Source organism: Pyxidicoccus xibeiensis (genome assembly GCF_024198175.1).
GTDB lineage: Bacteria > Myxococcota > Myxococcia > Myxococcales > Myxococcaceae > Myxococcus > Myxococcus xibeiensis.
On sequence record NZ_JAJVKV010000007.1, the window covers coordinates 1 to 230,686 of the forward strand.

General features: G+C 70.3%; 168 protein-coding genes and 4 pseudogenes (1 of these 172 cut by a window edge). 89 read left to right on the top strand and 83 right to left on the bottom strand.

The genetic code is table 11. From position 1 onward, the window contains the following. Positions 1–734: 734 nt before the first annotated feature. Together LXT23_RS29315 and LXT23_RS29320 are read left to right on the top strand one after the other, a co-directional pair. Positions 735–1,514, top strand: coding sequence for a phospholipase D-like domain-containing protein (locus LXT23_RS29315; protein ID WP_253983647.1), 780 nt, complete (start codon positions 735–737; stop codon positions 1,512–1,514). Between the two features lie 95 nt (positions 1,515–1,609). After that, positions 1,610–2,449, top strand: coding sequence for a metallophosphoesterase family protein (locus LXT23_RS29320; protein ID WP_253983648.1), 840 nt, complete (start codon positions 1,610–1,612; stop codon positions 2,447–2,449). Between the two features lie 150 nt (positions 2,450–2,599). Here the strand turns inward: LXT23_RS29320 and LXT23_RS29325 are convergent, their stop codons facing one another. Then, a complete protein-coding gene (locus tag LXT23_RS29325; RefSeq protein ID WP_253983649.1) occupies positions 2,600–4,831 on the bottom strand; it encodes a M4 family metallopeptidase in 2,232 nt (743 codons plus the stop codon). 778 nt (positions 4,832–5,609) lie between these two features. Between LXT23_RS29325 and LXT23_RS29330 the strand changes: the two genes are divergently transcribed. After that, positions 5,610–6,587 carry an NADPH:quinone oxidoreductase family protein gene (locus LXT23_RS29330; protein ID WP_253983650.1) on the top strand — a complete coding sequence of 326 codons (978 nt, stop codon included), beginning with the start codon at positions 5,610–5,612 and terminating at the stop codon, positions 6,585–6,587. A 66-nt stretch (positions 6,588–6,653) separates the two neighbouring features. Here LXT23_RS29330 and LXT23_RS49775 read toward each other — a convergent pair whose 3' ends face one another. Beyond that, entirely contained in the window at positions 6,654–6,782 is a 129-nt protein-coding gene (locus tag LXT23_RS49775; protein ID WP_256561319.1) for a hypothetical protein, read from the bottom strand. A gap of 160 nt (positions 6,783–6,942) precedes the next feature. Here LXT23_RS49775 and LXT23_RS29335 point away from each other — a divergent pair, with 160 nt between their 5' ends. Both LXT23_RS29335 and LXT23_RS29340 read left to right on the top strand, forming a co-directional pair. Further along, positions 6,943–7,266 carry a hypothetical protein gene (locus LXT23_RS29335; protein ID WP_253983651.1) on the top strand — a complete coding sequence of 108 codons (324 nt, stop codon included), beginning with the start codon at positions 6,943–6,945 and terminating at the stop codon, positions 7,264–7,266. Between the two features lie 48 nt (positions 7,267–7,314). Continuing rightward, complete coding sequence (locus tag LXT23_RS29340; protein WP_253983652.1) at positions 7,315–8,493, top strand: DNA glycosylase AlkZ-like family protein; 1,179 nt, start codon at positions 7,315–7,317, stop codon at positions 8,491–8,493. A gap of 18 nt (positions 8,494–8,511) precedes the next feature. On the opposite strand, the gene LXT23_RS29345 is transcribed toward LXT23_RS29340, so the two are convergent. Then, on the bottom strand, positions 8,512–8,922 hold the full coding sequence (locus tag LXT23_RS29345) for a hypothetical protein (protein ID WP_253983653.1): 411 nt from the start codon (positions 8,920–8,922) through the stop codon (positions 8,512–8,514). A 588-nt stretch (positions 8,923–9,510) separates the two neighbouring features. Here LXT23_RS29345 and LXT23_RS29350 point away from each other — a divergent pair. The 4 genes from LXT23_RS29350 to LXT23_RS29365 all read left to right on the top strand — a co-directional run bounded on the left by LXT23_RS29350 (position 9,511) and on the right by LXT23_RS29365 (position 13,162). Continuing rightward, entirely contained in the window at positions 9,511–10,146 is a 636-nt protein-coding gene (locus LXT23_RS29350; RefSeq protein WP_253983654.1) for a class I SAM-dependent methyltransferase, read from the top strand. Positions 10,147–10,291: 145 nt separating this feature from the next. Continuing rightward, positions 10,292–11,404 carry an XdhC family protein gene (locus LXT23_RS29355; protein WP_253983655.1) on the top strand — a complete coding sequence of 371 codons (1,113 nt, stop codon included), beginning with the start codon at positions 10,292–10,294 and terminating at the stop codon, positions 11,402–11,404. Beyond that, entirely contained in the window at positions 11,401–11,985 is a 585-nt protein-coding gene (locus LXT23_RS29360; protein WP_253983656.1) for a nucleotidyltransferase family protein, read from the top strand. Before LXT23_RS29355 ends, LXT23_RS29360 begins: the two co-directional genes overlap by 4 nt. Positions 11,986–12,283: 298 nt before the next feature. After that, positions 12,284–13,162 (top strand): BON domain-containing protein, encoded by an 879-nt coding sequence (locus LXT23_RS29365; RefSeq protein WP_253983657.1) that lies wholly within the window; start codon positions 12,284–12,286, stop codon positions 13,160–13,162. 60 nt (positions 13,163–13,222) lie between these two features. Here LXT23_RS29365 and LXT23_RS29370 read toward each other — a convergent pair whose 3' ends face one another. Next, the gene (locus tag LXT23_RS29370) at positions 13,223–14,110 is read right to left on the bottom strand and encodes a phosphate ABC transporter substrate-binding protein (RefSeq protein WP_253983658.1); all 888 of its coding nucleotides are present in this window, start codon (positions 14,108–14,110) and stop codon (positions 13,223–13,225) included. Positions 14,111–14,251: 141 nt separating this feature from the next. On the opposite strand from LXT23_RS29370, the gene LXT23_RS29375 reads away from it, so the two are divergent. Continuing rightward, positions 14,252–15,013: an RNase H family protein gene (locus LXT23_RS29375; RefSeq protein WP_253983659.1), complete on the top strand. Its 762-nt coding sequence runs from the start codon at positions 14,252–14,254 to the stop codon at positions 15,011–15,013. Positions 15,014–15,024: 11 nt separating this feature from the next. Here LXT23_RS29375 and LXT23_RS29380 read toward each other — a convergent pair whose 3' ends face one another. From LXT23_RS29380 to LXT23_RS29395, 4 genes are all read right to left on the bottom strand, one after another. Then, positions 15,025–15,669, bottom strand: coding sequence for an HAD family hydrolase (locus tag LXT23_RS29380; protein WP_253983660.1), 645 nt, complete (start codon positions 15,667–15,669; stop codon positions 15,025–15,027). 194 nt (positions 15,670–15,863) lie between these two features. Continuing rightward, on the bottom strand, positions 15,864–16,067 hold the full coding sequence (locus LXT23_RS29385; protein WP_253983661.1) for a YtxH domain-containing protein: 204 nt from the start codon (positions 16,065–16,067) through the stop codon (positions 15,864–15,866). Positions 16,068–16,199: 132 nt separating this feature from the next. Beyond that, a complete protein-coding gene (locus LXT23_RS29390; RefSeq protein ID WP_253983662.1) occupies positions 16,200–17,183 on the bottom strand; it encodes an MBL fold metallo-hydrolase in 984 nt (327 codons plus the stop codon). Between the two features lie 24 nt (positions 17,184–17,207). After that, positions 17,208–20,393 (bottom strand): ATP-binding protein, encoded by a 3,186-nt coding sequence (locus tag LXT23_RS29395; RefSeq protein WP_253983663.1) that lies wholly within the window; start codon positions 20,391–20,393, stop codon positions 17,208–17,210. A 504-nt stretch (positions 20,394–20,897) separates the two neighbouring features. Here LXT23_RS29395 and LXT23_RS29400 point away from each other — a divergent pair. Both LXT23_RS29400 and LXT23_RS29405 read left to right on the top strand, forming a co-directional pair. After that, positions 20,898–21,842: a hypothetical protein gene (locus LXT23_RS29400; RefSeq protein ID WP_253983664.1), complete on the top strand. Its 945-nt coding sequence runs from the start codon at positions 20,898–20,900 to the stop codon at positions 21,840–21,842. A 42-nt stretch (positions 21,843–21,884) separates the two neighbouring features. Further along, entirely contained in the window at positions 21,885–22,451 is a 567-nt protein-coding gene (locus LXT23_RS29405; protein WP_253983665.1) for a YqgE/AlgH family protein, read from the top strand. Between the two features lie 18 nt (positions 22,452–22,469). Here LXT23_RS29405 and LXT23_RS29410 read toward each other — a convergent pair whose 3' ends face one another. Continuing rightward, entirely contained in the window at positions 22,470–23,495 is a 1,026-nt protein-coding gene (locus tag LXT23_RS29410) for a hypothetical protein (protein ID WP_253983666.1), read from the bottom strand. Between the two features lie 384 nt (positions 23,496–23,879). On the opposite strand from LXT23_RS29410, the gene LXT23_RS29415 reads away from it, so the two are divergent. Next, positions 23,880–25,127: an alpha/beta hydrolase family protein gene (locus tag LXT23_RS29415; protein WP_253983667.1), complete on the top strand. Its 1,248-nt coding sequence runs from the start codon at positions 23,880–23,882 to the stop codon at positions 25,125–25,127. A gap of 147 nt (positions 25,128–25,274) precedes the next feature. Further along, complete coding sequence (locus LXT23_RS29420) at positions 25,275–26,822, top strand: sensor histidine kinase (RefSeq protein ID WP_253983668.1); 1,548 nt, start codon at positions 25,275–25,277, stop codon at positions 26,820–26,822. An 8-nt stretch (positions 26,823–26,830) separates the two neighbouring features. Here LXT23_RS29420 and LXT23_RS29425 read toward each other — a convergent pair whose 3' ends face one another. Beyond that, positions 26,831–29,545 carry an AAA family ATPase gene (locus LXT23_RS29425; RefSeq protein ID WP_253983669.1) on the bottom strand — a complete coding sequence of 905 codons (2,715 nt, stop codon included), beginning with the start codon at positions 29,543–29,545 and terminating at the stop codon, positions 26,831–26,833. A gap of 263 nt (positions 29,546–29,808) precedes the next feature. Here LXT23_RS29425 and LXT23_RS29430 point away from each other — a divergent pair, with 263 nt between their 5' ends. Then, positions 29,809–30,177 (top strand): hypothetical protein, encoded by a 369-nt coding sequence (locus LXT23_RS29430; RefSeq protein WP_253983670.1) that lies wholly within the window; start codon positions 29,809–29,811, stop codon positions 30,175–30,177. 24 nt (positions 30,178–30,201) lie between these two features. Here the strand turns inward: LXT23_RS29430 and LXT23_RS50185 are convergent, their stop codons facing one another. Continuing rightward, positions 30,202–30,975 carry a DUF1206 domain-containing protein gene (locus LXT23_RS50185; RefSeq protein WP_323379096.1) on the bottom strand — a complete coding sequence of 258 codons (774 nt, stop codon included), beginning with the start codon at positions 30,973–30,975 and terminating at the stop codon, positions 30,202–30,204. 250 nt (positions 30,976–31,225) lie between these two features. Here LXT23_RS50185 and LXT23_RS29450 point away from each other — a divergent pair, with 250 nt between their 5' ends. Continuing rightward, entirely contained in the window at positions 31,226–31,477 is a 252-nt protein-coding gene (locus LXT23_RS29450) for a hypothetical protein (RefSeq protein ID WP_253983671.1), read from the top strand. 206 nt (positions 31,478–31,683) lie between these two features. Beyond that, on the top strand, positions 31,684–34,533 hold the full coding sequence (locus LXT23_RS29455; RefSeq protein ID WP_253983672.1) for a polysaccharide deacetylase family protein: 2,850 nt from the start codon (positions 31,684–31,686) through the stop codon (positions 34,531–34,533). A gap of 13 nt (positions 34,534–34,546) precedes the next feature. Here the strand turns inward: LXT23_RS29455 and LXT23_RS29460 are convergent, their stop codons facing one another. From LXT23_RS29460 to LXT23_RS29470, 3 genes are all read right to left on the bottom strand, one after another. Beyond that, the gene (locus tag LXT23_RS29460) at positions 34,547–35,368 is read right to left on the bottom strand and encodes a TIGR02452 family protein (RefSeq protein WP_253983673.1); all 822 of its coding nucleotides are present in this window, start codon (positions 35,366–35,368) and stop codon (positions 34,547–34,549) included. A 109-nt stretch (positions 35,369–35,477) separates the two neighbouring features. Then, positions 35,478–36,647, bottom strand: coding sequence for an MSCRAMM family adhesin SdrC (locus LXT23_RS29465; protein WP_253983674.1), 1,170 nt, complete (start codon positions 36,645–36,647; stop codon positions 35,478–35,480). Between the two features lie 82 nt (positions 36,648–36,729). After that, positions 36,730–37,602 (bottom strand): hypothetical protein, encoded by an 873-nt coding sequence (locus tag LXT23_RS29470; protein ID WP_253983675.1) that lies wholly within the window; start codon positions 37,600–37,602, stop codon positions 36,730–36,732. A 440-nt stretch (positions 37,603–38,042) separates the two neighbouring features. Here LXT23_RS29470 and LXT23_RS29475 point away from each other — a divergent pair, with 440 nt between their 5' ends. The 5 genes from LXT23_RS29475 to LXT23_RS29495 all read left to right on the top strand — a co-directional run bounded on the left by LXT23_RS29475 (position 38,043) and on the right by LXT23_RS29495 (position 46,334). Then, positions 38,043–39,542: an ADYC domain-containing protein gene (locus tag LXT23_RS29475; protein WP_253983676.1), complete on the top strand. Its 1,500-nt coding sequence runs from the start codon at positions 38,043–38,045 to the stop codon at positions 39,540–39,542. A 71-nt stretch (positions 39,543–39,613) separates the two neighbouring features. Then, entirely contained in the window at positions 39,614–43,798 is a 4,185-nt protein-coding gene (locus tag LXT23_RS29480) for a bifunctional serine/threonine-protein kinase/formylglycine-generating enzyme family protein (RefSeq protein ID WP_323379097.1), read from the top strand. Positions 43,799–43,897: 99 nt separating this feature from the next. Further along, positions 43,898–45,277: a sigma 54-interacting transcriptional regulator gene (locus tag LXT23_RS29485; RefSeq protein ID WP_253983677.1), complete on the top strand. Its 1,380-nt coding sequence runs from the start codon at positions 43,898–43,900 to the stop codon at positions 45,275–45,277. A gap of 89 nt (positions 45,278–45,366) precedes the next feature. Next, a complete protein-coding gene (gene gstA / locus LXT23_RS29490) occupies positions 45,367–45,978 on the top strand; it encodes a glutathione transferase GstA (RefSeq protein ID WP_253983678.1) in 612 nt (203 codons plus the stop codon). Further along, the gene (locus tag LXT23_RS29495) at positions 45,975–46,334 is read left to right on the top strand and encodes a VOC family protein (RefSeq protein ID WP_253983679.1); all 360 of its coding nucleotides are present in this window, start codon (positions 45,975–45,977) and stop codon (positions 46,332–46,334) included. Before gstA ends, LXT23_RS29495 begins: the two co-directional genes overlap by 4 nt. On the opposite strand, the gene LXT23_RS29500 is transcribed toward LXT23_RS29495, so the two are convergent. The 3 genes from LXT23_RS29500 to LXT23_RS29510 are packed head-to-tail and all read right to left on the bottom strand — an operon-like array spanning position 46,318 to position 51,259. Next, on the bottom strand, positions 46,318–46,974 hold the full coding sequence (locus tag LXT23_RS29500) for a TetR/AcrR family transcriptional regulator (protein WP_253983680.1): 657 nt from the start codon (positions 46,972–46,974) through the stop codon (positions 46,318–46,320). The genes LXT23_RS29495 and LXT23_RS29500 overlap by 17 nt on opposite strands. 7 nt (positions 46,975–46,981) lie before the next feature. Next, positions 46,982–50,092: an efflux RND transporter permease subunit gene (locus LXT23_RS29505; protein ID WP_253983681.1), complete on the bottom strand. Its 3,111-nt coding sequence runs from the start codon at positions 50,090–50,092 to the stop codon at positions 46,982–46,984. Between the two features lie 33 nt (positions 50,093–50,125). Further along, a complete protein-coding gene (locus tag LXT23_RS29510) occupies positions 50,126–51,259 on the bottom strand; it encodes an efflux RND transporter periplasmic adaptor subunit (RefSeq protein WP_253983682.1) in 1,134 nt (377 codons plus the stop codon). Positions 51,260–51,659: 400 nt separating this feature from the next. Here LXT23_RS29510 and LXT23_RS29515 point away from each other — a divergent pair, with 400 nt between their 5' ends. The 4 genes from LXT23_RS29515 (at position 51,660) to LXT23_RS29530 (ending at position 56,574) form a co-directional block, all read left to right on the top strand. Further along, positions 51,660–52,751, top strand: a complete 1,092-nt coding sequence (locus LXT23_RS29515; RefSeq protein WP_253983683.1) for an excinuclease ABC subunit UvrC — start codon at positions 51,660–51,662, stop codon at positions 52,749–52,751. Between the two features lie 253 nt (positions 52,752–53,004). After that, entirely contained in the window at positions 53,005–53,289 is a 285-nt protein-coding gene (locus LXT23_RS29520; RefSeq protein ID WP_253983684.1) for a hypothetical protein, read from the top strand. A gap of 111 nt (positions 53,290–53,400) precedes the next feature. Beyond that, a complete protein-coding gene (locus LXT23_RS29525; protein ID WP_253983685.1) occupies positions 53,401–54,795 on the top strand; it encodes an ammonium transporter in 1,395 nt (464 codons plus the stop codon). 192 nt (positions 54,796–54,987) lie between these two features. After that, positions 54,988–56,574: a Vgb family protein gene (locus tag LXT23_RS29530; protein ID WP_253983686.1), complete on the top strand. Its 1,587-nt coding sequence runs from the start codon at positions 54,988–54,990 to the stop codon at positions 56,572–56,574. Between the two features lie 3 nt (positions 56,575–56,577). Here the strand turns inward: LXT23_RS29530 and LXT23_RS29535 are convergent, their stop codons facing one another. The 3 genes from LXT23_RS29535 to LXT23_RS29545 all read right to left on the bottom strand — a co-directional run bounded on the left by LXT23_RS29535 (position 56,578) and on the right by LXT23_RS29545 (position 58,592). Then, positions 56,578–56,964 (bottom strand): hypothetical protein, encoded by a 387-nt coding sequence (locus tag LXT23_RS29535; RefSeq protein ID WP_253983687.1) that lies wholly within the window; start codon positions 56,962–56,964, stop codon positions 56,578–56,580. Between the two features lie 120 nt (positions 56,965–57,084). After that, positions 57,085–57,903, bottom strand: a complete 819-nt coding sequence (locus tag LXT23_RS29540; protein ID WP_253983688.1) for a hypothetical protein — start codon at positions 57,901–57,903, stop codon at positions 57,085–57,087. 20 nt (positions 57,904–57,923) lie between these two features. After that, positions 57,924–58,592 carry a GNAT family N-acetyltransferase gene (locus LXT23_RS29545; protein ID WP_253983689.1) on the bottom strand — a complete coding sequence of 223 codons (669 nt, stop codon included), beginning with the start codon at positions 58,590–58,592 and terminating at the stop codon, positions 57,924–57,926. Between the two features lie 249 nt (positions 58,593–58,841). Here LXT23_RS29545 and LXT23_RS29550 point away from each other — a divergent pair, with 249 nt between their 5' ends. From LXT23_RS29550 to LXT23_RS50730, 9 genes and pseudogenes are all read left to right on the top strand, one after another. Next, positions 58,842–60,776, top strand: coding sequence for a serine/threonine-protein kinase (locus LXT23_RS29550; protein ID WP_253983690.1), 1,935 nt, complete (start codon positions 58,842–58,844; stop codon positions 60,774–60,776). A gap of 60 nt (positions 60,777–60,836) precedes the next feature. Further along, entirely contained in the window at positions 60,837–61,640 is an 804-nt protein-coding gene (locus LXT23_RS29555) for a hypothetical protein (protein WP_253984007.1), read from the top strand. 15 nt (positions 61,641–61,655) lie between these two features. Continuing rightward, positions 61,656–62,480 carry an immunoglobulin domain-containing family protein gene (locus tag LXT23_RS29560; RefSeq protein WP_253983691.1) on the top strand — a complete coding sequence of 275 codons (825 nt, stop codon included), beginning with the start codon at positions 61,656–61,658 and terminating at the stop codon, positions 62,478–62,480. A 132-nt stretch (positions 62,481–62,612) separates the two neighbouring features. Continuing rightward, positions 62,613–63,974 (top strand): hypothetical protein, encoded by a 1,362-nt coding sequence (locus LXT23_RS29565; RefSeq protein ID WP_253983692.1) that lies wholly within the window; start codon positions 62,613–62,615, stop codon positions 63,972–63,974. Positions 63,975–64,038: 64 nt separating this feature from the next. Next, on the top strand, positions 64,039–64,974 hold the full coding sequence (locus LXT23_RS29570; protein ID WP_253983693.1) for a vWA domain-containing protein: 936 nt from the start codon (positions 64,039–64,041) through the stop codon (positions 64,972–64,974). Further along, entirely contained in the window at positions 64,974–65,951 is a 978-nt protein-coding gene (locus LXT23_RS29575) for a vWA domain-containing protein (protein ID WP_253983694.1), read from the top strand. Before LXT23_RS29570 ends, LXT23_RS29575 begins: the two co-directional genes overlap by 1 nt. 18 nt (positions 65,952–65,969) lie before the next feature. Further along, on the top strand, positions 65,970–68,810 hold the full coding sequence (locus LXT23_RS29585; protein ID WP_267146720.1) for a heavy metal translocating P-type ATPase: 2,841 nt from the start codon (positions 65,970–65,972) through the stop codon (positions 68,808–68,810). Positions 68,811–68,959: 149 nt separating this feature from the next. Next, the gene (locus LXT23_RS29590) at positions 68,960–69,316 is read left to right on the top strand and encodes a GIY-YIG nuclease family protein (protein WP_253983695.1); all 357 of its coding nucleotides are present in this window, start codon (positions 68,960–68,962) and stop codon (positions 69,314–69,316) included. A gap of 386 nt (positions 69,317–69,702) precedes the next feature. Next, positions 69,703–69,828: pseudogene (locus LXT23_RS50730) on the top strand (helix-turn-helix domain-containing protein); the annotation flags it as partial. A gap of 603 nt (positions 69,829–70,431) precedes the next feature. On the opposite strand, the gene LXT23_RS29595 reads toward LXT23_RS50730, so the two are convergent. After that, a complete protein-coding gene (locus LXT23_RS29595) occupies positions 70,432–72,168 on the bottom strand; it encodes a hypothetical protein (protein WP_253983696.1) in 1,737 nt (578 codons plus the stop codon). A gap of 203 nt (positions 72,169–72,371) precedes the next feature. Here LXT23_RS29595 and LXT23_RS29600 point away from each other — a divergent pair, with 203 nt between their 5' ends. The 4 genes from LXT23_RS29600 (at position 72,372) to LXT23_RS29615 (ending at position 80,621) form a co-directional block, all read left to right on the top strand. Then, a complete protein-coding gene (locus LXT23_RS29600; protein ID WP_253984009.1) occupies positions 72,372–73,784 on the top strand; it encodes an L-serine ammonia-lyase in 1,413 nt (470 codons plus the stop codon). Between the two features lie 271 nt (positions 73,785–74,055). Then, positions 74,056–77,412, top strand: a complete 3,357-nt coding sequence (locus LXT23_RS29605) for a DUF4082 domain-containing protein (protein ID WP_253983697.1) — start codon at positions 74,056–74,058, stop codon at positions 77,410–77,412. A 223-nt stretch (positions 77,413–77,635) separates the two neighbouring features. Continuing rightward, positions 77,636–78,298 (top strand): SRPBCC family protein, encoded by a 663-nt coding sequence (locus tag LXT23_RS29610; protein ID WP_253983698.1) that lies wholly within the window; start codon positions 77,636–77,638, stop codon positions 78,296–78,298. A gap of 181 nt (positions 78,299–78,479) precedes the next feature. Continuing rightward, the gene (locus LXT23_RS29615) at positions 78,480–80,621 is read left to right on the top strand and encodes a catalase (RefSeq protein ID WP_253983699.1); all 2,142 of its coding nucleotides are present in this window, start codon (positions 78,480–78,482) and stop codon (positions 80,619–80,621) included. Between the two features lie 6 nt (positions 80,622–80,627). Here the strand turns inward: LXT23_RS29615 and LXT23_RS29620 are convergent, their stop codons facing one another. From LXT23_RS29620 to LXT23_RS29655, 8 genes are all read right to left on the bottom strand, one after another. Then, positions 80,628–82,127 (bottom strand): ATP-binding protein, encoded by a 1,500-nt coding sequence (locus LXT23_RS29620; protein WP_323379098.1) that lies wholly within the window; start codon positions 82,125–82,127, stop codon positions 80,628–80,630. 97 nt (positions 82,128–82,224) lie between these two features. Beyond that, positions 82,225–83,457, bottom strand: coding sequence for a hypothetical protein (locus LXT23_RS29625; protein ID WP_253983701.1), 1,233 nt, complete (start codon positions 83,455–83,457; stop codon positions 82,225–82,227). A 75-nt stretch (positions 83,458–83,532) separates the two neighbouring features. Next, on the bottom strand, positions 83,533–85,845 hold the full coding sequence (gene pbpC / locus LXT23_RS29630) for a penicillin-binding protein 1C (RefSeq protein ID WP_253983702.1): 2,313 nt from the start codon (positions 85,843–85,845) through the stop codon (positions 83,533–83,535). Beyond that, on the bottom strand, positions 85,842–91,775 hold the full coding sequence (locus LXT23_RS29635; RefSeq protein WP_253983703.1) for an alpha-2-macroglobulin: 5,934 nt from the start codon (positions 91,773–91,775) through the stop codon (positions 85,842–85,844). The genes pbpC and LXT23_RS29635 overlap by 4 nt, the downstream gene beginning before the upstream one ends. A gap of 183 nt (positions 91,776–91,958) precedes the next feature. Further along, complete coding sequence (locus LXT23_RS29640) at positions 91,959–93,191, bottom strand: serine/threonine-protein kinase (RefSeq protein WP_253983704.1); 1,233 nt, start codon at positions 93,189–93,191, stop codon at positions 91,959–91,961. Between the two features lie 64 nt (positions 93,192–93,255). Next, on the bottom strand, positions 93,256–94,971 hold the full coding sequence (locus LXT23_RS29645; protein WP_253983705.1) for a sodium:solute symporter: 1,716 nt from the start codon (positions 94,969–94,971) through the stop codon (positions 93,256–93,258). Continuing rightward, entirely contained in the window at positions 94,968–95,132 is a 165-nt protein-coding gene (locus LXT23_RS29650) for a hypothetical protein (RefSeq protein WP_253983706.1), read from the bottom strand. The genes LXT23_RS29645 and LXT23_RS29650 overlap by 4 nt, the downstream gene beginning before the upstream one ends. Further along, complete coding sequence (locus LXT23_RS29655) at positions 95,129–97,579, bottom strand: PIG-L family deacetylase (protein ID WP_253983707.1); 2,451 nt, start codon at positions 97,577–97,579, stop codon at positions 95,129–95,131. The genes LXT23_RS29650 and LXT23_RS29655 overlap by 4 nt, the downstream gene beginning before the upstream one ends. A gap of 92 nt (positions 97,580–97,671) precedes the next feature. On the opposite strand from LXT23_RS29655, the gene bshC reads away from it, so the two are divergent. Genes bshC through bshA form a run of 3 tightly spaced genes read left to right on the top strand, consistent with a single transcriptional unit; the run spans position 97,672 to position 101,344 of the window. Continuing rightward, positions 97,672–99,384 carry a bacillithiol biosynthesis cysteine-adding enzyme BshC gene (bshC, locus tag LXT23_RS29660; RefSeq protein WP_253983708.1) on the top strand — a complete coding sequence of 571 codons (1,713 nt, stop codon included), beginning with the start codon at positions 97,672–97,674 and terminating at the stop codon, positions 99,382–99,384. Next, positions 99,381–100,187 carry a bacillithiol biosynthesis deacetylase BshB1 gene (gene bshB1, locus LXT23_RS29665; protein ID WP_253983709.1) on the top strand — a complete coding sequence of 269 codons (807 nt, stop codon included), beginning with the start codon at positions 99,381–99,383 and terminating at the stop codon, positions 100,185–100,187. Before bshC ends, bshB1 begins: the two co-directional genes overlap by 4 nt. Continuing rightward, on the top strand, positions 100,184–101,344 hold the full coding sequence (bshA, locus tag LXT23_RS29670) for an N-acetyl-alpha-D-glucosaminyl L-malate synthase BshA (protein WP_253983710.1): 1,161 nt from the start codon (positions 100,184–100,186) through the stop codon (positions 101,342–101,344). Before bshB1 ends, bshA begins: the two co-directional genes overlap by 4 nt. A gap of 28 nt (positions 101,345–101,372) precedes the next feature. Here the strand turns inward: bshA and LXT23_RS29675 are convergent, their stop codons facing one another. Further along, positions 101,373–102,218 carry a DUF2911 domain-containing protein gene (locus LXT23_RS29675; RefSeq protein ID WP_253983711.1) on the bottom strand — a complete coding sequence of 282 codons (846 nt, stop codon included), beginning with the start codon at positions 102,216–102,218 and terminating at the stop codon, positions 101,373–101,375. Between the two features lie 130 nt (positions 102,219–102,348). Further along, positions 102,349–102,576: a hypothetical protein gene (locus tag LXT23_RS29680; protein WP_253983712.1), complete on the bottom strand. Its 228-nt coding sequence runs from the start codon at positions 102,574–102,576 to the stop codon at positions 102,349–102,351. A 179-nt stretch (positions 102,577–102,755) separates the two neighbouring features. Between LXT23_RS29680 and LXT23_RS29685 the strand changes: the two genes are divergently transcribed. Then, positions 102,756–104,051, top strand: a complete 1,296-nt coding sequence (locus tag LXT23_RS29685) for an AAA family ATPase (protein WP_253983713.1) — start codon at positions 102,756–102,758, stop codon at positions 104,049–104,051. A 4-nt stretch (positions 104,052–104,055) separates the two neighbouring features. Here LXT23_RS29685 and LXT23_RS29690 read toward each other — a convergent pair whose 3' ends face one another. Then, positions 104,056–105,009 carry an alpha/beta fold hydrolase gene (locus tag LXT23_RS29690; protein WP_253983714.1) on the bottom strand — a complete coding sequence of 318 codons (954 nt, stop codon included), beginning with the start codon at positions 105,007–105,009 and terminating at the stop codon, positions 104,056–104,058. A 193-nt stretch (positions 105,010–105,202) separates the two neighbouring features. Here LXT23_RS29690 and sitA5 point away from each other — a divergent pair, with 193 nt between their 5' ends. Both sitA5 and LXT23_RS29700 read left to right on the top strand, forming a co-directional pair. Next, the gene (sitA5, locus tag LXT23_RS29695; RefSeq protein WP_456106457.1) at positions 105,203–106,561 is read left to right on the top strand and encodes a SitA5 family polymorphic toxin; all 1,359 of its coding nucleotides are present in this window, start codon (positions 105,203–105,205) and stop codon (positions 106,559–106,561) included. Positions 106,562–106,571: 10 nt separating this feature from the next. Then, complete coding sequence (locus LXT23_RS29700; RefSeq protein WP_253983716.1) at positions 106,572–107,294, top strand: immunity 52 family protein; 723 nt, start codon at positions 106,572–106,574, stop codon at positions 107,292–107,294. 119 nt (positions 107,295–107,413) lie between these two features. Here LXT23_RS29700 and LXT23_RS29705 read toward each other — a convergent pair whose 3' ends face one another. Then, entirely contained in the window at positions 107,414–107,866 is a 453-nt protein-coding gene (locus tag LXT23_RS29705) for a hypothetical protein (RefSeq protein WP_253983717.1), read from the bottom strand. Between the two features lie 316 nt (positions 107,867–108,182). On the opposite strand from LXT23_RS29705, the gene LXT23_RS29710 reads away from it, so the two are divergent. Continuing rightward, positions 108,183–109,070, top strand: a complete 888-nt coding sequence (locus LXT23_RS29710; RefSeq protein WP_253983718.1) for an RNA polymerase factor sigma-32 — start codon at positions 108,183–108,185, stop codon at positions 109,068–109,070. An 87-nt stretch (positions 109,071–109,157) separates the two neighbouring features. Here the strand turns inward: LXT23_RS29710 and LXT23_RS29715 are convergent, their stop codons facing one another. The 7 genes from LXT23_RS29715 to LXT23_RS29745 all read right to left on the bottom strand — a co-directional run bounded on the left by LXT23_RS29715 (position 109,158) and on the right by LXT23_RS29745 (position 116,960). Further along, entirely contained in the window at positions 109,158–110,579 is a 1,422-nt protein-coding gene (locus LXT23_RS29715; protein ID WP_253983719.1) for a glycosyl hydrolase family 18 protein, read from the bottom strand. A gap of 29 nt (positions 110,580–110,608) precedes the next feature. Beyond that, positions 110,609–111,871: a family 16 glycosylhydrolase gene (locus LXT23_RS29720; protein WP_253983720.1), complete on the bottom strand. Its 1,263-nt coding sequence runs from the start codon at positions 111,869–111,871 to the stop codon at positions 110,609–110,611. 82 nt (positions 111,872–111,953) lie between these two features. Beyond that, on the bottom strand, positions 111,954–113,561 hold the full coding sequence (locus tag LXT23_RS29725) for a CotH kinase family protein (protein ID WP_253983721.1): 1,608 nt from the start codon (positions 113,559–113,561) through the stop codon (positions 111,954–111,956). Between the two features lie 105 nt (positions 113,562–113,666). Beyond that, positions 113,667–114,491, bottom strand: coding sequence for an SDR family oxidoreductase (locus tag LXT23_RS29730; RefSeq protein WP_253983722.1), 825 nt, complete (start codon positions 114,489–114,491; stop codon positions 113,667–113,669). Between the two features lie 249 nt (positions 114,492–114,740). Next, a complete protein-coding gene (locus tag LXT23_RS29735; RefSeq protein ID WP_253983723.1) occupies positions 114,741–115,988 on the bottom strand; it encodes an MFS transporter in 1,248 nt (415 codons plus the stop codon). 136 nt (positions 115,989–116,124) lie between these two features. Beyond that, the gene (locus LXT23_RS29740) at positions 116,125–116,331 is read right to left on the bottom strand and encodes a hypothetical protein (protein ID WP_253983724.1); all 207 of its coding nucleotides are present in this window, start codon (positions 116,329–116,331) and stop codon (positions 116,125–116,127) included. A gap of 2 nt (positions 116,332–116,333) precedes the next feature. Then, positions 116,334–116,960 (bottom strand): DUF1515 domain-containing protein, encoded by a 627-nt coding sequence (locus LXT23_RS29745; protein ID WP_253983725.1) that lies wholly within the window; start codon positions 116,958–116,960, stop codon positions 116,334–116,336. Positions 116,961–117,110: 150 nt separating this feature from the next. On the opposite strand from LXT23_RS29745, the gene LXT23_RS29750 reads away from it, so the two are divergent. From LXT23_RS29750 to LXT23_RS29760, 3 genes are all read left to right on the top strand, one after another. After that, entirely contained in the window at positions 117,111–120,083 is a 2,973-nt protein-coding gene (locus LXT23_RS29750) for a serine/threonine-protein kinase (RefSeq protein WP_253983726.1), read from the top strand. 49 nt (positions 120,084–120,132) lie between these two features. Beyond that, the gene (locus LXT23_RS29755; RefSeq protein WP_253983727.1) at positions 120,133–121,770 is read left to right on the top strand and encodes a sigma 54-interacting transcriptional regulator; all 1,638 of its coding nucleotides are present in this window, start codon (positions 120,133–120,135) and stop codon (positions 121,768–121,770) included. 159 nt (positions 121,771–121,929) lie between these two features. Beyond that, positions 121,930–122,751, top strand: coding sequence for a mechanosensitive ion channel family protein (locus tag LXT23_RS29760; protein WP_253983728.1), 822 nt, complete (start codon positions 121,930–121,932; stop codon positions 122,749–122,751). Positions 122,752–123,455: 704 nt separating this feature from the next. Here LXT23_RS29760 and LXT23_RS29765 read toward each other — a convergent pair. The 6 genes from LXT23_RS29765 to LXT23_RS29790 form a co-directional block, all read right to left on the bottom strand. Beyond that, the gene (locus LXT23_RS29765) at positions 123,456–126,434 is read right to left on the bottom strand and encodes a DUF4215 domain-containing protein (protein ID WP_407692925.1); all 2,979 of its coding nucleotides are present in this window, start codon (positions 126,432–126,434) and stop codon (positions 123,456–123,458) included. Positions 126,435–126,490: 56 nt separating this feature from the next. After that, complete coding sequence (locus LXT23_RS29770; protein WP_253983730.1) at positions 126,491–128,359, bottom strand: OmpA family protein; 1,869 nt, start codon at positions 128,357–128,359, stop codon at positions 126,491–126,493. Positions 128,360–128,674: 315 nt separating this feature from the next. Then, on the bottom strand, positions 128,675–130,258 hold the full coding sequence (locus LXT23_RS29775) for a cytochrome-c peroxidase (protein ID WP_253983731.1): 1,584 nt from the start codon (positions 130,256–130,258) through the stop codon (positions 128,675–128,677). A gap of 294 nt (positions 130,259–130,552) precedes the next feature. Next, positions 130,553–132,751, bottom strand: coding sequence for an ATP-binding cassette domain-containing protein (locus tag LXT23_RS29780; RefSeq protein ID WP_253984010.1), 2,199 nt, complete (start codon positions 132,749–132,751; stop codon positions 130,553–130,555). Between the two features lie 5 nt (positions 132,752–132,756). Further along, the gene (locus LXT23_RS29785) at positions 132,757–135,462 is read right to left on the bottom strand and encodes an ATP-binding cassette domain-containing protein (protein WP_253983732.1); all 2,706 of its coding nucleotides are present in this window, start codon (positions 135,460–135,462) and stop codon (positions 132,757–132,759) included. A gap of 4 nt (positions 135,463–135,466) precedes the next feature. Beyond that, complete coding sequence (locus LXT23_RS29790) at positions 135,467–136,666, bottom strand: HlyD family secretion protein (RefSeq protein WP_253983733.1); 1,200 nt, start codon at positions 136,664–136,666, stop codon at positions 135,467–135,469. A gap of 1,565 nt (positions 136,667–138,231) precedes the next feature. Between LXT23_RS29790 and LXT23_RS29795 the strand changes: the two genes are divergently transcribed. From LXT23_RS29795 to LXT23_RS29815, 5 genes are all read left to right on the top strand, one after another. Further along, positions 138,232–140,031, top strand: coding sequence for a hypothetical protein (locus tag LXT23_RS29795; RefSeq protein WP_253983734.1), 1,800 nt, complete (start codon positions 138,232–138,234; stop codon positions 140,029–140,031). Between the two features lie 1,637 nt (positions 140,032–141,668). Then, positions 141,669–143,294: a cell wall anchor protein gene (locus tag LXT23_RS29800; RefSeq protein WP_253983735.1), complete on the top strand. Its 1,626-nt coding sequence runs from the start codon at positions 141,669–141,671 to the stop codon at positions 143,292–143,294. A 106-nt stretch (positions 143,295–143,400) separates the two neighbouring features. Then, complete coding sequence (locus tag LXT23_RS29805; protein WP_253983736.1) at positions 143,401–143,832, top strand: hypothetical protein; 432 nt, start codon at positions 143,401–143,403, stop codon at positions 143,830–143,832. A 94-nt stretch (positions 143,833–143,926) separates the two neighbouring features. Beyond that, positions 143,927–144,382 carry a VOC family protein gene (locus tag LXT23_RS29810; RefSeq protein ID WP_253983737.1) on the top strand — a complete coding sequence of 152 codons (456 nt, stop codon included), beginning with the start codon at positions 143,927–143,929 and terminating at the stop codon, positions 144,380–144,382. A gap of 48 nt (positions 144,383–144,430) precedes the next feature. Then, positions 144,431–146,233 carry an acetate/propionate family kinase gene (locus LXT23_RS29815; protein WP_253983738.1) on the top strand — a complete coding sequence of 601 codons (1,803 nt, stop codon included), beginning with the start codon at positions 144,431–144,433 and terminating at the stop codon, positions 146,231–146,233. A gap of 15 nt (positions 146,234–146,248) precedes the next feature. On the opposite strand, the gene LXT23_RS29820 is transcribed toward LXT23_RS29815, so the two are convergent. Beyond that, complete coding sequence (locus tag LXT23_RS29820; RefSeq protein ID WP_253983739.1) at positions 146,249–147,982, bottom strand: S1C family serine protease; 1,734 nt, start codon at positions 147,980–147,982, stop codon at positions 146,249–146,251. Positions 147,983–148,270: 288 nt separating this feature from the next. Further along, the gene (locus LXT23_RS29825) at positions 148,271–151,828 is read right to left on the bottom strand and encodes a PepSY domain-containing protein (RefSeq protein ID WP_253983740.1); all 3,558 of its coding nucleotides are present in this window, start codon (positions 151,826–151,828) and stop codon (positions 148,271–148,273) included. Positions 151,829–152,196: 368 nt separating this feature from the next. Here LXT23_RS29825 and LXT23_RS29830 point away from each other — a divergent pair, with 368 nt between their 5' ends. After that, positions 152,197–153,768: a ricin-type beta-trefoil lectin domain protein gene (locus LXT23_RS29830; protein ID WP_253983741.1), complete on the top strand. Its 1,572-nt coding sequence runs from the start codon at positions 152,197–152,199 to the stop codon at positions 153,766–153,768. Positions 153,769–153,828: 60 nt separating this feature from the next. Here LXT23_RS29830 and LXT23_RS29835 read toward each other — a convergent pair whose 3' ends face one another. From LXT23_RS29835 to LXT23_RS29845, 3 genes are all read right to left on the bottom strand, one after another. After that, a complete protein-coding gene (locus LXT23_RS29835) occupies positions 153,829–154,437 on the bottom strand; it encodes a hypothetical protein (RefSeq protein ID WP_253983742.1) in 609 nt (202 codons plus the stop codon). Between the two features lie 101 nt (positions 154,438–154,538). Further along, positions 154,539–155,594: an iron-containing alcohol dehydrogenase family protein gene (locus tag LXT23_RS29840; RefSeq protein WP_253983743.1), complete on the bottom strand. Its 1,056-nt coding sequence runs from the start codon at positions 155,592–155,594 to the stop codon at positions 154,539–154,541. 104 nt (positions 155,595–155,698) lie between these two features. Further along, positions 155,699–157,489, bottom strand: a complete 1,791-nt coding sequence (locus tag LXT23_RS29845) for a hypothetical protein (protein WP_253983744.1) — start codon at positions 157,487–157,489, stop codon at positions 155,699–155,701. Between the two features lie 429 nt (positions 157,490–157,918). Between LXT23_RS29845 and LXT23_RS29850 the strand changes: the two genes are divergently transcribed. From LXT23_RS29850 to LXT23_RS29865, 4 genes are all read left to right on the top strand, one after another. Continuing rightward, the gene (locus LXT23_RS29850; RefSeq protein WP_253983745.1) at positions 157,919–158,041 is read left to right on the top strand and encodes a DUF418 domain-containing protein; all 123 of its coding nucleotides are present in this window, start codon (positions 157,919–157,921) and stop codon (positions 158,039–158,041) included. Positions 158,042–158,047: 6 nt separating this feature from the next. Further along, on the top strand, positions 158,048–158,335 hold the full coding sequence (locus LXT23_RS29855) for a hypothetical protein (RefSeq protein ID WP_253983746.1): 288 nt from the start codon (positions 158,048–158,050) through the stop codon (positions 158,333–158,335). A 134-nt stretch (positions 158,336–158,469) separates the two neighbouring features. Then, positions 158,470–158,850 (top strand): DUF3060 domain-containing protein, encoded by a 381-nt coding sequence (locus tag LXT23_RS29860; protein ID WP_253983747.1) that lies wholly within the window; start codon positions 158,470–158,472, stop codon positions 158,848–158,850. Between the two features lie 195 nt (positions 158,851–159,045). Then, positions 159,046–160,824, top strand: a complete 1,779-nt coding sequence (locus tag LXT23_RS29865) for a glucosyltransferase domain-containing protein (RefSeq protein ID WP_253983748.1) — start codon at positions 159,046–159,048, stop codon at positions 160,822–160,824. Positions 160,825–160,840: 16 nt separating this feature from the next. Here LXT23_RS29865 and LXT23_RS29870 read toward each other — a convergent pair whose 3' ends face one another. Together LXT23_RS29870 and LXT23_RS29875 are read right to left on the bottom strand one after the other, a co-directional pair. Continuing rightward, positions 160,841–161,530, bottom strand: a complete 690-nt coding sequence (locus LXT23_RS29870; RefSeq protein ID WP_323379099.1) for an NADPH-dependent F420 reductase — start codon at positions 161,528–161,530, stop codon at positions 160,841–160,843. A 3-nt stretch (positions 161,531–161,533) separates the two neighbouring features. Continuing rightward, positions 161,534–162,199 (bottom strand): hydrolase, encoded by a 666-nt coding sequence (locus tag LXT23_RS29875; RefSeq protein WP_253983750.1) that lies wholly within the window; start codon positions 162,197–162,199, stop codon positions 161,534–161,536. Between the two features lie 175 nt (positions 162,200–162,374). Between LXT23_RS29875 and LXT23_RS29880 the strand changes: the two genes are divergently transcribed. From LXT23_RS29880 to LXT23_RS29900, 5 genes are all read left to right on the top strand, one after another. Continuing rightward, on the top strand, positions 162,375–163,298 hold the full coding sequence (locus LXT23_RS29880) for a LysR family transcriptional regulator (RefSeq protein ID WP_253983751.1): 924 nt from the start codon (positions 162,375–162,377) through the stop codon (positions 163,296–163,298). Between the two features lie 144 nt (positions 163,299–163,442). Next, positions 163,443–163,943: a hypothetical protein gene (locus LXT23_RS29885; protein ID WP_253983752.1), complete on the top strand. Its 501-nt coding sequence runs from the start codon at positions 163,443–163,445 to the stop codon at positions 163,941–163,943. A gap of 2 nt (positions 163,944–163,945) precedes the next feature. Beyond that, complete coding sequence (locus tag LXT23_RS29890; protein WP_253983753.1) at positions 163,946–164,473, top strand: hypothetical protein; 528 nt, start codon at positions 163,946–163,948, stop codon at positions 164,471–164,473. Continuing rightward, complete coding sequence (locus LXT23_RS29895; RefSeq protein ID WP_253983754.1) at positions 164,470–165,420, top strand: HTTM domain-containing protein; 951 nt, start codon at positions 164,470–164,472, stop codon at positions 165,418–165,420. Before LXT23_RS29890 ends, LXT23_RS29895 begins: the two co-directional genes overlap by 4 nt. A gap of 2 nt (positions 165,421–165,422) precedes the next feature. Next, positions 165,423–166,946 (top strand): hypothetical protein, encoded by a 1,524-nt coding sequence (locus LXT23_RS29900; RefSeq protein ID WP_253983755.1) that lies wholly within the window; start codon positions 165,423–165,425, stop codon positions 166,944–166,946. A 12-nt stretch (positions 166,947–166,958) separates the two neighbouring features. Here the strand turns inward: LXT23_RS29900 and LXT23_RS29905 are convergent, their stop codons facing one another. Further along, positions 166,959–167,606: a phospholipid scramblase family protein gene (locus LXT23_RS29905; RefSeq protein ID WP_253983756.1), complete on the bottom strand. Its 648-nt coding sequence runs from the start codon at positions 167,604–167,606 to the stop codon at positions 166,959–166,961. A gap of 101 nt (positions 167,607–167,707) precedes the next feature. On the opposite strand from LXT23_RS29905, the gene LXT23_RS29910 reads away from it, so the two are divergent. Continuing rightward, positions 167,708–170,140, top strand: a complete 2,433-nt coding sequence (locus LXT23_RS29910; RefSeq protein ID WP_253983757.1) for a serine/threonine-protein kinase — start codon at positions 167,708–167,710, stop codon at positions 170,138–170,140. A 152-nt stretch (positions 170,141–170,292) separates the two neighbouring features. Here LXT23_RS29910 and LXT23_RS29915 read toward each other — a convergent pair whose 3' ends face one another. Further along, positions 170,293–170,529, bottom strand: a complete 237-nt coding sequence (locus tag LXT23_RS29915) for a hypothetical protein (protein WP_253983758.1) — start codon at positions 170,527–170,529, stop codon at positions 170,293–170,295. Between the two features lie 242 nt (positions 170,530–170,771). On the opposite strand from LXT23_RS29915, the gene LXT23_RS29920 reads away from it, so the two are divergent. Together LXT23_RS29920 and LXT23_RS29925 are read left to right on the top strand one after the other, a co-directional pair. Then, positions 170,772–171,869: an SGNH/GDSL hydrolase family protein gene (locus LXT23_RS29920; RefSeq protein WP_253983759.1), complete on the top strand. Its 1,098-nt coding sequence runs from the start codon at positions 170,772–170,774 to the stop codon at positions 171,867–171,869. 201 nt (positions 171,870–172,070) lie between these two features. Further along, the gene (locus LXT23_RS29925; RefSeq protein ID WP_253983760.1) at positions 172,071–173,687 is read left to right on the top strand and encodes a sensor histidine kinase; all 1,617 of its coding nucleotides are present in this window, start codon (positions 172,071–172,073) and stop codon (positions 173,685–173,687) included. Between the two features lie 69 nt (positions 173,688–173,756). On the opposite strand, the gene LXT23_RS29930 is transcribed toward LXT23_RS29925, so the two are convergent. Beyond that, positions 173,757–175,205 (bottom strand): FAD-binding protein, encoded by a 1,449-nt coding sequence (locus LXT23_RS29930; protein ID WP_253983761.1) that lies wholly within the window; start codon positions 175,203–175,205, stop codon positions 173,757–173,759. Between the two features lie 144 nt (positions 175,206–175,349). On the opposite strand from LXT23_RS29930, the gene LXT23_RS29935 reads away from it, so the two are divergent. After that, positions 175,350–176,705 carry an alpha/beta hydrolase family protein gene (locus tag LXT23_RS29935; protein WP_253983762.1) on the top strand — a complete coding sequence of 452 codons (1,356 nt, stop codon included), beginning with the start codon at positions 175,350–175,352 and terminating at the stop codon, positions 176,703–176,705. 11 nt (positions 176,706–176,716) lie between these two features. Here the strand turns inward: LXT23_RS29935 and LXT23_RS29940 are convergent, their stop codons facing one another. From LXT23_RS29940 to LXT23_RS29950, 3 genes are all read right to left on the bottom strand, one after another. Further along, the gene (locus tag LXT23_RS29940; protein WP_253983763.1) at positions 176,717–178,132 is read right to left on the bottom strand and encodes an MATE family efflux transporter; all 1,416 of its coding nucleotides are present in this window, start codon (positions 178,130–178,132) and stop codon (positions 176,717–176,719) included. 11 nt (positions 178,133–178,143) lie between these two features. Beyond that, entirely contained in the window at positions 178,144–178,845 is a 702-nt protein-coding gene (locus LXT23_RS29945; protein WP_253983764.1) for an SDR family oxidoreductase, read from the bottom strand. A 110-nt stretch (positions 178,846–178,955) separates the two neighbouring features. After that, positions 178,956–179,528, bottom strand: a complete 573-nt coding sequence (locus LXT23_RS29950) for a TetR/AcrR family transcriptional regulator (protein WP_253983765.1) — start codon at positions 179,526–179,528, stop codon at positions 178,956–178,958. Between the two features lie 161 nt (positions 179,529–179,689). Here LXT23_RS29950 and LXT23_RS29955 point away from each other — a divergent pair, with 161 nt between their 5' ends. Together LXT23_RS29955 and LXT23_RS50190 are read left to right on the top strand one after the other, a co-directional pair. Next, entirely contained in the window at positions 179,690–180,517 is an 828-nt protein-coding gene (locus LXT23_RS29955; protein ID WP_253983766.1) for an SH3 domain-containing protein, read from the top strand. A gap of 22 nt (positions 180,518–180,539) precedes the next feature. Further along, positions 180,540–181,652 carry an NHL repeat-containing protein gene (locus tag LXT23_RS50190; RefSeq protein WP_267146721.1) on the top strand — a complete coding sequence of 371 codons (1,113 nt, stop codon included), beginning with the start codon at positions 180,540–180,542 and terminating at the stop codon, positions 181,650–181,652. Positions 181,653–181,670: 18 nt separating this feature from the next. Here LXT23_RS50190 and LXT23_RS29965 read toward each other — a convergent pair whose 3' ends face one another. Together LXT23_RS29965 and LXT23_RS29970 are read right to left on the bottom strand one after the other, a co-directional pair. Continuing rightward, positions 181,671–182,063 carry a hypothetical protein gene (locus LXT23_RS29965; RefSeq protein WP_253983767.1) on the bottom strand — a complete coding sequence of 131 codons (393 nt, stop codon included), beginning with the start codon at positions 182,061–182,063 and terminating at the stop codon, positions 181,671–181,673. A gap of 238 nt (positions 182,064–182,301) precedes the next feature. Then, positions 182,302–185,046, bottom strand: coding sequence for a right-handed parallel beta-helix repeat-containing protein (locus tag LXT23_RS29970; protein WP_253983768.1), 2,745 nt, complete (start codon positions 185,044–185,046; stop codon positions 182,302–182,304). 438 nt (positions 185,047–185,484) lie between these two features. On the opposite strand from LXT23_RS29970, the gene LXT23_RS29975 reads away from it, so the two are divergent. From LXT23_RS29975 to LXT23_RS49785, 3 genes and pseudogenes are all read left to right on the top strand, one after another. After that, complete coding sequence (locus tag LXT23_RS29975; protein WP_253983769.1) at positions 185,485–188,298, top strand: PKD domain-containing protein; 2,814 nt, start codon at positions 185,485–185,487, stop codon at positions 188,296–188,298. Positions 188,299–188,452: 154 nt separating this feature from the next. Further along, entirely contained in the window at positions 188,453–188,782 is a 330-nt protein-coding gene (locus LXT23_RS29980) for a protein kinase family protein (protein WP_407692921.1), read from the top strand. 504 nt (positions 188,783–189,286) lie between these two features. Further along, positions 189,287–189,412 (top strand): annotated as a pseudogene (locus LXT23_RS49785) (helix-turn-helix domain-containing protein); the annotation flags it as partial. Positions 189,413–190,458: 1,046 nt separating this feature from the next. Here the strand turns inward: LXT23_RS49785 and LXT23_RS29990 are convergent. After that, a complete protein-coding gene (locus LXT23_RS29990) occupies positions 190,459–191,733 on the bottom strand; it encodes a cytochrome P450 (protein ID WP_253984011.1) in 1,275 nt (424 codons plus the stop codon). A 491-nt stretch (positions 191,734–192,224) separates the two neighbouring features. Here LXT23_RS29990 and LXT23_RS29995 point away from each other — a divergent pair, with 491 nt between their 5' ends. Continuing rightward, positions 192,225–192,431, top strand: a complete 207-nt coding sequence (locus LXT23_RS29995) for a hypothetical protein (RefSeq protein ID WP_253983770.1) — start codon at positions 192,225–192,227, stop codon at positions 192,429–192,431. A gap of 198 nt (positions 192,432–192,629) precedes the next feature. Here LXT23_RS29995 and LXT23_RS30000 read toward each other — a convergent pair whose 3' ends face one another. Continuing rightward, complete coding sequence (locus tag LXT23_RS30000) at positions 192,630–194,168, bottom strand: hypothetical protein (RefSeq protein ID WP_253983771.1); 1,539 nt, start codon at positions 194,166–194,168, stop codon at positions 192,630–192,632. 221 nt (positions 194,169–194,389) lie between these two features. Between LXT23_RS30000 and LXT23_RS30005 the strand changes: the two genes are divergently transcribed. Continuing rightward, positions 194,390–194,848 (top strand): GyrI-like domain-containing protein, encoded by a 459-nt coding sequence (locus LXT23_RS30005; RefSeq protein WP_253983772.1) that lies wholly within the window; start codon positions 194,390–194,392, stop codon positions 194,846–194,848. On the opposite strand, the gene LXT23_RS30010 is transcribed toward LXT23_RS30005, so the two are convergent. From LXT23_RS30010 to LXT23_RS30050, 9 genes are all read right to left on the bottom strand, one after another. After that, positions 194,845–195,702 (bottom strand): AraC family transcriptional regulator, encoded by an 858-nt coding sequence (locus LXT23_RS30010; RefSeq protein ID WP_253983773.1) that lies wholly within the window; start codon positions 195,700–195,702, stop codon positions 194,845–194,847. The genes LXT23_RS30005 and LXT23_RS30010 overlap by 4 nt on opposite strands. A gap of 75 nt (positions 195,703–195,777) precedes the next feature. Further along, on the bottom strand, positions 195,778–196,608 hold the full coding sequence (locus LXT23_RS30015) for a phytanoyl-CoA dioxygenase family protein (RefSeq protein ID WP_253983774.1): 831 nt from the start codon (positions 196,606–196,608) through the stop codon (positions 195,778–195,780). A gap of 11 nt (positions 196,609–196,619) precedes the next feature. Beyond that, on the bottom strand, positions 196,620–197,894 hold the full coding sequence (locus tag LXT23_RS30020; protein WP_253983775.1) for a glycoside hydrolase family protein: 1,275 nt from the start codon (positions 197,892–197,894) through the stop codon (positions 196,620–196,622). Between the two features lie 110 nt (positions 197,895–198,004). Further along, positions 198,005–199,327 (bottom strand): extracellular solute-binding protein, encoded by a 1,323-nt coding sequence (locus tag LXT23_RS30025; protein WP_253983776.1) that lies wholly within the window; start codon positions 199,325–199,327, stop codon positions 198,005–198,007. Positions 199,328–199,345: 18 nt separating this feature from the next. Beyond that, the gene (locus LXT23_RS30030; RefSeq protein WP_253983777.1) at positions 199,346–200,170 is read right to left on the bottom strand and encodes a carbohydrate ABC transporter permease; all 825 of its coding nucleotides are present in this window, start codon (positions 200,168–200,170) and stop codon (positions 199,346–199,348) included. Further along, positions 200,167–201,084: a carbohydrate ABC transporter permease gene (locus tag LXT23_RS30035; protein WP_253983778.1), complete on the bottom strand. Its 918-nt coding sequence runs from the start codon at positions 201,082–201,084 to the stop codon at positions 200,167–200,169. The genes LXT23_RS30030 and LXT23_RS30035 overlap by 4 nt, the downstream gene beginning before the upstream one ends. Before the next feature lie 11 nt (positions 201,085–201,095). Further along, positions 201,096–202,193: an ABC transporter ATP-binding protein gene (locus tag LXT23_RS30040; protein ID WP_253983779.1), complete on the bottom strand. Its 1,098-nt coding sequence runs from the start codon at positions 202,191–202,193 to the stop codon at positions 201,096–201,098. Positions 202,194–202,295: 102 nt separating this feature from the next. Beyond that, positions 202,296–203,432 carry a galactokinase gene (galK, locus tag LXT23_RS30045; protein WP_253983780.1) on the bottom strand — a complete coding sequence of 379 codons (1,137 nt, stop codon included), beginning with the start codon at positions 203,430–203,432 and terminating at the stop codon, positions 202,296–202,298. Between the two features lie 30 nt (positions 203,433–203,462). After that, positions 203,463–204,527 carry an aldose epimerase family protein gene (locus tag LXT23_RS30050; protein WP_253983781.1) on the bottom strand — a complete coding sequence of 355 codons (1,065 nt, stop codon included), beginning with the start codon at positions 204,525–204,527 and terminating at the stop codon, positions 203,463–203,465. Positions 204,528–204,795: 268 nt separating this feature from the next. Here LXT23_RS30050 and LXT23_RS30055 point away from each other — a divergent pair, with 268 nt between their 5' ends. Both LXT23_RS30055 and LXT23_RS30060 read left to right on the top strand, forming a co-directional pair. Further along, positions 204,796–207,660: a TonB-dependent receptor gene (locus tag LXT23_RS30055; RefSeq protein ID WP_253983782.1), complete on the top strand. Its 2,865-nt coding sequence runs from the start codon at positions 204,796–204,798 to the stop codon at positions 207,658–207,660. 227 nt (positions 207,661–207,887) lie between these two features. Beyond that, positions 207,888–208,829, top strand: coding sequence for a glycoside hydrolase family 43 protein (locus LXT23_RS30060; RefSeq protein ID WP_253983783.1), 942 nt, complete (start codon positions 207,888–207,890; stop codon positions 208,827–208,829). Between the two features lie 83 nt (positions 208,830–208,912). On the opposite strand, the gene LXT23_RS30065 is transcribed toward LXT23_RS30060, so the two are convergent. After that, positions 208,913–211,618: an ABC transporter permease gene (locus tag LXT23_RS30065; RefSeq protein ID WP_253983784.1), complete on the bottom strand. Its 2,706-nt coding sequence runs from the start codon at positions 211,616–211,618 to the stop codon at positions 208,913–208,915. A 14-nt stretch (positions 211,619–211,632) separates the two neighbouring features. After that, complete coding sequence (locus LXT23_RS30070; protein WP_253983785.1) at positions 211,633–211,974, bottom strand: PadR family transcriptional regulator; 342 nt, start codon at positions 211,972–211,974, stop codon at positions 211,633–211,635. Positions 211,975–212,191: 217 nt separating this feature from the next. Here LXT23_RS30070 and LXT23_RS30075 point away from each other — a divergent pair, with 217 nt between their 5' ends. Further along, positions 212,192–213,127: a hypothetical protein gene (locus LXT23_RS30075; protein WP_253983786.1), complete on the top strand. Its 936-nt coding sequence runs from the start codon at positions 212,192–212,194 to the stop codon at positions 213,125–213,127. 390 nt (positions 213,128–213,517) lie between these two features. Here LXT23_RS30075 and LXT23_RS30080 read toward each other — a convergent pair whose 3' ends face one another. Next, positions 213,518–214,447 carry an AraC family transcriptional regulator gene (locus tag LXT23_RS30080; RefSeq protein WP_253983787.1) on the bottom strand — a complete coding sequence of 310 codons (930 nt, stop codon included), beginning with the start codon at positions 214,445–214,447 and terminating at the stop codon, positions 213,518–213,520. 146 nt (positions 214,448–214,593) lie between these two features. On the opposite strand from LXT23_RS30080, the gene LXT23_RS30085 reads away from it, so the two are divergent. Both LXT23_RS30085 and LXT23_RS30090 read left to right on the top strand, forming a co-directional pair. Further along, positions 214,594–215,022: a DUF4267 domain-containing protein gene (locus LXT23_RS30085; protein WP_253983788.1), complete on the top strand. Its 429-nt coding sequence runs from the start codon at positions 214,594–214,596 to the stop codon at positions 215,020–215,022. Positions 215,023–215,300: 278 nt separating this feature from the next. Further along, positions 215,301–215,780 carry a SpoIIAA family protein gene (locus LXT23_RS30090; RefSeq protein WP_253983789.1) on the top strand — a complete coding sequence of 160 codons (480 nt, stop codon included), beginning with the start codon at positions 215,301–215,303 and terminating at the stop codon, positions 215,778–215,780. 191 nt (positions 215,781–215,971) lie between these two features. Here the strand turns inward: LXT23_RS30090 and LXT23_RS30095 are convergent, their stop codons facing one another. Continuing rightward, the gene (locus tag LXT23_RS30095; protein WP_253983790.1) at positions 215,972–216,511 is read right to left on the bottom strand and encodes a DUF1579 domain-containing protein; all 540 of its coding nucleotides are present in this window, start codon (positions 216,509–216,511) and stop codon (positions 215,972–215,974) included. A 342-nt stretch (positions 216,512–216,853) separates the two neighbouring features. Between LXT23_RS30095 and LXT23_RS30100 the strand changes: the two genes are divergently transcribed. The 5 genes from LXT23_RS30100 (at position 216,854) to LXT23_RS30120 (ending at position 220,752) form a co-directional block, all read left to right on the top strand. Continuing rightward, positions 216,854–217,708 carry an RCC1 domain-containing protein gene (locus tag LXT23_RS30100; protein WP_253983791.1) on the top strand — a complete coding sequence of 285 codons (855 nt, stop codon included), beginning with the start codon at positions 216,854–216,856 and terminating at the stop codon, positions 217,706–217,708. Between the two features lie 634 nt (positions 217,709–218,342). Continuing rightward, positions 218,343–218,564, top strand: coding sequence for a hypothetical protein (locus LXT23_RS30105; protein WP_253983792.1), 222 nt, complete (start codon positions 218,343–218,345; stop codon positions 218,562–218,564). A gap of 7 nt (positions 218,565–218,571) precedes the next feature. Beyond that, positions 218,572–218,760 (top strand): hypothetical protein, encoded by a 189-nt coding sequence (locus LXT23_RS30110; protein WP_253983793.1) that lies wholly within the window; start codon positions 218,572–218,574, stop codon positions 218,758–218,760. After that, positions 218,757–219,710, top strand: coding sequence for a glycosyltransferase (locus LXT23_RS30115; protein WP_253983794.1), 954 nt, complete (start codon positions 218,757–218,759; stop codon positions 219,708–219,710). The genes LXT23_RS30110 and LXT23_RS30115 overlap by 4 nt, the downstream gene beginning before the upstream one ends. A gap of 799 nt (positions 219,711–220,509) precedes the next feature. Continuing rightward, positions 220,510–220,752, top strand: a complete 243-nt coding sequence (locus LXT23_RS30120) for a S26 family signal peptidase (RefSeq protein ID WP_253983795.1) — start codon at positions 220,510–220,512, stop codon at positions 220,750–220,752. A 245-nt stretch (positions 220,753–220,997) separates the two neighbouring features. On the opposite strand, the gene LXT23_RS30125 is transcribed toward LXT23_RS30120, so the two are convergent. Continuing rightward, positions 220,998–221,741 carry an SDR family oxidoreductase gene (locus LXT23_RS30125; RefSeq protein WP_253983796.1) on the bottom strand — a complete coding sequence of 248 codons (744 nt, stop codon included), beginning with the start codon at positions 221,739–221,741 and terminating at the stop codon, positions 220,998–221,000. Positions 221,742–221,813: 72 nt separating this feature from the next. Between LXT23_RS30125 and LXT23_RS30130 the strand changes: the two genes are divergently transcribed. Next, positions 221,814–222,746, top strand: coding sequence for an AraC family transcriptional regulator (locus tag LXT23_RS30130; RefSeq protein ID WP_323379100.1), 933 nt, complete (start codon positions 221,814–221,816; stop codon positions 222,744–222,746). A gap of 60 nt (positions 222,747–222,806) precedes the next feature. Continuing rightward, positions 222,807–222,986 (top strand): annotated as a pseudogene (locus tag LXT23_RS50735) (hypothetical protein); the annotation flags it as partial. A 213-nt stretch (positions 222,987–223,199) separates the two neighbouring features. Here the strand turns inward: LXT23_RS50735 and LXT23_RS30135 are convergent. Then, positions 223,200–224,243, bottom strand: coding sequence for an aldo/keto reductase (locus LXT23_RS30135; protein WP_253983797.1), 1,044 nt, complete (start codon positions 224,241–224,243; stop codon positions 223,200–223,202). A 123-nt stretch (positions 224,244–224,366) separates the two neighbouring features. On the opposite strand from LXT23_RS30135, the gene LXT23_RS30140 reads away from it, so the two are divergent. Further along, complete coding sequence (locus LXT23_RS30140; protein WP_256561323.1) at positions 224,367–225,398, top strand: AraC family transcriptional regulator; 1,032 nt, start codon at positions 224,367–224,369, stop codon at positions 225,396–225,398. Between the two features lie 236 nt (positions 225,399–225,634). Here LXT23_RS30140 and LXT23_RS30145 read toward each other — a convergent pair whose 3' ends face one another. From LXT23_RS30145 to LXT23_RS30155, 3 genes are all read right to left on the bottom strand, one after another. Further along, on the bottom strand, positions 225,635–225,904 hold the full coding sequence (locus LXT23_RS30145) for a hypothetical protein (RefSeq protein ID WP_253983799.1): 270 nt from the start codon (positions 225,902–225,904) through the stop codon (positions 225,635–225,637). A gap of 479 nt (positions 225,905–226,383) precedes the next feature. Beyond that, positions 226,384–226,959, bottom strand: coding sequence for an isochorismatase family protein (locus tag LXT23_RS30150; RefSeq protein ID WP_253983800.1), 576 nt, complete (start codon positions 226,957–226,959; stop codon positions 226,384–226,386). A 90-nt stretch (positions 226,960–227,049) separates the two neighbouring features. After that, positions 227,050–228,204 carry a hypothetical protein gene (locus LXT23_RS30155; protein WP_253983801.1) on the bottom strand — a complete coding sequence of 385 codons (1,155 nt, stop codon included), beginning with the start codon at positions 228,202–228,204 and terminating at the stop codon, positions 227,050–227,052. A gap of 541 nt (positions 228,205–228,745) precedes the next feature. Here LXT23_RS30155 and LXT23_RS30160 point away from each other — a divergent pair. Continuing rightward, on the top strand, positions 228,746–229,828 hold the full coding sequence (locus LXT23_RS30160) for an MBL fold metallo-hydrolase (protein WP_253983802.1): 1,083 nt from the start codon (positions 228,746–228,748) through the stop codon (positions 229,826–229,828). 86 nt (positions 229,829–229,914) lie between these two features. Here the strand turns inward: LXT23_RS30160 and LXT23_RS30165 are convergent. Together LXT23_RS30165 and LXT23_RS30170 are read right to left on the bottom strand one after the other, a co-directional pair. Beyond that, a pseudogene (locus tag LXT23_RS30165) lies at positions 229,915–230,248 on the bottom strand (DDE-type integrase/transposase/recombinase); the annotation flags it as partial. 63 nt (positions 230,249–230,311) lie between these two features. Beyond that, positions 230,312–230,686: the 3' portion of an SMI1/KNR4 family protein gene (locus LXT23_RS30170; protein ID WP_253983803.1), read on the bottom strand. Its footprint extends 357 nt past the window's final position; only the last 375 of its 732 coding nucleotides appear in the window; its start codon lies off the right edge, out of view; its stop codon occupies positions 230,312–230,314.

The following is a 230,686-nucleotide window of genomic DNA, read 5'->3' on the forward strand; positions in this document are numbered from 1 at the left end:
GCCCCCATCGTGCGTCGTCCGCCTCCACCGCCACCGACCTTGCCCCCAACCCCCGCGCCCGTCGTCTGGGAGGACTTGCCTGCGACGGCGCTACGCCGGTCGGTGTACGAGCCGCTCCGGCGCCAATGCGTGGAACTCCAAGCGCCGGTCGTCTTGTCGCGCCCGATAGCCAATGCCCCTTCGCTGGACACGCGCGCCCGGCGTGCGCATCGCCGCTGCACGTGGAATGAGCGCCTCGCACGCAATGCACGTCCGCCTGCGTGGCCTCCCTGGCGCATCCGCGTGTTCGGTGTCCCTGTGGGCATGTCCGACTACTTCGCGAATTTTCAGGGACGGGCGGCGGCGTGAAGCTCGTTGCGCATCTCGTGGGGCCCGATCACCCCATCATTTCCCACCCAGCTCTCCCTGGAAGAGCGTCCAGGTCGCGTTCGCAGTGGGCCCGCACCGGCAGCCGCCGCCCAGTTGGATCTCCAGCACCTGCAGCCCCAGCACCGCCGACTCGTAGAAGCTCGCGACCTACTCCTGGGAAATCGGCCCCGCCACCATGCAGCGCCTCCTGAAGTGGCCGCCGCTCGATGCCGCCACAAGCCCCTGGGGAGGGACGCGCAGGCGCGTGTCCCATGTCCCTTTTTCACCTTCAGTAGTGATTGCCGGGGTGCCTTGCACCCAGGTGCGCATTCCCGACGAGGTTGGTAGGAGGACTGGCTCTTGCTGTTCCCGGAAATGAGGACTCCTTGAGCAAGGATGGCACCAGTTCCGCCCCGCAGGAGGGGTTCGAACTGCTCGACAAGACGCAGACCGTGAGCCGGCTGTACCAATTGCTGGACGAGGCCCAGAAGTTCGTCTTCCTGGTTACGCCCTACTTGAGCATCGAGAAACTGCGCGACGTCGAGCGCAAGCTTCGGTCGGCCCTGAACCGCAAGGTGAGCGTGGTGCTGATCATCCGAGCGGAAGACGCCTCGACCCGGAGGCCGTCTGAAGCCGGCGTGGAGATGCTCCGCAACCTCGTCCAGGCCGGGCTCGCGCTGGGGACCGTTCCCGACCTCCATGCCAAAATCTACATGTCGGAACGCCGCGCGATCATCACTTCGCTGAACTTGCTCGACTCGTCCTTCAACAACAGCATCGAAGTGGGCATGGGGATGACGGACAGCCGGCCGGAATTCAAGCAGCTCTTCAGCCTGATCCAGAAGGACATCCTTCCGAATTGTCAGAAGAGCGTCCCCTTCCTGGCTGACCTCGACGACGAAGACATTCCGTTCGGGGACGACGACGAGGGCGACAACCTGTCCGATGATGACGCGAAAGGGCACTGCATCCGGTGCGGCACCGAGCTGGAGCTGGATACCGACAGGCCCTATTGCGAGCCGCACTACGCCGTGTGGGCCCGCTTCAGCAATCCCGACTACACGGACCGCTTCTGCCACGGCTGCGGTGACGAACACCCCGCGACGAAGAACAAACCCTTCTGCCGTGGCTGCTACCGCGAGCATCGAGACCGCTTCGGCCTGTGAGCCTGGGGCCACACGCCCATAAGCGAACGGGCAGGCACCTGCCGAAGCGGTGGCGACGCCGTCGCCCCACGCGATAAGGTGCCGGGTTCCGCGCCATGAAGCTCTACGCCATCAGTGATTTGCACCTGCGCCACGCCGACAACCGCCAAGCGCTCCAGGCCCTCCCCGCCCATCCGGATGACTGGCTCATCGTCGCGGGCGACGTGGGCGAGACGCTGGCGGAGATGGAGCTGATGCTGCGCACCTTTACCGAGCGCTTCCGCCAGGTGCTCTGGGTGCCGGGCAACCACGAGCTGTGGACGATGCCGTCGGAGCAGCCGCAGCTGCGCGGTGAGGCGCGCTACCAGCGGCTGGTGTCGCTGTGCCGCAGCTATGGCGTGCTGACGCCCGAGGACCCGTATCCGCGCTGGCCCGGCGAGGGCCCGCCCCGCGTGCTCGTGCCCATGTTCCTGGGCTACGACTACTCGTTCCGGCCGGACCACGTGCCCGCGGACAAGGCGCTGGAGTGGGCGTGGGAGGAGGATCTGCTGTGCACGGACGAGGTGCTGCTGCACCCTGAGCCGTACCTCAACCGCGCCGCCTGGTGCGACGCGCGCGTGGAGTCCACGCTGGCGCGGCTGCAAGCCCTGCCTGCGGACTGCACCACGGTGCTCATCAACCACTACCCGCTGCGCTACGAGCACGTGCGGCTGCCGCGCATCCCTCGCTTCTCCATCTGGTGCGGAACGAAGCGCACCGAGGACTGGCACACCCGCTTCCGCGCGGAGGTCGTCGTCTCCGGCCACCTCCACATGCCCGCCACGCTCTGGCGCGACGGCGTGCGGTTCGAGGAGGTGTCGCTGGGCTACCCCATGCAGTGGAAGCACCGGGGCGGCGGCAGCCTGGAGCGGTACCTGCGGGAAATCCTCCCCGGCCCGGCGGTTCGCCCGCTCTGAGCTTCACCTCGCGCCGTGGCGCACGTGCAGCACCACGCGTGATGTCCTGACGCACCTCTGCCCCGCAAGCACGAAGCCCCGGGCACCGCGTGAGCGGGCTGCCCGGGGCCTCATCGGCGCGGCTCAGGGCCGCGCCGTCACTTCAGGGGACTACAGGTACGAGGCGATGAGCGCGATGCCGTCGTAGCCGCCCTTCGCGCCGAAGACCTCGATGTAGTACTTGCCAGCCGGGACGTTCAGCAGGTTGCAGACTTCCGACTGGTGCTCCTTCACGCTGCGGCAGTCGTAGTCGAACTTGCTCGGCGCGCCAGCGCGCTTCACGTACAGGTCGGGGTTGCCCTCGCCCTGGCCCGTCTGGATGTACAGGCTGTTCTTGCCGCTGCCCGGACGACGCTCCGGAACCTCGATGGTGAACACCTGCGAGGAGCCCGCCACGCCCGACAGGGGCTTGATGGGCACGCCGCTCACCATGGGCACGTAGCCGCCCTTCCAGGTCACCGTCAGCGTCGCGCCGGAGTAGGCGCTGAAGCCGTTCAGCATCGCGTACCAGGTGCCGTGCACCGGAGCCGCGAACGTGCAGACCTCGTTGTTGCCCGCGCGGTACGGACGGCAGTCATACTGGCTGGTCGTCGGCGCGTTGGTGGCGCGCACGTACAGGTCCGCGTCACCCGTGCCACCGGACAGCGTGAAGGTCAGGTCGTACGCACCCTCGGGGACCGTCACGGCGAAGTACTGCCGCGCACCACGGGCGCCCGACAGGTTCGTCGCCGGCACGTCCTTCTCGATCGGGGTCGTGGGCGGAGGAGGAACCGGCACGCCGACGCCGACGGCCGTCCACGCGGCGGTCACCGACGCCTTGGTGGCCGCATCGTAGCCCAGCTGGTCAGAGGCCAGCTCGGTGGCCGCCTTGGCCGCCTCGAAGTTGGAGGAGGGCAGCAGGAGGTCCGCGTTCGCCTTGTAGAAGATGCGCGCGGCCTTCTCGATGCCGATGCCCGTCACCACGACGGTGCTCCGACCGCGCGGGTGCGTGCCACCCTGCGACAGCAGCTGGAACGCCAGGTTGGAGATACCCGAGCTGTAGTGCACGTCCGTGCCGGACGTGTAGCTGTGGTAGTGGTCCAGCGAGACGCCGTCCGCCACCGGGTCCGCCATGTAGCGGAGCGCGTCGTTCGGGATGTTCGGCGTCCACACGTCGTCGCCGATGAGCCAGTGACGCGCCGTCACGTCGCCCGCGCCATCGCCGTACCACTCGCACACCGCGCCGAAGATGTCGGACATCGACTCGTTCAGGCCGCCGGACTCACCCGAGTAGATGAGGTCCGACTCGTTGTCCGTCACCGCGTGCGTCAGCTCGTGCGCCGTCACGTCCAGCGAGTTGGCCAGGTTGGTGGCCGTCACGCCGTCGCCATCGCCGTACACCATCTGGGTACCGTCCCAGAAGGCGTTCACGTAGTTGACGCGGTGGTGCACCGTGCTGATGAGCAGCGCGCCCGCGTTGTTGATGGAGTCGCGGTTGAACAGCGTGCTGTAGCAGTTGTAGACGGTGCCCAGGTGGTCGTAGTTCGTGTTGACCACCGGGTCCGCGTGCTCCGGCTGCCCCTCGGTGCGCACCACCGCGCCCGGCAGGGTGCTGGTGTTGTTGCCGTTGTGCATCCGGCGGTTGAGCGCCTCGTGGATCTGCGGGTAGCGCGCGACCACGTCGGAGGACTTCGCGTCCACCAGCACCAGGTCGTGGATGGGCGTGCCGTCCGCCTTCTCGCCACGCTGGGAGACCACGTACACCAGCTTCAGCTCGTCGCCGTCGCGGATGTAGAACAGCTCCGGGTTCGCCTCGCTCGTGGAGCCGCGGACGGTCTCCTTGTCCGAGTCGGCCGCGGCCACGGCCACGTCACCGGCGATGGCGGCCTTGGGCTCCGCCTTCAGGTCGCTGCGAACGTTGGTGTTCGCCGCGATGATCTGCCCGTCACGCACGTGCAGACGGAACTGGCCGCCCAGCACGGGGATGCCGTTGTGGCTCACCGCGAAGCGGTAGTGGTTGTCACCCTGGAGGGTGTCCTTGTAGGACCTGATGAGGGTGAGGTTGTCCGCGGCCAGGTGGAACGTGGGGGCCAGGGACGCGAGCACGGGGGCCAGGGCCGCCTGCTCCAGGGCCGCCGCGTCACCCGCGGGGATTTCGGGAAGCTGGCCGAGGTTGCCCGTGATGAGCGTGGGCTTGCCTGCCTCGTCCCGCGTTACGACCGTGTTGCCATTCTCCAGCGCCGCATTCTGCGCGGCCTCCGCGGGCTTGTTGGCCTCGGGAGCGGGGGTGGACTCGTTGCAACCGACAAACGCCGACAGCGCCGCAATGCCGAGTGCTCCACGCACCCGATTGTTCTTCGCCATGTAATCCTCCTAAGCGGAAAGATTAGGAAGCATGGTGCCACGACGGTGCCGGGGATTTCAAGGTTGCGAGATTATTTCACTTAGTCACCGATTCTCACATTCTGAGTGGTGGAGTGGATGCCCAGATATTCCGTGGGCTTACAGAGACGCATCCGGGTATCTCCGGACCGTTACCTGACGTAGTGGGTCACATGAGATACCCCACGTTCCCAGGGAGTTTTGTGTGGCCGGATGAATAGTCGGTGGGTCCGCGCGCGCCCCCGCGCCGGGCCACCCCGCCGACGCGCCACGTGGCCAGGAACGGATGGAAATGTGGCGTCCGAGTGGAGAAGCCGCGGGTTTCAAGGCTCGCGCTCTACCAACTGAGCTATCCCCCGGCATGAGTCGGGAGAGCCGGATTCGAACCGGCGACCTCGGGCTCCCAGTGCGTGTGGGGCCTCTCCGGCCGGACGCCGAAGCGTGACGAGAATGATTGAAGCGCCCGAGGGGGGAAGCCATCGGGTATCGCTCGAGTCAAATCGAGTGCCTGTACCATTCGGCGATTCGGCCACGGGGGCCGAAGTTGGATTCGAACCAACAAGATGGGCGTGTAGGGCCTCACCAGCCAGGCGCTTCAAAAGGGTGGCTCGGTCTCGGGCGGTGCCGCCGTCGTCCTTGCCTGCGAGGAGAGGGACTCGCGGGCGCAGCCAGACCTGACAGGACGCTTTTCCCACGGATTATCCCGCGCCTTGCACCCGCGCGGGCCGCTACGCTGGCCCTTCCTGGGAGGTAGACAGACATGCGCGCACTGCAGCTGCAGCGGCTGGACGGGCCGGACGGGCTCCAACTGGTGGACTTGCCGGAGCCCGAGGCTGGTGACGGAGTGCTCATCGACGTGGTGGCCGCGGGAGCGAGCTTCCCGGACCTGCTCCTCACCCGCGGGCAGTACCAGCTCAAGCCCGCGCTGCCCTTCGTGCCGGGCGTGGAGGTGGCGGGCGTGGTGCGGCACGCGCCGGCCGGAGCCTCCGTGAAGCCGGGGGAGCGGGTGATGGCGTTCAGCTTCGGGCTGGGCGGCTTCGCCGAGGTGGTGTCGATTCAGCCGGAGATGGTGTTCCGCATCCCCGAGCGGTGGAGCTTCGAGGCGGCGGCGGGCGTGGTGATGAACTACCACACGGCACACTTCGCGCTGCACCGGCGCGGGCGCGTGAAGGCGGGAGAGACAGTCGTCATCCACGGCGCGGCGGGTGGCGTGGGCACCGCGGCCGTGCAGGTGGCGCGCGGCGCGCAGGCGCGGGTCATCGCGGTGGTGAGCGACGAGCGCAAGGCCGAGGTCGCGAAGAAGGCCGGCGCGCACGAGGTGGTGCTGTCCAGCGGAGACTGGCTGGCCCAGCTGCGCGAGAAGACGGGCGGCCAGGGTGCCAACATCATCCTGGACCCGGTGGGCGGCGACATCTTCGACAAGAGCCTCAAGGCCCTGGCGCCGGAAGGCCGGCTGCTGGTGGTGGGCTTCGCGGGAGGCCGCATCCCCGAGGTGCAGGTGAACCGGCTGCTCCTGCGCAACATCGACGTGGTGGGCGTGGCCTGGGGCGGCTTCCTCCTGCACGAGCCGTCGCTGACGCCCACCATCGCCAAGGACCTGGAGGCGATGGCGGACTCGGGTGTGCTGGACCCGGTGGTGGGCAGCGTCTTCCCGCTGGAGCAGGGCGCGCAGGCCCTGCGCGAGCTGGAGGCCCGCCGCGCCACGGGCAAGGTCGTCCTGCGCATGCGGGCCGGCTGAGGGCCGGACGGCGCCCTCTCCGCGTCAGAGGGACTCCATGGAGAGGGCCCGGACGACCAGGGCCTTCTACCGGAAGCGGCGCTCCAACTGCTCCCGGCAGGCCTTCCACCAGGCGCGGTCCAGCGTGTCCGCCCGGGGGAGGGACTGCTCCGCGTCGTCCCGCAGCGGCAGGGGGAACTGGATGAGGACATGCATCCACGTCAGGCACCGGGAGCGGGGCCTCGAGGACGCTCCGGGTGGGCCTGGAGGCGCGGGCCCCGCCCGTCCGCCGGGCATGCGGCCAGCCGGCGAGCGCCCGCTCCCCCGCTGCCGTCCTCCAACCCGGGCCGCACCTTGGGGCAGGAGGTGACGGCACATGGCGGACAATCCCGTCGAGAGACAGCACCAGCGCGAGCGTGAGCAGGAGCGGGAACGGCTGCGCGAGCAGGAGCAGAAGGACCTGGAGGTGGAGTCCCGCCGCGGCCCCCGGCCGCTGGAGGGCTACGCGGGTGGGCACACCACGTGGACGGGCTCGCAGGACGACGAGGCCGCGGCCCGCGTGCATGCCGGTGACGCCGAGGCGTCCTGGGAGGCCAGTGAGCGGCAGGCCCGGCTGGAGCCGGAGCCGGAGTCCCGCTCCCCCGACGAGGACGAGGAAGCCCGCCGGCGGGGCGAGGAGCCCGTGTCGCAGCGCGAGTAGCGTGGATGTGCGGAGGCGCGTGGACGCGGGGCTGTTAACCTGCGCCCCGTGCCTCCGTCTCCTCTTCCTCCCGCCGCGACGCTGCCTCCGGACGAAGCACGCCGCTACCTCGTGGGCCAGCTCGGCCTGGCCCGGCCGGCCTTTCCGCCAGGCGCGCGGGGCGTGCGCGCGCTGCTCAAGGCGCTGCGGTGCATCCAGCTGGACCCGCTGGACGTCATCGGGACCAACGCGGACCTCGTGGCCATGGCGCGCGTGGAGGGCCTCGTCCGCGGCGACGTGTACCGCCACCTGATGCCGGGTCACGCCTTCGAGCACTTCGCCAAGGAGCGCTGCCTGCTGCCCGCCAGCGCCTTCCCCTACTACCGGGAGCGCGCGGCCCAGGCCCCGTGGTGGCGGCTGGAGGAGCGGCTCAAGCGCGTGCCGGCGGCCGTGCTGGACGCCGTGCATCAAGAGTTGGAGGAGCTGGGCCCCGCCTCCTCGAAGACGCTGACCGACCACGGCGCCGTGATGCCCATCGACTGGAGCGGCTGGAAGGGCACCGCGCGCGCCACCGCCATGGCGCTGGAGGTGCTGTGGACGCGCTGCCAGGTGGTGGTGTGCGGCCGGGCTCCGGGCGGCAAGGTGTACGACGTGCCCCGCCGCGCCCTGCCCCGCCACGCGGAGGCCTCGGTGGACATGCCCTTCGAGCGCTGGTCCCTGCTGGAGCGCGTGGAGGCCGCGGGCCTGCTCAGCCGCGCCAGCGGGCCGCACTGGTCCATCCTGTCCGACGTGCGCACCTCGGGCCTGCCGGACACGCTCGTGAAGGAGGGCCTCCTGGAGGAGGTGAGCGTCCCGGGCTCGCCCCGGCGCTACCTGGCGCCCGTGGGCTTCCGGCGGCGCACCTTCCCGGAGCCGGATGACCGGATGCGCATCCTGGGGCCGCTGGACCCGGTGCTGTGGGACCGCGGCCTGGTGCGGGTGGCGTTCGGCTTCGACTACGTGTGGGAGGTGTACAAGCCCGCCGCGCAGCGGCAGTGGGGCTGGTACGTGTGCCCGCTGCTGCACCGGGGTGCGCTGGTGGGCCGGCTGGAGGCGCGCGTGCGCGAGGACACGCTGCACGTGGACAATGTGTGGCGGGAGAAGGGCGTGAAGCTGGACGACGCGGCGCTCGACGCGGCGCTCGCGCGGCATGCGACGGCGTGTGGCGTGGACCGCGTGCGCCGTCCCCGGGCCCGCGTCACCTCCTGAGGCTTCCGTCGTACGGGGTCAGCGCGAGGGCGGCAAGGCGGGCAGCTCGCGCTCCAGCGCCTCCGCCGCGCGCGCATCCCGGGGCACGCCGAAGCGCTGGCGTGAGAACGCCAGCAGCTGGCCGGCGTAGACGGTGTCCTCCAGCGCGGCCTGGAAGTCGCCTTGCGCCTCGAGGCTGCGCGCCCGCTCATCCACCAGGCGGGCGAGGATGCGCGCCTGCTCCGCATGCGCGAACAGCCGGACGACGGAGCGCGCGTCGAAGCACACCAGCGTGTCGAACTCCATGCCGAGCGACAGCACGCAGGCCTCGCGAATGCCCTGGAGGCACTCGTCCAGCGAAGCCGCCGCGCGCGCACGGGCAAGGTCCGGCGCCAGGCGGGCGAGCTCGCGCACTGCATTGAGCGTGAAGACATAGCGCAAGACAGGCATGCGGAACGGAACTACACCCCAGGCAGGCCAATTCATCCAAGCACCCATCTTGGAATCTTGCTGGCTCACTTCAGGGCGACGCAGAAGCCGCGGCCCCCGTGGACCGGGCTCGTCCGGACACACGACAGACTTCGTCGCATGAACCACTCACGGGTCGTGCTGTTCGTCCTGCTCCAGTCGCTTGCCGCCCAGGCCGCCGAGTACCGCGTGGGGCCCGGCCAGCGGCGCCTCCACCTACGCGGCCAATGCCGCCGCCATCTTCATCGAGAAGACGGACCCGGGCTTCTGAAGCACACCGCCAGCGAGCGTCGTGCGCAGGTCAGCCCGGCGCACCTCGGTGCGTATGGAGACGTTGCGCGGGCGGTCGCGGCGGACGCGGCGGCGAAGCCCGAGGCGCCACTGGCCCCCGGAGAAGAGAATGACCACGGCGGCCGCGGCGCGGCGGGTGGAGGATTGGCTGGTCCGCTCGCGCTCCTGTTGGTGGGGGCACTGAGCGCGCGGCGGAAGCGGACACGCGCGCGGGAGTGAGGCAGGCTCCCTTCCTCGGACACACTGCCCGAGTGGGCCACGCAGCGGAGGAGGTTCGCCATGTCGCAATCCGGGAGGCCCGGCTCCGGTACCCACCAGTGGAACTCACGCTTCTCCGTGCCGGACTACGTCTACGGGACGAAGCCCAATGACTTCCTCGTGGCGTCCGCGCCCGCACTGCCTCCCGCGCCCGCGCGCGTGGTGAGCCTCGGCGAGGGCGAGGGGCGCAATGCCGTCTACCTCGCCTCGCTCGGCTACCAGGTGACGGCGGTGGACGCGTCGGACGTGGGGCTTCGCAAGGCCCAGCAGCTCGCGGCGGAGCGCGGCGTTCCCCTGGAGACGGTGGTGAGCGACCTGGCGGACTTCCCGCTCACGCCGGAGACGTGGGACGCCGTGGTCTGCATCTTCTGCCACCTGCCCATGCCCCTGCGCCGGCAGGTCCACCGCGCGGCCGTCGCGAGCCTGCGGCCCGGTGGCGTGGTGGTGCTCGAGGCGTACACGCCGGCCCAGCTCTCGATGCGCACGGGAGGGCCGCCCCTGCGCGAGCTGCTCTACACCGCCGACGAGCTGCGCGAGGACTTCGAGGGGCTGGAGCTGTCCGTCCTCCTCGAGCGCGAGCGGGAGGTGGTGGAGGGGAAGCTCCACACCGGCCGGGCCGCGGTGGTTCAGCTGGTGGGACGCAAGCCGGTTCGTTGAAGAAGCACCACGGAGCAGGACGCCGGCACGCGCACTACGCACTCCTCCACACCAACGCCCAGCTCGCACTTGACGAAGGCGGGCAGGCGTAGCCTGCTCCCAGGCGTGACTGGAGCGACTCGATGAGACCCCGAGGCGACGAGCCATGAAGGACCTGGACGCCATCCTCCGTGCCCGGCAGCGCGCTCGGGGCCCCCTGGTGCTGGCCACCGTCGTCGCCGTGTCCGGCTCGTCTTACCGCAAGCCCGGGGCGCGCATGCTGATGAGCGAGGACGGGTGGCTCGCCGGTGGCGTGAGCGGCGGATGCCTGGAAGCCGACATCGTCCGCAAGGCCTTCTTCTGGACCAGCACCGGTCCCCGCCTGCTCCGCTACGACTCCACCGGCGACAACGCCGAGGACGAGGGCGGCCTGTCCTTCGCGCTCGGCTGCAATGGCGTGGTGGATGTGCTGCTGGAGCGGTGCGAAGGCGGCCCGATGGACGCACTCTCGTTCGCCTCCGAGGAGCGGAACGCGGGACGGCGCGCGGTGGTGGCCACGGTGTACCGGGGCCCCGCTCACGCCGTGGGCTCGCGGCTGCGGGTGCGCGAGGACGGCACCGAGGAGGGAGACCTCTCCGGCGCCCTGCGCGACGCCGTGCGCGAGGCCGCCCGTGAGGCGCTGGAGGCCGGACGGACGTGGAGCGGCCCCTGCGGCGGCGCCGACGTCCTCGTGGAGGTGGTGGAGCCTCCCCACCCGCTCGTCGTCTTCGGCAGCGGCTTCGACGTGGCCCCTGTCGTCGCCCAGGCCGCGAGCCTGGGCTGGCACGTCACCGTGGTGGCGGACCGTCCCTCGGAGACGCTGCGCCGGAGATTTCCCCAGGCCCACGCCGTGGTGTCCGCGAAGGCCCGCGATGCCGTCAGCGCGGTGCCGCTGTCGCCGCGCACCCTGGCCGTGCTGATGACGCACAGCCTGCCCCAGGACCGCGAGCTGCTGCCAGCGCTGCTCCCGAAGACGCTGCGCTATGTGGGCGTGCTGGGCCCCCGCTCGCGTACGGAGCGGCTGCTCGCGGGCATGGCTCCCGCGCCCACTCCCGCGCAGTTGGAGAAGCTGCACGCCCCCGTGGGGCTGGACCTGGGCGCGGAGGGCGCCGAGGAGATTGCCCTGTCCATCATCGCGGAGCTGCAGGCCGTGGTGATGAATCGCGAGGGCGGCAAGCTGCGCGAGCGGGATGCTCCCATCCATTCCGAGGCGACTCCCGCGGCCCGGAAGCTCGCATGACGGTGGGCGTGGTGTTGCTGGCCGCGGGAGGCTCCTCGCGCCTGGGGCGCCCCAAGCAGCTCGTCGTCCACCAGGGCCAGACGCTGGTGCGGCGCGCCGCCGAGGCCGCGCTGTCCGTCGACGGTGGCCCCGTGGTCGTCGTGCTGGGCGCCCAACACGAGGCCGTGGGCGCGGAGCTGGCCGGGCTGGCCGTGCGGACGGTGGTGCATGCGGACTGGGCGGCGGGCCCCGGCGGCTCGCTCCGCGCGGGCCTGCGCGCCCTGACCTCCGATGAGACTGGCGACGTGGAGGCCGTGGTCGTCCTGCTGTGCGACCAGCTCCGCGTGGACGCCGCGCACCTGCGGGCGCTCGTGGCCACGTGGCGTCACACGGGCTGCGCCGTGGTGGCCTCCGCGTACGACGGGGCCCGGGGCGTGCCCGCGCTCTTCTCGCGCACCGTGTTCGCGGAGCTGGAGGCGCTCCAGCCCGAGCAGGGCGCTCGCGGCGTGATTGCCCGAGACGCCTCACGCGTGGCGGAGGTGCCGCTGCCCGGCGGCGACGAGGACGTGGATACCGCCGCGGACCTCGCCCGGCTCACCTGAGCCGCCGCACGCCTGTCCGGTGAATCCAGGGTGCAACTCTCCATCGACCGTCCCGTGCACGTGGCGGTCGCGCGTTTATTCGCCGGACTCCAAGGGCTCGCGCGCCAGCGGGTGGCCAGCGAGCGGCCTGCCGACGCGTGCGAGGCCCCCCCGTTGCCGTTCTGAAGTGACGTCCCAGCCTTCCCGTGGACCCGCGAGCCTCCATCCACCGCGGGCCGAACGTGACACCGGAAAGACACCCAACACGCGAGTCACCGTCACGTGACACCCACCCACCTCACTGAAGGAGACAGACGCCATGGCGAACAGGGACTACGACACCCGCCGCTACTCGGGAGACGACCGGGACCGCTGGAACGGCCGCGAGCGGGACTTCGACGAAGGCTACCGGGGCGGTGAGCTGGGTCCACGGCAGGAGCGCGGTCCGTGGCAGGGCGGCCAGGGATACGCGGCCACCGGCTCCAACCGCGGCTTCGAGGATTACGGCCGCGGCCTCCGCGAGGACACCTCCCGCTACGGCAGGGACTCCGAGCGCGACCCCAACTACAACCGCGATTACAACTACAACCGGGATTACAATATGGGCGGCCCCGGCCACGGCTCCCAGTACCCGGGCAATCCCGGCATGGTGCGCCCGCTGGGGCCCACCAGTGACGACTGGCGCTTCCGCAACACCGGCTACCCGGGCGGCTACACGCCCACCGGCAACCCGGGGCCCTACAACCTCGGGTCCTACAACGACCGGGAGCCCGGCTACGAGCACGGCTACGGAACCTACGTGGCGCGCGACAGGACCGAGGGCCTCTACGGCCGCGACACCCACGAGCGCGGCCCCTTCGAGCGGCTCGGAGACAAGCTCCGGGACGGCGTGCGCAGGCTGGGCAAGGCGCCCAAGGCGTACACCCGCTCGGATGACCGCGTCCGCGAGGACATCTACGACCGGCTCATGCACGGCTGGGTGAACGCCGAGCACGTGGAGGTGCTGGTGAAGGCCGGCGAGGTCACCCTGACCGGCACCGTCGAAGACCGCCGCGACAAGCGCGCCATCGAGGACATCGTCGAGGACGTCCTCGGCGTGAAGGACGTGCACAACCAGCTCAAGGTCGTCCGTCCCGAGCAGCTCACCGCCACCAGCGGGACTCCGGGCACTACGCCCACCAAGGTGTCTCGCGCCTAGCGCGAGCCCGTAGACGTGCCAGCTCCCCGCTCCACCGGGCGGGGAGCCTCCGTGCAGGCGCTACTTCTTCACCGGGAAGTAGCCCACCTGCGTGACGACCGCCTGGCCCTCGGGGGAGAGCGCGAAGTCCATGAACGCCTTCGCGGTGCCCGAGGGCTCGCCGCGCGTGTAGAAGAAGAGGTCGCGGCTGAGCGGATACTTCCCGCTCTGGATGTTCTCCTGGCTGGGCGCCACGTCCTCGTTGTTGGCCCTCACCGGCAGCTCCCGGATGCCCTTGCCATAGGCCGCGCCGCCGTAGCCGATGCCGTGCGTCTCCTTCGCCACCGCGTTGACCACTGCGGCGGTGCCCGGCAGCGTCAGCGCCTCCGCCGCGAAGTCCTCGCCTCCGAGCACGATTTCCTTCACGAAGACATACGTGCCCGAGGAGTTCTCTCGCGAGTAGACGGCGATGGGCGCGTCCGGCCCGCCCACCTCCTTCCAGTTCTTCGTGTCGCCCAGGTAGATGGACCGCAGCTGCTCCATCGTCAGCGACTTCACCGGGTTGGCTTCATTCACGTAGAAGGTGACGCCGTCTCGAGCCACCGCCGTCTCCTTCGCCTGGGCCTTGTGGCGCGTCTGCACCTGCTGGGCCTCGGCCGGCTTGATGGCCCGGCTGGACATCGCAATCTCGGTGGTGCCGTTGAGCAGCGCCGCGATGCCCGTGCCCGAGCCGCCGCCCGTCACCTGGACCCGCATGTCCGGGTGCTGCTTCATGAAGGCCTCGGCCCAGCGCTGGCCGAGGATGACCATGGTATCGCTGCCCTTGATGGTCAGCGTGCCGCCAGCCGCCGGCTTCGCGCTCGCGGACGGCTGGCCGCCAGCGCTGCCGCCAGCCTTGTCCTCGCCCTTGCAGGCGGTGACGAAGGAGAGGAGCGCGAGGGTGGCCAGGGAGAAGAGGACGTTCTTCATGGGGCTCCAGGAAGGAGTGGAGGTTCGTGCGGCTCGCACCCTGGCCCACGACTCGGCTTCCGGTCCACTTCCTCGCGCGCCTCCTGTTCAGCCCCTACCGCCGCGCTGGAAGGTGGACTGCCGGCCGCATAGGGTGGCGGCATGGAGAGCCGCTTCACCCTGGTCTTCGCCGACGGCGCATGCTCCGGCAATCCCGGCCCCGGAGGCTGGGGCACCCTCATCGTCACCCCCGACGGCGCGGTGACGGAGCTGGGCGGCCATGAGCCGGAGACCACCAACAACCGGATGGAGCTGACCGCCGTGGGCAAGGCGCTGCGCCACCTGGAGAAGACTCCCGGACCGCTGCACATCCACACGGACTCCACCTACGTCATCCAGGGCATCACCAAGTGGGCCTTCGGCTGGAGCAAGCGCGGCTGGAAGACCGCCGAGGGTGGCGAGGTGGCCAATGCCATCTACTGGAAGCGGCTGATGGCGCTGCTCGCCCAGCGGCGGCAGACGTTCTCCGACGACGACGCCAAGGTGGAGTGGCGGTACGTGCGCGGGCACGTCGGCGTGCCCGGCAACGAGCGCGTGGACGAGATTGCCGTCGCCTTCTCCAAGCGCAGGAGCGTGCAGCTCTACGTGGGCCCTCTCCAGGGGTACGACGTGGCCGTGCACGACCTGCCCGAGGACATGTCCCTTCCCGCGGAGAAGCCCCGGCAGAAGGAGGCCGCCAAGGCCTACTCCTACCTGAGCGAGGTGGGCCGCAGCGTGAAGCGCCACGCCACCTGGGCCGCGTGCGAGCGCCGCGTGAAGGGCGTCGCGGGCGCCCGCTTCAAGAAGTCGAAGAGCCCCGAGGACGAGGCCCGCATCCTGGAGGAATGGGGCGTGAAACCCCAGGACGTCCAGGCGGAGGACTGAGCGGCGACGCCTCAGCCCCGCGGCGGCAGGTGGGACAGCAAGCGCTCCAGGTCCGGCTGGAGCTCGTCCGGCGTGGCGCTGGCGAGCTCTTCCTGGGAGTGGGTGCCCCACGTGACGCCGTAGGTGCGCAGGCCCGCGGCCTGACCCGCGCGCAGGTCCAGCGTGGTGTCTCCCACCATCCACAGCCCTCGGGTACCCAGCGCGGCGAGCGCCCGGTGGAGCACGTCGGGCGCTGGCTTGTGGGGGAAGCCGTCCGTGCCCTGCACGTGGTGCAGCACCGGCCCCAGTCCCAGGGCGTCCACGAAGCGCCGCGCCATGTCGCTGCGCTTGGTGGTGGCCACGGCCAGCAGGTAGCCGCGCTCGCGCAGGGTGCGCAGCACCTGCTCCACGCCGGGGAAGACGCGCGAGCGGTTGAGGAAGTTGCGCGGGTAGTGCTCGCGGTAGGCCGCGCACAGGGCCGGCACGTGCTCGGGCGCGAACTGCTGGTACATCACGTCCAGCGGCTGGCCGATGAGGGCCCGCACCTGCGCATATGCGGGCGCGGCCAGTCCCAGGTGCGTGAAGCCATGAAGGAAGCTGTCGATGATGTCCGGCAGCGAGTCCACCAGCGTGCCGTCGAGGTCGAAGAGGATTCCACGGGAGTCGTCAGGGCGCACGCCTCGCTGCATACGCCGTCCCGGCCCACCTTGCACGGGCCACGCGCGCTGGCCCGGTACATCCACGCCCTCCGGGCGCGGGGACTTCACCTGCATGCCACGGGTGGAGCAGTCACGTTCGCGGGCGCTGTCCGCGGCACGGCCCGCCCCGGAGACCTCTTCCGGAGCGGGCCATGGCCTGTCATGCGCGCTGCCTAGTTGTCGGTCGCGTCCTCGATCTTGTCGCCGGCCTCCTCGGCCGCCTCCTCCACCTTGTCGCCGGCATTCTCGGCCGCGTCCTCGGTCTTGTCCGCGGCGCGCTCCACGTCGCTCTTGGCGCTCTCCTTGGTGTTGCGGTGGCAGCCCACGCCCAGCACCAGGGCCCCCAGCGTCACGGCCAGCAGCGTCTTGCTCGTCATTCCAGCTCCTTGTGTTCCGCCCGGGCCAGGAAGGCCCAGGGTTGGAAAGTGGGCGGGAAGATAGGCACGGCATCCCAGGTGCCAAGGGCCTTCGGCCCGGCCCTGGCGCGTTGCAGGCTGTAGCGCGGGACGCTACCGGGCCTTCACGCAGCCGGGGGCGCCGCCGAAGAACTCCTCCCACGCGTCGCGGTCATGCGCCGGGAGGAAGTGCAGCTCGGGAGCCAGCACGTGGAGCTGCGCGAGCCGGGCCACCGAGGCGCCCGCCGTGTCCGGGTCCGTGTCCGTGAAGAGCTGGAGCACCGTGCTCTTGGGCAGGCGCCGCTCGATGGACTCCGTGAGGCTGACGGTGTCGCCCACGTGCACCAGCCGCCGCGTGGGCGACAGGTTCACGAAGGTGGCGATGCTGCCCGGGGTGTGCCCCGGAAGCCGCGCCACCACCACCACGCCGTCTCCGAAGACGTCGAAGCTCTCGCCGAAGTTCTCGTACGGCTTCGGCTGGAAGGCCATCGCCGTCATCCGCCCCTCCACCGCCTGGGCGTGCTCCGGGTAGACCTCCTTCCGATGCCGCCAGTCCCGGATGAGCGCCTCCTCTTCGGGCGACACCAGCACGGGCACCTGCCGCAGCTCCACCATGCCGCCCAGGTGGTCCAGGTGCGCATGGGACGGGATGAACCACTTCAGCCCCTCGGGCGTGGCCCCGACTCGCTGGAGCGCCGCGGACAGCGGCGTCTCGTCGCGCGTCCCCCTCAGGGCCATGCTGTTGAAGAAGCGCTGGAGCGGCGGCCTGCGCTGGATTTCCTCACGCACGTTCGGGCTGTAGCCCGCGTCGATGAGCACGTCGCCCTCGGGATGCCGCACCAGCAGGCCGGAGGCCGTGTTCTTCCACGTCTTCGTGCGGGTGAGGCCCGCCGTGCCGAGCTGGCCCCACACGTCACTGCGCGACAGCTCCAGCCAGCACACCTCCACCGGAGGCAGCGCCGACAGGTCTGGCGCGGCGCGCGCGGTCTCCGGCGCGGGAGGCAGCTCCGCCGTCAGCAGCTTCCCCACCCCCGTGAGCAGGGCCGCCAGCACGAGCAGCCCCACGATGCGTCCCCAGCGCAGCCTGACCTTCGCCATGCCCCGTACCTACCACGCCCGCCGTCACTCCGTGGCGAGCCCCGGGGAAGCACCGGCGCCCAGCTCCAGCATGAGCGGGCGCTGCATGGCCTCCAGGAAGCGCAGCGCCCCACGCAGGTCGGACGAGGCGGACTCCGGCGGTGCGCAGCGGGCCCGCTCCATGCGCTTGCGCGCCAGCTCGAGGAACTGCTGTGCCCGAGGCAGATCCACCGGCACCGAGAGGGCCTCCGCCACGTCCACCGCCGCGCGCAGCAGCGACGTCAGCTCGCGCAGCACCGCGTCCTCCCGCAGCTCGGGCGCGCCCTCCAACACCACGAAGGTCGCCTCGGACGCGGCCGGGTCTCCCAGGAAGGCCTCCACCGCGGCCCGGTGCACGGCGAAGCGCAGCGCCTGCGCGCGTGACACCTTGCCCAGCCCCGTCACCGCCTCCGACAGCCGCGCCCAGGCGTCCTCCAGCGCGCCGAGCGCCAGCTCCGCGCGTCCCAGCTCGCCCAGCGCCGTGCCCTCCAGCAGCCGCTGCCCCAGCTGACGCCCCATGCGGCCCGCCGCCAGCAGGTGCTCGCACGCGTCCTGCGGCCGGCCCTCCTCCAGCAGGAAGCAGCCCAGGTTGAGGCGCGCCAGCGCATGCCCCGCCCGGTCACCCACGCTGGCCGCGCGAGTCATCGCCTCCTCCAGCAGCACCAGCGCCTCCCGCGCGCGGCCCGCGTCACCAATGGCCACCGCGCAGTTGGTGATGAAGCCCACCTCGAACGTCACGTCTCCCACGTCGCGGAACAGCACCTGCGCGGCGCGCAGGTGGGGGATGGCCGACTCCGCGCCACACCGCGCCTGCTCCACGAGCCCCAGGTTCCCCACCGCGTAGGCCTCCAGCCACGCGTCGTCCCCCGACGGCAGCCGCCCCGCCTCCCGCACCAGCGCCCAGGCGCGCTGCACGTCCCCCTCGTGGCGGGCGACGATGGACAGGTCCACCAGCACGCGCTTCTCCCCCGCCACCGCCTCCTGCACCCGCAGCGCGGAGCGGGCGCCCTCCAGGTCCCTGCGCGCCGAGTCCAGGTGTCCCGCCTCCAGGAACACACGCCCGCGCACGGCCAGCGCCTCGGCGGCCAGCAGCGGCGCCACGGCGACGTTGCCCGCCATCATCAGCGCCGAGTCCAGCCGCGTCAGCAGCAGGCTCACCGGCCCGCGCGTGACGACCTCCGGCTCCAGCGCCACCAGCGCCTCCAGCGCCCGCTCCACCGAGCGCGCCGTCGCGGGCGACACCGCCAGCGCGTTGTCACACGCGCCCAGGAGGTTCTCCCGCTCCAGCGCCAGGCGGCGCAGCGCCCCTGCCCCGCCAGGGCTCCGCACCTGCTCGCGCAGCCCGCGGGCCAGCGCCAGGTACCAGTCCGCGTGCCGCTCCGCGAGCGCCTCCTCCCCTCCCACCTCCGGCAGCTTCGCGGCGGCGTACTGGCGGATGCTCTCGTACTGCCCCAGCCGGGGCTCCGCGCCGGGCTCCTCCGTCTCCAGCAGCCGCAGCAGCGACTTGGAGCGCAGCGACTGGAGCACGTCCAGCACGTCCGGCGCATCCGGAGGAAGCGCCAGCACCGCCTCCGCCGCCTCCAGCGTGAAGCCGCCCCGGAACACCGAGCACTGCGCCAGCGCGGCGCGCTCGGCCGGCTCCAGCAGGTTCCAGGACCAGTCGATGGCGCCTCGCAGCGTGGCCTGCCGTGCGCTGGCGTCCCGCCGGCCTCCGCGCAGCAGCTCGAAGCGGCGCGGCAGCCGCTCGCGCAGCTGGCTCACGCTCAGCAGGCCCATGCGCGCCGCCGCCAGCTCTATCGCCAGGGCGATTCCGTCCAGCTGGCGCACGATGTCCGCCACCCGCGGCGCGTCCTCCGCCGTCAGCTCGAACTCACCCCGCGCCTCGCGTGCCCGCTGCACGAACAGGCGCACCGCATCCGAGCGCGCAATCTCCTCCAGCCGCGACGCCCCCTCCTCCGGCACCGCCAGCGGCGTCAGGTCCAGCAGGCGCTCCCCCGGCAGGCGCAGCGCCTCGCGCGAGGTGGTGACGAAGCGCGCCCGAGGCGCCAGCGCCATCCACCGCCCCACCGTGGCCGGCACGTGCCGCACCGCCTGCTCCAGGTTGTCGAGGATGACGAGCACGTCACCGCAGTCCCCCAGCGCGCGCCCCAGCCGCTCCACCGGCTCCGTGGGGTCTGCGTCCCGCCGCAGCGCCACGCCCAGCGCCTGGCCCACCGCGTGGCAGAGCGCGTCCGCCGTCTGCGCCTCCGCCAGCTCGCACAGCCAGACGCCGCCCTCCCAGGCCCCGGACTCCAGCTCCAGCGCGCCGAAGTGCGTGGCCAGCCGCGTCTTGCCCATGCCGCCCGGCCCCAGCACGGTGACGAGCCGCGCGCCCTCCGTGAACCAGCGCCGCAGCGTGCCCAGCTCCGCGCTCCGGCCCACCAGCCCCTCGCGCGCCACGGGCACGTTGCCCTGCCTGTCACGCGGCGCCCGGGGCGCGCCGAAGCGCCGGTCCACCAGCGACGCAGGCAGCACCTCCACCAGCGCCACCGCGTCGTCGATGCCCTTCAGCCGGAACGCCCCCAGCGGACGCACCGCGGGCCGCCCCAGCGCCTCCACCGCCAGCGCGGCCTGGGCCCACGCCCCGCCGCTCACCAGCACCTGCCCGCCATGGCCCGCCGACGTCACCCGCGACGCCACGTTCACCATGCGGCCCAGGTAGTCCATCCGGCCGGTGCGCTCGTCGACGCGGCACTCGGGCTCGCCCACGTGCACGCCCATGCGCACGCGCAGCCCGCGGTGCAGGAGCCCGCGAGGGCCCTGCTCCTCCGCCGCCTCCGGCTGCGCCAGGATTTCCGCCGGCCAGGGCGCGCGCAGCAGCGCTTCCTGCGCCTCCAGGCACCAGCGCAGCGCCTCCAGCACCGTGGGGAAGGCCACCATGAAGGAGTCGCCCTGCGTCTTCACCTCATAGCCGCGGCCTCCGGCCAGCAGCGTGCGCAGCACCCGGTCATGCACCTCCAGCGCGGCGCGCATGCTTCCACCGCACCGCTCCCACAGGCGCGTGGAGCCCTGCACGTCGGTGAAGACGAGCGCCACCGTGCCGCTGGGAGGCGCGGCCAGCCGCGAGTCGTCCGCCGCGGGGGGCTCATGGCCGGAGAGGACCCTCGCGGTGCCCGCCACGGGAAGTGCCAGCAATTGCAAGACATCACCCATCGCCCGCTCTCACTTCGCCAGTCGGAGGCCCCCGAGCCAGACAGGCAGCGCCGCGGCTGCCTCGTCACATCCCCTGGATGTGCCGGCCCTCATGCGGCAGATCTGACCATGTGACTCCCACGTCGCCCATCGGGGACGGGGGCATGCGTGCGGCGCTGACAGCAGCAGCATCCGGCAACGGACGGATGCGCGAGGCAGCGTCCGCAACGTCACGCGCCAACTGCCCCGCGATGCGAGGGGGCGATGCCCACGTACGTTCACGCGAGTCGCGCGGGCCCCAGTGGAGGAACATCCATTGCGGGACGGATGCACACACTTCGTCCGCGGCGGGACGGCGCCAATGTCGGCGAGTGGGAACACCCACAATGTCCCCGACTTCCACAGACGCAGCGCCGGTGCAACTTTCCCATGGAGGCCACCGCCATCACGCCAGCGCTCCTCGCGTGACCTCCACGGACGCCATGGGCCGCGAGCCGTGCCCCGATGCCTGAACCCGAGGAGCCGATGAACCAAGGACCGTCGAACACGAAGTACCACGCGCTCACCCGCGCACTGCTGGCCACCTTGCCGCTGCTGCTCCCCCTGGCCTGCGGGCCCGTCGACGTGGAGCCGGAGGCTTCGGCGCTCGCCCAGGGGAAGCAGGCGGAGGAGACCGAGAACGGGCTGTCCTTCAATGGGCTGTCGTTCAATGGCCTGTCGTTCAATGGCCTGTCGTTCAACGGCCTGTCGTTCAATGGCCTGCCTCCGGCCTCGTTCAATGACTGGTTCCAGGCGTCGCCTTCGATGGCCAACCTGGTGATGCGCTATGTGATTCATTGCGCGGTACCCGCGGGCGAGACGCGCGCGTATACGGTCCCCTTCACCGGGCAGCAGTTCACCTGGTCCGGAGGGCTGGGGCTGGCGCCGGGCTGGGCCTCCGGCAGCCCGGCCACGGAGGCGGAGGAGCAGGTGGTGTCCGCGTGCCTTGCGGCGCACGCCAACCGGCTCACCGTGTCCGTGCCCATCTCCGTGCTGGGCCGCGGCGCGACGGGCGTCCCCATCCCCTTCACGGAGCAGGAGCTGGCCACGCACTCCCGGCGGGAGTCCTGCTTCTTCGGGAACGCCTTCCGAGGCCAGGGGCTCTTCGTGGCCGCCGAGCGTGAGCCGCTGGGGCCGGGCGAGAGCAGTTCCCGTGCCTGCGGCGGACTGCTGTATGGCGGCGGTGAGGGCAGCTCCTCCTGCGCGCCCATGGTGTACGCCGGCGCGTGCACCTCGCAGTGTGACCTGGACTCCTCCGGGACGTACTTCGTGGCCTGCCGGCGCAACGGCATCACCTACCGCCCCCTCACCACCCGGCTCCGCCCGACGAGCATCAACAGCTGTGGAGACGGCGTGTGCCAGGCCACGGAGAAGTGCGGCACCTCTTCCCGGCACGACAGCTGCGGGCTGGACTGCGGTCAGTGCCCCTGAGGAACGCGGGCCACCCCGCCCGGCCGCCCTATACTCGGCCGGGTGAAGAGCTTCGCGCCGCGCCATCCGGTGGCCCTGCTGCTCGCCAGCGCGCTGGTGGTGCTGGTGGTGCTGCCACGCCTCATCGACACGCTCAAGCAAGGTGACGCGGCGCCGCTGGCCCCGGGCGTCCTGCTGGTGGCGCGGCCGGGCGGCGTGGGCGACACCTTCCACCAGACGGTGGTGCTGCTGCTGGAGGCCGGCGGAGCGCGTACGTGGGGGCTCGTCCTCAACCGCGCGCGGCTCCCCGGCGGTGGGCCGCTGCCGTCCGGCGTGGACCGCTGGGGCGGGCCCGTCCACCCCGAGCACCGGCTGACGGTGTGCCCCAGCGACGGGGCTCCCGGGCGGGCGCACCGCGTCCTCGACGGCCTGTCCTGGTACGAGGGCCCACGCGAGGGCGAAGCAGCAGGGGGCCCGGCGCTCACCTTCGCCGGGGTGGCGGCCTGGGCGCCCGGCCAGCTCGAGGAGGAGCTGGCCCGGGGCGCGTGGTGGGTGGTGGAGGCCGAGGCGCGGACCGTGTTCACCGCGCCCGACCTGCTGTGGGCGGAGCATGCCGCGCGGCGCCTGTGAGCGCGCCGCGCGCCGGGCTCAGCCGCAGGTGCCGCAGTCGTCCTTGCAGCTCAGGTGGTCGTTCCGCGCCCCGCACGCCTCGGTGGGCTGGCAGATGCCGTCGCCGCACTTGTAGAGGTTCCGCTTGTCCATCCGCGTGGTGAGGGCCTGGTACGTGACGCCATTCCAGGTGCAGGACGCGTAGAACGACTTCGACTCGTCCAGGACGCAGTGGGCGTCACACCGGCCGATGTAGACGAGTGGCGCGCAGCGGCGGCGGTTGAGCTCCTGGAACTCGGGCGGGTCCTCCGCACCGGCCTCCTCCTCGGACGCCTCGGCGTCCTTGTCGTCGCGGCTGGCCAGGACCGAGCAGGCCCGGGACGAGCTCTCGCGAGGCTTGAGCCGGCCCTTGTCCCGGCCCACGAAGGCGCCCTCGCCGCTGAAGAGGTTCCCGAAGAAGCAGGACTCCTTCCACTTGTACTGCTTCGCCTCCTCTTCCGTGACGGGAATGGCCACACCATCCGCCCGGCGGCCCAGCACGGAGATGGGCACCCGCATCCCGTACTTGTTGGCATGCGCCGTCAGGCACGCGGACACCACCTGCTGCTCCGCCTCCGTGGCCGCGCTGCCGGAAGCCCAGCCCGGCGCCAGCCCCAGCCCTCCGGCCCAGGCATGCGTCTGGCCCGTGGTGGCTTCCACGTAGGTGCGGACCTCGCCCTCCGGAACGGCGCAGTGGACGACGTAGCGCATCACCATGTCGGCCAGCGCCGGGTCCTGGCGAAACCAGGCCAGGAAGGCGCTGCTCGACAGGCCGTTGAAGGACAGGCCATTGAAGGACAACCCGTTGAACGACAGGCCATTGAAGGACAGCCCGTTGACGGAGAGCCCATTGCGGCTCTCCAGTGATTGCTCCGTGGTCTCCAGACCCGGGGGTGTGTCAGGGAGCGCTGCCGGTGGAGGCTCGGCGCTCTGACCGCAGGCCGCGCCGAACAACAGCACCGCGAGGCACAGCACCGCGCCTCGAATGATGCGGGGACGGAACACTTCCATTGCCATGAGGCTCATGGACCTTCCTGGGAGGGTGGTGGTGGACACCGACCAGGGCGCGCCTCGCCCCGTCGGGAGGGCAGGTTTGAGCAGGCAGGCGCACCGGTGAGCCCCCGCCAGCCAGATTGCCCGAATGCTCCGCCTCCGAAGCCTGCCCTGCACTCCGGGCGGAGACCTCCATCCACGGCCGACACCGCCCACGTCGCGCGAAGAACAGGGGGTGTGGACAAAGGCTCGGTGGGAGACGTCCACGACCTGCACGGCGGGATGCACCCGCGCGCGCTCCTCCCGCAAGGGTCTTCCTGCGGACAGAAGGCCCCCTGCCCCGGCGCGGGTACGCCTTGGAGGATTCACGACAGTGACTACCTCTTCCAAACCCCCGTCGTCCCCACGTCCCCGCGCATGCGCTCTTCTCGTACCCACTTCCTGAGTCGCTACCCGTCCGCGCTGCTCCTCGCCGCGGCGCTGCTGGCCACGCCTTCCTTCGCGCAGCAGGCCACGCCGCTGGAGGACAACCGCCGCATCACCGAGGGCTACATCCAGCTCGCCTACGAGATGGGCGCCGTGGTGGACCCGACGCTCACCCCCGGCGGCGTCAGCCACGTGCGGCCCAACTGGTTCGTCTTCGCGCCACACGCCTCGCGCACCGGAGGCGAGGGCATGCTGGGCGCCGCCATCGCCCGGCGCATCCTCGACACCGCGCGGGGGCAGCCCTCGCTGTCGGTGCTGCACGCACTGCAGCGGGCGGGCCTCTCCGCGAGCCTGCGCGTCTCCGCGGAGCAGCTGGGGCTGGAGCTCGTGGTGCACGGGCTGCCCGTCGACGCGGCCGCGTCGCTCGCCTCGCTCATCACCGCCATGAATGGCGCGGCGCTGGCGGACCCGCGCACGCTGCTCACCACGGCCTCGCGCTTCGCGGCGCTGTACTGGAGCGCGCCCGCCATCCTCCCGCTCGACAAGGCCGAGCGGGTGGTGGTGACGCTGGAGCGCACGCTGCACGAGGGCAACCTGGCCATCTTCACCGACGTCGGTGGCTCGGGGCGCCTCTACCTGGACTGGCGGCAGGGCGCCGGAGCGGTGACGCCGGAGCGCGTGCTGACGGAGTTCACGCTGGTGGACGCGGTGCCGGCCCAGGCGCGGCAGGCGTATGACTTCGCGGTGGCCCACGCGGAGGACACGCCCCGCCCGAGGGACTTCGACGCCCTCTTCCCGGGGATGCACTGGAAGAGCCTGCTGGTGGCGGCCTTCGCCGTGTACGAGGAGGCCCGCCTCGCGCCCACGCCTGCCCGCCGCGATGCGCTCATCGCCATGGGCAACAACTACGTCGCATGGCGCGAGCAGCACGACATGGCGCAGCCCGTCTTCACGCCGCCCGTGCCCCGCGCGGACGAGGTGTCGCGTGCCGCGCTGATGGAGGTGCTCACCCCGATGCTCACCACGGACTTCGGCACGGTGAAGTGGAACTACGCCGACTACGCCTACAGCCAGCCGGACCGGGACGGCAATCCGCTCACGTCACAGCCCACCGAGTACAACTGGGCCACGTTCTGGGACCGCTGGACGGGCATCCTCTATGCATTCGACCAGGCGTACCTCCAGCCCGCCGGGCTCTGGGTGATGCCGGAACCGATTGAAGACCCCACCGCGGGGTAGCACGCGCGGAGGCCATGTCGCGGGGACCGCGAGGGAAGGTCGGGCGGGAAGATGGGCCGACGGACGGGTGTTTCCCCAGGTCGCGGGCCAGCATCCCCGTCAGGCAGCTTGACGCATTCCGGAGGTCGCGAGACGTTGCAGCTTTCCATGAACCCCGCGCCCTCCGCGTCCGGCAGTCCCCGGGAGCATCCCTCCCAGGAGCCGCCATCTCCCCTGCCCGCGGTCGCCGCCGACGAGGCCAGCCTGTCTCCAGAAGCGCGGCTGTGCGTGCTGCAGGAGATGATGGGCGAGGCCTTCTTCACCCTCGACGCGCAGGGGCGCATCCGCGAGCTGAACGCTCGCGCAGCCGCGCTGCTGGGCATGCCCGCGGAGAGGCTCCAGGGGCAGGAGCCCTGGCTCGCCTGGCCCGAGCTGGCGGGCACCGTGCTGCACGAGCGCTTGATGGTGGCGCTCACCACGCGCGAGGGCGGGCGCTTCCTCGCGGAGCTGCCCTCGCGCGTCTGGCTGGACGTGAATGTCCGCACCGTGGGCGACGAGACGTGGGTGCTGGCCGCGGACATCACGCGGCGCCAGCATGCCGAGAACGAGGTGGCGCGCACCGAGGAGCGCTTCCGCCAGCTCGGCGAGCGCTTCCAGGTGGCGCTGGAGTCGGCGCAGATGGCCGTCTGGGAGACGAACCTCGCCACCGGCCAGGTGTTCCGCTCCGAGGCGCATGACCGGCTCTACGGCTACCCGGAGCCGCTGGCGGAGTGGACCCACGAGCGGTTCCTCGCCTCCATCCATCCGGAGGACCGGGCCGCGGTGGATTCGCAGCTCGCCGGCATCTTCTCCGGCGGGCAGGACGCCTATACCTCCACCTTCCGCACCCGCTGGCCGGACGGCACCTGGCACTGGCTCACCAGCCGCGCGACGGTGCTGCGAGACGTCGCGGGCCACGTGGTGGTGGTGCGCGGGGCCATCCTCGACATCACCGCGCTGAAGGAGACGGAGGCCGCGCTCCAGGAGGCGGTGCGCACGCGCGATGACTTCCTGTCCCTGGCCAGCCACGAGCTGCGCACGCCGCTGACGTCGCTGCGCCTGCAGTCCCAGCTGCTGCGCCGCATGAGCGAGACGGCGCCCGCGGAGGCGCTCGGCGCACCGAAGGTGACGGCGAAGCTGGACACCACCGAGCGCCAGCTGCGCAGGCTGGGCGCGCTGGTGGACAACCTGCTGGACGTCAGCCGCATCCAGACGGGGAAGCTGGACTTCCAGTTCGCCGAGGGAGACCTGGCATCGGTGGTGTCCGAGCTCGTCACCCGCTGCGTGGACGAGGCGCGGCAGGCGGGCGTGACGCTGAGCGCGCAGGTGGACGGGCCCGTGCGGTGCCGCTTCGACCGGCTGCGCGTGGAGCAGGTGGTGAGCAACCTGCTGTCCAATGCCCTGCGCTACGGCGCGGGCAGTCCGGTGCGGGTGGCGCTGGTGCGGCGGGACGGCACCTGCCGCCTGGAGGTGCGGGACGGCGGCCCGGGCGTGCCAGCAAAGGACCGTGAGCGCGTCTTCGAGCGCTTCGTGCAGAGCCATGGCGCCACCCACAAGGGCGGCCTGGGGCTGGGGCTCTACATCGTCCGGCAGATTGTCGAGGCCCATGGAGGCCGCGTGCACGTGGAGGACGCGCCCGGTGGCGGCTCGGCCTTCATCGTGGAGCTGCCGCTGTAGCGCGGGCTTCAGGTGGCGCCGGGCTCGTCGTGGACGAAGGCGAAGTGCTCCGACACCTCCAGCCGGTAGCCGGGGTCCTCGAACACCACGCGCATGCCGGTGCCCTCCAGCATCTCCCGGACGTGGCGCACGTGGACGCGCAGCGCGTTGTCGTGCAGCCGCGGGTCATGCTCCGCGTCCCACATGGCGCGCACGCAGGCCTCCTTCGACACGGTGCGCCCCGGCTGCCGGGCCAGCGCATACAGCAGCCGGCGCGGGAGCACCCGCTTCGCCAGGGAGACGGTGCGGCCTCCCGCGCGCAGCTCGTGCTGGCGTGCGTCCAGCACCACCGCCTCCGGCGAATCGAGGCGGGCACCGGCACCGGGCAGGGGTGCCGTGGTGGGCCTCGGGCTGGTGGGTGAGGCGCCCAGGGCGCGAGACAGCTCCGGAATCAGCTCCGGGTCCACCTCCCCCTCGGCGGCGGCGCGCGCGGCGGACTCGAGCTCGGCCTGGGCTTCCTGGGGGCGCTCGGCCCAGCGGTGGAGCAGGGCCCGAGACAGATGGGCGAGGGCGCGCTCCAGCGCGAAGTCCGCGCCGCGGGCCAGGGGCTCCAGCGAGGTGAGCAGCCCGGTGGCGAGCACGCTGTCGGCTTCTCTCGCGGCACGGAGGGCGGCGAGGGCGCGCTGGCGGGCGGCCACTCCCGGGCGGACCTCGCGCGGGTCCACGGTGATGGGGAGGGCCACCTGCCACAGCACGTCCGACTCGCGGGCCACTGTCGCGGCCTGGGCCAGTCCGCTGGCGCCCCGGGTGCGGGCGTCGGACTCCACCAGGTCCAGCAGCGCCAGGCCCTCGGCGCGCCGGCCCAGCTCCAGCAGCATGCGCCCGGCACCGACGCGGGAGAGGTGGCGGATGAAGAGGTAGCCCGCCTGCTCCGCCCGGGCTTCCGTCTCCCGCAGCGCGGAGAGCGCGGCGTTGCGCTCGCCCCGGTCCGCGCGGCCCCACGCGGCGATGCAGTCCAGCTCCAGCGCGAGGCGGGGAGCGCCCAGCGCCTCCAGCCGCTCGCGAGCCTGGGACAGCGCGGCTTCGGCCTCGGTGAAGCGGCCCAGCCGGCTGAGGATGCCGGCGGACAGGGCCGTCACCATGGGCCCGCGCGAGTCGTGAGGCATGCCCTCCAGCTGCGACACGCTCCGGGCGAGGGGCTCCGCCAGCTCGCTGTCGCGGCCTTCAATCCAGAGCATCAGCACGCGGGCATAGGCGCACCAGCCCAGCACGCGCCGGTCCTCCGACGCGGCGGCGGCGGTGTCCAGCATCTCCAGGGACTCGTCCAGCCGGCCCTGGAAGAAGCGCAGCGCCGCCCAGGCCAGGAGCTGCTGGAGGAAGACCTCCTCCTTGCGAGGCATGGGCATGGACCCGAGCGTCCGCTCACAGGTGTCCAGCTCGAGGGAGAACAGCGCCACGCGCACCAGCACGGTACCGACGTCCTCGCGCAGGGCATCGCTCACCTGGGCCACGGGGCCGGCATCAGAACCTGCTCCGGCTCCGGCGGATGGCTCCTCCAGCGAGGCGCGCAGCGCCAGCAGCTCCGCATGCGCCCGGCGCAAGTCCAGCAGCCGCACCAGGGCGCGAGCACGCGCCAGCCGCACCTCCGCCGTGCGCAGCTCGGGGGGCAGCGAGGCCAGCAGGGAGAGCAGCTCGGCGGCGGCGCCGTGACGCACCAGCGGCTCCGCCTGCTCGATGATGAAGGCCGCGCGCTCCGCGTGACGGCCCAGCGCCTGGAGGTGGCGGCACATCGCGCGCACGCGCACCACGGCAGGGAGGGATTCACGTGAGAGCAGGGCCAGCAGCGACTCGTGCGCGGAGCGCGCCTCCTCCGGGCTCAGCAGTGAGGCGAACGCCTCGCGCACCAGGTCATGGACGCCGTGCCGACCCTGCGCGTCCGTCTCCACCAGCAACCGGCCTCCCAGCTTCCGCAGCGTGTCGCCCGCCGTGCGTCCTGGCAGCACGTCCTCGAGCGCGCTCGCCGGCAGGGGCAGCTCACTGAGCGCCAGCACCGCGGCCAGCCGCCGCTCATCCTCGGGCAGCGCCTCCAGGGCCGCGCGCACCGGCTCGTCACCTCCCGCGTCGCCGGCATGGGCCCGGCGCAGCAGGAAGGGCACGCCCCGTGAGCGGGCCCAGGCGGCGTCGAAGCCCTGGCGCGCGCCGTACAGTGAATCGAGCTGTGCCCACAGGAGGCGCGCGGCCTGCTCGGGCAGGCCATCCAGCCGAAGCTCGAAGCGGTCCGGACTGGCGGCATGTCGGGGCACCGCCTCACGCGAGGTCGCCAGCAATGCGCCCAGGCGCAAGCGCCCACCCAGCTCCTCCACCAGCGCGGCGCGCGCCTCGGGCTTCAGCCCATGCAGGTCATCCAGCACGCACAGCGCGCGGCGCGCCTCCAGCTCCCGCGCCAGGTCCTCCAGGCGCGACGCATCCGACAGCGCCTGGGCCACGGGCGCCTCGCGCAGCAGGCGGCGGATGTCATCCACCACGGTGTCCAGCGTGTCGCCGGGACGGATGCGCCGGTGCACGACAGGCCCCCGGTAGCGCGAGGCCACGGCCGCGACGAGCGCGGACTTGCCCACTCCTGGCAGGCCATACACGACGCCCGTGCGCACGCGCCGGAGCATGCCGCCCAGGCGCCGCACTTCGTCCGCGCGGCCCACGAAGACGGCGGGCGGTCCGAGCCCCTGACGTGACGACGTGTGCATTCAGTCGTCCATTGTAGGGTCAGGTCCGCCCCACACGTCAGAGGGACTCTGCCATCCACCCGCAAACACATGCGGGGTCCGCCCCCCGCGGGCACACCAAGGCGCACACTTCAGTTTCCTACACCCTGACGCAATCCAGGAAGGATTTGGCGCCGGAAGAGAAACCGTCGCTGGCTGAATCGCGCATCATGCCGTCACGAGCTGGCGGCCAGGACGTCACGTTCTGGTCATGTTCCGCCAGGTCAGCCGTCGGAGGCGCTCGAATGTGGATCGAGACCATCATCATGCCGCGCGAGGAGCCGGAGCCCTACGTGCCGGCGCCGCAGCGAGACCGGCGAAGCCTCCTCAAGTCCGCGACGGCGGAGAGCCGCGCGTTGCGTGACGCCGTGCTGGGCTTCCTGAGCACGAACCAGCTGGCGGACGCGGTGCGGTGGATGAGCGAGCCCGGCTTCCTACCCATCATCACCATCCAGTGCACGGAGCGCGCGCTGGAGAAGCTGCGCGACGCGGCGGAGTTCGTGGTGGGCTGCGCCGCGCCCGTGGATGCCTACCCGGCCCTGGTCGGCCCCCAGCCGCACCTGTCGCCCGAGGTGCTGCTGCCGGCGCTCACGCAGTTCGAGCCCCGGCTTTGAGACGTCTCACGTCATGACGCCCCTTCACGGCGTCGCGATGCGGCGGTAGCGCGCTTCGAGCAGCTGGTACACGGCATACGCCACCAGGCCCAGCGCCACCGCCCCCAGCAGCCACGGACCGAACGGCTGCTCGGCCAGGGCAGTCAGCGCCTCGCCCAGCCCGCCTGCCTCTCCCGGGTCCGCCTGGATGGCGGCCTGCAGGAAGAAGGTCCCCACCAGCAGGAACACCACCGAGCGCGCCATCACCCCGGCCCGGCTGATGCGCTCCACCCACGTGCGCTGGCGCGCCGCCAGGCCCGTCAGGCTCAGCTTGTCGAGCGTCTTGCCCTGCCACGCCTGTTTGAACTGGTACACGGCGAAGCCGATGATGACCACGCCCACCAGGGCCACCAGCACCTGACCGAAGGGCTGGGACATCAGCTCCGCCGTCATGCTCTTCGTGCCGCCGCCGCCGCCCTTGCGCCCGCGCAGCAGGTTGAAGGCGAACAGCGCGAGGCTGGCGTGAATCACGCCGCTCACCGCGGGCACGGCGCGCTTCGCGAGCCCCTTGCCGTCGTGGCCCTTGCCTTCCACGTCCATCACCGCCTGCACGAAGCGCCAGACGGCGAAGGCCAGCAGGCCCACGCCCAGCAGCACCAGCAACACCGAGCCGAAGGGCTGGCGCGCGACCTCTTCCACCGCGCCCCGCGTGTCCGTCGTCCGGCCGCCCTCGCCCAGAGCCAGCATCAGCGCCAGCACGCCAATCACGGCGTAGACCACGGCCCGTGACGCGTAGCCCACGCGAGCCGCCAGTTCCACGCCGCTCCTGCTCGCCTGCCGCCCCGCCCGTGTTGCTCGCTGAAGGTCGGGCCCACGCAGTGTCCCGGTCGCCATGTCTTCCCCGCTCCTTTCGAGGGCGCCCCGCAGGCCGCCGCTCGGAGACGATGCGCATGGGCAGGCATTCCCCCAACGAGCGCCCGCCTGGCAGCTCGCTTCCCGGCACGCGCACGCCGCTTGGAGACCCGGGCCCCGGTGGACAGCTTGAGGCCCAGGCCCACGAGGGAGGGACATGCCCCGGGAAGTGAAAGACGGCGACGGAATCACCTGGAGCTGCATCCAGGCCTTCGCGGGACTGGGAGGCGGCGAGGAGAAGGAGGCGGCGGCGAAGGTCGACGGCGCCCGCAACCGCTACCACGTCGTCTGCACGCCGAGCGGCGGCGCGAAGTCCGTGCGCGTGGAGCTCCCCGGCGACTGGGAGGCGAAGCTCTCCGACGAAGCACTGCTACGCGCCATCCACGAGCAGCAGGCCCGCGACGGGTGAGGGCCCTGCGCGGCCACGCGGAACACCTCCACCTACCCGCGCAGTGAGAGGCCCCCTGGCCCGCATATAATGATGCGAGCCCCGGGGTGACTTGGCGTCCCAGCGCTCCGGCGGGCATGCTCCGGGCGGACTTCGCCCCACGCATGAGCACCCAGACTTCCGCCAGCGCTCGCTGGCCCCACGTCTCGTTCCAAGGTTCCGCCACCATGACACCTCCCGCCCTCCGCCGGAGGTCCTGGTCTCGCGCCCTGCCGTGGCTCACAGCCGTGCTCCTCGTCGCCTGCAAGGGCACGGGCACCACGCCCGCGCCGGCGCCCGCCGCGGCGGCCTCGAAGCCGGACGCCGCCACCACCGCGCGCGTGACTCCGGATGCGGGCCCCACCTCCGCCGCGGCGACGGAGCAGGACAGTGCGGTGCCGCGTGAGGCGCTGGCCGGCATCGTCACCCGCTACCGGCAGAACATCGTCCTCGCCGAGGGCGAGGCCACCCTGGACGAGGAGACCCGCGAGCGCATCTCCATCGTCGGCCGCATGCTCTTCGAGGAGAACCGCCACGCGCTGGAGTCCCTTGGCGAGCGGCTCTCCTCCGCGCTGACCTCCGGCACGTCTTCCAGCGCGCCCGTCACCGTCACCGCGTTCCTCGACTGGCTGGAGCAGGACGCGGAGCTGCGCGACGCCGACAAGCTCGCCTTCCGGGACACGCTGGCGGACCTGCGGGACGCGCTCACGGCGCTCACCCCGGCGCCCGCGTGGAAGGCGGCTCTGCTCGCGCGCGTGGAGGAGGACCAGCGCGCGCTGCAGACCATCCAGTCGCTCTACGAGAAGGAGCTGCAGGCCATCTTCGGCCGCTTCGAGACGCGCGGCATGACGGTGCGCCGCGAGGCCTGGGAGGCGTACCTCGCCTTCCTCAAGTCCCGCTACACGCGCGAGTCCATCCTCCAGTCCTTCGAGGAGACGCTGCGCCCGCTGGGCGAGGGCCTGCGCGGCAAGGGGCCTCGCAAGAAGGAGGACCCGACCATCATCACCGGCAACTCCCTGCCGCCGAAGACGCTCGTCCTCACCTTCGACGACGGACCCCACCCGCGCCACACCGCCTCCGTGCTGGCCACGCTGGAGAAGTTCGGAGTGAAGTCCATCTTCTTCGAGGTGGGGCACAACGTCGCCGTCCCCGCGAAGGACGCGGCGGACGCGGGCACCCTCAGCCGCACGTCGGCGGCGGAGTACTCCGAGCGCATCCTCCAGGGCGGGCACCTGCTCGCCAACCACTCGCTGACGCACGCCTTCCTGCCCAAGCTCAGCGACGCGCGGCTGACGCAGGAACTCGACGAGTCGAAGCGCATCCTCGAGGAGGTGACGAACAGCCGCGTCACCCTCTTCCGCCCTCCGTACGGCGCGCGCAACGAGAAGGTGCACGCGGCGCTCGCGGCCCGGCAGCTCAAGGCGTACCTGTGGAACGTGGACTCGCTCGACTGGAGCGACCCGCTGCCCACCTCCATCGCCAACCGCGTGGTGCAGCAGGTGGAGGCCAATGGCCGCGGCGTCATCCTCCTGCACGACGTGCACAGCCAGACGGCGGAGGCACTCCCGCTCATCCTCGAGACACTCCAGGCCCGGGGCTACCGCTTCGTCCTCTGGGACGGCAACACGGTGCTCGGTGACACGGCGGCGGACGGCGGCGTGCCCGCGCTGGCGGCGCCCGCGCCCGCGTCGGGCAGCTTCTACCGGGAGAGCTGGGCGGTGGTCATCGGCATCAACGACTACCAGAAGTGGCCGAAGCTCTCGTACGCGGTGAACGACGCGCGGGGCGTGAAGGAATTGCTGGAGCGCCGGTTCCGCTTCAAGCCGGAGAACATCACCCTGCTGCTCGACAAGGAGGCCACGCGCGAGCGCATCCTCTCCGTGCTGGGTGACGCGCTGGCGGACCCGGCGAAGGTGCAGCGCGAGGACCGCGTCTTCGTCTTCTTCGCGGGCCACGGCATCACCCGCCGCCTGCCCAACGGCAAGAGCCTGGGCTACATCGTCCCGGTGGACGCGGACACGTCCAACTACCAGAGCACGGCCATCTCGATGACCAACTTCCAGGACATCAGCGAGGCCATGCCCGCCAAGCACGCCTTCTTCGTCATGGACGCCTGCTACAGCGGCCTGGCGCTGACGCGCGGTGGGGCGCCGGCGGGCGCGGACGTGCGCAAGTACCTGCAGGAAATTACGAAGCGCAGCGTGCGCCAGGTGCTCACCGCTGGCGGCGCCGACGAGCAGGTGGCGGACCAGGGCCCCAACGGCCACTCCATCTTCACGTGGACGCTGCTGCAGGGGATGGAGGGGCAGGCGGACCTCAACACCGACGGCTACGTCACCGCCTCCGAGCTGGCCGCCTACGTGGGGCCCACCGTGTCCTCGCTGTCGCGGCAGACGCCCGCCTTCGGCAGCATGCCCGGGAGCGAGGGCGGCGAGTTCGTGCTCGAGCTGACGCACGAGGGGGAGTTCCTCAGCGAAGACTCCGAGCAGCTCGACTCCGAGGCCATCCGCCTCAACGCGGAGCTGGAGCGCGTGCGCACGGAGATTGCCGCGAAGACGGCGCGCAACCAGGCCCTGGCGCGCGAGCTGGAGGAGGCGAAGAGCCAGCTCTCCCGCCTGCAGGACGCGGGCACCGTGCAGGCCGTCGTGGCCGCGCAGGTGCCCACCGCCACGCCCGCGGAGGAGGCCCGCCGCCGCGGAGACCGCGGCATGACGCTGTACCGCGAGAAGCGCTACGACGAGGCGCTGGCCGAGTTCATGGCCGCCGCCCGCCTGGACCCCACCGACGCGCAGGCCACCAACAACGTGGGCTTCGTCCACTTCCGCCGGGGTGAGTACGCCGAGGCGGTGAAGTGGCTGGAGAAGACGCTCACGCTCGACCCGCAGCGCGCGGTGGCGTACCTCAACCTGGGTGACGCGCACGACAAGCTGGGCCGCCCGGCGGACGCGGCGAAGGCCTACGGGCGCTACCTGGCGCTGCTGCCGAACGGGCCCGCCGCCGGCTCCGTGAAGGAGAAGCTGGCGCGACTGAAGCGCTGAGGCACGCCCCGCCCTACGCGAAGCGCTCGCGGAAGGCGCGCAGGTTGGGGCCGTCTCCGCCGCGCTCCCACACCGCGAACACCACCCGGTCGAAGGCTCCTGGAAACTGGTCCAGGGCCTGGGCGAACGCCTCCGCCGCGTCGCCCGGGTCGTTCCGGAAGGCGCCGCAGCCCCAGGCGCCCAGCACGAGCGTGCGGTGGCCCTGGTGCGCGGCCACCTGGAGCACCTTGCGCGCCCGGGCCTGGAGCACCCCAGGGACGCGGGGGAGGAGCTCCGGAGTGTTCCTCGCCGCAGCGCCGGCATTGGGCGCGGGGGCGGTGATGAGGGACACGCAGAAGGGCCGCTCCAGCAGGGAGAAGTCCTCGTCCCGGAAGAAGGGCACGTCCGGCGAGTAGATGATGTGGTCCGTGTAGAGCAGCGACTGCTCCGCGCGGTTGATGTCGTAATAGTCGCGCTGCGTGAGGAGGCACGCGTAGAGCGCCGAGCAGCGCGCCAGGTCCTCCTCCTGCGCCTTCGCCCCGCCCAGGAAGCCACCGCCCGGGTTCTTCGCGGAGGCGAAGTTGAGCGCGGCGACGTGCGCCACGCCCTCCTGCTCCACGAGGCGCCGGGACGCCGCGCCCGTCTTCTCCGACGTCACCTCGATTCGAGGCGGGGCGCTGCCCGTGGGCGACTCGGGCGACATCAGTCGCCTGAAGTCACCGGGCCTGAAGAGCAGCGTCCCGTCCATGGCGCGCTCCACCGCCTCCCGGATGGAGACGGACTGGCCGGACGGCGCCACGTACTCCCCGCGCTCCACGATATCCACCGTCTCCTGCGCGACTCCCCGCAACGACATGACCCGCTCCCGACCGACGTCTCCATGGGGATGGCCCATGGGCTTTGTGTCACTTACACACGAACAATGACACGAAGTCCTGACGGGGCCTGGCGCGGATGGGCCGCGCCTACTGACAGCCGATGCGCCGGGTGCTGCTCACCACGACGTTGTCGATGAACGTCTCGGAGCCGGACGGGCCCAGCGGGTGGACGAAGCCATAGCCCACGTGGAAGCTGTTGAAGTCGCGCATGCCGATGTCCATGAAGTCATGGGCCAGGGCGCCATCCACGTAGACGCGGGCGTTGCCATGGGTGCTCGTCGCCAGGGGACGGCGAATCTCCCACTCCAGGCACACCCAGCGGCCCGCGGCCATGCCCAGCGTCACCGGATGCTGACGGTTCCAGCCCTGGCCCACACGGAAGGACCAGTCGTCCAGCGCGAAGCCGCTGTCCGACATCACCTGAAGCTCGATGCTGCCGAAGTCATTGCTCAGGTTCGCCAGGACGAAGAACGTCCCCATCTGCCCGGGCACGGGGGGCAACGACTGCATGTACACGTGTGCGCGAACGAAGAGCTGCGTCCCGAAGACAGGCATGATGGGCTTCGTCCAGCGCGCGATGGCCTGCCCGCCGCCAGTCCGCTCGTCATGGCCGTCCTCGGTGACGATGTGCAGCTGGCGGTTCTCCGCCACGATGGTGGCGTTCTCTGCGGAGGGCTCCCAGCCATTGAGGCCACAGCCGAACCTCTCGCAGAGGGCAGCGCCAGCGGGGCACATGCCGGCCGGACTGGTGCGCGGGTCCGTCCCCCCATCGGGGAACGTAACGGGGCCCGCGTCTTGTTCGCCTCCAGTGCCCGCGTCCGTGTCGCCCGCGTCCTGTTCGCCGCCAGTGCCCGCGTCCGTGTCGCCCGCGTCCGCATTGCCTCCGGAGCACTCGTCCGGGCCTGCATCCGTACCGGCGTCTTCCGAGGTCCCCGCATCCACACCGGCGTCCTCCGAGGTCCCCGAATCCGCGCCAGCATCCGTCCCTGCATCCTCCGGGGTGCCCGCGTCTGCTCCAGCATCCGAACCCGCGTCGACCGGGGTGCCAGCATCCGTCCCTGCATCCTCCGGGGTGCCCGCGTCCGTCCCCGCATCCACGGGAGTGCTCGCATCGGGCGCTCCGCCCGTGCCGGCATCGGCCCCCGCGTCCACGGAGGTGCCCGCGTCGTCACGGTCGTCGTCGTCCTCCGAGCACCCAGGCACCACACCGAGCACGAGGACCGCGAGGGACAACCACAGCAAGCGATTGGAGCGCATGGAACCTTCCGAGCGGACATGACAAGGGCGCGAGGGGGACGAACCCCACCCGCGCCCCAATCCCTGACAACAGTACTACCAGTTACTGACAGCCGACACGTGCGGTGCTGCTCACCACGACGTTGTCGATGAACGTCTCGGAGCCGGACGGGCCCTGGGGATGGACGAAGCCGTAGCCCACCATGAAGGTGTTGAACGGGCGCATGCCAATCTTGCCCTCCTCGCCAGTGAACGCGTGGGCCAGCGCCCCGTCCACGTAGACACGAACGTCACCATGGATGGCCGACGCGGTGGCGCGGCGGACTTCCCATTCCAGGCACACCCATCGACCCGCGGACATGTTCGGGGTGGCGCCGACAGGCTGTCGGTTCCAGCCCTGGCCAGGCTGAGTGGTCCAGTCATCCAACGCGAAGCCCTGGTCCTTGATGACCTGCAGCTCGATGCCGCCGAAATCCGTCTCCGTGTCCGAGAAGAGCACGAAGACGGTGCCCATCTGCCCCTGGTCACCGGGCAGCGACGTCAGGAACACGTGTGCGCGCGCGAAGAGCTGCGTGCCGAAGGGGGGGATCTTCTTGAGCCACCGGGCAATCGCCTGCTCCTGGGGCCTTTCCACCTTCTCGTCATGACCGTTCTCGGTGAGGACGTGCAGGCGACCGCCCTCGGCGGTGATGATGGCGTTCTCCTTCGCGGCCACCCAGCCGTTGGCCTCGGGGCCGCTGCTGAAGTTCTCGCAGATGATGGCGCCGGTGGGGCACGTGCCCGCCGGAGAGGTCCCCGGGTCCGAGCCCGCGTCGGGGAACGTGACGGGACCCGAGTCGGGCTCGCCACCGGTGCCGGCGTCCACGGAGGTGCCCGCGTCGTTGTCCTCGTTGTCGTCGGTCTCACCCGAGCACGCGGGCACCACGCCCAGCGCGAGCACCGCGACGGGCAGCAACAGAAGCCGATTGAAACGCATAGGGTCCTTCCGAACCGGACCTGGGGCCCGGTGATGTTTCCGAGTGCCCGCGTGGCGGGCTCGCTCTGGGGGGTGATGAGGTCAGGCGGGCTCCCCGTGCCGGCGCCGACCGTCCTCAACACCTATCACCCGCACTGTCTCCAGGTCACCCGGGCGGGAGTGACCCCGGGGTCGCACGCGGTTCCGTGACGCTGGGAGAGCAGCCAGGCAGCGCCCGCCGGAGGTGTGACAGGGAGCGCGCCTACATGTGACCTGGCACCCGGCAGAGCGGGACGCGTGGGCCCGAGCCCCGTGACGCCATGTCACACCCATGCGCCATACCTGCATGGGCCCGAGTGCCCGGGTCCCTCCAGCCCCGCTGGCCCTGGATCTGCACAACGGGCCCACATCTATTCCTTCCGACGCCGGCATCGGTGGCTGGCGTCACCCCGAGGAGCATCATGAGTCCTGGTGAGTCCATGCAGGGTCCGTGGCGTGGCTGGGCACTGCTGGTGGCCCTGGCCGCGTGCGCGTGTGGTGGAGTCGCTGACGAGCCGGGAGCCCTCCCCGACGAGACGGGCCTCGAGGCCTCTCGAGACGGAGGCACCGTGAGCGCGCAGGGCTACGAGCGCCAGGGCGAGCAGCGCAGCGCCTTCCTGCACGCGAGCTACGAGCAGAACGACGCGGGGCCGACCCTCAAGGGCTTCTCGCTGCGCAGCCTCGCCGCGGGCCGGGGCTCCGTCGTGGACACGGGCGCTGTCCACCAGGGCTCGCTCCAGGTGCGTCGCAGCGTGCAGCAGGGCGTCACGGCAAGCCTCCTCACCTGCTTCGGGCAGAGCTACGGCGAGGCGCGCGGCTGCGGGTGGAAGTCCGGAGGCGTGGGCCGGTGTACCCCGGGGACGAGCGTCACCGTCTCCACGGGCCCCTGCGAGCAGCCGGGCGCCGAGGACACGGTGCTGCGCGTGTGCTCGGGCTTCGCGCCCTGCGAGCACACCTCCACGTCGAAGCTGGCCTCCAACGACGACAGCTGCGGCACCCTGGCCGCGCACGCGACCTTCCAGTGCCCGGCGTCGGGGACCTTCTCCGTGCTGGTGGGCGCGTACTCGAGCACCTCGCCACTGACGGCCGTGCCGGTGGCCGAGGGCGCCTCCGAGTACCCGCACTTCAACGCCATCCAGCAGGGCGCGGAGCTGAAGGACGCTCGGGTGCAGGCCCTCACCACCGATGGGCAGGTCATCCCCATGCGCATCCTGCAGGTGCATGACGAGCTGGGCCCGGACTACGTCCACACCGGCCGCTACGGCGGGGGCGTCACCCACCGCTACGTGGTGGCGGAGGAGCGGGCCGACGGTCAGCTCGCGCTGCTGTGCGGCCCCGACGTGGACCATGCCGACACGGGGCAGGGGCTGCCCACGGCGCTCCCCGTCACGGGCTGGTGGGACACCAGCGGCGCGCGACAGGAGGACCCGGGGTTCTTCACCTTCTCGTGCGGCAGGGGTGTCATCGCCAAGTGCTACCGCTGGGGCTACCGGCCCTGGGATGAGCGCTCGGCGCAGGGAAGCGGCATGTCCGCGGCGATGCTCCACCAGACCTGCACCCGCATGGCTCGCGCGGACTACTGCGGCGACGGCAGGAGCTGGACGGTGAACGACACCCCCGTCAACCTCTGGGACACCGCGGACATCCAGACGCGCGACACCCCTCGCAGCGGCCACTCCTTCGAGTCGGGCTGGATGCCCTGGGGCGCCATCTGCCTGAACCACGTGCGCTGGTCGCACGCGCCGACTGACGTCTTCTACGAGGGCTGCCCCACCCTCTTCGACAACATCCAGCAGCCCGACGGCGGCGTCCAGCGTGTCCCCCGCTACTGCGACAGCATGGAGCAGGCGCTGGAGAAGGAGGCGTGGACGCCCCTCTTCAACGAGTCCGCGCTGAACCTCTTCCCCGGCACGCGGCGGTAGCGCGCCTCTGCCGCGGGGGGTGGGGACTGGCGGCGGGAACGGAAAAGGGGTCCACTCCCGGGGCGCTCCCGATGATGGACCCCGCTTCAGCCCACCCGCCGCCTCCGGACGACACCTGGCTCCCGCCGGAGACCTTCGACGAGTACCGGCTGGTGCGCCCGCTGGGTCAGGGCTCCATGGGGCGGGTGTGGCTGGCCGAGGACACGCTGCTCGGACGGCCGGTGGCGGTGAAGTTCATCGCCGCCGCGCAGCCGTCGCCCGAGGCACGGGAGCGCTTCCTCACCGAAGCCCGGGCGGTGGCGAGGCTCCAGCACCTCAACGTCGTCGCGCTGTTCCGCGCGGGTACGGTGGAAGGGCGGCCATATCTCGTCTCGGAGTACCTGCGCGGCGAGCCGCTCCACACGCTGCCGCGCCCGCTGCCCTCCGAGCGCGTCCTCGAGCTGGGCATCGGCCTGGCGCGAGGGCTGGCCGCGGCGCACCGGCGCGGAGTGCTGCACCGGGACCTGAAGCCCGCCAATGCACTGCTCACCGAGGACGGCACCGTCAAGCTGCTCGACTTCGGGTTGGCCAAGCTGCTCGACGGGCCGCCGGTGCCCGTACAGGGCGCGGCGTCCGTGCAGGCCATCCCGCCCATTCGCGACGGTGCGCACGCGCAGGCACTCACGTCCGCCGCCGCATCCGGAGCAAGTGGAGCGCACGCGTTCGGCATCGCATCCCTGCAAGGTGAAGCGCGCGAGCCCACCGCCGTGTCAGTGCCAGGTGAAGCCTCGGGGCTCCGCGCAGCATCCCTGCCACATGAAGCGCAGGTGCCTGTCGATGGGTCCGTGCCAGCTGAAGCGCCCAGGCTCGACACGGCGTCTGTGCCAGGTGAAGCGCATGCGCCCGACACCGTGCCCACCGTCCCGGCCCCGTTCTCCACGCACCCCACCCCGCCCCTCGGCGGAGAGACACTCCCGTCCGAAGCACGCCCGCTGGAGGCCACCGCCGCACCCGCCTCCCCGCCTCCTTCCAGCGAGACGCTTCACTCCGAGGCCCGCCCGCGCGTGGCCACGGGCCAGGACTCCACCACCAGCGTCACCGACAGCTCACGCACCCGGGTGGGCGCGGTGCTCGGCACGCCGCTCTACATGGCGCCGGAAGCATGGCGCGGAGAGCCCGCCACGCCGCGCACGGACGTGTACGGCCTGGGCGCCATCCTCTACGAGCTGGCCTCCGGCGAGGTCCCCTTCGCCGAGTCCTCGCTGGCGGAGCTGCCCATGCGGCTCCAGCGCGAGGACGCCCCGCCGCTCGCCTCGCGCGCTCCCGGCGTGGACCCTCGGCTGGCCGAGGTGGTGGACCGCTGCCTCCACCGGGACGCCTCCCGTCGCTTCCCGAACGGAGATGCCCTGCGAGAAGCGCTGGAGGCCCTGGCCTGGCGCCCGAGCCCCGAGGTGCTGCCCGCGGGCAATCCCTACCGGGGCCTGCTGCCCTTCGAGGCCGAGCACCGCGGCCTCTTCTTCGGCCGGGGCCCGGAGGTGCGCGCGGTGCTGGACCGGCTGCGCGCGGAGCCCTTCGTCCTGGTGGCCGCCGCCTCGGGCGTGGGCAAGTCCTCGCTGTGCCGCGCCGGAGTGCTGCCCGCGCTCGCCACCGGGGCCCTGGGGCCTGTCCCGACGACGGTGACGCTGTCACCGGGGCGCACGCCGCTGGCCGCGCTCGCCGCCGCGCTCGCACCGGTGCTGGGCCTGCCGGAGACGGAGCTGGAGGACGGGCTGCGCGACGCACCGGAAGCCATCGCCCGGGCGCTGCGTGCCAGGACGCGGCCCACGGGCGCGCTGGTGTGCGTGGACCCGCTGGAGGAGCTCTTCACGCTCGCCCCCGCCGCCGAGGCCCACGCCATGGCACGGGCGCTCGCCGCGCTCTGCCTGGACGCGCCCGGCGTGCGCCTGCTGGCCACGGTGCGCAGTGACTTCCTGGGCCAGGCCCTCACCCTGCCCGGGCTGGGCGAGGCAGCCGGTCGCGCCCTCTTCCCGCTGCCCCCGCTGTCCGCAGCCGGCGTGCGAGAAGCCATCGAAGGCCCGGCGCGCGCACAGGGCCACGCCTTCGAATCGGAAGCGCTGGTGGAGGCGCTCGTCGCCCCGGCGCTACGAGGCGAGGGCACGCTGCCGCTGCTCCAGTTCACCCTGGCGCAGCTGTGGGAGCGAAGGGACTCGAGCCGGCGGCTCCTCACGGCCTCGGCGCTGAGCGACATGGGCGGAGTGGAGGGCGCGCTGGCCCGGCATGCCGACGCGGTGCTGGCCTCGCTCACCCCTGGGCAGCGAGTGGCCGCGCGCCGGGTGCTGCTGTCCCTCATCACCCCGGAAGGCACGCGCGCGCCCCGCACCGCCGAAGCACTGGGCACCCACGAGCCGGCGACCCGCACCGCCCTGGAGGCCCTGGTGCACGGGCGGCTCGTCACCGCGCTGGACGCGGAGGCGGGCGGCGCCTACTCCCTGGCCCACGAAGCGCTGCTGCGCGGCTGGGACACGCTGCGAGACTGGCGCGAGGGTGACGCCGAGCTCCGGCTCGCCGTGTCCCGCCTGGAGCGCGCCGCAGCGGAGTGGGAGCGACTCGGCCGTCCCACCGAGGCCCTCTGGGGCGCGCGTGCCCTGACGGAGGCGGAGCACCTGCCCCGCGAGCGCCTCGGAGAAAGAGAAGCGTCCTTCCTCCAGGCCTCGCTCGCCGCCCGCCGCCAGCGCCTGCGGACCCGTTGGGCCCTGGGAGCCGGCGCCGTGGCGCTGCTGCTCGTCGCCCTGCTGCCCTGGGGCAAGGCGCGCTACGACCGGGCGCACTCGCTGGCCGTGCTGCACGGTGTGGCGGAGAAGGCCGTGGCCGAGTCCGCGGCCCGTCGCGCCGAGGCCCTGGCCGCGCGCCAGGCCGCCTTCGCCCGCTTCGATGCCTTCGAGGAACAGGAAGGCGAGGCCCTCTGGGCCACCGCGCTGACGAAGGTGGCCGACGCGGATGCGGCCGGAGCCCAGGCCTCGCGAGCCCTGGAGCGCGTGCGCGAGGTGGCCCCGGAGGACGCGGCCGCGAGAGAACAGCTCGCCGTACTGACGCGGGAGCGCCTGCGCTTCGTCCTCGCCACGCACCGTCCCTCGGAAGCCCCGCCGCTCCGGACCACACTGGAGGAACTGGACGCGGACGGCCGTCACCGCGCGCGGCTGGAAGCCCCCGCACGCGTGGACGTCGTCTCCACCCCCGCGGGCGCACGGGTGCGGCTGCTGCGCTTCGTGGACGTGAATGGCCGCAAGGAAGCGCGCGAAGAGGGCGAGCTGGGGCGCACCCCGCTGACGAAGGTGGCCATCGCCCCCGGCTCCGTGGTGCTGGTACTGGAAGCCGAGGGCCACGCACCGGTGCGGCTGCCCCTGCTGCTGGAAGCAGAGAGCGTCGAACAGGTGTCCCTGACGCTGCCCGGAGCGGACGCCGTGCCGGAGGGCTTCGTCTACATTCCACCCGGGAAGTTCTTGTCCGGACACGCCGGGGACGAAGGACTGCGCCGCTACTTCCTGCACGCCTGGCCCCTGCGGCCGGTGTGGACGGACGCGTACCTCATCGCGCGCCACGAGACGACCTTCGGCGAGTGGCTGGCCTTCCTGGAGGCCCTGCCCCCGGACGAGGCCGGGCGCCGGGCGCCGAGGCTCCAGCAGCTCCTCAACGGCGTGGCGCTGGAGCGCGGGCGCGACGGACGCTGGCGGCTCACCCTCTCACCCTCCACCGCGCGCTACGTGGCGGCCGAGGGCGAGCCGGTGCGCTACACCGCCCGGGCCACGCGCGCGGAGCAGGACTGGCGCCGCTTCCCCGTGTCCGGCGTCTCGCTGGAGGACGTGCGTGCCTATGCCGCCTGGCTGGACGCCACCGGCCGGGTGCCGGGCGCGCGGCCCTGCTCGGACTTCGAGTGGGAGCGCGCCGCGCGAGGTGCCGACGCGCGCCTGTATCCGCACGGGGACGTGCTCGCCCCGGACGACATCAACCACGACGTCACCTACGGCCGGCAGCCGGGAGGCTTCGGCCCGGACGCGGTGGGCAGCCACCCGGCCTCCGCCAGTCCCTTCGGCGTGCATGATTTGTCCGGCAACGTGTGGGAGTGGACTGTCTCCGCGGGCCCGGCGCCGGAGCCGGTGAACCGGGGCGGCTGCTGGTACTTCGGCACGCTGTCCGCCCTGGTGCCCAACCGCGAGTTCAGCGAGGCCAGCCACAGGGACCCGCTGCTCGGCGTGCGCCTGTGCGCTCCCGCGCGGTGAGGCGCCCAAGGACTCAGCCCATCCGAATCGTGCCCCGCCTGGGACGTCACGTCCCCGTGATAGACACAGGGGCTCACTGTCAGGCAGCCGGGGGCCGGCATGAGCAGCGGCAGCGACCAGAGGACGTTGACGGGCGGGGCGGAGGACGTGGCCGGCACCATGCGGGTGCGGCGCCTCCTCGTGGTGCACGGTGAGGGCCGGGGCGCGCTCCAGGTGCTGGATGGGGAAGGCCCGTACCTCGTGGGCCGGGCCGGCGGTGGCGCGGTGGAAGGCCCGCTGGCGTTGCCCGACGGCGAGGTGAGCCGCGCCCACGCCCGCGTGGTGTGGGACGCCGACACGCGGAGCTACGCCCTGGAGGACGCGGGCAGCCGCAACGGCACCTTCCTCGACGGGCGGCGGGTGCAGGGGCGCCAGCCACTCCCGCCCGGCGCCGTGGTGCGCGTGGGCGCGTCGCTGCTGCTCTACGAGGACGTGCTGCTGCCCGCCTACGCCCCGCTGGAGCCCGAGTCCCAGGGCCTGCCCGGCCCCAGCCTGGGCCTGGGCCGGGTGCGCGCGGAGCTGGCGCTGGTGGCCCCGCAGCCCATGCCGGTGCTGGTGCTGGGCGAGACGGGCGTGGGCAAGGAGCTGGTCGCCGAGGAGCTGCACCGCCGCAGCGGGCGCACCGGCTCCTTCGTCCCCCTCAACTGCGCCGCCATCTCCCCGCAGCTCGCGGAGAGCGAGCTCTTCGGCCACACGGCGGGAGCCTTCACCGGCGCGCAGCGGCGCTCGGACGGCCTCTTCGTCGCGGCCGACGGCGGCACCCTCTTCCTGGACGAGGTGGGCGAGCTGCCCCTGGAGCTGCAGCCCAAGCTGCTCCGCGCGCTGTCGCGGGGCGAGGTCCGCCCGGTGGGCGCCACCGCGCCGGTCCACGCCGACGTGCGAGTCGTCGCCGCCACCCACCGCGACCTCGCCCGCATGGTGGCGGAGGGCCGCTTCCGCGACGACCTGCTGGCCCGCCTGTCCGGGTGGATGGTGCGCATCCCCGCGCTGCGCGAGCGCAAGGAGGACGTGCTCGCCCTGGGCCGCCGCTTCCTCGCGCGCGCCCCCCAGCCCCCCACCCTCTCCGCCGACGCCGCCGAGGCCCTGCTGCTGCACGACTGGCCCCACAACGTGCGGGAGCTGGAGCAGGTGCTGACGGCCGCCGCGGTGCGTGCCGGCGGCGGCCCGCTGCGCCGCGAGCACCTCCCGCCCTCCCTGGTGGAGCGACTCCGGGACCGGACCTTCCCCACCCCGGCGGCCGCCGCAGGCACCACGCCCATGCCGCTGGAGGTGCTGGTGCCCAGAGACCGCCCTCCCAGCCGGGACGAGCTGCACACCGTGCTCACCCGCCTGGAGGGCAACATGGCGCAGGTGGCGGACTTCTTCGGCAAGGACCGCCGGCAGGTGTACCGCTGGGCGGAGCGCCTGGGCATCGACCCGGACACCTACCGGAAGAGCTGACGGGCCCACGCTGCGTTTCCATGGCGCGGCGGCTGGAACTGATGCAGAACTCCGCGCCGTTCCACGCCAATAGTGAGGCCTACACACACATGAAGCTCTTCATCTCCCCGGGTGCCTGTTCGCTGTCGCCGCACATCGTCTTGCGTGAGGCGGGCCTGGACTTCACGACCGAGAAGGTCGACATCCGAGCGAAGAAGACGGCGGGCGGCGAGGACTTCCTGGGTATCAACCCCAAGGGCTATGTCCCCGCCCTCGTGCTCGACGACGGCTCGCTGCTCACCGAGGGCCCCGCCATCGTCCAGTTCATCGCGGACAAGGTTCCCGACAAGAAGCTGGCCCCGGCCCACGGCACCATGGAGCGCTACCGCCTCCAGGAGATGCTCAACTTCCTCTCCACCGAGCTCCACAAGAGCTACAGCCCGCTGTTCAACCCCGCGTTCCCCGAGGAGGGGAAGGCCATCTACCGTGAGCGGCTCGCGCAGCGCTACAAGCTCATCGAGGACCGGCTCGCGGCGAAGGGCCCCTTCCTCATGGGTGAGCAGTTCACCGTGGCGGACGCGTACCTCTTCACCGTGACGAACTGGGCGGGCCACGTGAAGGTGAGCCTGGAGTCCTTCCCCGCGCTGCGTGCCTTCCAGGCGCGCGTGGCCGAGCGTCCCGCCGTGCAGGCAGCGCTGAAGGCCGAAGGCCTGGCGAAGTGACAGCGGCGTTCGTCAAGCTGCTCGTCTCGGACGCCACCCGCTCGGTGGCGTTCTACGAGGCGCTCGGCTTCGAGCGCGTGGCCTCCGAGCCGCCCTTCATCCAGCTCAAGTGGGCGGAGGCGGTGGACGTCTACCTCGTCACCCCTCCGGCCATGCTGAAGCTGGAGGGGCGGCGGGGGCTGGGCGTGCTGGTGGGCTTCCGCACCGAGGGCCCCAGCGGGCTGGACGAGCTGCTGCTGCGCGCCCAGGCGCAGGGGGCCTCCGTGGAGGGGCCCGTCGTGCAGCCCTGGCACACCCGGGAGGTCATCGTCACCGACCCGGACGGCTACCGGCTCAACTTCATCGAGCCCGCGTAGTCCCACTGGGGGGCCGCGACAGGCCCCCCAGCAGCAGGTCCAGCATCACCTCGGCGGACTTTCCCAGCGGCCGCAGGGTGAGCCAGTTGTCGTCCTTCATCACCACGTGGAGCGACACCAGGCCGTGCAGGCCGCCCCACAGCAGCTGGCTCACCAGGTCCACGTCCTGGTGCTCGGGCTTGAAGCAGCCCGCGTCCTTCGCCTCCTTCACCATCTTGTGGAGGAAGGCGTACGCGTCCTGCTCCGGGTTGCCCTGCTGGATGCCGCCGTGGTCCGCGTCCTCGAAGTCCGGCGGGTGGCGCTGCATGAAGAGCAGCCGGTAGGTGGTGGGGTGCTCCTGGGCGAAGGCGATGTAGGCCCGGCCCAGCTTGCGCAGCCGCTCCATCGGGTCCTGCACGCGGGCGACCTTGTTGAGCGTCTCGGCGAAGCGCAGGAAGTCATGCGCGCACAGCTCGCGGATGAGCGCGGCCTTGTCCTTGAAGTGCACGTAGATGGCGGTGGCGCTGTACTCAATCTTCTCGGCCACGCGCCGCATGGTCACCGCCTCGTAGCCCTCGTTGACGAAGAGCTCGCGCGCGGCGTCCAGGATGAGCTGCCGCGTCGCCTGCTTCTCCCGCTCTCGCCGCTCCTTGATGCCCATGTCCGCCTTATGCCACGCCCCCGGCCGCCTCGGGGATGGCGGGCGGTGCGGTGTCCGCCTCCGACACCCCTTCCCGCTCCACCTCCGGCGCCAGCAGCTTGTAGACCACCGGCGTCACCACCCGCGTGAGGAGGGTGGACGAGATGAGCCCGCCGATGATGACCCACGCCAGCGGTGAGTAGAGGCTGCTGTTCTCCAGCGCCAGCGGCAGCAGGCCGCCCAGGGCCGTCAGCGTGGTGAGCAGGATGGGGAGGAAGCGCGTCTCGCCCGCCTGCTCGATGGCCGCGTCCAGCCCCACGCCCCGCGCGCGGAGCTGGTTGGTGAAGTCCACCAGCAGGATGCTGTTCTTCACCTCGATACCCACCAGGGCGATGAAGCCGATGGAGGCGGTGAAGGACAGCGTGTTGCCGGTGAAGAACAGCGCGGCGATGCCGCCCACCAGCCCCAGGGGAATGACCGACGCCACGATGGCGGTGCTCTTGAAGGTGCGGAACTCCAGCACCAGCACGGCGAGCACGCCGAACGCCGCGATGATGGCCGCCGAGGACACGCCGCTGAAGCTCTCCTTCCGGCTCTCCAGCTCGCCCGCGGCCTCCCAGCGGTAGCCCGCGGGCAGCTTCAGCTCCTTCTCCAGCCGCCCCATGACCTGCTGCGTGACGTTGTCGGTGTTGTAGCCGGTGGCCACGCTGGCGGTGACGGTGACGGCGCGCTCGCCCTCCTTGTGGGTGATGCGGCTGGGGCTGGCCTCCAGCCGCACCTGGGCCACCTGTCCCAGGGGCACCAGGTTGCCGCTGACGCCCGCGACGTGCAGCCGCTCCAGCGCGTCCAGGGAGGGCCACCTGCCGGACTCCAGCGGCAGCCGGACGAGGATGGGGTGGTCCTCTCCGTCCGAGTCGCGGAACGTCCCCGCGGGCAGCCCCGCCAGGCCGAAGCGCACGGTGCGAGCCACCTCCGCCGCGGGCACGCCCAGCAGGCCCGCCTTCTCGCGGTCCACCTCCACCTCCAGGTCCGTGCGCCGCGTCTGCACGGGGTTCTTCACGTAGAGGGTTCCCGGCGTCGTCTCCAGCAGCTTCTGCACGTCCACCGCGAGCGCGCGCAGCGTGTCCAGCTCCGGCCCCACCAGCCGCACGGCCACCGGCGCGTCGATGGGCGGCCCCTGCTCGAACTCGAGCACCTCGATGCGCGCGCCCGGGTACGCGTCCAGCTCCGCGCGCAGCCCGTCCAGCAGCGCGGGCGTGGTGTCCGGGTCGTACGCATGCAGCTGGGCGAAGACCTCGCCGATGTTGGGCCGCTCCGCGCCGGGCGACACGTTGTAGTAGACGGACGGGTGGCCCTTGCCCGTGTTGGCGGACACGCTGGACACCTCGGGGCGCCGGCGCAGGGCGTCTTCCACGAAGCGCACCGCCCGGTCCGTCTCCGCCAGGCTGGTGCCGTCCGGCGTCTCCACCAGCACGTGGAACATGGGCGTGCCCGCCTTGGGGAAGAGGCTGAAGCCCACCACCGGCACCAGCGCCAGGCTGCCCACGAAGAGCGCCACGGCCACGCCCAGCGTCAGCACCGGGTGGGCCAGCGCGCGGTGCAGCACGGGGCGGTAGCTGCGCTCGATGAAGTGGTGGAAGGCGCGCAGCACGCGGTTGCCCTCCGGGTGGCCCTCTTCCTTGAGGAAGAGGCTGGCCAGCAGCGGAATCACGGTGAGCGACACCAGCAGCGACGCGAGGATGGTGAACACCACCGCCATGGGCAGGCTGCGGATGAACTGCCCGGACGTGCCCGGCAGGAAGATGAGCGGCACGAAGGCCAGCACCAGCGTGGCGGTGCAGCCCAGCACCGCGAGGCCAATCTGGGACGTGCCCTCGATTGCCGCGCGCACGCGGCTCATGCCCTGGCGCAGGAAGCGGGCGACGTTCTCCACCACGACGATGCTGTCATCCACCAGCAGGCCCAGGGCAATCACGAAGCCGACGATGGAGAGCTGGTTGAGCGAGTACCCGGCGAAGTCCAGCGCCGCCAGGCCCAGCGCCAGGGACAGGGGGATGGACACCATGACGATGAGGCTGGCGCGGAACCCGAGCGGCAGCAGCGTCAGCAGCACCAGGGCCAGCGCCAGCGCGAAGTCCATGGCGAAGCCGCCCAGCCTCCGGCCGACTTGAATGGACTGGTCGAACCCCGTCTCCAGCCGGAGCCCCGGAGGCAGCTGCTTCGCCCACTCCCGCGCGGCCTCCAGCGTCGCGTCGCGCACCGCGAAGACATTCTGCCCCTCCTTCTGGGTGACGCTGACGAAGGCCGCGCGCTCGCCGTTGAAGCGGCCCAGGTGCACCGCGTCCTGGTCCCGGAAGGACACGTCCGCCACGTCGCCCAGCCGCACCACACCCTGCGGCCCGCCGCCCACCACCGTGGCGCGCACCTGCTCCAGCGAGGAGAACTCGCTGCTCGTCTGCACGTTGAAGCGCCGCGTGCCCACGTCCACGCTGCCCGCGGGCACGTTGAGGTTGGCCCCGCCCAATCCCTGGAGCACCTGCGACAGCGGCACGCCCACGCGCGCCAGCCGCTCCAGGTCGAGCGACACGCGCACCTCCTGCTTGGGCACCGCGAAGACCTCGGCCTTCTTCACGCCCGTGACGTTGGACAGGCGCTCGGAGAGCGCGTCGGCCCGCCGCTCCAGCTCGCGCGCGGGGACGTTGGGGCCCACCAGGGCAAGCTGCACCACGCTGACGTTGGCGGCGCTGTAGCGCTCCACCTCCAGCCGCAGCAGGTCCGGGGGCAGCTTCGGCCGGGTGGCGTTCACCTGCCGCAGCACCTCCGAGTACTTGTCGTCCGGGTCGGAGGCGGCGTCGAACTCGATGCTCACGAGCGCGAGCCCGTCCTCCATCTGGCTGCTCACCTCCTTCACGTCCTCCAGCTCGTCGAAGGCGTCCTCCAGCGGGTCCACCACGAGCTGCTCGAGGTCCCTGGGACTGGCGCCGGGGTAGACGGCGATGAGGGTGAAGCCCGGCATGGGGAAGACGGGGTCCTCCGCGCGCGGAATGGACAGCGCGCTGGAGATGCCGAGCGCCACCAGCATGGCGAACACGACGAGGGTGAACTGGGGATTCTTGACGGCCGCGGAGGAGAGCTTCATGGCGGGGCTCGGGGGCGAAAGGGGTGGAGCACTTCAGCGGCGCGTCGTGGGCCCCTGGGCGGGCGTCTCCACCACCGCCACGGCCTGCCCGTCGCGAAGGAAGGCCACCCCGTCGGTGATGACGCGAGCCCCGCTCCCCGGCCCCTCGGACAGCGCCGCGCGCCCGTCCGTGGAGGAGAGGAAGGCCAGGCGGACGCGCTTGCGCCGCGCGGTGCGGCCGTCCGCATCCAGGGTGAAGACGCTGGCGACCTCGCCGTCGCCCTCCAGCAGCGCCTCCACCGGGATGAGCTGCAGCGCCTGCCGCTCGGAGGGCGTCACCACGGCCTTGGCGGACAGGCCCGACAGCAGCCGCGGAGGCGCCTCGCCCGCGGGCAGCGTGCCCATGTCCAGGGCGAGCTCCACCTCGGCGGTGCCCACGCCCGGCGTGGCGGCGCTGGCCACCTCGCTGACGCGGGCGCGGAAGGTGCGGCCCGGGTACGCGTCGAGCGTCACCTCGGCCGCGTCTCCTTCCTTCACGCGCACCACGTCCCGGTCCGCCAGCCCCACGCGCACCACCCAGCCGCCGTGCGTGCTGGCGAAGAGGAAGAGCGGCTGGCCCGGGGCCACCACCTCGCCCGGCTCCACCATGCGCTTGAGGATGCGGCCGTCGGATGGCGCGAGGATGGTGGCCTGCCGCTGGTTGAAGGCCGCCGCCTTCCATGCCGAGTCCGCCACCTCGTAGCCGGTGGTGGCGTCCTCGAGCTGCGCCAGCGTGGCCACCTGGTCGGCGTGGAGCTGCTTCGCGCGCGCCAGGTCTCTCGCGGCCTTCTCCCGGGCCTCGCGCGCCTGGGCCACCTGGGGAGCGATTTCCGACAGGTCCAGCGCGGCGAGCACCTGCCCGCGCTTCACCTTCTGCCCCTCGTCGGCGGACACGCCCTGCACCACCCCGCCCACCTTGAAGGACAGCCGGACCTCCTGCTTCCCGGCCAGCGTCCCGCTGGCGCGCACGGGGCGGGCCACCTCCTCGGTGACGACCGGTGCCAGCCGCACACGAACGAGGGCCTCTCCGGGGGGAGTGGCGGCGGCGGAGGCCGGACCCGAGCAGCCCGCCGAGAGCAGGCCAGCGAGCAGGACGGCGAGGCCACCCAGCACGGCGGCGGAGAGGGTCATCGACGGGACACGCACCATGACGGCGACTCCTTGCCCGCGTCCCGGCCCGCTCGGGGCAGCGACACGGTGGTTAACCATGGACCTCCACTTAACGTCGTTAACTCACTCAGACAAGTACCCTCACAAAACTTCACAAACCCACCGGACCCACGGGCGACCGCGGCGGGAGGCCTGCCTGCCGCCCTGAAGGGACACGGACCCGTTCCTATCGGAGTCACCGGAGCCGGGACGTGACCCGGCGCCGCACGCCTGCGCGCCACCCGCGCCAGGTCCGTGGCATCGCCGATGTGAATGGCCGCTCGCCCTCCCGTCGGGCGCGGCGACGTGCCCAGACGGCCTCCGCCAGCACGGGCGCGCGGTGTACGGTGCGGGGTCCGGCGGCGCTCGGTGCTGGGCGCCTCCCCTCCTTCCGCAGCGCATGGAATCCCGCGTCGAATCCATCCTCGCGCACGTCCGCGAGCACGCCGAGAACCGCCCCGGGACCTACCGCATGCTGGGGCCCTCGGGAGAGGTGCTCTACGTGGGCAAGTCCGTGCGGGTGCGCACGCGGCTGCTCTCGTACTTCCGCGCGGACGAGGGGGACAAGGCGGCGGAGATCATCTCCCACGCGCACCGTATCGAGTGGGAATACACCGCCAGCGAGTTCGCCGCGCTCCTCCAGGAGTTCCGGCTCATCAAGTCGCAGCGGCCCCTCTACAACGTGGAGCACAAGCGGGACCGGGGCTACTGCTTCATCCACCTCACGCGCGAGCCCGTGCCCCGGCTGCGCGTGGTGGGCCGGGCCAACGGAGAGAGCGGCGACTACTACGGCCCCTTCCACGGCCGGAGCGCCGTGTCCGAGGTGGTGCGCGCGGTGAGCGACCTGCTGGAGCTGCGCGACTGCGCCGCGGACACGCCCATGCGGCTGGCGGACCAGTTCCAGCTCTTCCCGCTGAAGCAGGAGCCGCTGTGCATGCGCGGCCAGCTGTCACGCTGCCTCGCGCCGTGCGCCGGAGGCTGCACGCATGCGGAGTACCACGAGCGCGTCACCCAGGCGCGCGCCTTCCTGGAGGGCACGTCGGACACGCCGCTGCTGCTGCTGCGCGAGCGCATGGCCCTGGCCGCCCGCCGCCTCCAGTTCGAGTACGCCGCCGAGCTGAGGGACCGCGCCGAGCGGCTGGAGCAGATGCGCGGCTGGATTGTGGAGCTGGGCCGGATGCTCAAGCGCCTCTCCTTCGTGTACACGGTGCCCGGCCACGGCGGGGAAGACCGCACCTACGTGGTGCGCCGGGGCAGCGTGCGGGACGAGCTGCCCACCCCGAGCACCAAGGAGGAGCACGCGCACGTGGAGGCCCGGGCGCGCGCCATCTTCGAGCGCCCCGAGCCGGAGACGCTCGGCCTGCGCGCGCACGAGGCCCAGGAGGTGATGCTCATCGCCCGCTGGTTCCGCCTGCACCCCGAGGAGCTGGAGCGCACCCTCCCCTCGAGCCAGCTGCTCACACCGCCGGACGCCTCCACGCCCACGCCCTGAGCACCACCGTGGCGGGGTGCCGCCATGCCGTTCGTATGCTCCCGAAGAACTTCACGCGTGGACGGTACGAGCGGAACAACCGGTGTCCGTGCGCGGGGACGTCGCGGGTCTGCATGTCAGGGACACACCGTATGACTGTCCATACCGGCACGTCCGCACGGCTCCACCCGACAGGGTGGGGCGTGGACTTCACCGCACCCGTGCTCCAGTGTGCGCGGCGACAACCACTCCGTTACTGAGGGGGGAAGCAGACATGAAGACCCAGCTTTCGACCATGGCCCTGGTGGCCGCCCTGCTCGCATCCTCGGCGGCCTCCGCGGCCGTCACCGTGCGCTACTACAACCGCGACTCGCGCGACCACACCTGGTCGGCCGTGTGCAGTGGCGTGAAGACCCGCGTCACCTTCGGCCGCAGCCAGACGGCCTCCGTCACCATCCAGGGCTCCGGCCCCTGCACCGTCCAGACGGACGCCGGCGCCGTCGTCCTCCGGGGCGGTGAGGATCTGGACATCAAGGACGGCAAGGTCCAGGTCAAATAGGCCAGAAACCTTCGAAATTAGTCCAAATGGCCTCGGACTTAGCCCAGGCCATTGAAAATTCAGGGCAACCGACTCATACTGCATTGCGTCAGTCTTCCGTGTGGAGGCGCAATGAGGAAGTGGTTGGCGGTGGCCCTTCTGGTCGGTGTGGGTGTGGCGGGTCTGCTGGTGACTCCGGCGGCGCAGGTGAAGCAGGGCGGGCCCATCAACACGGCGGACACGGCGTGGATCCTCACGGCGACGGCGCTGGTGCTGTTGATGACGCCGGGCCTGTCGTTCTTCTACGGCGGCATGGTGCGGCTGAAGAACGTGGTGTCCACGCTGCTGCAGAGCTTCATCGCCATGGCGGTCATCAGCCTGCTCTGGGTGGTGGTGGGCTTCAGCCTGGCTTTCGGTGACAGCTTCCACGGGTTGATTGGCGACCCGCGCACCTTCTTCATGTTCAGCGGCGTGGGCGGTGAGACGCACCCGGACCTGGCGCCCACGATTCCCCTGCTGCTGTTCGCGCTGTTCCAGCTCAAGTTCGCCATCATCACCCCGGCGCTCATCACCGGCGCGTTCGCGGAGCGGGTGCGCTTCAAGGCGTACGTGCTGTTCATGGTGCTCTTCACCCTGGTCATCTACGCGCCGCTGGCGCACGCGACGTGGCACCCGGAGGGCATCCTGCGCAAGTGGGGGGTGCTGGACTTCGCGGGCGGCACGGTGGTGCACATGTCGGCGGGCTTCGCGGCGCTGGCGGGCGCGCTGGTGCTGGGGCGCCGCAAGGTGCACCTGGAGAACGCGGCGCACACGCCGGCCAACATCCCCTTCGTGATGCTGGGCACGGGCATGCTGTGGTTCGGCTGGTTCGGCTTCAACGCGGGCTCGGCGCTGTCGGCCTCGTCACTGGCCACGCTGGCGTTCGCCACGACGAACACGGCCTCGGCGGCGGCGATGCTGGGGTGGATGGCGTTCGACTGGCTGCGCGGCCGCAGGCCCAGTGCGATGGGCGCCTGCATCGGCGCGGTGGTGGGCCTGGTGGCGGTGACGCCGGCGGCGGGCTTCATCACGGTGGGGCAGAGCATCGTGGTGGGCCTGGTGGCCAGCTTCGTGAGCAACGCGGCGGCGCACTTCAAGAGCCGCACGGCCATCGACGACACGCTGGACGTGTTCCCCTGCCACGGCCTGGGCGGCGTGGTGGGCATGGTGCTCACGGGCGTGCTGGCCAAGGACGTGGGCCTCATCTACGGAGAGACGCGCACCTTCCTGATGCACATGTTGGCGCTGGGGCTGGTGTCGGTCTTCTCCTTCGTGGGCTCGTACCTGCTCTACAAGCTGGTGGACCGCATCGTCCCGCTGCGCGTCACCCACGAGCAGGAGGAGCTGGGGCTGGACCTGAGCCAGCACGGCGAGACGGTGGGTGAGCTGAACGTGGCACCGGCGACGGCTCCCGCGCCCGCTGCCGTCGCGAGCGCGGCCACCGCGGAGACTGAGCCCGGAAGCGCTTCCGTGCCGCTGCCCGCCTGACCTCGGCATCCTGAAGCGACGCCTGGCGCCCGTGCTTCCCTGCGAAGGGAGCACGGGCGTTCGCGTTGGAAGGCGTCCCGGATGGCCAGGGCAATGAACCGTCCTGTTCACGGACGCAGGGAGCCCTCCCAGTCAATGGCACCAGGCCCGCTGTGACTCCACCCTGGGCCAGGGCGTGAAGGGAGGCAGCACATGAGGGGATGGTGGCTGGGATGTGCCGCACTTGCGGCGGGGTTGCTGGTCGGGTGCGCGGGAGGCCTGGACGAGCAGGCAGGCTCCACGGAGGTCCACGAGGAGTCAGGACGCGGCGAGCCGGGAGACGTGAGGGCGCAGTCGAAAGACGATGAGCGGGAGGTCTACGACGAGACCTTCGGCCGGGGAGCAGGCCCGGAGTGGAGCCACCGCCGCGTCTCCCGGACGCCCAAGGGCGGGCGTCAGTTCCTCGGCCCCTTCAGCCAGCAGGAGGTGACGCTCCGTCTGGACGACCTGCCGGCACATGACGAAGTCGAGGTCAGCCTGGACCTGTTCGTCCTGAAGTCGTGGGATGGCAACGACGCCACGAAGGGCCCGGACCGCTGGGTGGCGAGCGTGGATGGTGGCCGCGTGCTGCTGGACGCCACCTTCTCCAATGACGCCGCGCCGTACGACGCGCGGTACTCCCAGTCGTATCCGGGGCCGTACCCCGGAGGCAGCTACCCAGGGCTCACGGGCGCGGAGGAACGGGGCACGCTCGGGTACCCGGACGAGTCCGGCTACGGCAGCAAGGGCGACTCGCTCCACCGGCTCACCTTCACGTTCCGGCACACGGGGGGCGAGCTGACGCTCCGCTTCGCGGACCCGCCGCGCGGCGAGGCCAACGAGCAGTGGGGCGTGGACTCGGTGAGCGTGAAGGTCCGCAAGAAGAAGGGGGGCGACCTGCTGGTCAGCAGTGGCCTCAACGCCAGCGTGCTGCGCTATGACGGGGACACGGGCGAGTTCGTCGGCGTCTTCGTCGCGCCCGGCGCCGGTGGGCTCATCAACCCGCAGGAGCTGGTGTACGGGCCGGATGGAAACCTCTACATCGCCAGCTTCGATACCGGTGAGGTGCTGCGCTACGACGGGAAGACGGGAGCGTTCATCGACGTGTTCGTGCCCGCGGGCAGTGGTGGGCTGGGCGCACCGGGCGGACTCATCTTCGGGCCGGACGGCAACCTGTACGTCGCCGACAGCTTCTTCGGCACCAACAGCGTGCTGCGCTACGACGGGGACACGGGGGCCTTCCTCGACGTGTTCGCGACGGGCGGCGGCCTCCTGGTTCCACAGCGGATGGCCTTCGACAAGAAGGGGAACCTGCTGGTCGTGAGCATCGTGGGCAACAACGTGGTGCGCTACGACGGGGACACGGGGGCTCCGCTCCCGGCGCCGGGACAACCGGGAGCCATCTTCATTCCGGCCATCGAAGCGGTGACGATTGCGTTCGGCAGGGACGGCAGGGTCTATGTCGGCACGAGGGACGACGACGTGCGGCGCTACGACGGGAAGACGGGCGCCTTCATCGACGTCTTCGTGGAACCGGGGAGCGGCGGGGTGAGCGACGCCCTCGACCTCGAATTCGGGCCGGACGGCAACCTGTACCTGCCGGACTTCCTCCCCGGCACGGTGCTCCGCTACAGCGGGAGGACGGGTGACTTCATCGACGCCTTCGTGCCGCCTGGCAGTGGAGGGCTCGGGTTCTCCGTCACCCTGACGTTCATGCCCAAGAAGCGCTCCCGGTCGCATGGTGTCGCGCCGAGCCTCTGAGCCCTACGGTGAGTACGGAGCGCGCGCCAGGACCCGGCCGTCTGGCGAGACGGCATAGAGCTCGAACCAGTCGGTCTCCGTACTGAATCCGGGAGGGGCCACCCAACCGCACCTGTCCATGCGTTGGTCGATGCGGACGAAGTACAGGTCTCCCTCCTGTCCAACGATGACGTCCAGCCCCTTGGGGGAGTAGCCACACTTCCCCGCATATTCCTTGGGGAAGCGCGCCAGCAGGTGCTGAAGCGCGGCATGAGCGGCAATCACGGCGGGGCCGTCCAGCGTGGCCAGCGGGCGCAGATTCTCGGGCCAGCGGATGGGCTCCGCCGCACCGGCATCAGGAACTCCGCGTCCCCCAGCCACGCCTGGCAAGCCGGGCAGAGGGGCCGCCACGCCTCCATCCTGCCGGGAGGACACAGCTGGGGAAGTGACAGGTCCCCCATCAACCAGGAGTGAAACGAGCAGGATGGCGTAATGGGGTCTCAGCATGGAGCCCTCTCGGGAAGGCACGGCTTAATACCAATCCGCCAGCTCGGGCTGGCACTTCGGCGGAAGCGGTTTGGGATTGAGCATGTTGGAAGTCTGCGGCTTGCAGGTTGCCTGGAAGGCCCACTGCCCCTGCTTCTCACTCCACCTGAAGACTTCGCCTGCGGAGTTCCATTTGAAGAACCGTGGCTCGGTCAGATGCCCCGTGGCGAGCCAGGCCCAGGCGGGGATGGGCTCCCCATGCGCATCGAGCACCGGCTCGCCACTGGGGGAGGTCCCGTATCCCACCACCATCCAGACGCCCTCAGGCGATTTCATCGTGGGAAAGGTCAACAGGTCCCGGCTGCTCGCGAAGAGTCCGCAGGGATGGTTGTGGGCATACCCCAGGATGGGCAGCCCCCTCCCGAAGTCAGTGTCGTCGACCCCGCCGAATGGGGGTTTGCACGAACTGTGGGCATCCACCACTTTCCGGGTGGGCCAGGTGACACGCCAGTCTTGCGGCGTCTTGTAGATTGCCACGCAGTATTCAGTTGCCTCCGGGCGCGGCCGGCCACTCGGGTCGCAGGCATCAGCGGCTCCGGGAAGCGCCATCAGCGCTCTCAAGGTGGGCAATACCAGGTCGTCAGGAACGCGGGCCGGGTCCGCGAGTACCGCGGGCACGCTCGGCCATGGCCCTGGAGCCACCGCCAGATTGGGGTCGCCCTCCAGGGTAGCCAGCTCACTCTGCAGATAGTAGAGCCGTGCCTTGGTGCAGCTCAGCATGAGCATGACCAGGGAGAGAATGACGAGCCATGAATGGCGTCGCGCCGGCTCCGCGCGGACAGATGGCGGCATGGCTCGGACCATAGCCGCTCCGTCCTCCCCGCTCAGCCGCTCTTCTTCGCCGCCCGCCCCTTGCGAGCCCCCGTGCGAGGCGCCGGGGTCTCCGGCATCGGCCCGGTGTTCGGACTCGCCCCCGCCTCGGGAGTCGCCTTCGGCCTGCGCTTGATGCGGCGCGGGGGCAGCAGGTCCGGCTCTCCCGGCACCTTCTGCGCCATGAAGATGGCGGCATCGAGCTTGTAGAAGCTGCGCGCCCGGTACCACGCCAGGGCGGCCTCGTTGTTCTCCGCCACCTCCAGCACCAGGTGCGTGCAGCCCCGCGTGCGCGCCAGGTGCTGGAGCTGATCCATCATGAAGCTCCCCACCCCGCGCCCCTGGTAGTCCGGGTGCACGGCCAGCTCCTCCACGAACAGCGGCCGCATGCCCCGCTTCTCGAACCAGCGCGGGTTGACCCAGTTGTCGTCGCCCGTGGCCTCGAAGGCGCACTCCGAGTACCCGACGATTTCCCCGCCCACCTCGTAGAGCAGCTGCTCTATCCACTCGGAGGTGTAGACCTCCATGAAGCGCCGCTTCGAGCGGGGACGCTGGTACTCCACCGTCTCGCGATTCACGTCGCGGAAGACGAGCTTGAGGAACTCCCAGGTCCGGTTCAGGTCACGGCGGTGGATGCGGCGGACGCGCACCTCGAGCGTGTCCGGTGGCTTGTCCGTCGGCATACGCCTGCCTCCTTAGCAGGCTGGTGGAAAGCCACCAGCGCTTCCGTGGCCGGCCGGTCTCCCCCTCGGAAAGGGGGATTGGACGTCCAACCCGGACCTGAAGGTTCCCGTTTCCTGAAAATCGGCACCCCGCTCTCCGTCCGGCACCCCAGCCGGTGCGTTACGACATCGGGAGGGTTGCCTAGCAGTGGGGTAGGAGGATGGAATAGGGGCCACCACCCCTGGCAGTGAAACGCGAGCCCCAGCCCCATGACCCGACCCGACGGTGACCTCCGCATTGATGCGGTATTGCGGAACACGTACAGGATTGTCTCCCTGCTCGGCAGGGGAGGCATGGGCTCGGTGTACCTGGCCCAGCACCTGCGGCTCCCCGGCAAACAGGTGGCGGTGAAGGTGCTGCGCGGCGGCGACCACCTCACGCAGGAGATCCTCACCCGCTTCCGCCGCGAGGCGGAGATTGCCTCCCGCCTGGGCCACCCCAACATCGTCGAGGTGCTCGACTACGACACCCTGGAGGACGGCAACCCCTTCCTGGTGCTGGAGTTCCTGCGCGGAGAGAGCCTGGCGACGCGGCTGGAGCGGGGACGGCTGCCGCTGGACCAGGTGTTCTCCTTCACCCGGCAGATGGGCTCGGCGCTGCAGGCCGCGCACGGCGCGGGCATCGTCCACCGCGACCTCAAGCCGGCCAACGTGCACCTGGTGCCCACCGACTCCGGCGGCATCGTCACCGAGCGCGTGAAGCTGCTCGACTTCGGCATCTCCAAGGTCCTCAGCTCGGAGACGCTGCAGACGCAGGAAGCGACCATCATCGGCACGCCGCAGTACATGTCGCCCGAGCAGGCGATGGGCAAGAACCGCGAAATCGACGCGCGCACGGACATCTTCGCGCTCGGCTGCATCGTCTACGAGATGATGGCCGGCAAGCCCGTCTTCGGCGCGGGCGGCCTGGCGCAGATGATCTTCCGCGTCGTGTACGAGCCGGCCGAGCCCCTCGGCCCCCTCTGCCCCGAGGCCCCCGCGCACGCCGTCTCGGCGGTGATGAAGGCGCTCTCGAAGAGCCCCGACGAGCGCTACCCGGATGTGGCCTCCTTCGTGCTCGACCTCACGGGCAGCCCGCTCCACACGCTGTCCCCCGCCGCGGCCCAGCCGGTGCCCAAGGTCGGCCCCCGTCCGCCCTCGGGCATCGCCCTGCCCTCCAGCAACGCGGCGGACGTGGGCTCCGAGGGCTTCGACGCCACCATCGCCCCGGGCAGCGTGAAGAGCAGCGGCTCCGGAACGGGCGTCATGGGCCAGGTCCAGCCCGACGTGGGCTTCGCCGGTACGGGCCGCATGGGCCTCGTCCAGCCCGAGGCACCACCCTCCCCGGCGGGCTTCGCGAACACGGGCCGCCTGCCCGCGCCGAGCATCGACCCGCCGGGCCTGGAGCCCACGCTCATCTCCAAGCAGGTGCCCTCCGTCCCGGCGCCCGAGCGCCCGCCCCAGCCGGCCACCGCGCTGACGCCGCCCGTGTCCGCCGCGCCCCAACCCACTCCCGCGTCCGGCCCGCTTCCGGCCGTGGCGCAGGTGCAGCCGGCCCCGCCTCCTTCTTCGAATCGGGGGCTGATGGTCGCCGCGGCCCTGGCGCTCTTCGGTGCGGGAGGCGGCGTGGTCTGGTGGATGAACCGTCCCGAGACGCCTCCCACCGCCCCTGCCGCCGTCACCCCGCAGGCCACCGCGCAGCAGCCGCAGCCGGCCCCGAGCCCCCCGCAGGCCGCCGCGCAGCCGCAGACCGTCCCGGGCACCCCGACGACCACCGCGCAGGCCAACAACGACACGCAGCCGCCCCCCACGCAGCAGGCGCAGACCGTGGTGCCCACGGTGGCCACCGTCACCTCGGACAAGCCGGCCACCACCACGCAGCGCCCGTCGTCACGGCCCGAGCCGCGCGAGGAGCTGCCGGAGCAGGTGGTGCAGATGCTGAAGGAGGGCGAGAGCGCCCTCGCGGCGGGCAATGCCACGCGGGCCATCGAGCTCGCCCGCAGCAGCCAGCGCACGCAGAAGAGCAAGGCGGCGTACTCGCTGCTCACTCGCGCCTACTGCCAGCAGAAGGACCTGGGCGGGGCCAAGAGCGAGTGGCCGAAGGTCGGCCGCGCGGACCAGTCCCGGGTCAAGAAGTTCTGCATGAAGCACGACATCGAGCTCTGACAAACGGGCCCGCCTTCGCGGTGGGCCTCTCTGCCTCACGAGGTGATTCGCTTGAGAACCATGGTCGCAGTGATTGTCGCGGCGGTAGCGCTGGGGGCCACTCCCGGCCTGGCGGCGGCCCCCGTGGAAGCGGGCAAGGTGTACGTCGGCCCCGAGGGCGAGGAGGTCGCGGTGGTGCCGCTGACGCCCCGCTCCGAGAAGAAGTTCCTCCTGCGCGTGAAGGGCACGGGCTCCGAGTTCGACGGGAAGGTGTTCCCCTTCCAGCTCCGCGACTGGAGCACCAGCAGCAGCACGCAGGTCAACTACGTCACCCAGTGGCACGGCCGGGACTACGCGGCGCTGCACGTGCGTGACTCGCGCTACGACCTGTACGTGCCGGGCCGCCAGCAGGCCATCCGCGTCAGCTACGACGAGAAGCGCACCGCGGCGCTCAAGCCGGAGGAGGTCTACGCGCAGTACGACAAGCTCCAGAAGGATGGCACCCTGGCGAAGCTGATGGCCTTCGACCGCAAGGGTGAGTCGGCCCGCCACGACAAGGCCCTGGCTGAGACGCTGGTGGAGATGAACAACGCGTGCCGCACCTCGGTGCAGGCCTCCATCGACTGGAGCAGCGTCACCGAGGAGCAGCTCAAGGAGCTGAGCATCTCCGGCTTCTGCGAGCCTCCGCTCAACGCGCTGAAGGAGCTGTGCTCCGTCTCCAACGTCGCGAAGCAGACGGTGAAGGAGAAGGTGAAGCAGGTGAGCTGCCGCTTCGGCCCCGCGCTGGAGCCGAAGCTCGAGGCCGACCGCCTCATCTGGACGACGAACAAGGACGCCAGCAACCAGGACACGTACGCCACCGGGTTCTTCAAGAAGAACCTGTAGCCGGAGCCTCTCCAGATGAACTTCCAGCGATTCGCAGCCGTCGCGGCCACTCTCGCATGTAGCGCCTCCCTGGCGGCCGAGCCCGTCACTCCCCCCTGGGGCAAGGAGGAGAACCTCGGCCAGAAGATGCTGATGGAGGCCACCTCCGTCTGCACCGACGACAAGGGCCACTACATGGTGCTGGCACCCAAGGAGGACGACAGCGGCTCCGTCCTCTACTACGGCGACGGGAAGACCTTCGTCGAGGTGCCCCCTCCCGGCCGGTATGCCTCGGCGGGCTCCTTCCTGGAGCCGCGCTTCTTCAACAAGGACGCCAACCCCAACTTCCGCGGCATGGACTACCGGGTCATCTCCAACATCGACCTGGACAAGAAGGACAACTCCTGCGCGCTGCGCTGTGGCGAGCGGAAGATTCCCTTCACCCTGATGGACGGCGCCCAGGCGGCGGAGCTGCTGCGCAAGGCGTCGTACCAGCCCAGCCCGCAGAAGTACGTGCCCTACGTGCTGCTGCGCGACACGAAGGGCAACTACTACTTCGTGGACCGGGGCTTCCACCCGTCCGAGCAGAAGAGCTACCGCGTCTTCATCGGCCAGCGTGGCTCGCTGAAGCAGCAGAAGATGACCAACGTCGTCGCGGACTCCGAGGGTGAAATCTTCTCCACCAAGAAGGGCGACCTCCGGCTGGTGCTGGACAAGAACAAGCCCTCCATGTGGATCGAGAACGCCAAGAAGCAGCACGAGCTGCGCGAGGTGCCCGTGCAGGAGAACCTGCCGCTCATCTACAACGACCTGGGCGTGTACGAGGGCGTCAAGCTGGGCACGCCCTGCGACGACCAGTAGCCGCGCCTGAAGCCTGAGGCCCCGCGGGCCGGGCGGTGCGTCCCCAACCCGGGCGCGCCTCCCGGCCCGTGCCATGTCGGAGGCCCGCCCTTGCGCGGGCCGCGCGGTTGCGAGACCCTTCCTGCTTCCGCCGTGAGCCATCCCCGCTACTTCGTCCCCCATGCCGCCAGCGCGGCCGAGCCCGTCCAGTCGGTCGCCTCCGAGATTGCGCACGTGGTGGACGCGTTCCGCCTGGAGGCGGGCCACCTGCTGGAGCAGGAGTGGATTGTCGGCATCGACGCGCTGGGCAGCGTGCACGTGGTGCCCGCCAGCCAGCGGGACTTGCTCCCCGCCGCCACGCGCGCCCAGCTCACGCACCACGAGGTGGCCTCCGGCCGCACGCCCCGGCGCATCCACGCCGCGGAGCTGTACTTCTTCGCGGTGGAGCTGGTGGAGCACCCCTCCGACGCGGAGGGCTTCAACGACCCCGTGTACCTCTACGGCCACCTGTCCGGCCCGTGGCCCGGTGACGCGCCCATGCGCGTGCCGGGGCAGCTCACCGTGACACGCGGCGACGTGCTCGCCGGGCTCGTGCAGGGCGCGGCGGACGCCTTCCACTACGTGCAGACGCCGGAGAGCCCGTCCGCGCCGCGCGGCTACCACGCGCTGCTGCCCGGAGACCGCCCCGAGCGCCTCGCCGAGGGCCGCGGGCTGGTGCTCGCCTGGCCGGCGGTGCCGCCGGAGCTCCAGGTGGGCAACGCGTCCAACGGCCCCATGGTGGCGCGGATGCTCCACGACGTGCTCACCCAGCTCCAGGAGGACGCGAAGGCGAATGGCGGCCCGGCGCCGCTGGCGGACCTGGAGCTGCCCGTCCCCAGCCGCGCCATGGCCATCGCGGACCTGGAGCTGCGCGGCTACGAGGTGAAGGGCGACGTGGCCATCCTCCGGCGCAACCACCCGGGCCTGCTCACGCGCATGGCGGAGTGGCTGCGCGCCGAGAAGGTGAAGATTCCGCCCGAGGCCGGCGCGCCCGGCTTCCTCGACGTGGCCCGCGCCGCGCTCGCCGCGCTCCCCGGCTGGCCCAGTGAGACGGAGCGGGTGCTCCGCGGGCTCGTCCGGGCTGGCGGCGGCGCTCCCGTGCCCCGGGGCGGGCTGGCGGTGCCTTCGGCTCCGGTGCCCGAGTCCAGGCGGCCCCTGCCTCCCCGCGAGCCCCCGAAGCCTCCTCGCCCGAGCGACTGGATGCAGGACTTCCTCGACGCGCATGCGGCGTCGCACCCGGGGGGCCCGAAGCCGAAGCTCACCCGGGCGAAGTTCTCCCCGCCGCCTCCGCCCGCGAAGCCCGGCACGCCCTCGTGGATGGCGGACTTCGGCGCGGCGCCCGCCTCCCCTCCGAGCACGAGCCCGAGCCGTGAGCCCCCGGCTCCGGCGCCTCCCGCCCGCACGGCACCGAAGGCTCCCTCGCCCGCCGCGTCACCAGGGAAGAAGCCGGACTGGATGTCCGACTTCGACGACTGAGCGGCCCCATTGCGACGCCTGCCTGCGGGGGGCTACCGTCGCGCTCCACCATCAGGGGGAGCACATGGGACACGAGAAGCCCGTAGAGCCGTTTTCGGACCTCCATGTCGAGGAGGGGAAGGTTCGCGCGGTGTTGCTGCACGACCCCACCGTCGAGGGCCTGGACGTGGCCATCTACATGGACGCGTCGGGCAGCATGCAGGACGAGTACAAGTACGAGACGCCCTCGCGCAGCTTCCTCGAGTGGATTCGCGGCGCGCCGCTGAAGGACCCCGCCAACATGGTGGAGCCCCAGGTGCAGTGGATGCTCGAGTACCTGGCGACCAAGGACCGCAACGGCCAGCTCCGTGTGGCGTACTGGGCCAGCGGCGCGTCCGGCCGTGACGTGGAGGTGGTGGGCGAGCTGAAGGGCGTGGACGTGAAGCAGTACAAGTTCCCCGGCGCGAAGAAGCTCGGGAGCCACACGTACCTGGCGCCGGCGCTGAAGGACTACGTGCGCTACCTCAAGGAGCAGGTGCCCAACGGCGCGCGCCGCGGCTGCGCGGTCATCGTCACCGACGGCCAGCTCCACGACGCGGACGAGGTGGAGAAGTTCTCCGCGCAGGTCGCGAAGGAGATTGCCTCCGGCAAGCTGCCGCGGCTGAACTTCGTCCTGGTCGGCGTGGGCAACGGCATCGACGAGGAGCAGCTGGAGAAGATTGCGCACGCCGAGTACCCGGGCGTGGGCCACCTCTGGTGCCACCGCATCGCCAAGGAAATCACCCAGGTGGCGGAGCTGGTGGCGGTGCTCGTCGACGAGAACATGACGGTCGCCGCCGGCGGCACCATCTACGACGACAAGGGCAAGGTGCTGAAGACCTACGAGGGCCGCCTGCCCGCGGTGCTGGAGTTCGACGTGCCCGAGGGCACGGAGAGCTTCACCCTGGAGGTGAACGGCCAGCGCTACACCCAGCCGCTGCCGGACGAGGACCACCACGACGAGGACGAGGACCACCACTGATGGCCGGCCATGAAGCCATCGTGCGTCCGTTCTCGGACGTGCACCGGATGGGAAACAAGGTCGTCGCCACGCTGCTGCACGACCCGACGGTGGAGGGGCTGGAAGTGGCCCTCTACATGGACGGCTCGGCGAGCATGGAGGACGAGTACGGGCCTCGCGGGGTGCTGGCGAAGCTGGCCCCCGTGAAGAACCTCGTCGAGCCGCAGATGCGGTGGATGCTCGAGTACCTCGCGAGCAAGGACCGCGACGGCGGAGTCCGCGTGGCCTACTGGGCCACGGGGGACGGCAGCCAGCTGGAGCAACTGGGGGACCTCACCGCCGTGCAGGCCAAGGACTTCCGCTTCCCGGGGCCGCGCTTCTACGGCAAGGCCACGGTGATGCTGCCCGTGCTGCGCGACTTCGTGGCGCACATGAAGGCCTCGGTGCCCAACGGGGTGCGCCGCGGGCTGGCCGTCATCATCACCGACTCGCAGCTCTCCGACGGCAACGACGTGCGGGCGTACGCCACGCAGGTCGCCAAGGAGATTGCCTCCGGGCGCCTGCCGCGGATGAACTTCGTGTTCGTCGGCGTGGGTGACCAGGTGGACGAGGAGCAGATGGAGGAGATCTCCCACGAGACGTACCCCGGCGTGGGCCACCTGTGGTGCCACCGCATCGCCGACCGCATGGAGGAGATGGCGGAGCTGGTGGCGGTGCTGGTGGACGAGACGATGACGGTGGCCGCGGGCGGCACCCTCTACGACGAGCAGGGGAAGGTCCTGAAGTCGTATGAAGGCCGGCTGCCCGCGGTGCTCGAGTTCGAGGTTCCGGCCGCGTGCAAGGCCTTCACCCTGGAGGTGGCGGGGCAGAAGTTCACCCAGCCCATCCCCGAGGAGCACGAGGACGAGGACCACCACGAGGAGGAGGAGCGCAAGCCCGAGCCGGCCAGCGCCCCCGCCGCAGCCCCCGCCCGCAAGCACGGCGGCCACCGCCACTAGCATCAGGAAGAAGACGCCATGTCCGAGCAGAAGAAGAGCAGTGAGCCGTCCGGCCACGTCCATGGGCCGGACTGCAAGCATGACCACGACCACGGTGGCCACGCGCACGGGCATGGCGAGCCGCACGTCCACGGACCGGGGTGCAACCACGGCCCCGCCCTGGCGGCGGTGAAGCCCGCGGGCAAGTTCGCCTTCAAGGAGCTGAAGCTTGTCGGCCCCGCGAAGGCGGAGAAGCACGTCCACGGGCCGGACTGCAAGCATGACCACGACCACGGCGGCCATGCGCACGGGCACGAGGAGAAGCATGTCCACGGGCCGGACTGCAATCACGACCACGGGCATGACCAGCACGAGCACGGCCCCGGGTGTGACCACGACCACGGCCACGGCGATGGGCACCATCACCACCCGAAGCCGAAGCGCATCCGTCCGCCCGGGCACCGGCCCGCGGAAGGCGGAGGCGTGGCGCTCCAGCTGGACCTGGAGGGCGCACTGCCGGGGGAGACGGATGACGCCGGCCGCTTCCAGAAGCTGGAGCTGGCACTGGAGGCCCACCGGGGCGTGACGGACGTCCACCTCCGGAGGGACTCGGGCCATGCGGAGGTCTGCATCCACTACAAGCCGGAGGTGGTGAGCGCGTCCGACCTCATCACCGCCGCGCAGCGCACCGGCGCCGAGGTGGCGGAGCGCTACAAGCACCAGACGTGGTTCGTGCGGGGGATGACCTCGGCGGACTCGGCGACGGCCATCGAGCACGGGCTCGGGAAGCTGAAGGGCGTCCTCTCCGCGAGCGTGGCGTACGCCAGCGAGCGCCTCGTCGTGGAGTACGACAGCGAGGAGGTGACGCTGAAGGACGTGGAGGCGAAGGCGAAGGCGCTGGGCTACGCGCTGGAAGTGCCCACCAGCGGCCATGCGTGCTCGCACCACGCGCACGGCGGCGGGCTGGCGCCCCTGCTGGAGATGCCGCTGGTGGGAGTCGCGGGCGTGCTGCTCGTCGCCGGCTGGCTGCTGGAGCGCTTCACCAAGGTGCCCGCCCTGGTGCCCACCCTCGTCTGGGCCCTGTCCATGGCGAGCGGTGGCTTCTTCGCCATCCGGGGCTCCGTGAAGTCGCTGCTCCAGCTGCGCATCGACATCGAGACGATGATGGTGGTGGCGGCGCTGGGCGCGGCGGTGCTGGGTGCCTGGTTCGAGGGCGCCTTCCTGCTGTTTCTCTTCGCCGCGGGCCACGCGCTGGAGCACCGGGCCATGGACCGCGCGCGGCGCTCCATCGAGTCGCTGGGCGCGCTGCGTCCGGACGTGGCGCGGGTACGCCGGGGTGGCGACGTGGTGGAAGTCCCCGTGGGCGACGTGCAGCGCGGGGAGCGCATCGTGGTGCGTCCGGGCGACCGCGTCGCGCTGGACGGCATCATCCGCGAGGGCAAGAGCTCGCTGGAGCAGGCGGCGATTACGGGTGAGTCCATCCCCGTGGCCAAGAAGCCTGGGGACGAGGTGTTCTCCGGCACCATCAACTGCGAGGGCATGCTGGAGGTGGAGGTCACCCGCCTCTCGTCCGAGTCGGTGCTCGCGCGCGTGGTGGACATGGTGGCGGAGGCGGAGGCCCAGAAGGGGCCCAACCAGCGCTTCGCGCAGCGGCTGGAGCGCACGGTGGCGCCGCTGGTGATGATTGGCGCGGTGGTGTTCCCGGTGGTGCTGGTGCTGCTGGGCACGCCGGTGAAGGAGGCCATCCTGCGCGCGGTGGCGCTGCTGGTGGCGGCCTCGCCGTGCGCGCTGGCCATCTCCACGCCGTCGGCGGTGCTGTCCGCGGTGGCGGCGGCGGCGCGCGGCGGCGTGCTGGTGAAGGGTGGCATCTACCTGGAGCTGCTGTCGAAGGTGAACGCGATTGCCTTCGACAAGACGGGCACGCTGACGGTGGGCAAGCCGAAGCTGCTGACGGCGGCGCCGGCGCAGGGCGTGTCGCGCGAGGAGCTGCTGGGCACGTCGGCTGCGGTGGAGGCGCTCTCGGCGCACCCGCTGGCGAAGGCGGTGGTGGACGCGGCGGCGGAGGGAGGCATCCAGGCCCCCGCGGGCAGCGACCTGGAGGCCATCCACGGCAAGGGCATCCGGGGCAAGGTGGCGGGCGCGGTGGTGGACGTGGGCAGCCTGGGGCTCTTCGAGGGTGAGGCCGTCCCGGCTGAGATTTCCGCGGAGGTGCAGAAGCTGGAGGAGGCGGGCCAGACGACGATGGTGGTGCGCAAGGCGGGACGCTACCTGGGCGTGCTGGGGGTGGCAGACACGCTGCGCTCGGGCGCGAGAAACGTCATCCAGACGCTGAAGGAGTCCGGCATCCAGAGCACGGTGATGCTGTCGGGCGACAACGCGCGGGTGGCGAAGTCGATTGCCGCGCAGGTGGGCCTGGACGAGGCGCGAGCGCCGCTGATGCCGGCCGACAAGGTGACGGCGGTCCGGGAGATGGGGCGCAAGGGCTCGGTGGCCATGGTGGGCGACGGGGTGAACGACGCGCCCGCGCTGGCGGCGGCGGCGGTGGGTGTGGCGATGGGAGGCGCGGGCTCGGACGCAGCGCTGGAGACGGCGGACGTGGTGCTGATGAGCGACGACCTGTCCCGGCTGCCCTTCGCCCTGGGCCTGGCGCGCGAGGCGACGCGGGTGATGCAGCAGAACCTGGTCATCTCGCTGGGCATCAGCGCCATCCTCATCATCGCGGCGGTCTTTGGCCTGACGCAGATCAGCCACGCCGTGGTGCTGCACGAGGGCAGCACGCTGCTGGTGGTCGCCAACGGCCTGCGCCTGCTCACCATCCGGCCGCAGGCCATGAAGCCCGCACCGGCTCCGGCCGTGGGCGTGCAGCCCGTCGCGGGCTGAGCAGCAACGAAGCGCATCGCGGAGCTGAAGCTCCGCGTGGCCGAGGACCAGGAACGGACGCGAGTCATTTCCCAGGCGCAGCTGACGCGCACGGGGCACGTGTCATCTCCAACATCGGCTCGTTCGGAGCTGACGTCTTCAAGCTCGGAATGACGCGGAGGCTCGTCCCGCAGGACCGCATCGATGAGCTCGGAGACGCTTCCGTCCCCTTCGAGTTCAATGTCCACACCATCATCCGCACCTCGGACGCGCCGGCGCTGGAGGCGGCCCTGCACCGCACCTTCGCCAGCAGGCGCGTCAACCGCATCAACGAGCGTAAGGAGTTCCTCCGGGTGTCGCTCGATGAGCTTGCCGCGGCCGTGCGCGAACACCACGGTGAGTTCGAGCTGACGCGGCTGGCCGAGGCCGCCGAGTATCGCAAGACGCTCGCCATCCTCGAGGAGGAGCGCGACGCCGCGGCAACAGCGACGCCGGCACGAGCCACCTCGGAGCGCGCCGTCGCGTGAGTCAGGACGCGGCTGAGTCCTGCATGACAGGGTGGGAGGAGCGAGCCCACGTGGAATGGGGGTTCCTTCCGAACCCCAGGGCGGGAAGAGCAGCGCCCCGTGCGGCCATGCCGTGCCAGTGCCCCACGTCCCCGGGCAGTCCGGGCGATGGCTTCCGTAAGAGCTGACTCAAGACCTGGAGGAAGCCCGCATCACCTGTCCCGCCGGGCCTTCCAGCCTCTTGCGCATCCTGGTCCTGTGTAGACCTGCCCGGTTGTCCGCCGTCAGCATGTCAGCCCCACCCGGTAGGAAGGTGCTGGCGGAAGGAACGTTCCTTCCGCGGGCGGGTCGGTCTGGCAGGGGGTGGGCAGATGATGGAGCTGTACCAGCAGTTCGTGGCCACGCGGATGGAGGAGGCGGCGGCGGTGATGGCGCAGCGGGGCTACGACAACACCCCGGCCGCGGAGCTGGCGCGGGTGATGCGCATGTCGGTGGGCTCGCTGTATCGGCGTTACGGCAGCAAGCGCGGCTGTGCGCTGGCCATTCGCGACTTCTCCGACGACGAGCTGTGCCGGTATGCGCGCTACGAGTTCCAGATGGCCAGCACGGACGAGGGCGCGGGCTTTCGCGAGGGCTTCTTCGCCCTCTGGCGGCTGCTGGCCAACTACGTGTTGCGGATGTCCGGCGTCTTCAGCTTCGTCTTCCTGCACCCCGACCCGGAACAAGGGCCTGACGACGAGCGAGGCTGGCGGGTGCGAGACCTGATTCGGGAGGTCATCAGCCAGGCCGAGCGCGACGGAGTGCTGGAGCCAGGTTCCACGATGGCGAGGACGTGCCTGGTGTGGGGCGCGCTAGCGGAGCTGGGGCGGGTGGCGGCGAGGTGGGAAAGCGCAGTCACGGAGGAGGACGTGCTCGCGTCGGCGGAGGCGCTCTGGCGGGCGCTCGGGCCCAGGGAGGAGTCGACGCCCCGGGGGCCCGGAGGCATGCCGCCTCCAGACGGCGAGAAGGCCCCGAATGAGGCGCCCGGCAATGGCGCGGCGGTGGCAATGGCTGAGGGGCCCGGCAGTGGCGCGGTGGCGGCAATGGATGACGGCGCGTCGTCGCACCCGCCAGGCGCACTGCTCGTAGGGAATGAGTCAGCCCTCCAGAGCCCGCAGGATGGCATCGGGACTGCCGTGCGCATCACACAGGGACTGGAACTCCTCCCTGTCAGGCACGCGGGACACGTACAGCTCCGCGCACATGGGACGGACCGTGCCATGTCGCCCATCAGAGAAGAAGACGCACTCCGAAGCATCCTGGCCCGCGCCCTCCCCGTGCAGGTGGACCGTCGGACGTCGCAGGAACCGAGCCTTCACGGGAGTGGAGTTGAACCCCAGGACAGCCAGTACCTTGGTCTTCCCGCGCTCGAGGTCGAAGAACAGGGGCACGACACAGCGCGGATCCCTGGCGAGGTCCGGGTCCTCCTTCCACTGAAGGAGCCAGCGCCGGGTGAGCAGGGCCGCGGGAAGCGCGGCCTCCGCCACCTCCTCGAAGCCCAGCTCCTGCCGGACGATGGCATGGGCTCCACGGAAGACCTGCTCCATCCACACCAACTCCTCCAGCAGGGGCACCTCCACCGTTCCCGCAGGAGTCACCCGCTGGGCATTGGCCAGGGCAGGCGCACCCAGGAACTCGCAGAGCACGTTCCTCAGGAAGGAATACCCCTCCGCCCGTCTCCGGTAGAACTCGGCAAGCGGCTCGATGGTGAGCCGGGGCTGGACGATGAGCGGCACGCCTCCGGCGGTGAGCTGCTCGAGCTGCTTGATATGGGTCTCTCGCGTCAGCGCGAAGAGCGCCCGGAACTGTTGCTCCAGCTCGGCGCGATACCGGGGGCCGATGACGAGCCGCTCTGCCTCCGGCATCCTCTCGGGCACCAGGAACGGCACCAGTGCATGGAACTGGTGGTCATACCAGCCGGAGCGCGTCGCCGGAGTGGTGTCGAGCCTTCCGTCCCGGATGCGGGCAATCAGCTCATCGACGAGCTGGAATCCCGGAGGCGGCGACACCCTCCCGAACAGCTCCTTCACCACCCTTCCCTCATGGGAGTCCGAGGGTGGGAGGAAGCAGCGCTGCTCGCCGTCCTCATCGAGGGCCGGCTTGGAGGTCGGATTCGTCAGCCGGCTGGGGAGCTGCACGTGCCGCCGCCACGCGGAATAAAGGCTCGCATCCGATTCGAGCGCCGCGAGGAGGGTCCGCGCCGCGTCCGGCTCCAGCTCCGTCTGAAGGAGCCGGTCCTGCTTGAACACCCCTTCCAACTGAGGGCTCCACGTATAGAAGCCCAGGGGCTTGGATGCGCCCTCCTTGGACTCGAAGTCCTTGAGGAACCGCATCACGAGCAGGCGGAGCTTCCTGTCGCCCTCATCCAATGGCCCGGTCATCGACAGGGCGGAGCGAAGGAGGACCAGGACCGACCTCAGTGGGTCGGAGTCCCCGGCGGACCATTGAGCGAGCAGCACCTGATGGACCTGCTCCAGCAGGCGCCGCTTTCCTGGCAGGGCGGGCGTGCCCCGCTGCACCAGCAGCTCGACGGCGGCGTAGAGGCCGTCGTCGAAGGCCTTGGCCTTGAGCGCGAACACCATGGCGGGCGTCCACTCCCAGTCCCGCTGGAGGCCGGCCAGAGTCGGGTGCAGGTACGGCTCGAGGGGACTCGACGTGTCGAGGACCCGGATTCCAACTTCGTCCACCCTCCCTTCCTGACTCCGCTGCCGGAGGCGCTCCCGGACGGACCAGAAGGACTCCTCGTCGTCCACCTCGAGCTCGAGCACCTGCGAGTCCAGGTCGACCTCCACATCCACACCGTGCGGCTTCGAGGTGAACACGTAGCGGGACATGGGAGGAGCGTACACGAGGAGGCAGCACCGCCAACGCACCGCGTCCAAGTCACGTCGGCGTCGACGCGCGGTGTTGAGACCCGACGAGCGTGCGTGCGTGCGCCCACTTCTTGGAGTGCCAATAAGCACGGGCTGTCCAGGCGAGGACCGTGCCTCGTGGGTGTCACTGGGACGGAAGAGGAAACGTGGCATGTTCCGCCCCCATGGCTGTCAGCGTCTTCGACCTCTTCAAGATTGGCATCGGTCCCTCCAGCTCGCACACCGTCGGGCCCATGCGCGCCGCGCTCACGTTCGCCCGGCGCCTGGAGGAGGGCGGCAAGCTGGAGCGGCTCTCCAAGCTGAAGGTGGAGCTGTTCGGCTCGCTGGGCGCCACCGGCAAGGGGCACGGCAGCGACAAGGCGGTGCTGCTCGGCCTGCGTGGTGAGACGCCCGAAGGCGTGGACGTGGAGGCCATTCCCGGCGTCGTGTCCCGCTGGCGCGCGGACGGCCGCATCGCGGTGCTGGGCAAGCGCGAGGTGACGTTCAAGGACGGCGAGCACCTGGTGATGCACCGCCGCCGCACCCTGCCCTACCACCCCAACGGCATGCGCTTCGCCGCCTTCGCCGCGGACGGCACCGAGCTCGAAAGCCGCGTCTACTACTCGGTGGGCGGAGGCTTCGTGGTGGACGAGGCCGCCACCCAGGGGCAGGACCCGCTGCGCCAGGACAGCACTCCGCAGCCCTTCCCCTTCCACTCCGCCGCGGAGCTGCTGGAGCACTGTGAGCGCCAGAAGCAGCCCATCAGCTCCATCATGCTGGCGAACGAGAAGACGTTGCGCAGCGAGGAGGAGATTCGCGCGGGGCTGCTCCGCATCTGGGAGGTCATGCAGGCATGCGTGCGCCGGGGCTGCACCAACGGCGGCATCCTCCCCGGGGGCCTGAAGGTGGAGCGCCGGGCGGCGGCCATGTACCAGCGCCTGCTCAGCCGTCCGGAGGCCGGGCTCACCAACCCCCTCACCGTGCTGGACTGGGTGAACCTCTACGCGCTCGCGGTCAACGAGGAGAACGCCGCGGGAGGCCGCGTCGTCACCGCGCCCACCAACGGCGCGGCGGGCATCATCCCCGCGGTGCTGCACTACTACTGGCGCTTCGTGCCGGGGGCGAACGACGACGGCGTGGTGCGCTTCCTGCTGACGGCGGGCGCCATCGGCGTGCTCTACAAGGAGAACGCGTCCATCAGCGGCGCCGAGGTGGGCTGCCAGGGAGAGGTCGGCAGCGCCTGCTCCATGGCGGCCGGCGCGCTCACGGAGGTGCTGGGCGGCACGCCGCTCCACGTGGAGAACGCGGCGGAAATCGCCATGGAGCACAACCTGGGGCTCACCTGCGACCCCATCGGCGGGCTCGTGCAGGTGCCGTGCATCGAGCGCAACGCCATGGCCTCCGTGAAGGCCATCAACGCCTCGCGCATGTCCCTGTCCGGGGACGGGCGACACTTCGTCAGCCTGGACAAGGTCATCAAGACGATGCGCGACACCGGCCGTGACATGAAGGACAAGTACAAGGAGACCGCGCGCGGCGGCCTCGCCGTCAACGTGCTGGAAGTGGCCAACCTGAGCGTCGGCCTCCCGGAGTGCTGACGCTCCCGGGTGGCGGCCACCGTGTCGCCACCCGGTGACGAGTACAACCTCGCGGCAGCAGGCCGCTGGGGACGTGCCTTTCGCCTCATCCCTCCGTGGAAAGTTGCGTCCCGGCCGCATTGGGATGAACCGCGCCGTGTTCCATTGTGAACGCGGCATGCGGGCGGAATGATGAAGGTGCCGCTGATGCGCCCGCTCCCCCCGGAGCGGGCCCGGCGGACACCAAGGAGACGTCCCGATGACCACACCGCAGTCAGGCCCCGCAAGGGGCATGCACCCCCTCGTCTCATTTCTGGCGGCCGCGCTCGCGCTCGCGCTGGTAGCCATTCCAGCGGGAAGTGCGCACGCCCAGCCGACGTATTCCATCTTCCCGGCCGGCTCCACCCCCGCCGTCCCCTCCGTCACCAACGACTTCAGCGCCGTGGAGCTCGGCGTGAAGTTCACGGCGGACGTGGCGGGCGACATCGTCGGCGTGCGCTTCTACAAGGGCGCGGGCAACACCGGCACCCACGTGGGCCACCTGTGGAGCGCCACGGGACAGCTGCTCGCCACCGCCACCTTCGTCAACGAGACGGCCACCGGCTGGCAGCAGGTGAACTTCACCACGCCCGTGCCCGTCACCGCCGGCACCACCTACGTGGCCTCGTACCACGCGCCCGGCGGCGCCTATGCCTTCACCAGCAGCGGGCTGATCTCCGGCGTGGACAGCCCGCCCCTGCACGCGCTGCCCGGCACCACCAGCGGCGGCAACGGCGTCTTCAAGTACGGCCCGTCGGGCACCTTCCCTTCCGACAGCTTCGGCAACTCCAACTACTGGGTGGACGTGGTCTTCCGGCCCGCGGCCCCCGTCTCCATCTGGCCGTCCACCGCCACGCCGGCCGTCGCCTCGGTGACGAATGACTCCCTGCCGGTGGAGGTGGGCGTGAAGTTCAAGGCGGACGTGACGGGCAACGTCGTCGGCGTGCGCTTCTACAAGGGCGCCGGCAACACCGGCACGCATGTGGGCCACCTGTGGAGCAACAATGGCCAGCTGCTCGCCACCGCCACCTTCGTCAACGAGACGGCCACCGGCTGGCAGCAGGTGACGTTCTCCAGCCCGGTGGCCATCTCCGCCAACACCACCTACGTCGCCTCGTACCACGCGCCCAACGGTGCCTATGCCTTCAACGACGCCGGCCTGGCCTCGGGGGTGAGCGCGGCGCCCGTGCACGCGCTGCCCGGCACCACCAGCGGCGGCAACGGCGTCTACAAGTACGGCCCGTCCGGCAGCTTCCCCACCGACAGCTTCCGCGACTCCAACTACTGGGTGGACGTCCTCTTCCAGGCCACGGGCGCGCCTCCGCCGCAGCCGCCTCCGCCCGCGAACACCTTCACCCTCTTCCCCGCCACCGCCACGCCGGGCACCGCCACGGCGAGCGACCCGGCCGCCATCGAGGTGGGCGTGAAGTTCAGGTCCGACGTGGACGGCACCGTCAAGGGCGTGCGCTTCTACAAGGGCTCGGGCAACACCGGCACCCACGTCGGCAACGTGTGGAGCGCCACGGGACAGCTGCTCGCCACCGCCACCTTCGTCAACGAGACGGCCACCGGCTGGCAGCAGGTGAACTTCACCACGCCCGTGCCCATCACCGCGGGCACCACCTACGTGGCCTCGTACTTCGCGCCCTCCGGCGGCTACTCGTATGACAACGGGGGCCTGGCCAACGGCGTGGACTCGCTGCCCCTGCACGCGCTGCCCGGCACCACCAGCGGTGGCAACGGCGTGTTCACCTACGCTTCGCAGTCCACCTTCCCCTCCGGCAGCCACCAGAACACCAACTACTGGGTGGACGTCCTCTTCGAGTCCAACGGCCCACCGCCCCGTCCGGGCGTCAGCGGCTCCGGCCCGGTGCTGGTGGCCACGGACCCGGCCAACCACTTCACCGACTACCTCGAGGAGCTGCTGAAGGCGGAGGGCATCACCACCTTCGCCACCACCGACGCGGGCAACCTCGGCAACTCGGTGTCGCTGACGAGCTACAAGGTGCTGGTGCTGGGCGAGGCCACGCTGACCGCCGCCCAGGTGACGCTCGTCACCAACTGGGTGAACGCGGGTGGCAGCCTCATCGCCATGCGTCCGGCCGCCAACCTGAATGCGCTGCTCGGCCTCAACCCGTCCGCGGGCACGCTGGCCAACGGCTACATCCTGCTGGACACCACCCAGGCGCCGGGCACGGGCCTCACCGCGGAGACGATGCAGTACCACGGCACCGCGGACCTGCACACGCTGACCACCGGCACGCGCGCGGTGGCCACGCTCTACTCGAACGCCACCACGGCCACGTCCTACGCGGCCGTCAGCCTGCGCACGGTGGGCAGCGGCAGGGCCATCGCCTTCGCGTATGACCTGGCGAAGTCCGTCATCTACACGCGCCAGGGCAACCCGGCGTGGCAGGGGCAGAACCGCGACGGCTCCGGCATCGGCCCGGGCGCGCGCGCCAGCGACATGTTCTACGGCAACGCGTCCTTCGACCCGCAGCCGGACTGGGTGAACCTGAACAAGGTGCAGATTCCCCAGGCGGACGAGCAGCAGCGCCTGCTGGCGAACATGCTCCACCAGACGAGCGCCACGCCGCTGCCGCGCCTCTGGTACTTCCCCAGCGCGAAGAAGGCCGTGGTGGTGATGACGGGCGACGGACACCCCGGCGGCCTCACCACGCAGCGCTGGCAGCAGTACGTCAGCGACAGCCCCGCGGGCTGCAGCGTGCAGGACTGGCAGTGCATCCGCGGCACCATCTACGACTACGTGGGCGGGCTGACGGCCACCCAGGCGGCGGGCTACGCCGCCCAGGGCTTCGAGTACGCGCTCCACGTCAACACCAACTGCGCGGACTACACGGCCGCCACGCTGGACCCGAACTTCTTCACCCCGCAGCTCGGCAGCTTCGTGTCGAGCTATCCGGGCGTGCCCGCGCCCACCACCAACCGCACGCACTGCATCGCGTTCAGTGACTGGGCCACCCAGCCCAAGGTGTCGCTGCGCCACGGCATCCGGATGGACACCAACTACTACTACTGGCCGGACTACTGGGTGCAGGACCGCCCGGGCGTCTTCACGGGCTCCGGCCTGGCCATGCGCTTCGCGGACGTGGACGGCACGCCCATCAACGTCTACCAGCTCGCCACCCAGATGACGGACGAGTCCGGCCAGACGTACCCGCTGCACATCGACACGCTGCTGGCCAACGCCCTGGGCACCAAGGGCTACTACGGCGCCTTCAACGCCAACATGCACGTGGACTCGCACTCCACGGCGGGCACCTCGGGCTCGGCGGCCATCATCGCCTCCGCGAAGCGCGAGGGCGTGTCCGTCATCACCGCGCGGCAGCTGCTCGAGTGGCTCGACGCGCGTGAGGGCACGAATGTGTCCGGCGTGGCCTACACCGGCACGACGCTCACCTTCACCGTGGCCACCCCGGCGCGCAACCTGTCGCTGATGGTGCCCACGCGCACCGCGTCCGGCCAGACGCTGGTCTCGGTGAGCCGCAACGGCTCGCCGGTGACGACGATGGCGCAGACCATCAAGGGCGTGGGCTTCGCGTTCATCAACGGCGCGCAGGCCGGCACGTACACGGCGACGTACAACTGAGTCGTTCCCCACCCTGCCCTCCAGGGCGAGGTGAGACGAGCGGTCCGGCGCGAGGTCCTCACGCCGGGCCGCTTTTCTTTCACAGGGGGTGAGGCGGCGCACGGCATCCCACCCGTGAGGTGGCCCTTCCGCCAGGGTGCGTCTTGCGTCTGGTCGCCCGTGGGCTCTAAGACGCGCCGCGGGCCCGCTCCCCCGCGCGCCTTCGTCAAAGGACCCACACCCCATGCTCAAGAAGCTCCTCGGTGGCCTCGCCGCCGTCATCCTCGTGCTGGTCGGCGTCATCGCCACCCGTCCCGCCGCCTTCACGTACCAGCGCAGCGCCACGCTGCCCGTCTCGGCCGACGTGGCCTTCGCGCTGGTCAATGACTTCCACCGCTGGAACGAGTGGTCCCCCTGGGACAACCTGGACCCGAACCAGAAGCGCACGTTCACCGGCGCTGAGTCGGGCACGGGCGCCAGCTACGCCTGGGCCGGCAACGACCAGGTCGGTGAAGGCCGGATGACCATCGAGGAGAGCAAGCCCAACGAGCGGGTCACCATCAAGCTGGAGTTCCTCAAGCCCTGGACGGCCACCAACACCACCACCTTCGCCTTCAAGCCCGTCGAGGGTGGCACCGAGGTGGTCTGGGCCATGAGCGGCACCAACGACTTCATGGGCAAGGCCATGTGCCTGGTCATGGACATGGACGCCATGATTGGGAAGGACTTCGAGAAGGGCCTGGCCAGCATGAAGACGGCCGCCGAGGCCGAGGCGAAGAAGCGCGCCGAGGCCGAGGCCACGCGCGTGGCCGCCGAGAAGGCCGCCGCCGAGAAGGCCGCCGCCGAGGCCGCTGCCGCCGCCGCGCCCGCCGAGGGTGGGACGGCCGTCGCCGCGCCCACGCCGTAGGGCACGAATCGCACGCTCGTGGACACTGCCACGAGCGTGCGGCCCGCGAGTCGCGGGGAAGTGCCCACTCGCTGACTGGCGGGGAGGCGCGTGCTGCACCTGGGTACAGGGTGGGAGGTACATCGCAGGCGCGCCCGCTGCTTCCGGCGCGCTTCCCTCCCCCCGCTGGCGACAGGTCCCTATGCGACTGCGCAGGTCCTCCCCGAAGACTCCCCCGACGTCCCTCAAGAGCGAGCAGCTGGAGACCTTCCGGGACCGCCCCGAAGGCACGGTGCTCACCACGGACCAGGGCATTCCCATCTCCGAGACGGACAACTCGCTGAAGGCGGGCGTCCGCGGCCCCACGCTCCTGGAGGACTTCCACTTCCGGGAGAAGATGATGCGCTTCGACCACGAGCGCATCCCGGAGCGCGTGGTGCACGCGCGCGGCGCGGGCGCCCATGGGTACTTCCAGGTCTACAAGTCGCTGGAGAAGTACACCCAGGCGCGCTTCCTCACGGACCCGTCGCTGCGCACGCCGGTGTTCGTGCGCTTCTCCACGGTGGGTGGCTCGCGCGGCTCGGCGGACACCGTCCGGGACGTGCGCGGCTTCGCCACCAAGTTCTACACGCCGGAGGGGAACTTCGACCTGGTGGGCAACAACATCCCCGTCTTCTTCATCCAGGACGGCATCAAGTTCCCGGACTTCGTGCACGCGGTGAAGCCGGAGCCGCACAACGAAATCCCCCAGGCCTCCTCCGCGCACGACTCGCTGTGGGACTTCGTCTCGCTCGTCCCGGAGACGGCGCACATGGTGATGTGGCTGATGTCGGACCGGGCCATTCCGCGCAGCTACCGGATGATGGAGGGCTTCGGCGTGCACACCTTCCGGCTGGTCAACGCGGAGGGCAAGGCGCACCTGGTGAAGTTCCACTGGAAGCCGCTGCTCGGCACGCACTCGCTCGTCTGGGACGAGTCGCAGAAGCTGTCCGGCAAGGACCCGGACTTCCACCGGCGGGACTTGTGGGAGGCCATCGAGAACGGCGACTTCCCCGAGTACGAGCTGGGGCTGCAGCTGATTCCCGAAGAGGACGTGCTGAAGTACGGCTTTGATTTGCTGGATGCGACGAAGGTGCTGCCGGAGGAGCTGGTGCCGGTGGAGCGGGTGGGCAAGCTGACGCTGGACCGCAACCCGGACAACTTCTTCGCGGAGACGGAGCAGGTGGCCTTCTGCGTGGCCAACGTGGTGCCGGGCATCGACTTCACGAACGACCCGCTGCTGCAGGCGCGGCTCTTCTCGTACCTGGACACGCAGCTGACGCGGCTGGGCGGGCCCAACTTCGCGGAGCTGCCCATCAACCGCCCGGTGGCGCCGGTGCACAACCACCAGCAGGACGGCTTCGGCCGGCAGACGATTCCCACCAGCCGGGCCAACTACCACCCCAACACGCTGGGCGGCGGGTGCCCGTTCCTCGCCAATCCCCGGCAGGCCTTCGTGCACCGGCAGGAGCGTGTGGAGGGACACAAGATTCGCCAGCGCAGCAAGAGCTTCAGCGACCACTTCAGCCAGGCCACGCTCTTCTACAAGAGCCTGTCGAAGCCGGAGCAGGAGCACCTGGTCAACGCGCTGGAGTTCGAGATTGGCAAGGTGGAGCGCCCGGAGATTCGCGAGCGCGTGGTGAACGAGGTGCTCGTCAACGTGGACTTCGAGGTGGCCACCCGGGTGGCGCGCGCGGTGGGCGTCGCGCCGCCCAAGCCGCTGAAGAAGGCGAAGGCGGGCAAGCCGGCGAAGTTCACGGTGGAGACGTCCCCCGCGCTCAGCCAGGAGCGCTCGCCGCGCGACTCCATCAAGACGCGGAAGATTGCCGCGCTGGTGGCGGACGGCTTCGCGGGGAAGGAGCTGGCGCACGTGCGCAAGACGCTGGAGGCAATGGGGGCGACGGTGGAGCTGGTGGGCCCCACGCTGAGCCCCGTCACCAGCCTGGAGGGCCAGCAGGAGAAGCCGCTCAAGACGTACGTGACGGCGTCCTCGGTGATGTACGACGCCGTCTACGTGCCGGGTGGGGAGAAGAGCGTGGCCGCGCTGAGGAAGGTGCCGCTGGCGGTGGACTTCGTGCGCGAGGCCTTCGTGCACTGCAAGGCGCTGGCGCTCTCCGGCGAGGCGGCGGCGCTCCTGGATGCGGCGGGGGTGAGCCAGCTCGCGCCGCCACCGGCCAAGGGGCTGGACGGGGCGCTGGGCGTCATCCGGAGCGCGAAGAGCGAGACGAAGGGCTTCACCCAGCTCTTCGCCGACGCCATCGCCGCGCACCGGCACTGGGCGCGCGAGGCGCCTCCGCCGGCATAGCCGCGCTCAGGCTCGGATGACGGTGACCGGGCGGCCCGAGGGAGTCCGGGCCTGCTCGGCCCGGGTGCGCTCGGCGATGGACGGCTGGCCGGTGCGGCGGTCGAAGAGCACGAGCCAGCCGCCTGGCTGACCGAGGCCCTGGAGGTAGCCGTCGAGCTGCACCAGTCCTTCGGTGAGCGGGTCGGGCTCCCGGTCGCGCCAGACCTTGATTTCGATGGCCAGCGTGTCCTGGCCATGGCGCAGGCACAGGTCCATGCGTCCCTTGCCGATGGCGTACTCACGCTCGAGGGTGCCTCCGCCGTTGACCACGCGGTGGAGGAAGGCCATCAGCACCAGGTGGGGTGCCACTTCGTGGTAGGGCGCGGTGGCCAGCAACGGCTCGCCATGCTGGCGCCAGAAGGCGAGGAAGGCGTCGCGCAGGCGCTCAGTGTCGCTGCGCCCGTCCGGCCGAAGCCAGGAAGGCTGGATGGAGGGAAGCGCTGCGCGCGAGGGAAAGGCCAGCTCACGAACGACGACCTCGCGGTAGATGGGATTGGCGACCTCCACGCCACCGGACGAAGCCAGCCGGATGAGTCCAAGGTCGATGGCGAAGCGAAGGTCGTCCGCGGGAATGGCGCCCGGGATTTCGCCCGCCAGCATGGGCTCGAGGATGGCGCGGATGCGCGGCTCACGCAGGCGGTCGGTGAGGCTGTCCAGGTGCGTCTCCTGGCGCTCGATGAGGAGCGCCTTGGCCCGCTCGATGTCGGCGCGGCGAACCGGCTGGGAGCTGTCTGGAACGAGCTCCTCGACAGCCACCTTCGCCAGGGCGTTGACGAGCCAGGGCTGCCCCCGGGTGAGCTCGAAGGCGAGGGCGAGCGCCTCGGGCTCGAATTGCTGACCGGTGTCCGCCGTGTGCTGTGCGTAGAGCTCGGCCACTTCATCGGCGGTGAAGTCCCGCAGCGTGAGGGAGCGGACCTTGATGTTGAAGGGACTGGCGGTGCCCAGGTAGTCCCGGTCACCGGTGGCCACCTTGTAGTCGCGTACGTCTCTCAGCCCGATGAGCGCGAGTGAGCTGGGGAAACGCTCGGGACGGCCGGAGAATCCGCTCCGGAGCTGTCGCAGGATGGAGACCAGGACTCCGTTGCGGAGCGAATCAATTTCATCCAGGAAGACGACGAGGGGCCGAGGCGCGGAGGCAGCCCAGGCCGTGAGTGCGGAGCCAATCCGACTGCCCGGAGGCGCATCCTGGAATGGAGGAGGCAGCAGCTCGTCCGGGAGCTGGCCAATCAGGCTGTCGCGCCAGGACTCCAGCACGGCGGACTCCGCAGCGCCGATATCCTCGGGAAACGCGGCTCCCACCTCCATGGACACCAGGGCAGCCACGTACTTACCGCTGGCATTGAGCTCCTGGGCCAGCGAGCGCAACGCGGTTGTCTTGCCCGCTTGCCGTGGCGCGTGAACGACGAAGTAGCCCTTCTGCTCGATGAGGCGCTGCACTTCCGGCAGCCGCCGCAGTGCCGGGAGCATGTAATGATCTTCCGGAGTGCAGGGACCAGAGGTGTTGAACCAGCGAGGCATGGGCGGAAGGTAGCACTGCCAGCCGCATGTGCCATGTGGCAACGCCTCAGCCCGGCGGCATCCGCCCCAGGTACAGCCCCAGGACGAACGCCAGCACGGCGAGGGTGACCGCGAGCAACACGGGAACACCCTTCCGCCGTGCCTGGGTCGAGGGGGCAATGCGCACCGCCCCCACCTCTTCCGGGACGATGATGCGCACCTTGATGACGGCCTTGACGAGCACCTCCTCCACGTCGGCGAGGAAGCGCTCGTACTCCTCGGGCTGCATCTCCAGGGGCTCGCCGTGGTGGGACTCGTACCGCTTCGCCGCGGCGTCGAAGTTGCGCAGCTGCGCCTCGCGCTTCGACACGTCCACCCAGCCGCACATGACCGAGGGGCCCGAGCCCTTCCGGGGCACGAGCGAAATCGCCTGCCGCGCCAGCTTCCCGCCAGCGGTGCTGGGGCCCTCGGGCTCGTCGATGCGCAGCACCCGGTGCGGCCCCCGGCCGTACATCTTCGACGCCATCGCGCTTCGGAACTGCTCCGCGAGCAGCGCGGAGTGGTTCGCGAACATCGTCCGGAGCGCCGGGGACTCGTCCTCGGCCGCCGCCACCTTGCCCTTCGCGGGCTCCAGCGGGCTCAGGCGCACCACACCCACCGCAGGCGGCGCCGCACCCGCCTTCTTCTCACCGCCACGGGCGAGCCAGCCCGCCGCCTTGCCGCCCTCCTTGCCTCCGCGAGCCGCCGCGGGCTTCGGGCTCATGATGTCCGTGCTGACGTCCATCGGTGCCTTGTGGCTCCGGACCTCCGTGCTCAGCTCCACCGGCGCCTTGGGGGGCCTGAGCTCCGTGCTGACATCCACCGGAGCCCTGTGCCCTCGGACCTCCGTGCTCGGGTCCACCGGCGCCTTCTGCCCTCGGACCTCCGTGCGGATGTCCGCCTGGGGATTGCGCCCCCGCACTTCGGTGCCGAGCTCCCCCGGCGGCGCGTCACGGCTCCCCCGGCCCGGAGGGGCCGGCACGCGCGCCCTGCCACCCCGGACGGGGCGGGCGTCCTGTGACTCCAGGCGCGTCTGGATGGCGCCCTCCTCCGGCTCGAGCGGCGCCATGCGCGTCTCTTCGGGACGGTAGGGAAGCGAGATGTCCCCCGTCGCGTCCGCATCCACCACCGGGCCCATGTGCGTCTCTTCGGGACGCTCGAGGAGCGGGAGGTCCCGCGTCGCATCTTCGTCCTCCTCCGGCGCGATGCGTGTCTCGTCGGAGCGCCCCGGATTGGCGGCCCTCCTCTTCCCGTTAGACATGTGCGTCCCTCTCACGAGGAAGCATACTTCAAGGCGGCGCCCGCCCCCGTCAACGGACGCGTCGGCCCTCCGTCCTCAAGGCACCAGCAGGACGCGCAGGGTGCGCGCGTCGGAGCGGCCCCGGTCATCCACGGCGCGCACCACGTACGTGCCCGGCCGTGCCGCCCAGTGCAGCGGCTCACCGCGAGGCGCGGTGCCCACCAGTTGCTCGTCCACGAACCAGAACACGCGGCGCACGTCCGCGTCCGTCACCACCGCCAGCGGCACCGTCTGCGGCGCGGAAGCGGACGCCCGCAGGTTGTAGTCCACCCCGTCCTCCGGCGTCGTGATTTGCGGCGGCGTGCCCTCGCTGGCGCCCTGCTCCAGCCCGCAGCTCGAGTCCTCCGGCGGCGGCACCCGGCGCGGCAGGCCCGCCTTCTGGAACAGGCGCAGCAGGTCCGACGGCCAGAACTCGTACACCTCCGCCCGGGTGCCCGGCCCCGGGGAGCAGGAGCGCAGCCCCGTGCGCGCGTCCACCCAGACCTCCCGGTGCACGTCGCACGCGCGGATGGGCGAGGTCCCCGGGATGAACCACGTGCTCACCTTCCGGCGGCAGTGCGGCCCGGGGACGCCACCAGACAGCGCGCACACGTGTACGCGGCTGACGCCCGGAGGCGGCGCGATGCTCACGCGCCGCACGTCCGCGTCCCGCGAGCGCACCGAGTCCACCAGCTCGAACATCAGCGGCGCCGCCGCCGTCTGCCCCACGAAGGCGGGGTTGGACTCCCCGTCGAAGTTCCCCACCCACACCGCCACCACGTACGGCCCCACGATGCCCACGCTCCACGCATCCCTGAAGCCGGACGAGGTGCCCGTCTTCCACGCCACCGGCACGGTGTCCCGCGCCCACTCGGGCCGGAAGGACTGCGCGGGCCGGGGCCCGCGCGACAGCGCGTCCACCACCAGGAAGCTGGCCTCGGCGCTCAGCAGGCGCACGCCCTCGTCGCGAGGAGCGTCCACCTCCACCCGCAGCGGCCGGAGCACGCCCGCGTTGGCGAGCATGGCGTACAGCTCCACCAGCTCCACCATGGACACCTCCGCCGAGCCCAGGGCCAGGGCCAGGCCGTAGTGCTCCTCGGAGCGCAGGCCGGTGACGCCCGCCTTGCGCAGCAGGCCATGCAGCCCGGGCGCGGCGAGCCGCTGCGTCAGCGCCACCGCGGGGATGTTGCGGCTGCGCACCAGCGCGTCCTCCGTGGCGACGGGGCCCACGAACTCGCCGTCGAAGTTCTCCGGCGCATACCCCCGGTAGCCCCCGGGCGCGTCCTTCAGCATGGTGCGCGGGTGCACCAGCCCCTGGTCGAAGGCGAGCCCGTAGATGAAGGGCTTGAGCGCCGAGCCCGGTGAGCGCTTCGCCCGCGTGCCATCAACCTGCCCGTCGATGGACGCGTCGAAGAAGTCCGCCGAGCCCACCGCCGCGCGCACCTCCAGCGAGCGCCAGTCCACCACCAGCGCCACCGCGTTGCGGATGCCCACCCCGCGCCGCTGCTCCACGTACTGCCGCACGTGGCGCTCCAGCAGCCGCTGCATGGACAAATCGAGCGTGCTCTTCACGCTGGAGCCCGAGGGACTGGCCCGCAGCGCGCGCGCCACGAAGTGCGGCGCGAGGAAGGGCAGGTCCTCCGGCGTGCGCACCGGCAGGGGCTGCTCCATCAACGGCCGGCGCTCGGCGTCCTCCGCGTGCACCTGGGCCCAGCGGTCGAACAGGTGCAGCCGCGCCGCCGTCAGCGCTCCAGCGTCGCGGCCCGGGTCCCTGCGCGCGGGGCTCTGCGGGACGACGGCCAGGGTGAGCGCCTCCGTCAGGGACAGCCGCTCCACGTCCTTCGCGAAGTAGATGAGGCTGGCCGCGCCCACGCCTTCCACGTTGCGGCCGTATGGCGCCAGGTTGAGGTACGCCTCCAGGATTTCGTCCTTGGAGTACGTGCACTCCAGCTGGAGCGCCCGCAGCATCTGCAGCACCTTGCCCCCGGGCGTGCGGGACTCGATGCCGTAGCGGATGCGCGCCAGCTGCATGGTGAGCGTGGAGCCACCCATGCGGCGTCCGCCCGTGAGGTAGGTGCTCCACACGGCGCGGCCCAGCGCCACGGGGTTGACGCCGAAGTGCGTGCGGAAGTGCTGGTCCTCGTGGAGCAGCGTGGCCTCCACGAGCGACGCGGGGATGCGCTCCAGCGGCACCCAGAGCCGGTACTTCTCGTCCGGCGACAGGGTGAGCCGCAGGAGCCGGCCCTCGCGGTCGAACACCGCCTGCGAGAAGCCCAGCCCCTCGCGCACCGGCGGCCGGGGCACCACGGCGTACAGCACCGCGAGCCCCAGCACCGCCAGCAGCACTCCGCGCAACCGGCGGCGGCTCACGGCGCGAGCACCGTCACCTTCGCCCCCAGCGAGCGCGCCCGCACGCTCCGGTCATACATGCCCTCGGCGAAGGCCGGCGGCATCACGAACTGGCCGGTGTTGGTCGCCTTGATGCGGTAGATGTACTCGGTGACGCTGGAGCCCACCTGACCGTAGAGCACCACCCGGTCCTCGCGGATGTCCACGTACTCCGGAGCGAACGAGGACTGCTCGCTGCCCACCGGAGGCACCCAGCCGCCCGCGACGGGCTCGGGCTCGCTGTAGTACTGCTCCTCGCCCTCCCCTTCGTCGGAGCCCTCGTCCCCCTCGGAGGACTCCTCGGATTCGGGCTCCGACTCGGACTCCGATTCCTCTTCGGAGGAAGGCGTGGCGGGCTTCTCCATCACCACCTCGAAGCCGCCCGGCAGCAGGTCGGTGATGGCGACCTGGGAGAGGGCGTCCCTGAGCGAGCGCAGCTTCAGGTGGACCTCCACCTCGCCGCCCAGCGGCACCTCGGTGACGACCTTGCCGTCCAGGCTCCGCAGCTCGCGCTGCACCTCCAGCTTCTGGAGGATGGGCTGCGTCGGCAGCTCCAGGTCGTAGCCCGCCTGCGTCACCTGGAAGAACAGCGGCGCCGCCGAAGGCCCCTCCACGCGGACGGCGCTGGCCTCGTCGGAGAAGTCCACCCGGGGGAAGAGCCCCTCGGGCACCGTGAGCGGGCGGAGCGTGTCCGCCACCTTCTCCAGGATGGCGGCCCCGCTGCGCGACGGCATCCCCTTCGCGCCCAGCGCCTGGGCATAGGCCTCCAGCCCCAGGATGGCGTACGAGGAGGACAGCGTGTTGAAGCGCTCGTCGAGGATGGGCTTCGTCATGTCGGCCAGCGTCTTGCCGCTGACCTCCTCGAGCTTCTCCGGGAAGTGGCGCGACAGCAGATAGAGCACCTGCGAGTCGTAGACGAGCCCGTCATAGAGGTACGCGTAGTCCGTCTGCTGCGGCGCTCCGATGCGGACCGACTTGAGGACGCGCTCGGCCTCCTTGTCCTGCTTGAGCAGCCGGTACGTCGCCGCCAGGTACGCGGCCGTCAAATCCTTGGGCCACTGCTCCGCGTAGTTCAGGTCGAGGAACTCGCGCAGGGAGGCCACCGTCTGCCGGGACACCTTGCCGTTGCGGGTGAGGACGTAGTGCGCATACGCGAGGTTGCGCGCCTGGCCCAGGCTGGAGGGGCTGTAGGCCACCAGGCCCGTCAGCCACGTGAGGCCCCGGTTCAGCAGCTCGGGCGGCACCGGGAAGCCCCGCTCCTTCGCCTCGGTGAGGAAGTGCAGCGCGTAGATGCTCGGCAGCGTGGGCGCGTACGAGTTGGCCGCCCACAGCCCGAAGGCCCCTTCCTCGTTCTGCCGCGAGCGCAGCGTCTCGAGCGCGGAGGCAAAGGACACGTCGGCCACCTGCGGCCCCTGCCCCAGCAGCTCGCGCCGGCCCTTCAGCACCACCGCCGGGAAGGCGCGGCTGACGAGCTGCTCGGTGCACCCGTAGGGGTACTTCTCCAGGTACGTGGCCAGGCCGCGCGCCAGGCCCACCGGCAGCGGCGACGCGCTCACCTCCATCGTCCGGTACGCGCCGTACAGCTTGCGCGGCACCGGCAGGTCCGCCCTGCCGTCCTGGACGTAGCCGCCTGCCACGGAGGTGAGGAAGGGCACCGGCGGCCTCACGCTCAGGTCCACCGTCTGCTTCACGCGCTCCTTCCCCAGGGACGCGGTGAAGGCGAACGAGCCCGAGCCGAGCACCTTCTTCGCCCGCACCCGGAACGTCGTGCTCGCCTCGCGCCCCTCGTCAATCTTCAGCGGCCGCTTCACCTCGTCCAGCACCTCCAGGTGCTCGGACGTCTTCAGCTCCAGCACCACCTCCGCGCCCTTGCCGGAACCGTCCAGGCTGTTGGCCACCGCCACGCCCACGTTGAACTCGTCCCCGGGCGCGACGAAGGTGGGCACGCTGGGCGTAATCACGAAGGGCCCGCGGATGATGGCCCGCCGGCTCGCCGCGCCCACGGACTCCGTCCCCACGGCCACGGCCATGAGGCGCAGCTCACCGTTGAAGGAGTCGGGCACGTGGTAGGTGAGCGTCCGCTCCGTCTCGTCGATGTCGACGACGCCGGACCAGTACGCCACGGGCTTGTCCCGCTTGCGCTTGAACGGGTTCAGGTTCTTCCCGATGGCCGCCGCGCCCTCGTCGTCGCCGCCCATGGAGGACACGGCCCGGGACACGGAGAACTCCGGCAGCAGCAGGTCCAGGATCTGCCCGGTGCGCACCTCCAGCGCGCGCTTCTTGAAGTAGTGCGCCAGCGGGTCCGGCGTCGCGTAGCCGGCCACCTGGAGGATGCCCTCGTCCACCGCGAACACCACCGCCTTGCCCGCGCGGTTGCCGCGGTAGCGGATGCGGTACGGCTCGCCGGGGCGGGCCTTGTCCGCGCTGGTCAGCGTCACGCTCAGCGCGCGGCTCTCGCGGCTCACGGAGAACGGCACCACGCCGTAGCTCAGCGGGCTCATGAAGATCTCCTGCGAGTCCATGGCGCGCACGAAGGCCACGTTGACGTACCCGTTCCCCTCCAGGCCCGGCGGCAGGCGGATGGTCTGCACGGTGCTGGTGGCGTCCGCCTTGAACCACTTCCAGGCGTAGACGCGGTCTCTCTCAATCGTGATGAGGCCCGCGCCCGTGTACGGCGCCTTGATGCTCAGCTCGATGTCATCGCCCGGCGCGTAGTCCTGCCGCGCGAGCTTCACCTCCAGCTCGGCGTTCTTCTCCAGCGCGCGGGTGAGGTTGGCGTGGCCCGCCACGGAATACTCCACACGGCTGAGCTCCGTGCCCTCCGCGTCCTTCACCAGCACCACGAAGTCGCCGGGCTGCTCGGTGGACAGGGCGTACTTGAAGCCGCCCTCGCCCAGCGGCAGCTCGCGGGTGCGCACCACGGTGTCGCGGCGGGCGGACTGGTAGCTGTAGGTGCCGTTGGCCTGCTGCGTGAGCACGGATACCCAGCGCCGCTCCACCAGCTCCGCCTTCAACCCCTGCACCGCCAGCTTCTTCAGCGTGGGGTCCACGGCAATGAAATGCACCTCGCGCGCGGAGCCCTTGCTCAGGTACGCCAGGGCGCCATCCGGCTTGAAGCCGATGAGGTACGGCAGCGGAGACACCAGCAGCGACGCCTCGGAGGACACGCCCCGGCCGCCCTCGGCCTCGTAGCCCTCCGCCAGGAAGGACACGCGCCAGGTGGCCTTCTCGAACTTCTCAAGGCCCAGCTCCAGCGCCACCTCGCCATTCTCGTCGGTGGTGGTGTCCTCCAGGCGCTCGGTGAAGCTGCGCGGAGCGCGCAGCGGGTCATGGAAGAGGTAGCCGGGGTGCTTGCGGAAGCTGGGGTACGCCGGGCTGAGGGACACCTCGGCGGACACGCGCCGGTCCGCGGCGGGGATGCCGAAGAGGTTCTTCAGCGTCACCAGGCCCTTGAGCTCCTTCGGGGGCACCCAGCCCTCGGTGTTCTCGGCGCTGAAGCGGGTGGTGATGCGCATGCGGTCCGGCAGGAACTCCTCCACGCGCACGGTGGTGGAGCCCAGGTGGTTGCCCCGCTGGCCGTCCTTCACCACGTACAGGTTCACCTGGTAGTTGCCCGTGGGGGACGTCTCGTCCGTCGTGTACTGGAACCCCTCCAGGCCCATGGCGGAGAGGACGACCTTCTTCTTCTGGACCTCCAGGCCCCGCGGGTCGATGACGGCCACCTCCAGCGGCAGGCCGGTGGGCGGGCGGCTCCAGTCGGAGGCCTTCACCACCAGGCCCACGTGGAAGGTGTCCCCGGGGCGGTACAGGCCGCGGTCGGAGAACAGGAAGGCGGAGAGCCGCTCCGGCGTGGAGCCGCTCGTCATGCCGCCCACGTCGAAGCGGCTGAAGTTGAGCTGCCGGTCGGTGCGTTGGACGGGGATGAAGGCGAAGTCCTCGCCCTTGCGCGCCAGGTACACGACGGGCGTCTGCTCGCGGCGGAAGTCCGTCAGCCTGGGGATGGCGGCGTGGCCGTCCGCGTCCGTGGTGGCGCTCACCACCGGCAGGCCGTTCTTCCCCAGCACGCTCACCGTCACGCCCTCGGCGGGCAGGCCGGAGCCGAGGCTCTGCACGAACACGTCATGCGAGCCGTCCGAGTTGTCCTTCACCACCAGGCCCAGGTCCGTCACCAGCAGCAGCCGGGTGTCCTCCTGTCCCGTGGACCGGTCATGCGCCACATCCCAGCTCTTGACCTTGAAGAAGAACAGGCCGCGCCGGGCCTCGGGAGTGTCCTTGGGCGTGAGGTAGGGGGCCAGGTCGAAGGCGGCGTACTGCGCCTTGCCCCGGCCGGCACCTTCCAGCGGGCGCACCTCGGAGAAGCCCTCGGAGATGTTCTCCGCGTCGAACCGGTAGTTCTGGAAGTAGGGATGGGAGAAGCGGCCCTCGGTCTGCGTCACCAGGTGGTTGAGGTGGTTCGGCAGCACGCGGCCCAGCTCGAAGCGCAGCGCCTGGACGTCGCGCGACAGCACGGTGACCTTCTTCTCGCCCGCGAGGCTGAGCAGCGCACCCGCGTGGAGGATGCTCACCTCCTCCGGGAAGGGCGGCACGTCGAGGACGGTGTTGTACTCCTCGGCCAGCACGTAGCCGCCCGCGGACTGCATGCCCTTTCCGAGCCGCACGTAGAGGTAGCGCCCCACGTCCGCGCGGATGCGGAAGCTGTGCAGCGTGGCGTACTCCTTGTCCGCGGCGATGGGGTCCAGCTTCAGCCGGGCGGGGGCCGTGAGCAGCTCCTGACCGATGTGCCCCACGCCCTGGTTGGCCCAGTTCGCGTTGGGCTCCACGGGCTGGCCGTCCTTCGCCGGACGGTCCTTGGGGAGCACCCAGACCTGGAGATGCTTGCGCAGCTCCGCCTCGGTGACGCCGGTGGAGAGGTTGATGATGAGCACCTGCTCCGGCTCGTAGCGGTCGTTGCGCACGAGCGACACCTCGACCCCCTGCGCACGGAAGTACGTGTACATGCCGGGGATGCGGACGCTGCGGTCCTGCACCGTCAGGGTGCCGGCCCCGCCCCGGGATGCGCTGACGCCCGAGTCCAGCACCAGCTTCACGGAGGTGTCCCGGTCCGGAATCGGCATGAGGTCCGACTGGACGTAGGCCTGTCCCTTCAGCTTGTCGTAGGTGACGGTGAGGGGAATCTCCCGGTAGTCCGTGCCGAGCAGGGAGGTCTTCTCCTGGGGCATGCGCAGCGAGAGCTTGCGCACGAGCGTGGCCGAGTCCACCGGATGGGAGAAGGTCAGCGTCGCCACCACGCGCTTCTCCTTGGGATTGCGCGGGTCCTCGTAGAACTGCGCGTCGGTGATGGAGGCGGAGAATGCGGCGGAGCGGAAGGTAGTCTCGTACGCGTCGAGCAGGATGTGGCTCGGGAACAGCGTCCGGTCCAGGACGACCTTGTACTCCTGCCCCACGCCCCAGTCCTCGGCCGGGGTGAAGGTGAGCATCCGGTCATTGGCCCAGCGCCACTCACCGCGAACGGCGGGAGTGAGGGTGATGCCGGCCGTGACGGGCTTGCCAATCGCCTCCAGGGGCGCCACCGAGCCGGTGAAGTGGACGTAGACCGCCCCCGGCGTGGGGACGTCTTCAATCCGCGTCAGCGGAGGGTGGGTGGCGGAGAGCGAGTAGCTCACCGGCTTGGGGCGGTTCTGGTACCAGCGGTAGCCGGCATCCACCGAGACGGCCAGCAGCACCAGCAGGCCCAGGCAGAGCGCGATGCCCTTGGGGTGCTGGCGAACCCACGTGCCGCAGCGGCGCACGGTGCGGGCGATGGCGCTGCCCAGCGTGGCGGCCCAGGACGGCGGGGTCCAGCGAAGCTCTCCGAAGACGCGGGTGGCGAGCCGCGGTCGGGGCGGAGTGGGTTCCGATTCGTTTGAGGACATGGGGTGGGGTGCGGCACGAAGTGCCTGCTCGGGAGAGAGCAAGCAGGGGGCCAGCCACGCGGGGATGAAAGCACGACTGACGTCCGGACCTGAAACCGGCACGCCGTGGGTGGCGGGCCACGCGTGGGTGTGCGTCCGGGGCCGCGAGGTGAAGACGACTGTGGCTGCCTGGCCGCTCGCTCGTCAGCGGGAGCCGGAGGGCTCACCCGGCCACGGTGTGCGGAAGGTCCGGCGGGACCCGTCCCGCTGCGGCGGCGCGGGCCGCGCGGGCGGGCCCGGCGCCACCTGGGGAGGAGGTGACTCGAGGGACGGGTCGCGCTCCACGACGACGACCGGAGGCGTCCCCCACAGCTCGCCCGCCACCCACGCGCCGACGACCAGGAGCCCCATGCCCAGGCCTACGGTGAGCGCCAGCAGCGCCATGCGCCGATTCGTGCTCATTGGGGCGCGCGGGGCGGTGGCGGCCTGCGCGTCCTGTCGTGCCGCGGGCGCTTCGACAGGGGCCGCCAGGGCCGGCGGCGGAGCCATCGGAACTTCCCGAGCAGCTCGGAGGGCAGCGAGCGCTTCGGCCGCGGAGGCGAACCGCCCCGAGCGCTTCGGAGCCAGCAGCCGGCCGAGGAAGTCCCGGAGCCGGGAGGAGCCCTGGACGTGCTTCTCGAAGGAGAGCGCCATCCCCTCATCGAGCAGGTCCGACGGCATGCGTCCGCTGAGCGCGTGGACCAGCGTGGCGCCCAGTGCATAGAGGTCACTGGAGGGCTCCACCGTCCCGCCGAGCTGCTCAGGAGGCATGTAGCCGAAGGTACCCACCAGCGTGGAGCCGTGAGTCACGTCGCGGGCCAGATGCCGGGCGGCGCCGAAGTCCACCAGCGCCACGCGCCCGTCCGGGCGGAGGATGAGGTTGGCGGGCTTCACGTCCCGGTGGAGGAGCGCGGGCGTGCGCTCGTGCAGGGCCTGGAGCGTCCGGAGCACCTGCTCGGCCAGTGCCCACGTCTCGTCCTCGTCCAGGCGCTGCCGTTCGATGCGCTGGAGGAGCGACTCCCCCTCCAGGAACTCCTGGGCGAGGTAGAGCCGCGTCCCCACCCCGCTCCCCTCTTTGAAGCTCGCGACGAAGCGGGGGATGTCGGGGTGGCTCAGCGAGCGGAGCACCGCGGCCTCGCGCTCGAAGGCATCGAGTTGCTCCACACCGGGCACCAGCGCGAAGAGCAGCTCCTTGAGCGCCACGGGGCGCCCCTCCGGGCCCTCCGCGAGGTACACCCGGCCATGCACGGACTGGGAGATGAGCCGCCGGATGCGGTAGCCGCCCGGGGCCACCGCCGCACCGCAGTGGTCGCACCGGGGGCCTTCGAGGGGCGCCTCGCAGACCACACACGAAGCCCTGTCCTCCCGGCTCCCCGACACGGACTGGACGCGCTCCAAGGTGCACCTCCCGGCGGGCCCCAGTCTACGGGGCCCGGCGCGGGTGATGCGAATCGCGGGCCAGCTAGCTCCCCGTCGCCGCCGGGGCGGGCTCCGGCGCCCTGGGCAGCACGGTCTGGACCACCAGGCTCAGCACCACCACCAGCGTGCAGCCGATGACGTTGAACCACAGGTAGCCGATGTCGCTCAGCATGAAGAGGGCAATCACCGTCGACTGCGAGATGACGGCGGCGATGAACACCGCGTGCCCGCGCACGTGCTTGACGAAGAAGGCCACCAGGAAGAGGCCCAGCACCGTGCCGTAGAAGATGGACCCCAGGATGTTCACGGCCTGGATGAGGTTGTCGAGCAGCGACGCGAACGTCGCGAAGCTGACGGCCACCAGCCCCCAGAACACGGTGAACAGCTTGGACGCCACCAGCACGTGCTTGTCCGACGCGTCCTGGCGGAACACCCGCCGGTAGAAGTCCACCGTCGTCGTGGCGCCCAGGGCGTTCAGCTCGCTGGCGATGGAGCTCATCGCCGCCGCGAGGATGACCGCGATGAGCAACCCGAAGAGGCCATTGGGCAGCCAGCGCTTCACGAAGCCGATGAAGATGTAGTCGGAGTCCTTGGTCTCCACGCCCGGCAGCGCGCGGGCCACCACCGCCTTGGCCTCCTTGCGGACGTCACTGGCCTGCTTCGCCGCGCTCCGCAGCGCCTCTCGCGAGGTGGCCTCGGTCGCCGCGTCGCCCGCCTCGCGCGCCGCGAGGAAGCGCTCCACCTCCGCGCGCTTGCCCGACTGCACCTGCTCCCACTTCGCCTCGACCGCGGCGTACTCCCCCGCCTGCGCGGTGCCCTGCACGCGCTCACGGAGCGGCTCGTTGAACAGCAGGGGCGGCGTGCTGAACTGGTAGAAGACGAAGACGAGGATTCCGACGAAGAGGATGAGGAACTGCATCGGAATCTTCAGCACGCCGTTGAACAGCAGTCCCAGCCGGCTCTCGGTGATGGAGCGCCCCGTCAGGTAGCGGCCCACCTGCGACTGGTCCGTGCCGAAGTACGACAGGGACAGGAAGAGGCCGCCGGTGATGCCGGACCAGAAGTTGTAGCGGTCCTGCACGTCCAGGTCGAAGCTCACCACGTTCATCCGGCCAAAGGCGCCCGCCACGTCCACGGCCTTGCCGAACGAGATGTGCTCGGGCAGCCGCCACACGATGACGATGGCGGCCACCACCATGCCGCCCATCATCACCACCATCTGCTGCTTCTGCGTCTGGCTGACGGCGTTGGAGCCGCCCGTCACCGTGTAGACGATGACCAGCGCGCCCATGGCCACCACCGTGGGCTCCAGCGGCCAGCCGAGGATGGTGGAGAGGATGATGGACGGGGCGTAGATGGTGATGCCCGCCGCCAGCCCGCGCTGGATGAGGAAGAGGAACGCGCCCAGCAGGCGCGTCTTCAGGTCGAAGCGCGACTCCAGGTACTGGTACGCGGTGATGACGTTCAGCCGGTAGTAGATGGGGACGAAGACCGCGCTGATGATGATCATCGCAATCGGCAGTCCGAAGTAGAACTGCACGAAGCGCATCCCGTCCTCGTACGCCTGCCCGGGGACGGAGAGGAAGGTGATGGCGCTCGCCTGCGTGGCCATCACCGACAGGCCGATGGTGGGCCACTTCAGCTCACGGGCCCCGCGCAGGTAGTCCTCGCTGGTGGTGGCCTTGCGAGCCTTCCAGAGTCCCCACACCACGATGAACGCCGTCGTCCCGCCGAGGACCAGCCAGTCGAGCAGTGTCACGAGTACGCCTCGGTGAGCGCCCAGAACAGGGCGACGAACAGGACGAAGGTGCCGAGCACCACGAGGTAGATGTTGCGCCAGGACCCGAGCAGGGGCGGCACGTCATCCATCTCGGGGCGGGGCGAAGCGGGCTTCTCCAGCGAAGGACCGGGTGTGCTCATTGTGCGAGGACGTTCGCCAGGAGGCGGTAGGCGCCGGGTACACCGGCGGGGAGCTGACGGAAGAAGGCCAGCCCCGTATAGGCAAAAGTGCCTTTTCCGTGACGGGTGACCAGGAGCGAGCCCTGCAGCGGCGCCTCACCGGGGTCGCTCATCGCGAACACCGGGCGGTAGCGCTCGTCCCACTTGGAGGCGAAGTAGAGGCCACGCTCCTGGACCCAGCCCTCGAAGTCGGCGGCCGTCAGCGCGTTGGGCGCACGCAGCAGCGGGTCGTTCGGCGTGACGGGCGTCATGGCCGCCGTCTCGTCCGTGACGCGCTCCCGGCCAATCTCCAGCGGGTGCGGGCCGACGAAGGTGGTGAGCGGGCCCACGCGGCTATTGGTGTTGTACTGCACCACCAGTCGCCCTCCCCCCTCCACGTACTTCAGCAGCCGCTCGCGGTGCACGGCGAGGCGCGGGTTGGCGTTGAAGGCGCGCACGCCCACGAGGATGGCCTCGAAGCGCTCCAGCTTCTCGCCGGCCAGCCGCTCCTCGGGCAGCACCGTCACCTCGTACCCCACCGCCGCCAGGCTCTCCGCCACGCGGTCTCCCGGCCCGGGGATGTAGCCGATGCGCTTCACCTTCGTGGCCAGCGCGAACGGCACCAGCGACGCCTCCGACGGCTGCCGCACCGCCTGCGGAGGGATGTGCTCGTACGACACCGTGCGGAGGCGCCACGACTCGGTGCGGCCGCCGCTCTCGACGATGGCGCGCAGCCGCCCCTTCGCCGTGGCGCCCTTCGGAGGCGTCACCGAGAAGAGCACGGTGCGCTCGTCCCCGCGCGCGGCGAGCTGGAACGGAACCTCCGCGGGCTCCACGCGCCAGCCCTGCGGCACCTCCAGCCGGGCCTTGCCCGAGGCCTCACCCCTGCCCGCCGCCAGCACCACGGAGACGGACTGGGAGGCGCCATTGGGGAACATGAGCACGTCCCGCGCGAGCGTCGCGGTGACGGCGGGGACGATTTCGAGCGCGCGGTACAGCTCCCCGCGCACCGGGTCCGTCCACACGTAGACCACCGGCCGCGTCACGCTGATGCGCCGGCCGCTCGCCTCGTAGACGAAGGTCACCGCCAGCGCGGGCCCGCCCTCGGGCTGGCCGGTGAGCGCGCGGTCCGCGCCCTCCAGGGTGAAGAGGCCGCCCATGACGGGCTTGCGCAGCCAGTACGGCGTGGAGATGGTCGCATCGTCCGGGAGCTTCACCTTCCGCGACAGCTTGAAGGGCGCATGGCCGGCCAGCGCGGTGTTGGTGGCCACCGCCTCACCGCCCGGCAGCGTCACGCTCACCAGCCGGAGCCCGGCGGGCGAGCGGTTCAGCGCCGTCAGGTTCAGCTCCACCTGCGTGCCCGGCACCGCCGTGGGCTCGGCCGCACGGGCCTCCAGGAACAGGCCCGCGCACGCGGCCAGCAGCGCCTCCGTCTCACGCAGCTTGTAGGCCTTCCACGGGTGGTCCTCGGGCAGCGCGGACAGCGCCTCGTGGACGCGGACCAGCGCGGGGACGCTGCGGTGGGGCGCGCGGACGTCGAAGCCCTTCACCGCCTCGTCCACCGCGCGGGCCACGGCCTCGGTGCCGCTCCAGCGCTTCCACGTGAGGTCCAGCCCCTCGAACACGTCGGCCTTCGGGCGCGTCCCGGCCAGCGGCGAGAAGTACTCCAGCAGCGGCCCGCGCTCGGCCGGCACACCGAAGCCCTGGCTCTTGTGCTGGCTGCGGCTCTCCGCCGAGACCTCACCCCAGGAGCGCCCGAGCAGCGGGTCGTAGCCGCCCACGTCCACCTTCAGGTAGCCGGACATGTCCGCGTCGGGCTTCAGGTTCCAGGTGGAGACGTTGTGCAGCAGCCGGTCCGCCTTCCACGGCTTCACCTCGGGGAGCTGCTCGGGGAAGCGCTTCGGGTCGGCCGCGGCGACGAAGGCCTCCGCCGCGAGCAGCGCGGACGCGGTGTGGTGGCCATGGTTGGGCGGATTCGTGGAGAAGCGCGTGACGATGACGTCCGGCCGGAAGCGGCGGATGGCGAGCACGACGTCCGCCAGCACCTCGTCATGGCCCCAAATCTTCAGCGCCTCGTCCGCGCTCTTCGTGTAGCCGAAGTCCCGCGCGCGCGTGAAGAGCTGCTCGGCGCCGTCCACGCGCCGTGCCGCGAGCAGCTCGTACGTGCGGATGAGCCCGAGCAGCTCGTCCTGCTCGGTGCCGATGAGGTTCTGCCCGCCGTCGCCGCGCGTGAGGGAGAGGTAGCCGGCGCGCAGGCCGCGCTCCCCCACCAGCCACGCCAGGAAGCGCGTGTTCTCGTCGTCGGGGTGGGCCGCCACGTAGAGGACGCTGCCCGTCACCCCGAGCCGCCGCAGGCCCGCCGCGACTTCACCTGCATGGGGTTGCCGGGGAGCTTGCGCCATTGCCGACGACCCGAATCCGAGGCTCATGACCAGCGCCATTCCAAAGCTGAGCAGGTTCCGCATTCGCGGCGGACCCTATAACAAGGCCCCTGCTCGCGCGCGGCCCGCGTTCGCCCGACATGACGCAGCCAGCCAGGGGAATACGGGGGGTGCGGGCATGTTGCTTCCCGTGCCGTGCTCCCACCGACCTGTTATCACCCGCCCCCGTGACGTCCTCGTTCTCTGCCGCGTGGCTCCGCGGAGATGCGCGCGCGCTCTCCTTCCTCCCCGACCGCTGTCGTCGGCCCACCTCTCGTGCCGAGGCCGTGGCGGCCGCCGCGTCACGCTCCGTGCCTCCCGCGCTGCTCGACGTACTCGCGGCCCGTAACGCGCGCCTCGCCCCCAGCCCCGCCCGCGAGCGCAACCTGGAGCTGCTCTCCCGCCCGGGCACCGTGGCGGTGGTGACGGGGCAGCAGATGGGCCTCTTCCTCGGCCCGCTCTTCACGCTCTACAAGGCCGCGGCCGCCATCACCAATGCCCGCGCCATCACCCAGGAGACGGGCCGCCCCTGTGTCCCCATCTTCTGGCTCCAGACGGAGGACCACGACCTCCCGGAGATAGACCACTGTCACCTCCCGCGCTCCAGCGGCGGTCCCCTGCGCGTGGCGCTGGACCTGCCCGACGCGGCCGCTTCACGCGCCCCCATCGCCCACCGCTGCCTGGGCCCCAGCATCACCGCGGCGCTGACCACCCTGCGCGCCGAGCTGGGCGCCGAGCCCCACGCGGAAGAGTTCCTGTCGCTGCTGGAGCGCGCCTACCGCCCCGACGCCACGCTCGCGGAGGCCTTCGCCGAGGTGCTCTCGACGCTCTTCGCGGAAGAGGGGCTCGTCTTCCTCGACCCGAGAGACCCGCGCCTGGCGGCGCTCACCGCGCCAGTGCACCACCGCTCCATCGAAGAGGCCGCGGCCATCTCCACCGCGCTCGCCTCCCGGGCCGACGCGCTCGCCAGCGCAGGCTTCGCGGTCCAGGTCCACATCCGTCCCGGCTCGCCGCTCGGGTTCTACTCGCCGGACGGGGCCGAGGGAGCGCGCTACCGGCTGGACCCCGCGGGGCCGGACACCTGGAGCCTCGTGGGCCATCCGGACGGGAGGTCCGTCACCACGGCCGAGCTGCTGGGCTGGCTGGAGCGGGAGCCGCTGCGCTTCACCACCTCCGCCCTGCTGCGTCCGCTCCTCCAGGACACGTGGCTGCCCACGGCGGCGTATGTCGGCGGCCCTGGAGAGCTGGCCTACTTCGCGCAGCTCGAGCCGCTCTATGCGCACGCGGGCCTGCCGATGCCGCTCGTCGTGCCGCGCGCCCGCTTCCGCGTGCTCGATGACCGCGCCCGCCGCTGGCTCGGCAAGCTGGGCCTCACCGCTGACGAGCTGAGCACGCCCCGCGAGGAGCTGCTCACCCGGCTGGCAGCGCGTGACGCCACCCAGGCGCTCGAAGCCCCCGAGGCCCTGGAGGCCCGCCTCTTCGGTGCGCTGGCCTCCGAGCTCGACCGCCTCGAGGACCCGCTGCTCGCGTTGGACGCGAACCTGAAGGATGCGCTCCAGCGCACGCGGGGCACCGTCCGCGTCGCCGTGTCCCGCCTCACGGGCAGGTATGCGCGCGCGCTCGCCCGGCGTGACGGCACCACGGCCGAGCGGGTGGACCGCCTGCGCACGTTCCTCACCCCGAATGACGAGCCCCAGGAGCGCGTCCTCGGCCTGCCGTACTACGCGAGCCGCATCGGCATGCGCGCCTTCACGAAGCAGGTGCTCGACGCCTGCGTGCCCTTCTCCGGCGCCCTTCAGGACCTGACGCCATGAGCGGGTCCGTCACGGCCTACGGCCTGGACGCCCTCGCCTTCGGCCCGCACCCCGACGACGTGGAGCTGTTCTGCGGCGGCCTGCTCGCGAAGCTCGCGGGCCAGGGCTACCGCACCGGCATCGTCGACCTGACGCGCGGCGAGAAGAGCTCGCGGGGCACCCCGGAGACTCGCGCCCAGGAGACGGAAGCCGCCTCCCGCGCGCTGGGCCTGACCCACCGGGAGAACCTGGGCCTGCCTGACGGCTGGGTCAGCCCCTGGGCAGGCTTCGAAGCGCCCGAGCCCGAGCGTGCCCACACCTCCGCCGTGGCTCGCGTGGTGGAGGTCCTCCGCCGCCTGCGCCCGGAGCTCGTCGTCGTCCCCTGGGAGGAGGAGCGCCACCCGGACCACGAGGCCGCCAGCGCCCTGGTGACGCGCGCGCTCTTCTTCGCGGGGGTGCGCAAGTTCGAGGCGGAGCCCGCCAGCGCGCCCTTCACGCCACGGCAGGTGCTCTACTACCCGCTGCGCCATCTGGCCGAGCCGAGCTTCGTCGTGGACGTGTCGACCGTGTACGAGCGCAAGCGGGCGGCGGTGCACTGCTACGCGAGCCAGGTGCAGCCCCGGCCGGATGCGCCGCCCACGCTGGTGGGCTCTCCACTGTCCCTGTCCTCCCTGGAAGCCCGTGACGCCTTCTACGGCGCCCAGATTGGCGTCCCCCACGGCGAGCCCTACGTCGTCCGCGAGACGCTGGGCCTGGCGGACCCGGTGGAGCACTTCCGGCGGAATAGCTTCGCGCGACCCCTGTTCTTCCCCCAACGCCGATGACCGACTCACTCAACGTGGCCATCACCTGCTTTCCCACCTTCGGAGGCAGCGGCATGGTCGCCACCGAGATCGGGCTGGCCATGGCGGACCGCGGGCACCGCGTCCACTTCATCGCCAGGGACCTGCCAGTGCGCCTGCATGGCACCACCCGCAAGGTCTTCTTCCACGAGGTGGCGGAGAGCGACTACCCGGCGCTCCAGCACTCCAGCACCTACCCCATCGCGCTGGCCTCCAAGATGATTGAGGTGGCCAACTACGAGCGCCTGGACGTGCTGCACGTCCACTACGCGGTGCCTCACGCCACGGCGGCGTGGATGGCGCGCGAGGTGCTGGGGGACAAGGCGCCGCGCATCGTCACGACGCTGCACGGCACGGACACCACGCTGGTGGGCATCGACCCCAGCTACCTGCCGATTACCCGCTTCTCCATCCTGCGCAGCGACGCGGTGACGACGCCCTCGGACTTCCTCCGCCGTGCCACCTGGAAGGGCTTCGACATCCCCGAGAGCGTCCCCATCGACGTCATCTTCAACTTCGTGGACACCCAGCGCTACGCGCCCGTGAGAGACCGCGCGTGCCTGAGCACGCTCTTCCCGGACCTGCGCGAGCCGGAGCCGGTGCTCATCCACGTCTCCAACTTCCGGCCGGTGAAGCGCATCGCCGACGTGGTGAGCATCTTCACGGAGGTCCACCGCCGGCGCCCCTGCCGGCTGGTGATGATTGGGGACGGCCCCGAGCGCGCGCTCGCCGAGCGCAGGCTCCGCGCGCTGGAGCTGGAGGACCGCGTCGCATTCCTGGGCAAGCAGGACCGCTTCGAGGAGCTGCTCGCGGCGGCGGACGTCTTCCTCCTCCCCAGCGAGCAGGAGAGCTTCGGCCTCGCCGCGCTGGAGGCGCTCAGCTGCGGCATCCCCGTGGTGGCGAGCAACATCGGCGGAATCCCGGAGCTCGTCACGGCCGGCGAGACGGGCTTCCTCGCGCCGGTGGGCGACATCCAGGCCATGGCCGGGCACGTGCTCACCCTGGTCCAGGACCCGGCTCGCTGGAAGGCCTTCTCCCAGCGGGCGCGCCAGCACGTGCTGGAGCACTTCCAGCTCGGCCCGGCCATCGACCGCTACGAGGCGCTCTACCGGCGGCTCGCGGGAGCCCCCCGACGCTGAAGGGGCCCCCGGATACGAGGTGCGACGACTACTTGTTCTTCCAGTCGGCCAGGGCCTTGGAGACCTGGTCGCGGAAGAAGAAGTTCTTGTCCTTGTTGCCCAGGTCCCAGGCAATCTGCGCGGACTTGCGGGCCTCGGCGTAGTTGCCCATGCGCGCCAGGATGTCGGCGCGAATCCAGTTGTTGAACCAGTTGGACTGGATGGCGACGGACGCGTCCGCGTGCTTCAGCGCGGTGGCGTAGTCCTTGGTCGAGTCCGCGATGTAGCGGGCCGCGGCCATCTGCATGCTCGCGGTGCTGTTCTGCGCCGCGGCGATGTTCGCCTTGGCGTGCGCGGCGGTGTCCACCTTGATGGGCACGGAGACGCGCAGCTTCTCCCACTCCAGGTCCAGCGACGTCGAGTCATCGGTGGTGTTGGAGAAGAGGAACGTCAGGCGCTCGCGGTTGGGGACCTCGGCGGTGGTGGCGGCGACGCTGGCGACGTCCTGCTTCGCGTCATAGGGGTTGCCACCCGACCACAGGGTCAGGTCCTTGTTCAGCATGACCTTCCACCCCTTCTGGGAGGGCATGCTGACGATGGTGTACGTGCCGGCGGGCACGGCCTTGCCACCGAAGGTGACGTCGCGGCTGAAGGTAATCTTGGTGGCCGCGTTGGCGCCGGTGCGCCACGCCTTGTCCCAGGGCACCACGTCGCCCCAGACCTTCCGGCCCTTCACGCCGGGGCTGGAGTAGTCGATGGAAATCTCGGTGACACCCACCTCCTGGGAGACCTTGGCGGCGGGGCTGGGGGCCGGCAGCTCCAGCTGGGCGGCGGCGGGCGTGGCCACGAGGGCCACGAGCGCGGAAAGCAGACATCCGAGGGCAGCGTTCTTCATCGTCCTCATGTGCGTCCTTTCTCAACCTGTCAGGTTGAAGAATCGGCGCACTGTATAGACGAGTCGCTGCCCCACCACACGTTTCAGTTCAGCCCGCACCGCGTCATGGTGCGGGCCCGCTCGGAGCGCGCTACCAGCCCTTCACGCCGCGGCCGGTGCCCGTGGGCAGGCCCGCGTCATCCAGCTGCGGGCCGCCCGCGGTGCCAGCGTCCGTGGCCCCCGCGGCCCCGGCGCCGCCCGTGCCTCCGGTGTTGGCGGCGCGGTCCGCCGACTCCTTGTTGCCCTGGGTGCAGCCCGTGGCGCCCCCGACCAGCGCGCCCCCCATCACCAGCACCTGGAACAGCTTCTGGTAGTCCATGTCGGCCCGGCCCTTTCCGGCGCGAACAACCCATGCGCCGTCTGGAGAAGCCCTTACCCTACTCCGGGACGGGGTTGCCCTGCTCGCGCGGGCGGGCGGGCGCGTGGACGTGGACACTCGCGTGACTCAGGTGTTCCCCCCTGGGCCCGGGGTGTCCATGCTGCGAGCCGAGGAGTGACATGAAGCTCACGCGGCTCGTCGTCCACCACTACCGCAGCGTCGTACCGGGCACCGAGCTCGTGTTCAGCCCATCGCTCAACTGGGTGCTGGGGGAGAACGGCACCGGGAGGACGACGCTGCTGGAGCTGCTCGCCACGGTGGTGGGCTCGGACTTCTCCAGCCTCATCCACGAGTCCTTCGCCCTGGAGTACGACCTGACGCTCCCGGGGATGAAGCTCCACGTCTTCGTCCGGAACGAAGCGTCCCTCCCCACGGCCGAGCCCGGGGGCCCGCCGCGAAAGGGCTCGGAGCTGCTGCCCCTGCGCACGCCGCAGCCGGCCGGGTCGGGGCTCCACCCCCGCATCGAGGTGGACCTGTGGCTCACGGCTCCCGCCGCCCACGTGATGATGCGGGCCGACGAGCAGGGCATCGACTGCAAGGTGGATGGAGAGCCCGCCTGGTCGCGGACCATGCACTGGTCGCTGCTGGACCGCTCGGTGTGGACGCTGCTGTTCATGACGGCGCAGTACATCGACCGCGACATGAAGGAGCGGCTCAAGGAGCTGCTGCGCCGGACGTTCCTGCTGGCGCCCCAGCGCTTCGACGAGGCGCTCGGGATGTTCGAGCGGCTGGGCGCCATCCGGTACGCCATGGAGGTGCGGGACGGTGAGGTCTTCCCGCTCGGGCTGATGGCGCTGCCCACGTGGATGCCGGGCTGGCTGCGCGAGCAGGTGGAGCGGGAAGCGCCGCCGGACGTGCTGGAGCTGCGTCACGACGCCATGGAGCGCAGCTTCCTGGCGCGCTTCGTGGCGCTCGCGGGCTTCACGGCGGGGACGTTCCGAGTGGAGGTGCAGGAGAAGCGCTCGTTCGAGAATGGCGGGCGTGTGGGCTTCGGCGGCTTCGGCTTCCACTTCACGCGGCGGGACGGCCGGAGCCAGTCGCACGCGGAGCTGGGCTTCGGGCAGAAGCGGCTGCTGTCGTTCCTGTACTACCTGGACGTGAATGAGGACTTCGCCATCGCGGACGAGCTAGCCAACGGCCTGCATCCGCGCTGGGTGGAGGCCTGCATGCGCGAGCTGGGCCCGAGGCAGGTGTTCCTCACCACCCAGAACCCGCTCCCCTTCGAGCACGCGGTGTTCTCGTCGGAAGAGGAGCTGCGGGCCTCGCTCGTCCTGTGCGGCGTGACGCTTCGGGAAGGACAGGAGCGCATCACCTGGGCCAATCCCTCCTGGGCGGCCACGGGGACGCTCTTCGACGCGCACCGGATGGGGGCGCGCCCGCTGGGAGCCCTGCTGCGTGAGCAGGGCCTGTGGTGACGGCCTAGAAGCGTCCGGCCCGCGCCTCGTCGAAGTCGACGCGGTGCTTGAGGTACAGGGTGTCCAGCATGTGGTTGCTGATGGGGTTGAGATTGCCGTCGGTGAAGCGGTGCACCACGGCGCCCTTGCCGGCGTCCTTGAGGAAGGACAGCGGGTCCACGCTGCCGCCCAGGCCCGTGAGGGTGGGCACGGGGTCCGCGTTGTTGACGTAGTGGACGTAGTTGGGCCCGTCCGGGTAGCGCGTGGACGCGGCGCCGAAGGTCTCCACGTCGAGCTTGCCCATCAGCTTCTCGACCTGCGCCTGGGACATCCCATCTTCGATGCGCAGCCGGTTCTGCACGTCCTGCAGGGCCCGCGCGGTGATGAGGCCGCCCTGGCTGTAGCCCATGAGGTGGACTTCGCGCCCGGCCTTGAGCTCGTCGTAGATGGTGTCCGCCAGCGTATCCACGGCTGGGTTGCTGCCCTTGTCCAGCTTGTCGCCCACGCACTGGGCCAGGTCGGCCGTCAGTCCCTGGGTGGCGTTGTGGATGCCGACGACGCGCGCATCCGCGCTGTTGGCGATGGCCTGCATCTCACTGAGCTGCCCGGCCATGGGCGTCATGATGCCGTTGACGTAGAGGAGGGTCTTCGACGGGCTCGGGTTGTCCGTCGGCATGACGCCCGGGATGTTGCTCAGCGGCGTGCCCGGCGGGAAGGACTGGCCCTTGGCGCCCACGAGCTTCCCGTCGCTCATCCGGGCCGGCTTCGCGTCGCCCCCGAAGAGGCGCTTCAGCTCGCTGAGGTGGGAGGCCTCGAAGACATCCTTCCCCATCTTCACGAAGCGGGGGAGGTCGGCCAGCCCCTGCTTCGCGGCGTCCACCACCGCGCCAAGGGGGTTCTTCAGCGCCGTCGCGGAGGTCCGCGCCTGCGTCGAGGGCGGCACGGTGGGGAGGGTGCGGCTGCGGTCGACGGGGCTCATGGAGGACCTCCGGCCCAGGGGGCGTGGGCGTCCCTCCATTTTCTCAAATCCCGTTCCGGAGTTGCGTCCCCGGCGGGGAGTGAGGCCCCGGGCACGCTGCTGGAGCGGGTCTGCGCTGCCCCAGCTCCTGGTCCTCCTGTAGCGTCGAGGCGGGATACCCGGCGATGAGGGGGCGCCAGAACCGGGGGCTCGGATGAACTTCCGTCGTGCCGTGGCAGTGTGGATGGTCTTGCTCATGACGGGCTGCGCGAACACTCGCGTGGTGCGGCTGGAGACGGGGCGGGGCCGGCCCGTGGAGTACGTGCCCGTTTCCTGGGATGCCTCCGTCGAAGTCAGCGAGGACGAGTTCAAGGATGCGCTGGTCCAGCTGGCACTGGAGGTGCCGCTGACGCTGCGTCCCTCCCAGGTTGGCGGCTGGGTCCGCGCATCGACTTCCGGATACGGCAGCGCCGCCGACACGGTGTGGCAGCTCGCGCTGCGCAAGGACTACGGGCGCTGGTGCCGGGCATATGAGGCGCCGGGGGACTGTCTCTCCCTGCTGGAGGACGGCCTGGGCTTCTCTTCCACGGACAAGCTGGCGATGGCGCTGGGTCTGTCGCTGGACCCGATGCACGAGAGCATTGCCGAGGCACTGGAGGGCACCTTCAGCCCCACGTTCTTCAAGGCCGTGGTGGTGGCGGCGCTGGTGTCGTGGGCCATCCTGGCGGCGAACCCGGAGCCGGTGTTCACCAAGGCCGCGGCTGTGCTCGCGGTGGTGATGCTGGCGTACCTTGGGGTCGACTCCTTCCTGTCAGTGGTGCGGGCCTGCTTCGAGTTGAAGGTAGCGACCGACAGGGCCACCACGTTCCAGGAACTGGATGCCGCTGGCGTGCGCTTCGGCCGAATAATGGGTGAGGAGGGAGCCCGGGTCTTCGTGCTGGCGGCGACGGTGCTGCTGAGCCGGGGAACGGCGGCAGGCACCGCGTGGATGGCGGCACGGCTGCCCCGGTTCACGGAGGCTGCAACGCTCGGTGCCCGGCAGGTCGGGCTGCGCCTGGAAGCTGCGGCGGAGGTGTCGTCCGTGGCGGTAGTGGACGGGCTGCTCGTCATCGCCCTGGCGCCCAACGCGGTCGCCATGGCGGCGATAGGTGATGGGAACACGGGCGTAAAGGTGCTCCCCACCGGCGGTCCAGGAGAATGGGTGCAGGTAAACGAGACGATGCCCGAAGCCGCCCGCGCCTATCAGAGCAGGGTGACGGGAGCGCCCAGGGGCTACACCTACCGCGTGAAGCGCAATGGTGAGGAGGTGGACTTCGACGGCCTCGACCCGAAGGACGAAGCACTCCTGGAGGTCAAAGGCCCCGGCCTGGCGAAGTTCTTCGACGGCGAGCTGAATCCAGAAGTGTTCTTCACAGGCGCGCAAAAGTTCGTCATTCAGGCCCAACGTCAGAAAAGAGCCGCAGGCGGGATGCGCGTCCGATGGATCGTCGCTGAGAAGAAGTTTGCCGATGCACTACGGAAGCTATTCGATGATACCCAGCTCGCCGACATCGAAGTCCGTCATCTCCCATGAATCACGAGACATGAACGACACCTACTATGCAGGCTGTTACTGGTCCCTCCGTCATGAGCCCGTTGAGACCTGTGCGCGACGTGCGGAGGACTTTTTTCGGCGAATCAGCCCGCTGGAGCCCACCTGGAACCAGTGGCATGAGCCGGGGAGCTCCTTTGCAAAGGCGCGTAAACTTCAAGTCTCCACGGATGAAGCATCCTTCCTGAGGATATTCAGAAAGAAGAAGAACAGGATTGCTGACGATCAATTTCTATTCTGGCTATGGGCCGGCGACAATCCCAAGGAGACATCTGGCGTCAATGGCTCCTGTGGCTCGGGCGACCCCTGGGCTAGCCTCTGCTGCGTGCTCAGTCCCCCAAGTAGAGGAGCCGTGGCAGAACGGGTCCTGACCGCGCCTGTCATGGCTGAAGTGGTGCGCGCCATGGCCCTGGCTTGGGACCCGGAATGCGCAGTGGCGACGTCTCACCTGCACCGAGAAATAATCGTGCAGCGCCCCCACCCAGGCACCTTCACAGGCTGGCTCACCTACTTCTCCCGCCAGCGAGGCACGGTGCCCCCGCTCCCCGCCCCCGTGCGCATCGAGCCCGTGGAGGACAGGGGCACCCTCATCATCCTCACCCCCGAGCGCTTCACCGCCGCCAACCCGGAGCACGTCGCCCTCGCCGCCCGGGTCCAGGAGCTGCTCGACCGTGCGGGCCTGCTCCGCCCCCTGCAACAACCCGTGGCGAAGTAGGGCGGGAGCCACGCCCCCGCCCCTCACCGCTTCAGCCCCTCAGCACCCCGGACCCGAAATCTGGGACGCCTCGCAGCCGAGCAAGCCGCCGCCCTGGATGGGAATGAGCGTCACCGCCCTCAATGTGGCGCCGGAGGAGGCGGCGGCTCACTCCGCTCCGGCTGGGAGACGGACTTCTCCACGTGCTTGCGCATCAGGCGCCGCGTCTCCATCTCCTCCTCCTCCGTCTTCTGGCGCCGCCGCACCAGGCCCTGCGTCTCATCCACGAACCAGAAGAGCACCCGGAAGAAGGCGGCGATGACGGTGACCAGCAGCGAGGAGAGGAACCAGCTCAGGACGAGGCCCGGCCAGCCCTCCAGCACCACGTCGATGGCGTACGTGCCCGTGAGCGGCACCAGCGCGAAGGCGGCGTAGTGCGAGACGCAGTACGGGCAGGACACCAGGTAGCCCAGCCAGGAGTCCTTCCCTCCCAGCCGCTCCCGCACGGGGGCGAAGATGCGCTCCTTCGCGATGGTCTGCGACACCCCCATCACCACCGCCGAGACAGCCAGGAGCTGGAAGAGGTCCGCCATCCCCACAAGGTGGCGATGATGTGTGCGTCCCGGAACGCCCGGCTGCCCTGCAAGAGCCCGTCCGCCTGCCTGTCCTCAACGGAGTCACTCGTCCCCGCCCCGCGTCGGCCGGTGGACAGTCGGAAGAGAGTTCGGAAAGGCCCCCTGTAAAAACGACCGGGTACCGGCCCTAAGCACCCTCGGCCTTCGATGCAAACCCGCGTATCGACTGGCCAACGGGGCTGATCCGCCTTGGCACGCGCATCGCAAAGGGCAACCCCCGTCCGAAGCAAATCGGTCCCCCGAAAGATTCGATCTCTTTTCCCCGAGAGACACCATGCAGACCACCAACTCCTTCGCCTCCCCCGACTCGCTCTCCACGTACCTCTCGGAGATCAACCGCTACCCCCTGCTCACCCAGCCGCAGGAGCAGGAGCTGTCGCGGCGCTTCCGGGCGGGCGACCTGGCCGCCGGCCACCACCTGGTGACGGCCAACCTGCGCTTCGTGGTGAAGGTGGCCTACGAGTACCGCTCCTACGGCCTGAAGATGTCGGACCTCATCCAGGAGGCGAACATCGGCCTGATGAAGGCCGTGCAGAAGTTCGACCCGGACAAGGGCATCCGCCTCATCTCCTACGCCGTCTGGTGGATTCGCGCGTACATCCAGAACTGCATCCTCAAGAACTGGAGCCTGGTGAAGCTCGGCACCACGCAGGCGCAGCGCCGGCTGTTCTTCAGCCTGGCCCGCACCCGCCGCGAGCTGGAGAAGCTGGGCGCCGGCGAGGGCAACATCGTCAACGCCGAGGAGATTGCCCGGAAGCTCAACGTGAAGGCCTCCGAGGTGCGCGAGATGGAGCAGCGCATGGGCGGCAGGGACCTCTCCCTGGACGCGCCCATGGGCGAGGACGGGGACGCCACGCACCTGGACTTCGTCGAGTCCGAGTCCGCCTCCCAGGCCGACGAGGTCGCCGACCGCCAGCAGGCCGACCTCACCCGCGAGCTCGTGCAGCGCGCCCTGCGCCGCCTGGACCCGCGCGAGCGCTTCATCATCGAGCAGCGCGTCATGGGTGACGCGGAGATGACGCTGAGCGAGCTGGGCGAGCACTTCGGCTTCTCCCGCGAGCGCGCCCGCCAGCTCGAGATTCGCGCCAAGGACAAGCTGAAGGCCGCGCTCGCCACGCTGATGGCCGAGGCCGGCGTCGACGAGGCCACGCTCGCCGCGTAGCCAGCCGTCTGCGACACGAAAAGTCCACGAGCCAGGACGCCCATTCCACGGGAGTCCTGGCTCGTCGTGTTTCAGGGCGCCGGGAGGCTACAGCGCCTCCAGCCGGAACTGCTGGCAGTCGTTGTTGGACCAGGTCCACTGCTGGAGGATGGTGCCGTCACCGCTGGTCCAGCAGTTGAGCACGTCCAGCGCCTTGCCGCTGTGCCGCGCCTCCAGCCGGTGATAGCCATTGCCCAGCGACACGGCCCGGAACTGCTGGTTGGCGCCGCCGACATAGCCCCACTGATGGAGCCGCGCGCCGTCGGCGGTGCTCACCTCGGCGATGTCCAGCGCCTTGCCGCTGTAGCGGGAGATGAAGCGCACGTAACCGCTGTCGGTCGGCTCCATCACCCACTGCTGGCTGGTGCCGGAGTGGCAGGCCCACTGGTGGATGGTGACGCCGTCGGCGGCGCTCGGACCGTCGATGTCCAGGCACTTCCCGGTCAGCTTGTTCACGATGCGGTACGCCGTGCCACCACCGGGGGGCTGCAGCACCTGGGCGATGGCGCTCAGCAGCGACGTCGCGCCCGTCGTGTCCTGGGTCAGCTCCCAGATCATCACGCCCCCGCCCTGCTGGAGCGCCAGCCGCGCCTTCGCCTGGATGGTGGGGATGCCGTTGTAATAGACGTCGCCGACGTTGTCCTTGTAGGGCGCCTGCGAATCCCACGCGACGAGCTGCGAGTAGGCGACGTAGGACGACGGGGAGCGGCCGTAGAACGGGACGCCCAGCACCGCCTTCGAGCGGGGCAGCCCGCGGCCCACCCAGTAGTTCAGCGACTGCACCGCCAGGTCATACGTCGAGTGGGGCTGCCCACCGTCGTAGGCCATGATGTTGATGAAGTCGAAGTCGGCGAACGACGACGTGGGGATGCCGCCACCGTAGTAGCCGTTGGCGACCACGGCCGCCGTGAGCAGCTTGCCCCGGCTGTGCATCGCCGCGCCCAGCTCGCGCGTCAGCGCCCCGAAGTTCGTCGAGGACGCGCCCGGGTCCGGGTACTCCCAGTCCAGGTCGACGCCGTCCAGCCCGGCCGCGTTGACGAAGTTCACCAGCGTGTTGACGAAGTTGGTGCGCGCACCGGCGTTGGCGGCCATCTGCTCGAACGCGCTGTCATCGCCGTTGTTCCAGCCGCCCACCGCGATGAGCACCTTGACGCCGCGCGCGTGCGCCGCCTGCACCAGCGACCGCAAGCGGGCATCCCCGCTGCTCACCCCGGTGAGGCCGCCCTGCGCTGTGGGGAGCGCGAACGCGTAGTTGATGTGCGTCAGCTTGTCGTACTGGATGGCATTGACGTCACCGGCCCAGGTGGGGAAGTAGCCAACCACCCGCGTCGCGAGCGCCGGGGACTCCTGCTCCCCCAGCGACTCCGGGGACCCGGCCAGGTCCTCGGGTTGCCCGGAGCAGGCCAGCCGGGTGGCAAGACATGCGGCGCCGAACGTCAGGGACTTCCAATGCAAGGCATTGTGAGACATGGGGACTCCTTCCGGGTGGATGAGGGGGACTACCGCCACTGGTAGACGCGGACCCAGTCGACTTCCATCTGCTGCGGCGTCTGGCGGATGAGGTCCAGCGTGGACTGCGGCACGCCGTAGTAGGGCGTGCTCGCGCCATTGACGCCGAACGGATAGGTGCCGCCGACCGCCAGGTTCAGGATGATGTAGAACGGCTTGTCATACACCCAGGGGCCGTAGCGCTGGACCTCCGCGCGCGTCACCGTCTTCACCAGCACGCCGTCGATGAACCACTTGATGTCGGCGGTGGAGAACTCGGTGCGGTACACGTGCCAGTCGCTGACGGGCGAGCTGGGGAAGAACTGGCCGTTGATGGGCGTGTTGCCGAAGTAGCCCGGGCCGTGCAGCGCGCCGGAGGTCCAGTTGGCGTAGCCGACGTTCTCCATGATGTCGAGCTCGCCGCAGTCGGGCCAGCCGACCTGGCCGATGTTGTTGCCGAGCAGCCAGAACGCCGGCCACAGCCCGGGGCCCACCGGCAGCTTGATGCGCGCCTCGATGCGGCCGTGGCCGAACTCCCGCAGGCCCGCGCTCTCCAGGCGGCCCGAGGTGAACGGGTAGCCGTTGTTCCACTCGTTGCGAGCGATGAGCTTCAGCGTGCCGTTGCTGACCTGCACGTTGTTGGCCGAGCTGGTGTACTGCTGCTGCTCGTTGTTCACATGGACGCCGGTGTTGTGGAACCAGTTGGACGTGTTCACCCGGTCGCCGTCGAACTCGTCACTCCAGACCTGGGCCCAGCCGCCACCGCCGCCGCCCACGGAGCCCCAGGTGAACGACTCCCAGCACCCGGCCGTCCCACGGCTGGCGTACAGCGGCGCGGAAGCCCCGCGGTCCAGGTCGGCGGACACGAACAGGTTGTTGCTCCGGGCCCGCAGGCCGATGGAGCCATTGCCGAAGTCCACCCACTGGAACCGCTCCCAGTCCTGGATGGTGGCGCGGTTGGCGACCAGCTGGCCGCCGAGGTTCGTATCGGCGGACACATACAGCCCGGAGCCGCTGGCCCGCAGGGCGATGGTGCCACCGCCGGCATCGACGACCTGGAACTGCTCCCAGCCCTGCACCGTCCCCCGGTTCGCCACCAGGGGCGCCGTGGCGCCCAGGTTCTGGTCCGCGGAGACGTACTGCTGCGTCGAACAGGCCCGCAGCCAGATGTTCTGCCCGATGGGCTGCGCCACGGCCTGGGCGCTCAACAACAGACTGCCTACCGCGAGCGCCAGCGCCCAGCGGCCCGGCGCCGTCTTTGTAGACTCAACCATTTGCTCCTCCCCGTGAAAGCTGACGAACAGCTATCACGAGGAAAGCAGGTTTTGTCCACCTTTGTTCTTCGTCTGGAGAAAGTCAAGGAGGAGTGAAGAGTTCTGTATCCAGGAACGCCCAGCGCAGCAGAATCCACTGGCGCATGTAGGCGACCTCTTCGTCGAAGGTGGTGAAGTCCGTGCGGAAGGACCACAGGGGAAAGGCGCGATACGCGGCCTCCCAGCGCCGCGCATCCCGCCGTGCGCTCGGGCCAATCTCCTCGGCCATCGCATCCAGCCGCGCCTGGAGGAGCGCCGGGGCCACGTCCGTATAGAGGGCCGCCGACAGCCGCGCCCGGAGGGGCCCGGTGAAGGTGGGCTCGGACAGGATGCGCCCGAACATCCCGTTCTCCGCGCCCGAGTCCAGCGGCGCGGTGGGCCTCAGGCGCTGCGTCTTCCACGTCTGGCCGAAGGAGCCGTCCAGGTCCCACGGGATGTAGCGCCAGGGGCCGCCCTGGGGGTCGTGGTAGTGATAGGCATTCTTGATGTCCGAGTCGATGGCCACCAGCAGCGTGACGAAGGCCCACCAGTCCTCGTAGTCGCGCAGGCGGATGCGCTGGGGCCCCTGGGTCCGGAAGTCCTCGTCACTGGCGGTGGCGACGAAGGTCACCAGGGCGTCCAGGTCATCGAACGCGCCCGGCTCGCCGGCCTCGGGCTTCCCGTCCTGCTTCTCGAAGCCCGCGTGGGGCGTGCGCTTGGGCACGCCATTGCCATCCACCAGCTTGAAGTTCGCCGCCCCCGTCTCCGCCTTGTAGAGGTTGCCATTCCGGCTCAGCCCCTGTGCGGCCATCAGGTGTTTGTTGACGTGGTCGGCCACGGTGTAGAGCCCGTGGTAGGCCCCGTCGAGGAACACCACCGCGCTGAAGGTCTTCACCTGGAGGCTCTCCGGCGACAGCCGGCCCCACAGCTCGAAGCCCAGCCTGGCGCGGAGGTATGAATTGTCATTGAAGTTGTTGATGAGCACCAGCGAGCGCCGCTGCGTGAAGCCGTTGCCCAGCTCGGGCTCGCTGAAGGGGTCCTCTTCGGTGAACTTCACGGTGTAGCTGTTCTTCGGAAACGCCAGCGAGCTGCTGCCGCGCAGCTTCCCCTCCGCCACGTGCGCGTGGCCCCGGTAGGTGACGGTGATGGGGACGTGCGCGTCGGGGTTGAGCCGGGACGCCCCCTGGATGTGGAAGACGGGGAGCCCGTACTCCTCGGTGTAGCGCGAGACGTCGACCACGGGGACGTTGCCCGGAGCCTCCCAGTTGTCCGCCACGCCAATCTTCACCGTGCCCGTCTCCTTGCCCGGCGCATGGAGCGTCAGTGTGTAAACGGCGGCCTGGTCCAGCCCCGGCGTCCACTGCAACGTGCCTGTGTGCTTGTCGTAGTGTGCGCCGGGCGGCAGCGGCTCGATGCCGAAGCCATTGCCCCGGACGCGCCGTCCGCTGGCACAGGTGAGCGTCAGCGTGAGGGGCTCACCCTCCTTCAGCCAGTGCGGCCCTCCCGCGGTCAGACCGCAGCGCGGCTCCTCTTGCTCGTCGTGCTCGGGCGCCGCGGCCCGTCGGACGGAGGAGCCGGGCTCCACGGGCACTCGGTCCTCGTGTCCTCCACACCCGGACACACCCAGCAGCAGGATGGTCACCATCCCGCCCACCACGCTCGTTCGCACCATGAAGTCCCTCCCAGGGGACGGGAGGGTGGGAGTCCGCGCGCGTTCCAGCCATTGCCCCCTGGCGTGTCGGAGGTGTGTGGCCGAGCACAGGCCCGTCCCGCCGGCTCAGCGCCGGGACAGTCCGTACAGCGACATCACCAGCTGCTCGAAGGTACGCGAGGGCAGGAACGTCTTGGCCAGCAGGCTGATGCGCTGGGACAGGTGGCCCACCGTGTAGCGCACGCGCACGCGGCGGCTCTCCGTCAGCGTGAGCACCCTGCGCGCCACCGCTTCCGGCGGAACGCCCTCCCCTTCCTCGGTCTCCACCGCCTGCAGCACCTTCATGAAGGCCTCCCGGTACGCGGAGCCGGCGCCGGACTGGCGGGACTTCACGCGGTTCTCCCGGACGCGCGTGCGCACGTCGCCGGGCTGCACCAGGGTGGCTTCGATTCCGAAGGGCGCCACCTCCTGGCGCAGGCTCTCCGTCAGCCCCTCCAACGCGAACTTGCTGGCGCTGTAGAGGCCCTGAAAGGGCAGCCCCGCCGCGCCGCCCAGCGAGCTGATGTTGACGATGAGGCCCGACTCCTGCGCGCGCATGGCCGGCAGCACCGCCTTGCACACGCGCAGCACGCCGAAGAAGTTGGTGTCCAGCTGCTGCCGCGCCTCCTCCACGGAGACGTCCTCCACCGCGCCCGCCAGGACGAAGCCCGCGTTGTTCACCACCACGTCGATGCGCCCCTCCGCCGCCAGCACCACCTCCACCGCGCGCCGGACGGAGTCGTCACGCGTGACGTCCATCTCCAGCATCTTGTAGTGCTCGCCATCCGGCGCCGGCCTGCGACTGGTGCCGTACACCGTGTGGCCATTCCTACCCAACAGCTCCGCGCAGGCCTGACCGATTCCAGAGGATGCGCCGGTGATGAGAACCACCCTGCCACGTGAGTTGCTCATGCGTACTCCTGCTCAGGGGTGTTTCTTCTATTAACGCCCAGACTCCGGAACTTGTGGACTTATCCGACAGACGAACGAGCACGCCTGTCTGGCTCAATGCCAGCCCATTGAAGGTTTCCATTGGCGCTGGTGAAGGTTTGCGCGGGCGCTGAAAAACAGACGTCACCCATCCAACCTGACAGGGAGCGTCATGACGTTGCGTGCGTCATTCCTTGCGCTGCGCGTCGGAGTGGGCGCGGCCGGACGCCGTCAGGTCCGCGCGGGCGCGGGAGGCGCCTTCTCTTCGGGGTGATGCCGGCGCAGCGCCGCGCCCACCAGCAGGCAGATGCCGGCGGCGATGACGCCACTGAGGAAGGGCGCCCCGGGGCTGACCCGCGAGTAGAGGAAGCCGCTCCACACCGGGCCCACCACGCGCGCGAGGCCTCCCGCGGACTGGACGATGCCGAGCACGCCGCCCTGGAGCTCCGGCCCGGCGAGCGCGGAGGCGACCCCCGCGAGCACCGGCTGCAGCATCCCCATGCCCGTGCCCACCAGCACCATGGCCACCACCAGCAGCGCGGGGTGGCTCGCCAGCGCGATGCACGCCAGGCCCGCGCCCATGAGGAGGGCGCCCACCAGCACCAGCGTGGTGCCCTTCGCCACGCGCGTCATCCAGCCGATGGCGAAGGCCTGCAGCACGAAGGTCATCAGGCCCATCAGCGCGAACAGCCGCCCCACCTCGCGCTCGCCCCAGTCGAAGCGCGCCTGGGCCAGCAGGCCGAGCGACACCTGGAGGTTGGTGATGCCGATGAAGGTCAGGAAGAAGATGGCCAGCACCGGCGCGATGCCCGGCTGGGCCAGCGCCTGGGCGAGCGACACGCGCGGCCGCTCCGCGGGGGCCTGCGTGACGCCCTGCCCGTGACGGGGGTGGGTCTCCGGGAAGAGGAAGAAGACGCCCGCCAGCGCGGCCGTCGCGAGGAGTGCCGCCGCGAACGGTGGCGCCCAGGCGCCCAGCACATGCAGCTGGCTGCCGATGACGGGCCCCAGCACCATGCCCAGGCCGATGCCGGCGCCCACGCGGCCCATGCCCGCGGCCCGGGATTTGGCCTCCGTCACGTCCGCCACGGCGGCCTGGCACGCGGCCAGGTTGCCCGCGGTGGCCCCCGCGAGCAGCCGCGACGCGAAGAGCACCGGCAGGAAGCGCACCTGCGTGGCGTACGCGAAGAGGAACATGGAGAGGGCGTTGCCCAGCAGGCTCAGCAGGATGACGGGGCGCCGCCCCACCCGGTCCGACAGCCTGCCGAGAATCGGCGTGGCGATGAGCTGCGCGGAGGAGAACAGGGCCAGCAGCACGCCCGCCGTCGTGGCCGAGCCGCCCATCGACTCCACGTAGAAGGGCAGCAGCGGGATGATGAGCCCGAAGCCCACCAGGTCCAGGAACACGGTGATGAAGACGAGCGCCCTCACCCGGCGCTGGACACTCAGGGACACGGCGGGGGGTGACAGAGGCACGGCCATGGACCGGATGATTCACGGTGCCGTGGGTCGGGGGAACCTGAATCGCCCGGGCGTCGACCGGAAGGCAGAAGGGCCCCGATGCGGGGCCCGTCCCGGAAAGCAGAAGGGCCCCGACTAGGGGCCCTCGTGATTCGGACTAGCCGGGACGGGTCCAGGACTTCGGCCAGTCGTCGAACTCGACGATGCTCTGCCCGTCGACGAGGAGCGTGTACATGGACTCTTCCGGGAAGTCGCCCAGGCGGACGGTCAGCGTGTGGCCATCCACCTGCGCGCGGAAGGGGTGGAGCGGGTCGGTGGTCTTCGCCCAGCTCAGCTTCCGTTTGATGAAGTCGTTGCCAGTCATAGCTAGGACCCTGAGGTATTTCCGAGGAGGTGCTGATTCACCGTCTGGTTGGTCCGGTTCGAGCTGCCGATGAGCTCCTTGAAGACATCGTCGCCCCGGAGCCCCTTGTCCTCGGCCTTCTTGACGAGCTGGTTGAAGCTCGGGCCATTGATATTACCGTAGGTGAACAGGTCCCTGGCGCGCAGCATCAGCACTTCCAGCGGGTTCTTCATCATCTTCCGGGCCTCCAGCCGGGCGTCGTGCCGGATGGCCACCGCGCGCCTGGCCCGCTCCTCCATCGGCACGCCCTGGGCGGCCCACTTCTTGTCCAGCTCGGGGATGGTGCCGACCTTCTCCAGGTACCACTTGCGGATGTCCGAGTTGGTCGTCGGCTTCGCGCCGCTCGCCTCCGGGCCCCGCACCCGCTCCGTCTGGACGTCCGACGGCCGGCGGGGCCGCGTCCGCGAAGCCCCGGTCTCGAACTCGTCCCTCCGGCGGGCGGCGGACGGCGTCTCCGTGGCCGGCTTCGGGCGCGAAGGCCCCGGGTCCGAGCTCGAGCGCGTCAGGGGCGAGCCCTTGGCCGGAGTCTTCGACGGAGGGAGGGTCAGCTCGGTGCGAGACGGCAGGGAGTTCGTCTTGCGGATCTTCATGGGAGACCTTCGCGGGGGGGCGGAAAGAATACGTACACCTACGTTATCGGGGCAGGTGGGGAATTGTTGCTACGTCCACCCACCTTCCCTCACTTTTCCTCCTGCCGTCCGGGGGCGGGGTACGGCGGGTGAACATGTAGATTGGCGGACATGAGTGCCCAGCGGCCCGAGCGCCCCGCCAGCCCCGAGGCCCCGGAGGCGGCGCCGACATTGGGAGGTCCCGCTCCCGCGCCGCGGCCCGAGCCGGGGCGTCCCCCTCCGGGCTCCGTCCGGGACACCGCGCGGACGGAGGGCGCTCCCGACGCCCCGCCCCCGGGACGCCTGCTGGCGGAGCGGTACACGGTGCTCTCCCTGCTGGGCCACGGTGGCATGGGCCTCGTCCTCGCCGCCTATGACGCGCGGCTGAACCGGCGCGTGGCCCTCAAGCTCCTGCGCTCCCGCTGGAGCGCCGACGACAGCGACGACCCCCAGGTGCGCCTGCTGCGCGAAGCCCAGGCCATGGCCCGCCTCAACCACCCCCACGTCGTGCACGTGTACGACTCGGGACGGCTGGAGGACGAGTCCGTCTTCATCGCCATGGAGTACGTGGAGGGGCAGACGCTGCGGCAGTGGCTGCAGCAGCGGCCCCGCGCCTGGAGGGAGGTGCTGCGGGCCTTCGTGGAGGCGGGCCAGGGCCTTTCGGCCGCGCACGCGGCCGGGCTGGTGCACCGCGACTTCAAGCCGGACAACGTGCTCGTCGGCCAGGACGGCCGCGTGCGGGTGACGGACTTCGGCGTGGCCCAGGCCACCCAGCTGATGGGCGGCGAGGCCCCGGGGCTGGCGCGGCCTCCGCCGAGGACCTGGGTGGAGCCGCTCACCGAGTCCGGCAAGGTGCTGGGCACGCCCCGCTACATGGCCCCCGAGCAGCTCCGGGGCGGGCTCATCGACGCGCGCAGCGACTTGTTCGCCTTCTGCGTGGCCCTCTACGAGGCGCTCTACGGCCAGCGCCCCTTCGCGGGTGACACCTTCACGGAGCTGCTCGACGCGCGGGCCGACGAGCGCATCATCCCGCCTCCCACCCAGAGCGAGGTGCCCGCGTGGGTGGCGCGCGCCACGCTGCGGGGCCTGCGGGCCGACCCGCTCCAGCGCCCCGGCTCCATGCGGGAGCTGCTGGCGGAGCTGCAGAACGACCCCCAGCAGCGGCGGCGGGCCCGGGCGCGGATGGCGGCGCTCGCGGGCGGCGCGGCGCTGCTGGGCGTGGCCGCCGTCTGGGGCTGGGTCCGGCAGGAGGAGCCCGTCTCCACCTGCGCCACCATGAGCGGCCGGCTGGCGGGCATCTGGGACGGGGCCCTCAAGACGCGGCTGGAGGGGGCGCTGGTGGGCACGCAGCTGCCCCATGCCCGGGACACCTTCGAGCGCGTCTCCCGGCTGCTGGACACCTATGCGGCGGACTGGGTGACACAGCGGACGGAGGCATGTGAGCAGGCACGCCAGGACGGCGCGGCCGGGCCGCTGCGGCTGGCGGTGCTGCGGGAGTACTGCCTGGAGCGGCGGCTCGACCAGCTCGGCGCCCTCACCGAGGTGCTCACCCGGGAGCCGGACCCGCGGCTGGTGGACCAGGGGGTGCAGGCCGTCCAGTCGCTGCCGTCCCTGCGGGACTGCGCGGATGCGCGCGCGCTCATGTCCGCGGTGCCGCCCCCGGAAGACCTGGTGGTGCGGGCCCGGGCCGAGCCGCTCCAGCGGCAGGTGGACCGGCTGGGCGCCCTCCTGCGCGCCGGCAGGTTCAAGGAGGGCATCGCGCTCGCGGACGCGCTGCAACCCCAGCTCGCGGCGCTCGGCCACCCGCCGCTGCACGCGCTGGCGCTCTACACGAAGGCCGGCCTCCAGGACGCCGCGGGCGACTACAGGGGCGCCGAGGCATCCCTGCGCGAGGCCCTCCCGCTGGCCGCCCAGGGAAGGGATTCCGAGCTGGAGGCGCGCGCCTGGAACCTGCTCGTCACGGAGGTGGGCGCGCGGCAGGCGCGCTACGCGGATGCGCTGGCGCTGGAGCTGCCCCTGATGACCGCCGCCAGGCGCGTCGGTGATGACCAGCACCTCGCATTCGCGCTGGAGAGCATGGGCAACATGCGCTGGATGACGGGCGAGTACACGCAGGGCCTGGAGTACTACCAGCGCGCGCTGGAGGCGCTGGAGCGGGCGCCGAACGTGGACGAGCTCGGCATGACGCGCCTGCTCAACAGCCTGGGCAACGTGCTGATGGACCTGGGCCAGCACGCGAAGGCGCGCGAGTTCTACGAGCGCTCCCTGGTGATGAAGCAGGAGCTGCTCGGCGCCGAGCACCCGGCCATCGCCAGCACGCTCAACAACCTGGGCATCGTCGACGAGGAGCTGGGCGACTACGTCCAGGCCCAGGCCCGCTACGAGCACGCGCTGGCCCTGAGACAGAAGCTGCTGGGGCCCGAGCATCCCCAGGTGGCGTCCTCGCTGGCCAACCTGGGCGACGTGCTGCTCGCCCGGGGACAGCTCGACACCGCGCTGGCGCACCACGAGCGGGCCCTGGCGCTCAGGCAGAAGGCCCTGGGCCCCGAGCACCCCGGCGTGGCCTACTCCTACAGCAGCCTCGGTGAAGCGCGGGCCTCCCTGGGACAGGACGCGCGAGCCCGTGAGGCCTTCGAGCGCGCGCTGGCCATCCACGAGAAGACCCAGGGCGCCGAGCACGTCGAGACGGCGGAGGCCTGCGTGCCCCTGGGCCGGACGCTGGTGCGGCTCGGCCGGTGGGAAGAGGCCTCCCTCTACCTGCGGCGCGCCCGGCTCAAGGGGGAGCAGCTGCTCGCCACCGATGGGCGACTGCTCGCCCGCTCACTGCTCGGCATGGGCGAGCTGCACCTGGCGCGAGGCCAGTCCGCGACGGCCGTCCCCCTCCTCGAGCGCGCGCTCACCCTCATCGACGTCCGCCATCGCCCTGAAGTGCAGTGGGCCCTGGCCAGGGCCCTGTGGGACGCGGACCTGGAACGCGCTCGCGCCCGGGAGCTGGCAGCCCAGGCCGCGGAACATTACCGCCGCACTGGCCAGGAGCGACAGCACACCGCAGTAGCGCAATGGCTGGTGCTACACTCCCAGCCCTTGGCGACCCAGGCTCCATGAGCCCGGGGCATCGGCACCTGGCTGCCACCCCCGACGCCTCAGGATTCACATGCAGCTGAAGACTTCCGACAACCTGTCGACGACTGTCGAGCACGCGCGGGGTGGAGAGGTCTCCACCCAGCGCGTCGTGCCCGCGCTGACCATCGTCTCCCACCCCCAGCCGGGGCGCGTCGGGGAGCGGGTGCTCCTGGAGGCGCTCGTCGCCGGAAGGGTGGCGACCCTGTCGCGCAACGACCCGGACTTCTCGCCCCCCGGCGGAGGGCTGGCGCAGTCGCTGGGAGACCCCTTCCTCAGCCGCACCCCCATCCAGTTGGAGCCCGGACCGCGCGGCAGCCTGCGGCTGCGCGTGCCGGAGAATGGAACCCAGGTGCGGGTGGCGGAGGAGCCCGTCGTCGGAGGCCGGGAGCTGTCGCTCCAGGAGCTGACGGCGGGCGTTCCGCTGGTGCTCGCCGAGCGCGTGGTGCTGCTGCTCCACCTGGCCCACACGCCCGAGGCCACTGTCGCGGAGGACCTGGGCATGGTGGGCCGGGGCGACGGCATCCACCGCGTGCGCGAGGACATCACCCGGGTGGCCGACCTCAACGTGCCCGTGCTCATCCGCGGCGAGACGGGCACGGGCAAGGAGCTGGTGGCCCGCGCCATCCACGACCGCGGCCCCCGCCGCGCCGGCCCCTTCGTCAGCGTCAACCTGGGCGCGCTCGCCCGGGAGCTCGTCGCGGCGGAGCTCTTCGGCGCGCAGCGGGGCGCCTTCACCGGCGCCACGAGAGACCGCGAGGGCTTCTTCCGCGCCGCCCACGGCGGCACCCTCTTCCTGGACGAGGTGGGCGAGGCCCCGCCCGAGGTCCAGGCCGCGCTCCTGCGCGTGCTGGAGACGGGCGAGGTGTATCCGGTGGGCGGCCACTCGCCGGTGGTCGTCGACGTGCGGCTCGTCGCGGCCACGGACTCCAACCTGGAGGCGCGCATCCAGGAGAAGCTCTTCAAGGCGCCGCTGCTGCACCGGCTCGCCGGCTTCGAAATCCAGGTGCCGCCGCTGCGCGAGCGCCGTGAGGACATCGGCCCGCTGTTCCTCCACTTCGCCCGGCAGGAGCTGGAGGCGATTGGGGAGTCCGAGCGGATGACCTCCTCGGACCCGCGCGCCGAGCCGTGGCTGCCCGCGTCGCTGGCCGTCCGCCTGGTGCGCTACGCGTGGCCCGGCAACGTGCGCCAGCTGCGCAACGTGGCCCGGCAGCTCGTCATCGGCAGCCGGGGCCTGCCCCGCCTGCGCGTGGATGCACGGCTGGAGCAGGAGCTGGGCTCCGCCGCCCTCTCCGCCCCCGGCCGCGCCCTGTCCACCTACGCGCCCCAGCTCCCCGTGCCCGGCCCCGAGGACACGCCCGTGCCCGAGGAAGCCGTCCCCACCCGCCGCAAGCCCGCGGACGTGAGCGAGCAGGAGCTGCTGGAGGCCCTGCGCGCCAGCGCGTGGGACCTCCAGGCGACCGCCGGCCGGCTGGGCATCTCCCGCGCCTCCGTCTACCTGCTCATCGACAAGAGCTCCCTGCTGCGCGCCGCCGGAGATTTGAGCCCCGAGGAAATCACCCGCTGCTTCCACGAGTGCGGGGGCGACCTGGACCAGATGGTGCAGAAGCTCGAGGTCTCCCGCCGCGCGCTCCAGCGCCGCGTCCGGGAGCTGGGCCTGGGCAGCGCCTGACCCACCCGTGCCGCTGACGCGTCAACGCCTCCGTGGACACGTCAGCCCCGGGGAGCTTCCGTCGCCGCGAGCCGCATGAGGCCCCCGCCTGGCCCGTGGCCTGCCACGTGCACAGGGACGCTTTCGCCACTTGAAGTCTCTCAGTCCGAGGTAACCCCCATGGAAGCCCTTGTCACGCAGCTGAAGTCGCTGGCCCTCACCGAAGCCGTTCCGTTCCTGCTCAAAGCCATTGGAGCCCTGGTGCTCTGGTTCGTGGGCCGGACGGTCATCAGCGGCTTCCGGCGCGTGCTGAACGCCACCCTGCAGAGGCGCCAGTTCGACGCGACGCTGATCCGCTACATCGAGTCGCTCTTCACCGGCTCCCTCACGCTCCTGCTGCTGCTCGGCATCCTGGGGATGATGGGCTTCGAGACCACCTCGTTCGCGGCGCTGCTGGCCGCGGCGGGCATCGCCATCGGCACGGCCTGGTCCGGCCTGCTGTCCAACTTCGCCGCGGGCATCTTCCTGCTGGTGCTGCGCCCGTTCCGCGTGGGTGATGAAATCTCCGCCGCCGGCGTCAGCGGCATCGTCCAGGAGATTGGCCTGTTCGCCACCACTGTCGACACGCCGGACAACCTGCGGGTCTCCGTGGGCAACAACAAGGTCTTCGGCGACAACATCGTCAACTTCACGCACCACCCGCACCGCCGGCTCACCATCAAGCTGCCGCTGCTCTATGGCGGCGACATCCAGGGGCTCATGGGCGCCCTGGCGGAGCGCGTCGCGGTGGTGCCCGGCGTCCTCGCGAAGCCCGCGGCTGCGGTCGGCGTGGCGGAGTTCACCGTGCTCGGGCCCGTGCTCGCCATCGGCGTGAGCTGCAAGCCCGCGGAGGCCGGGGCGGTCATGGGGGCGACCACCGTCGCCGTCACGGAGTTCCTCATCGCCGCCGGCTACATCGTCCCACCGCAGACCGCCGCCCAGGTCCTCGCCAAGGCGCGCTGAGGCGGGAGAAACACAGACATCCGCTTCAAGAGCGCGGACGCCTCTTCCTTCGGGAGCAGGTGTCCGCGCTTTTTCGCGTCCGGAGTCTCGCGGACATGCGGAAACACATACCCCCAAAACGACAGTCGCCAGCGGGCAATGGAGCCCACTGGCGACTCGACAGCCGACAGTCTGATACGACTTAGACCGCCACCTCGTCGTAATAGATGCTGATGCCACCGGGGCCGCAACCGCGAGGACCGCCACGAACCTTGGACTTGATCTTCATGTGGTTTCTCCTGGTGAGTGCTACGTGCTCCAGCAGCGCGTCCGGAGGCTACCCGGCCGCCCCGTGGTGCGAGCCAAAGTAATCAGGGTAAGTACGTAAGTCAAGGCTCGATACATCGAGCCACCGCGTCAATTCCGGCGGGAAATCAGCCAAAAGACTCACAGGGTTGTCGCGTCGATTTTCGCGGAGCAGACCTGCCCCATCCGTGAAGACAGCCACCCCGCGCGACCTCCGCCGGCAGCCCTGGGACGGAGCTCGAGCGCGCTGGGAGCGACGCGCGGCAGCCGTGTCACGTCGGATGTGACAGCCGGGTCACCCGCAACGAAGGGCGCGAATAAAAAACCGCCGGGAGGCCCACCGGGGCCCGAGGCGGGGGGAGCCTCGGACCGCGGCGATGGACCTCCCGGCGGGAGAGAACGCGCTGCTGCGACCTGCGCTAGCCGCGGCGACCGCGGCGGCGCAGCCCCAGCAGCCCCAGCAGGGCCAGCCAGGACGTGGCCGGAGCCGCGCTGCAGCCACCTCCCGCGAAGGCGCGGGTGTCCGCCACCGTCCACGTGTACACGGCGGGAGATGCGTCCACATTACCGGCGGAGTCGACGGAACGGACGCTGAGTGTGTGCTCTCCCGTCGAGACGTTGTAGGCGTCCTCACAGGGGGCATAGGGCCGGCCGTCGAGGCTGCACTCGTATGTCACGCCGTCCTCGTTCGAGTCGTACCCGAACTCCGCGTCACCCTCCTCGGTGAGCGTGGGCGGGTTGCGGGAGAAGGACGTGTCGGGCGCCTGGGTGTCGATGGTGAAGGAGTCCGGGTTGGAGACCGGGCTCGTACCGCCCGCCGTGGTGGTCGTGGCGGTGATGGTGTGGGGGCCATCCGGGAGCGGCGTGGCCGGCACGCAGCTCCACGCGCCGGTGTCGCTGGCGGTGGTGGTGCAGAGCACCGTGCCACCCTCGCGCACCGTCACCGTGCCGCCCGGCACCGCCGTGCCGCTCAGGGTGGGCGTCGAGTCGGTCAGGACGGAGCCCGGCGTCGGGCCGGTGATGACCGGAGCGGCCGGCGGCAGGCCCGCCTCGGTGGTGCACGTGGCGCTGCAGCCGTCGCCCGCGGTGGTGTTGCCGTCGTCGCACTGCTCACCCGCTTCACGGGCCCCGTTGCCGCAAGCATTGGCGCTGGCGCAGGTGTCACTGGTCGGGTTGCAGACGCCGCTCTCGCAGACGCCGGACGCCATGCACGGCTGGCCGTTCTCCCTCAGGCAGCGCGGCGAGCAGGTGTCCCCGCCCGTCAGGTTGCCGTCGTCGCACACCTCGGTGCCGGCCACGATGCCGTCACCGCAGGAGGTGCGGCAGACGCTGGGGGCGCCGCTGCACGCGTAGCCGCTCTCCACGGCGCAGGTGCCGCCGCAGCCATCGCCGGCGGTGGTGTTGCCGTCGTCGCACACCTCACCGCTCTCCACGCTGCCGTTGCCGCAGGTGTTGAAGCACACGTTGCCGGGCGCGGGGCAGCGCCAGCCGGACTCCACCTGGCAGGTGCCGGAGCAGCCGTCACCCACGGCCGTGTTGCCGTCGTCGCACCGCTCGGCGCCCGCCATGATGCCGTCGCCGCAGAGGGTGACGCAGGCGCTGGGCGCACCCGAGCAGCTGTAGCCGGTCTCCACGCGGCAGCCCGACGAGCAGCCGTCACCCGCGGTGGTGTTGGCGTCGTCGCACGTCTCGTTCGCGTCCAGCGCGCCGTTGCCGCAGGACTGGGTGCACACGGAGGGCCCGGCCGCCGGGGTGCTGCAGGCATAGCCCGGCTCGACGCGGCACTCGGTGCCGCAGCCGTCCAGCGGCTGCAGGTTGCCGTCATCGCACTGCTCGCCCGGGTTCATGGTGCCGTTGCCGCACGTCTCCACGCAGGCCTGGCCCGGGGTGGGGCACGCATAGCCCAGCTCCAGGGTGCAGGCGATGGAGCAGCCGTCGTTCTGGGAGGAGTTGCCGTCGTCACACAGCTCGCCTGGGTTCAAGGTGCCGTTGCCGCACAGGGGGGCGCAGACGGACGGGGTACCGGCGCACTCATAGCCGCGCTCCACGCGGCACGCCCCGGAGCAGCCGTCCGAGTCGTTGCGGTTGCCGTCGTCACACAGCTCGCCGTCGTTGATGGTGCCGTTGTCGCACGTCTCCACGCAGGCCTGGCCCGGGGTGGGGCACGCATAGCCACGCTCGACGCGGCAGCTCGCGTTGCAGCCGTCGTTCGCGGCGGTGTTGCCGTCGTCGCACTGCTCGCCCGGGTTCAGCGAGCCGTTGCCGCACGTCGCGGCGCAGGTGCTGGGAGTGCCCGTGCAGCCGTAGCCGGCCTCGATGCCGCAGCTCGCGCTGCAGCCGTCGTTCGCGGCGGTGTTGCCGTCGTCGCACTCCTCGCGCAGCGAGATGGCGCCGTCGCCACACCGGTCGTCGTACGCGTCCACGAAGAGGTAGCGGAAGGCGTTGGGCGGGGCGTTGGAGTTCTCGTTGCAGAGCTCGATGCGGTTGAGGCCCACGCGCCAGGCCTCGTTCGCGCCGAACTCCCGGAAGATGCTCTTCTGCCACGGCTGCCCGGCGGGCTCGCTGACGGTGACGGGCGTGGCCGTCACTCCGTTCACCCTCGCGCCAGCGAAGCTGTTGTCATTGAAGGTGGCCAGGCGCAGGCGGAACTGGGAGATGTTCGTCGTCGAGGGCACCATGAAGTCCTGGTACACGCAGGTCTCACCGCCCAGAGGACCCATGAAGCGCGCCGTCTGGATTTCCTGCGGCCAGTCATTGGCGGTGCGCGCTCCGGTGGCGGCGCCGGTGGTGGTGCCCGCGTAGAACCAGTGCGGGTCCGCCCCCGACTCCAGCCGGCGGTTGTTGTCGTCCACGCCCGTGTTGAACACCGTCACGCCGGCCCGCACGCAGCGGCTCGGGGTGCCCGCGCAGGCGAAGCCGGACTCCACCTCGCACTGCCGGCTGCACCCGTCACCTTCGAAGCGGTTGCCGTCGTCGCAGACCTCCTGGTCGAAGTTCGGCCACTGGCGGTTGTTGAAGGCGCCGTTGCCGCACAGGGACAAGTCGCACGTCGCCGAGCAGCCGTTGGCGCCAGCGGCGGTGTCGCCGTCGTCGCACGCCTCGCCGGGGTTGATGACGTTGTTGCCGCACAGGCTCGCCAGCGAGCAGGCCCGGCCGGGCACGTGACAGAGATAGCCGGCCTCGAGGGCGCCGGAGGCGGAACAGCCGTCTCCGCTCGCGGTGTTGCCGTCGTCACATTGCTCGTTGGACTGGAGCCGTCCGTCGCCAACGACAGACGCGGACTGGCTCGCCAGCACGGCGCTGGGGGTGGAGGGCTGGGAGACATTCGTCTCACAGCCGGTCAGGGTGAAGAGGAGCGCGAGCGCCGCCGCGGTGATTCCCACGCGCGAGGCCTTCATCGGCGCCGGCTCCCTGGGGAGGGATTCGATGACATAGGTAGACATGAGATTCCTTCTCACTTCTCGGTGGTGTCGGCGGACGGGGCGCCCTGCTGCGTCTGCACGCCCGCGGTGTCCCCGACGATCTTGAACTCCACGCGGCGGTTCTTCGCGCGGCCTGCCTTGGTCTTGTTGTCGGCGATGGGCTGCGCGGGACCGAAGCCCTGCGGCTCGAGGCGCTCGCGCGCCACGTTCTTGCCCACCAGGTACTGCACCACCGCCTCGGCACGGCGCTGGGACAGGTCCAGGTTGTACGCCGCGTCACCCGTGTTGTCGGTGTGGCCCTCGACGCGCACCTTCTCGATTTCCGGGTGCGAGGCGAGGATGGAGGCCACCGTGTCCAGCAGCTTGTGGCTCCGGCCGATGATGACGTCCTTGTTGTTCTCGAAGTAGACGGCCTCGAGCACGGCAATCTGGCCCACGTCGATGCGCGCCAGCTGCTTCTCCTTGCAGCCGTGGTTCTTCTCGGTGCCCTTCTCGTCCGGGCAGTTGTCGAGCCGGTCGACGAGGCCGTCCTCGTCGCGGTCCTTGTCGGGGCAGCCGCGATTCTCACGCGGGCCCGACTCGTTCATGCAGGCATCTCTCGCGTCAGCGACGCCGTCCTGGTCGTTGTCGGTGTCGGGGCAGCCGTTGGTGTCCTCGAAGCCGTCCAGGTCCTCCGCCTCGCGGGGGCAGGTGTCCTTGGAGTCGGCCAGGCCATCGCCGTCCGAGTCCGGGTCGTCCGGGCAGCCGTCGTCGTCCTGGTGGCCGTTCGCAGTCTCGGCCTGGGCGGGGCAGCGGTCGGCCAGGTTCATCAGGCCGTCCTGGTCATCGTCCTTGTCCGCGCAGCCCTGGAGCTGCGAGAGGCCCTTGTCGGACGGACAGCGGTCCGCGACGTTCTTCGTGCCATCTCCGTCCTGGTCCAGGTCGGGGCACTGCTCCACGGCGTAGGGCTGGCCCTCCACGCACCGCGACGCCCGGCCGGAGTCGGCGCCGAAGTTGACGCCCGCCAGCACGCGGAACTCGGGGGTGCCCGGCGTCTGGCCGAAGCCGGGGCCGCCCATGACATACACCTCGGTGCCGCCGCTCATGGGCGCGCGCAGGCCCAGGAGCACTTCCAGGGACTCGGGAGCGTCCGCCACGGGCACGGTGCCGCGCACCACCAGCTCCTCGCGCAGGCCGAAGAGGCCGGCGGAGAGGTTGAGGCCGCCATTCACCTCCACGCCCAGCTCGTCCCGGACCGGAGTGGCCCCGGGGGTGAGCGCGTACGTCTTGGTGCGCACCAGCGCGCCCACGTCGGCGCCCACGCGCCAGGTGCCGCCCAGCTGCTTGCCGAGGCCCAGGCGCGGCTGGAAGACGAAGCCCTCGTCGCGGGTGAGCACCTCGGCGCTGCCCAGCGGCAGGGCCACGCCCAGGTGCAGGCCCACGTCGAGCGGCCCTCCGCGCTGCTCGGAGAGCAGGCCCGCGCGGGCCTGCACCCAGGGGGTGCCCAGCGCGCTCGTCCCGGGCGTGGACACGCCCAGCGGCGCGGTGTTCGGCCCCCACTGCGACACCAGCGGAACCTGCGCGCCCAGCTCGAGCCAGTCGGTGAGGGCATAGGCGCCGCTCAGGTGCACCGTCACGCGGTCGGAGACGATGACGCCCTGGCGCTCGTCGTTCCTCAGGAGGACGAGCGGCTCGTTCTCATAGTGCGCGGTGAGCCCGATGCGGTACTCGCCGTCCGGCAGCAGGTCGCCGGTGGACAGCACGAGGCTGTCGCGCGCCGCGGGGTTGAGCTGCAGCCGCTCCAGCTCCAGCCCGGGAACGCTCCGCTGGGCCTGGGCCTGGACGGTGGACGCCCAGAGGACGGCCAGTCCTCCGAGCCATGTAATTTGGTTTCTTGGAAACAAAGGTTTCTCCCTCTCCATGGGCCTCGGCACCAGACACGAGGCTCGTGATGACCATGGCTTCGCGGAGCGCGTTTGCATGCACCGCGCCATGAGTCAAGGAGGCTTCCCAGGAAGGCCCTCGGAGGGGAACCGCCCCGACGCCTCGGGTGGGGAGGGGGCGCTGACGCGTCAGGCGCGGGAGGGAGGCCCGCGGCGGGGCCGCTGACGCGTCAGGCCGCGAGGCCTCGCCAGCCCGACGCGTCGGCCACGGCCAGCAAAAACACGACGGCCACGGAGGGGCCCTTGAGCCCTTCCGTGGCCGTTGGATTCAGACAACCGCCGGAGCGTCAGGCGTTACGGGCAGGGGCCCAGGCCATTCGCGCCCGTGACGGGCAGCGGAGCGCGGTTGGGGATGGGCAGCTCGGGGTGGTCGAACGGGGCGCGCTTCTTCTCCACGCGGCAGTCCGTGAGGGCGTTGGTGAGGAAGTCCACGAGCGCCGCCCGCTCGCTGGGAGTGAAGGCGCGCGGCTTGATGTCCTTGGACAGCTCGGGGTTCGCGAAGTCACCACCGCGGGCGTAGAAGTCGACGACGGCGTCCAGCGTGGGGTAGCCGCCGTTGTGGAAGTACGGGGCCGTCAGCTTGACGTTGCGCAGGGTGGGCGTCTTGAACGCGCCCATGTCGAAGGGCGAGCCGCTCTGCGAGTTGGGCACGCCGCCGAAGATGCCGAGGTCGCCGCGGGCGAGGTCCTCGTCCGTGGGGCGCACGCCGATGTTGTGGAAGCCCTGGTCGCCACCGTCCTGGTTGAGCGGGCCGGCCTTCTCGTACCAGCTGACCGTCGCGTCGGTGAGCATCGCGCCGACGTGGCAGTTGACGCACTGGCCCTTGCCCACGAACTGCACCAGGCCGCGCACCTGCCGCGCCGTGAGCGCGTTCAGGTTGCCGGACAGGAACTTGTCGAACGGCGTCTGGTCGGGAATCAGCGAGGCCTGGTACACCTGGAGCGCCTCGCCCCAGATGATGGAGAACTTGTCCACGGCCTGCGCCGCCAGCTCCGGACCGAAGGCGTCGCTGATGAGCTGCCCGTAGGTGCAGGGCGCGTCGCCGCAGCGCAGACCCGGACCGTCCGGGTTGGCCAGGGCGCCGAGCACGCTGTCGTCGGTCGCCACGCGCTGGAACTGCAGCGGCGTGCGGGCCAGCATCTTCCCACCGAGGCCACGGGTGCCGTTGAGCGGACGCCCGGAGCAGGTCATCTCCATGAAGTTGCCGATGGGGCCCACCGCCTGCGAGGCGAGCGAGGCGTTCTGGACCGCGGCGATGGGCGTCTCCGTGTTGTTGCCCGAGTCACCCCAGATGTTGATGCCGTTGAAGAGGACGTTGGCCTCACCGCCCCAGAACTGGTTGCGGTAGAAGCCCGAGCCCACCACCGACGGCGAGTGGCGGAAGCCCACCTGCAGGTTGGGGCCGAACGGCGGCGCGGGCAGCAGGCGGCACTGCTCGGCGGCAATCGTCGGGTCCGCGTTGACGGACTGGAACAGCGCGCGGAGCATGCCCTGCGAGCCGATGCGGTCATCGCCGGTGATGCGCTCGGGCACCCACGTCTGGCCGGGGCCGGTGACGCCGCCCGTCTGGAAGATGCCGTCCAGGCCGGGGTGGACGGTGTTGGTGACGCGGTCATCCGCGCCGCCGGCGAAGTGACAGCTCGCGCAGGCCGTCTTGCCGTCAGAGCCGACCTGCATGTCCCAGAAGAACGCCTTGCCCAGCCGCAGGGCCGCGGCCTGGTCCACGATGTGGTGCCCCACCATCTGCGGCACGGGCTCGTGCGACAGCGGGCGCAGCGAGAAGATGGCCAGGCTCGACAGCAGCTCCTCGCGGTTGACCGCGAGCTCCTCCGCCTCCGGAGCCGCCGCCGGCTTCTGGACCTCGTCGGTCGACTCCACGGCGCACGCCGGCATGAGGGCGGCGGCCGCGGAAAGCACCAGGGCACGGGCGAAAGGACGAGAAGCGCGTAACGACGCGACGCGGGTCATTCATTACCCCCTTATGGGTCAGGGCTCGTGTTTGGTTAATCGACTTGAGAACGATGACTTCAGCCCGACGGCCAGAGTTATACTGTTTCCGTATTATTCTTGTCTAGACGTGGGAATAAAAAACAGGTCGCGCCCTACCCAGGGAGTGAAACCGGGTGACTGTTGCAGGGCACGCGTGTTCAGGGCGTAAGACCTCCCAGGTCCTCAGGGATGCGCGATGACGATGAGTGTGGGTGCCCGGGCCTCGACACAGGCCATCACCTTCCGCATGGTCATCGGGTCCAGCGCACCGAAGGCCTCGTCGAGCACCACGACGCGCACGCGCTGCAGGAGCGCCCGCGCGACGAAGATGCGGCTCTGCTCACCATGTGAGAGCTGCCAGCCGCGCTCACCCACCATCTGGAAGAGGCCGGACGGCATCCGCGCCAGCAGCTCCCCCAACCCCAGCTCCTCGCAGATGGCCCGTGCGTGCGCGAGGTCCTCCGCGTTGTGGGGCCAGGAGCGCCCCAACAACAGATTCATCGCCAGGGTGCCGGACACGACGTGGTTCTCGTGGAACTGGGGCGCCCCGGCAATCTGCGCGCCCCAGCCGTCCGTCGTCCAGGTGGCCATGTCCAGGCCCCCCAGCAGCACCACGCCCGAGCCCTGCCCGCGCAGGCCCGTGAGGATGGAGGCCAGCGTCGACTTCCCGGAGCCGGAAGGCCCCTCGAGCAGCACGCGGTCTCCGGCGCGCACGAGCAGCGAGGCGCCCTCGAGCACCGCCCGCGGTGCCCCCGGGTGGCGGAAGGTCAGGTCGCGGACCTCGAGCAGGGCCTGGTTCTTCTCGGGCGGCGTCGCGGTGACCAGCGGCGCCGTCACGGGGGCCTTGGCCGAGTCTCCGTCAGAGGACGCCTCCGCCGCGGCGGCGGTCAGCTTCGCGGCGTCCAGGATGGGCCGGACGCTGCGGAACAGCACGCGCGCGCCCACGAGCGCGATGCCACCGCTGGTGAGCGCGGCCACCGCGCGCGTCGCCAGCAGCGCGGCGCCGACGCCCACGGCAATCTGACCCGTGGAGGCACCCGCGAGCACGCCCGGCAGCGTGGCGATGATGGCCACCGGCATGAGCCCCCGCCTGGCGAGTGTCATCACCCGCGCGGTGCCTGCGTCCCAGGCCTCGGAGGCCCGGGCGTAGTGGGCCAGCTCCTGGTCCTCCTCCTCGTGCCAGCGCGCCGGCTGCTCCTGCGCCAGCCGCGTCCGGTGGCCGAGCATCCGCTCGATGAGCGCGTGCGTCATCACCACCCGCGCCTCCGTCCACTTGCGGAAGAGGACGGCCTGGCGGGCGACGAGCGCCACCATCAGCGCGCAGAAGCCTCCGACGGCCACCAGGCCGTACCAGCCCGCGGGCCCCGACATCATCACGCTGCCGGCCAGCACCATGTCCACCGCCGCCAGCAGGCTGGTGAAGCTGCCCGCCAGCGCCATCTGCTCCATGCCGGCGCTCTCGAAGGTCCGCCCGACGTACTCGCCGATTCCGCCGCGGCGCGCCTCGTCCACGGGCATCGCCAGCGCCCCCGCCAGCAGCCGCCGGCGCAGCAGCGCGGACAGGTCCATCCCCAGCGTGCCCTGAGACCAGGCCAGGGCCGCCTGCAGGGGCACCACCGTCAGCAGCATGAGGCCCCAGGCCTGGAGCCAGCCCATGTCGAGCTGCCCCTCGAAGGCGCCCCGCCCTATCAGCCACCAGCCGAACAGCACGCAGCCCTGGATGATGACCGCCAGCGCGAAGAGCAGCAGCACGCGCCGTCCGGCCTTGAGGGCGCCCAGGTGCTTCAACAGCCGGGCGCCAGGGGGCAGCCGGAGCGAGCGCGCGGCGACGAGGTGCGTGTTGGCCAGCTGCGCCCCCAGCAGCGCCTTGCGGGCCAGGGCGCGCTCGGCGTCCGGCAGGCCCGCCCGCGCGAGGACGCGGTCGGCGATGGGCCCCTGCTGTATCTCGACGAGCGCCTGCACCGCGGCGGTCAGCGCGGTGTAGGGGATGGGGCACAGCGACTCGTCCGGCGCGAGGACGTAGGCCGTGTCACCGGAGGTGGACACGCGCAGCAGCGCGACCAGCGCGTACCGCTGGCCCAGCAGGACCTCCACCAGGGCGGGCGTCGCCCCGCGCAGCGAGCGTTCGACTTCGCCGTGGCGCGTGTACAGCAGCGACAGCTCCAGCCCCAGGGACTGGGCCGCCGTGTCCAGCCACGACGCCAGGCGGCTGGCATTCAAGGGGGCCTTGGAGAAGACCGGGAGGGGGTTGGGCAGCGGCAGCCGCGCCGCCCGCGCCAGGGTCTCCAGCGCGTCGCCCGCGCGCTCCACCGGCCAGGCCAGCTCCTCCAGCGTCGTCGCCCGCGCGGCCGGCGAGGGCCCGAGCGCGGCTTCACCCGCCATGAGCGTCACGACGCCTCCTTCCGCGCCGGGAAGACTTCAGTGGACGGGGGCTGCTCGGAGAGCACGCCATGGTCCAGGACGAGCCGCCTCCACCCGCCACGTCCCGTCAGGTCGCGCCGCATCTCCTCCTCCTCCTCCAGCAGCGCGCGGTAGACGGAGTCCTCGCGTGCCGCGAGCTCCTTCGGGTTCGCGTCCTCGACCAGCTGTCCCGACTTGATGACCAGGACGCGGTCGAACGTCAGCGTCTCCGCGATGTCGTGCATGATGCACAGCAGCGTGGTGCCCGCGAAGTGCGCCCGCGCCCGCTCCAGGAGCGCCGAGCGGCGGTCGCGCTCCAGCCCGCGGAACGGCTCGTCGAAGATGGCCAGCCGCACGTCGGGCCGCAGCAGCGCCCGCCCCAGGCGCACCCGCTGCCCCTGCCCGCCCGACAGCAGGCTGCCGCCCTCGCCCAGGCGCGTCTGCAGCCCGTGGGGCAGCTTGTCGAGGAAGTCGATGAGGTCGGCCGTGCGCAGCGCATGCCCCACCCGCGGCAGCACGTCGTTCATCTCGACGCCATAGGCGAGGTTGTCCACCAGCGACTTGTTCCAGAGCGTCACGTCGGGCTCCACCCACGCCGTCTCGCGCCGCAGCCGCGCCAGGGCCTCGCCCGCCAGCGGCTCGCCATCCACCGACACGGTGCCGCCCGAAGCCCGGTGCCAGCCCAGCAGGATGCCGACGAGCGACGACTTGCCCGCGCCCGAGGGCCCGACGATGGCGACGTGCTCTCCGGCCTTGACGGACACGTTGATGCCCTCGAGGACGGTGAAGCCCGCGGCCTTCACCTCCACGTCGCGCAGCTGGAAGGAGGCGCCCTTCGGCCCCTCCTCCGCGGGCTTGCGCGCCTCGGTCTGGATGAGGGAGGCCCCCACCTCGTCCGGCGCGAGCAGCGGCTCCATCAGGCGTCCGGTGAGCGACGAGGCGGCGGGATACTGGCGCAGCGCCTCGGCGAGCTGCTTGCCCAGCGTGGCCACGGCCAGCGCCCAGTACACGAGCAGCAGGACGGCCCCGGGCTGCACGCCCCCGGAGAGCGCGTGCATGACGATGGCCACCGAGCCAGTGGTGGCGAGCAGCGTGGCCAGGGTGTCGACGACGATGCCCCGGCTCAGCAGGGTGCGGGCGGCGTTGACGAACTCGTGCAGCGGCTCCTCGTGGGCGCGGTTGAGCGTCATCTCCGCGCGGTGCGCCCGCAGCGCCACGGCCCCGCGCAGCGCGTCCAGGTAGAAGCGCGACAGCACGCCGTCGAAGTCCCGCATGCGGCGGTCCGCCTCGAGCAGCGAGCGCTGCGCGATGAGCGGCACGGCGAGCGCCATGGCCCCGGCCAGGATGATGAGGGGCGCGCTGCGCGGCGCCAGCCACACCAGCCCCCCGAGCGTCACCAGCAGCTCCGCGGAGGCGCGCACCAGCGTCACGCCGAGCGTGGGCACCGTGCGCACCATGTGGATGCCGTGGCAGCGCTGGGCCATGTCGGACACGAGCCGGCTGCGGAAGTAGCGGTCCCCCAGGCGGGGAATCTTGTCGAGGAAGGCGAGCCGCAGGCGCACCTCCAGCCTCCGCCCCAGCTGCAGCGTGCCGATGGCCAGCGGGAACTCCAGCGTGAGCATCACCCCCAGCAGCACCAGCAGCGTCGCGATGCCGGCGATGCGCTGCTCCGCTGTCGTCAGGTAGCGCCCCGCGTCGATGATGCCTCGCAGGAGCAGCGCCTCCAGGAAGCCGCCCACCGCGGCCGTCGCGGCGATGGCGGCGAGCACCGCCGGCGCCAGCACGCCGTCGCGGCGCAGCATTCCCAGCAGCTCCTTGAGCGGCCGCGTGGGAGGCTCGAGCAGGGCCGCCTGGAGCTCCGCGGACAGCGGCGGCTCGTCCTCGGCCGGCTCGCCACGCAGCCCCTTCGCGAGGATGCAGACGACGCCGCGCAGCGTGACTTCCTCCTCGCCGGGCTTGCCCACCGCCGTCCAGTAGGGCGGGGGGATGAGCTCCTCGGCGCGCCCCTGCTCCAGGGCCTCGCGCACCTCGCGCAGCAGCTGCTCGGCGAAGCGCGCCGCCACCTCGCCCCGCTGCACGCCACCGCCGTCCACCAGCGTCTGCACCAGCCGCACCGTCGCGTCCAGGCACGCCAGGCCCTTCCAGGAGGCGTCCGCGAGCCCTTCCGCGACCAGCCGCTCCGCCAGGGCCCCGCCGACGAGCGCGGCCACCCTGCGCCGCAGCCCCGCGAGGAACTCCTCGGTGCCGGCCCACTCGCGGAACGCGTCCGCGGGGACCTGCGTCGAGTGCACGTAGAGGCGGTCCATCAGCTGGGAGACGGTCACCCACTGCCGCCCCAGCGCGGGGTCCATGATCTGGATGCGGTTGCCCCAGCGCTTCCAGACGACGACGAAGTGCAGGTTGCTGTCCGCCAGGCGCACCACCGCGATGGCCGGCAGCGCGCCGGTCTCAGGCATCAGCACCTGGTCCCGCGGGAGCATGACCTGCGAGGCGTTCAGGCCCAGCTTGTTGGCCAGCTCCTCCAGCACGTCGATGGACGTGCCGTCGATGTCCGTCTGGCAGGCCTCGCGGAGCCGGCCGTAGCTGACCTGCAGCCCGAAGCCGTCGAACAGCGCCTTGAGGGCCGCCGGACCGCAGTCCATGGCGGAGGTCTGGATGACCTCGGGGATGAGAAGACGCGTGGCGCCGGCCATGGCTTCAGCTCCCGCCCCGGGACAGCTCCACCTCGTCGCGCGCCGCGGGGCCGCCCGTCCCCGCGCGCGGCGGCGCCTCCAGCCCGCGCCCCAGCGAGCGGAGCACCAGCCGCATGGGGGTGGCCTGCTCCACCGCGATGTCCACCGAGCCCGGCAGCCCGTGCTCGAGCGGGATGCCCTCCGGCATGTCGTCCACCGACAGCTCGACGCGCACCAGCCCGTCGCGGGCCTCGCTCGCCACCGCCACCACCGTGGCCTCCAGCATGCCGAACTCCGTCCAGGAGAAGCCCTCCAGCCGCATGCGCGCCCGCTGCCCCGCCCGCACGCGCCCAAGCGCCGTGGAAGGAGACAGCTGCGCGACGATGCGCACGTCGCCTCCCGCGACGACGGTGGCCAGCCGGTCCCCCGCCCGGACCTGCGCGCCCACCCGCACGGAGCCCGTCTCGCCGATGACGCCGTCCGCGGGCGCCCGCACCACGCGGCGCTCCAGCTCCTCGCGCAGGCGCTCCACCGTGGCCCGCGCCACGCTCTCCGAGGCCTCGAGCCCGGCAATCTCCCGCTGCAGCGAGGCCACGCGGATGCGCCGCTCGGAGGACTGCATCGTCCCCTCCAGCTTCACCCGCGTCAGCGCGGCGCGCGTGGCCTGCTCCGCGGCGCCAAAGCGCTCCAGCTCCGAGCGCACCCGGCCCCACTCCGCCTCGCTCACCAGCCCCTGCGTCCAGAGCTTCTCGGTGCTGGCGCCCTCCTCCCGCGCCCGGCGCGCGAGCGCCTCGGCTTCGATGAGCCGGGCCTTCGCCTCCTCCACTCCGGCGGCGCCCTGCCCCTGCTGCGCCACCATCGCGCCCAGCTCCGCCTCCAGCTCCGCGCGCGCCGCCACCAGCTGCGGCCCCACGCCCTGGAGCACCGCCTCGGCCTCCGCGAGCTGCCGCTGCTCCTGCTCGCGGGCCAGCTCGACGAGCACCTCTCCGGCGCGGACCTGGCGGTGCAGCTCCACCTGCGTCTTCACCAGCCGCCCCTCCACGGGAGCGTCGACGGAGTAGACGTCGCGGTGGACCTCCAGCCGCGCCCGCACGCTGGGCTCGTACACGGTGATTCGCGCGCGCAGGAACCAGGTCCCCCACACCGCGAACAGCCCCACCGGTAACAACCAGAACGCCGACCGCCCGCGCCCGCGCACCAGGGCGCGCAGGGTGCGTGGGAACATGCCTTCAACCCTCATGGATGAAGCCTACCTCAATGCGCGGAGCCGGCCGAATCGCCGAAGGAGATGTCTTCAAGGTCATGGACCCCACCCGAGCTCGTTCCACGCCGACGCTACCGCGCGCGTCTGACCCTGGCGGCCCTCATGTCCGGTCCTTGAGATGCGGTGCTGCGACTCGCGCGGCGGGTCCCCCGGCTCCGCACGACTCAGACAGCCACCAGCAAGCGGATTCCCGCTCGCTGGTGACTGGGTTCAACACGCCGTGTTTCAGGCCAGCACGACGTCGTACGTGCCGCAACCACGGGGACCGCCACGAACCTTGGTCTTGATCTGCATGGTCTTCTCCTGGTGTGAGTCGCGAACTCCAGAACGCGGATGGAACAGCCCATGCGCATCTGGAGTAGAAAACTTAAACCTAGGCATTACCCGCGAGTCAAGACCCCCTGAGATTCACCCTTCTTTCCACCATCACGGAACATCGCGTCGTCCTCGAAAGCACCTGACGCACCGCGACAGCCGTGCGGGCCGTCCACCGGGGACTCCGGGCAAAAAGAAATCGCCAGCGGGCGATGCTCCGCCCACTGGCGACTGGTACTGCCCCATCTATTCGTGAGGACTAGATGACGGCGGCGCAGGCGCGGGGACCGCCGCGAACCTTGGTCTTGATCTGCATGGCCAGCTCCTGGTGCAGGTGTGTTCTCCAGTCACGTGCATGAGACCGCCCCATGCGCGCCTGGAGTAGAAAGTGTATTTCCATGACAGACCGGCTAGTCAAGGGATTCAGGCTGTTTTCTTCGCGCGCCGGGGCCCTCTATTCGAGGCACGTCGCAGGGCTGACTGTGTTCAATGAAACCCGTGACATCACCTTTGACGCACGTCGGAAGCATGCGCCCGGCTCCACTCGGAAACACGCGACCTCACGGGTCCGAACGACGCGGTGTTTCATCCCCACCCCGCTGATGACATCCACGTCTGGATTGACGCACCGTTTCTCCCGGAGAGGTTTGACAGCTGGACCCTCCGTGTTTAAATGAGATTTCCACTTCGCGGCCGGTGCGGCCGGGCGCGAGGCTGGGACCCACGTATCACTCACCGGGAGCAGACCATGCAGATCAAGACCAAGGTTCGTGGTGGTCCTCGCAGCTGCGGTACGGTCCGGCTCTAGAGCTTCGACCTGCGGTAGCGCTGTACGTGGTTGCTTCAGCTGGGTCGTCCGCTGACTCGATGAGCGGACGTGCAGTGCGCTTCATGTCTCACTCTACCGGTGCGTCTGGATTGTCCATTCACGCGGGTGGAGTCCACGTGTCGTAGCCACCAGGAGAAATACCATGAAGATCAAGACCAAGGTTCGCGGCGGTCCCCGTCTCTGCGGCGCGGTGCTGGAGTAGCACGCAGCAAAGCATGCGCAGCTGACACACGTCGCCAGTGGGCGGAGCACCGCCTGCTGGCGATTTTCATTTCGGCCTGGTGGAACCCCCACCCCTTGAAGGGCCTCTCGCGGCTGTGAAAGAGTCCACGTCCGTGATGCCTGGAATTTCGCACCAGGCCTGACCTCCAGGAGCAGTCCAATGAGTCGGGAAGAAGTGTCGCCGGTGGATCCCCACGAGACGCTGTACCTGCCCATGAGGCGCCGCTTCGTGAGCGAGTACGTGTCCAATCCGGAGGGCGTCCGGGAGCTGCGCATCTATTACGGCCTCAAGGAAATCACCATCGAGGAGCCGGAGCTGCAGCCCTTCGGTGAGAACCTGCTGAAGCAGGACGAGTTCATGGCCGGCAGCGCCACCACCTGGACGAATGGCGAGCCGCTTCCCTGGCAGCGCGTCCAGGAGCTGCTCACCGCGCTGGTGAAGGAGAACATCCTCTCGCGCGAGGCCCCGAAGGCCGCCACGGAGACGGCCTACCACAAGCGGCTGCTGCAGATGGAGGCGGAGCGGGTGGCCCCCACCGAGCCCCTGTGGTGGAACCCGGACACGGCCCACGTCACGCGCACGCTCACCGGGCGCCCGCTGGAGCTGGGCTACGTGGAGGCCATGCTTCCCGTGCACCGGCTCGCGCATCCCGCCATCGACGCGGAGAACCGCCACGTCGGGGAGAGCAACGTCTTCCCCGACACGATGCGCATGAAGAAGGAGACGGAGTTCAAGGCGTGCCCCTACCCGGGCAGCCGCTACCGCGACGACGCGCTGATGAACGTCACGGCGCTCCGGTCCATGACGCGGCACTGGAAGCCCACGCTCCAGGGCGTGCTCAAGATGCGCGAGGAGTTCCTGCGCCGCTATCCCCTGCTCCCGGACGGGCGCTGGCGGCTGGGTGACCTGCACGCCTTCTCCTGTGCGGTGCTGGCGCTGCCCACCCTGATGCTGATGCGGCAGCACGACCCCATCCCCAACGGGACGATGGACCCGGTGCTGTCGTCCATCTTCCGGGTGACGGACGGCGTGCGCATGGTGGCCATCTACCTCATGCACCTGCCGGAACAGCCGATGCCGTACGACCACCCCATCTCGGCGGCCGAGCTGCTCCACCTCACCGAGCGCGACAACCACTTCCTGTCGACCCGCGGTGTGTGCGCCGGGCCTCCGCACATGGTGGACGAGTTCTTCGCCACGATGCTGGACGGCAAGCCCCTGGCGGACGGCAGCACGCCCACCACGGGGCATGACGCCGAAATCCCCAAGGCCATCGACTACGGCCTGCGGGGCATCCAGCACTACAGCCTCCAGTTCAACCTCTGGAGCCACATGGGGCTCGCCTACGAGCGCATCCGCGAGCAGGTCCTCAAGGTGGAGGACCCCTCCGAGGGCCCCTGGGGCAAGCTGCGCAAGCGCGTGGAGCTCGACTGGAAGATCATCATCCCCACGCGGCAGCACACCTCCGTCCAGCGGGAGTGGGCCGGTGACCGCTACGTGGAGATGTTCGAGAACGCCCAGCGCGGGCTTCCGGGCTTCCGGGAGGACACCCTGGTGCGCTTCAAGCCGGTGTACACGCCCGAGAGGACCGCGCAGGACGCCCGCGTCGCCCAGCAGCTGCGCGAGGTGCTCCACGCCCGCGCCGGCACTCCGCCGGGCGGTGACGAGTCCATCATCGGCGCCATCGCGGACGCGCTGACCGACTTCCTGGCCAAGGAGCGCTCCGTGGTGGGCGCCCTGGAGGACATCCAGCGCCACGTCAACGTGCTGGCGGGGCGCGAGCACCCGACGCGGCGGTTCACCAACCTGGACCTCGCCATCCACCTCAACCTGCGCAAGAACACCATCGGCGTGATGCCGTACCTGCTGGAAGTCTTCAAGGAGCAGTTGGGCATCATCATCGAGAGCTCGGCGGACACCACGCGCATCGAAACCGCGGCGGTCGCCTCGGCGGCCTGACCCACTGCGCGAGTCACATGAATCGCCGGTGAGCGGAGCCTCGCTCGCCGGCGATTTGTTTTTTTCAGGACATCCCAGGGCGGGCAGGCCGGCCCGAGTTCGACGACACTGTATTTGTCCTGGGGGGATTGACGTGGGAAGGAATCACGCCGTCTAATCCCTTGCTCCAGCAAACGGGTGGCGACTGTATCCGTCTTGCTGGAGCCTCCGTATCACCCACCAGGAGACACCATGCAGATCAAGACCAAGGTTCGCGGCGGTCCCCGTGGTTGCGGCGGTCCCATCGTCATCGGTCCCGTTCGCGGCATCGACGGCACCTACACCCAGATCCCGTAGTCTCCGCTCGCGCATGAAACATGCGCGGAGGACCCCAATCGCCAGTGGGCGGAGCACCGCCTGCTGGCGATTTTCGTTTTTGATGGCCGTCACTTGTTTCTCAGATTCCCAAACAAACACAGCTCATCCGCTGAGAATCCAGACGCCCGTTTTTATCAGGACTGTATTAATGCTCGGGGGCTTGACGTGAAGAGTGGCCACGCCTTTTAATCCTTTTACTCCAGCAAGTGGATGGCTTTTACGTCCGCATCACTGGAGCCAGCGCATCAAACACCAGGAGAACACCATGCAGATCAAGACCAAGGTTCGCGGCGGTCCCCGTGGTTGCGGCGGCGTCATCACCACCACGGGCGGCGTGCGCACCCAGATCCCGTAGTTCCGGTTCGCGCGGAACCCCGCGCGGTTGATTCGCTGAAGTTCATGTAGCACCCACCAGGAGAACACCATGCAGATCAAGACCAAGGTTCGTGGCGGTCCTCGCGGCTGTGGCGGCGGTATCGGCCCCATCATCGTTCGCGACCCCGTGCTGACCACGCAGCTCCCGTAATTCCAGGTCGCGCATGAGCAGGCGCGGCTGAAGCGAGTCGCCGGTGAGTGGGAGACCACTTGCCGGCGATTTGTTTTTTCCGGGCCTCGAACCAGGCAAGCTCCCCCGCCTGGCACAGCGCACCATGATGCAACACCGTGTATATTGACATACAATCTACAGTTAAGACTTGACGTGGGTCGCCCATCCGTCTCTGATTGCACCACTCCGCGTGCGCTGCTGAATCCACTCGCACGACTGGAGCCACGCAGCAAAAACCAGGAGAAGACCATGAAGATCAAGACCAAGGTTCGTGGCGGTCCTCGCGGCTGCACCGGTGGCGTCATCCGGGCCAACATTCCGTAGTCCCTCCCGCGCACACGCGCTGGGTTCAAATCGCCGGCGAGCGGGAGACCGCTTGCCGGCGATTTCGTTTTCGCGGTGTTCCCAGGCGCGCCACCGCTGCTTCCGAGGGCGTGGAGTGGCCCGGCGGCTCTCGCCACCATTCGCAGGAGCCAGCACGAGGGGCAGGCGGCGCAGCCACTCCTCAGGGCGCCGGCCCGTGGCCAGTAGCAACCGGCTGCACGCACAGTCACACTCTTCCACCCGCAGCGAAGCCTCTGAGTTGTTCTACGCGCGAATGCGGAAGATTCCAGCGCGGGGCAACGAGCGTTGCCTGGGCGTCCGAGTCCCCTTTTCTTTTGTGAAAAATCCTTGAGATAGGAGCTTCGCAGCCGCCTCTAGGACTGTGCCGAGCCAACCACCGGAGATTGGAATGACATTGAAGGTCTTCAGGCATGACGCATCACGATTCGTTGTCGCGGCTTCGCTGCTGTCCCTGCTGGGATGTGGGCCGCAGGAGGCCGAGGCGCCCCTCGAAGCCACCACCGCCGCGTCCCAGGCACTGTCGACGGTGAGCTACCGGAGCAGCAGCACGGCCAGCGGGAAGAGCATCACCTCGCTCACCATCGCAAAGCCGACGGGTACGGTGGCGGGTGACGTGCTGCTCGCGCGCATCATCAACCGGAACAACGTCGCCGCCGTGGCGACGGCTCCCGCGGGCTGGACGCTGCTGCGCTCCGACCAGAGCGCGTCTCAAATCAAGGCCTGGGTCTTCTACAAGGTCGCCGGCAGCGCCGAGCCCGCGAGCTACGCGTTCACCATCGACCTCGCCAGCTACATGGCGGGCAGCATCTCGGCGTTCTCGGGCGCGGACAACGCCAATCCCATCGACGCCCACAGCGGCCAGAAGAACGGGACGACCGCGAGCTTCGACACGCCCGCCATCACCACCACTGCCGCCAACGGCCTGGCGGTCTGGTTCGGCGCGCAGATCTGGACCGGCGCGGCGTGCCCCGTCAGCCCCATCGTTCCTCCCACGGGCTTCACCGAGCCGTTCGACACGTGCCTGGTCTCCTCGTCCACCGGGCTGCTCTATGACGCCGCCTACAAGGACCTGGGCGCCGCGGGGCTCCAGCCCGCGTTCAACGGCAGCTCGCCGTACGCCCAGACGAACGTCGCCCAGGTCGTCGCGCTCCGGCCCGCGGGCGCGCCCGCGTGCACCGTGGGAGACACCTTCGCGCCCACGTACACGACGGTGGGTACCGTGGCGTCCACCGCCATCGTGGAGCCGTCCGGCCTGGCCGCCAGCCGCCTCACGCCGGGCGTCATCTACGTCCACAACGAGGACACCACGGCCGTGGTCGCCATCAGCGCCGCCAATGCCAGCACCCTGGGCACCTTCAACGTCGCCGACGTGACGCCCGCGGACTGGGAGGACGTCGCCACGGGTCCGTGCCCGGCCGGCAAGTGCATCTTCATGGGAGACATCGGCCGCGCCAGCGCCAACTTCCCCACGCCGCCGTCCACCTTCGCCGTGTATCGGATTCCGGAGCCCAACATCGGCGGCGGCCAGACGAGCGGCAGCCTCACGGCGGAGAAGTTCCCCTTCCAGTACCCGGACACCCCGAAGGACGCCGAGTCCATCATGGTGCACCCGACGACCGGTGACATCTATGTCATCACCAAGTCGTCCACCGGCCTGAGCAAGGTCTACAAGTTCCCCAAGCCGATGCCGGCGCCGGATACCCTGACGACGCTCATCTTCGTGGCGAACCTGCAGCTGCCGACGAACTCGGACCCGGAGTTCCCCAAGGCCACGTCCGCGGCCATCCACCCGTGCGCCAACCGCTTCATCCTCCGGACCTACCGCACCGTCTACGAGTTCCGCGCCCCGGCGGGTGCCGCGTTCGAGACGGCCTTCGCGGCCACGCCCGTCGCCCTGACGGACACCGTGGAGGGCCAGGGTGAGGCCATCGAGTACGAGGCCAACGGCGCCAGCTACTTCACGATGAGCGAGTCTCCCTCGCCCTTCAGGCTGAAGCGCGTCGTCCGGCAGTAGCGAGGGCCCCTGCGGCGCCTCCAGGCACGTCCTGGAGGCGCCCGCGCCCCGCGGCTGCTCCTGGCCACGGCCACGGCCGCTGTGCCACCCTGGCCCGGGGAGCCCCGTGAAGGTGACGCACGAAGAAGACCTCCAGCAGCTCGTGGAGCATGCCGTCCAGCGGCTCGTCGACGACTGGTCGTCCCGGGAGCCAGAGCGCCGGCCGTGGGGCATGTGGGTCCTCCGCTGGGGCCCCATCCAGGACGAAAGCGAGCTGGACGCACGCCAGCCCCCGGTACCGCTGCTGGCGGCCTGGTTCCTGACGGACTCGGGCTTCGTGCGTCGCGACGTGTGGAGCTATCTGCGCCATCGAGCGATGGTGTGGTCCAGCCTCGCTGGCGTACGGCTGGCGCCAGTGGGAGTGCTGGAGGTCGCGCCCTACCTGGGACGCAGTGCGGTGTACGCGGCGGCACACTTCGGTCCGAGAGATGCAAATGGCTTCCGTCTGGAGCGAGACTCGCGCGGCCAGCCGGGAGTGCACCGCCTCTGGGTCTCCTGACGGAAACAACGGGCGAAACGAACTTGACCTGAACGGTTGTTCCGTCCAGTTTGCCGCCGCCCCGTCTGGCGCGGGGCCTCACTCAGGAGCTCACATGCCGAAGGCGATTCCCGAGGGCTATCACACCCTGACGCCGTTCCTCACGCTGCGCGATGCCGCGAAGGCCATCGAGTTCTACAAGGCGGCGCTCGGCGCGGTGGAGCTGTACCGGCTTCCAATGCCAGGCGGCAAGGTCGCTCACGCCGAGCTGCGGATTGGCGATTCACGGATGATGGTGGCCGACGAGATGCCCGAGTGGGGCAACAAGAGCGCGAAGACGCTGGGAGGCTCGCCCATCGGGCTCTCCATCTACACCGAGAACGTGGATGCGCTCGCCGAGCGCTTCGTGAAGGCCGGTGGCAAGGTGCTCCGGCCCGTGGAGAACCAGTTCTACGGTGACCGCTCCGGCCAGTTCGAGGACCCCGAGGGCAACAAGTGGACGCTCGGGCAGCACGTCGAGGACGTGTCGCCCGAGGAGATGCAGCGCCGCATGGCGAAGATGGGCGGCTAGCGCCGGCCGGACCTGCCGGCGAGGGCGGCCATGTTAGGCTGACGCCCCATGAAGGTGCTCGTCGTCAACGTCGGCTCGACCTCGGTCAAATACAACCTCTATGAGATGGACACGGAGGCGCGCCTCGCCGCGGGGCGTGTCGAGCGTGTCGGCAGCGCGGAGGCCGTGCACGTCCACGAGGGTGGCAACACCCCCGTCGACGGACGGGAAATCCAGGGCGCGCTGCGCTCCATCATCACCCACCTGACGCGCACCGGCGGCCCGCTGCCGGACGCGAGCGCGCTCGCCGCCGTCGGGCACCGCGTCGTGCATGGGGGCGAGCGGCTCATCACCCCCACGCCCATCGACGCGAAGGTCGAGGCCATCATCGAGGAGTGCGCGCGCTATGCGCCGCTGCACAACCCGGTGAACCTCGCCGGCATCCGCGCGGCGCGCGAGGTCTTCGCCTCGGTGCCCCACGTCGCGGTCTTCGACACCGCGTTCCACGCGCAGCTCCCGCCCCAGGCGTACACGTACGCCGTGCCGCACGAGCTGTATCTGTCCAAGGGCGTGCGCCGCTACGGCTTCCATGGCCCGAGCCACCAGTTCATGGCGCTGTCCGCGGCCGAGCACCTCAAGACGGACCTGTCGCGCCTCAAGCTCATCACCTGCCACCTCGGCGGTGGCGCCAGCGTGTCCGCCATCGAGCGCGGCGTCTCCGTGGAGACCTCCATGGGCATGACGCCGCTGGAGGGGCTGGTCATGGGCACGCGCGCCGGCGACGTGGACCCCGCCCTGCCGCTGCTGCTCGCGAAGGACGGCATGACGACGGAGCAGATTGACACCCTGCTCAACCGCCAGTCCGGCCTCGCGGGCCTGTCGGGCATCAGCGCCGACTTCCGCGACGTGCAGAAGGCGGCGGACGCCGGCGACCCGCGCGCGCGCCTGGCCATCGACGTGTTCGTCCACCGCCTCCGCAAGTACATCGGCGCGTACGCGGCCGTGCTGGGCGGCGCGGATGCGCTCGTGTTCACCGGCGGCATCGGCGAGAACTCCGCGCTGGTGCGCAGCCGGGTGTGCGAGGGGCTGTTCTTCATGGGCGTCGCGCTCGACGAGAAGGCCAACGAGACGAAGCGCGCGGCGGACCATGGCGGCATCGTCGAAATCTCCGCGCCACGCGCCCCCACCCAGGTGCTGGTGGTGCGCACCGACGAGGAGCGGATGATTGCCCGCGAGGTGCTGCGCTGCCTGGTGGGGCCCACGGCCACCCTGCGCAGCGTGCGCGCGCGGCCCATCCCCGTGGGCGTCAGCGTTCGCCACGTCCACCTCAGCCGCGCCGACTGCGACGCGCTCTTCGGCCCGGGCTACGAGCTGTCGCCGAAGCGCGACGTCACCCAGCCGGGCCAGTACGTCACGCGCGAGACGGTGGACCTGGTCGGCCCCAAGGGGGAAATCCAGCGCGTCGCCATCATCAACCCGCTGCGCAAGCAGACCCAGGTGGAGCTGGCGAGGACGGACGCCTTCACGCTCGGGGTGAGTCCGCCCCTGCGCGAGAGTGGCAAGCTGGAGGGGACGCCGGGCATCACCCTGCGCGGCCCCGCGGGCACCGTCACCATCCCCAGCGGCGTCATCCTCGCGCTCCGCCACGTCCACATGAGCCCGGAGGAGGCACGCGAGTTCGGCGTCCAGGACCGCAACGTCATCCAGGTGCGCGTCGAGGGAGACCGCGAGATGACCATGGGGGACGTCATCGTCCGCGTCCACCCCGACTTCCGCCTGGACATGCACGTCGACACCGACGAGGCGAACGCCGCCGGCTTGACGAGCGACAGCGTCGTCGCCTTCGGGGGCGTCCAGGAGGCCGGGCGGTAGCGCCCGGGTGGCCCCCTACCGCCGCCACTCCTGTGGCACCTTCTTCTGGGTGGCGTACTGCTCCAGCTCCGCGAGCTGGTTGTGCGCAAGCTTCAGCTCCACCTCCACCTCCCAGCGGCGCTTCCCGGCGCTCTTGCCCGCGGCCTCGGCCTCCAGCAGGCCGCGCTTCTCCTCCTCCAGCGTGGCAATGCGGGCCCGCGCCAGCTTGAAGCGGCTGCGCCAGTCGTCGGTGTCCTGCCGCGAGCGCTCCTCCTCCACGCGCTGCTTCCAGAGGACCTGCTGCCACTGCTGGATGCCGCCCCGGTTGCGCTGTCCGAGCGCCTGCGCAGCGCGGACCTCGGAGAGCGGTACCTCGAAGCGCTCGGCCTCCCCGCTGCCCTGGGCCACCTTCAGGTAGGCACTGCCCGTGCTGAACTGCGGGCAGTCCTCGAGGGGGAGCCTCGCCACCCCGACGTGGACGCCTTGCGTGAGCCCACGCGCCACGAACCAGCGAAGGCGCCGCGAGTCATCCTCGGAGGACATCGAGTCCCGGACCGGCCGCCAGTACTCGAAGTCCACCTTCAGCGGGCACGTCTGCCCTCCCACCTCCAGCGCCAGCTGGCGCACCACGCGCCGGGGCAGCGCGTCGAAGCGCTCGACGAGCAGCGCCACCAGGCCCAGGTTGGTGATGCTCCGGACGCCGAAGAGCACCGGCTGCTCCGTCTCCCGCTGGAAGCGCTGAATCTCCCGCTCCTCGTCGCGTGCCACCCGGGCCAGCAGTGCCTCCCAGCGCGCCGTCGCCTCCGGCGTGGAGGGGACGGTGATGAGCTTGCTCGCGTAGGGGATGGGCAGCGCGAGCCCCAGGCCGTCCGCGTTCTCTATCTTCATGGAGACGACGCCCACCACCTCGCCGCGCCCGTTCAGCAGCGGCCCTCCGCTGTTGCCCGGGTTCACCGACGCGTTGAACTGCACGTAGCCCGTCCCCAGGTACTCGCGGCCCAGGAAGCCCACCTTCCCCTCGTGGACGGTGAAGTCCAGCCCCTTGGGGCTGCCGATGAAGACGAGTCGGTCCCCCGGCTCCAGGCTCGTGACGTCCCCGAGCTTCAGCGGGGGCGCATTCGCGCCCACCACGCGGACGGTGGCGAGGTCCAGGTCCACGTCGGACTTCAGCGTCTCCCCGACGAGCTGCCGCCCGTCGGGCAGCACCACCGTCATCAGCTTCCCGGGCGGGCAGACCACGTGCTCGTTGGTCAGCACCAGCTCCTTGTCCACGAAGAACCCGGAGCCCGTCTTGCCCTCGCACCGCAGGCTCAGCGTGCTCGGAGAGGCGAGCTTGGAGATTTCCTGGGTGGACAGCTCCGCGGGCCCGGACTCGCGCACGGGCTCCGGGGCACCCACCGCGCCCCCCGAGAGGGAGTGGGCCGTCTGCTGGAGCGCGGGCGAGCGGGCCGCCCAGACGCCGAACGCGACGCCGCCGAGGACCAGGACCGCCAGGCCCGCGACCAGGGCGCCTCGGGACGAGCGCCGGGGGGCTTCCTCCGGAACGCTCGAGGGCTGGAGGTATGCATCCGCGCCATGCGCATGGAGCACGTCCAGGAGCTTCTGGGCGAAGGGCGTGGAGACGCCCCGGGCCACGCGGTCGCCTGGAATCGCCAGCACCACCCGCGCCTGGGAGAACGACGGGGCCGGTGGACCGAGCAGGGCCAGCGCCCGCGCGAGCCCGAAGCGCTGGCGCTCATCCTGTACCGCGCCCTTCAGCACCACATCCATCAGGAGACTGGCACCACAGGCACAGCGCGCCCTGTCCCCCGCATCCGGAGCACCGCACCGGAGGCACCTCGACTCGACCACCTCGGACATCTCGACAATCCCCTCGCGGCCGCACCGGCTGCGTCTGTCGGCCCCTGCCCGACTGGACGCGGCAATCCTATACCGGGAGCGGTGGGAGACGGAGGCGCGCGACTCCGGGGTGGGAGTGCCCCAGACGGGTGGTGAAGTCCTGGCGGGAAGGCCACCGGCCCTGGCGCACCGCGTGCCAGGGCCGGTGGGCAGCCGAGCCTAGCGGGACGCCCGGGTGCGGCCGCGCGTGGCCGGCTTCGGCGGCTGGCCCGACGCGACGGAGGCCGACACGCCGAAGACGACGTCATCGTTGTCGTCGTAGAGGCCGAAGGTGCAGCTCGACAGCGGGCTGCTGGCCTCCACGAACTGGGCCCGGAGGGCGTGCTGCCCGGCGCCGCTGCCCACCGTGAAGGTGTGGGAGAACGTCCTCGCGCCGCTCCCCGTGCACGTCAGGCCGGTGGCCAGCGTGCTCCACAGCGGGAAGCCCGGGGTCGGCGTGTAGTAGAGGTTCAGCTTGTCGGTCGCGTCGTAGCACCACACCGTCACGTCCACCTTCACCTGCTTGCCCGGCGTAATCGGCCCGCCGTCCACGCTCTTCAGCACCACACGGTCGATGCTCTCGTCGAAGTGGTAGAAGCCGAAGGGCCCGTCCGGGCAGCCATCGAGCGTGTTGGGCTGGTTGGGCTCGGCGCCGAGGAACTGGCTGCCACGGCTGTTGACGAGGGTGCCCGTGTCGCAGCCGCACCCGGTGCCGCACGCTGGCGTCCCGAGCGTGGCGTCGTAGGCGGCGACGGTGGCCTGGCACGTCCCACCTCCCGACTGGGTGGTGAAGCGGAAGGCCCCGCTGTAGTTGCCCGCTCCGCAGCCGTCCACCGCCCGCGCCCGCCAGTAGTACTGCGTGTTGGCGGTGAGCGCGGGAGAGACGCTCCAGGTGCTGGTGCCCAGCGCCGAAGCCGAGCGCACCACGTTGGTGAAGGCAGCGTCGGTGGCCACCTGCACCTCGTAGGACGTGGCACCCGTCACGTCACCCCAGTCCAGCGTCGGGGAGAGCGAGACCCCCGTCGCCGCGTCCGCGGGGCTCGTCAGGACGGGAGCCGCCGCCGGCTGGCAGGTCGTCCCCGTGGTGGTGAAGCGGAAGGCCGCGCTATAGGCGCCGTTGGCGCAGGCATTCACCGCGCGGACCCGCCAGAAGTACTGCGTGTTCGTGGCCAGCGCGGGAGAGACGCTCCAGGTGCTGGAGCCCAGCGCCGAAGCCGAGCGCACCACGTTGGTGAAGGCGGCGTCGGTGGCCACCTGCACCTCGTAGGACGTCGCGCCCGTCACGTCGGCCCAGTCGAGCACCGGCGCCAGCGCCACGCCCGTCGCCGCGTCCGCCGGGGTGGAGAGCGAGGCCACTCCGGGAGGCGTACACGGGCCACCCGGCGTCGCGCAGACACAGGCGGAGGCAGGGGCGAAGCAGGCGCTCGAGCTGGCGGGGACGATGGAGTAGCAGTACCGCTGGTCGTTGGCGACCTCGCTGTCGGTGTAGGTCGTCCCGGTGGCCGTGGCCACCTTCGCCTTGCCGAAGTTGCAGCCGGCGTAGCCCTCCGTCTTCATCACCCAGTACTCGCTGGCATTGGCCACGGCGTTCCAGCTCAGGGCCACCTGACCGTCGCTGGGTGTGGCGGTGACGGTGGGCGCGGTGCTCGGGCCGCTGGCGCAGCCCGCGTTGGCGGGGGCGGGTGTCGAGCAGGCGATGCCGTGGCGATTGAAGGCGGCATGGATGGCCGTCATGTGCGGCGTGCCGTCGTTCAGGTTGCCGTTGTCGTCATCCGCGGCCAGCCACTGCATGTAGCCATGGCTGGCGCCACAGCCGTCTGACGTGCCGGCGGTGCAGTTGCAGGCGTGCCACGAGCCGACGTTGCCGCTGCCCTGGTAGAAGATCTTGTTGCCGATGATGAAGGCCGTGCCGGAGTCGTAGTTGAACGGCGCCGCCTGGAGGTCCCTCGCCACCAGGTCCCACGCGGCCTGACGGACAGGGGACGCGGCGCAGTGCACCTGCTTGCCGCAGGGGCCCGTGCCGGAGCTGCACTTGGGGCACACGTAGTTCTGCGGCGTGGCCGGCGTCTGGTTCGCGTGCGCCAGGTAGTCCGCGTCGCGGACGCCCGAGCAGCGGGTGTTGCACCAGGCCGCGCCCACCTGGGCCTCGTTCTGGTTGTAGCCGGTGCCGTCCGGCGTCTTGCCGCAGCCGCGGTCGGTCGTCTGGAAGAAGCCGTAGCCCACGCACGAGGCCTGCAGCCGGTAGATGGACGCGATGTCCGCGTAGCCCTCGCTCGAGTTGCTGAGCGCGCCCGCGGCATCGAAGTCGTCCATGCCATGGCCCCACTCGTGGTCGAAGATGGCCGCGATTTCACCCGTGTTCCGGCAGCCGCCGCCACTCCGGTAGAAGTTGACGGTGGAGCCGTTCCAGAAGGCGTTGCAGGTGCTGTTGATGTTGACGTTGGCGGTGAGCTGCCCCTTCAGCCAGGTGTTGTTGGGGAGCCAGCCACGGGCCAGCTCGGCAATCCGGTTCGTCTCGTAGAAGGCCGAGCGCGCCGCTGGCGTGTTGCCCGCCCCACCGCCTCCCGTGGCGCAGTCATGCTGGCCGTTGGTGCCACCCATCTGGATGTTGCCGGTGGCGGAGCTGAAGGTGACGGAGCCGCAGGTGTCCGTGACGCGCACGTACTTGCCGGCCAGGGTGGTGGTGACGTTGCCGGAGCTGTAGGCGAAGACGCCGGCGCCGTCCGTGAAGTTGTTGGGAGCGGCGAGCCCCGTGTTGGCCCACGGCATGGGCATGTTGGGCTGCAGGGTGCCGCACGTCTCGTTCGCGGGGCAGATCTCCGTGTTGGTCAGCGGGTAGATGCCGCCCTTGATGGTGGCGTCCAGGTAGTGGTTGTCGTCCTCGAGCGCCAGCACCTCGCCCGTGTGGGCGTCCACCGTCACCTTCCAGCGCTCATTCTCTCCGGGGTTCTGGAAGCCATAGGTCCACACGAGCTGGTGGCGGTAGCCCTCGCCGAAGCCCGGCGTCCCGGTGCGGGCCATGGGGGCGAGCTCCAGCGTGGGCTGCATCCAGAGCTGGCCGGGCGTCTCCAGGAGCCCGAAGCGCTCACCTCCGGCCGTCAGCGCCTGCTGGGCATCCAGCGCGGGCTTCGTGGAGTCGGTGACGTTGCTCCACGCCTCGGTGCCGAGCAGCACGAGGTTGCCGTGGCTGATGGTCGCCACGAGCCGGCCGTGACGGACCGGGATGCCGTCCGCCTGCTGCGGGATGTGGACCTGCCAGAGCGTGTCCGTGACTCGCGCCACGCGGGGCTCGCCCAGCTGCATCATGTCCACGCCGAGCGCGGCCTGGTTGTCACTGATGAACTTGAAGAGGAGGTCCGCCACCACCGCCTCGTCCACCGCCCCCACGGACCGTCCGAGCTGCTGGTGGACGGTGGCGAGGGTGACCTCATTGCGCACGCCCGTGCCGGGAATGAGCGGGATGGCACCCTGGATGGCGGAGGGCGTGCCGGACAGCGGGTCCACATACACGTGGAAGTCGCGGCCGTTGCGCGCGAAGAAGTCCTCCCACGCGCCAGGCCCCACGCCCTTCAGCTTCGAGCGGGCCTCGTCCAGGGGCATGTTCGAGACGGGCAGGTACAGCTCGGGCTTGAAGAAGGCCTGACTCGCCAGGGTGCTCGGCTGGGAGGGCTGGAAGGCCCACCCCACTGCTCCGAGACACAACGCGAGACAGACAGCCCACTTCGACGCGAGGCGCATGGGGTTCTCCTGAGCGAAGGCGCCCCACACCCGGAGCGCGTCCACAGTCAAACCCCAGGTGAACACCGCTAAAAACGGAATTTGCAGAGATTGTTATTTGGACCGGTATTTCCAGTTTCATTCGACCCGTGCGGTATCCAGTGCTGAACAGCGCTCCCGGCCCCCGGTGGGGGCCGTGGCGGGCCGTGCGGCACCAGGGGCGAAGCCGACTTGCTCCAGATATCGAACATACTCAGGCTTTGCAGGTATTGACAGATTTTCCGGCTAAAACTACAGGATAGGTGAGGGACAGTCCCCTTCCCTCTCCCTGCATGCGTGCATGAAGCAGGCGCGTCCAGGGGGTCCCCCAGCCAGAGAAAGTCCAGTCAATGAAGAAACATACGTTCACGACGCTCTCCAGCCTCACGGCGCTGTTCGCCGGCCTCACGACTGCTCACGGCCTGCCGGCCAGCGCCGAGGCCGCGTCCTCGAGGAGCCCCGCCGCGGAGGCGGCCGCCCTGCCTGCCCAGGACGTGTCGCCGGAGCTCGTCTCCGCGATGCGCCGGGACCTGGGGCTCACCGAGGAGCAGGTCCGCCGCCGGCTGGCCTTCGAGGCGAAGGCGCCCGCCCTGGAGGCGAAGCTGCGCGGGGAGCTGGGTGACACCTTCGGTGGCGCCTGGCTGAACGAGGACGGCAGCCAGCTCATCGTCGGCGTCACGGACGACGCCAGCGCCGAGCGCGTGCGCCGCGCGGGCGCCGAGCCCCGGAAGGTGGCCCGGAGCCTGGCCGCGCTGAACCGGGTGATGGAGGAGCTGAACGGCAGCGCGAAGGAGGCCACCCCGTCCATCCACTACTGGTACGTCGACCTGCCCACCAACAGCGTCGTCGTGCACGCCGAGGACTCCGGCATGGCGAAGGCCCGGGCCGACGCCTTCGTCGCCCGCAGCAGCGGCGCGAAGGACGGGAGCATCCGCCTGGTGCCGTCCAAGGAGGCGCCCCGCCCGGTGTACGACGTGCGCGGCGGTGACCCGTACTACTTCAACAACTCGCGCTGCTCGGTGGGCTTCTCCGTCAACGGCGGCTTCGTCACCGCGGGCCACTGCGGCGGCGCCGGCACCGCCACCAGCGGCTACAACGGCGTGGCGATGGGCACCGTGCGCGCGTCCACCTTCCCCACCAACGACTACGGCTGGGTGGCGACCAATGGCTCCTGGACGACGCAGCCGTGGGTCTACAACTACAACAACGCCAACGTCGTCGTCGCCGGCTCGCAGGAGGCCGGGGTGAATGCGTCCGTCTGTCGGTCCGGCTACACCACCGGCTGGCGGTGTGGCGTCATCCAGACCAAGAACGTGACGGTCAACTACTCCGTGGGCCCCGTCTATGGCCTCATCCGGAGCAACGCGTGCGCCGCCGGCGGTGACTCGGGCGGCTCGTGGCTGTCCGGCAACCAGGCCCAGGGCGTGACGTCCGGCGTGGCCGGGGACTGCTCCTCCAGCGCGCCCCAGACGTTCTACCAGCCCCTCAACCCCATCCTGAGCGTCTACGGCCTCACGCTGACGACGAGCGGCGGTGGCGGCGGTGGCAGGGCGTTCGTCTCGCGCATGAACGGCAAGTGCATCGACGTGCCCAACTCGAACTTCTCCGACGGCGTCCGCGTCCAGATGTGGGACTGCAATGGCACCAACGCCCAGCAGTGGACCTTCGACGGAAGGAAGGTCCGGATTGGCGGCAAGTGCCTGGACGTGGCCGGCGCGTCGACGGCCAATGGCACGGCCATCCAGATTGCCAACTGCAACACCAACCCCGCCCAGGACTTCGTGCTGAGCGCGGCGGGTGACCTGGTCAGCTACCTCGCCAACAAGTGCGTGGACATCGAGGCCTTCAACCCGAACAGCGGCGCGAAGCTGCATCTCTGGGAATGCACCGGCGCCTCGAACCAGAAGTGGGACTACCGGTAGGCGCCCCGCACCACCCCGGGGGACGGATGGACCTCCGTCCCCCACCCCACGAAAGAAGGCTCACGGGTCGTACAGATAGGCCCAGTTCAGCTGCGACGCCGAGGCGGTGATGGTGTTGAGCTGCTGAAAGGCATTGAAGTTCTGATAGGGCTGGGCGTAGCAGAGGCTCGAGGTGCAATACATGAGGCTGCCGGGGTGCTGGCCGGCCCAGAGGCTGCGGACCGCCCCGGACCAGGTGTAGAAACGGGTGGCGTTGATGTACCGGATGACGCCCCCCAGACCCAGCCAGCCCTGCGATGCCCCCACCTGCTTGTAGAGGCAGAGCTGGCGGCCTGCGAGCCCCGCCTGGTCGAAGAGCCAGAGGCTGGAGCCGGCGCAGCTGCTGTCGGTGGCCAGGTCGTCCAGGTCCTGCTGCGTGACGCCCAGCCCGAGGCTCTGGAGGAGTGCTTCCCGCTCCGCGAGCTGGGCGAGCTGCTCCTTCCGGGTGATGAGCGTCGTCTCCTGCGACAGCGTCCCATCCGGCAGCTCGCGGAGGAGGGTCTGCTCGAAGAGCTCCTCTTCCTGGGCCTCGGGCGCCTCCGGCGGTGCGGCCTCTTCCTCCAGCGGTCCTCCGCAGCCCACCATCAGACCGACCGCGCAGACCATCATCCATGTGCTCGAGCGCTTCATCGGAGTCTCCCTGGCTGCTCGGCTGGATGGAACGAAACAGGGGGCCGAGCTACCCAGTTTTACACGAATTCCCCATTCCAGACAACCCAGCTACAGCTGCATCAATCCACGAAGCAGCTCACGAGCCTCGCGTCTGTCTCGAGAAGTGTCTCGACCTCGGGCGCGCAGTCCCGAGACGAGAGCACGGTGTAGAAGTCGTCCTTCAGGGTGGGCGCGAGCCGCACCGCCTCGAGCCACTCCCGGCGGGAGAACGGGTCCGCGCGGATGCCCCGCCAGAAGCCGGTCGCCTCCAGCACGGAGGCCACGCGCTCCGTTCCCTGGCCTTGCAGCTGGCTGACGACGTACGTCGCCACGCCGACCTGCAGCCCGTGGAGCCTGGGGCGGGAGGCCACCGCATCCAGCGCGTGGGATATCAGGTGTTCGCTTCCGCTGGCCGGCCGCGAGGAGCCGCTCACCTCCATGGCAATCCCGTTCAGCATGAGCGACGTGGCCAGGAGGCGGACGCCCTCCAAATCCCTCACGGGCCTCGCCATGAACTGGAACACCGTCGCATCCGAAAGCAGCGCCGCGAAGTCATTCACCGGCGTGCCCCGGGCATGGAAGGCCCGCTTCCAGTCGGCGATGGCCGTCACCTTCGCCACCAGGTCGCCGATGCCCGACCACCAGAGCGGGTCCGGCGCGCGAAGGCAGACATCCGTGTCGACGACCACGCCGGAGGGCATCGCCGCGCGCAGCGAGCGGCGGCGGCCTCCCTGGGTGAGGCTGGACTGGGGGCTGCAGAAGCCGTCGTTCGACAGCGACGTCGGCACCGCGAAGTACGGAAGGCCGGCGAGGAAGGCCACGTACTTGGCCACATCCAGGGCCCGTCCGCCGCCAAAGCCGATGATGGCCTGACTGCCCGGGGGAAGGCGGCTGAACAGCGCGGAGGCCCGCTCGAAGCTCGCCTCGTCCACCTCCTCGCGGCCCACCAGGGCCACGCCCTCGCGCGCGAGGCTGGCGTCCATGCGCTGGCCCAGCTCCGGCAGCAGCCCGGCGCTCACCAGCAGGACGGCGCGCCGGTGCCCCGCACGCGCGAGGTAGACGCCAGTCCTGTCCAGCGCACCGGGCTTGATGCGCACGAGTTCGGGGATGAAGAGCGGATGTGTTCGGGGGCCCATGACGTGCGACGAGGATGGCAGACCCCGTGAGCGGATGGGACGAGAACACGCGGGCGGGGACGCCCGCCCCCGGTGCTCGGCGGCTCAGGACCTCCCGGGCCCGCTCACGCGGCGTTGCTGAGCTGGCCGAGCCGGGTGCCCTCCTCCGAGTTGTCGATGTCGACGCCCAGCTCGTCCCGGAACACGTCCAGCAGGTACGGCAGCACGCCGACAGTCCCAGCGCGCATGCGGTGGTGGAGTGACAGGTCCTTGTTGGAGAAGGGCCTCGGCGGGTGGGGACGCTGGAGCAGCGTGTTCACCTGGCGCTGGACGTCGTCGAGGGCGCGGAGCGCGGAGCGCTCCAGCGTCAGGTACTCCGCGGTGGCATCCGCCACGGCGTCGGCGAGGTCCGCGTGGGGCCCTCCCGCGGCGCCCGCCCGCGCGCGGACCAGGGCCCGCAGCTCCTCGCGGGTGCGCGTGTACACGTCATCCAACCTGGGCGTGAACACGTCCCGCAGGTGGACCAGCGAGTCCTCCCGGAAGGTGCTCATGCCGCGCTGGGCGCGGTCGAACATCTCGATGTAGCGGGCCTCGGCCCAGTCGCGCTGGGTGGCCGTGTGCAGGCGCGTGGGCCGCATCATCGCCCAGTCCCGCTCCACCCGCTCACGCAGCCGGCCCCAGAAGCCGCCCGGCGCCTCCTCCGCCTTCGGCGTCGCCGCGCGGATGAGCTCGTAGGCGCGGCACATGTGGCTCCACAGGTTGAACTGGAGCGAGTAGAGCTGGAGCCCGAGCAGCCCGTAGTCCACGCCCGGGGTGATGTCCTGCGCCCAGGCGGGGAGTGTCGGAGGCTCGCCCGCCACGGGCCTGCCATCCATCAACGTCTCGAAGTACTCCGCCACCAGGTTCGGAGGACCGGCGCACACGCCGCGGTTTCCGATGTAGTGGTTGTCGCGGTCGGTGACGTAGAGCAGCTCCGCCGACGACAGGGGCGTGTCGTACGTCATCGGCTCCTCCGGCAGGAAGAGCAGGTAGGCCGTCACCATCCGCACGCCGTCCGTCACGCGGTAGATGTTGGACAGGACGGGGTCCAGCGCGCCGTTCTCCACGGGCGCGTTGGCGCGCATCATCATGTAGGTGGGGACGGCGAGCACGGCGCTCGATATGGCGTGCAGGTCCCCCAGCCGCCAGCGCCCGTCCGGGAGCCGGGAGTGGTGGCGCAGGAAGGCCTCACGCACCGCGAGCACCGCGTGCATCATCGGCTTCCAGTGCCGCATCATCGACTTGAGCGCCGTCACGTTCATCGGCGCGGCCTGCCGGTAGCGGCTGCCCGCGAAGTGGCACGCCTTGAACTCCGTCTCCATCTTCATGCGCATGGCTTCGGGGAAGACGTTGCTCTCCCCGACATGCCGGCCCTCCGCGTCGAGCGCCGGGTGGCCGACGCGGTAGACGGGAACCACCGCCTCGAGGAAGCCCAGCTCCAGCGGCCTTCCCGCCAGCTGCTGCATGATTTGCGGTGCGTCCGGGTTCCACCACAGGGGCTCGGTGGGAGCCATCCGCCGGGCCTCGGAGTCCAGGTACTTGCGATGGGACTCACTGTCGAAGGCCAGCGTCGGAGCCTCCCGCGTGAGGACGCCCTCCTCCAGCAGCGCCTCGAGCAGCTCCTTCACGCGCTCCCAGGGATAGGGCTCCCCCGGAGTCCACCGCGTGGCGGCGCCCGCCATGAAGGAGTCCTCCAGGCAGAGCTGCTCTCCGAAGGAGTGCAGGTCCTGCTCGTCGAGGGTGATTTCCCGGGTGCCGTAATAGATGTGCAGCTCCCGGACGCCCTCGGGCGACGTCAGGTATTCCTTGATGAAGCGACGCCGCATCGGCACATAGAGCGTCTCATGGGGGTCCACCGGCGCGGCTTCCAGACTCACGTGGCGACTCCTCTCTACTCCCGGGCATCCATCCTAAAGACAGTCGCCAGCAGCCGATACACGGCCTGCTGGCGACCGGGTTCAGCTCGCAGCGACTCAGGCGTCGAGGATGATGCCACCGCCGCAACCGCGAGTACCAGGGCCGCTCCGAATCCGGGTCTTGATCTTCATGGACTGCTCCTTGGCAGATGAAGCGTGATTCCGGATTGACGCACCGTGTAGACTCGTCAACCCGGAGTAAAAATAAAACCCGGAAAAACCTACTTCGTCAAGACAGGGGCTGTCACAGCTCCTGCCAGGTGACTTTCAATACCCAGCCAGTTGGAATGCATTGTCGACGTCTCGCGCTCACTCCCGACGAAGGGATGCGGCAATCCCATTCACGGGCATCCAGACCCCCACAACCTCTTCCACGACGCCCCCAGCACGATGGGCAGGCTGGGGTCGGCCGCGCAGCTGGCGGTGGCCCTGGGCATCTTCGCCGTGCAGACCGTCCTCAGCCGCCTGTGGCTGGCGCGCTTCCGCTTCGGCCCCGTCGAGTGGAAGGTGTAGAGGCCGGTGAGCCTGCGCTGCCCCTCGGGCCTGCGCATGACGGCGAAGGGCTCGAAGAGCAGCCCGTCGCGGGTGCGCACCAGCTCGCCCGTGCCCTCGCCGGTGGCCAGGTCCTCCACCCAGCTCGCAGCGCCCTCGCTTCCCGCACGCACCGGCTCGGCGGCCGGCGGCACCACGGGCTCCGCGAGCACGGGCCCCTCCGCCAGCGCGACTCCCCACATCTCCGTCATGAACGTCGACCGCCACTTCGAGCGCATGGGCGGACCCCTCGGGAAAGTTGTTTTTCCTGAATAGTCCTACAGGCCCATTGCTGTCTCACGGAAACCCGGAGGCGGGTGACGGCTGAGTTGAATACCGGGCCGTGCGTCCCGTAATGGAGCGGTGCGGAGCCGAGTCGGGTCGGCGCCTCTTTCAAGGGAAGCCAACGTATGAACAAGCAGCTGGGCACGGCAGTGGTGGTGATGGTGGCGTGCGTCTTCGGGCCGATGAACGCGCTCGCGCAGGAGGGCGGCACGACGGAGACGAGCGAGGGCCGCATCGAGGTCACCGGCACGGGGCAGAGCTCGACCCACGCGTGCGCGCCGGGCACCGAGGTGGAGGTCACGGGCTCGTCCAACACCGTGACGCTGACGGGTGAGTGCAAGAGCCTCACCGTGAGCGGCAGCACCAACAACGTGAAGGTGGAGGCCATCCGCACCATCACCGTGGAGGGCGCGAGCAACACCGTCACCTGGAAGCGCGGCCACGGCAAGTCGAAGCCGAAGGTCAGCCGCACCGGCGTGGGCAACAAGGTCTCGCAGGAGAAGTAGTCGTCGCCAGCTCCCACGCGCCCGCGCCATGACGCGGCGGGCGCGTGGGGCTCACCCTCCGTCCGGGCCCTCGGGAGCCGCACCGCCCGGGAGGGCCACTCGCATGGCGCACCGAGTCATACCGCTCTGCTAGAGTGGCCGCCCTTCAGAGGTTCCCCCTCCCTGCTGACACGCTCCACGACACGCGCCTTCGGGGTGCCGGCCACGGCCGCCCTGCTCTTCCTGCTTCCCTGGGTCATCTACGGAAGCGCCATCCTCCGGCGCTACGGCCTGCGCGACGACTACGCCATCCTGCGCGAGGCGCGCGAGGAGCCCGGGAAGATTCTCCGGGTCTGCGCCGCCATGGGCCGCCCGCTGTACGGCTGGCTGCTGGAAGTGTCCACGCGCGAGGCGGGCACCATCACCGGGCTGAGCGGCCTGCGGATGCTGAGCGTCACGGGCCTGGGCCTGCTGGCCGCCGCCGTCTTCCTCCTGCTGCGCCGGGAGGGCTGGCGCACCGCCCCCGCGGCCCTGGTGGCGGCGCTCCTCACCGTCATGCCGCCCGCGCAGGTCATCGCCAGTTGGAGCATCTGCTGGCCGCAGGCGGTGGCCCTGCTGCTGGGCGTGGGCGCATTCGCCCTGGCGCGCAGGGGGCTCGCCATGCCCCCCGAAGCCGCATGGCGGGGACGGGCCTGGTGCCTCGCGGGCGCGGTGGCGCTGTGCGCGTCGACGCTCATCTACCAGGTCAGCGGCCTCGTCTTCGCCGTGCTGCTCGCGGCGGCGCTGGTGATGAGAGAGGACGCGGACCTGCGCGCCACCGCGCGGTGGATGGCGAGGCACCTGCTCGTCATGGGCGGCGGGCTGGCCCTGGCGCTGGTGCTCACCCGGCTGTCCTTCCTGCTGGGCCTCTTCACGCCGTCACCGCGCATGGTCCTGGAGAAGCACCTGCTGGACAAGACGGCCTGGTTCGTCACCCAGGTGCTGCCCAACGCGCTGGCCCTCCCGGTCCTCAACGACACGGACTCCGGGCCTCCGGGTGGGTACTGGCTCATGGTGGGCCTGACGCTGACCGTGGTGGCGCTGGGGACCGCCTTCCAGGGACGGCGTGCCGGCCGCGCCGGCGTGGCGGAGTGGCTCCTCGCCCTGGTGGTGCTCTCGGCCGCTGCGTACTGCGCCAGCTTCCTCGCGAAGGAGCGCTGGCCCACCTACCGCACGCTCTATGCACTCACCGGGGTGTGGAGCGTCTTCTTCGCCGCGTCGCTCCTGCACCTGGGCCGCGGCTGGCCCACGCATGGCCCACGTGTCGCCACCGCGCTGCTGGGTGGCTTCGTGGCGGTGAGCGCCCTGCTGGCGCACCAGCAGTCCCTGGAGCTGTTCGCCCTTCCCCAGGGCCGCGAGCTGGCGCTGATGGAGCAGGGAGCGCGCCAGGTGGAGCCCGGCCAGCGGCCCCGCGTCTACGTCATCACCGTCCTGCAGCGGGACACGTCCGCGCCCCGCCGCTACCTGGATGAGTTCGGCTCCGTGTCCGTGGACACCGACTGGGTGGCCCGGGAGCTGTTCCATGCGCTCCTGATGGAGCGCTTCCCGGCGGAGCGCGACATCAGCGGGCTCTACCGCTTCGCCGCAGGCGCCATCCCTCCCGCGTCGGGCACCTACGATATCCTCATCGACCTGCGGCAGCGGCAGCGCGACTCCACCCTGGCCGCCTTGGAGCAGCGCCCAATCCAACCGACGTACCTGGCGGACGACGCCGACCTCCGCGGACCGCCGCTTCCCGCCCTCACCCAGCTCTGCCTCCAGCCCGGGTTCGTCCTGCTCCTGGGCCTCGTGCCCCTGGGGCTGCTCTGCCTCGGGGTCATGACCCGGGCCCGACGGAGCGTCCGGGCAGGGCTCATGGCGCTCACCATCCTGCTGAGCCTCGGCCTGGCCCGACTCGTGATGATGGGACTCATGGAGCCCATCTTCGCGGAGGCGGGCCCCGTCGTCAGGGAGTAGGGCGAGCCGTGCTGCGCTAGTCCAGCTTGATGAGGTTGAGCGTGGCCAGCGGGCCGCCCGGGAACTGCTGCAGCCGTCCACCGGTCGCCAGCGGGCCGAGGTCCACGGTGGCGAAGCCTAGCTGCCCGAAGAGGCGGCCCGCCTCCGTCATGGCGTCCGCGTCATTGCCCGACATGAACAGCACCCTGCGGCCTCCGGCCTGCCGGGGGTCCACCGCGAGCACCGCGGCGAGCAGCGTGTTGGCGGCCTTCACCACCCTCGCGCCCGGCGCCAGCGACGCGACGACCTCGCTCGAGGTGCGCCCGCCCAGGTCCGCCAGGCGGAAGCCGGGCAGGAGGACGGGGTTGGTGGCGTCGATGAGGATGCGCCCGTTCCACGGCGGCAGGTCGGCCAGCGCCCCGGGCACCTGCTCCCACGGCACCGACAGCACCACGATGTCCGCCTTCGCGGCCTCCTGCCGGGTGCCCGCCCGGGTGCGTGGACCGAGCTGCCGCACCAGCCCCGCGAGCGACTCCGGGCCGCGGCTGTTGCTCACGATGACCTCATGGCCCGCCCTCACCATGTGGCCCGCCAGTGCCTGACCGATGCTGCCCGCGCCAATGATTCCAACCACCATGGCCTGCTCCTGCGTACGACGAAGAGAGAGAGAATGAAGGTGCCGACGTGCCCCGGGGGCCCCCGGCTGGGAGGCCCCCGGACCTTCCACGCGTCAGCGCTGCTGGGACGGCGCCGGGGTGTTGAGCAGCTGCTGCTCCCACGTGAAGGCGGTGCCCACGTTGCCCATGTGGTCGATGAGCAGCTTCGCCAGGCCCGGCACGGTGGCCTCACGCGCCCAGTCCCGCTGGAGCTCCGCGGTGAAGACCCCGGTGGTGAGCGGCACGGCACCCGCCTGCACCATCCGCTGGATGGCCACCTCGTGCGCCTCCACGGAGACGCCGCCCGAGGCGTCGGTGACGATGTAGACCTCGTAGCCCTCGCCGAGCGCGTGGATGACGGGGAACGCCAGGCAGATCTCCGTCCACAGCGCGGCCATGACGATCTTCTTCTTGCCGGTCTTCTTCACCCACTCCACCACCCGGGCGTCCTCCCAGGTGTTGATGAAGGTACGGTTGATGGGCTTCTGCTCGGGGAAGACCGCCTGCAGCTGCGGGAGGAGGTAGCCGCCGCGCTCCTCGAGCACCGTGGTCAGCAGCGTGGGCACGTTGAACAGCTTCGCGCCCCGCGCCAGCGCCACCACGTTGTTGATGACGCTCTGCGAGTCATGGCTGCGCAGGCCGGCGAACTGGAACGGCTGGTGGTCGATGAGGATGAGCGCGCAGTTGTCGGGGGTGAGCATCGCGTCGAGGCCGGTCTTCGGGTTGCGAGGTGAGTTCATGTGCGTCTCCAGTGACTTCGCGGGGTTGGTGAGAGCAGCCCGGCGTCAGCGCCACCGCCGTTGCTGATGGAGAGAAGAATGGAGGAAGCACTCCCATCGCAGTAGCGGGCAGTCAGCGGAATCACTTTAAACAAAGTGTTTAAAGCACCGGCCGCGCCCACTAGCCTTTCCGGGCATGGAGAACCTCATCACCCTGGAGTGCTTCGTGCGCAGCGCGCAGTCCGCGAGCTTCTCGGCGGCCGCGCGCCTGCTGGGGCTGACGCCGGCGGCGGTGAGCCAGAACGTCGCGCGGCTGGAGGCCCGGCTGGGCGTGCGCCTGTTCCAGCGCAGCACGCGGAAGCTGACGCTGACGGAGTCGGGGGAGCGCTTCCTGCGCGAGGCCTGCGGCAGCCTCGACGCCCTGCAGACGGCCATCGCCAACGTGTCGAGGTCCGCGGGGCAGCCCGCCGGAGTGCTGCGGGTCAGCATGGCCGGCGCGTTCGGCCGCGGCTACGTCCTGCCGCTGATGAAGGACTTCCTCGCGCGCTACCCCGCCGTCGTACCGGACTGGCACCTCGACAACCGGCCGGTGGACCTCATCGCCGAGGGCTTCGACGCGGCGATTGGAGGCGGCTTCGACCTGCCCACGGGCCTGGCCGCGCGAGAGCTGGCCCGGGCCCACATCATCGCGGTGGCCGCGCCGTCCTATCTGGCGCGCATCACCCCACCCCAGTCGCCCGAGGAGCTGCGCAACCTCGAGGGAATCCTCCTGCGCTCCCCCAAGACGGGGCGCATCCATACCTGGACGCTGCGCAACGGCGCGGGGGCGCAGATGGCCGTGGAGCTGCGGCCACGCATGATTCTCAATGACCCCGAGGGCCTCGCGCACTGCGCGCTGGCGGGACTGGGCATCACCCTGGTCGCGACGCTGAACGTGCTGCCCTACCTGGAGAGCGGCGCACTGGTAAGGCTTCTGCCGGACTGGCACGCCGATATCGGACCGATTCTCCTCTACTACGCCGGGCACCGGCAGCTGCCCGCGAAGACCCGCGTCTTCGTGGACTTCGTGCTCGAGGAGTTCCGTCGCCAGAACCTCGCCCGGAAGCTCTCCGCCATCTGAAGCCAGGCGCGGTGAAACACCTCGCGCCGCCAGGCCTGACTCGACCAGACGCAGTTTTTTCCGCCGTCGCCGGGAAGATTTCGCCCGGGGGTCGTTCCCCCCTTTGCAGCATGACATTCACCCGCTGCACGGAAGGAAGCCACCATGAAGAAGGTGTTTCAGCGCATTGCCCGCTCCACGCGAGGCGTGAGGCGGACCGTGGCCGTTGGCACGGTCCTCGCCACCATGGGCGTTGCCGGTATCGCGACCGCGCAGAGGACCACGACGACCCGGCAGTTCACGGAGACCGACGTCCAGCAGATCCTCTCCGAGCTGCGCGGCGTGGACCCGTCCACGTATCATCTTCGGCTGCCGACCTTCTATTTCGGGCGCATCGTCGGGACGAAGACCTACGGCACGCTGCCCATCACCCAGGTGCGGCTCGTCGCCACCCGGCTGAACGTGCAGCTCAACGAGACGGGCAACGTCCTCACCGTGTTCGACTCGCTCAACAACGGTGACGAGAGTGGCGGTGGCGGCGGCGGTGGCGGTGGTGGCGGCCCCGGCTCTCACATCAACTCGGCTTCCGCCGGAACGGACCTGTCGTCGCGCATCTCGGTCCTCCTGCAGGAAATCGACACGAACCAGTTCCAGTACCTGAGGTAGCCATGGCCTCCAGCGGTACGTGTTCGAGCTTCGCCGAGCGTCACGCCGGTGTCGTGGCCACGCTGGCGGCGGCGCATCTGGTCCTGGTCAGCCTCTTCCTCTGGACGGGCCTGGCCGAGAATCCAAGCAGCACGCCCGAGCGCGCGCTGCAGACCTACAAGAACCTGGCGGGCATCTTTCGCGACTACCGCTTCTTCGCTCCCGGCGTCTCCAGCGACATCCGCGCGGGGTTCATCCTCCAGCAGCCGGACGGAACGAGCGCGTTCCACGCGTTCCTGTCCGAGAACCTCGAGGTGGGCCTGCGCTACGGCTGCATCGTCGCCGCGAGCATGCGCGACGAGAAGGTGCGGGACGTGCTGGCGCAGTCCTGGGCGGCGGTCATGCTCGGTCAACACCCGGAGGCCACCCGGGTTTCAGTGGTGGCGCAGGGCTACCAGCTCCCGCCCCTCGAGGAGTACGCCCGGGGCGCGAGGCCGGCCTGGAAGGTCGTCTACGCGGCGGACTTCGACCGGAAGGAGGGCCAGCCATGAGGGCGCGCTCCTCCATGAAGGCGGCGGTGCGCGAGTTCTGGCTCCAGCCCGCGGCCCCGGATGCGCTGGCCCTCCTGCGCATCGTCGTCGCCACCATCGCGCTCGTCCAGTTGACGCAGCTCTGGCCGCACCTGCTCGAGCTGTACGGGAACTCCGGCTTCGTGCAGTGGGTGGTGCTGGAGGCGAGCACGAAGAGCTGGGTGCCCAGCGTGGCGAAGCTCGCGCTCGTGCTCCATGAGTACGGCGTGCGCGCCTCCACCACGGTGTACCTCGTGTTCGGCGTGTATGGCCTCGCCGTGGTGGGGCTGCTCGTGGGCTGGCGCACGCGCCTGTGCGCGCTGGTGGCCTGGCTCACCCATGCGCTCACCAGCAACAGCGGCTACCTGTCCCTGTACGGCGTGGACACGATGCTGCACATCCTCTTCGTGTACCTCTGGGCCTTCCCGAGCAACGGGCGCTGGTCGCTGGACGCGAGGGCGGGCCGCGTGGCGCCGACGCCCATGCTGTGGCGCATCGGGATGCGGACGCTGCAGCTGCACCTGTGCCTCATCTACCTCAACACCGGGCTCGGGAAGGTCGTGGGCGAGCAGTGGTGGAACGGCGAGGCCATCTGGCGGGCGGTGATGCAGCCGCAGTTCTCCGCCTTCGACTTCAGCTGGCTGGCGCAGGCGCCGTGGCTTCCGCTGGTGGCGGGCTGGGGCGTGCTCCTGGTGGAGCTCGGCTATGCGGTGGCCATCTGGTTCCGCCCGCTGCGGCAGCCCTGGCTGCTGGCGACGGCGGCGCTGCACCTGGGCATCGCCGCGTGCATGAAGCTGTGGCTCTTCTCGCTCACGATGATTGTCTTCAACGCCGCGGCCTTCGCCTGGCGCGAGGGGCGCATCGCCGAGGAGGAGACCGCGCCGGAGCCCGGCCCCGGGACGCTCGCCCCGGACGCGGTCGGGACGTAGGCATGGACGCCGGATGGCAGCAGGTGGCGCGGCTGGTGCTCGCGCTCGGCGGGGTGGCCGCGCTCGTGCTCGGGCGGCGCCTCCGGGAGCGCCTGGCGAGGAGGCTCTTCCTGGGGCTGGGGCTCCTGGGCGCCTTCGCCTACGCCAACTTCGGCACGCTGCATGGGGGCCGGTTCCTGCACGTCTGGGATGCGTTCCACTACTACGTGGGCGCGAAGTACTTCCCGGAGCTCGGCTACCAGCGGCTGTACGTGTGCACGGCCCAGGCGGACCTGGAGGCCGGCGTCCCCGGCGTGGTGACGCGGCCCATGAGGGACCTCGCCACCAACCAGCGCATCCGCGTCTACGAGGCCCCCGGCGGTGCCGAGGCGTGCAAGGCCCACTTCGCGCCCGAGCGCTGGGCGGCCTTCACCCACGACGTGGCCTTCTTCCGTGAGCAGGTGGACCTCGCGAAGTGGGGGCACATCCAGGTGGACCACGGCTACAACGCCACCCCCGCGTGGACGTGGGTGGGCCACCGCCTGGCGAACCTGGCCCCTGCCTCCCGTTGGCAGCTCACGCTCTGGGCGCTGCTGGACCCCCTGCTGCTGCTCGGCGCGGCGCTGTGCCTCGCCCGGGTCTTCGGCGCCGAGGTGGCGGCGCTCTTCCTGCTGGTGCTCGGCACCTGGTTCCCCGGCAGCTTCCTCTGGGTCGGTGGGGCCCTGCTGCGGATGGACTGGCTGTTCCTGTCCGTCCTCGGCGGCTGCCTCCTGCGGCGTTCCCACCCGGTGCTCGCCGGAGTGGCCGTCGCCCTGGCGGCCGCGTCACGGCTGTTCCCCGTGCTGCTGTTCGCGGGGCCCCTGCTCGCCATGCTCGCCCGGGGCCGCCGCGACGCCGCCTCGGTCCGCTTCCTCGGGAGTGGGGCGCTGACGCTCGTGGCCGTGACCCTGCTCCTCACGGCCTCGGCGGCGGGACGCCAGACGTTCCAGGGCTTCGTGCGGAACACCGCGAAGCACGCCGACACGCCCCTCACCAACCACATGGGGCTGCGGACGCTGCTGTCCTTCCGCATCGGCGAGTCCGCGGCGGCGCTGAAGGAGTCGGGAGCGTCGAACAGCTGGCGGGGCTTCAAGGAACAGCGCCGTGCCAATGCGAGACAGGCCCGCCCCCTCCATTGGGCCCTGGTCGCGGGTGCCGTCCTGGCGCTCTTCGCCGCCTTCCGGCGCCGGGAGGTCGAGCCCTGGGAGTCGCTGTCGCTCTGCTGGCTGTTCGTCCCGCTGCTGCTGGAGCTGACGAGCTACTACTTCGTCTTCGTCGTCGCGCTCGCGCCCCTCGCCGCGAGGAACCGCACGTGTGGCTTCCTCCTGCTCGGCCTGTGCGCGGGCTCACAGCTGCTGGCGACGACCGGGCTCCCCGAGGACCTGCTCTACGTGGCGCAGAGCGCGTGGCTGCTCGCCTTCGTCGCCTTCGCGCTCTCCCAGGCCCGGAAGGACGAGACGTCCGCGGACGCTCCGCGGGAAGTCGTGGCGGGCGGCGTGGCCGCCTGACCGGGCGCTGCCCTACTCCTTGTCCCCGTCCCCGCGCTTGTCCTCGAAGTGGACGAAGTCGATGAGGAAGGTGGCGGCCACCACCAGCGGGCGCAGGCGCGCATCCCGGGTGGGGCCGTCGAACCGGACGCCGAAGTTGTCCGCGTCCGTGAACAGCTCCTTGCCGAAGCCGCTCCACCGCTTGGCGATGGTTCCCACCTCGCGGCCGCCCTCCTCCACCACGAAGGTCCACGGGCGGAACAGGGGCCCGCGCAGGTGCGCCAGCTCCTCGCCGTTGGGGCCGACGACGTCATAGCCACGGGTGAAGAAGCGGAAGCGCTGCCGCACGCTGCCCAGGGGCCGGCCATCGCCGTCCTCCACGTCCAGCCGAGACAGCCAGAAGCGCCAGGGCCGCCGCAGCCGCAGCACCGTGGCACCGCCAGGTGACTTGAGCTCCATGGTGAAGGGCCGCTTCGCCTTGAAGAAGCCTCGCAGCAGGAAGAGGCCGAACCCGCTGCCCACCTCGCCTGCGTAGAAGAGCGTCTCCCCGGAGTCGCCCACCACCTGGTAGCGATTGCGCCCCTCGAAGCCGGTGAGGATTTCGCCCCACTCCTTCACCTGGCGCACGCGCAGCGCCTGCTGGTGGAGCAAGGGGACAAGGGCGGTGGAGTCAGCGGGCATGGACACCTCTGGAGCCGTCGGGGCCTGGAACCTACTTACACGTGACACTCCTGGCCAAGGACTCTGGATTTTCCAGTTCTGAGGTAAAGTCCGGACCTGCAATGGCCTTGCAACCCGGAGACAGGTTCGGCCGATACGAGCTGGTGTCCTGGCTCGGTCGGGGGGGAATGGCGGAGACGTGGCGCGCCCGGCTGATGGGCGACGCTGGCGTCACCAAGCCCGTCCTCATCAAGAAGGTCCTCCCCGAGTTCGCCGGGGATGAGGCCTTCATTTCCATGTTCATCAGCGAGGCCCGCATCTCCGCCACGCTGTCGCATGGCAACGTGGCCCAGGTCTTCGACTTCGGCCGCGTGGAGGGCGACTACTTCCTGGCCATGGAGTACGTGGACGGCCATCCCCTGCACCGCATCATGAAGCGCGCGGCGCGCTCCGGCCTGGTGCCCCTGCCCATTCCGCTGGCCACCTTCATCGCCCTGGAGATGTGCCGGGGGCTGCACTACGCCCACACGCGCACCGACGACAAGGGCGCCCCGCTGGCCATCGTCCACCGCGACATCTCGCCGGACAACGTCCTGGTCAGCTACGAGGGACAGGTCAAGATTGTCGACTTCGGCATCGCCAAGGCGCGCTCGCTGCGCACCTTCGACACCGAGCCAGGGGTGGTGAAGGGCAAGTACCTGTTCTTCTCCCCGGAGCAGGCGCGGGGCAAGAACGTGGACGCGCGCACCGACGTCTGGGCCACCGGCCTGGTGCTGTATGAGCTGCTCTGTGGTCAGCGGCCCCTGTCCGGCCCGCCGCACACGGTGATGATGCGGATGGCGAGCGGCGACTTCCCGGCCCCGCGAGAGCTGCGCAAGGACCTGCCCGCCGAGTTGAATGACATCGTCATGCGCGCGCTGGCGGTGGACCTCGCCGGGCGCTTCGAGTCCAGTGACGCCTTCGGCGATGCGCTGGCGGGGTTCCACTACAGCCTCACGCCCCGCTTCTCCTCCATGAACCTGGCGCACCTGCTCCGCGAGCTGTTCCGGCAGGAGCTGTCCCAGGAAGGCCGGGAGCTTCCGGTGCCACCCGCGTTCCAGGAGGAGCTGGTGCGCTGGCGCAACACCGCCATCAAGCCTGCTCCGCCGATGGCGCGGGAGGAGCACGTTGCCACGCCCACGCCACGGCCCGCGCGGCGAACGGCGGTCGGTCGCTCCCCGCCGCCGCCGACAGAACCCGAGACGAGGCCAGCGCCTGCGGTCGCAGCTTCCTCTTCTCACAAGCCCCTTGTCATGGGAGCCGCTGCAGCGCTGGCGATGAGCACCGTCGTAGGCCTGCTGGCCTTCAAGCAGCCCTCCACCGAGAAATACGACCCATCGCCGATGCGCCCGGTCAAGACGGGGCTGGAGCTGGCTCCCGAATTCCCAGCAGCCCAGACGTCCAGGGAGCCCTCCCCGGGTGAGACACCGCGCGTGAGCGCGGCCCCGAAGCAGGAGGTATCCGCGACATCGCCCCCCGGTCCGCTTCGGCTCGACGCTCAGCGGCATGTCATCCTGCTGTCGCCAGACTTCATCGCCTTCTCGGGCCTGTCACCGACCACGACCTACACCATCAACGAGCTCTCCCACGAGGAGACACCGGAGCCCCGGTTCATCAAGGAGCCCGGTTCCTCGACGAGGCCACGGATTTTCTTCCTGCTCTCGGGTCACGCGGTGTCTCCCGCTGGGACCCTCGGAGAGGTCTCTCAGGAAGGCCTGGACTTCCGAGGCGCGCCAGCCATCTCCTTCTTCACGCTAGGCCCACCTTCTCCACCCGATACCGCCATACGGAACATCCAGCTCCTCAGCGCGAAGGTGGGCTCGGAAAGGCTGTTCGCCTTCCGCCCGCCGTCGAGGATTGCCTCCGTCGAGAACGCGGCCCTGCTGAAGGGGCTGAGTCCTTCCACGGTCTACGCCCTGACGCTGGCCCCCCTCGGCGAGGGGGCCTTCCTCCGTGGACAGTCGCGCGGCCCAGGGCGTCAGGTTGCCTGTATCCAATGGAGCACTCCTGAATCCTCGGGAGCCAATGTCTCGGGCTGGCCGATGGTCTTCCTTCTGGAACAGGGAGCGCCGGTGCTCGTGAAGGGAATCGACGCGCTGAAGTGCGGCTTCGTCGATGATGACCCCTCGGACAACCGGGGCTCGATGCTTCTGGAGGTCCATGCGCATGTGCGCTCGGTGCAGCCCCAACCCCGCCTGGAAGGCTCTGATGCCAGGCTCGCGCTGGCCCACCAGTCCCAACGGGAGTCACCCAGCCAGACGGGCGCCGATGGCAATCTGCACAGGGCGCTTGTACACCTCAAGCAGCGCCAATACCCGGCAGCCATCGCCGAGGCTCACGCGTGCCTCAAACTCGAGCCAACCCATGCCGACTGCCTCGTCTACCTGGGCGCGGCATATGCCAGGCACGGAAACAGCGAAGAGTCCGCGAGGTACTACCGGCGATTCAGCACACTCCACCCGAATCACCCGAAGGCCGCCACCGTACGCTCGTTCCTGGAAAGCTACGACAACTAGGAGCTCGGCACAGAGGTCGTGAAGGGTTCAGGCGGCTGCGGTGAGCACCGCCTGAGCCTGGGGATATGCCCGCCCGAATCGGGTGCTGGCGGTTGAGCGCGCCGATTTCGATTTCCAACGGCCCCCTGCCCTGGGCGAGCCCGTCCCCTCGACTACATGCAGGTGTTCTCGCAAACGCCCAGGATACAGGTCCAGCAGGGGCCGTAGCACCCAGGGCGACAGGCGGCCACGGACGGCTCGCCTTCCGACGACGTCAGCTCCTGCGACACGGCCGCCACGGTGATGTCCTCGGCCTCGACACTGGCGGAGGTATGAAACCCTCCCAGGCCCAGCGCGGAAAGCCCCACCACGAGCAACATCGACCGCCGGAACATTCGCTTCGTGAACATCCGTGTCTCCTTTGTTTGAGCCTGACGAGGCCGGCCCATCCTGTCACACCACCAGTGAAATCCGGAAGGTCCAGCTTTCCTCACCGCCATGTGCCCGCGGGTGTCGAGCGAGCCAGGTCCCCTTCGGCCTATGCTCTTCGCCTCCAGCCATGACTCGTCGAAACCTGTTACTCGGGCTCTGTGCGTCGGTGGTGGCGTGCAGGGCGCCCTGGCGCTCAGCGGAAGGAAGCGCCGACGCGGGGGTGCCCGCCGCCGCGTGGGTGAGCGTGCCGGCCTCCGACTCGCGCCTGCAGTATACCGGCCGGAGGTACACCTCGGACGCGGGGGTGGTCTTCTCCCACCCGGGCGTGACGATTCGCGCGCGGTTCCAGGGCGACGCGGTGCGGATGCGGCTCAACGACTTCGGCCTCGGCGGTGACGTCGGGACGAACTACTTCGACGTGCGCATCGACGGAGGGCCACCGACGCAGCTCGCCGTGCATAGCGGCCAGACCACCTACCCGCTCGCCACCGGACTGGCGGAGGGACTGCACACGGTGGAAATCGTCAAGCGCACGGAGTCCTCCGTAGGTCATAGCGAGCTCGTGGCGCTGGAGGTCCATGGCGAGCTCCGGGACCCGCCTCCCCGCCCCAGCCTGAGGATGGAGTTCGTCGGCGACTCCATCACCTGTGGCTACGGCACCGACGTCTCGCTCATCCCAGAGTCGCCGTCCTGGCGGGCGCCGACCTTCCAGTCGAAGCACGAGAACCCCACGCGGAGCTATGGCTGGCTCACGGCCAGACACCTGGGCGCGGAGTTCGTGGCCGTCTGTCATTCGGGCCATGGGCTGTACCGCAACCTGGACATGACGACGTCGCAGCTGCTGCCCGCGCTCTACGAGCTCTCGGTACCGGGACACCCCGTTGCATGGGACTTCTCGCGGTACTCACCCGACGTGATTGTCATCAACGTCGGCACCAACGACGTCCTCGCGGGGAGCGGCACCTCCGAGTTCCTTCCCGACGAGACGGCTTTCAAGACGGCCTACCGGAAGTTCCTCGCGCGGCTTCGCGAGCTGCACCCCCGGGCCCATCTCGTCTGCACGCTCGGCAGCATGACGGACGGCTTCAAGCAGCACGAGCAGGGTGGCACGGCAGACGCGGTGCATGTCGGCGAATGGGTCACCCAGCTCGTGGAGGAGCGCAACCGCGAGGGGGATGCCCGGGTCTACCGCCACCTGATGGCCGTGCAGAATCCCGGAGCCGAGGGCGTCGGCGAGGACTGGCACCCGTCGGCGGCCACGCACCAGAAGATGGCGGAGGCGTTGAGCCGGTTCCTCCAGGACACCGTGCTCCGCTGATGCGCCTTGCGCCCGGGCCGGGCGCGCGCGTCGTCTCCCATTGGCTCCAGTGCCTCCTGGCCTGGCGCGTGCGGGCAGGCGGCAGGCGCCCGTCCGGTCTGCGTGTCGGGTAGGGAGACTCGGAGCCCCCGCTGTGCGGGGTCCTTCAGTGCTCGCAGACCATCCCCACCTTTCCTCTGATGGCGGCCTCAGGGAGGGCCCATGTACCCGGTCCCCGAGAATGAGCAGGAGCGGCTGCGCGTGCTGCGCAGCTTCGCGAGGCTCGGCCACGGACCGGAGCAGGAGTTCGAGGCCGCCGCCGCGCTCGCCGCGCAGCTGTGCAACATGCCCATCGGCATCGTCTCGGTGATGGAGGAGGACCGCGAGTGGTTCAAGGGGCGCGTGGGCGTGAACCTGCTCAGCGTGGAGCGGGCCGACTCCTTCTGCACCTACGTGCTGGCGGAGGACGCGGAGGTCATCATCCCGGACGCCCTCCTGGACGAGCGCTTCGCGCACAACCGCTTCGTGGTGCACCCGCCCTTCGTGCGCTCCTACGCGGGCTTCCCCCTGCGCAGCCGGGAGGGCGCGGTGGTGGGCACGCTGTGCGTGCTGGACCACGCTCCGCGCACGCTCAGCCCGGGCCAGCGCGAGGCGCTGCGCGCGCTCGCGCGCCAGGTGTCCGCCCAGATGGAGCTCAAGCGGAGCGCGGCGGAGCTCGCACGCCGCGAGCTGGTGCGGGCCGACTCGGAGCAGGTGCAGGAGGAGCTCATCCGGCTGCTGGTGGCGCAGAGCAGCGACGGCTTCATCGTGGCGGACGAGCACGGCGTCCTGCGGCTCTTCAACCCGGAGGCCGAGCGCCAGCACGGCGTGTCGCGTGACGCGCTCTTCCACACCCGCTGGCCAGAGGTGCTGGGCTTCACCACGGCCTCGGGTGACCCGATGCCCAGCGGGGACGCGCCGCTGGCCCGTGCGCTCGCCGGCGAGCAGGTGCGCGACAGCGAGTGGGCGGTGCGCCGCCGCGACGGCAGCATCCGCCTGCTCAACGGCACCGCCACCCCGCTGCACCATCCGGATGGCCGCCTCGCCGGCGCGGTGCTCATCACCCGCGACATCACCGAGCAGCGGCGCACGGAGCAGGCGCTGCAGGAAGCCGTGCGGATGCGCGAGGAGTTCCTCTCCATCGCGAGCCACGAGCTGCGCACGCCCCTGGCCACGCTCTCGCTGCAGGCGACCAGCCTGCTGCGCGCCTTCCAGGCCCCGCCGGAGCTGCGGGTGCCTGAGGCGCGGATGCTGAAGAGGGCGGAGAGCCTCAAGCGCCAGGTGGCCCGGCTCGAGGCGCTGGTGAGCGGGCTGCTGGATGTGTCGCGGCTGACGAGCGGGAAGCTGGAGCTGCAGCCCGAGGAGGTGGACCTGCGCCAGCTCGCGGAGGACCTGGTGGAGCGGTTCTCGGAGACGGCGGAGGGGCCAGCGCGCCTGCGGCTGGACGCCCCGCTGCCGGTGGTGGGCCACTGGGACCGGCTGCGCCTGGAGCAGGTGCTGACGAACCTGGTCACCAATGCGCTGCGCTACGGGCGCGACCGCCCCGTGGAGGTGCGCGTGGAGGGCACGCCGGCGGTGGCGCGGCTGCAGGTGCGCGACGAGGGCATCGGCATCGCGGAGGAGGCGCAGGAGCGCATCTTCGGGCGCTTCGAGCGCGCGGCCTCGGGGCGCAACTACGGCGGGCTCGGCCTGGGGCTGTGGCTCACCCGCCAGTTGGTGGAGGCGATGCAGGGCAGTGTGAGCGTGCGGAGCCGCCCGGGCGAGGGCTCCACCTTCACGGTGGAGCTCCCCAGGCACTGAGCTGCCGAGGCACCGGGGGCCAGCGCCCCCTGAGCGCCATGGGCAGGAGGCGCGGGCGCAAGGCTCCGGTCAGAAGATGCCCTGGCCCGGGGTGAGGATGCGGTCCGGGTCGTAGCGCCGCTTCGCGTGCTCGAAGCGCTCCCAGTACGGGTGGAAGTGGCGGCGCCAGTCCGCGCGGCTCATCGGCACGGCGTCCACGGGGTAGAGCTTCCCGCCGACGGCGGTGAGCCGCTCGAAGATGGCGCGGTTCTTCTGCACCAGCGAGGCCACGTTCTCCGGCGTGGGAGGAATCGCGGTGCGCAGCAGCGAGAAGAGGAAGACGTGCCGCTCGTTGGGCGTGCGGAGGAAGGGCGCGGTCAGCTCGGAGGAGCGGAAGGGGTAGATGATGATGGGCCCCTGCCCCATGTCGGCCTCGGTCGTCTGGGACAACACCTCGGTGATGAACGACTCCGCGGCCCGGGCGGGGACGAACATGTCCAGCCACGGGTGGGGGAAGCCCCAGACGCCGAGCTGCTTGAGCAGCTCCACCAGCGGCGCGAGCCGGTTGGCGAAGTCGAAGTAGCTGCCGTCACTCACCTGCAGCGTCCCGGGCTGGAAGCCGAGGCCCGCGAGCAGCCGCGCGTCGTCCGGCTCCGCGCCCGGGTCGAAGTACTTCACCACCTCGAGCTGGTAGGCCCAGGCGCCATTGGAGCGGACGGCGAAGCCCTCGACGTAGTCGAAGCGGCACTCCTCGATGAGCCGGCGCTGGTCCTCCAGGAAGCGGTGGAGGTCGTTGTACAGGGCGGTGTACGTCCGCGCGCGGGCGGGGACCTCGACGAGCCGCACCCGGGCGCGGACGATGATGCCGAACTGGCCCAGCCCCGAGCGCACGGCGTCGAACAGGGGCCGCTCGCGCCAGCGCGAGCAGCGCACCAGCTCGCCCCGGCCGGTGACGACGTCCAGCTCCAGCACGTTGTCCACCTGGAGGCCCTCGCGGAACGCCTGCCCGCCGATGCCGCCCACCGACAGCGTCCCGCCGATGCTCAGCTCGATGTAGTCGGTGAGCACCGGAGGGCTGCGGCCGGAGGGCAGCGTGGCCTGGAGCAGCTGGTGCCACCGGACGCCAGCGTCCACCCAGGCGCTGTCGTCACGGATTTCGTGGATGGTGGCCAGCGCGGACATGTCGATGACGATGCCCGCCTCCACCTGGGACTGGCCGAAGCTGCTGTGGCTCTCGCCGAGCCCGCGCGCGGCGGCAATCTTCAGGCCCTGGGCCCGCGCGAAGCGGACCATGGCCACGATGTCCTTCACCGAGCCCGGGACGAGCACCGCCCAGGGCGTGCGGTGGATGATGTGGCCGAAGTCGTCCGCCGCCGCGGTGCGCGACGCCGCGTCCACCAGCAGCTCGCCGTCCAGCGGCGGCAGGGGGACCGAGCCATGTTCCAGCGTGGAGGCCCAGCTCCGGCTCAGGGGGTTGAAGGCGGCCGCCACCAACGCGCCCTGAAGGAGTGCTCTCCGGGAGAGGAGTCGAGTTGTCATGGCTCCATCCTGAGCCCTCCTGCCGGACCGATTCCAGCTGCGGGGCGGCCGGGCCATTGCCTTGACAACGCGCCACTTCAATCACATGATTGAATCAGTTAATTAAACCACTCGATTGCCGCACCCCGCGGAAGGTCACTCGTCATGGACTCCCTGCTGAATCGCCGCTCCCTCCTTCGCGGCAGTCTGGGCCTTGCTGGAGGCCTCGCGCTGCTGCGCGCCACCCCCGCCGAGGCCCTTGCGCGCCCCACGGCCGCCTCGGCCGCCTCGGCCGCCACCGCATCCCGCGCGGAGCCGCGGCCCTGGTGGGAGCTGGGGCTGCTGGCCGACCCGGTCATGGAGAACCAGTTGCTGCACTTCCTGGCCGCGACCTACAGCGCCCAGGCGGACATCGGCGAGGTGCTCGACACCGCGCACCGCATCGACGTGGGTGACGACTGGAGCTGGCCCACCGAGTGGGTCAGCACCGCCGACCGCATCCGCGCGATGGGGGATGCGAGCCTCGCCAGGAGGCACCGGCACAGCGCGGGCCATGCCTACCTGCGGGCCGCCAACTACTACCGCGCCGCCTTGATTCATCACCCCGAGCCCGGCCACCCGAGCGTGCTTGAGACCGGACGCAAGGCGGTCGACGCGTACGACAAGGCGCTCGCCCTGCTCAGGATTCCCGCCGTCGCCGTGCGGATTCCCTACGAGCACACGACGCTGCCCGGCTACTTCTTCCGCTCGCCGCACGCGCGCGGCAAGGCCCCGGTGCTCATCTTCCAGCAGGGCCGCGACGCCTGGCCGGAGGAATCCAAGTATGTGATTGATGCCGCCCTGGAGCGGGGCTACCACTGCCTCATCGTCCATGCCCCCGGCCAGGGCATGGCCATCCGCGAGCAGCACCTCCCCTTCCGTCCCGACTGGGAGAAGGTCATCACGCCGGTCATCGACTTCGCCGTCCGCATCGCCGGGGTGGACCCCCGCAGAATCGCCCTGCTGGGCTGGAGCATGGGCGGCGCGCTCGTGCCGCGTGCCGCGGCCTTCGAGCGGCGCATCAAGCTGTTGATTCCCAACCCCGGGGTCCTGAGCTGGGGACAGTCCATGTTCGACCAGTTCAACGCCATGTTCCCCGAGGTCATGGCGCTGCTCGACACGAACCCACAGGCCTTCGATGCAGCCATGGCCCAGCTCATGGACGCGGTGTTCCTGTACCGCTGGTACATGCGGGACTCCATGTCCAAGCACGGCGCCCGCTCGCCCTCGGACCTGATGTTCAAGCTCCGCGAGTTCACCAACGTGCCGGTCGTCGACCGCATCCGCTGCCGCACCCTCGTCATGGACGGCACCGCCGAGGCCTACTCCGGAGGCCAGGCGAAGCAGCTCTACGACGCCCTCTCCTGCCCCAAGGACTACCTGCTCTTCACGGCGGAGGACACCGGCCTCCTGCACTGCCAGGAGGCCGCCCAGGCCGTCGCCAACCACCGCATGTTCGACTGGTTCGACGAGTACATCTGAGCTCGGACGCCCTACTGCGGCGTGGAGCGGAAGACCCTCCCCGTCAGCATCGCCGCCACCATCACCCCGGCAAAGGCGACCAGGGCGGCGGCCACGGTGGCGAACAGCGCGGGCAGTCCCGCGCCCAGCCGGGCGACGACGAGCCACCCCACGCCCGCCGCGATGACCATGCGCGCGGTGCCAGCGAGGAACGGCCAGAGCACCCGGCCCGCCCCCTGTGCGGCGAAGCCCTGCACGAAGCCCAGGCCCAGCAGCGCGTAGAACGGCGCGACGATGCGCAGGTAGGCCACGCCAGGCGCCAGCACCGCGGGGTCCGTGCTGAAGAGGCGCAGCCAGACCTCCGGCACCACGGCGACGGCGAGCCCGATGGCGCCCGCCCCTCCGAAGCCGAGCCAGCCCCCGAGCCACGCAATCCGCCGCGCGCGCTCGTGCTGGCCGGCCCCCACGTTGGTGCCCACCAGCGTGAGCACGGAGGTGCCCATGCCGAACAGGAGCGGGATGAGCAGGTAGTCCAGCCGCGAGGCCATGCCGTAGCCGGCCAGGGCCTCGACACCGAAGAGGCCCACCACGCCGGTGATGACAATCACCGTCAGGTTGGGCTGCACCGCGCTCAGCGCCGCCGGCAGCCCCACGCGCAGGATGTCGCGCAGCAGCCGGGGCTCCAGCGGCCCTGGAGCCAGGCGGACCTGGGAGCGCCCCGACGCCAGGTGCCGCAACAGCCAGAGCGCCGCCCCGACGTAGTACAGCAACATCGCCAGCCCCGCGCCCGCGATGCCCAGCGCGGGCACCGGGCCGAAGCCGAAGATGAGCGCGGGTGAGACGACAATCATCAGCGCCGCGCCCGTCAGCGTCACCAGCGCCGGCACCCGGACGTTCCCCGCGCCCCGCAGCGCCGCCGCGAGCAGGTTGACGACCCAGAACGGTATCGAGCCGGCGAACACGTAGTTCGAGTACTCGAGCGCGGCGGCCAGCGCGCCCGCCTCGCCGCCCAGGGCCCCGTACAGCATCGGCCCCAGCAGCCAGGCGAGGACGGTGAAGGCCAGCCCCAGCACGAGCCCCAGCACCACGGCGTGCCAGACCAGCGCGTCCGCGTCGGCCAGCCTCCGGGCACCGACGGCCCGGGCCACCGCGGACGCAACCCCACTGCCAATGCCCCCGTTGGACATCATCGTCATCAACATCTGGATGGGGAACACCAGCGACACGCCGGCCAGCGCGTCGGTGCCGAGAAAGCTCACGTACCAGGTCTCGGCCACGCCCACCAACGCCTGGGCAATCAGCACCAGGGTGGTGGGCACCGCCATCCTCAGCAGCGTCCCGAGGATGGGCCCGTGCAGGAGGGACTCCTGGAGGGTGGAGCCCCTGGGAGCCACCGCGACTCCGGGCCCCGGCTCCACCACCACGCCACTGTCGATGGCTCCGCTCATGGCTCAGGGCCTCAAGCCGCGGGGTTGCCGAGATAGACGCCGGAGGACAGCCCCTGCTTGACGTGGCGGCTCACCTGGTCGGCGAGCACCTCCTCGCCATCCGCCTCCAGCGTGTCGAGCGTGGCGCGCACCACGTCGGCGGGGTCCGACTTCGGCGCGGTGACGTTCTGGGCCATGTCGGTGTCGATGTAGCCCACGTGCAGGCTCACCACCTGCGTCTTCTGGCCGCGCAGCTCGTGGCGCAGGCCATTGGTCATCGCCCAGGCGGCGGCCTTCGAGGCGCTGTAGGTCGTCGAGCCCGGGAAGGAGAGCCAGCTGAGGACCGACAGCACGTTGACGATGGCCCCGCCGCCATGGCTCGCCAGGATGGGCGCGAAGGCCTGGCTCGTCGCGAGCGGCCCCAGGTAGTTGGTCTCCAGCTCGGAGCGGGCGCCGGCCAGGGCGTCCTCTCCCAGCAGCCCCGAGGGCTTCAGGATGCCCGCGTTGTTGATGAGCAGCGTCACGTCCCGGGCCTCCCGCGCGAGGGCCGCGAGCTGCTCGGGCTTCGTGACGTCCAGCCGCACCGGCACGACGCCGGGAATCGAGATGGATGAGGGCTCGCGCGCCGCGGCGTAGACCTTGCGCGCGCCGCGCTCGAGCAGGGCCCTGGCGAAGGCGAGCCCGAGGCCACGGTTGGCGCCAGTCACCAGCGCGACGGCATTCTGGATCTTCATGATTCAGCTCCTGGGTCTTCGTGAAGCGTGGGAACGTCTCTACGGAATATGATGTCCGTCATATTTTTGGACGCGCGAGCGGGCTCGGCGTTGCTCGGGGTTTTCGACGGTCAGCCGGAGCGGGTGCGCACGAAGCGCTTCGCGGCCTTCCGGATGGACTGCGCGAGCGCGGGGTCATCGACGACGCGCGAAATCAGCAGGGCACCCACCATGGCGCTCAGCATGCCCATGGCCTCCTCGCGGCGGCGGGTGTCGTCCTTGGGGAGCTGGCCCTCGAGCAGCTCGAGGAACCGCTGGACCTGCTGCGTGGCGAGGCCGCGCACCTCGGGGGACTGGCGCGGCGTCTCGGAGCCGAGCGCGGCGAGCAGGCAGCCCTGCTCGGGCGAGGCGGCATGCGCGTCCGACAGGTACGCGTCGACCAGCGCCTTGAGCCCCTGACCGCTCGGGCTCCGGGAGGCCGCCTCCTCGAGCGACTTCATCGAATCCGACGCCGCGCTGTCGAGCGCCTCGACCACCAGCGCCTCGCGCGACGGGAAGTGGGCGTAGAAGCCTCCGTGCGTCAGGCCCGCGTCCTTCATGATGTCCGCCACGCTCACGCCCTCGTAGCCGTCCCGTCGAATCGCCCGCGCGGCACTCCGCACGATTCGCTCATGGGTGCGCTCCTTCTTGGATGGGCCCGGCATGGTCGCTCCTTCATCCCAGAAATATGATGACCATCATCTAAAGAGGCCGCCCTCCAGTGTCAAGCAGGCCAGGGCCGCGCACAGCCCTGCTTTCCACGGAAGTATCACCGCCCGTGAACACCCGGTAATGTGCCGGACCTCGACACGAACGTGAGGTCTGCATGGGCCGCGGCATTCCTGGCAGTCAGTCCCTGAAGTGGGTGGCGGTGCTGGCGTGGGTGGCGGCGTGTGGTGGGGCTCCGGGCCTGGTGGAGAGCACCGAGCTGACCGGCGTGGACGAGGAGCTGGGCGCGAGCGCCAGCGCCCTCACCACCTGCGTCACGGCGGGCTCCGGCCTCCAGACCACCGCGAACCTCAACCTGCGCAGCGGGCCGTCGACGAGCTACGGAATCCTGCTGACCATTCCAGCCAACAGCGTCGCCACGGAGGCCGGTGGCGGGTGCCCGACGAGCGGCTGGTACAAGCTGTCCTTCAGCGGGGTCACCGGCTGGGCCTCGGGCGCGTATCTCGTCCAGGTGACGGGCTCCTCGTCGGCGCGCGATGCGGCCATCACCCGCGCCGCGAGCGGGATGGGCTTCTCCTACTGGTGGGGCCACGGCGCCTGGAAGGCCGGCGCGTCGGCGGGCACCTGCACGGGCAACTGCCCGAGCTGCTCGCATACTGGTTCGTATGGCGCGGACTGCTCCGGCTTCCTCGCGAAGGTGTGGGTGGTGCCTGGCACCAACACGGACGTGTCGGTCGACTCGCACCCCTATGGCACCGTCCACTTCAACGTGGACAGCAGCCAGTGGACGACCATCAGCCGGGATGCGCTGCTGAAGGCGGACGCGCTCGTGTACAACCTCAACGGCGCCGGCCACACCTTCGTCTACGAGTCGGGCGACGGCTGGGGAAGCATGTGGGCCTACGAGTGCAAGGGCTGCGCGTACGGCTGCGTGCACAACCTGCGCACCGCCTCCACCGACTTCCACGCCATCCGTCACTTCTGAGCCGTCACCTGGGAAGGACGTCATGACGTCGCGCAGGCGCGGTGCCCTCGTCGCGGGACTCGTCGCGCTGGCGCTCGGCCTCGCCTGGGTGGTGACTCGCACGGAGGGCGGAGACCCCACGGGCGCGCCGCCGCCCTCCGAGGCGCTGGCCTCGGGGGCGTCAGGGACTGGGGACGGCGGTGTCGCCGCCCCGAGGCGTAGCGCCCCCTCCGCCGCAGGGGCCGGGCAGTCAGGCCTGGCGGCTCGCGGCGAGGTGCTGGTGGACGTCACCTGGGGGAGCGGACCGTCCCAGCTCGGGCGGGAGCGGCCCCAGGAGGGCAACCCCGAGGCGCCCATGTCCCTGGCCCTCACGCCGCTGGGGGACATCGTCGTGTTGGATCAGGTCAACGGCCGACTCGTCACGTTCAGCCCGGATGGCGAGGCGCTCGGGACGATGCCGCTCACGCAGCAGACTCCGCAGGACGTCACCGTCGCGAAGGACGGCACGCTGCTGGTGCTCGACCGGCTGAGGGACAAGACGGTGGCCCTCCTCGACCCCGAGACGGGCGCGCTCCGGGGGGAGCTGCCCCTGGAGGGCGCGGGCATCCCCGAGACGGGCGGCATCACCGGCACCTTCGTGGACGGGGACTCCGTGTACGTCGAGCGGGAGCATGGCGCGCTGGTCCGCATCGGCGACCTCTCCGGCAGGGCGGACCCCGCGCGGCCGGAGCTTCCCGGGCGGCCGGGCCGCGACGGCCGCTCCTATCTCCTCGCCCGCATCATCGAGGCTCCGGCGGGACGCCTCTTCGTCAATGCCATCGACCGGCAGACGGGTGTGCGGCGCTACACGCGCGAGTACCGGCTGGGCTTCCCCCTGCTGTACATCCTGCTGCTCGACACCGACCGCGCCGGCGTCATCTACCTGGGCGTCGCGGGGACGCTCCCGAAGAGCCCCGGCGCCGCGCCCTCCGAGCATGGCGTCATGCTGCTCTGCCTGGATGCGCTGGAGGGCAAGGTGCTGGGCCAGACGCAGCTGCCCCTCAGCACGATGCCCGAGGAGACCTTCCGGGACTTCGCCGTCCTCGACGAGGGCGGCGTCATCTACCAATACCGCACCGAGGCCGGCGTCTCCCTGCGACGCGCGGACTGCCGGTAGCCCGGGGCGGTGCCGTCCCTAGGCGGCTTCCGCGCCGACCCGGCGGACGTTGACGACGGGTGCCACACCCGGCATGGGCGTCTGGAGCCAGGTCCACGACTCGCCGTTCCACAGCTGCTCCTGCCAGCCCAGGCGCGCCGCGGCTTCACGCGCCCGGCTCCCCTTGGCGATGAGCGCCCAGCCGACGCGCGACTGCTTGCACTCCCCGCTCTTGAACTTCAGCAGCCGCTGCTGGCCACGCGCCTCTTCGAGGTCCGCATCCCAGAGCGCCTGATGGCGGAGCCCCTCTCCCTGGTAGTTCACGAGGTTCCGGTCACACCACGCGAACACATCCCTCGCCTTGACCAACGGCGAGCCCTTCGAGAGTTCCGTGACAGCTTCCACCAGGAGGGAGGCGGTGAGAACGCGCATGGGGCGGTGACCTCAGGGGGCGGGCAACGACACCACCCAACCTACTGAGTCGACGAGCTCGAACGGCCATGGGATCTCCGTGACTTTGTCATGGTTCTGTCATGGAAACCCGACACGCTCGGCAACCCGCACGACGAGAGCACCGGTGCCGCACCACGTCAGAAGCTGCGCGAGGCTCGACGCGATGCGTGTTCGCATCGGCCTCGCGCGTCAAAGGCGGCCACCTGTGGCTGCGTCCTCAGCCGCCGTTCTCCAGCTTCTTCTGACGTGCGCCCTTCACCTGGGCGTTCTTCGGGAACAGCTTCGCGGCCATCCTCCAGTCGAGCGCCCTGCCCATGCCCGGCTTCGCCGGCTCGCCGCCCGTCGGCTTCGGCGCAATCTGGCTCCACTCCTCGGCGGTGAAGCGGCTCGTCACCTGCGAGGTGCGCGCGAACCAGCTCGCGTAGAAGGCCGGGTCGACCTCGAAGCCACCGTCCGCGACCACGTTCCCTTCCGCCTTCTTGAACGGCAGGTCGGCGAGAAGGTGCATCGACTTCTCGTCCACCGTGGGCGGCGGCATGCCCAGCGTCGAGCGGAACGCCGCCCAGTTGCGGAAGAACGCGTTGTTCGTGAGCACGACCTCGCTCAGGTTCGAGCTCGACTTCACCGCGAAGTTGTCCACGTACTGGAACACATTCCCGTCCACCACCGCCGGGGTGTTCCCACCCAGGGAGACGCCGCTGCCCGTCGCGCTCGAGCCGTCGTGCGGCCGGTTCCGGTTCCAGACGAACAGGATGGTGTTGTTGCGCACCTGCGCCGGCCGCGTGCCGAAGCCGCCCGTCACGCGGATGGCGTCGCTGAAGACATTCGCCACGATGTTGTTCTCGAAGGTGACCACGTTGCTCATCCGGATGGCCGCGCCCGCGCCGTTGACGAACGTGCAGTTGCGGACCACCGTCTCCGGCGACGACACCCAGACGTGCTCGTTGTCCGGTGAGGCGTTCAGGTCGAGGAAGCCGTCCTTGTCGTAGGTGTTCACCGTGCGGCGGTCGAAGACGAACCCATCCACGATGAGCCCGGTGTGGTCGCCATTCCCCTCCAGGAGGTAGCCCTGCGGCGACGTCTTCGAGTCCGCCGGCCAGTGGAGGAGGCTCGGCGTGTTCCAGGGGTCGCGCTTGGTGAAGTCGCGGTCCCAGCCGCCGAGCAGCGCGAGGTACTGCTTCCCGTCGACAATCCACTTCCCGCTCTTCAGCTTGCCGCCGTACTCCCCCTCGGCCACGAGGATGCGGTCGCCCTTCCCCGCCCGCTCGAGGGCCTGGAACGGGTCGCGGAACGGCTTCTCCCGCGAGCCGTCTCCCCCGCTCTCGCCGGCGCGCACGAACCAGTCCCGCCCCTTCGGGCGCTCGGACGCGACGGCCTCCTTCTCGAAGGGCTCGATGGAGTCGATGACGACGGCATACTTCGGGTAGCCGCTCTCGCGGGCGCGCGCGGTGCCACGCACGACGAAGAGGTCTCGCGGCGGGCCCGAGCCGTAGTTCGGGATGGCGTCGATGCTGCGCTCGGTCGCCGTGCCCTTCTTGAAGTAGCCGATGGTGCGGACCTGGTTCTTCGCATCGACCAGGTGGACGGCCTTGTGCGTGTCGCGCGAGGTGCCCGAGGGCCCGTTGTCCGGGTTGGCCACGCCCTGCACTCCGGCGATGAGCTCGACGTCCTTGCCATCATGCGCCTTCGGGTTCGCGGCGAGGCTGTCGAGGCCGACCTTGGAGTAGGCCTTCGACGAGGTGGCAGCCACGGCCGCCGAGAAATTCACCGGCAGCGCCTTCACGCGCGCGCCCTGCTTCAGCGAGGGATTCTTCGGCGCGGCGAGCGCGGCGACCGCCTGCGGGGGGTACGCCGGGGCGAAGAGCTCGGCCGGCTCGCCCGTCGCGGAGAAGCCTGCCTCCGTCCGCGTCGCCTCCCACGCCTTCGCGTCGAACTTCTTCCCGAGCATGGTGCGGCGGGTGAGCTTCTCGTACCAGGTCGCATCGAACGGGAGCTTCGGGTCGACCGCGACGTTGCCCCCCGCCTTCGCGAAGCCGGCGTCCTCGGCCTCCTCGATGTCCGAGTCGTCGAGCGAGGACTTCTTGCCCTGGAAGTAGAAGGTGACGTTCGAGTACAGGTTGCGCCAGAACGCGTTGCCCTGGAGCGTCACCTTCGCGGGCGCCGGCACCTGCACGCCGTGGTTGTCGGAGTGGAGGATGACGTTGTTCTCGACGATGGCCTTGTTCGTCACGTCGATGCCGGAGCCCTCCGTGCCGCCTTCCGTGATGGCCTTCGTCGCCCAGACGAAGGCGATGGTGTTGTTGCGAATCGTGACGGGCGCGTCGTGGTCGCCGCCGCCCCTGGAGATGATGGCCGCGTAGATGGAGTTGACGATGATGTTGTTCTCCACCACCGCGCCCGGCGACGCCCGCACCGCGTTGATGGAATTGACAATCATGCAGTTGCGGAGGATGCCGCCCTTCGCGAGGTCGACCGCGCCGTTGCGCTGGAGCGCCTTCGGGTCGAAGTTCCCGCCCTCGCCCGCGTACTCGTAGTAGTCCTGCATGTCGATGAGGAAGCCATCGATGGTGGCGCCGGGGGTGTCGCGCACGGTGCTGGTGCTGACGCGCGCGAGCGAGACATCCGGCCGGTTCGCCGCGCCCCGCCGCCAGGTGAGCTCGGTCGGATTCTTCCAGGGGTTCCGCTCACGGAAGTCCGCGTCGTAGCCCCCGAGCAGCTCGACTCCGGGGAACTGGAGCTCCCAGTTCCCCTTCTCGAGCTTGCCGAAGTACCGGCCGGCGGCCACGTGCACCTTGTCCTTCGCCTCGACGCGCTCGAGCGCCATCCAGGGGTCGCCAAAGGGCTTCTCGCGTGAGCCGTCACCGCCGGTGGCCCCCGCGCGAACGAACCAGTCTCGCGCGTGTGCCGGGAGGGCGAGACAGACCGAGGACAGGACGAGCAGCAGACTCAGGACACGATGCATGAAGATTTCCTGGGAACGAAGGCGGCGGGAGCAATGGGAGGCCCGACCCCGCGAGCCAGCGCGGATCGAGCGGGGCAGGAGTTCAGAGCGCATGCAAACCCCACGGTCTTCACCCGTCTCGACATGTACCTGGCCCCCTCGCGGCCGAGCATAGAAGGAGTCACCCCGATACGGCTAGGGGTGACATGCGAAACACAGACATCCATCGGGACCTTCTCAGTGGAGGGGTGCACTTCTCCACCGCCGGCAGATGACGCCGGGTGCGTGACACCTTGCGGCGGTTGATTTCCCTTCCGGGCGAGCCCTGGTGAGGCGGTACGGTGGATGCTCCGGTCGCGACCGCCTCGCAACGAATGCCGTCCCCCACTTGAGGGGCCGCGCCCGGTTCGCCGCGCCGCGCGTCCCATGGACTCGCGGCCGAAGTAGGGAGGGTCCCCCATGAAGCTGAAGCCGTCCGGCCAGCGGGGCGCGTTCGTCGCGCTCGCGCTGTCCATGCTGGGAAGCAGTGCCTGGGCGCAGGAGTCGCGCGGTGGTCCTCGGGATGAGACCCGGGAGATTGAAGAGCGCAAGCGCTGGTTCATCGAGTCGCGCGGGCTGGACAAGGTGCGCGCCAACCCACGGGCCGAGCGCGCCAGGGCCGTCAACGAGCTGCGCCAGATGCGTGGCGCGCGCGAGCGCACGCTCTCCCTGGCGGGCGAGGTGTGGACGTCCATGGGCCCGTCGGCCATGAACATGGGCAGCTGGACGATGGGCCGCGTCTCGGGCCGGGTGAATGCCGTCGTCCCCCACCCCACCGACGAGAACACCGTCTACTTCGGAGCCGCCGCCGGCGGCGTGTGGAAGACCACCAACGCGGGCGCCAGCTGGACGCCGATGTTCGACGCCGTGGGCACGCTGCCCATCGGCGCCATCCACGTGGAGGCGGCCGCGCCCAACAACGTCTGGGTGGGGACTGGCGACAAGAATGGCGGAGGGTGCGCGGGCTACTTCGGCCAGGGCGTCTTCCTGAGCACGGACGCCGGCACCACGTGGAGCGCGAGGAACGGCTCGGGCGCCAGCGCGATGCCGCTGTCCATCGTCAATGCCGTGGCCCTGCAGCCGACGAACGCCAACGTGGTGCTCGCGGGTGGCGCAGGCAGCTGCACCGGCTCCAGCTCGCCGACGTCTCCCGGCGTGTTCCGGTCCACGGACCGCGGCGCCACGTGGACGCGGGTGCTCAACTTCAACGTGGAGGACATCGTCTTCGCACCAGGCAGCGCCACCGCCTACGCGAGCGTGCCCGGCCAGGGCGTCTTCAAGTCCACCGATGGTGGGGCTACCTGGGCGAACTCCAGCAGCGGCCTGACGCCGTCGGGCAGCCGCATGCGCCTGGCCATGGCGCCTTCCGACGCGCTGGTGCTCTATGTGCTGCAAGGCGGTCAGGTCTACCGCTCCATGGACGGGGCGGCCACCTGGAGCCTGCGCACCAGCAGCGCGTGCGAGGGCCAGTGCACCTACAACCAGGCCATCTCCGTGCACCCCACGGATGTGAATCAGGTGCTGGTGGGCACCATCCGCCCGGCGCGCTCGGCGGACGGCGGCACGACGTTCACCTTCCTCACCACGACGTGGGGCTCGGGGCAGATGGTGCACCAGGACGTCCACGTCGTCCTGTACTCGCGCACCAACGGCAGCCGGTTCTGGATTGGCAGCGACGGCGGCCTGTGGCGCACGGACAACGGCGGCACGAGCTTCGCCAACATGAACTCCAACCTGAACGTGACGCAGTTCTATGACCTGGCGGTGCACCCCAACAACGCGGACACCGTGTTCGGCGGGGCGCAGGACAACTCGTCCTCGCGGCGCACCACGAGCCCGGTGTGGGACCTGACCTTCGTGAGCGGGGACGGCTTCATGAACGCCGTGGACGCCACCAACACGAACTACGTGTTCCAGACGAGCTACCCGTCCAGCAACCTGCCCAGCATCTACCGCTCCACCACCGGCGGGGCGCCCAACAGCTTCAGCAAGCTGCCGACGACGGGAATCACCGCCTCCTCGAACTTCCCCTGGGTCACCCCGATGGTGGTGGCCAGCAACCGCATCTTCGTGGCCGGTGACACGGTGTACCGGGGCACCACCAGCGCGAGCCCGATGACGTGGGCGGCCATCTCCGCGAACCTGGGCGCCCGCGTGTCGGTCCTCACGCCGATGCTGACGGGGACCACCATTCCCATGTACGCGGGCACGTCCAGCGGCGCCATCCACTCCACCGTGGACGCCGCGGCCGCGAGCGTGGCGTGGACCAACGTCACGGGGAACTACCCGGGCGGCACCGTGTCGGACGTGGCGATGACGCCGGGCAACCGGCTGCGCGTGTTCGTCACGCGCGCGGCCTTCGGCGGCAACAAGCTGTTCCGCTCGACCACGGGCGGCACGACGTGGACGGCCGTGGGCGCGGGCCTGCCCAACGTGCCGGCCAACAGCGTGGCCATCGACCCGCTGGACACCAACCGCGTGTTCGTGGGCACCGACGTCGGCGTGTACGAGAGCACCGACGGTGGCGACACGTTCGTGGCGTTCTCCGCCGGCCTGCCGCTGGGCCTGGTGGTGACGGACCTGGAAGTGGACGACGTGCCGCACGTCCTGGTGGCCGGCACCTACGGCCGTGGCGCGTGGAAGGTAAATCTGACGGGCGGCCCGGCCAACCAGGCTCCGGTGGCCAACTTCAACTTCACCTCGAGCGGCCTGACGGCCACCTTCAGCGACACCTCGACGGACCCGGACGGCACCATCGCCTCGCGCACCTGGGCCTTCGGTGACGGCACGACGTCGAGCGCGACGGGCCCGAGCAAGACGTACGCCGCCGCGGGCACGTACGCGGTGCAGCTGACGGTGACGGACAACGGAGGGGCCACCGGCACGGCGACTCAGAACGTCACGGTGAGCACCGGCGCCGGCTGCCCCGGCACGCTCTACACGGGCACGTTCAGCGGCGCGACGGGGCAGACGCAGATCCACCCCGGCGGCACCTACTACCAGAGCACCACGGGCGGCACCCACGCCGCCTGCCTCACCGGCCCGACCGGCACGGACTTCGACCTGTACCTGGACCGCTGGGATGGCACCACCTGGGTGCAGGTGGCCGCGAGCGAGAGCGCTTCGTCGGTGGAGAGCATCTCCTACCCGGGCACGGCCGCGTACTACCGCTTCCGCGTGGTGAACTACGCGGGCGTCGGTGCGTACAACCTCACCATCAGCAGACCGCAGTAGTCTTCCGCCCGGCGCTCAGGAGTGGCTCGCCTGAACGCCGGGGCGTCCTATGACTGGGCGCGGGAGCACCGGCCCACCTCACGGCAGGTGCTCTCGTGTCTCGCCCGTCTCGCGCGGGCGTTGGAGGCCACGCATGCGGTTGGGGGAGTGCATCGTGAAGGGCGACAACGTCCTCGTGAGAGAGGTGGATGGTCACGTCTTCCTGACCGACTTCGGCTCCGGGCACTACGTTGGCGCGGCCACCTTGACCGAGCCACCGTTCCCTCCTGGAACGCCGGCCTACCGCTCGGCGGAAGCATGGCGGTCCGTGCGGCTCCCCATGCCTGACCCGACCGTGCCCTACGCACCGGGGCCCATGGACGATGTCTTCGCACTGGGTGTCACCGCCTATCGGCTGTCGACCGGCGAGTATCCTCCCGAGCTGAATCTGTCTGACGAGCGGGGCCGGGTCTGGAACATGGACGGCCCGCATCGCGCCCCTTGATGGTGGCTGCGGGTTGAAGGTGGGCCTGGATCCGAAGGACTGTGACGAGAACGGCTACGTGTACAAGAACGGGTGCTATGTGCCCGTCTTCCCACCCGCGCGCCCAGCGACATCTGACCCTGCGGACTGACCTGACAAGGAGGACGGGGCGCGCCCCCATGGATTGAGTGTTCCTTTCAAGCCCCAGAGCGGGAAGGACAGCCTCGGTGCGGTCATGCCGTGCCAGCGCCTCGCTCCCCGGGGCCGTCCGGGACACGCCGGGGGCTGGCTCCCGGGAAGCTGCCTCGAGACCTGGAGCGAGCCTGCATCGCCTGAACCCTGGAGTGGCCTTCCAGCCTCCCGCAGGCCGTGGGCTTCAGCGGACCTGCCCGGTCGTCCGCCAGCGGCATGTCAGCCCCACCCGGTAGGAAGGTTCTGGCGGAAGGAACGTTCCTTCCGCTGGCGGGTCGGTCCGGGGGTGGGCAGATGATCATGGAGCTGTACCAGCAGTTCGTGGCCACGCGGATGGAGGAAGCGGCGGCGGTGATGGCGCAGCGGGGCTACGAGAACACCCCGGCCGCGGAGCTGGCGCGGGTGATGCGCATGTCGGTGGGCTCGCTGTACCGGCGCTACGGCAGCAAGCGCGGCTGTGCGCTGGCCATTCGGGACTTCTCCGAGGACGAGCTGTGCCGGTATGCGCGCTACGAGTTCCAGATGGCCAGCACGGACGAGGGCGCGGGCTTCCGCGAGGGCTTCTTCGCCCTCTGGCGGCTGCTGGCCAACTACGTGCTGCGGACGCCAGGAGTCTTCAGCTTCGTCTTCCTGCACGCCCACCCGGAGGCGGGGCCTGACGACGAGCGGGGCTGGCGGGTGCGAGACCTGATTCGCGAGGTCGTCAGCCAGGCGGAGCGTGATGGAGCGCTGGAGCCGGGTTCCGCGATGGCGAGGACATGCGTGGTGTGGGGCGCGCTGGCGGAGCTGGGACGGGTGGCGATGAGGTGGGAGGGGGCGGTGACGGAAGAGGACGTGCTCGCGTCGGCGGAGGCGCTCTGGCGGGCGCTCGGACCCAGGAACGAGTCTACGCCCCGAGGGCCCGGTGGCATGCCGCCTCCAGACGGAAGAGAGGCCTCGGAAGAAGCACGCGATAGCGAACCGGTGGCGGCAATGGCTGAGGGCGCGGCGCCGCCTCCGCCTCCAGACGGCGAGGAGGCCTCGGATGTGGCGCCCGACTGTGACGCGGCGGCGGCAATGGCTGAGGGCGCGGCGGCGCCCCGGCCAGACGCTCCGCCCGTGGAAACGAAGCGTCCCCACGCCATGGTGGAGGGTGGTACTCCGGAAACTGCCGCTCGTGAAGCTCCAGGGCTGCGCGCGTTGAGTGCGTCACCCGCGAGGGCGGGAGCGACGCGGTCCGAAGCCATGACGGCTGGAGAAGCTCTGGCAGCAACTCACGATGCCCCGGCGTTCGGGCGCTCGAAACACGTCAGACTCCGTCGTGTTTTTCGATGCGGTCCTGCTGGGACGAGGACACCGCATTCGGGAGGTGCCTGCAGGGCGACGCGGCACGCAGCGCACTGGAGGCCATGGCGCTCGCCACGCTCCCGCCTGCCCTGGCCTCGGGAGGGCTCGGAGCCTCCCGGATGCGGCAGGACGCTTCCGCGTCATGAAGAGCCCATCAATGTCCCCACGCGGACCGAGGATCAGCGCGGCTCGATGAGCATGGGCAGACCGTTGCGCACCAGCAACGTACCCGCCATGTCGATACGCGCCTCATGCCCGGGCTTCAGGCGCACCTTGAAGCGCCGCGCCAGCATGGCGGCGATGACGTGCGTCTCGAGCAGCGAGAAGTTGTTGCCCAGGCAGACGCGGTGGCCCGCCGCGAAGGGGTGGTAGGCGTGCGGGTCGCGCGCGGCCTCTCGCTCGGGCAGCCAGCGGTCCGGGTCGAAGCGCTCGGGGTCCTCCCAGTAGTCCGGGTGGCGGTGCGTGCCATAGGCAAAGAGCATCACCCGCGCGCCCGCGGGGATGCGCACGCCGGACAGCTCATCATCGGCCACGACGTCGCGCGGATACATCGGCACGGCCGGATAGAGCCGCAGCACCTCCTTGATGACCTGGAGGGTGTAGGGCAGCTTCTTCAATTCGTTGACGGTGGGTGGAGCCTCGCCCAGCACCGCGTCCAGCTCGGCGTGCATGCGCGCCTCGACCTCCGGGTGCTGGGACAGCGCGTACCAGAGAAAGCCCAGCGTGCGCGCCGTCGTCTCGTGCCCGGCGACGAACATCGCGACGCCATTGTCCACCACGAGCCGGTCGGCCATGGTGCCGCCGGTCTCCTCGTCGGGCGTCGTCATCAGCTTGGTGAGCAGGTCATCCGGCCACTGCGCCTGGGGCAGGGCCCGGCGCTTCGCGACGACCCCGCGAATGTAGTCATCCACGCTGCGGCGCGTGCGATGGAAGCGCAGGTGGCTCGGGATGGGCAGCCATAACGGCAGCGTCATCATTCCCAGCAGGCGCTCCGACGCGAAGGCGATGTTGCGCTCCACCGCCTCCCGGATGCGATGCAGCGCCTCGTCCGACTCGGCGCTGAAGACGGAGTGCAGGATGATGGAGGCGGTGAGCTGCATCATCTCGTCGAACATCTCGACTGGCTGACCGCGCCCCTGAAGCCCCCGCCAGCGCTGGATGAGCTGCTGGGTGTCGGCGACGAACAGGGGGTAGAACTTCTCCACCGCGCGCGGGGTGAAGAACGGCGCCATGAGCTTGCGCTGACGCCGCCAGTCCTCCCCGACGGCGCTGACGATGCTGTCCCCTAGCAACAGCTCGCGCACGGTGTCGTAGGACTCGAGCTTCTCGTAGTTCTGCCGTTGGGTGACGGAGATGTGGCGCACGTGCTCCGGGTGAGTCACCAGGAACAGCGGCTTGGCGCGCAGGAGCTGGACGTAGGCCAGGTCCCCGCCGGAGCGCCAGGCCTGCCGCATGAGCCCCAGCAGTCCCGCGCGCCGCGTGAGCCGAAGCACCTGGAGGAGGGAGGGCGTGAACCTGCCAGTGCGGATGGATGCTGGCGAGGCAGCGGCACCGGGCTGAGATGAGGCGTGAGCGTGCATGTCCTGGCATTCCCTGAAGCAAGGAGCCGCAGTGAAGCACGTGTCCCAGCTGCTTGCATGAGGGAGGTCCATCAGCGCGCTTTCGCGCCCAGGACGAAATTTCAGCCATTCATGTTTCCCGAGCTTGAAGACAATAGCTCCAGCAGAAATGTCTTCAGCAGCAGCCATGAAGATGCAATTGATTTTATTTAAGAAACTCTATTGCATTCAATAGGTTTCTCGCCGCTGTCAAACGGCTGTTTTCCTGAGAGAGAGACACCATGTCCATGAGAGAGGTTTTGAGGTCCACGTACGCGTGGCTTGCGGCGGCATCGATGGTCGCGGGGTGTGGCACGCAGTCGAGGGAGGCGTCCGCAGGTCCGTCCGTGCTCGGCGAAGCGGCTCAGCCGAGCACCGTCCATACGCTGGCCCCGGGGTTCCAGCGTGTCCTGACGGCCTGGGACCAGCCCGAGACGGTGTGGGGAGGGTATACGCTCCACACCGTCGACGTGTCGGATGACGGCCGTGCGGACCTGGTCTGGAACACGCTCGGCACCATCAACCGCACCTACGCCTCGGTCTCCGAGTTCTGAGCCTGCGGCGACACGCACCTGGGCGCCGCGGGGCCACCCCGGCCCGCTCACGGTGAGGACGGAGGCGGGCCACTTCCGCCTCCGCCCTTTGTCGACGGGAAGGCGCCCGCCAGCGGACCTGGCGGGCGCTGGCGGGCGCGACATAGGGGTGCCACGAGCCTCCGTCGCGCGGATGAGACGAGAGGCTGTCCACCCGGATTACGGCGCGGGGACGCTGAGCAGTCCGCTCAGCGCAGCCGCGTCGCTATAGGGCAGGCGGTCGTTGAGCATCAGCGGCCGGTCCGACACCTCATACCCGTCGGCCAGGATGGCTCGCACGGTGAGGACGTAGCGCTCACCAGCCTGCAGGAGTCCCGCAGGCAGGAGGAGGGAGGTGGCGCTTCCGTCCACGTAGAGGGTGGCCTCCGTGAGGAACGTGGGGAATCCGTCGTCACGACCCCCGCGCCGCCGCAGTATCACCATGTAGGCGTCAGCGGCGCCGCTCGAGGGCGGCTGCCATCCGACGACGTGGGCGCCCGGGGTGAGCGCGCGCGAGCTGTAGGCTTCCGTTCCGTCCAGCGTCAGCGCGCGAGGCGGCAGGATGCGCGGGACGATGGGACCGGCGGTGAGGCGGGAGGCCACGTCCCGCGTGGACATGTTGGTCGTGAGCTGGATGGAGCTTCCAATGGCATCCTGGGCCCGGAAGCTGAAGTGGGAGATGACATCGGCGACCAGGCCCCAATGAGCAGGCGTGGGATTGCCGAAGTGCAGCGTGCCCACGGCATCGGCGGAGACCCCAAAGGGCCGGGCGAGCCTGAGCACTCCGCCGGAGTAGCCAATCCACCCCTCGTCCAGCCCGTACGCGGCCGGATACAGGTTGAGCCGTGATTCACGGAGGGTTGCCGCCGGGTTCACCTCGGCGGCGAGGGCCGCGAAGGCGGAGACCCTCCAGTTCAGTGGCAGCTCGCGCTGGGGCAGCGGCTCGAGGGTTCCCTCGACGCGCAGGGGCGCGGTGCCGTCATACGAGAGCGGGGGCAGGTTGAGGACGCGGGACGCACTGAGGTAGCGCTGGTCGCTCCCATCCGGAAGGGTGCCGAACAGCTGGGGAGACAGCTGCACCAGTCGGGCTTTGTCTCCTCGCGCCTGCTCGAATCGCTTCATCGGTCCGGACAGGACTGCGAGGGGGACCTCGTGCGCGACGACGTAGTTGATGCCATCTGGCAGGCCAGGCGAGATGTGCGCCACCAGGCCCAGCTCGTCGGAGACGAGCTCCAGGCTGGATTCAGGGTCCTCCAGGAAGCTGGGGCCGCCGGGATACACGTGCCATGGGTCCAGCTCACGCAGGTCCAGCAACGCCGTCGGAGACTGCTCGACGTCGATGGCATCCGCCCGGCCCACCCGGCGGACCCCGAGGTCGAGGCTGCGTGCCTCCGTGACGACGTAGGTGTTGCCCAGCTTCACGTAGTAGGTGGCCTGGGGCACGTCCGGGAACACGTACTCCCCTGGCCCACCGGCCGCGCCGGAGACCGCCACGAGCGTGTCGCCGTCCCGGCGGAACAGCTCGACGGGGTTCCGGGTGAAGTCTTCCGGCCGCTCCTCGATCCCGCCAGCCGTGTAGTGGCGGAAGACGCGCTTGACGCGCACCGAGGTGTCCGGAGGCCCTCCAACGCCCCCATCCGGAGCCGGTGAAGGCTCGTCGTCGGTGCAGCCCGGTGCGGTGAGGCCTACGAACAGCGAAAGCAGAATCGAACGCCACATCGGAGTGTATCCCCCTCTCTCGAACACCCTCCAGGTCGTGTTGCCGCCCTGGGGCCTGGAGTCGGTGCGAGCGGGCGAACCATACAGGGCCGGGCGGACGTGGAACACGGGAGTGGCGTCGGGCTGGCTCGCCGCGAAAAGAGCACGGGCCGTCAAATGGGCCCGGGACGCTCCCGCTACCTTCCTCCGGGTCGCTGCCACCCGAACGCGGAGTATCGAAGATGCATGCGGAGTACCTGAAGCAGGACGAAGACCTCGTCATCCTTGGCCCGGCGCTGCGCACCTCGCCCGAGCAGGCCGCCCGGGACATCCCCGCCTTCTGGCAGCGCTTCATGCGGGAGTTCCTGCCGAGGCTGCCCGAGGCGGGCGACATCTACGCCGTCTACTGTGACTACGAGAGCGACTTCCGGGGCCCCTACACGCTGGTCCTCGGCGTGCGCGCCGGAGCGGAGACTCCGGTCCCCGACGGGATGCGCAGGGTGCTCATCCCTCGTGGCCCCTACGCGCGGTTCATGGCCCGGGGCGACCCGGCCCAGGCGCTCTGGCGCACCTGGGCTCACGTATGGGAAGCGTGGGAGCGGCGCGGGGAGCGGCGCTACGCCGCCGACTACGAGCGCCATGCGCGGACCACCGTGGGCCAGGGCCACATGGAGGCCGAGGTGATGGTGGGGCTGTCCTAGTCGGCGACGCGGACACGGACCTCGGTGAGCAGCGCCTCCTCGGGAGTCCATGCGGGGTCATTGAGGTAGTGCTCGATGACCGCATCCGGTGCGGGCTCGTACCCGCTGGTGGGGAACCAGCGTCCGATGACGTCGAGGTACGTCTCCCCCAGCCGCGCGTACGAGCCGCGATGCAGTCCCACGGCGTACGTGCCCGCGGGGATGTCAGTGACACCCACCGCGTCATCCGCGACGAAGCCGTCACCGACGACGACGCAGGCATCGAAGCGCAGCAGGGCCTCCTCGGTGACCTCGGGGTCGTCGGGGCACACGCCGTACAGCACGGGCGCCGAGCCCAGGAGCCCCTGGCGTGCGGCCCACGCCATCATCCGCTCCCAGAAGTGCCCGACGTCCGCGTAGCTCCCGCGGTGGCGCATGAAGGCCACGTGCACCGCCGGGCAGTCGCGCAGCTGGACGTCCGCCGCGGGCGCACGGGGATGCGCCTGCTGCCAGGCGAGGACTCGCGACGAGGGCTGCTCGCGAAACGAGGACGGGGGCACGCCGAAGCGCGCGATGAACGCACGCGTGAAGGCCTCGTGGGACTCGTAGCCCGCCTCCAGCGCGAGGTCGAGGAGGCGCACGTCCGCGGCGCGGAGCCTGCGCGCGGCCCGCTCCAGGCGCAGGCGGCGCACGTGCTCCATGACGGTCTCCCCCATCTGCGCACGGAAGATGCGGTGGAAGTGGTGCAGCGAAAAGTGCGCCGCGTGGGCCAGGGCGGCGGGCTCGAGAGGCGCGTCGAGGTGCTCCTGCAGGTACTGCTGGACCCGCAGCAACCTCCGCTGGTAGTCCGCCTCGGTCGTCTGGCGACGTGGCATGGTCCGGTGAGTCTACCGCGTGCCGCCGCGCGCCAGGGCTTCCGCTTCCCGCGGCGCGCCTCTCCGGACCGCTGCTCAGTAGGCGGGCTTCAGCAGTCCTTCGATGGTGTGGTGCTGCACCACCGTCTCGAGCGCATCGACCACGCGGTAGGTGAGGTGGTCTCGCACGCGCGGTGGCAGCGACGCCAGGTAGCCCCGCGTCACCTGCAGGTCATGGTGTTGGGCGTTCGTCGCATCCGGCGCATCCACGCCGACCACCAGCACCGGGCGCGACTGGTCCGAGCGGTTGGCGGTGCCCCGGTGAATCGTGAGGGCCGAGCGGGCGGAGATGTCGCCCATGCGAGGCAGCTTCTGCACCGCGCGGGCGATGTAGCGCGGCCAGAGCTCCCGGGGTGGGAACATGCCCTTGGCGCACCCGTCGAACTGGTCCCACTGCGTTCCGGGAGCGACCTCGAACGGCCCCATCTCCGGGATGGTGTCCACGGCAGTCAGGTTGAAGGCCAGCGAGTTGAGGCGGCGGCCCTTCGTCGTGGCCTCCGGCACGGCGAAGTCTCGGTGCCAGGGCTGGTCGGCCGCGCCCGGGAAGGGGATGTCGAAGCCCACCTCGACGATGCGGTAGTCGGGACCGAGCACCGTCTCGCAGACGGCGACGAACCACGGGTGGGTGACGATGTCGACGAAGCCGCGGATGCGCTCCGGGTGGACCTCGACGTACCAGCGCTGCGGCCCGCGAGGCAGCGCGCCGCCGGGCACCTGCCGGGCCTCGGCGAAGAGCGTCTCGATGTCCTCGCGCATCCGCACCACCCAGTCGCGTGGGAAGGCGCCCTTGAGGCCGATGATGCCGTCGCCGTAGAGGCCGCGCATGATGTCGGCCGGCTCGTGGGTGTCCTGGTGTCTCACTTCCATCCGATGCTCCCTCAGGCAGGGTTGGAGAAGCGCTCCTCCACGAGGAACGGCTCACACGGGCGGCCCTCCAGGTCCCGGAAGGCGACATGGCACTGGATGGCCCTGCGCTGGTCCCCGTCCTTGGAGTAGTCGGTGCCGTTGCGCCACACGTGCAGGTACATCGCGTAGAGGCCCTCGCCCAGCCGCACGAACGAGGGGTGGCCCGGGCCGTTCCACTGCCCGCCGAGCGCCGGACTCGCACTGTCGATGAGGAGCCGCTCGTCCCACACCTGGTGAGCCAGCAGGTCCACCTTCGCGATGTACGTGCGGTACTCGGAGTTGCCGAAGAAGCCGGCGCTGTAGGCGAGGTAGGACTGGCCGTTCTCGCTCACCACGAACTGGCCCTCGACGAGGCCGTCGTGATGCGGGCCATTGGTGAGCAGGACCTTCGCCGGCCCCAGGAGCGTGATGCGGCCGTCGGCGTCCTGCCGGAACTCGTGCGACAGGATGGGCGTGGGCGCCTTGTGGCGCTGCCCCGTCACCGGGTCCGTCCACTGCAACCCGTTGCCGTCCACCTTGGTGAGCAGGAACGTCCGCTCCCTCCCCTCCCCGTCGACGGCCGAGGCCACGTGGCCATCAATCATCCCGACCCACGGGTTCTCACCGGCGGGCCCGCCCGGGTAGCCGGGCGCCAGGTCCCTCACGCGGACGTTGATGTCCAGGTAGCCATGGTCCGTCCACTCCCCGTCGATGGACGTGGCCGTGGCGTAGGCGGAGCGCAGGATGCCGGCACGGTCCCTCGCGGTGTAGTGCAGCGTGAGCAGCCCGTTGCGCACGTCGATTTCGGGGGCCCAGCGCGCCACGACGAGGTCCCTGGGAAGGTCCGGCGAGAGCGGGTCGGGCTCGCCGGCGTTCCACCACGTGGGAAGCCGTCCCTCGGGGAAGATGGCGCAGTGCCTGCCATCCCTCATGTGCGGCACCCAGCGACCGCCGTCGAAGCGATACAGCCGGAAGGCGAACGGCTGGTCGTTGGTGGTGGCCATCAACCAGAAGCCGGCGGTACGCGCACCACCGGGGCTCGCCGCCGTCAAGCGCAGCACGAAGGGGTCGGGCATCGTCTCCTGGAGAAGCGGCTCGGGAACCCGCTGCTGCTTCGCGACGACGTCCCCGAGCGTGCGCGGCGCGTCCGGCGGAAGGTCGATGAGGGCCGCCGGGTCTCGGTGGGTGTCGGGGCGGAGGGGATGGGCCCCGGGCGTCTGGGCAGCCGAGGGGCCACGCGGAGCTTCACGGTCGTCGGGAGAAGTCATGTGGGCATGAACTGCTGGTAGCGGCCGCATTCCACTCCAGAATCGGAGTGCCGGGGCCCGCCCCGGAGCGCGGCCTGGACCCCGGGCAGGCAAGGGAGCCTCGAAGGCGGCTATCTGCGCCGGGAGCGGCGCAGGATGCTCGCAGCCGCCCGCTGCGAATCCGCCAGCGCCTTGTTCGGGTCCTCGTTGATGAGCCAGGTGGAGTTCAGCTCGTTGACCAGCAGGTCTCCGAGGGCGCGCTGGTACTGGATGGGCGGCAGCGCCGTGGCGATGGTGGCGGTGCGCGTGTACTCCGCCCGGTGCGGCAGGGCCCGCAGCTCCGCGCCCCGCAGCACCGAGGCGCGCACCGGCAGGTGGCCCGTCCGAGCCCACTGGAGGCTGTTGTCGTTGAGGAACTTCAGGAAGGTGAGCGCCGCCTTGTGCTTCGCCGCATCCGGCTTGGACTGCTTCGGCAGCACCCACAAATGGCTGTCGGACCAGACGGCCTCCCTGCCGTAGAGGGCGGGCATGTCACGCACGACATAGTTCTCGAGGCCCGACTTCCCGGTCGCCGCCTGGGCCGCGTAGGTGTCCACGCCCCAGGTGCCATTCACCAGCACCGCCGCCTCGCCGGCGAGGAAGGCCTGCTGCGCGGCGGCGTAGTCGTGCCGGGGGTTGGCGTGGCCGGCCGCGTAGAGCGCGTTGAGCAGGCGTAGCGCCTCCCGGCTCTCCTTCGACTCCAGCAGGGCCTGCTTCTTCTCCGCGTCGACGATGTTGCCGCCCTGCTGCCAGACCCAGGAGAGGTACTGCCAGGACGGCATCGGGTCCGCGCCGGAGGGGATGGCGAAGTAGGGCTTGCCCGTCTTCGCCTTCATCGTCGCGGCGTGCTGCATCAGCTCGGCCGGACTGGTGGGCAGCTTCGGCTGGCCCTTGTCGTCCACGAGCCCCGCCCGGAGGAAGAGGTCGGCGTTGACGTGCCACAGGAGGGCGTGCAGGTCGAACGGCAGGGCCCAGACCTCGCCGTCGGCGGTGACGGCCTCGCGCGCCGCCGGCACGAAGTCCGCGACGTCGACACCCACCGCGGTGAAGTCCTTGCCGAGCGGCAGCAGGAGGTTGCGCACCTGGTAGTTCGGCAGGACGCTGCGGTGCATGACGGCGATGTCCGGCGGGGTGCGGCCCGCGACGTTGGCGCTCAGCCGGTCGTAGTAGACGCCCCACTCCACCGACTGCGTCTTGACGGTGATGCCGTCCTTGTTCTCCGCGTTGAACTTGTTGGTCAGCACCTGGATGATGCCGCACTCGCCCACGGCCTTCGACAGGTCGGTGACGTTGGCGTACTCGTCGCTGCAGCCGCCAAAGAAGCGGAACAGGGTGATTTCCGTCGCGGCCCGCGAGGGAGCGGCACCGAGAGTCGCGGCCAGCAGCAGTGCCGGAAGTAGCGTCTTCATCTTCATGGGAGCGGCTCCAGCCGGCTACTTGCCGCCGGTCATGGCAATGCCCTGCACGATGTAGCGTTGGAACACGACGTAGAGAACGAGCATCGGGGCACTGGCGAACACGGCCGAGGCCATCAGGAAGCCGAGCCCCTCCGACATGGCGAAGTTGCCCTGCAGCGAGCCGAGGCCGACGCTGAGCGTGTACATCTCCGGCTGCGTCGCGGTGACGACGGGCCAGAGGAAGTCGTTCCAGGCGAACAGGAAGGTGAAGATGCCCAGCGTCGTCAGCGCGGGGCGCGACAGCGGCAGCATCACCGCCCAGAAGACCTTGAAGCGGCCCGCGTTGTCGAGCTCCGCGGCCTCCTCCAGCTCGCGCGGAATGGCCTTGAAGAACTGCGTCATCAGGAACACTCCCATCGGCGCCGCCAGGCGGGGGGCGATGAGGGAGAAGTACGTGTTGTGCAGCTCCCAGCTGGCGAACATGGCGTGCAGGGGCACGAGGATGGCCTGCTCGGGCACCATCAGCCCGGCCATCACCAGCAGGAAGACGGCGCGGCGGCCGGGGAAGTCGATGCGGGCGAAGGCATAGCCGGCGAGCGACGACAGCAGCAGCGTGGCCGCCGTCATGCCCAGGGCGACCACCACGCTGTTGAGCAGCCAGCGCGGCGTCAGCGACACCCGCAGCAGCGTGGAGAAGTGCTCCAGGGTGTGCGGCCAGGGGATGATGCCGTGCGTGGAGCGCACCAGCTCCTCGTTGGGCTTGAGCGACAGCGTCAGCACCCACAGCATGGGCATCATCCACACGAAGGCGGCGAGCACCAGCAGGACGAGGATGAGGCGGTCTCCCAGGGTCCGGGTCATGACTCCCCCTCCTGCCGTGACAGGCGCAGCTGCAGGAGCGCCACGCTGAACATCAGGACGAACAGCACCACCGAGATGGCGGAGGCATAGCCCGAGCGCCAGTCACGGAAGCTCGTCTCGTAGATGAGCTGCACCAGCGGCCGGGTGGAGTTGGCGGGCCCGCCGCGCGTCATCAGCAGCGGCTGGCCGAACACCTGGAGGTGCATCACCGTCTGGAGCACCACCACGAGCAGCGTGGTGCGCGCGAGCGCCGGGAGCGTGATGTGCCGCAGCACGGCCCATCGCGAGGCGTTGTCGAGCCGGGCCGCCTCGTAGACCTCTGGAGGAATGCCCTGGAGGCCGGCGAGGAAGAGCGCCATCGGGAAGCCGGCGGTCCACCACAGGGTGCTCACCATCAGCGCCGGCATGGCCCAGTCCTGGTCGGCCAGGAAGGCGATGGGCTCCAGCCCCACCGCACGCAGGCCGTTGGCGATGAGGCCCCGGTCGGGGTTGAGCACCATGGACCACACCAGGGTGACGACGGTGACGGAGAAGATGTTGGAGGCGAAGAAGACGGCCCGCAGCGCGGCGTAGCGCCGCAGCGGCTTCTGGAGCCCCAGGGCCAGGGCCAGGCCCAGCAGCGTCGCGGCCGGCGCCGTCATGGCGGCGAACTGCAGGGTGCGCTTGAGGGCCTCCCAGAAGTACGGGTCGTCCCACAGCTCCACGTAGTTCAGCAGGCCGATGTACTCGCGGAAGTCCCCGACGATTTCCCAGTCGTGCAGGCTCATCCACAGCCCGAGCGCGAAGGGATAGAGCAGGAAGACGCCGTAGAACACGAGGAAGGGCGCCAGGAAGGCATAGCCGGCGATGGCATTGCGATGGCGCGCCAGCCCGCCTCGCCGCGAGCCGGCCTCCGGGGCCTGGGGGACACTCATGGCCTGGGCCCTCATGCGGCGCTCGCGGCGGTGGGCGGCAGGGCCAGTCCATCCCCGCCGAAGAGCCGGCCGCTGCCGGGCTCGAGCGCCAGCGTCACGGTGTCGCCGAGGCGGACCTGGCTGTCACCCGCGTCGGTGGCGATGAGCGTGGCCCCGTCTGCCCCCACCACATGCAGCAGCGTCTCGCGCCCCAGCCGCTCGATGGCCCGCGCCTGCCCCCGGAAGATGCCCTCGCCCGACGTCGGCCGGACGTGCTCGGGGCGGACGCCGAAGGTGACGGGCGCGCCCGAAGACAGCGCGCGGCCATCCGCCGCGAGCACGGCCCGGCCGCCCGGCAGGGCGACCTCCACCTGGCCGGGGCTGGCGGCCACCACCCGCGTCTCGAGCAGGTTCATCTTGGGGGCGCCGATGAAGCCGGCGACGAAGGTGTTCGCGGGCGTCCGGTAGACCTCGAGCGGCGTGCCCACCTGCTCGATGCGCCCGTCGCGGAAGACGACGATGCGGTCCGCCATGGTCATCGCCTCGACCTGGTCGTGGGTGACGTAGATGGAGGTGGCCTCCAGTCGCTGGTGGAGCTGCACCAGCTCCACCCGCATCTGCACCCGCAGCGCCGCGTCCAGGTTGGAGAGCGGCTCGTCGAACAGGAAGACGTCGGGCCGGCGGACGATGGCGCGGCCAATGGCGATGCGCTGGCGCTGGCCGCCGGACATCTGCGCGGGGCGGCGGTTCAGCAGGTGCTCGATTTGCAGCGTCTTCGCGGCGGTCGCCACGCGCTCGTCGATTTCGGCGCGCGGCGTGCCGATGTTGCGCAGGCCGAAGGCCATGTTGTCGGCCGCCGTCATGTGCGGATAGAGGGCGTAGTTCTGGAAGACCATGGCGACGCCGCGGTCCCCCGCAGGCGTGTCGTTGACCCGACGCCCGCCGATGGAAATCTCACCGCCGCTGATCTGCTCCAGGCCGGCAATCATCCGCAGCAGCGTGGACTTGCCGCACCCCGAGGGGCCGACGAAGACGATGAACTCGCGGTGTCGCAGCTCGAGTGAGACACCATGAATCACCGCCTGGGAGCCATATTGCTTCCGCACATCCCGAAGCAGCACATCCGCCATCTTTCACGTTCCTGGGGGCGGTAACGCCCCGGCGCAGCGGCAGGGCCACGTGGCCCTTCGCCAGACTGACAAGAGGGATTCAGGACTCCAGCCGGCAGCACGTCACACGACGCTCGCCCCGTCCGCGGCCTGGCACACGTAGCACTGCGGCGTGTTCCCCGTGGCCTGCGTGTACTTCGCATGGACGCTCCGGACGAACGCCTCGGCCTGAGCGGGGGCGACGAGCGCCACCGCGCAGCCGCCGAAGCCCGCGCCCGTCATCCGGGCGCCGAAGCAGCCCGGCTCCGCCCGCGCCAGCTTGACGATGGTGTCGAGCGCCTCGTTGGTGACCTCGAAGTCGTCGCGGAGGCTGTCATGGCTGGCGTCCATCAACCGGCCCAGCCGCACAAGGTCTCCGGCGCGCATCGCCTCGGCGGCGTGCACGGTGCGGTCGTTCTCGGTGATGACGTGCCGCGCGCGGCGGCGCACCAGCGCGTCCAGCTCGTGCTCCCGCTTCGAGAAGGTCTCCGCGTCCACATCCCGGAGCGCCTTGACGCCGAAGAAGCGGGCGGCCGCCTCGCACTGGCTGCGGCGCTCGTTGTAGGCGGAGTCCACCAGCCCCCGGCGCGTCCCCGTGTCGAGCACGACCACCACGGCGCCCGCGGGCACGGGCACGGGCTGGAGCTTCAGGTCGCGGCAGTCGATGAGCAGCGCGTGGCCCTTGCGTCCGCCCGCGACAATCATCTGGTCCATGATGCCGGTGTGGAGGCCCATCCACTGGTTCTCGACGCGCTGGCCGAGCAGCGCCATGGCGGCGGGCTGCCACGGCAGGCCGCTCACGGTGGCGAAGGCGCGCTGCGTGGCCAGCTCCACGGCGGCGGACGAGGACAGCCCCGCGCCGCGCGGCACGTCCCCGCTCATCACCCCTTCCCAGCCCTTCAGCGTGTGGCCAGCCTCCTGCAGCGCCCAGGCGACGCCCTTGAGGTACTCGCCCCACTCCGTGCCGGTGCGCGACAGGGGCCCGAGCTCGAAGGAGAGGGACGCGCCGTAGTCGAGCGAGTGGACGACGACGCGGCGGTCCTCGCGCGGGCGCAGCGCAATCCACACCTCGCGGTCGATGGCGATGGGGAGCACGAAGCCATCGTTGTAGTCGGTGTGCTCACCGATGAGGTTGACACGGCCCGGGGCCCGCACGACGGCGGTGGGGGCCGCGCCGAAGCGCTTGTGGAAGTCCTGCTCGACCTGTTCGCGGAGCGTCATCGAAGTTGTCACCAGGTGGGAAAGCGGAGCTCACGCGCCCGCGACAGAGAAGCGGTAGATGGTGCGAGAGCGGTACTGCTCGCCGGGGCGCAGAATCGTCGAGGGGAAGGCCGGCTGGTTCGGCGAGTCGGGCAGGTGCTGGGTCTCCAGCGCGAAGCCGAAGCGGTGGTGGTAGACGGCGCCCCGCTTCCCCTTCAGCGTGCCGTCGAGGAAGTTGCCGGAGTAGAACTGCATGCCCGGCTCGGTAGTGTGGACCTCCATCACCCGGCCGGTGGTGGGCTCCAGGACGTGCGCGGCCAGCGTCAGCGCGCCGGGCTGGCCGCCCTTGTCGAGCACGAGGCTGTGGTCATAGCCGAGCCCGTTGCGCAACTGCTCGTCGTCCTGCTGGATGCGCGCGCCGATGGCCGTGGGCCGCCGGAAGTCGAACGGCGTCCCCGAGACGTCGCGCAACGGGCCGAGGGGGATGGCCGTCGCGTCAATCGGGACGAAGCGGTCCGCATTGAACGTGACGACATGGCCCAGGATGTCGCGCCGCCCATCGCCCGCGAGGTTGAAGTAGCTGTGCTGCGTGAGGTTGACCGGCGTGGGCCTGTCGGTGGTGGCGTGGTAGTCGAACACGAGCGTGTTGTCGGCGGTCAGCGTGTACGTCACCCGCGCCGTCAGCGTCCCCGGGTAGCCCTCCTCGCCGTCGGGGCTGACGTAGGTGAGGACGAGGCCCATGCCCTGGTCGTTCTCGAACGGGGCCGCCGCCCACACCACCTTGTCGAAGCCCTCGAGCCCGCCGTGCAGGTGGTTCACCCCGTTGTTCGTCGCCAGCACGTACTCCCGGCCGTCGAGCGTGAAGCGGCCCCGGGCGATGCGGTTGCCATAGCGGCCGACGAGCGCACCGAAGTACGGGGACGCCGCCAGGTAGTCCGCCAGCGAGTCGTAGCCCAGCACCACGTCGTCGAAGCGGCCGTCCCGGTCCGGCACGCGCAGGCTGAGGATGATGCCGCCGTAGTTGGCGACGCGCGCCTCCATCCCCTGCCGGTTGGTGAGGGTGTAGACCTCCACGGGCTGTCCGCCCGGGGCCGTACCGAAGGAAGTCCGCTGCACGATACCTCCTGCAATGAAGATGGACGCGCGAGCCTGCGTGCTGAAAGCCGCTGACGGAGGTGAGCGAGCAGCACGCATGAAATCACAGCCGATATCGTGCTGGAAGAAAGAGCTGGGAAACCCGCCATGGGAGGCCATTGGACCTTGGTCCAACAGAGCCGCATTGAAACATCTGCCACTGCGTGCCGGAAGCTTGACACCCTCCAACCCCTAAGGCAGATGCCAAGCGCACAAACCCGGAATGCATGAAAATTTAGGAGTGCACTGGATGCGCTTGAAGACGCTTCTTCTTTGTCCGACCACCCTCGCGCTGCTGATGCTCTCCCCTGCCCCCTCCGGAGCCCGGGCGGCCCAGACGGATGCGCCCACGCAGACGGAAGAGAGCACGCCGCCCGCCCCTGAAGCCGCGCCGGACGCCGGGGTGGCGCCGGACGCCGGACCGGTGGTGCAGAGCCCTCCGCCGCAGACGGACGCGGGCACGGTCGCCGAAACCGTGGAGACCTACGACGTCGGCGCCGAGGAGTTCAGCGAGGAAATCGTCGTCGTCGGCCTGCAGCGCAGCATGCAGAAAGCGCAGAGCGTCAAGCGCAACTCCGACCAGATTGTCGACACGGTGGTGGCGGAGGACATCGGCAAGCTGCCGGACGTCACCGTCTCCGAGACGGCGGCGCGCATTCCAGGCGTCCAGGTGGACCGCGCCCGCGGCGAGGCGAACGGCCAGGTGCTGGTGCGCGGCCTGGGTGACCTCACCACGACCTATAACGGCCGCGAAATCTTCACCGCCGAGACGCGCAGCGTCGCGCTCGCCGACTTCCCGTCGGGCGGCATCGCGGCGCTCGAGGTCTTCAAGACGACGACCGCCGAGCAGGTCGAGGGCGGCCTCGCCGGCCTCATCGACGTGCGCTCGCGCCGGCCGTTCGACTTCGACGGCTTCGAGGTCTCCGGCTCCGTGCGGGGCGCCTACGCCAACCAGTCCGGCCGGTATGACCCGAACGCCAACCTCCTCATCACCAATCGCTGGCAGACCGGGGCGGGCGACATCGGCGCGCTGGTCAACTTCTCCTATACGCGCCTCAACTACCTCGACTCCGCGCGCTGGAACACCGGCGTCATCAACACCGGCACGTCCGCCGAGACGGGCGAGCAGTTCCGCTTCCCGGACGTGGTCGGCATCTTCTACGGCGGGGGCCAGCGCGAGCGGCCGTCCGTCAACGGCTCGGTGCAGTGGAAGCCCAACGACAGGCTCGAGTTCTATGCCGAGGGCCTCTGGCAGGGGTACCGCGACAGTATCTCGGACCGTCAGCTGGAGATGCGGCTGTGGGGCGACGGCGCCCGGTACACCGACGTGAGGCTGCGGCCGGGCACGCTGGACCAGGCGCAGAGCCTGACGGTGGAGAACGCCGCCCGGCCGTTCATGTTCCAGGGCGCCACGCTGCGCGAGACGGACACCGTCCAGCTCGCCGTCGGTGGTGCGTATGAGGCGGGGCCGCTGCGCGTCACGGCCGACATCGCGAGGACGAACAGCCGGTTCGACCTGTCGCTCTACAGCTTCGACCAGGAGCTGGCCACCTCCCCCACCTTCGACGTCGACTTCGACGTGCCGCGCGGGCCCGGCGGCATGGAGTTCGGGCTGCGGGACTACGACCTGACGGACCCCGCCAACTTCCGCTATCTCGGCTTCTTCGACCGCTCCTACGTGGCGGCGGGTGACGACTGGCAGCTCCGGACGGACGCCGACCTGAAGACGAACGTCTCCTTCGTGCCCAAGCTGGAGTTCGGGCTCCGGGCCACGACGCGCGATGCCTACCAGGAGAATGGTCAGCGCTACTGCGCCAACGATGACGGCGGCAACCCCGGTGCGCCCTGTGGCCTGGCGGCCGGGACGCCGCTGTCCGAGCTGCCGGTGGAGCTCCACAGGTTCCGCGGCGGCTTCCGCGGCAGCGACATCCTGGGGCCGCGCACGTGGGTGGTGCCGACGTACGACAGCATCCGGGACAACGTGGAGCAGCTGCGCGCCATCCAGGGCTTCAACCCCGGCACGCCCGAGCGGCTGCGCGTCTTCGATGCGAGCGAGCAGACCTACGCCGGGTACGGCCAGGCCCGCTACGAGTTCAAGGCCGGAAGCATTCCGGTGGACGGCGTCGTCGGCGTGCGGGTGGTGAGCACGAACACCGAGGTCACCACCACGCCGACGGGCGGTGCCCCCCAGACGGGCAGCGGGAGCTACACCGACCTGCTTCCCAACGCCACCGCGAGGATTCGCTTCATCCCCGACCTGCACCTGCGGCTCTCCGCCAACCAGACGCGCACGCGGCCGGGCTTCGACCAGATGCGCCCCGTCACCCTCAACTCGCCCCCGGGCTGTCTGTCCGAGCCGAACCCGCCGCCGAGCTGCCAGATTACCGGCACGGGCGGCAACCCGGACCTCGAGCCCGTGCGCTCGAACAACTTCGACGCCTCGGTGGAGTACTACTTCCTGCAGACCGGCATGGCGTCACTCGCCCTGTTCCACCGTGACATCAGCGGCTTCATCACGAACCTCGACGTGACGCGGGACGACCCCGTCTACGGGCCGGGCCGGGTGCGCGTGAACATCCCGGTGAACGGTGGCGAGGGCAGCATCCAGGGCTTCGAGACGTCGCTCGGGAGCTTCTTCGACTTCCTCCCGCAGGGCTGGGCGCGCGGCTTCGGCGTCTACGCCAACCTCACGTACCTGGACGACGAGCAGGCCTTCCCCACGGGCTTCAACCTCGAGCTGGGCGAGTCGGGCCGCATCCCCAACGTGTCCAAGTGGTCCTACAACCTCGTCGCCATGTACGAGCGCGAGGGGCTCTCCGCGCGACTGGCGTACAACCACCGCACGCGCTGGATTACCACCTACGTCCAGAACCCCGAGGGCGACGGGTTCACGGGTGAGTTCGTGGACGGCGTCTCGCGGCTCGACTTCTCGGCGAGCTACGCGCCCTGGACGGCGAAGCCGTGGGACGGCGTCACCTTCACGTTCGACGCGTCCAACATCCTCGGCAATCCCTACCGGAGCTTCCGGCAGTTCACGCCCGAGGGTGACGTCTACCCTCGCGACGTGCGCTACGAGGAGAGCATCTACGCGCTGGGCATCCGCTTCCGCATCTAGCGCGCGCGGGTTCGCGCTGAGGCCCGGGAGCCCCCGGAGCCTCAGCGCGGCGAGGGCGGGGCGATGAGGGGCGCGCCGGCGAGGCTGAGCCCGTCCGGGGAGCGCCGCTGGGCGAAGAGTTCCGTTGGCTTGTCGAAGGCGGGGGGTGTTCCCGTCGTTCTTGAAGTAGAGGTAGCGCTGCACCGCGCTGGAGCCGCACCTCGTGGAGGCCGTGATATCCAGCCGCCATGCCGATTCGTTATCGCAACCCCGTCCACACCGGCTACTTCGCTGACCCGTTCGTGCTGCGCACGGGCAATGGCTACGTTGCCTATGGCACCGGGAAGGTCGTCGACGGACGACCGTTCGAGGTGCTCACGTCCCCCGACCTCGTGAACTGGACCTCGGTGGGTGGCGCGCTCGAGCCGCTGCCGCCCGGACAGGGCACGGACTACTGGGCGCCGGAGGTCGCCGAGCACGAGGGGCGCTGGTGGATGTATTACTCGGTGGGGTTCGAGGACCGGGGCCACCACCTGCGCGTCGCCGTCGCGGACGCGCCCACGGGCCCCTTCCGGGACCAGGGCGTCAACCTGAGCCCGGACGAGCGGTTCGCCATCGATGCCTCGCCGTTCCGGGATGACGACGGGACCTGGTACCTCTTCCATGCCCGGGACGTGCTCGAGGGTGCACGGGTCGGAACGATGCTCGCGGTCGACGTGCTCGACGGGATGACGGCCCTGCGCGGGGGGCCGCGCACCATCCTCACGCCGTCGGATGACTGGCAGCTCTACCTCCGCCAGCGCCCGATGTACGGCCAGGTCTACGACTGGCACACGCTGGAGGGACCGTCCGTCGTGAAGCGGCACGGGCGGTACTGGTGCTTCTACTCCGGCGGCTCGTGGCTCACGCCGTCGTACGGCGTGGCCCATGCCGTCGCCGACCACCCGCTCGGGCCGTGGACCGAGCCCCGGGGTGTGCCTCCGCTGCTGCGGACCGTCCCCGGTCGCATCATCGGCCCCGGGCACAACAGCGTCGTCGTCGGGCCTGACGGTCAGGACGTGATGGTGTACCACGCGTGGGATGTGGGCCAGACGGCACGGCGGATGTGCATCGACCCCATCGTGTGGACGCCGGAAGGGCCGCGCGTGCTCGGACCGACTGACGAGGAGACGGAGCTGCCACGGCGGTAGGCGCCAGGGCCCGGTGCGGAGGGGCGCCGTCCCGCGGCACGAGCCGGGAGCCGCCCTGCCCGTCATCCGCTGACGGGGCGGGGCTACTCCGAGCGGAGCACCTCGGCCGGGTCCACGCGCGCGGCGCGGCGCGCGGGCCCGTAGCTGGCCAGCACGGCCAGGGCGACGAGCAGCGCACAGACGGCCGCCAGGACGACAGGGTCCGTCGGGCTCACCTCGAAGAGGAGCGCGCCAAGCACCTGGCTCATCGCCAACGTACCCGCCAGGCCGAGCACGATTCCGAGCGCGGCGAAGCGCAGCGCCTGGAACACCACCAGCCCCGCCACCTGGGCCGCCCGGGCCCCGAGCGCCATGCGGATGCCCAGCTCCCCGCGCCGCTGGCCGACGATGAACGAGATGACGCCGTAGAGCCCCACCACGCTCAGCAGCAGCGCCATCCCTCCCGCGATGCCCAGCAGGAACAGCGTGAAGGACGCCCGTGCCACCGACGGTGACTTCGCCACCACGCGCTCCAGCGTCTCCACATTGGCCAACGGCACCGACGGGTCCAGCTCCTTCATGATGTCCCGCACCGCGGGCGCGAGCGACTCCGGGCGCGTGGTGGCCGTGCGCACCACCACGCTCAGCGAGCGGGCCGGCCCCCACAGCGGAAGGCCCTCCGCCTGCGCGAGCGGAAAGAACACCGCCTCCGACGGTGGCTTGTCCAGCCCATGCGCCCGCAGCTCCCCCGTCACGCCGATGACGCGGTAGTACGGCGGTCCATGGCCATTGCCCCGGATGCCCTTGCCGAGTGCGGCCTCGCCCGGCCACAGCCGCTCCGCCAGCGCGTTCGTCACCACCACGCCGTCCGCCTTCCTATCGAGGTCTTCCCAGGTGAGCTCGCGCCCCTGGCGCAGCGGAATGCCCAGTGACTCGAAGTAGCCCGGGGCCGTGCGCATGACGGGCAGGCAGGGCGGCTCGGCGGACGGCTGGGCGCCCCCCTCGGTGAAGAGGACCGCACACCCGCTGAAGTTGCGCAGCGGCAGCCGCGAGGCCGCCCCGACGCTGCTGACGCCCGGGAGCGCCTCCAGCCGCGCGAGGAGCTCGCGGTGGAAGCGGTTCACCTCGTCGGACGACGGGTAGCGCGTCTCGGGCAGCACCAGGTCGAAGGTGAGCGCCTGGCCAGGCTGGAACCCCGGGTCCACGTTGTACAGCGTCCAGTAGCTGCGGAGCATGAGCCCCGCGGCCGCGAGCAGCACCACCGCGAGCCCCACCTGCCCCACCACGATGCCCCCGCGCACGAGGTTGCGCCGGCGAGAGGAGGTGAGCCCCCGCCCCGACTCGCGCAGCGCGGCCAGGCCCCGTCCCGCCTGCGTCAGCGGGAAGAGGCCGAAGACGAGCCCCGCGGCGACGGACAGCACGGCCGCGAAGGCGACGCCAGGCACGCCCAGGCCCACCTCCTCCAGGCGCGGCAGCCCGGGCGGCGCCAGCGCCAGCATCAGCCGCAGCGCGCCCCAGGCCAGGGACAGGCCGAGCCCGCCCGCCAGCAGGCACAGCAGCAGGCTCTCCGTGAGCGCATGCCAGGCCAGGTCCCCGCGCGCGGCGCCCAGCGCGGAGCGCACGGCCAGCTCGCGGCGCCGCGCCTCCGCGCGTACGAGGAAGAGGTTGGCCACGTTGGCGCACGCGATGAGCAGCACCAGCGCCACCGAGCCCAGCAGGAACCACAGCACCCGGTCCACGTCGCCCACCACGTGCCGCGCGAGCGGCGTCACCGCCGTGGAGAAGCCCCGCTCGCGCATGAAGTCCTCGCTGTACGCACCGGGGAAGAGCGCGGGGAGGCGGGCCGTCAGCGCGGTGAGCTCGGCCTGGGCCTGCGCCACCGTGACGCCGTCCCGCAGCCGCCCGACGGCCTGCAGCCAGTGCGAGTTCTCCGGCGGCCTCGACGGGTCCAGCATCAGCGGGGCCCAGAGGTCCACGGTGTCATCCGGCAGGTGGAGCCCTGGCGCCATGACGCCGACCACCTCCGTGGGCACGCCGTCCAGGCGGACCTTCATGCCCAGCACGCGCGGGTCCGCGCCGTACTGGCGGACCCAGAAGTCGTACCCCAGCACCGCGATGCGCGGCGCGCCGGGCAGGTCGCCGTCCGTCGGCAGGAGGCGGCCGAGCGCCGGCCGGGCCCGCAGCACGTCCATCATGCTCGCGCTCACCCACGCGGTGTCCACGCGCGCCGCGCCTTCGTCGGTGGCGAGGCTCCCGCTCTCGAACGAGAACACCCCCAGCGCGGAGAGGCCGTGGGCTTCCCGCGCGAAGTGGAAGTAACCCGCCTCGGACAGGCCCCAGCGGGCCTCGGGCCCCACCCCGGGCACGGGGCTGTCGAGCCAGACGAGCTGCTCCGGCGCCGCATAGGGCAGCGGGCGCAGCACCACCGCGTCCACCACCGAGTAGAGCGCCGTCGTCGCACCGAGGCCCAGTGCCAGCGTGAGCACCGCCATCACCGCGAAGGCCGGGCTGCGCGCCAGCGAGCGCAGCGCCTGCCGCGTCTCGCGCCGCACCATGTCCCACAGCTCCATGCGCCGCTGCTCACGAGCCAGGCCCTCGTCAATCATGTGCGTCTGCCTCCGGTAGGCGTCCACGCTGCCGAAGCGCCGCAGGGCCTCCTCACGGGCCGCCTCGGGCGTCATTCCCCGGGCGACGTACTCCTCGGTGCGCATGGCCAGGTGGAACTCCAGCTCCTCGGCCACGTCGTCTTCCAGGTGCTCGCGCCGCAGCAGGGAGCGCAGCGCGCGGTAGCGGTCCACCATCCAGGCCATGGGCTCGTCCCTCCTCATGCGCGCTGCGCCGCGGGCCGGGCATGGAGCACCTTGGCCACCGCCTCCGTCAGGCGCTCCCAGGCCGAGAACTCCTCCTCGAGCTGCCGCCGGCCCGCCGCCGTCAGGGTGTAGAAGCGGGCGCGCCGGTTGTTCTCCGAGACGCCCCAGTCCGACTTCACCCAGCCTCGCCGGGTCATCCGGTGCAGCGCGGGATAGAGCGAGCCTTCCTCCACCCGCAGCGCGTCGTCCGTCGTCCGCTGCAGCCAGCTCGCCACCGCGTAGCCGTGCAGGGCCCCGCCGGTGAGTGCCTTGAGGATGAGCATGTCCAGCGTGCCCTGCAGCAGGTCGATTCGCATCACGCGCGTCCCGTCGTCGGTGCTTCCCCTAGAATGTCTTGGGGAGAGTAGAGACTGCCCCCTAGAACGTCAAGGGGAGCGGGATTCGGTGACTTCAGCCTCCCCGGCCAGCCGGGGTTGCCCGCCACCCTCGCGGCGCACACCTTCTGGGCGGGACTGCCGCGCCGGACGGAAAGCGCTGGTTGCCTCTACAGTCGAGACATAGGAGCCTCTCACCATGAACTCACGACTCGCCTGGATTGGGCTCTCCCTCGGAATGATTGCCTGCTCGGACGACAAGGACGCGCCGGGGACGGGAGGCGGCGCGCACTACACCTACGTCGCGAGCGAGCTTGCCGTGCCCACCAACAACTCCCAGGCGCGCGAGTACGGCCTGGACCTCAACGGCGATGGCTCGGTGGACAACCAGCTGGGCCAGATGTTTGGCACGCTCGTGGTCCAGGGCTTCGATGTTCAATCGTCAGTGACAACCGGGGTGGACCGCGGAAGTACGATCCAGCTCTTCGATTTCGCCGCCGACAACCTCTCGAACGATGCCACCGCTTCCGTGGCGATGAAGTGGGGAGACCCCGCCACGGCAAACCCCGCGGCGTGCGCCTCGGGAGCTGACACGCAATGCCGAAGGCATCTGCAAGGGATGGGCACCTTCACGCTGGCCCCTGACTCGCCGAACGTTGCCGCGCTCTCCGGAGCTTTTTCCGGGGGCATCTTCAACGGAGGTCCAGGCACCCTTCCACTCGCAATCACACTGGGCGCCGCCCCGCTGAAGGCAACCTTGATGGGCGCGCGCATCCGGGCAAGGGGGGCGTCGGAGTCAGCAGTGGAAACCATCATCGTCGCAGGCGCCATGTCCGAAGCAGACGTTCAGGCGAAGCTGATTCCCGCGATGGCCCTCTCCTTCTCCGCACAGGTCAGCGCGGATTGCCACGCGCCCGGACAGCTTGACTGTGGCTGCGCGGAGAGCTCCTCGGGAAAGACGCTGATTGCGCTCTTCGACGTGGCTCCCCGTGACTGCACCATCAGCTCCGAGGAAGTAAGCGGCAGCTCGCTCATTCAAGCTCTTTTGTCGCCAGACGTCGTGATTGACGGAACGCCGGGGCTTTCGCTCGGGCTCAAGGCGAAGGCCGTGAAGGCCATGTTCCCGACCGAGTAATCCCCACTGCCGTTCCGTCGACTTCTGACGGTCACTCCAGGATTCGCCGAGCTACTGCGGTGTGCCTCACGCCACCTTGTGGAAGTCGGCGGTCCAGTTCGTTTCCCAGGTCTTGCCCCCGTCGGGCGAGTACGCCTGTTCCCAATGGCGGGAAACAGGCGTGACCTTCGTCCATGGGAAGCGGACCTTGATGGGCCTGCCGTTGAAGGTGTCGTCGGCGCGGCGGCGAGAATGACGGGGGCATGAAAGGCCAGACTGCGCGCGGTCCGCTCTGGTGGGAAGTGCCACCTACGGATGGCGAATGAGGCCACCTGGAGCGCCCCTCGGTTCCGGCCGCACGCGAGCCGCCGGCCGCCCCATGCCTCACCGGGCGCGACGCAGAAACGGCGGTCAGGAGCGCGCCTGCCGCCGGTACAACCCAGGAGGCACGCCCATGAACCGGCGGAACGCGCGATTGAACGCGAACTCGGAGTCGTAGCCCACGCGCGCCGCAATCGCCGCGAGCCCCTCATCCCCCTGGCGCAGCTGCACGGCGGCCTCCTGCATCCTCAACCGCGTGAGGTATGCATGAGGCGCCATGCCGACCTCGGCCGCGAAGCGGCGTGCGAGCGTCGCCCGCGACGTCCCCGAGCGGCGCGCCAGTTCATCCACACTCCAGTCCCGTCCGGGCTCGGAGTGCATCCACCCCAGTGCGCTGGCGAGCGTCCTGTCCCCGAGCGCCCCCAGCCACCCCGCCCCACCTGGGGGCTGCGCGTCCGCCCAGGCCCGAAGCACCTGAACCAGCAGCACGTCGAGCAGCCGTGACACGACCACCGACACACCGCGCTCGGCACGCTCGTACTCCTGCTCCAGCAACGCCACCGTGGGCAGCATGGCGCGAGCGGCCTCCGAGTCCCCACGCAGATGCACGCGCGCCGGGAGCAGGCGCAGCACCGGGTGCGCACCGGGCTCGTCGAACGCGAAGAAGCCGCAGAGCAACCGCGACTCCGCACCGCTGCCGCCCAGCATCTTGACGGGCCCGTCACCAAGCTCCGCCAGCCATTGCTCCAGTGGCACCTTGGGCGTCCGCGGCGAGTCCGCCATGGAGTGCCCCTCTCCATGGGGCAACAGCACGACATCCCCGGGCCCCAGGGCAATGGCCTCGCGGCCCTGCATCAGATGACCGCTCCCCGAGGTGACGAGGTGCAGGGTCGCCACGGCCGTCGGAGGTAGGCGAAGTCCCCACGGAGCACGCGCCACGGTGCGGCAGTAGAGCTGCCCTCGCAGCCGCGTGCTTTCGAGAATCTGCCCGAGGAGGTCGGAAGCGCGGGAGACGTCCATGCCCCCAAGTTATCAACAGCCCTCCCGGCCTGCCCGTCAGTTGAGCGTTTCGGGCAAAAGGTTGAGTCGTCCGCGAATGGCACGCGCAGGCCTCGAAGGGCACATTCCATTTCGTGAAAGCGCCACACGGCGCGTTCGGAGGCACCATGGAAACGAACCGCAACGACTTGTCCTGGAGGCTCACCTCGCCCACGGCGCTGCTGACGCTGCTGCTGGGGGCCTTCATGCTCTTCCTGAGCATCAACACCATGGTGGACCGGGTGGCCGCGGCCAAGGGCTTCGGCCTGCCCCTCTCCGGCTCCGAGGCCCTCCCCTGGCTGAGCGTCAAATCCGGGAGAGACCTCGGCATCGGGCTGGCCATCGTCGGCCTGGTCCTCGCCCGGCAACGGCTCGCAGCGGGAGTCTTCGTGCTCGCCTCCATCGTGATGCCCGTGGTCGACGCGCTGACCGTCCTCAAGAGCGGTGCCTCGCTTGCCTTCGCCCTCTCGGTCCACGGCAGCGCCGCCGTCTACTGCGGCATCCTCGCCGCGGGACTGCTGCTCCCCTCCTCCATCCGGAAGGAGAGGCCGTCGTAGAACGGAGTCACCTGCTCCTCAATCACGCGCAAGCCGCACCTGCCCGTCTCGTACTTCGCTCCCGTCCCGGCACCCTGATGTCGGGTGGGCAGTCCCCTCCAGTCCTGGAGACATTCCACGCGGTGGACGTCGCAGGGGGCGTACCGGGGCCCGCCCGGAATCGCCTGCCAGTAGCGCGGGTGTGAGCCTTCAGCCGGGAAGTGGGCGCCCCCGACTCACGCGGGGGCGCACCGGCGGTGAGTGGTGGCAGTCGCGGCTTCCAGGTGAGCATTCCGCGCATGACCGCATCTTCTGGGCCGGGTGACTCCGTGGCGGCGCTCCGCGCGCCGGATGTGCAGGGCGCCTTCAAGGGCCGCACGATGGGCACGGCCATGGTGGGCACCGTGCTGGTGGTGGCGCACAACTCCCTGCCTCCCGCCCAGGACGAGTGGGAGCACTACTGCGCGCTCATCGCCGACTTCCAGGACACCGGCACCGCGCAGTTCGTGCTGGCGGAAGGGCCCGGCCCCAATGCCGCCCAGCGCCAGCAGGCGCTCAACAAGGTGCCCAAGGGCTTCGCCATTCCACCCACGGCCGTATTCACCCGCTCGGCCCTGGTGCGCGGCGTCGTCACCCTCTTCAACTGGTTCACCCCGCGCTCCATGCGCGCCTTTCCGCCCGGGGACGTCGCCGCCGCGGCCGTGCACCTGAAGATGACGGAGGCGCAGCTCCAGCACGTCCTGGACGTTGCCCATGCACTGCTGCCGCCGGAGCCGTAGGCCCTGAAAATCCGCGTACGGACGTCGAGCAAGAAGGCGCGTCCGCCCAGTCCAGCTACTTCACGGCCAGGCCACGCATGAATGCCTCAGCGTAGGCCCCGGTGCGGGTGACAGCGGTTGTCATCATCGTCGGACCCGACGGCCTGATGACGACCCACCCGGTGTCTCAACAATCCGGTGCGGTACAGCTCTCACTTCTTGCAGGACAGCTCGTACCCGGTGCTCCAGTTCCGGCCATCCAGCGAGTACTGACCACGCATATTCATCATGCCTGGCGAAACGAGCTTCTCTGTGTCCCTGATTTTCATCTCGCCCATGGGGCCGCTCGACTCGCCGATCCATATGTGGCCGTCCTTGGACGAAGACCTGGCGTGACCGCCCATGTTGTCGACGATGACATTGACCCACTCGCTCGATGCTGCGTCGAACGTGCGGTACGAGGTGAACTTGTATTTGTACTCGCCGGTCAGCACCACGAAATCGGTTCGCAGCCAGGCCTTGTCGAGCTCCGGCCTGACCTCGAGGGTGACCTCGCTCGGGCTCGCGCCACCGGGCCCATGGACCGCTCCGCTACAAGTCCAGGTCCCCGCCAGGGCCTTGGCGGAGTCAACCAGCGCGGACGCGGCAGTGACCGCGGGCTCGCGGCCTTCCAGCCGTTTCGAAGAACTGCCTCTACATCCGAACAGGCTGGCAATGGCGACGAACAAGCAGACGGACGGACGTATGAGCATGCATTCCTCCGGAAGAACTCCCGTGCAATCGGATTGCATCTAAAGCGACCTCTCACCGTGCGGAAAGAGCGCCGTTTACGCCTGGATCGGCGGATTCTGGGGTGCGCTTGGGTGGAACGGGCTGTGCCGCACCGAGTGGAGACCTGCACTCGGCTCGGGCAGCAGGGGCGTGGGCGTCTGGCGCAGCGAGGCTGCTTGGACTCATTTTCCGCGAGAAGGGGCGTGGAGCGCTTGTCTTTCCTCACCCGGCGAAAGAAGATATTCCAGACTAACAGGATCAACCCGTCGAGGAGCGCCATGACGAATGCGAAAGCAGTCGTAGGTCTTTATGGAGTCCTGTGGATGGCTGGCGTGGCGGGCCTGGTCGTGAGCCTGCCGGTGACAGGTGCGCATGCCCAGGAAGGCGACGTCGACGGCGTCGGTGCCTTCGTGGCGGCCGCCGAGGGTGCTCACGCTTGCGCCATCAAGACAGACGCCACCGTGGTGTGCTGGGGCCAGAACGGCAACGGGCAGGCGACGCCTCCCGCCGGTACCTTCAAGTCCGTCAGCGCCGGGTACTACCACACCTGTGGGCTCCGAACGGACAACACGCTCTCGTGCTGGGGCCACAACGGCTATGGGCAGGCCGCGCCTCCCTCGGGGACGTTCCAGTCCGTCAGCGCGGGGCGTTGGCACACCTGTGGTGCGACGACGGCGGGGGCCCTCGTCTGCTGGGGGAACAACACGCAAGGTGAGTCGACGCCTCCCGGCGGCACCTACAAGTCGGTGGGGGTTGGCAGCTTCCACTCCTGCGCGGTCTCCACGGCCAACACCGTGGCCTGCTGGGGTTCGAACTCCAGTGGCCAGAGGACCGTGCCGGCCGGCAACTACACCCAGGTTGCTGGCGGCCTCACCCACACCTGCGCGCTCCGCACGGACGGCACCCTGCGCTGCTGGGGGAATGCCTCCTTCGCGACGCCTCCTGCCGGTACCTTCAAGAGCGTGAGCGTGACTGGCGGGCTGCATAGCTGCGGCGTGCGGACCAATGACACGCTCGCGTGCTGGGGTGACAATGCCTACAGCAAGGCCACGCCCCCCGCGGGTACGTTCCGCCAGGTGAGCGCCGGCGGGACGCATACGTGCGCGGTCCGGTCAGACAACCTCGTCGTGTGCTGGGGCGCCAACACGTACGGGCAGGCCACAGTCCCGGCCTGGTAGGCGCTCCCGGACGGCCTCGTCTCACGGCGCGAGTGGCCAGAGCGAAGTCCTGAACCCGTCGAACGCTCGCTGCTCACCGAGCAGCCAGCTCTCGACTTCTTCGAGGAAGACACGCGGCACCCAAGAAGAGACCCGGCGGGAGGAGTCCCGGCCGGGTCTCTTCCAATCAGAGCCCGAGTTCCCGGCCTGGACAGCGGCCGTGCAGCCGTGAGGCGCTGTGCGTGCGCGAAGGGCGTGCTGCGCCTACGCACGCGGAGCGTTGGCGCTGGAGCATTTGTCACGAGCGGATGACGGCCGCATCGCCTGGCCGATGAAGCGCCCGCTGCCCGACGGCACCACGCACCTCTTCACCGGGCTGGAGCCTTTACGGCGTGTTGCGACCCTGGTGCCTCCGCCTCGGAATCACCCTGCCATTCCCTCCCAGCAGGGGGCTGGGACGCACATGCACCTTGTGGCTGGAGCCACCGGAGAAGCGCCCCTCCCACCGCGCCAGGGTCCCCCTTGTGCCCTCCTTCCCTACAGACGACCGTTCCCCTGGCCGCTATTGACCCATGAGCGCACGGGAAGACTATGACCGGCCCGCGGCCGTGGGCCGCGCGCACATGCCCTCTTCCCTCCGCCCCATGCTGCAGCCGTGCCTCGACAGCCGCCGCGGCAGGCCGTCACCGCGCTGCTGGGCGGGCGCACGGAGTGGTGGGTGAACGCGGCGGTGTCCTTCTCCGTGGTGGTGGCACTGTCCGCGCCGTCCTGGCATGGGGTGGAGAAGCCGGCGCTGACGCTCAAGGACCGAGTGCCCGCGTTGCTCCGGCGGCCGCGGCTCGGCGCACGCGCCGCCATGCAGGGAAATGAGGGATGACGGCCCCATGACTCGACTGAGAGATTTGCTGACGCCGCGGAGCCGGCTGAGCTGCCTGGCCGTGGGCTCGGAGCCCATCGACCTGCTCGAGTGCGAGCGTGCCGTCGCGAAGGTGGGGCACGAGGTCCACCCCGGCAGTGGGAGCGGCGAGGAGAACGGGCTGCTCCGGGCCCGGCGTCAGGAGGCCCGCGGATGAGCCAGCCCGGTGTGACACTGGTCATCCCCACGTACAACGGGGCCCGCCGCATCGAGGACCCGCTGCGGGCGTTGCTCGCGCAGGACGCCCGGCCCGAGTCCTTCGATGTCGTCGTCGTCGACAACAACTCGAAGGACGGCACGGCCCAGGTGGTGGAGGCGAGCCCCTCGGCGGCGGGCCTGCGCCAGCGCGGGGTGGACGTGCGGGTGGTGCATGAGGCCCGGCAGGGGCTGCTCTTCGCGCGCCTCCGGTGCATCCACGAGGCCCGCCGGGACATCGTGTGCTTCCTGGACGACGACAACGTCCCCGAGGCGAACTTCGTCACCGACGGGCTCGCGCTCTTCGAGGACTCGAAGGTCGGCGTCGTCGTGTCGCGGCTCTACCCCCGCTACGAGGTGCCGCCCCCGCCCAGCATCGGCCGCCGCGAGCACCTGCTGGCCATCAACCACCGGATGGGCGACGCCGTGGTGGACTTCGGTGCCCGGCCCACCCTCGCGCCCACCATTGGCGCCGGGCTGTGGCTGCGCCGCGCCGCCTTCCTGGAGTCCGTGCCGTGGCAGACCCCCGAGCAGCTCATGCCGGGCCGGCTGGGCACGCGGCTGCTGAGCGGTGAGGACATCGAGTTCGGCTACCTGCTCGGGAAGGCCGGCCATGAGCGCCGCTACGGACCGACGCTGAAGGTGTGGCACATCATCCCGCGCTCGCGCTTCGAGACGCGCTACTTCCTGCGGCTCATCGTGGGTGTGGTGCGCAGCGAGCAGACGCTCGAAGCGCGCTACCTGGGCAGGCGCTTCCAGGGGGTCGCGCGGCTGAAGGCCTGGGCGCGGCTGGTGGGCGCCGGCATGGCCACCCCCGCCCTGGCGCTGCGAGGCGACCCGGTGCGCGAGGTGCTCTTCGTGCTGGCATCGCGCTGGGCTCAGGTCCAGGGGCCGTACACGCACCTGCGCTGACGAGAGCCCGCGCCCGGCGTGGCGCACCGACGCGAGCCCTCCTCTGGGCAAGGGGGCCTTGGCCGTCGGAGCAGCGACGAGTACAGCCCTTCACGGCGCAGCAGCGCCCCCACTTCACCGGGCTTCGTGCAGCGGTCGGCCTCTGCCAGCACTCGCGTTTGGCAGAGAGGGCGCCTTCGGGAGTCCCAGCACGCTCCTCAGGAGCAGTGCCTCCATCTCGGGCTCGGCTACGAGTGCTGACATTGCTGTTTCTCGTCTCCAGGACAGAGCAGCAAAGGGATGATGAGTTCACACGCGCCACATGAGACAACATCCCTGACTGACACAGGGGCGGGAAGACTTCAGCGATGCGCTCGACCAACTGCCCGCCGCCGCCATGGCAATCAAGGGTTGAGGGTCAGAGAGCGGGGCGACCGGATAGAGGTAATCGAGCGGACTGTTACCCAGCGGCCACCACGTGGCGGGACGCGGAAAGACGAAAGGCGCGGACCCCAGGATTTCTCCAAGGATTCCGCCCTTTGAATGGTCGGAGAGACAGGATTTGAACCCCTGGACACGGAGTTCCCTCAACCCGCGACGGCACACGCTCTTCAAAGGCTCGTGAGTGAATCCAGGCACTTCGAGCCCACGGGTGAATCCTCGGCAGTCCCACCTGTCACCCGGAGTCCCCTCCAGTCTCGGAGACATTTTGGAGACGAAGCCAGGGGCTCACTGCCCCCCTATGGGCGAGGCGTGAGGGACTGGAAGCTGCCGCTCGGACATCGTCGTCTTTCTGCTACCCCGCTCGCAAATAGAGGCGATGGACTCCGCGGAGCTGCCCTACCGGATCAAGCGGGTTGCCGCCGTCCCAGGGGATCCGGTGCCGGACTGGGCCATGGAGGCGCTGTCCGCGGACGCACAGACCCGTGTGCCGCCCGGCAAAGTGGTGGTGTCCGGAGACAACTCACTCAGCCAGGACTCGCGGCAGCTGGGCTACATCGACTCGCAGGCCATCATCGCCGTCGTGCGGCGCTCACAACGGCGCGCTGCGGGCGAGCGGTAACCGCGGCCGATTTTCGCACCAGGAATCGCCATCACGGCGCGTGCGGACCCGCCGGGTGGCGCGCGGGTCTGCCGGAGGGCGTCCCTGGAGAAGGGACTGCCTCGCGAGCATGCATCCGGTGCTCGCATGGGGGCTCGCCATGGCCCTGGGCTCCTCGGCGGAGCCCGCGTCCTGCCTGCTCTCGCCCCCAGGGCGTGGTCAGCTCGGCACGTCAGCCGAGGCGACATGTTCCCTGACACAGGGGGTCAGGTCGCCCGAGCGAGCGCCACTGCGTCGGGGCCGGCTGGGAAGCGGAGCGTCCCAGCCGAGTCGTTCGCGGCACGCCACACCCCCTCGGCCACGTCGGACACGCTCGTCACCGCAGCCGGCTGCCCCAGAGAAGCGAAGATGCGCTCTGCGACGGGCGCGTACGCCTCGGGGATCAGCCCCTCCATGCGGGCGCTCCCGTTGCGCGTGAAGCTCGTACTCGGGCCGTAGCCTGGCTCCACCAACTTCACCCGCACATTGAAGGCCTCCAGTTCGAACGCGAGCGACGCGGTGAACCCTTCGATGGCCATCTTGCTCGCAGTGTAGACAGCCACCAGCGGCATGGGGGCCAGCGTCGCACTCGAGGTCACGTTCACGATGACCCCCGACCTGCGCGTGCGGAACTGCGGCAGCACGGCCTGCGTCATCGCCATCACGCCGAAGGTGTTGGTCTCGAAGACGTCGCGCACCGTGGTCATCGGCGTGACCTCGAAGGCGCCCAGGAGCCCGATGCCCGCATTGTTGACGAGCACGTCGATGGGCCCACTCGCTTCGAGCGCAGCCGCGATGCTCTCGGGCCTCGTCACGTCGAGGGCCACCACGTGCAGTCGGCTCGACCGAGGCAGGATGTTCTCGCGCGGCGTTCGCATGGTGGCGACCACGTTCCAGCCTTGCGCATGGAAGTGGCGCGCGGTCTCGAGGCCGTAGCCAGATGAGCAACCCGTGACGAGTACGGTCTTCATGTCAGCTCCCTTGCCGCGAAGAGTGCGGCGTTCATGGGAGGAAGGTAGCGGTGGCGGGCCGGACTCGCTATCATGGAGGGTCCGCATTTAATTTGCGAGAGTCCAGGCATGATCGACCCTCTCTCGGAAGTCATTGCGCTGCTCCAGCCGCGCACCGTGTTCTCGAAGCGCATCAGCGGCGCGGGTCACTGGGGGGTTCGCTACTCCGACTTCGGCCAGCCCAGTTTCTGCGCCGTGCTCGAGGGCCGTTGCCGTCTCGCGGTGGAAGGCCAGCGTGTCCTCACGCTGGAGGCAGGCGACTTCGTCCTCCTACCGGCGACGCCTGGCTTCACCATGTCGGGCTTCGAGCCGGTGAAGCCAGAGCGCATCGACCCCAAGGTCACCACCGCGCCGAGGGATGAAGTCCGCCACGGCACGCGCGGTGGACGCCCTGACGTGCGGCTGCTCGGTGGCTACTTCGTCTTCGACTCGCCCGACGCGGCGCTCCTCGTGTCGCTGCTGCCGGCGCTGGTGCACGTACGCGGGGTCGAGCGGCTCTCGGTGCTGGTGCGGCTCGTCGGCGACGAATCGAACGAACAGAGGGCGGGTCGCGAGCTCGTGCTCACGCGGCTCGTGGAGATCCTGCTCATTGAAGCGTTGCGGTCGACGTCGGCCGACGACGCGCCTCCAGGGCTCCTGCGCGGGTTGGCCGATGCACGGCTCGCACCGGCGATACGGCACATGCACGCGCAGCTCGCGCGTCCGTGGACGGTGGCGCAGCTTGCGAAAGCGGCGGCGCTCTCGCGCTCGGCGTTCTTCGAGCGCTTCACCCGCACCATGGGCCTTCCGCCGATGGAGTACCTGCTCGCCTGGCGCATGGCCGTCGCGAGGGATCTGCTTCGCCGCCACGACCTCGGAGTCGCGGAGGTCGCCGAGCGCGTCGGCTACGGCTCGGCGAGCACCTTCAGCACTGCGTTCAGCCGACACGTGGGCCAGCCTCCGGGCCGCTATGCGCGTGCGGGCTAGTTGAACCGCGCGAGGGGTTGTTCTGATACGCGTGCATGTGTCGACGGCGTCGGTGCCTTCGTGGCGGTCGCCGAGGGTGCGCACGCTTGCGCCATCAAGACAGACCGCACCGTGGTGTGCTGGGGCCACAACGGCTACGGTCAGTCCGCGCCTCCCTCGGGGACGTTCCAGTCCGTCAGCGCGGGGCGTTGGCACACCTGTGGTGCGACGACGGCGGGGGCCCTCGTCTGCTGGGGGAACAACACCCAAGGTGAGTCGACGCCTCCCGGCGGCACCTACAAGGCGGTGGGGGTTGGCAGCTCCCACTCCTGCGCGGTCTCCACGGGAGTGGCCAGAAGAGCCCCGGCGGGAGGAGTCCCGGCCGGGCCTCTTCAAATCAGAGCCCGAGCTCCCGGCCTGTACAGCGGCCGCGCAGCCGTGAGGCGCTGTGCGTGCGCGGAGGCACCTGGGAGCTCAGGCGACCGTCCGCCGGGGGAACTCGAGCTGCTCCCAACGGCCACCGGTCATGATTGCGCGCTGCTCCGGAGCAGCGTTGAGTTCGTGCGGATATCCCAGGGGGACGGCGCTGACCTCGTCCAGCCGCCGGAGTTGCTCCGGGCTGAGACGCACCGAGAGGGAGGCCAGGTTGTCGTCGAGCTGAGCGCGGGTGCGCGGCCCGATGACCGGGAGGACGCCCCTGGCGCGGACCCAGGCGAGTGCCACCTGCCCAGGAGTCGCTCCGAGTTCCTGGGCCACCGAGAACAGGACATCCAGCACGGCATCGCGCTTCTCCGCTTCCTGGTGGAGGACGCTCCCCTTGAACTCCGTCGCCCGGCCCTTCTCCCCCCGGCGGTACTTGCCGGTCAGCAGTCCACCCGCCATGGGGGACCATGCCATGACCCCCAGGCCGAGCCCATCCGCCATGGGCAGCAGTTCGCGCTCAGTGGTGCGCTGGAGAAGGTTGTACTCGGCCTGGAGGGCGGTGATGGGGGCCCAGCCGCGCAGGTCCGCCGTGTTGGCGGCCAGGGCCACGCGCCATGCCGGGTAGTTGGAGAGGCCGCCGTAGATGATCTTCCCGGCGCGCACCAGGTCATCCAGCCCACGAGCAATCTCCTCCATGGGGGTGACGCCGTCGTCCATGTGGACGAAGTACAGGTCGATGCGGTCCGTTCCCAGCCGCTTCAGGCTGGCTTCGACCGACTGCACCATCGCCTTGCGGTTGGCGCCGAGCTCGGCCAGCGCGGGACGGGACGAGGCGCCGCGGCTGTACTTGGAGGCGATGATGAAGCCGTCGCGGTGGGGACGGATGAACTCGCCAATCAGCCGCTCGGACTCGCCATGCTGGTAGTTGTCGGCGGTGTCGATGAAGTTGCCACCCGCCTCGGCGTAGCCCTGGAGGATGCGGTGAACCTCGTCTGGCGGGGAGCCGTAGCCGGAGGCGGTGCCGAACATGCCGGCCCCGAGAGCCAGTTCTGAAACCTTGAGACCGGTTCGCCGGCCGAAAATCCAGTAGCGCATCGAAGACTCCTGTCTGCTCCCATTGATGGGAAGTGGCGGGCCAGATATGTGCCAGCCTCACTGGAGTTGCAGCGTCGGATACGCCGGATTCATGGCTCAAAACGCCAGAAAATGGGGCCTGTGATGGATGCTCTATCTGAGACCGTGAGTCTGCTGCGGACGAGGGGGCAGCTCTATGGCCGACTGGAGTTCACCGCGCCTTGGGGCTTCGAGTTCCCCGGCGGCAAGGGCATCACCTTGATGGTGACTCGCGGCTCCTGCTTCCTGGGCGTGGACGGACAGGCGCCGCTGGTCGCCCTGGCGGGCGGTGACTTCGTCTTCCTGTCCTCGCCGGAAAGCTACTCCCTGCGGAGCACTCCGGAGGCCCCCGTGCGTCCCATGGAGTCGGTGGTCTCGCCCGAGACCTTCCAGCGCCTGCGGGCGATTACGTACGACGGAGAGGCCAGGGGCGGCAGCGGCACGTCCGTCTGCCTGATTGCCGGGTGCTTCACGTTCGCGACGCCCGAGAGCGAGTGGCTGGCCCGGCAGCTCCCTCCGGTCATTCACGTGTCTGCGTCCGGTGCGCACGCGCCCCAGCGGTTTCAATCCACGCTCCAGTTCATCGATGCCGAGCTCGCGGAGAACCTGCCGGGAGCTTCCGCGGTCGTGGACCGGCTGGCCGACGTGCTTTTCATCCAGGCCGTGCGCAGCCGGATCCGAGCCCCCTGCCGGGACGAGAGCCCGAGCTGGCTGCGTGCGCTGGCCGACCCGCGGATGGGCGAGGCGCTGCAGCTGATGCACACCGAGCCGGGCCATGCCTGGACGGTGCCGGAGCTCGCGCGCCGCGTCTCCATGTCGCGGTCCTCGTTCGCAGCGCGGTTCCGCGAGCTGGTGGGGGTAACGCCCCTCGAGCATCTGACTCACTGGAGGATGGTCCGCGCCGCGGGAATGATGCGGGAGGGACGTCCCGTGAAGCTGGCGGCCATCGCATCCGCCGTGGGGTACGAGTCCGAGGGTGCCTTCGGCAAGGTGTTCCAGCGGGTCATCGGCGTGTCCCCGGGGCGGTACCGCCAGGAGCACACGCAGGGCCCCCCGCGGGCAGCCACGGAGCACGTGACTGAACGCCACCGGCGGAAACACGCCCTGCTTCCACGAACCCGGGAAGCAGGGCCATGACCCCGGAAGGAATGAGCGGCGCTGCCGCCGCGACAGACGCCCGGCGAAGGCCATCCAGGAACCGGCCAAGCACCAGCTCCCACCCCTCAGCGGCACATGCACTTGATCCCGGCGACCTGGTCGGCGGCAATTCGGAATGCTGAAAGAGACGAAGCAGGTGCGGGGCCTGCTGACCATCGCCTATGTGACCGCCTACGCGAGCTTCCACGCAGTGTACGAGCGAGGCGGGCAGCGACTCAGGGCAGCAGCGCGCGAAGCCCCTCACGTAGCGCGGCGCCCCGCTCCTCCGCGGGGAGCGCGCGGCCTTCCTCATAGAGCTCCGCGAGCGGCACGCTCAACCGCCCGCCCGGCTGCTCCACGCTGAGCGCGAAGCGCGCCTCGTCTGCCATGATGACGAGACCGGGCCGCTCGGCAGTGGCGACGGCGCACGCCTTCGTGAGGAAGGCGCGGCGCGCGGCCGCGGCCCCACCTCCGCCCAGGACGCGCTGGCAGCTGGAGTCGCTCATGTCTTCAGCATGAGATGCAGGACAGGAGCGTGCAAGCGGCTGGGTGGGCTGCCCGGGCCGCTCCAAGGTGTCAGACGACTCGTAGGGGGCGAGTTGTCGGACGAGCTCTTTGACACCTTCCCGGGTCCCTTGAAGCCGAAGACCGGGTTCCAGCACCGCGTCCGTCACCTGTCCCTCCCGGGCCTCCCCGATTCCCAGCGCGAGTCCCTCGTTGGAGCCCCAGGCCCGGATGCGCCCATTCGGCATCACCACCAGTGAGTACCCATGGCCCGCCGCGAGGACCGGAAGCTTCGGTGCAGGCCGAGGGTGCGAGGCCGCTGCCACGGCAGGCGCGCTCCAGGCCAGCGGGCGGATGCGCTCACCCGCCTGCTGGCACAGGCGCTCGCGGCCTTCGAGTGGCGCGAGGTTGTCGGACCGGCTCACTGCCGGGCTGCCACCACCCGGCTCGACGGCCGCACCGGAAGGACGAGCCGACGTGTCTATCGGGTGCCGCCCGGGGAGGAGAAGTCGACCTGCTCCGCCGTGGCGGTGCCACTCTTGCGGCCGGGGTACTCGAGCCAGGTCATGCAGATGTTGACCTCGTCGATGACGCTGGCGGCCGTGAGGGCCCTGCCGTCTTCGAGGTGCATGTCCTCCGTGGTGTGGGCGTCCTTGATGAGCGTCATGTCATAGCCCCGCCCGAGCGCGCCGTAGGCTGTCGCGCGGATGCACCAGTTGGAGGCCGCGCCCGCCAGCACGATGTGCGTGGCGCCCAGCCTGGCGAGCTCCTCCTCCAGGTTCGTCAGCTCGAACGCCGAGTTGTACTTCTTGTGAATCCGCGGCTCGCCCTCGCCCGGCGTCAGCTCGGGGACCCACTGCCACCGGGGGCTGTCGCGGGGGAGGTCGTTGTCGTGGTGCTGCACCCACAGCACGGGGATACCCCCGGCGCGGGCCCGTTCCACCGCGCGCGCCACGTTCTGGATGATTCGCTTGGACTCCCGCGCGTTCGCCATCACGCCAACCTGCACGTCGACGACGAGCAGCACGCCCTTGTTGCCCTCTCGCACCGTTGCCATGTCGTTCTCCTCCTTCAAGGTGTCAGACGACTCGTTGGGGGCGAGTTGTCGGACGAGTTCCATGACACCTGCCCCGGCTGCACTGCGGCATCAGCGCGGTCCACCGCCGAGCAAATCGTAGCCCACCGTGGCGCCAGAGCCGATGAAGCCGACCGTCAGCCCGAGCCTCGCGGGCTGAAATGCGACCGGAAACTCCCGCAACAGGTAGTTGACCCCGAGCGACAGGAGCGCCCCCACGAACGCCCCTGCGAGCGCACCGCCGAACGCCGCCGCCGGATTGCGGCTTCCCTGCAGGAGCATGCCGGTTCCCCACGTCCCGGCCGCGCCGAGGAGCGGTGCGGTGACGACCCCTGCACTGAACTCGAGAAGACGAAGGGTTCCGCCCGGCCCCCAACCCTGCCAGGGCGAACCTTCATCGAGCCACATCGAGGGCAGCAGGCTCAGGGTTGCGCCACCCAGGGCCTGGCCACCCATGCGGAGAAAGCGCTGGTCGTGCATCCGGCCGGCGCCGAGAGAACCGGCGACGAGCGGGACGGAGGTGCCGAGAACGAACGACCCCACGTGCACCAGGCCTTCGAACCTCGCGACCGGCGGGGCGGGCTCGGGTTCTGGCGGAGGCACGAACCGCTCTGCCGACCTCTCCGGTACAGGCCGCGTCGCCAGCGCGGAGCCCTCGGTGCGAGCTCCGTCGTCTCCGCGGTACGTGATGTGCCCCCCGGAATCAATCCAGATGCTGGAAGCACCGTCCACTCCATGCCCGAAGTATTCGGCGCTCACGGTTCCGGACTGGAACGAAATGCCACAGCGCAGTGGGTCCCCGATCACGTCGGTGAGTCGGAGGCAACGAACCGCCACCTTCGCGCCACTCGAGGTGACAAATTCGGCCACGCCGCCCGGAGCATCGAGCTCTTCACTCGCGTGACTGTCTTGCGCTACGCGCTGCGGCTCCCAACCGACGGATGGGTCTTTCAATCGCTCCGCCTCGGCCGCAATCTGGTTCACTTGCGGGGCGCATTGCCCATCCGCACACGCGATTTTCACGAGCCGCGCCATCTCCGAGAAGGCCGCCCGTCCAAACCGCGCGAACTCGGCGCTGTCGCGCTCGGTCGACTTGCCCGCCCAGAGTCGATCGCACGCGTCGCCGCAGTCGACCGCAGGTTCGGCCCAGGCAGGAGGTGGCACCTCGCGCTCGTGGGGCGGCTGCGTCAGCGAAGAGGGGGGGCGTGGGACTTCCAGTTCCGGCAACGGCGACCTCGAAGAGAACCGCCAGCAGTGGCAGCGACATAACCCTCGGTCCGTTCGTTGTCTCCAAACGATACCGGAGCGACTGCGTCGCGTCGCCAACTCTCTCGTTGTCGCGGGTTTCCCCGTTCGCACGTCCGCGGCTTGCGATGCTGCGGCCCGCGCAAGAAGGTGCGCTTTCAAGCTGGGAGCACCCACAAAGGTGTCATGCGCCGTCAACGGTGCGGACACCGGAGGTCGTCAGACCTCTTGAGCCCTCGGCTGCACGCCCGCGAGAACCCTGGTCACGTCAGGGGAAGGACACCCCGGACAGGATGACGGTGCGGCCGGTGCTCGGCTCCCAGAGCTTGAGGGTGTAGAGGCCCTGGGCCTGCGCTCCAGCCCTCCCCTTCAACCGGTCTCCTTTTTCCCTGGGCTCGCGCGGGCAACCGGGACAAAGTTGTTCATGTCTTCGGACCCGCGCTCCACGTGGACGACCTCTCCGACCACTCGCGAGAGCAGCGCATCGCCTTCGCCTATGCGCCGAGGCTCCAGGCAATCCCCGATGAAATGGCTCCTTACGTGCGTCGCGCCGGTCCTGCTCGCAGTATGGATTTTGTTCTTGAGCGCTCACGGGCCGACCTCATGGCTGGTAGTTCCTGGCGCTCTGATTGGCAGTGCCTGCGTCGCTGGCTTTTCTTTTCTGCGCTCGTTCTCTCGTCCCCTGCGAGCTCTCTCTCTCTCGCTCTATCTGCTGCCGCTGGGGCTCTTGTCTACCTATCGTGCGTCGCCGTTCTCCGTATCGGAGACCTTCGAGATCGGCGCGCTCCCGCCGGCTTCCGCGCCTTCCGAGATGTCGATTGCCCAGCTTCCGACCGGCGCCACCTACCGCAGCGCGTCCTTTGGGTATCGCGGTGGCTCTCTCTTCGAGCCGCGAGAGTTCTCCATGACCGCGACCCTGATCAAGCACCCCAAGGGTGATCTCTTGATCGACACCGGGTTCGGTCGGGATATCGCACAGCACCTCGCGAAGCTGCCTCTCTTCTTTCGGCTCCTGACACGATACTCGCTGAACAAGACCGCGCGCGAGCAACTCCAATCGAGCGGGTATGACCTGGCCCGGCTGCGCGCGGTCCTTTTGACCCACTCCCACTGGGACCACATCAGCGGCGCCGCGGACTTTCCCGAAGTGCCTGTCTGGATACCTCCCGCGGAACGAAGCTTCCTACAAGGTGAAGACTTCACCACGGCCTCGGCAAGAAGCATCAAGTCGCTGCATTTCGAAGAGTATCGATTCGATGCGCACCCCTATCTCGGCTTCGCGGAGAGCCATGATGTCTACGGAGATGGCACGGTGGTGATCGTCCCGGCGCCCGGCCATACGCCGGGGTCTGTGATTGTCTTCGTGACGCTTCCGGACAACAAGCGCTACGCCTTTATCGGAGACCTCGCCTGGCAATTGGAGGGCGTCACCGAGCAGGAGGAGCGCCCGCTCACGCAGCGCCTCGCAGATGTCGAGCCTCGGCTCGTTCGTGAGAACCTCGCGCATATGGCCACAATATCAGCGCGATATCCGGAGATGACCATCGTCGTCGCGCATGATCCGCGGAGCTTCGCATCGATTCCGACGTTGGTGCCAAAGCCATGAGATGGGCCGGTGTGTGCCCAAGGCCGAGAGGGCGTCAAAGAATTCGTGTGGGGGGACTCGGCACGACACGCGGCGGGTGGAGTTGCCCGCTGGCTGAGAGCCATGTTCAGGGCCTGGAGCACCAGTTCCGTCTTTCAGGTGCCCAGCCGACGACTTTGCGGCTCCAGGCATCCAACACGACGGCCAGGTAGAGGAAGCCGCCGGCGGTGGGCACGTAGGTGATATCGGCCACCCACAGCTGGTCGGGCCCGGGCGCCTCGAAGTGGCGGTCCACGAGGTCTGGTGCCGGACGCGCCCGTTCATCCCGCACCGTGGGGTGCAGCCCTTTCGTCGGCTCACTCCCTGGAGGCAGGACGCACGCATCAGCCGTGCGACGCGCTTGCGGCCGACGCAGACACCCTCGGCGGCAACGGCATCGTGGGGTCCTTTCCGCACAGCGAGTGGGACTCCGCGAAAACGGGGCAACTTCAGGGCGCAGGCGCCTCAACGAAGCGCCGGAGTCCAGGTGTTGACCTCGACTTCCAACGAGGACTGCTTCGCGACCTCCCCGAGGATTCTCCGGAGGACTCCGGCATTGCTCCCCCCGAGCAGGAACGTGCGCACGTTCTCGAGGTTCTCTCTGGGCGTGCCGCCGCAGAGCATGACCGCGTCGGCTCGCTCATACAGTCCGCAGTAGCGGCCGGTGGTGATCGGCTGCGTGAATCCCAGGCTGCTCAGCACCGGGGCGAGAAGGGAGAGCAGATCCGCGTCTTCGAGATAGAGCGTCCCCTCGCACTGCTGGGACATCTGCTCAAACCGGAACCGGAACAGCGAGCTCCACGACAGCATCTCGTGGAAGGTCTCAAACCGGTCGATGGG

Excerpts from the sequence above, each read along its gene's own strand:
- LXT23_RS29320 (WP_253983648.1), top strand. The coding sequence starts at position 1,610 with ATGAAGCTCTACGCCATCAGTGATTTGCACCTGCGCCACGCCGACAAC.
- LXT23_RS29325 (WP_253983649.1), bottom strand. The coding sequence starts at position 4,831 with ATGGCGAAGAACAATCGGGTGCGTGGAGCACTCGGCATTGCGGCGCTG.
- LXT23_RS29330 (WP_253983650.1), top strand. The coding sequence starts at position 5,610 with ATGCGCGCACTGCAGCTGCAGCGGCTGGACGGGCCGGACGGGCTCCAA.
- LXT23_RS49775 (WP_256561319.1), bottom strand. The coding sequence starts at position 6,782 with ATGCATGTCCTCATCCAGTTCCCCCTGCCGCTGCGGGACGACGCGGAG.
- LXT23_RS29335 (WP_253983651.1), top strand. The coding sequence starts at position 6,943 with ATGGCGGACAATCCCGTCGAGAGACAGCACCAGCGCGAGCGTGAGCAG.
- LXT23_RS29345 (WP_253983653.1), bottom strand. The coding sequence starts at position 8,922 with ATGCCTGTCTTGCGCTATGTCTTCACGCTCAATGCAGTGCGCGAGCTC.
- LXT23_RS29350 (WP_253983654.1), top strand. The coding sequence starts at position 9,511 with ATGTCGCAATCCGGGAGGCCCGGCTCCGGTACCCACCAGTGGAACTCA.
- LXT23_RS29355 (WP_253983655.1), top strand. The coding sequence starts at position 10,292 with ATGAAGGACCTGGACGCCATCCTCCGTGCCCGGCAGCGCGCTCGGGGC.
- LXT23_RS29360 (WP_253983656.1), top strand. The coding sequence starts at position 11,401 with ATGACGGTGGGCGTGGTGTTGCTGGCCGCGGGAGGCTCCTCGCGCCTG.
- LXT23_RS29365 (WP_253983657.1), top strand. The coding sequence starts at position 12,284 with ATGGCGAACAGGGACTACGACACCCGCCGCTACTCGGGAGACGACCGG.
- LXT23_RS29370 (WP_253983658.1), bottom strand. The coding sequence starts at position 14,110 with ATGAAGAACGTCCTCTTCTCCCTGGCCACCCTCGCGCTCCTCTCCTTC.
- LXT23_RS29375 (WP_253983659.1), top strand. The coding sequence starts at position 14,252 with ATGGAGAGCCGCTTCACCCTGGTCTTCGCCGACGGCGCATGCTCCGGC.
- LXT23_RS29385 (WP_253983661.1), bottom strand. The coding sequence starts at position 16,067 with ATGACGAGCAAGACGCTGCTGGCCGTGACGCTGGGGGCCCTGGTGCTG.
- LXT23_RS29390 (WP_253983662.1), bottom strand. The coding sequence starts at position 17,183 with ATGGCGAAGGTCAGGCTGCGCTGGGGACGCATCGTGGGGCTGCTCGTG.
- LXT23_RS29395 (WP_253983663.1), bottom strand. The coding sequence starts at position 20,393 with ATGGGTGATGTCTTGCAATTGCTGGCACTTCCCGTGGCGGGCACCGCG.
- LXT23_RS29400 (WP_253983664.1), top strand. The coding sequence starts at position 20,898 with ATGAACCAAGGACCGTCGAACACGAAGTACCACGCGCTCACCCGCGCA.
- LXT23_RS29410 (WP_253983666.1), bottom strand. The coding sequence starts at position 23,495 with ATGAGCCTCATGGCAATGGAAGTGTTCCGTCCCCGCATCATTCGAGGC.
- LXT23_RS29415 (WP_253983667.1), top strand. The coding sequence starts at position 23,880 with ATGCGCTCTTCTCGTACCCACTTCCTGAGTCGCTACCCGTCCGCGCTG.
- LXT23_RS29420 (WP_253983668.1), top strand. The coding sequence starts at position 25,275 with ATGAACCCCGCGCCCTCCGCGTCCGGCAGTCCCCGGGAGCATCCCTCC.
- LXT23_RS29425 (WP_253983669.1), bottom strand. The coding sequence starts at position 29,545 with ATGCACACGTCGTCACGTCAGGGGCTCGGACCGCCCGCCGTCTTCGTG.
- LXT23_RS29430 (WP_253983670.1), top strand. The coding sequence starts at position 29,809 with ATGTGGATCGAGACCATCATCATGCCGCGCGAGGAGCCGGAGCCCTAC.
- LXT23_RS29450 (WP_253983671.1), top strand. The coding sequence starts at position 31,226 with ATGCCCCGGGAAGTGAAAGACGGCGACGGAATCACCTGGAGCTGCATC.
- LXT23_RS29455 (WP_253983672.1), top strand. The coding sequence starts at position 31,684 with ATGACACCTCCCGCCCTCCGCCGGAGGTCCTGGTCTCGCGCCCTGCCG.
- LXT23_RS29460 (WP_253983673.1), bottom strand. The coding sequence starts at position 35,368 with ATGTCGTTGCGGGGAGTCGCGCAGGAGACGGTGGATATCGTGGAGCGC.
- LXT23_RS29465 (WP_253983674.1), bottom strand. The coding sequence starts at position 36,647 with ATGCGCTCCAATCGCTTGCTGTGGTTGTCCCTCGCGGTCCTCGTGCTC.
- LXT23_RS29470 (WP_253983675.1), bottom strand. The coding sequence starts at position 37,602 with ATGCGTTTCAATCGGCTTCTGTTGCTGCCCGTCGCGGTGCTCGCGCTG.
- LXT23_RS29475 (WP_253983676.1), top strand. The coding sequence starts at position 38,043 with ATGAGTCCTGGTGAGTCCATGCAGGGTCCGTGGCGTGGCTGGGCACTG.
- LXT23_RS29480 (WP_323379097.1), top strand. The coding sequence starts at position 39,614 with ATGATGGACCCCGCTTCAGCCCACCCGCCGCCTCCGGACGACACCTGG.
- LXT23_RS29485 (WP_253983677.1), top strand. The coding sequence starts at position 43,898 with ATGAGCAGCGGCAGCGACCAGAGGACGTTGACGGGCGGGGCGGAGGAC.
- gstA (WP_253983678.1), top strand. The coding sequence starts at position 45,367 with ATGAAGCTCTTCATCTCCCCGGGTGCCTGTTCGCTGTCGCCGCACATC.
- LXT23_RS29500 (WP_253983680.1), bottom strand. The coding sequence starts at position 46,974 with ATGGGCATCAAGGAGCGGCGAGAGCGGGAGAAGCAGGCGACGCGGCAG.
- LXT23_RS29505 (WP_253983681.1), bottom strand. The coding sequence starts at position 50,092 with ATGAAGCTCTCCTCCGCGGCCGTCAAGAATCCCCAGTTCACCCTCGTC.
- LXT23_RS29510 (WP_253983682.1), bottom strand. The coding sequence starts at position 51,259 with ATGGTGCGTGTCCCGTCGATGACCCTCTCCGCCGCCGTGCTGGGTGGC.
- LXT23_RS29515 (WP_253983683.1), top strand. The coding sequence starts at position 51,660 with ATGGAATCCCGCGTCGAATCCATCCTCGCGCACGTCCGCGAGCACGCC.
- LXT23_RS29520 (WP_253983684.1), top strand. The coding sequence starts at position 53,005 with ATGAAGACCCAGCTTTCGACCATGGCCCTGGTGGCCGCCCTGCTCGCA.
- LXT23_RS29525 (WP_253983685.1), top strand. The coding sequence starts at position 53,401 with ATGAGGAAGTGGTTGGCGGTGGCCCTTCTGGTCGGTGTGGGTGTGGCG.
- LXT23_RS29530 (WP_253983686.1), top strand. The coding sequence starts at position 54,988 with ATGAGGGGATGGTGGCTGGGATGTGCCGCACTTGCGGCGGGGTTGCTG.
- LXT23_RS29540 (WP_253983688.1), bottom strand. The coding sequence starts at position 57,903 with ATGGTCCGAGCCATGCCGCCATCTGTCCGCGCGGAGCCGGCGCGACGC.
- LXT23_RS29545 (WP_253983689.1), bottom strand. The coding sequence starts at position 58,592 with ATGCCGACGGACAAGCCACCGGACACGCTCGAGGTGCGCGTCCGCCGC.
- LXT23_RS29550 (WP_253983690.1), top strand. The coding sequence starts at position 58,842 with ATGACCCGACCCGACGGTGACCTCCGCATTGATGCGGTATTGCGGAAC.
- LXT23_RS29555 (WP_253984007.1), top strand. The coding sequence starts at position 60,837 with ATGGTCGCAGTGATTGTCGCGGCGGTAGCGCTGGGGGCCACTCCCGGC.
- LXT23_RS29560 (WP_253983691.1), top strand. The coding sequence starts at position 61,656 with ATGAACTTCCAGCGATTCGCAGCCGTCGCGGCCACTCTCGCATGTAGC.
- LXT23_RS29570 (WP_253983693.1), top strand. The coding sequence starts at position 64,039 with ATGGGACACGAGAAGCCCGTAGAGCCGTTTTCGGACCTCCATGTCGAG.
- LXT23_RS29575 (WP_253983694.1), top strand. The coding sequence starts at position 64,974 with ATGGCCGGCCATGAAGCCATCGTGCGTCCGTTCTCGGACGTGCACCGG.
- LXT23_RS29585 (WP_267146720.1), top strand. The coding sequence starts at position 65,970 with ATGTCCGAGCAGAAGAAGAGCAGTGAGCCGTCCGGCCACGTCCATGGG.
- LXT23_RS29590 (WP_253983695.1), top strand. The coding sequence starts at position 68,960 with ATGACGCGGAGGCTCGTCCCGCAGGACCGCATCGATGAGCTCGGAGAC.
- LXT23_RS29595 (WP_253983696.1), bottom strand. The coding sequence starts at position 72,168 with ATGTCCCGCTACGTGTTCACCTCGAAGCCGCACGGTGTGGATGTGGAG.
- LXT23_RS29600 (WP_253984009.1), top strand. The coding sequence starts at position 72,372 with ATGGCTGTCAGCGTCTTCGACCTCTTCAAGATTGGCATCGGTCCCTCC.
- LXT23_RS29605 (WP_253983697.1), top strand. The coding sequence starts at position 74,056 with ATGCACCCCCTCGTCTCATTTCTGGCGGCCGCGCTCGCGCTCGCGCTG.
- LXT23_RS29610 (WP_253983698.1), top strand. The coding sequence starts at position 77,636 with ATGCTCAAGAAGCTCCTCGGTGGCCTCGCCGCCGTCATCCTCGTGCTG.
- LXT23_RS29615 (WP_253983699.1), top strand. The coding sequence starts at position 78,480 with ATGCGACTGCGCAGGTCCTCCCCGAAGACTCCCCCGACGTCCCTCAAG.
- LXT23_RS29620 (WP_323379098.1), bottom strand. The coding sequence starts at position 82,127 with ATGCTCCCGGCACTGCGGCGGCTGCCGGAAGTGCAGCGCCTCATCGAG.
- LXT23_RS29625 (WP_253983701.1), bottom strand. The coding sequence starts at position 83,457 with ATGTCTAACGGGAAGAGGAGGGCCGCCAATCCGGGGCGCTCCGACGAG.
- LXT23_RS29635 (WP_253983703.1), bottom strand. The coding sequence starts at position 91,775 with ATGTCCTCAAACGAATCGGAACCCACTCCGCCCCGACCGCGGCTCGCC.
- LXT23_RS29650 (WP_253983706.1), bottom strand. The coding sequence starts at position 95,132 with ATGAGCACACCCGGTCCTTCGCTGGAGAAGCCCGCTTCGCCCCGCCCC.
- LXT23_RS29655 (WP_253983707.1), bottom strand. The coding sequence starts at position 97,579 with ATGAGCCTCGGATTCGGGTCGTCGGCAATGGCGCAAGCTCCCCGGCAA.
- bshC (WP_253983708.1), top strand. The coding sequence starts at position 97,672 with ATGACGCAGCCAGCCAGGGGAATACGGGGGGTGCGGGCATGTTGCTTC.
- bshB1 (WP_253983709.1), top strand. The coding sequence starts at position 99,381 with ATGAGCGGGTCCGTCACGGCCTACGGCCTGGACGCCCTCGCCTTCGGC.
- bshA (WP_253983710.1), top strand. The coding sequence starts at position 100,184 with ATGACCGACTCACTCAACGTGGCCATCACCTGCTTTCCCACCTTCGGA.
- LXT23_RS29675 (WP_253983711.1), bottom strand. The coding sequence starts at position 102,218 with ATGAAGAACGCTGCCCTCGGATGTCTGCTTTCCGCGCTCGTGGCCCTC.
- LXT23_RS29680 (WP_253983712.1), bottom strand. The coding sequence starts at position 102,576 with ATGGACTACCAGAAGCTGTTCCAGGTGCTGGTGATGGGGGGCGCGCTG.
- LXT23_RS29685 (WP_253983713.1), top strand. The coding sequence starts at position 102,756 with ATGAAGCTCACGCGGCTCGTCGTCCACCACTACCGCAGCGTCGTACCG.
- LXT23_RS29690 (WP_253983714.1), bottom strand. The coding sequence starts at position 105,009 with ATGAGCCCCGTCGACCGCAGCCGCACCCTCCCCACCGTGCCGCCCTCG.
- sitA5 (WP_456106457.1), top strand. The coding sequence starts at position 105,203 with ATGAACTTCCGTCGTGCCGTGGCAGTGTGGATGGTCTTGCTCATGACG.
- LXT23_RS29700 (WP_253983716.1), top strand. The coding sequence starts at position 106,572 with ATGAACGACACCTACTATGCAGGCTGTTACTGGTCCCTCCGTCATGAG.
- LXT23_RS29705 (WP_253983717.1), bottom strand. The coding sequence starts at position 107,866 with ATGGCGGACCTCTTCCAGCTCCTGGCTGTCTCGGCGGTGGTGATGGGG.
- LXT23_RS29710 (WP_253983718.1), top strand. The coding sequence starts at position 108,183 with ATGCAGACCACCAACTCCTTCGCCTCCCCCGACTCGCTCTCCACGTAC.
- LXT23_RS29715 (WP_253983719.1), bottom strand. The coding sequence starts at position 110,579 with ATGTCTCACAATGCCTTGCATTGGAAGTCCCTGACGTTCGGCGCCGCA.
- LXT23_RS29720 (WP_253983720.1), bottom strand. The coding sequence starts at position 111,871 with ATGGTTGAGTCTACAAAGACGGCGCCGGGCCGCTGGGCGCTGGCGCTC.
- LXT23_RS29725 (WP_253983721.1), bottom strand. The coding sequence starts at position 113,561 with ATGGTGCGAACGAGCGTGGTGGGCGGGATGGTGACCATCCTGCTGCTG.
- LXT23_RS29730 (WP_253983722.1), bottom strand. The coding sequence starts at position 114,491 with ATGAGCAACTCACGTGGCAGGGTGGTTCTCATCACCGGCGCATCCTCT.
- LXT23_RS29735 (WP_253983723.1), bottom strand. The coding sequence starts at position 115,988 with ATGGCCGTGCCTCTGTCACCCCCCGCCGTGTCCCTGAGTGTCCAGCGC.
- LXT23_RS29740 (WP_253983724.1), bottom strand. The coding sequence starts at position 116,331 with ATGACTGGCAACGACTTCATCAAACGGAAGCTGAGCTGGGCGAAGACC.
- LXT23_RS29745 (WP_253983725.1), bottom strand. The coding sequence starts at position 116,960 with ATGAAGATCCGCAAGACGAACTCCCTGCCGTCTCGCACCGAGCTGACC.
- LXT23_RS29750 (WP_253983726.1), top strand. The coding sequence starts at position 117,111 with ATGAGTGCCCAGCGGCCCGAGCGCCCCGCCAGCCCCGAGGCCCCGGAG.
- LXT23_RS29755 (WP_253983727.1), top strand. The coding sequence starts at position 120,133 with ATGCAGCTGAAGACTTCCGACAACCTGTCGACGACTGTCGAGCACGCG.
- LXT23_RS29760 (WP_253983728.1), top strand. The coding sequence starts at position 121,930 with ATGGAAGCCCTTGTCACGCAGCTGAAGTCGCTGGCCCTCACCGAAGCC.
- LXT23_RS29765 (WP_407692925.1), bottom strand. The coding sequence starts at position 126,434 with ATGAAGGCCTCGCGCGTGGGAATCACCGCGGCGGCGCTCGCGCTCCTC.
- LXT23_RS29770 (WP_253983730.1), bottom strand. The coding sequence starts at position 128,359 with ATGGAGAGGGAGAAACCTTTGTTTCCAAGAAACCAAATTACATGGCTC.
- LXT23_RS29780 (WP_253984010.1), bottom strand. The coding sequence starts at position 132,751 with ATGGCGGGTGAAGCCGCGCTCGGGCCCTCGCCGGCCGCGCGGGCGACG.
- LXT23_RS29785 (WP_253983732.1), bottom strand. The coding sequence starts at position 135,462 with ATGGCCGGCGCCACGCGTCTTCTCATCCCCGAGGTCATCCAGACCTCC.
- LXT23_RS29790 (WP_253983733.1), bottom strand. The coding sequence starts at position 136,666 with ATGTTCCCACGCACCCTGCGCGCCCTGGTGCGCGGGCGCGGGCGGTCG.
- LXT23_RS29795 (WP_253983734.1), top strand. The coding sequence starts at position 138,232 with ATGAGTCGGGAAGAAGTGTCGCCGGTGGATCCCCACGAGACGCTGTAC.
- LXT23_RS29800 (WP_253983735.1), top strand. The coding sequence starts at position 141,669 with ATGACATTGAAGGTCTTCAGGCATGACGCATCACGATTCGTTGTCGCG.
- LXT23_RS29810 (WP_253983737.1), top strand. The coding sequence starts at position 143,927 with ATGCCGAAGGCGATTCCCGAGGGCTATCACACCCTGACGCCGTTCCTC.
- LXT23_RS29815 (WP_253983738.1), top strand. The coding sequence starts at position 144,431 with ATGAAGGTGCTCGTCGTCAACGTCGGCTCGACCTCGGTCAAATACAAC.
- LXT23_RS29820 (WP_253983739.1), bottom strand. The coding sequence starts at position 147,982 with ATGGATGTGGTGCTGAAGGGCGCGGTACAGGATGAGCGCCAGCGCTTC.
- LXT23_RS29825 (WP_253983740.1), bottom strand. The coding sequence starts at position 151,828 with ATGCGCCTCGCGTCGAAGTGGGCTGTCTGTCTCGCGTTGTGTCTCGGA.
- LXT23_RS29830 (WP_253983741.1), top strand. The coding sequence starts at position 152,197 with ATGAAGAAACATACGTTCACGACGCTCTCCAGCCTCACGGCGCTGTTC.
- LXT23_RS29835 (WP_253983742.1), bottom strand. The coding sequence starts at position 154,437 with ATGAAGCGCTCGAGCACATGGATGATGGTCTGCGCGGTCGGTCTGATG.
- LXT23_RS29840 (WP_253983743.1), bottom strand. The coding sequence starts at position 155,594 with ATGGGCCCCCGAACACATCCGCTCTTCATCCCCGAACTCGTGCGCATC.
- LXT23_RS29850 (WP_253983745.1), top strand. The coding sequence starts at position 157,919 with ATGGGCAGGCTGGGGTCGGCCGCGCAGCTGGCGGTGGCCCTGGGCATC.
- LXT23_RS29860 (WP_253983747.1), top strand. The coding sequence starts at position 158,470 with ATGAACAAGCAGCTGGGCACGGCAGTGGTGGTGATGGTGGCGTGCGTC.
- LXT23_RS29875 (WP_253983750.1), bottom strand. The coding sequence starts at position 162,199 with ATGAACTCACCTCGCAACCCGAAGACCGGCCTCGACGCGATGCTCACC.
- LXT23_RS29880 (WP_253983751.1), top strand. The coding sequence starts at position 162,375 with ATGGAGAACCTCATCACCCTGGAGTGCTTCGTGCGCAGCGCGCAGTCC.
- LXT23_RS29885 (WP_253983752.1), top strand. The coding sequence starts at position 163,443 with ATGAAGAAGGTGTTTCAGCGCATTGCCCGCTCCACGCGAGGCGTGAGG.
- LXT23_RS29890 (WP_253983753.1), top strand. The coding sequence starts at position 163,946 with ATGGCCTCCAGCGGTACGTGTTCGAGCTTCGCCGAGCGTCACGCCGGT.
- LXT23_RS29895 (WP_253983754.1), top strand. The coding sequence starts at position 164,470 with ATGAGGGCGCGCTCCTCCATGAAGGCGGCGGTGCGCGAGTTCTGGCTC.
- LXT23_RS29900 (WP_253983755.1), top strand. The coding sequence starts at position 165,423 with ATGGACGCCGGATGGCAGCAGGTGGCGCGGCTGGTGCTCGCGCTCGGC.
- LXT23_RS29905 (WP_253983756.1), bottom strand. The coding sequence starts at position 167,606 with ATGCCCGCTGACTCCACCGCCCTTGTCCCCTTGCTCCACCAGCAGGCG.
- LXT23_RS29910 (WP_253983757.1), top strand. The coding sequence starts at position 167,708 with ATGGCCTTGCAACCCGGAGACAGGTTCGGCCGATACGAGCTGGTGTCC.
- LXT23_RS29915 (WP_253983758.1), bottom strand. The coding sequence starts at position 170,529 with ATGTTCACGAAGCGAATGTTCCGGCGGTCGATGTTGCTCGTGGTGGGG.
- LXT23_RS29925 (WP_253983760.1), top strand. The coding sequence starts at position 172,071 with ATGTACCCGGTCCCCGAGAATGAGCAGGAGCGGCTGCGCGTGCTGCGC.
- LXT23_RS29930 (WP_253983761.1), bottom strand. The coding sequence starts at position 175,205 with ATGACAACTCGACTCCTCTCCCGGAGAGCACTCCTTCAGGGCGCGTTG.
- LXT23_RS29935 (WP_253983762.1), top strand. The coding sequence starts at position 175,350 with ATGGACTCCCTGCTGAATCGCCGCTCCCTCCTTCGCGGCAGTCTGGGC.
- LXT23_RS29940 (WP_253983763.1), bottom strand. The coding sequence starts at position 178,132 with ATGAGCGGAGCCATCGACAGTGGCGTGGTGGTGGAGCCGGGGCCCGGA.
- LXT23_RS29945 (WP_253983764.1), bottom strand. The coding sequence starts at position 178,845 with ATGAAGATCCAGAATGCCGTCGCGCTGGTGACTGGCGCCAACCGTGGC.
- LXT23_RS29950 (WP_253983765.1), bottom strand. The coding sequence starts at position 179,528 with ATGCCGGGCCCATCCAAGAAGGAGCGCACCCATGAGCGAATCGTGCGG.
- LXT23_RS29955 (WP_253983766.1), top strand. The coding sequence starts at position 179,690 with ATGGGCCGCGGCATTCCTGGCAGTCAGTCCCTGAAGTGGGTGGCGGTG.
- LXT23_RS50190 (WP_267146721.1), top strand. The coding sequence starts at position 180,540 with ATGACGTCGCGCAGGCGCGGTGCCCTCGTCGCGGGACTCGTCGCGCTG.
- LXT23_RS29965 (WP_253983767.1), bottom strand. The coding sequence starts at position 182,063 with ATGCGCGTTCTCACCGCCTCCCTCCTGGTGGAAGCTGTCACGGAACTC.
- LXT23_RS29970 (WP_253983768.1), bottom strand. The coding sequence starts at position 185,046 with ATGCATCGTGTCCTGAGTCTGCTGCTCGTCCTGTCCTCGGTCTGTCTC.
- LXT23_RS29975 (WP_253983769.1), top strand. The coding sequence starts at position 185,485 with ATGAAGCTGAAGCCGTCCGGCCAGCGGGGCGCGTTCGTCGCGCTCGCG.
- LXT23_RS29990 (WP_253984011.1), bottom strand. The coding sequence starts at position 191,733 with ATGCGGCAGGCCTGGCGCTCCGGCGGGGACCTGGCCTACGTCCAGCTC.
- LXT23_RS30000 (WP_253983771.1), bottom strand. The coding sequence starts at position 194,168 with ATGTGGCGTTCGATTCTGCTTTCGCTGTTCGTAGGCCTCACCGCACCG.
- LXT23_RS30005 (WP_253983772.1), top strand. The coding sequence starts at position 194,390 with ATGCATGCGGAGTACCTGAAGCAGGACGAAGACCTCGTCATCCTTGGC.
- LXT23_RS30010 (WP_253983773.1), bottom strand. The coding sequence starts at position 195,702 with ATGCCACGTCGCCAGACGACCGAGGCGGACTACCAGCGGAGGTTGCTG.
- LXT23_RS30015 (WP_253983774.1), bottom strand. The coding sequence starts at position 196,608 with ATGGAAGTGAGACACCAGGACACCCACGAGCCGGCCGACATCATGCGC.
- LXT23_RS30020 (WP_253983775.1), bottom strand. The coding sequence starts at position 197,894 with ATGACTTCTCCCGACGACCGTGAAGCTCCGCGTGGCCCCTCGGCTGCC.
- LXT23_RS30025 (WP_253983776.1), bottom strand. The coding sequence starts at position 199,327 with ATGAAGATGAAGACGCTACTTCCGGCACTGCTGCTGGCCGCGACTCTC.
- LXT23_RS30030 (WP_253983777.1), bottom strand. The coding sequence starts at position 200,170 with ATGACCCGGACCCTGGGAGACCGCCTCATCCTCGTCCTGCTGGTGCTC.
- LXT23_RS30035 (WP_253983778.1), bottom strand. The coding sequence starts at position 201,084 with ATGAGTGTCCCCCAGGCCCCGGAGGCCGGCTCGCGGCGAGGCGGGCTG.
- LXT23_RS30040 (WP_253983779.1), bottom strand. The coding sequence starts at position 202,193 with ATGGCGGATGTGCTGCTTCGGGATGTGCGGAAGCAATATGGCTCCCAG.
- galK (WP_253983780.1), bottom strand. The coding sequence starts at position 203,432 with ATGACGCTCCGCGAACAGGTCGAGCAGGACTTCCACAAGCGCTTCGGC.
- LXT23_RS30055 (WP_253983782.1), top strand. The coding sequence starts at position 204,796 with ATGCGCTTGAAGACGCTTCTTCTTTGTCCGACCACCCTCGCGCTGCTG.
- LXT23_RS30060 (WP_253983783.1), top strand. The coding sequence starts at position 207,888 with ATGCCGATTCGTTATCGCAACCCCGTCCACACCGGCTACTTCGCTGAC.
- LXT23_RS30065 (WP_253983784.1), bottom strand. The coding sequence starts at position 211,618 with ATGGCCTGGATGGTGGACCGCTACCGCGCGCTGCGCTCCCTGCTGCGG.
- LXT23_RS30070 (WP_253983785.1), bottom strand. The coding sequence starts at position 211,974 with ATGCGAATCGACCTGCTGCAGGGCACGCTGGACATGCTCATCCTCAAG.
- LXT23_RS30075 (WP_253983786.1), top strand. The coding sequence starts at position 212,192 with ATGAACTCACGACTCGCCTGGATTGGGCTCTCCCTCGGAATGATTGCC.
- LXT23_RS30080 (WP_253983787.1), bottom strand. The coding sequence starts at position 214,447 with ATGGACGTCTCCCGCGCTTCCGACCTCCTCGGGCAGATTCTCGAAAGC.
- LXT23_RS30085 (WP_253983788.1), top strand. The coding sequence starts at position 214,594 with ATGGAAACGAACCGCAACGACTTGTCCTGGAGGCTCACCTCGCCCACG.
- LXT23_RS30090 (WP_253983789.1), top strand. The coding sequence starts at position 215,301 with ATGACCGCATCTTCTGGGCCGGGTGACTCCGTGGCGGCGCTCCGCGCG.
- LXT23_RS30095 (WP_253983790.1), bottom strand. The coding sequence starts at position 216,511 with ATGCTCATACGTCCGTCCGTCTGCTTGTTCGTCGCCATTGCCAGCCTG.
- LXT23_RS30100 (WP_253983791.1), top strand. The coding sequence starts at position 216,854 with ATGGCTGGCGTGGCGGGCCTGGTCGTGAGCCTGCCGGTGACAGGTGCG.
- LXT23_RS30110 (WP_253983793.1), top strand. The coding sequence starts at position 218,572 with ATGACTCGACTGAGAGATTTGCTGACGCCGCGGAGCCGGCTGAGCTGC.
- LXT23_RS30115 (WP_253983794.1), top strand. The coding sequence starts at position 218,757 with ATGAGCCAGCCCGGTGTGACACTGGTCATCCCCACGTACAACGGGGCC.
- LXT23_RS30120 (WP_253983795.1), top strand. The coding sequence starts at position 220,510 with ATGGACTCCGCGGAGCTGCCCTACCGGATCAAGCGGGTTGCCGCCGTC.
- LXT23_RS30125 (WP_253983796.1), bottom strand. The coding sequence starts at position 221,741 with ATGAAGACCGTACTCGTCACGGGTTGCTCATCTGGCTACGGCCTCGAG.
- LXT23_RS30130 (WP_323379100.1), top strand. The coding sequence starts at position 221,814 with ATGGAGGGTCCGCATTTAATTTGCGAGAGTCCAGGCATGATCGACCCT.
- LXT23_RS30135 (WP_253983797.1), bottom strand. The coding sequence starts at position 224,243 with ATGCGCTACTGGATTTTCGGCCGGCGAACCGGTCTCAAGGTTTCAGAA.
- LXT23_RS30140 (WP_256561323.1), top strand. The coding sequence starts at position 224,367 with ATGGATGCTCTATCTGAGACCGTGAGTCTGCTGCGGACGAGGGGGCAG.
- LXT23_RS30145 (WP_253983799.1), bottom strand. The coding sequence starts at position 225,904 with ATGAGCGACTCCAGCTGCCAGCGCGTCCTGGGCGGAGGTGGGGCCGCG.
- LXT23_RS30150 (WP_253983800.1), bottom strand. The coding sequence starts at position 226,959 with ATGGCAACGGTGCGAGAGGGCAACAAGGGCGTGCTGCTCGTCGTCGAC.
- LXT23_RS30160 (WP_253983802.1), top strand. The coding sequence starts at position 228,746 with ATGAAATGGCTCCTTACGTGCGTCGCGCCGGTCCTGCTCGCAGTATGG.